Source organism: Microbacterium flavescens, from assembly GCF_018588945.1.
Classification (GTDB): domain Bacteria; phylum Actinomycetota; class Actinomycetes; order Actinomycetales; family Microbacteriaceae; genus Microbacterium; species Microbacterium flavescens.
This window is the reverse complement of the sequence record NZ_JAFIWA010000004.1, coordinates 56,452-284,079: the sequence shown is the minus strand read 5'-3', so window position 1 is coordinate 284,079 and position 227,628 is coordinate 56,452. Positions and strand designations below refer to the sequence as shown.

The following is a 227,628-nucleotide window of genomic DNA, read 5'->3' as shown; positions in this document are numbered from 1 at the left end:
GCCGGCGGCGCCGACTACCTGCACACCCTCACGTCGATCGTGCCGACGGCCGCCAATGCGGGCTACTACGCGTCGATCGTGTCGGAGCGCGCCCTGCTCCGCCGTCTCGTCGACGCCGGCACCCGCATCGTGCAGATGGGGTACTCGGGCCAGGGCGAGGCGCTCGACCTCGTCAACAACGCGCAGGCCGAGATCTACTCGGTCACCGGTGCGGAAGCGGCCGAGGACTACGTTCCGCTCACGATCGCGGTCGACGCGGCCGTCGAAGAGATCGAGGCGGCCCGCGGTCGCGACGGTCAGATGACCGGCATCCCGACCGGCTTCTCGGGGCTCGACCAGCTCACCAACGGCCTGCACCCCGGCCAGATGATCATCATCGCCGCCAGGCCCGCGATGGGTAAGTCCACGCTCGCCCTCGACTTCGCGCGCGCCGCCGCGATCAAGCACGACATGCCGACGATCTTCTTCTCGCTCGAGATGGGGCGCAGCGAGATCGCGATGCGCCTCATGAGCGCCGAAGGCTCCGTCCCGCTGCAGGCGATGCGCAAGGGAACGCTCGACTCGCGCGACTGGACGACGATCGCGGCCACTCGGGGTCGCATCAACGACGCGCCGCTGTACATCGACGACAGCCCGAACATGACGCTCGTCGAGATCCGCGCGAAGTGCCGTCGCCTCAAGCAGAAGGCCGGCCTGAAGATGGTCGTCATCGACTACCTCCAGCTCATGACGAGCGGCAAGCGCGTCGAGTCGCGCCAGCAGGAGGTCTCGGAGTTCTCGCGCGCCCTCAAGCTCCTCGCCAAGGAGCTCGCGTGCCCGGTGATCGCGCTGTCCCAGCTGAACCGTGGTCCCGAGCAGCGCGCCGACAAGAAGCCGGCGCTCTCCGACCTCCGTGAATCGGGCTCGATCGAGCAGGACGCCGACATGGTCGTGCTTCTGCACCGCGAGGCCGCCTACGAGAAGGAGAGCCCGCGCGCCGGCGAGGCCGACCTCATCGTCGCCAAGCACCGAAACGGCCCGACCGACACGATCACCGTCGCGTTCCAGGGTCACTTCTCACGCTTCACCGACATGGCCCCGGCGGGCGACTTCAACTAGTGGGCCTCGCTGCTGCGACACGTCCGCGCGTTTGGCACCATGAAGAAGTGACTTCATCACCTGCAGCGCCGGTCGACGTCGAAGCCGGACGTCGAATGTGGGAGGAATACGCCGCCGCGCACCCCGAAGCACTCGTCGCGAGCGCTGAATACACCGTCGAGCATTTCGGTGACTCGGAGGGGCTTGCCGACCAGCTCCTCGCGCACGTGCTGAGCGGGAGGAAGCGCGCGACGTCGGAACTCGTCGAGACCTACGTCGCGAGCGGCGACGGAGTTCCTCGCATCGGGTCCCATTGGATCGCGTGCGACGGGCGAGGCGTGCCGACGGTCATCCTCCGCGCGGTTGAGCTGCGCCTCGGCGACTTCGCGAGCGCCGACGCCGCCTTCGCGGCGGACGAAGGCGAGGACGACCTGAGCCTCGCCAGCTGGCAGCGCGATCACCGCCAGTACTGGATCCGCGTCTCCGCGGCGGAGGGGCGCGAGTGGTCCGAGGCCGACGAGATCGTGTTCGAGCGCTTCCGGGTGGTCTGGCCTCCGCAGCACGCCGACTGACCCCGACGGACTCGAGGTTCCGCGCCCTGTGCACCGCCCCCACCCTCACCGTGCGAGGCTGGACCGGTGCTGACCGACGCCGCGCTCGAGTTCCTCCGCGAGTACCACCTCGCCACCCTGTCCACCCTCGGCCGGCGTGATCGCATCCACGCCGTGCCGGTCGGCTTCACCTATGAAGGAGGCATCGTGCGTGTGATCGGCACCCGCGGCTCGCAGAAGTTCCTCAACGCGCAGCGCCGTGGCCGGGCATCCATCTGCTCGGTCGACCGCGCGCGCTGGATCAGCTTCGAGGGCACTGTCTCCATAAGAGAGGAAGCGGATGCCGTTGCCCACGCCGTCGAGTTGTACGCGGCGCGCTACCGCCAACCGCGGGTCAATCCCGAGCGGATCGTGCTCGAGCTGACGGTCGAGCGCGTGCTCGGCTCACCGCAGTTCCGGGGCGCCCCCGGTCGTTGAGCGAGCGAAGCGAGACGAAACGCCTCTACGAGACCGCCTTCTTCACCAGAGCGGTGACCTTCTTCTCGACGGCGTCGTTCCACGCGAGGACCGCGAAGGCGGTCGCCCACATGTCGCCGTCGTCGAGGCTCGCGGGGTGCTCGAAGCCGAGCGTCGCATAGCGCGTCTTGAACTTGCCGGCCGGCTGAACGAAGACGACCATCTTGCCGTCGCCGTTCGCGAACCCGGGCATGCCGTAGTAGGTCTTGCCGACGAGCTCGGGGGCGACTTCGCCCACGACCTTCACGAGACCCTCGCAGATCTGCTTGTCAGTGCCGTCCAGCTTGGCGATCGCGTCGAGCACCGACTTGAGCCCGGCCTCGCGGTTCTTGCCCGCCTTCTCCTGCGCCCGCAGCTCCTTCGCGCGCTCCTTGATGGCCGCCCGCTCCTCGGCGGACAGTCCGGTGCTCGAGTCCTGCGTGGTCTTCTCGGCCATGGCCTTCTCCTTCACGTGGTGCGGTCGGTGGGATCGACTTCGCACTTCACGCTACGCAGGGGCCGCGGCATCCGCTTCTCCAATCCTGACCGGTTCGCGCAGCCCTCGGAGTGACAACCCGCGCGGCGGGATCTACCGTGGACTGTCACCCGAACCGTGGAGCAGCCCATGACCTCGCCCGCCCGCCCCGAGCAGATGCACGCGATCTCCGACGAGACCCGGCATGCCGTCGACGACGTGCTCGACTACGCGCGGCGCCGCGCGCTCTACAAGGACGTGCCGCTCGACAAGCCCATGCGTCCGAATGACCTGGCCCGTCTCGCGTCGGGCTCCATCACCGAGGACGGCATCGGCGCTCGCCGTGCCATCGCGCTGTTCGAGAACGTCCTCGCGCCGGCGTGCATCTCGACCGATCACCCGGGATACCTCTCGTTCATCCCCTCCGCGCCGAGCAAGGCGTCGCTCGCGTTCGACGTCGTGGTCTCGGCGTCGGCGATCTACGGCGGTTCGTGGATGGAGGGCGCCGGCGCCGTCTTCGCCGAGAACGAGGTGCTGCACTGGCTCGCCCGCGAGTTCGGGCTGCCCGAGAGCGCGGGCGGCGTGTTCGTGCAGGGCGGCACGGTCGGGAATCTCTCGGCACTCGTGACTGCTCGGGATGCCGCGCGGCAGCGCAACCGCGATGCGGGGCGCCCCGACCCGGCGCGCTGGGCCGTGCTGTGCAGCGCCGAGGCGCACTCGTCGATCGCGTCGGCTGCCGCCGTCATGGACGTCGACGTGATCACTGCGGCACCGGGCGCCGACGGCCGCCTGCACGGCGATGCCGTCGCGCGCGCCCTCGACGACCACGCCGACGCGGTGTTCGCCGTGGTGGCGACGGGCGGCACGACCAACTTCGGCATCGTCGACGACATCGCGGGGGTCGCCGCTGCGACGAAGGCTCGGGACATCTGGCTCCACGTCGACGGCGCCTACGGGCTCGCGGCCATGCTGGTCGAGGAGATGCGCCCGGCGTTCGCGGGCGTCGAGCTCGCCGACTCGGTCATCGTCGACCCGCACAAGTGGCTGTTCGCGCCCTTCGACGCCTGCGCCCTCATCTACCGGGAGCCGTCGCTCGCACTGCGGGCCCACACGCAGAAGGCGGAATATCTCGACACGCTGACCGAGTCGCCCGACTGGAACCCCTCCGACCTCGCGGTGCAGCTCACGCGGCGCTCGCGGGGGCTGCCCCTGTGGTTCTCGCTCGCCACCCATGGCACCGAGCAGTACCGGGCGACGATCGCGCACGGCATCAACCTCGCGCGCCGCATCGCCGACGAGATCGAGCGCCGCGACGGGCTGTCGCTGGTGCGCGACCCGCAGCTGTCGGTCGTGGTCTTCCGCCGTGAAGGCTGGTCGGCCGCCGAGTACCAGGCCTGGTCCGACCGCCTGCTCGACGATCAGCGCGGATTCGTCGTGCCCAGTTCGCACGCCGGCGAGCCAGTGCTGCGGTTCGCGATCATCAGCCCCCTCACGACCTACGAGCTGCTGGTCGAGATTCTCGATTCCCTCGGCTGAGCGGACTCATCCCGGGTCGACCAGCTCCGTCGAGATGAGGTCGCCGAGCACCGACTCGCGCTGCAGCCGCATCGCTCCGAGCGGTGACGCCGCATCGGCCGGCATGATCCGGACGATCTCACCGGCTTGAGCGGCGGGCGACCGGTAGACCGCCTCCGCGCGGGTGCTCCAGCGGAATTCACCCTCCGGAACCGCGCCGCCGTGCTGGATGACGATCCCCGGACGCCCCGCCATCCACCGGACGGTCGACTCGGCGGCCGGCGACACCCCGAGGGGCAGCGTCCATCCGAGCCCACCGGCGTCGGAGGGGACGGCGAGGGACGCCGACACGGTCTTCTCGCCCCCCGTCGTCTCGATGCGGATGCCGGGCCGGTCCCCGGCCAGCCGCTCGGCCGCAACGGAGTCGGTCGATCCCGACGCGAGTGAGGAAGCCAGGCGGACCAGTCCGCCGCGCCCGGCGATGGAGTGCCGGTATGCCCCGCCGCGACCCCGCAGCGTCACGCGGAGGTCGTCAGGGATGGGACCCTGGAACGCGACGACCTCCGGGCCGCCGACCCTGTCATCCTCGGCATGGATGAACGCGGCCCGGGGCAGCCCGCCGGCGGTGATGATCGTGTCGAGATCGAGCTCCGGCCGCCGCTCGATTTCCAGCTCCAGTTCGTCGGCCCAGGTGCCGGCCTCTGCGGCGATCACGCCCCAGGACTCCTTCGCCGTCGCCCAGCCGGGGAGCACGGCGGCCGACTGCAGTGCCGAACTCGCCACCTGGACGTCGACCTGAGCTGCGGCCGCGAAGCCGGTGAGCAGCGACGCAGAGGTCGCCAGCCGCTCCTGTGCGCGCAGACCTCCGAGCCACGGGCTCGGCGTGGCCGCGGCATCCGGCTCCACCCTCTCGACGATCCCGGCCATCGCGGCGGCCGCGCTGATAACGGCCTGTCCGCGCCACTCGTCGAGCAGCCGGCGGCGCTGATCGCCTACGAGCTTGCGACCGCCCGCCTCGACCTGCGAGATGCCGGCGCCGTCGCTCGTGAGGATGCCGCCGACGAGGCAGGCGAGCGCGGTGACCATGTCCCATGTCGGGGTGCGCAGCGGCGAGGCGACCGTGTGAGCGGGGATGTCCATCATGTAGCGCTCGCCGATCGAGCCGCGCTCCCACGGGCCGGCTTCCCAATCGTCGTACATGCCGTCGGGCTTGATGGCGTATGACCCGTCGGTGCGCACCTCGAACATCGACTGGTCGTTCGCGGTCGATCCCGATCCCCACGGCACGTTCGAGTCGGCGATGTACATGCGCTTGATCCCGTCGGGCTGCTGGTCGCAGTGGTAGACGAGAACCGCATGGCCGGCGTCCTTCTTGCGGAAGGACAGGACGACAGGCATCCCCTGATCGGTGCTGCGCTTCACCCGCGCCCAGACCTGGCGCGGGTCGCAGTAGTCCGACGACAGCTTCGCCCCGATCTTCCAGAGCACGACGCTCGCCGCCTTCTGCGTCCCCTGCGCACGGTTGATCACGCGCCAGACCGCGTCGTCGCGCTGGTCGCTGAGCTGAAGCGAGAGTGGCTGCGGGATCGGACCCAGGCCGAAGAACGCGTGTTGCGCGGACACGGAGTAGCCGAAGCAGTTGCCTCCGTCTGCGACGTCCTCGTACTCGGAGTCGTAGTACCAGCTGTCGAACGGGTCGGTGAAGTAGTTGACCTCATCGCCGTCGATGTCGACGAACGTCTCCTTGTACATCGTCCACGGCAGGTTGTCGCGGCCGGCGTTGCGGAAGCGCCAGAAGTGGTGTTCGCGCATCCGCTGCTGATCCGTCACGCTCGGCAGGGTGATGGCGTAGGAGAACTTCACGTCGCCCTGGTCGGCGTTGCTCGGAGTCCATTCGGTCGGACCCTGCTCGAGATGGGGGCCGAACGTGCCGGCGAAGCCCCAGAGCCCGTCGCCGTAGGTCCACGTCCTGTCGAGGGTCGCGAGATGGTCGTTCCTGCTCGCGCTGTCGTGGTCCCATGCCTCGATGCGCAGCCGAACGGTGGTCTCGGGACGCAGCGTGAACGGGGCGGTGACCCAGTCGAGGTCGACGGCGGTGTTGGCGCGGCCGCTCTCGCGATGGAGCACCTCCACGCCGTCCACCCACACCCATCCCTTGACGAAGAGCTCGGCAGTCGTGTCGCTCCGGGGAAGCGGCGTGAATTCGACGCCGTCGTCGATGTTCTGCGCCGTCACCCGCGTGATGGAGGCCTGGAACTGCTCGAAGACGCCGGTCTGATCCGTCTTCGCGAGCACTCCGGAGGCGAACGTCTGCCAGGACAGGCCCCGCCCGCCGGCATCCTTCTGCACCTCGCTCGTCGGCATGCCGTACCGCCCGAGTCCGCCGTTGACGTTCCAGTGGGCGAGGAAGTCGCCCGACAGCGCCACGGCGCCGATGTCCGGTCGCCAGTAGATCGCGCCCCTCTCGAAGAGCGATACGCGGGCCTGGGCGTCGGAGGCGACCACGGACTCGTCGGTCGTGGGGAACCCCCACGGGGAGGCACCCACCGGATGGTCACGGAGCATCCGCTGCAGGATCGCCCCGTGGACCTCGTGCGCGCCGGTGCCGGGCGACCAGTAGATGCGCCCGCCGGCGAACTCGGCGTAGGCGCCGCCGACGATGGAGATCTGGCTGTAGCGCGGGAGCCCCAGGAAGCCGTCGGCCGCCCCGAGGAGGAGCCAGTGGGCGAGGATCTCGTCGTAGAGCTCGATGATGCCCGCACCGCCCGTGCGGATGAGCAGGCCGTTCTGGAACATCTGGGCGCGTGGGCCGAGGATCGCGTACTTCGTCCCGTCGGCCACCACCTTCACTTCGACGCCGAACCTGCTCGACTCCTCGACGAGGGTCAGGAAGTCGGGAACCGTCTCCTCGAGTGAGACCGTGCTCTCCCTGTCGAGTCCTGCTCCGAGGGCGGGCGCCAGGCGAGGAACCTCCAGGTACGCGTCGGGGGCGAGGACGCTCGCTTCCAGCAGGCTCATCGTCTGCTGCGCGAGTCCGTCGCGCACCGACGACAGCACGCGCTGGCTGACACCGGCGGCGAGGTCGGCGGGCAGCTCCTCGCGGCTCGCGCCGGTCGGGCGTTCCACTTCCGGCTCGGGCCGACCGCGCCGGCGCCAGGTTCGCGCACCACCGCGGAGGCCGCCGCGCAGGGGCTCCTCCTCGACGTGACGGGCGAAAAGATCCTGTACCGTCCCCGAGGCGGCGAGGGCGGCTCCGGTCGCCGTGGAGACGAACGAATTCGTGTAGACCTGCTCGAGCTGCGCATGGATGAGGGCGGCCTCCGCGTCGGCCGCACCGAGGAGATCGCGCAGCGGAGAGGACGTGTGCTCGACGACGGGCGCGCCGCTCACCTGCAGAGCCGCGGCAGCGCGCACCAGCGCAGCCGAATCGACTGACGTGCCGGCGACCGAGACCACCGTGCCCGCGTCGGTCCCCACCAGGGTCCCGAGGTCGAACCGATCACCGCCTCGGCGGAACGAGTCCCAGGTGTCGGTGACGTGGGGGGTCGGCCGCGGCGGCCGCGGTGCGGCTTCCCCAGCCTCGATCACCAGGTCGCCCACGGTGAGGGCGCTCGCGGACTTCACCACATCCCAGACCGTCAGGCCTCTGAAGCCCTTGGCACGCGGAAGACGCAGATGCGCCGCGAGCTGCGCGAGTCCCATTTCAGCCGTCGTCGGCAGCCCCAGTCGCCCGGCGATTCCGCCGCGCGCATTGTGCCCGGTCAGGAACTCGCCCTTGACGGCGTGCGCACCGGTCGATGCCGACCAGTAGACCGTGCCGTTCTCGAACGGACGCCACCGCACCCGGCCGGACACCGTCTCGGCACCGGTCGGCGACCCGAGGAAGCCTTCCGCCCCCGAGAGCACGAGCGAGTCGATCTCACCGAGTCCAGCCGTCCCCGCCGCGGCGAAGGCGGCGTCCTCCTCGGCGGTGAGGCTGTCCCGCACGCGCACGGCCGCGATCGTCGCGGAACCGGTGACCGTGCCGCCGCCGATCACGATCTCGCCCGCGGGATCGGCCAGAGACCCCGTGAACCGGCGCCGGGCGACAGGAACGCCACCCCACACCAGAACGGCCTCCGAGCCCGCCGCCCACACTGCCGGCATGCAGAGGTCGCCGGGGGCGGGTGGTGGGACGACCGCGGAGAAGGCCACTCCGCCGCCCGACGTCTGCACCACCGCATTCAGCACGAGCCCGCCGGTCTCGGCGGGAGCGAGGGACAGGGCGGCCGGTGACCCGCCGCCTCCGATCCCAAGCGACGCCGCCGCGTCGACTCCCACCGCGACGACCTCGAGGGCGAACTCGCCGAAGAACGGCGCGTCGACGGTGACGGTCAGACCCTCGCCGCCCATCGGCGCCCAGCCATGGGTGAGCGGCGTGCGGAAGCCGGGCGGGAGGACTCCGGCTGCGAGCGGGACCGTGCTGACGTCGGCCGGCTGAAGCGCCGGCTCGGACGGGCCGGTGCAGACAGCGCCGGCCTCGGTGAAGCTCACGGACAGGAACGTGCTCATGGCGACCTCTCTCCGGGACACCGCGCTCGCGGCAGGCAGTCGTCGACCGACGCGGCCGACATGGTCCCGTACAGAAGAGGACGATCCCCGCGCGGAAGATACGCCCGCGGCGTCCGAGCGCCGTCGGCGAGGAGGGCCGCCCACCGTGCACGAACTAGACTGGGGGTGTCCCACCCCGTCTCAGGAATCCGTCGTGACCTCAGCTTCTTCCGATCGCACGTTCGACGTGCGCCATGTGCAGATCGCGCGTGCCGCGTGGGCGGCGCTCGCCGCGGTCATGATCACGTTCTCGCCCGACCACTCGGCACCGGTCGGGATGTCGGTGTTCAGCGGCTTCGCGATCGCCACGGGTCTCGTCCTCCTCCTCTCGGTCTGGCTCGTCTATCCGGCCGGCCGGCGCTGGCCCGCAGCCGCGCTCGGCGGGTCGACGCTCGTCGCCGGAATGGTGGGCGGGCTGGTGCCGCTGCGCACCGTCACGGGCTTCTTCTCCGTGGTGATCGCGTGGGCCGTCGTCAGCGGGCTCATCGAGCTCGTCGCCGGATGGCGCGCCATGCGCGGGCCGCGTGCCCGTCGCGAGATCGCGCCCGGCGTGACTGATGCGCGTCCCGTGATCGATCCCGGCCCGCACTCTGAGGGGCGCGACGCGGTCGTGGTCGGAGCGTTCAGCATCCTGCTGGGAGTCGCGCTCGCGCTTGTGCCCGCCGGCTACGCGCTCACCTACCGCGTCGAGGAAGCGGGCATGACCGGCACCTTGACCGGCATCATCATCGCCGTCGGCATCTTCGGCGTCTACGCCGCGATCGTCGCGGTATACCTGGGGATCGCGGGCTTCTCGCCCCGCAAGGAAGCCGACGTCGTCACCGCGACTCCGGCATCCGCCCCCGCCGACCAGAAGGATCCCGTGTGAGCGACGACCGCCCCACCCGCCGTGACCTCATGAAGCCCGTGCAGCTGCTCGGGCTCGCCTTCGCGGCGGCCCTGTTCGCCGGCCTCGTCACGCTGGTGTCGATGGGCTTCTTCCAGCACGGCGACAAGGCCCAGTCGGCGCTGGTCCTCGCGCTCATCGTGGCCGGCATCTCGTTCATCGCCGTGCTGCTGATCGTCTCGCTGCTGCTCCTCGCCGTCGACCCTGCCCAGGTCACGAAGACCGTCGACAGGCCCGTGCTGCTACGCGATGAGGATGACCCGACGGATGCCTCGACCCCGGGCGACCCGAAGGCCTGATCTCGATACGCTCGTGCCTCGCTACTCGATCAGCGGGGGTACGCTCGTGCCTCGCTACTCGATCAGCGGGGCTTCCCACCGGGTCGTTGAGCGAGCGCAGCGAGACGAAACGCGTCACACCACTTCGTCGACGAGCTTCGACGCGAGGCCGTCGTACGTCGCGGGGGTGAGCGCAAGCAGTCGCTCCTTCGCCGCGTCGCCGATGTCGAGTCCGCGCACGAACTCGGCGAGCTCGGCCGCCCCGACGCGGCGGCCGCGGGTGAGATCCTTCAAGAGGGCGTAGGGGTCGCTGATCCGCGATCGCCCGGCGGCGATCTCGGCGCGGACGACCGTCTGGATCGCCTCCGCGAGCACCTCCCAGTTCGCGTCGAGGTCGGCGAGGAGCACGTCCTCGGCGAGTGAGATCTCGCCGAGCCCGCGCTGCAGGTTGTCGAGCGCCAGGAGCGAGTGCCCGAACGCGACGCCGATGTTGCGCTGCGTGGTCGAGTCGGTCAGGTCGCGCTGCATGCGGCTCGTCACGAGCGTCTGCGAGAGGGTGACGAGGAGGCCGCCGGCGATCTCGAGGTTCGCCTCGGCGTTCTCGAAGCGGATCGGGTTGATCTTGTGCGGCATCGTCGACGAGCCCGTCGCCCCCGCGACCGGGATCTGGGTGAAGTAGCCGATGGAGATGTACGTCCACACGTCGGTGGCGAGATTGTGCAGGATGCCTCCGGCATGCCGCACCCGGTCGTAGAGCTCGACCTGCCAGTCGTGCGACTCGATCTGGGTCGTGAGCACGTTGAAGCCGAGGCCGAGGCCCTCGATGAAGGAGCGCGTGAGCTCGGGCCAGTCGACGTCGGGATCGGCGGAGAGGTGCGCCGACCACGTGCCGGTGGCGCCCGAGAACTTGGCGAGGTACTCGCCGGCCTCGATCTGGTCGGCCACGCGCGTGAGCCGCCAGGCGAACACGGCGAGTTCCTTGCCCATGGTCGACGGCGTCGCCGGCTGGCCGTGCGTGCGCGAGAGCATGGCAGCGTCGCGGTGCCGCACGGCGAGGTCGGCGAGCACGGTGATCACGGCGCGCAGCTTCGGCAGCCACACGCGCTGCACCGCGCGCTGGACCGTGAGCGCGTACGAGGTGGAGTTGATGTCCTCGCTCGTGCACGCGAAGTGGGTGAGCTCGGCGATGGCATCGAGGCCCAGGGTCGAGAGTCGGTCGCGCACGAGGTACTCGACGGCCTTCACGTCGTGCCGGGTCACGGCCTCCTTCTCGGCGAGCCAGTCGATCTCGGTCTGGCCGAACTCGAGGTAGAGCGCGCGCAGGCGCGCCTTGTCGGTCTCGCTCAGCGGGGCGGAGCCGAACAGCGAGCGGTCGGTCAGGGCGATGAGCCACTCGACCTCCACCTCGACGCGCGCTCGGTTGAGGCCCGCTTCAGACAGATAGGCCCCGAGTCCGGCGACGGCTTCGCGATAGCGGCCGTCGAGGGGGCTCAGCGGCTGCCACGGAAGATCGGCAGTATGCAGAGGGGTCACGATGCTCCCGTCGGAACGCAGAGGGCGGCGCCGGTGTCAGTGCACCGGACGGATCGCGGGTTCGAGCTGCCGGAAGAGCGCCCGGCTCGCACTCTCGATCATACCGAGCACCTCGTCGAACATTCCGGGCCCGGCATAGTACGGGTCGGGCACGTCCAGCGTCGTGGCCGACGGGTCGAACCGCAGCAGGAGGGCGATCTTGTCGGCGTCGGACTCGCTGCGCGCCCAGCCGTGGAGGATGCGCTCGTGGCTGCGGTCGAGAGCGATCACCAGGTCGCTGTGGGAGAAGTCCGCGTGGGTGAACTGGCGTGCGCGGTGGCGGGTGCCGTCGTAGCCGGCACGGTCCAGCGCGTCGATCGTGCGCTGGTCGGCACGCTCGCCGACGTGCCAGTCGCCGGTGCCGGCGCTCGTCGACGCCACGCGCGCGCCGAGGCCTGCGGCATCCGCGAATCCTCGGAACACGACATCGGCCATAGGTGACCGGCAGATGTTCCCGGTGCAGACGAAGACCACGCGAAAGGGATCGCCGGGGGTGGCCGTCATGCCTTCCATTCTGACGCGCGAGGCGGATGCGCCCAAGAGTCGCCGGCGCCCGTTCGGACCGATCGTCGCCGAATGTTATCGAACTCTCCTCGAACAGGTCTTCCCCGCGTGCCTCCCGCCGCTTAGCCTTGCGCCGAAGGCCCACCGGCCTTCTCTCATGTCCAGGAGGATCCGTGCGCCGTTCCACACGAGCAACCGTCGCCATCGCCGCCGCCGGTGCCATCGCCCTGACCGGGCTGACAGCACCTCCCGCGGTGGCGGCCGAGGCCCCCACCGAGCTGTTCATCAGCGAGTACGTCGAGGGGTCGAGCAACAACAAGGCCGTCGAGGTCCACAACCCGACCGGAGCGCCGGTCGACTTGAGCACCTATTCCGTGAAGCTGTACTTCAACGGCTCGGCGACCTCCGCGCTCAGCGTGCCGCTCACCGGCTCGGTCGCCGCGGGCGACGCGTTCGTCCTGGTCAACGGCGCGGCCTCCACGGAGCTCCAAGCGCTCGGCGACCAGGTCACCACGGGCAACTGGTGGAACGGCGACGACGTCGTCGCGCTCTTCAAGGGCGACACGGCCGTCGACGTCTTCGGGCAGATCGGCGTCGATCCGGGTACGGAGTGGGGCTCAGGCGCGACCGGCGCCCAGGACGCCACCCTCCGTCGTCAGGCCGATGTCTGCGTCGGCGACACCGATGGCACGAACGCGTTCGACCCTGTCGAGGAGTGGGACGGCTTCGCGGTCGACGCCTTCGACGGCCTCGGCGCCCACACCGCGAACTGCAGCGGCGAACCTCCCGTCACCACGGTCGTGATCAACGAGTTCTCGGCGAGCACCACGGGGGACGACGTCGAGTTTGTCGAGCTCCTCGCGACCCCGGGGACCGACCTGTCCGGCTACCGCGTGCTCGAGATCGAGGGCGACGCCACCACGACTCCGGCCTTCGGCGTCGTGGATGAAGTCGTCTCCTTCCCGGCGGCCGACCCCACCGGGCGCAGCCTCGCCTCGCTGGCGAACGGCGCGCTCGAGAACGGGACGGTGAGCCTGCTGCTCGTGACCGGCACGATCCCGGCGCTGGGCACCGACATCGACGCGAACGACGACGGCGTCATCGACGACGGTCTGGGCTTCGAGGTCGTCGACGCGGTCGCGGTCAACGACGGCGGTGCGTCCGACCGCACCTACGGCGGGGTGACGCTGGGCGTCGCCTACGACGGACTCACGTTCGCCCCGGGCGGCGCCTCGCGCATCCCGGACGGCGCCGACACCGACACGGCAGACGACTGGGTGCGCAACGACTTCGAGCTCGCCGGCATCCCCGGCTTCGTCGGCACGCTGGTCGAGGGCGAAGCGGCGAACACCCCGGGCAAGCCCAACTCGCTCACGGTACCGCCGGTCGACCCGCCCGACATCGAGGCCGGGTGCGATCTGACGCACGTCACCGTCGGCTCGGTCCAGGGCTCCGGCACGGCGTCTCCCGTCGCGGGCGCCGATGTGCTCGTCAAGGGCACAGTCGTCGGCGACTTCCAGACGGGCGGCTTCAGCGGATACTTCGTTCAGGATGCCGGTGACGGCGACTCTGCGACGTCCGATGGCGTGTTCGTGTACGCGCCGGGCGGCGCCGAGGTCTCCGTCGGCGATGTCGTCAGCGTGGCCGGCGAGGTCAAGGAGTTCGAGGGCACGACCGAGATCGTGCTCGCCGACGTCGAGATCTGCGACTCGGGAGTCGCGCTACCGGCGCCGGTCTCGTTCACCCTCCCCGCGACGACCGTTCAGCGCGAGGCGCTCGAGGGCATGTATGTGACGCTCCCGCAGAACCTCGCGATCCTCGAGTACTTCGAGTTCGCACGGTTCGGCACGATCGACGTCGGCGTGACCCGTCAGTCGGTCCCCACGGCGCAGTACTCGCCGACCGATCCCCGGGCCGCCGCACTCGACGCGTCCAACCTCGCCGAGCGCATCACGATCGACGACGGACGCAGTGCGCAGAACCCCGATCCCGCGATCCACCCGAACGGCGGCGTGTTCACGCTCACGAACACCTTCCGCGGCGGCGACCTCCTGCGGAACGTGACGGGCATCCTCGATGACCGGTTCGGCACGTACGCGATCCAGCCCACCGAGGGCGCCGATTACACGGCCGCCAACCCGCGGCCGGAGGTGCCCGAGGTCGGCGGCGACATCGTGGTGTCGAGCTTCAACGTCCTGAACTACTTCACTACGCTGGACGACCCGACAACGGAAGCCGACGACGACATCGCGCGCGGCGCGAACACGGCCGAGGAGTTCGAACGCCAGGAGGCGAAGATCGTGTCGGCCCTCGCCGAGATCGACGCTGACGTCTTCGGTCTGATCGAGATCGAGAACAACGCCGGCTCGCAGGCGCTCAAGACCCTGACCGCAGCGCTCAACGAGAAGCTCGGCTCCGAGGTCTACGCGGCGCTCGACACCGGCAAGATCGGCACCGACGTGATCACGACGGCGATCATCTACAAGCCTGCGACGGTCACGCCGGTCGGCGACTTCGCCCTGATGAATCAGGCGAAGGACCCGCGCTGGCTCGACAACCGCAACCGCCCGGGTCTCACGCAGACCTTCCAGAAGGCGGGCGGCGGCGACAAGTTCACGGTCGTCGTGAACCACCTCAAGTCGAAGGGCTCGGCGTGCACCGGCGAGGCGGAGGACCCGCTGCAGGGCAACTGCAACATCGTGCGCACGAACGCCGCCAACGCGCTCGCCGACTGGCTCGCCACCGACCCGACCGGCCAGGGCACCGTGGGTCGCGAGCTGATCATCGGCGACCTCAACGCGTACGACAAGGAGGACCCGATCACCGCGCTCACGGCCCGCGGCTACACCGACCTCATCCTGAAGTACCAGGGCGAGGACGCGTACAGCTACGTGTTCGACGGCGAGAACGGCTACCTCGACCACGCGCTGGCCGGCCCCGGACTGCTCGAGGATGTGCGCGGCGCAGCGCCGTGGAACATCAATGCCGACGAGCCGAGCCTGATCGACTACGACATGTCGTTCAAGCAGCCGGCGCAGGACGCGCTGTGGGCGCCCGACCCGTACCGGTCGAGCGACCACGACCCGGTGCTCGTCGGACTCGAGCTGACGCCGCCCGACACGACGGCGCCGACCATCGAGGTGACGACGGACCCGTCGTCCGTCTTCCCGCCCAACAACAAGGACCGGGCGATCACGGTGCAGATCGACGCGGCCGACGACCGCGGCGAGGTGACGGTCGAGCTCACGAGCGTGACCACCAACGGCCAGGCGCGTGCGGCATGGACCCGGATCGACGACACCCACTTCACGGTGAAGGCCGTGAACAAGGCGGCCTACACCTTCACCTACACGGCGACGGACGCCGCGGGCAACACCGCGACCGGCAGCGCCACGGTGGTCGTGGGGAAGAAGGCGCTCCTCGACGAGTGATCCTCGACAGACGATGAGGACGCCGCCCTGCTCGTCGGGGCGGCGTCCTCTCGGGTCGTGACGGAGAGCGGATGCCGCGGCATCCGCTCTCCTCCTTCACAAGCTGGGGCAGCACGCCCCCGTGCACACTTCGCCGCCCGTCCCTCCGCGCGTCCGCGGTGCTCGACGAGCATGGGCCGATGCACGACACGATGAGGGCGGCGGCCGCCGCATCCCAGCTCGACATCGTCGCGCGGGAACTGACCGCCGTCAGCGAACGACTGGTCGATGCCGCGGAGCGCGCTCGCGCGCTGTCCGCGGCGACCGACTGGCAGGCTTCGGCCGCTACGGCGTTCCATGCGCGTGCCGAGGAGTGGGCCGGCGAGATCTCGAGCCTCGTGTGCCTTGCCGAGACGGCCCGGCTGACAGCCGTGCGGGCGAGGGATGCCGTCTGGTTCTCGTGGGATCGGGGGCTGTGATGGCCGATGATCTGCAGATCACGGGCGGCGGTGCCGTCGCCGTCGACACCGAGACCCTGCGGCAGACGGCGGCGTCCTTCCTCTCGCTGCACGAAGACCTCGACGAGCTCTGCCGCCGTGTCGGCTCGCTCGAGCTGATGCTCTTCGCCGAGCGGGCATGCGCCTCAGACGCCGCGGGGGCGACCACCGCGCTCCGCGCCAGGCTCACGGCCTCCCTCGCCGGCGCGACGACGATCGCCGACGCCCTGCGAGAGGCGGCCGTGGTCTACGAGCTGGTCGAGCTCGACGCTCAGCATCACGCGGCCGTCCTGGCCGCCGATCGCGACGCCGCGGCGCGGATCGATCGCACGCGCGACGCCCTCATCGCGCGCTACCCCGACGCCGCAGCCGCGGCCGCAGAGGCCCGCTTCTGGTGGACGGTGAACGCGCCGGGCGATCTCGTGCGCGAGTCCACCGAGGTCGGCGTTCTGCTGGGCAATGAGATCAACGCGACCGGCGCCGTGGTCGGCGGCGTCGCGCTCGGAGGGCTGGCACTCGGCATCGGGGTCGCGGCGGGCGTCGGCGGGTTCGGCCGGCTCGGCCCCGACACGCGCCTCACCGGTCGAGGGCGCGAGCCGGTCACGCTGACGCCGGTGGTCCCGGTCGCGACGGCCACCGTCGCACCGACGAGCCTTGCTGCGGCCGCGCGTCGGATGCCCGGCGGTGGCGACTCCCGCGTACGGGTGGAGCGGTACACCATGCCCGACGGTTCGCGGCAGTTCGCCCTTTACGTGGCGGGCATGCAGACGCTTGCGGTGGGCGGCGACGACCCGTGGGACAACCTGTCGAACGTGCAGCTCTACGCCGGCTCGTCCTCGGCGTCGTACGAGGCGACCGCGTCCGCGCTCGCCGCGGCGGGCGCCGCGCCCGGCGACGTCGTCCACGCGTTCGGGCATTCGCAGGGCGCGATGATCGCCTCGCACCTCGCCCTCGAGGGCGAGTACGACATGCGCACGCTGGTCTCCTTCGGCTCGCCGGTCGAGGCGGATGCCCCGTCGACGCTCAGCGTCGCGATCCGGCACACCGACGACCCCGTCGCCGCACTCGCCGGAGCCGGTCACGACGGCGCCGCCGGTGCGCCCGGCAGCTTCGTCGCCGAGCGCGAGGCCGACTCTCCCTCCGGTCTCCGAGACCTCGGCGTGCCGGCGCACCGCCTGATGTCGTACACCGAGACGGCGGCGCTCGTCGACGCATCCAGCGATCCGCGCATGGGCCCGGTCCGCGATGTCTTCGCCGAACTGGCCGCCGCGCGGTCGGTAGACGTCGTCGAGTTCGCCGCCGCGCGTGGCGGCGGCTCCGGGGTCAGTCCTTCTTCCGAGGCCGGAGGATGATGCCGAAGATCCAGTTGATCAGCGAGATGATGATCGCGGCGACGAGACCGAGCCAGAAGTCCTCGACGCGCAGTCCCCAGTCCCAGAAGCTCGTGATCCACGCGGTGAGCCACAGCAGGAACGCGTTGATCACCAGGCCGATCAGGCCCAGCGTCAAGATGTACAGCGGGAACGCCAGCACCTTGATCACGGTGCCGATGAGGGTGTTGACGAGGGCGAAGATGGCGGCGACCAGCAGCAGCGTCAGCACGAGCTGGAGGGTCTCGCCCGGTGCGAACGGGATGACCGTGACCTGCAGAGCCGTGATCAGAGTGACGACCCAGATCGCGAAGGCGTTGACGACGACGCGGATGATGAATCCCATAGTGAGCACAGTCTGGCACGCAGGAAGCGCGGGTGCGAGGACGCCGAGGCAGGTGTTCGGACACCCACGTATCCTCCCGTCGGCATACGGCGCGCTCGTAGACTCGCAGAGTGACCGACGCATCCGACATCCCCATCCGCGTCCGCCCCGAGATCGCCGCGCTCCCTCCGTACAAGCAGGGCCGGCAGGCCGGCGGCGACGCGTTCAAGCTGTCGAGCAACGAGAATCCGTTCGATCCGCTGCCCGGCGTCGTCGATGCGATCCGCTCCGCGACGGCCGTGAATCGATACCCGGATGCCTCGGCCGCCCGCCTCCGCGAGCGCCTGGCCGAGCGGTTCGGCGTCGCCACCGACGAAGTGCACATCGGTGCCGGGAGCGTGTCGATCCTCGCCCAGCTGATCCTCGCGACGTCCGGACCCGGCGACGAGGTGATCTACGCCTGGCGGTCGTTCGAGGCCTACCCGTGGCTCGCGGTCGTCGCCGGCGCCACGGCCGTCGAGGTCCCGCTCACCGACGGCGCTCGCCACGACCTTCCCGCCATGGCGGCGGCGATCACCGAGCGCACCCGCGCCGTCATCGTCTGCAGCCCGAACAACCCCACCGGCCCGATCGTCACGCAGGCCGAGTTCGAGGAGTTCGCAGCCCAGGTCCCGGCCGACGTCCTCGTGGTGCTCGACGAGGCTTATGCCGAGTTCGTGACCGACGCCGACGCGGTCGACGGGCTGCTGGTGCTCGGCAACGCCGCGTACCCGAACGTCGTCGTGCTCCGCACGTTCTCCAAGGCGTTCGGCCTCGCCGGCCTGCGCGTGGGGTACGCGATCGGCCACAGGCGCATCCTCGACGCGGCGCGAAGCACGAGCATCCCGCTGTCGGTGACCGCACAGGCGGAGGTTGCGGCGCTCGCGAGCCTCGACGCCGAGGAGGAGCTGCTGGAGCGGGTCCGGACGATCGCCGAACGGCGCGACCGGGTCGTCGCGGGTCTCCGCGACGCCGGCTGGCGGATCCCTGACGCGCAGGGCAACTTCGTCTGGCTGCCGACCGGCCCCGAGACGCTCGCCGCTGCGCAGGCCTTCGACGAGGCGGGCATCATCGTTCGCCCGTTCGCCGGTGACGGCATCCGCATCTCCGTGGGCGAGGAGGAGTCGGTCGAGAAGGTGCTGCGGATCGCGGCATCCGTCATCGGCGATCTCCCCGCCGGCCACGCGGGCGCGCGAGAGAGCGTCGAGCAGTGACGTCGCTCGACGGTTCGATCGGGGTCGCCTCCGCGGCGTTCGCCGACGATCCCGCCACGGTCCGCTTCCTCGATGCCGACGGCACGTTCGCCCCCTCTCCCGCCACCGAGCCCTACCGCGCGCTCGTCGACGGCCTGGCCGACGCCGACCTCGAGGGCTTCTATCGCGACATGGCGGTCATCCGCGCCTTCGATGTGCAGGCGACGAATCTCCAGCGGCAAGGGCAGCTCGCCCTGTGGCCGCCGAGCTTCGGCCAGGAGGCGGCGCAGGTCGGCTCGGCGCGCGCTGCGCGCACGCAGGACCACCTGTTCCCCTCGTACCGCGAGCACGTGGTCACGCGCATCCGCGGCGTCGACCCGCTCGACATCATCCGGCTCATGCGCGGCCTGACACACGGCGGCTGGGATCCGACAGACCCCAAGAACGGCAACACGCACATCTACACGCTGGTGCTCGGCGCGCAGACCCTTCACGCGACCGGCTTCGGCATGGGGCTCGTCTTCGACGGACGCTGCGGCACCGGCGACCTCGAGCGCGACGAAGCCGTCATCGTCTACTACGGCGACGGCGCCTCGAGCCAGGGCGACGTGCACGAGGCGATGGTGTTCGCCGCCAGCTACCGCACGCCCGAGGTCTTCTTCCTCCAGAACAATCAGTGGGCGATCTCCGTGCCCGTGGCGACGCAGTCGCGGGCGCCGCTGTTCAAGCGCGGCGAGGGATATGGGATGCCGAGCATCCCCATCGACGGCAATGACGTGCTCGCGAGCTGGGCCGTGACCCGCGTCGCACTCGACGAGGCGCGGTCGGGCGAGGGCCCCCGCGCGATCGAGGCGATGACCTATCGCATGGGCGCGCACACCACGAGCGACGATCCGACCAAGTACCGCTCGTCGGACGAGGAGGAGTCGTGGCGTCGGCGCGATCCGATCGCCCGCATGGCGGCGTATCTCCGTGGCCGGGGCGCGTCCGACGCGTTCTTCGCCGACGTCGAGGCCGAGGCCGAGGCGGTGGCCGACGACGTCCGCACCCGCACCAACGCGCTGGGCGGGATCGACACGGCGCTGATGTTCGACCACGTCTACTCCGAGCCGCACCCGCTCGTCGAGGCCCAGCGGGAGTGGCTCGCCGGGTACGAGGCATCCTTCGAGGAGGGCGCATCGTGAGCGACGTGACCACCATGCCGATCAGCCGCGCACTCAACGCCGGCCTTCGGGCGGCGCTCGCCGGCAGCGACCGCGTGCTGCTCATGGGCGAGGACATCGGCAAGCTCGGCGGCGTCTTCCGCGTCACCGAGGGCCTCCAGGCCGAGTTCGGCGACCGCCGCGTGCTCGACACGCCGCTGGCCGAGTCGGGCATCGTCGGCACCGCGATCGGTCTGGCGATGGCCGGGTTCCGGCCGGTGTGCGAGATCCAGTTCGACGGCTTCGTGTTCCCCGCCTTCGACCAGATCACGACGCAGCTGGCGAAGTTCACCAACCGCCACGAGGGCGCGCTGCAGATGCCCGTCGTCATCCGCATCCCCTACGGCGGACACATCGGCGCGGTGGAGCACCACCAGGAGAGCCCGGAGGCCTACTTCGCGCACACTCCCGGCCTGCGCGTGGTGAGCCCGTCGACCGCCAACGACGCGTACTGGATGATCCAGGACGCGATCGCCTCGCCCGACCCCGTCATCTTCCTCGAGCCGAAGGCCAAGTACTGGCAGAAGGGCGAGGTCGACACGGCGGCGCGCGCGATCCCGCTGCATGCGAGCCGCGTCGTCCGCCGCGGCACCGACGTCACCCTCGTCGGTCACGGCGCGATGGTGACGACGCTGCTGCAGGCGGCTGCGCTCGCCGAGAGCGAGGGCACGAGCTGCGAGGTGATCGACGTGCGCTCACTGTCGCCCATCGACTACGGGCCGATCCTCGACTCCGTCCGCCGCACCGGCCGCATGGTCTACGCGCAGGAGGCGCCCGGCTTCGCGAGCGTCGGCGGCGAGGTCGCCGCGACCGTCATGGAGCGTGCGTTCTACGCGCTCGAGGCTCCGGTGCTGCGGGTGTCGGGCTTCGACGTCCCGTTCCCACCCGCCAAGCTCGAGGGCACGTACCTGCCCGACGCCGACCGCATCCTCGAGGCCGTCGACCGCGCCCTCGCCTACTGACCGAGCCCCCCGTGCCCCTCACCCCGCGCCCCACCCTGCGCCCCACCGTGCCCCCCATCCTGCCCATCCCCGCGAGACTGCATCCGTGCACCGAGAACGCGCGCGGTAGCCGCAGTCTCGGTGCACCGTTGAAGTCTCGCGGGCAGTGGGGGCGCGGTGACGGGATGCTGCGAAAGGACCACCCATGAGCACCCAGACGTTCGTCCTCCCCGATGTCGGCGAGGGTCTCACCGAGGCCGAGATCGTGTCGTGGCACGTCGCCCCCGGTGACATCGTCGCGGTCAACGACGTCCTCGTCGAGATCGAGACGGCCAAGTCGCTCGTCGAGCTGCCGTCGCCGTTCGCCGGCACGGTGGGCGACCTGCTCGTGGGTGAGGGCGAGACGGTGAACGTCGGCGCCCCGATCATCACGATCGCAGCAGGAGCGGATGCCTCGGGCCCGGCGACCGTCGGACAGACCGAGCACGGCGCACCCGCTGATGCCGCCCCCACGGCCGAGGGCGACGGGGCGGTGCTGGTCGGCTACGGGACGGGGGGTCCGGTGCAGTCCCGGCGGCGGAAGCCCTCCGCGACCGCGCAGGAGCGGGTCGAGGCATCCGTCGGCGTCGTCGCCAAGCCGCCGATCCGCAAGCTCGCGCGCGACCTCGGCGTCGACCTCGCTGCCGTCACGCCGACCGGCCCCGCGGGTGAGGTGACGCGCGACGACGTCGTCAAGCACGCGTCGCAGGCCAGCGTCTTCCGCAACATCGAGACGCCCGCCTGGGGCGACGTGCGCGAGGAGACGATCCCGGTCGCCGCGTCGCGCCCGGCCGCCGTCGCGCCGGCCACGCCGGCTCCCGATGCCGCGGGCCGCGAGGAGACGATCGCGGTGAAGGGCGTGCGCAAGGCCACCTCGTCCGCCATGGTGCAGTCCGCTTACTCGGCCCCGCACGTCTCGGTGTGGACCGACGTCGACGCCACGCGCACGATGGAACTGGTCAAGCGGCTCAAGGCCTCGCCCGATTTCGCCGACATCCGCGTCTCACCGCTGCTGATCATGGCCCGTGCGGTGATCTGGGCCGCGCGCCGCACCCCGATGGTCAACGCCGCGTGGGTCGACGGCGACAACGGCGCCGAGATCCGCGTGCGCCGGTACGTCAACCTCGGCATCGCCGCGGCGACACCCCGCGGCCTGCTCGTGCCGAACATCAAAGACGCGCAGGACCTCTCGTTGCGCGACCTGGCGCGCGCCCTCGAGAAGCTCACGCTGACCGCCCGCGAGGGCAAGACGTCGCCGGCCGATCAGCAGCACGGCACCATCACGATCACGAACATCGGCGTCTTCGGCATGGACGCGGGCACCCCGATCATCAACCCCGGCGAGTCGGGCATCGTGGCGCTCGGCACGATCCGTCAGAAGCCGTGGGTCGTCGACGGCGAGGTGCGCCCGCGCTTCGTGACCACCGTGGCCGGCTCCTTCGATCACCGGGTGATCGACGGTGACGGGATGTCGCGGTTCATCGCGGATGTGGCGTCGATCCTCGAGGAGCCGGCGCTCCTCCTGGACTGATGGGAGGCGCCATCCCCTGCCCGAGCCGACCGAGGCCCGAGACCAGGATCTCGGTGAGCAGCCGGGCGTAGTCGCCGGTCGGGTCGAGATCGGGATCGAAGACCGTCACCTGGGCGCCGAGGGCGCGCGGGGCGAGCTCCGCGAGCAGGTCGGCGAGTTCGGTGGGCGTCAGTCCGCCCTCGGAGGGGCTGTCGACGGCGGGCATGAACTGCGAATCGAGGACGTCGACGTCGATGTGCAGCCAGTACCCCGCGAGGCTCTCCTGGTCGACGACTCCCCTCACAAGCTCCACGAAGCCCGGCACGTCTGACGTGACCTGCCGCGCGGGGATGACCTCGGCCAGCAGACCGCGCACCTCGTCGTACTCCTCGTCGTCGTCGCGGCATCCGAGGTGCACGGTGTCATGGGGGTCGAAGTACGGGGCGTGGCCGTCCAGGTCGGAGATGGCGGGCCAGTGCATTCCGACGGCGGCCGCGAGGTCCTCGCCGGCGACGCTCGCACACGCGTCGCTGTTGCCCGGGTGGCGGAAGTCGGTGTGACCGTCGATGTGCACCAGGCCGTGGCGTCCGCGTCTGCGCAGGGCGAGGCCGGCGCCGACGAGGATGCTGCAATCCCCGCCGATCACCAGCGGCGCGTCTCCGCGGTCGAGCACGCTGCCGATCCTGGCGGCGAGGCGCCGCGAGTGGTCGATCAGGGCGTCGTGGTTGCGCACACGATGATGGGCCGGGTCGGGGTCGTCGCGGTAGCGGCCGGGCAGGATCACTCCCGCTTCACCCGCGCCCAGCTCTGCGAACCGGGAGAACAGCCCCGCCTCGCGGAGGGCCTCCGGCGCCTTCCCCGCACCGGGCACCGTGCCCGCTGCGGGCGGGCGAAGTCCGAGATTCGACGGCGCGGAGATGAGTGAGATCATGTCGATGATCCTGCCTCCGGGGGCGGACACCAGGCTCGCCAAGTGTGACCAACCCGTTTGAGAACGATTATCAATAGCGTTATGGTGGGAGTATGACATCCCCTCGGCGTTCCCTGATCGTGCTCGGCGTGGCCGCCGCATCCGCTCTCTCCCTTGCCGGCTGCGCGAGCGGCACGGCCGCGGGGCAGAGCGATGAGGGCGCAGTTTCGGTCGTGGCGTCGACGAACGTCTATGGACAGATCGCCGAGCAGATCGGCGGCGACCTCGTGCAGGTGACGTCGATCGTGACGAACGAGTCGCAGGATCCGCATTCGTTCGAGCCGAGCGCGCGCGACCAGCTCACGGTCGCGAATGCCGACCTCATCATCGAGAACGGCGGAGGCTACGACGCGTTCATCGACGCGCTGATCGAGTCGAGCGGCGTCGAAGCACCGGTGGTCACGGCGGTCGAGTACTCGCACGACTGGCCCGAGAACGCGGGCCACGACGAGGAAGCCGAGGGCGAGGCGGAAGACCACGCTGATCACGAGGACCATGATCACGAAGGTCACGATCACGTCGAGGGCTTCAACGAGCACGTCTGGTACGACCCGCACACGGTCGCTCACCTGGCTGAGGGGATCGCGAATGAACTCGCCGAGCTCGATCCCGACAACAGCGACACGTACGCAGCGAACGCCGAGGCGTTCAACGCCGAGATCGATGCGCTCGAGGCCTCACTCGCCGAGATCGACGCCGCGCACGCCGGAGCCGAGGCGTTCGTCACCGAGCCGGTGCCGGCGTACCTGATCGCCGCGGCCGGGCTCGAGAACGTCACCCCCGAGGCCTTCACGGAGGCGGTCGAGGAGGGGCAGGATGTCGCGCCCGCGACTCTCCTCGAATCCATCCGGCTCTTCGAAGACGGGCACGTGAGCGTCGTCGTCACGAACACGCAGACGGCCGGTGCGGAGACGGCGCAGATCGTCGGGGAGGCCGACGGCCGCGGCATCCCGAGCATCGCGTTTTCAGAAACGCTCCCCGAGGGCCAGACTTACATCTCGTGGATGCAGGCCAACATCGAGGCGCTGAGCGGCGCTCTGGAGTCGTGAGCGATCCGGCTCCCGCCCTCGAGATCCGCGGCGCCGCGCTCCGCCGCGATGACCGCGAACTGTGGGCCGGACTCGATCTCACCGTCCGGCCCGGCGAGCTGATCGCCGTACTCGGGCCGAGCGGCTCGGGCAAGACGACGTTGCTGCGGGCGATCCTGGGGCTGGAGCCGCTCTCCGCCGGCACGATCTCGGTGCTCGGCGAACCAGTCCGCTCGCGGGGCAGCCGCCGCGTCGGCTACCTGCCGCAGAGCCGGCCGCTGCCGCCCGACACCGCGCTGCGCGGCCGCGACCTCGTCACCCTCGGGGTCTCGGGCCACCGGTTCGGCCTGCCGATCCCGCGCCGGGGCGATGCCGCGCGGGTCGATGCGCTGATCGACGCGGTCGGCGCGCGCGAGTTCGCGGACCGCCCCGTGGGCGAGCTCTCGGGCGGAGAGCAGCAGCGGCTCCGCGCGGGCCAGGCGCTCGCCGACGAGCCGGGTCTGCTGCTGTGCGACGAGCCACTGACGAGTCTCGACCTCGCCAACCAGCAGGCCGTCATCGGCCTGATCGACCGGCACCGCCGGGAGAAGGATGCCGCGGTCCTGCTCGTCACGCACGACATCAACCCCGTCCTCGGCAAGGTCGACCGCATCCTGTACCTCGCCAACGGCCGGTTCACGCTGGGCACGCCCGACGAGGTGCTGAACTCCCGCGTCCTCACCGACCTCTACGGAGCGCCGGTGTTCGTGCTGCGTGCGGGCGATCGGCTCGTCGTGGTCGGGGCGCCCGATGCCGAGGCATCCCACCACCATCACGCCCACGACGAGGACCACGCATGAACTGGGACGACATCGCCGACGCGATGTTCGGGGGTCTGCCGGTGTACGGCGACATCCTGATGCTCGTCTCGAACTCGCTGTGGGCCGGGGCGGTGCTCGGTCTCGTCGGCGGCCTGATCGGCGTGCTCGTGATGCAGCGCGACATGGCGTTCGCCGTGCACGGCATCAGCGAGCTGTCGTTCGCGGGTGCGGCGGCGGCGCTGCTGATCGGCTGGGACGTCGTCACGGGGTCGATCATCGGCTCGCTCCTCGCCGCGGCGATCATCGGCTGGCTCGGAGCGCGGGCACGTGACCGCAACTCGATCATCGGCGTGCTCATGCCGTTCGGGCTGGGCCTCGGCATCCTGTTCCTGTCGCTCTACGACGGGCGCAGCGCCAACCGGTTCAGCCTGCTCACGGGCCAGATCGTGTCGGTGCAGTCGGGCCAGCTCGGCTGGCTCATCGTGATCAGCGCGTTCGCTCTGCTCGGACTGCTGCTCATCTGGCGGCCGCTGCGCTTCGACTCGCTCGATCCCCAGTCCGCGTCGGCGCGCGGGGTGCCGACGACCGCCGTGTCGCTCGCGTTCATGCTGCTGCTCGGGCTGATCGTCGCCGTCGCGGTGCACATCATCGGCGCGCTGCTGGTGATGGCGCTGCTCGTGACGCCCGCGGCCGCGGCGATGCGCATCGCGACCGGCGCGCTCTCGGTGCCCCTGCTCGCGGCGCTGTTCGGATTCGTTTCGGCCGTGGGCGGCATCCTGCTCGCGATCATGGGTACGCTGCCCGTGAGCCCCTACATCACGACGATCTCGTTCGTGATCTACCTCGTGTGCCGCGGTGTCGGCTCCCGCCGCGGCCGGGTGACCCGCAATCGGGTCGCCACCGCATGACCAGCGCCACCGGCCCCGCAGCTCCGTTGAGTGTCCAGGACGCGCCGCCGGTGAGGCGCGGGCAGCGGCGAGTTGTGGACACTCAACCCGGGGTGTTGGGCGCTGCCGCCCAGCTCCGCCCCGCCCGGCAGGCGTCCAGGGGCCGCCGGTAGACTCGGGAGTATGGTCCAGCGCAATACGTGGCAGCGCGAACGCGTGCGCGAAGCGCTTGCCGACGCCCGGGGTTTCGTCAGCGCGCAGTCGCTTCACGCAACCCTGCGCGGCGAGAACACCGGCATCGGACTGGCCACCGTCTACCGCGCGCTCGCCGGCCTCGCGGCCCAGGGCGACGCGGATTCGCTGCAGAGCCCCGAGGGCGAAGCGCTCTACCGCGCCTGCACCAGCACGGGTCACCACCACCACCTGATCTGTCGCAGCTGCGGGCTCACCGTCGAGATCGAGGCGACGGATGTCGAGCAGTGGGCCAAGCGGACGGCCGAGCGCAACGGCTTCCGCGACGCCGAGCACATCGTCGACATCTTCGGGCTGTGCGCCACCTGCGCCCAGGCCCGGGACGAGAAGCGTGACGCGGACTGACACCCGCCCGGCGGCGCGGACGCGCCCTGCCCCCACGCTGGTCGCGCTCGCGATCGGCGTCGCCGTCGTCGCCGGGCTGTTCCTCGTCGACTGGCTCGCGCCGACGCTGTTCCCGGCATCCCTCCCCACTCGCGCACAGGACGGCCTGACGCTCGCGATCAGCGTGCTCATCGAGTCGCTGCCGTTCGTGATGCTGGGCGTGATCCTGTCGATCGCGGTGCAGGTCTGGGTGCCGCCGGGAGTGATCGAGCGATGGATGCCGCGCCGGGCGTGGGCCCGCAGGGCGGTGCTCTCCCTCCTCGGCATGATCGTGCCGGTGTGCGAGTGCGGCAACGTGCCGTTCGCCCGCGGCCTCCTGATGCGCGGGTTCAGCGTGCCCGAGACGATGACGTTCCTGATCGCGGCTCCGATCGTGAACCCGATCGTCATCATCACGACCCACCAGGCCTTCGGATTCAGCGACGGCATCCTCGTCGCGCGCCTGGTCGGCGGGTATCTCATCGCGAACCTGATCGGATGGCTGTACAGCCGCCACCCTTCGCCCGATGCCCTGCTGACTGACCGGTTCCGCGACACGTGCGAGCTCGTCGTCCACGAGCCCGGCGGAAAGGGCCGCCGCAGCATCGCGCAGTTCGTGGTCGAGCTGCGCGCCGTCATGCCGGCGCTCATCATCGGCTCGGCGCTCGCCGGGGCGGTGCAGGTGCTCATCCCGAGGGAGGCCCTGCTGGCGATCGGCTCGAACCCGGCTCTGTCGATCGCAGCGATGATCGCCCTCGCCATGGTCGTGTCGATCTGCTCGAACGTCGACTCGTTCTTCGCGCTGTCGTTCGCCTCGACCTTCACGCCCGGAGCGATCGTGGCGTTCCTGCTCGTCGGTCCGCTCGTCGACGTGAAGATGCTCGCGCTCATGCGCACGACGTTCACCACCCGCACGCTCGCAGGGATCGTCGTCATCGTGGTGCTGTCGGCCTTCGCCATCGGAACGGCGGTGAACCTCCTTGCGTAGGGCGGAGTGGATCGGCACGCGGTGGCTCGGAGTCGGGCTGGCCGCGGTCCTCGCCGTGGTCACGCTCGGCCTCGCCCTCACCGGCCGGCTCGGCCTCTACATCAACCCCGACTCGACGTGGTTCGCGGTCTCGATGGCGGTCGTCGCGCTCGTCGGAGCGGTCGCGTCGTTCGCCCTGCCGCTCGGCGCCGAGGCCGACCACGGCCACGACCACGGCTCCACCCTCGACACCCCAGGCTCGGCCCCCTCGTCCCCCCTGTCGAGTGTCCAGGAAACGCCGCACGCGGGAGGCGGGGAGCGGCGTGTCCTGGACACTCAACACGAGCACGACCACACGCACGCGCGCCGGCACCCGGCAGGCGTGGCGGCGACGATGGTGGGTGGGGTCGCGGCATCCGGAATCGTCGTCCTCACCCTCGTGCTGCCGCCCGCGTCGCTGTCGGCCGAACTCGCCATGTCGCGCGACGTCGGCGCAACCCCGCTGTTCGCGGGAGCGGATGCCGTCACCCTCGCCGCGACCGGAGACACGTCGTCGTTCGGGGTCGGCGAGTGGGCCACGGTGTTCGCGACGGCGACCGATCCCGAGGCGTTCGACGGAGACCCCATCGAGCTGACCGGCTTCGTCACCCCGGGCGAGGACGGCACGTTCGACCTGACGCGGCTCGTCGTCACTCACTGCGTCATCGACGCGCAGCCCGCGAGCGTCGCCGTCGCGGGCGCATCGAACCCCGGCACCGGCCAGTGGGTCACGGTCGCCGGCACGGTGCGCGCCACATCGGACGGCCGCCTCGAGATCGACGCGGCATCGGTCGCCGAGATCGAGGAGCCCGAGGATCCGTATGAGTACTGAGCCGTCGACGCGCCGCTCCCGCGGACGCCGACGGCGCGGTCGCGCGTTCGTCGGCGCCTTCGCGCTCGTCGTCGCTGTGCTCGCCGTGGCCGGCCTGGCGGGTGCCGCGGCGACCGTCGCGCAAGGACCCCGGGTCACAGAAGTGCAGGTCGACCCGGCGGCGGCGGCCGAGGCATCCGGCGGCCGCCTCATCATCACCACCACGCAGTCGATCGCCGACGTCGACCCGTCGCAGGTCACGATCACGCCGGCGACGCCGTTCGCCGTCGACACCGCCGGGCGCAGCGTCGGCATCCGGTTCGCGCTGCCGCTGTGGGACGACACCGAGTACTCCGTCGAGATCGACGGCGTGACATCGCTCGGCGGTGGTCCGACGGCGACGATCTCCGAGACGTTCCGCACGCCGCCGGCCCAGGTAGAGCTGCTCCAGCGCGGGTCCGACGGCGACACGATCTTCCGGAGCGACCTGTCCGGCGAGAGCGCCGAGCCCGTGTTCGAGCATCCGCACATCGAGGACTACCGCGCGACCTCCACCCACCTCGTGATCTCCGTCCGCACCGACGACGACCGCGCCGGGCTCATCATGACTGATCTCGACGGCGCGAACCCCCGTGAGCTGAGACTTCCCGGCGACGGCTTCGTCTCGAATCTGCAGAGCGCCGATCGGGGCGACACGATCGGATTCACCTTCTCGGATGCCGCGCTCACGGCCGAGAGCGGACGCGAGAGCCTGCTCTACACGATGTCGCTCCGGGATCCCGACGCCGAGCCCGTCGAGGTGACCGTCGACGGCGCCGATCCGCGCGTCGCCGAGTGGCGCTTCGTGCCCGACACCGACAGCATCCTGCTGCTGTCCTTCGACGGATCGCTGCTGCTGACCGGGTCGGCGGGCGAAGGGGCCACGGCCCTCGGGTCGGCGATGACCATCGAGGGGATCGCGCGCGGCTCGAGCGCCGCGGTCGTCGAGCGCACGGACGCACTCGTGTCGATCGACCTGACCGACGCGACCGAATTGCCGCTCGTCTCACCGGACCCCGATCCCGGACCCCCGAGCAGCGTCACGCCGCTCCCCGACGGTTCGACGATCCGCACCGCCGCGGTGCTCGAGGGCGACGGCGTGCCGACCGGCCGCACATCGATCTCGCTCGTCGCGCCCGACGGCGGCACTCGCCTGCTGAGCGAGGTCGCCGACACGGATGCCGTACTCCAGGTCTGCGTGTCGCCCAGTGCGCGCTACGCCGCCGTGCTCGTCGCCCCCGACGCCGTCGCCAATCCGTACGACACGTACCAGCTGCCCCTCCCCGAGCGCACCGAGACGCGGGTGCTCGAGCTCGCGGACGGCGCGGAGGTCACCGCACTGGCCGGATCGTCGATCTCGTGGTGCCAGGTTCCCCCGGCCTGACTCCGGCGGAATTCCGGCGTTTGCGAGCACCGCATATCTTCCCATTGACAATGGGAAGATATCTGCCTATAAATGACTCATGCGACGGAAACCAGGCACCCTGCTGCCGCTCGAGCTGGCGATCCTCGACGCCGCGCTGCAGCTTCGGCGCAGCGGCGAAGAGAGCTTCCACGGCTTCGGCATCGCACGGGTCATCGCCCAGGGCGATGAAACCGGGGGCCTCACGTCGCACGGCACGCTGTACAAGGCGCTCGGTCGGCTCGAGACCGCCGGCTTCCTCTCCAGCACGTGGGAGGACGCCGACGACGCGGCCGCCGAGGGGCGTCCGCGCCGCCGTCTGTACCAGGTCGACGGCACCGCCGCTTCGGCGGCGCTGGCCCAGCACCGGCAGTCATCATCCCGGGCGCCGCTGGCGCAGGGGCGAGCAGCGTGGGGAACACTGTGACCGGGCTGCTGGCCCGGGAGCGTGTCGGAGGAGCTGCGACCACGGGAATCGCCGTGCAGCTCGTCCGAGGATGGGTCGACTGCTACACGGGTTGGGTGAGCGCGCCGGCGGCCGAGCGTCGACGCGACGAGATCCACTCCGACCTGTGGGAGCAGCAGGCCTACGCGCGTGAGATCGGCACGCCGCCCGTCGCGGTGGCCTTCTCCATCGCGCGGCGAGCAGCGTCCGGCATCCCGGCCGACCTGCTCTGGGTACACACAGAACGCGCGGCACTGCGGAGTCTGCCGTCTGAACCGAAAGCAACGATCATGAACTCCGTCCTCCGTTTCACGTCCCGCTGGTGGTGGGTGCTCGGCGCCGCCGTCCTCGTGGCCTTCATCCTTCCGATGAGCATCGGGCAGCTGCTCCAGCCCGGAATGCCTTACCTCGAAGGCACCATCCAGGGCTTCGTGGTCTCGGCTCTGCTGCTGTCCGGCATCACTCTGAAGGCTCGGAGGCCTCGCACCGCCGCCGCTCTGGTCGTCGCCGGTGCCGCGACCCCCGCGGTGCTGTACTGGGCGCCGCTCATCATGGCGCTCGGCATCGCGGTCCTCCTGGGCGCGGCCGTCGACCTCGTCCGTCGTCTGGCGCATCGCGACGCCCGGCTGGCGAGCGTCGCCTCCGTCGGCGTGGTCGCCATCGCGGCCTCGCTCATCGGCTACACGGTCGCCGGCTCGAACGCCGGCGCACTCGGACTGATGTGGTCCGCCGGTGCCATCGCCGGCGTCGCCACGCTGGTGGCGGTGGCCAACGCCCGCCCTGCGACGTCGCGCGCCGCGACCGCCTGACACCTCCTCGCGGGGCGATCTGCGCCCACCCCTGACGTGTGCAGCGCCCAGACGCCGCACACCCGACTCCGGCGCGGTGAGGCGTGAAACGCTTCGACTCCGTGCGCGCCGGGGCGCGTCCCGGGATGCCGCTCGGCACGGCTTCCCGGGACGCGTTGTCCGTCCGTCCGCACGTAGACTCACGCCATGGCGGGAGACGAGCTGCGCGCGGCGACGCGCGACGATCTCGTCGGGCTTCCCGCCGATGTCGCGCCGCGCCTGCTCGGAGCGCACCTGACCACCACGGTGGCGGGCGAGACCGTCACCGTCCGCCTCACCGAGGTCGAGGCGTATCACGGCCGCGGCACGGGGCCGATCCCCGATCCGGGCTCGCACGCCCGAATGGGCCCGACCGCGCGCAACGCCACGATGTGGGGCGAGCCGGGCCACCTGTACGTGTACCTGAGTCACGGCATCCACTCGTGCGTGAACGTCGTGTGCGGGCCGGAAGGGGTGGCCGGCGGTGTGCTCCTGCGCGGGGGCGAAGTGCTCGAGGGCCTCGAGACCGCGTTCGCTCGCCGCCCCGCCGCGCGCACGGCTCGCGACCTCGCGCGCGGACCCGGTCGGCTGGGCGATGCCGTGGGGCTGCGGCATCCGCTCCACGACGGCATCGACGCGATCACCGGCGCGCCCCATCACGGTGCGGTCGCGCGGCTCGCGCTCGCCGCCGGGCAGATCGCCCCCATCGCGTCCGGGCCCCGTGTGGGCGTCGCCGGCGTGGCGGGCACGGCGAGCTTCCCGTGGCGGTTCTGGATCCCGGGCGAGCCGACCGTGTCGGCGTTCCGCTGGGGGCGCGGCGCCGCCGACCTGTGACCGGGGTGCCGGTTCAGTCCGCCAGGACCACCCGCCCCACGGCGCGGACGAGCCATGCGTGGTACGCGTCGGCGCTCCATCCCGCCTCGGTCACGAGCTGCGTGTAGCTCTCCGGCGAGATGAGGAAGGACAGTGCGTCGGCGAGTTCGGCGTCCGGGAGGGTGCTGTCGCAGAGTCCCCTGCGCCGGAACATCGCGACCGCGCCGACCATGTCGGCACGACGGCTCGCCTGCAGGTCGCGCAGTCGCTGTGCGACGTCGGCGTCCCCCGCAGCCGCTTCGAGCATCCGCGGCCAGAGCCGGGCGACGCGTGCGTTCGCGCTCCCCACGAACTCGACCAGGAACGGCAGCAGCCGGCTGGGCTCGAGCTCCTCCGCCGCCTCGCCGAGCTCGCGCGTGTGCAGCGGGCCCTCACCCTCTGCGCCGGAGAACGCGTGGTCGAACCCTGCGAGCAGCAGTGCCGACTTCGGGCCGTTCTGCTTCACGGTCTCGAGCGAGACACCGGCCTCTTTCGCGATGCGGGCGAGCGATGCGCCGGAGTACCCGGCCTCACCGAACACGCGCACCGCCGCGTCGAGGATGCGGGTTCGGGTCTGCGCGGCCTGGGCCTCGCGCAGAGGCGACACGTACGGGGTCATTGACTTTCCTGACAGGGTAGTGAATACTCCACGAGTAGTTTCAAAAGCCTATCAGTTGGAGAAGTCATGCTGTCACTGCTCATCTGCAGCACCCCGGTGCACGGACACGTCATGCCGCTGCTTGCGGTGGCGCGGACCCTCGTGACCGCCGGGCACCGGGTCCGCTTCCTCACAGGTGGCCGCTACCGCGACGTCGTCGAAGCCACCGGAGCTCGCTGGTGCCCGCTTCCGGCCGATGCCGACTACGACGATCGGGACATGGATGCCGCGTTCCCGGGCCGCGTCGGACTCCGCGGGGTCGCGGGGCCGCGCTGGGACCTGCAGCACATCTTCCTCGAGCCGGCGCCGAGTCAGCTGCGCGCCGTCGACGCGCTGCTCGCGGAGGAGCCGGCCGACGCCGTGCTGACCGAGAGCATGTTCCTCGGGGCGATGCTGCTGCTCGCGCGCACCGCGCACACGCGGCCCCCGGTGGTGAACCTCGGCATCGTCCCGCTCGGACTGCGGAGCCGTGACACCGCCCCGTTCGCGCTCGGGATCCCGCCCCTGGCCGGGCCGCTCGGCCGCGTGCGCAACGGGGTCCTGTCGTGGACGACCGACCGCTTCGTCTTCTCCGAACTGCAGCGGACCGCCGAGCGCATGGTGCGCGAGCTCGTCGGCACCGAGCTGCGGGCTCCCGTCATGGACTACCCGTCCCTGGCCGACGCCGTGGTGCAGTTCAGCGTGAGCGAGTTCGAGTACCCGCGCAGCGATCTGGCCACCCCCGTCCATTTCGTGGGCCCCGTCTCGCTCGCCGACGCGTCGACCGTCGAGGTGCCGGACTGGTGGGACGACTTGCGCAGCGGGCGGCCCGTCGTCCATGTGACGCAGGGGACCGTCGCCAACGGCGATCTCTCGGGACTGGTCCTTCCCACCTTCGAGGCGCTCGCCGACCACGACGTGCTCGTGGTGGCCTCGACGGGAGGACGCGACGTCCCCGCAGCCACGCTGCCGGCCAACGCCCGCATCGCGCCGTATCTCCCCTACGACCGACTCTTCCCGCTGCTGAGCGCCTTCGTCACCAACGGCGGATACGGCGGCGTGCACTACGCCCTCGCGCACGGCGTCCCGATCGTCGCGGCCGGCGACACCGAGGACAAGACGGAGGTCTCGGCGAGGGTGGCGTGGAGCGGCGCGGGTCTGCGACTGCGCCCGCGCGAGGGTCGCGTCGCGCCACCGCAGCTGCGGAAGGCGGTGGACAGCCTGCTGCGCGATCCGTCGTACCGCGACAACGCGCAGCGCATCGGCACGGCGATCCGGAATGCTCCCGGACCCGCTGGTATCGAAAGCGTGCTTCAGGCACTCCTCTCCGCCGGAGCCCGACGCTGACTGCATCATCGCGGCCTCCACGCGCCCTCTGAACCTCTGGACAATAACGATCACCCGACGACGAAAGAGAATGAACGTGACCATCGACCCCTCGCTCCCGACCCCCGACCAGCGGCCCGCGACGGCTGAGACCGCCCTGCCCGGCGAGCACTTCGAGCGGCTGCGCGCCGAGCTGTCGGGCGAGCTGCTCCTGCCGGACGAACCCGGCTGGGACGCCGCCCGGTCCGCGTGGCAGCTGCTGGTGGATCAGCGCCCCATCGCAGTGGTCATCGCCGCGGACGTGGACGACATCGTGGCCACCGTGAAGGCCGCACGCCGTCTGGGCCTCCACGTCGCGCCTCAGAGCACAGGCCATGGGGCCGGAGCGCTCGGTCCGCTGACCGACACCATCCTCCTGCGCACCGGCCGACTCGACCGAGTCGTGATCGACGCCGAGGCGCGCACCGCACGCGTGGGCGCCGGCGCGAGCGCGGCAGGCCTGGCCGCCGCCGCGGGACAACACGGCCTGGCCGCCGTCTCGGGAATGGCGCCGTCGGTGGGGGTCGTCGGATCCATCCTCGGTGGCGGGCTCGGCTGGCTCGCCCGCTCACACGGGCTGGGTGTCAACAGTGTCCTCTCGATCGAAGCGGTCGACGCCCAGGGCCGCCTCGTCACCATCGACGACGCCCATCATCCGGAGCTGTTCTGGGCGGTGCGCGGAGGCATCGCGCCCGTCGTGGTGACCTCGATGGAGCTCCGGCTCCACGTGATCGACGAGCTTCACGCGGGCGCGCTCCTCTGGCCGCTGGATCGAGCGGCCGACATCGCGCACGCGTGGCGGGAGTGGATCTCCGACCTCCCCGACTCGGTCACGTCGCTCGCTCGGGTACTGCGCTACCCGCCGATCCCCGAGATCCCCGATCCCCTTCGCGGCCGTTCGTTCGTGGCCGTCGAGACGGCGATCCAAGCGGATGCCGCCACCGCGGCTGCTCTCTTGCAGCCGCTGCGCGACCTCGCTCCCGACCTCGATTCGGTGCGGCCGATGGCGCCGGCCGAACTGAGCACGGTGCACGGAGACCCCCCGCAGCCGGCGCCGGGGCTCGGTGAGGCGGTCGTGCTCGCGGAGATAACTGCGGCGGCGATCGACACCCTGCTCGGGGTGGCGCTGGAGCCGGCATCCGAGGCGCTGCTGTCGATCGAGCTGCGGCACCTGGGCGGCGCGGCGTCGCCCAGGCGCGTGGTCGGCGGGGCGGTCTCGGCGGTCGACGGCGCCGGTCTCGTCTTCGCGCTGGGGCTGGTGCCGTTCCCCGGAGCCCGCGCTGCCGTGCAGGATGCGGCATCCGCCGTCGTCGATCGCATGCGCCCCTTCGCCGCACCCGCCGTCGTGAAGAACTTCACCGAGAAGCCGGCTCCGGCGGCGGATCTGTACGGTCCCGCCGCCGAACGGCTGCGCCGCGTCGCGCGCGCGTGGGACCCCGAGAGCGTCATCCGCGTCGCCCACGCCGTCGACTGAGGGGGCGCCCCGCCCGAGTCAAGCCGCCGCGCCGCCCGTGCTAGACTGACTCTTTGTCTGCGCGCACTCCAGCACGCAGTTCGCGTCCTCCACTTGATCGCGGGCCTTCACCGGCCGGGTCGAGCGCGGGATGCAGACAAGGGATCTTGGGTGGGGCCGTCCGGCCTCACGGTACTAAGGAGACATCACTATGGCAGCAGTGTGCCAGGTGACTGGAGCAGTTCCCGGCTTCGGTCACAACATCTCGCACTCGCACCGCCGGACGAAGCGCCGCTTCGACCCGAACGTGCAGAAGAAGACCTACTTCGTTCCGTCGCTGGGTCGCAACATCAAGCTCAACGTTTCGGCCAAGGGCATCAAGGTCATCGACGCCCGCGGCATCGAGGCGGTCGTGCGTGACCTCCAGGCGAAGGGTGTGAAGCTCTAATGGCCAAGAAGGCTCAGGACGTCCGTCCGATCATCAAGCTGCGTTCGACCGCCGGCACGGGGTACACCTACGTGACGCGCAAGAACCGCCGCAACAACCCCGACCGCATCGTGCTCAAGAAGTACGACCCGGTCATCCGCAAGCACGTCGAATTCCGAGAGGAGCGCTGACCTATGGCCAAGAAGAGCAAGATCGCGCGCAACGAGCAGCGCAAGGTGGTCGTCGACCGCTACGCGGCGAAGCGCGCCGAACTCAAGAAGGCGCTCGTCTCGCCGGAGTCGACCGACGAGCAGCGTGAAGCCGCTCGCGTGGGCCTGCAGAAGCTGCCCCGCAACGCGTCGCCCGCCCGCGTCCGCTCGCGCGACGTCATCGACGGCCGCCCCCGCGGTGTCCTCACGAAGTTCGGCATCTCACGTGTCCGCTTCCGTGACATGGCGCACCGTGGCGAGCTGCCCGGCGTGACCAAGTCGAGCTGGTAAGCACCACAGCACACCGGAAGGCCCGGAGTTCCTCGGAACTCCGGGCCTTCCGCTTGTCAATCGCCGTGACGGCAGCCGCACAGCGCGTCAGGATGGATCCATGCCCCTGGATCCGTTCTTCGCCGAGCGTCTGCGCGTGCACCGCCGGTATCTGTTCGACCAGGCGCTCGGTTCAGCCCGAGCTCGGATGAGGTCGCTCTGGCCGTTCGGTCGCGGCAGCGTCGTGCCCGCCGCCGGCCAGTCCGCCGCAGGCGCACCGGCTCCTTCCGCCCCGCGCGGGAAGGCGTCCGCGCTCGGACCCCGGGCGCGTGCCAGGGCGCGGCATCGCCGTGCGGCGCTGGCCTGGGACCGCACCGAGCTCAGCACCGTCGGCACGCCCGGACCCGAGGTGCGCACCAGTGAGCACCAGATCGCCGTGCCGGGGCATCCCAGCGTCCGCGTTCGGATCTATCACCCTCCCGTCGTGGACGACGCGCCCGTGCCCGCCGTGCTGTCGTTCTTCGGCGGCGCCTTCCGCATCGGAGGCATCGACTATCCGACGACGGATGCCGCGTACCGCCGCCGCGCGGTGGACGCGGGTGTCGCGATCCTGGCGGTCGACTACGCGCTGGCGCCCGAGCATCCGTATCCGACGCAGGTCGAACAGGGCTATGCCGCCCTATCCTGGGCCGTCTCCCACGCGGGCGAGCTCGGGATCGACGCCGAGCGGATCGGGATCGCCGGCACGTCGGCCGGAGCGAACATCGCCGCCGCCGTCACCCTCTGCAACCGCGATCGAGCACGGCTCCCGCTCCAGCTCCAGGTGCTCGAGGTGCCGGTCGTCGACCTCACCGGCCGCCGGCTCGATCTGCGAGCGACGCGGGCGCTCGGCATCCCGAGCCTCATCGCTCTGCGAGAGCTGCGCTCCGTCGCTCGCACGTATCTGCCCGATCCCGCGCTCGCTCGCGAGCCCTACGCGTCTCCGCTGCGCGCGTCGTCGCACGCCGACCTGCCGCCCGCGGTCATCTTCACCGCGGAGTACGACCCGCTCCGCGGCGACGGGGACGCGTACGGCGCCGCGCTGCGCGAGGCCGGCGTCGATGCGAGCGTGGTGCGGTACCAGGGCGTCACGCATGACACGCCGATCTTCACGGGCGCGCTTCCCGCTGCCCGGCGCTGGCACGACGACGTGGTGGCGGCGCTGCGCAGGCTCCACACCTGACAGCACGACGGCCCGGGGCTCTCCGAGCCTCGGACCGTCCTGCGTCCCACCGCGGACACCGGCCGAGAGACCACTCGACCGCCGAGACACCACGTGTCACCTGGTGTCTCGACGACGGAGTGGTTTCCCGCCGCGCCGGGCGGGGCATCCGACTACTTCGCCGCCTCGCTCTCGCGCACCTGGTGCGTGGTGGCCCACTCGAGTGCGTAGTCCGCGATCTCCTCCCAGCCGTCCTGGCTGACCAGGCGGTGGGTGCGGCCCGGGTACGTCTTGTACTCGACGACGGCAGGGCTGCCGGTGGCGTGGTACTTCTTCACGATCGCCTCGCCGATGGCCGGCGGCACGACGTGATCGATCTCACCGGTGATCACGAGCAGCGGCGCACGGTCGGTGCGGCCGTAGTCGACGTGGGTCACGCCGCCCTTCTCATTGAGCACCGAGAGCACGCCCTCGAAGAACACGCGGTTGTAGGAGTTGACCGCGTACTCCTCCCATAGCCGGTCCGACTCCTCGCGGGCCAGGTCGTTGCCGAACGTGAAGTGGAAGTGGCGCTTCGACAGCGGCTTGGCGCCGTTGCGGCCGAACGGGTTCGCGAGGATCGGCGTTCCGGTCCACAGGGTCGAGAGCGGCAGGGCCGTGACGCCGGCGGTCTGTCCCGGAGCGACCCCGACGTACGCGACGCCGAGTCCGCGGTCGGCCAGCATCTGCACGAGGACGCCGCCGAACGAGTGGCCGATGATGATGGGCTTCTCGGGGAGGGCGCGGATGATGCGCTCGTAGTTGTCGGCGATCTGCTTCAGGCCGATCCCCTTGAGGGCGGCCGGGTGCTTGCGGATGTCCTCGACCGTGCGGTCGTCGATGCCGGGCCAGCCGGGGACGATGACCGGGTGGCCGGCGGCGCGGAAGCGCTCCGCCCAGGTGTCCCAGCTCTTCGGGGTCATCCAGAGTCCGTGGATGAGGACGATGGGGGTCTTGGTCGTGTTGTTCATGTCATTCTCCTTGGGGCGTCCAGCGGCGGTGGGCTGCTGATGTGTCCGATGGTAGACCGAACGTTCTATATACACAAGACTATTCCCGGAGAATCCCAAATCGTCCGGAAGTGGCACGATGGATCCGGAGGCAACCCATGAGCACCACCCCCGCGCAGACCACGACGGCGCGCCCCTCCCCTGCCCGGCAGAGACTGCTGGATGCCGCGACCGACCTCTTCTACAGCGAGGGCATCCACTCCGTCGGCGTCGACCGCATCATCGAAGCGGCGGGCGTGACTCGGGCGACGATGTACAAGCAGTTCGAGGGCAAAGAGGGTCTGGTCCTGGCCTACCTGCGCGGCGAGGACGAACAGCTCAGGGCGCTGTTCACCGAGGCGAGCGCCGCCTCGTCCGATCCCGAAGTGCTGCTGGACCTCGTGATCGAAGGCATCGAGCAGGACATCCGCGAGCGGCACACACGCGGCTGCCCGTTCATCAACGCAGCCGCCGAGTATCCCGACGAGGGACCGGTGCGCTCGCTCATCGACGACCACCGCGACTGGTTCCGCGCGACGCTCGAGCGGGCGGCGACGGCTGCGGGCCTCACCGACCCTGCCGATGTGGCCGCCTCACTGGTGCTCCTGCGCGACGCCGCTCTTGTCGGAGGCTACCTCGACGGGCAGGACCGCGTGGCTCCCGCCTTCGCCCGCACCGCCCGCGGCGTCATCGCCGCGCACCGCGGCTGAGGGCGTCCGCCGACCACCCGAACTGTCCTGGAGGACGGGCTCCGAGGCCACGAAACGTCCGTCACATCGGTCACATGGGCCACTCTGAGCCCCGACACGCCGCCCGGAACGTCCGAAAACCCCGGAAATCCGCGGTTCTGCGCCCGAAGTCAGGTACATTCGAGGCGGTCGATCCGACCAGCCGGGGGGCGACTGCCGTCCGGTCCGAGCAATGAAAAGGCAGCGGTTCCGCCGCCTTTTGGAGGACAATCCCCATGGCCGACAAGTCCATCACCAAGACCGAACTCGTCGCGAGCATCGCCAGCGCGACCGGGCAGAGCCAGTCCGCCGTGTCGGGCGTGCTCGACTCCCTCTTCTCGACCGTCTCCGACGCCGTCGCCAAGGGCAGCAAGGTCTCGATCCCCGGCTGGCTCTCGTTCGAGCGCGTCGAGACGTCGGCTCGCACCGGCCGCAACCCCCAGACGGGCGAGGAGATCAAGATCCCCGCCGGCCAGCGCGTGAAGGTCACCGCGGGCTCGAAGCTCAAGGCCGCCGTCAAGTAACGACGACCACACAAGAAGGGGGATGCCGCGGCATCCCCCTTCTGCGTTCCCGGCCGCGGCGAGCGACGCCGAGTTCCGCGCCTAGGCTGGAGGAGTGAGTCCCCGCGCCCTGCGGGCCGCTGGGCCCGTGATCCTCGTCGTGACCGCGCTCGTCGTGCTCGTCTGGGCTCTGGCGTTCGGCGGCGGCGCGGCGCCGCTCGCCATCGGCGATCCCGGCCCGATCGCGCGGTGGGGACTCCCCGTCGCGAAGCTCCTCGTGAACCTCTCCGCCGCCGGCATGGTGGGTGCACTCGTCACGGCCCTGTTCGCGCTGCGCGCGGGGGAGCGCGAGTTCGACATCGCGCTGGACGCGGCATCCATCTCAGCCGCCGTCTTCACCGTCTCGGCTGCCGCCACCGGCTTCCTCACCTTCATCGACGCGTTCAACCCCGCCATCGACGCGGGTCCGGAGTTCGGGGCGCAGCTGGGCCGCTTCCTCGTCGAGACCGAGGTCGGCCGCACCTGGCTGATCACGACCGTCGCCGGCGCGGCGCTCACGGTGCTGACCTTCGCCGTCCGCTCCTGGACGGCTACCTTCTTCGTGGCGATCCTCGCGGCCGCCTCCCTCGTGCCGATGGGCACGCAGGGTCACTCCGGCGAGGAGGCGTTCCACCACGAGGCGATGACGGCCCTCATCCTCCACATCATCGCCGCGGCGGTGTGGCTGGGCGGCCTCATCCTGATGGTGCTGGTGCGGCCGCTGCTCGGTCGCGACCGCCTCGCGCCGGTCGTCGCGCGCTATTCGAGCATCGCGCTCGCCGCCTTCGTCGTCGTCGCGGCATCGGGCACCGTGCGTGCGGCGATCGGGCTGCAGAACTGGGACGCGCTGCTGTCGCCGTACGGCGCGATCCTGTGCGTCAAGATCGTGGCGCTCATCGCACTCGGCGTGTTCGGCGCGTGGTACCGGAGCCGGCTCATCGGCCGACTGCGGGAGGATGGCGCGTCCCGCGCCTTCTGGACCCTGATCGCCTTCGAGCTGGTGCTGATGGGTGCGGCCTCGGGGGCCGCGGCGGCACTCGCGCGCACGCCCCCGCCGGTGTCCTCGGCCCTTCCGGCGGAGCGGACGCCCGCCGAGGTGCTGACCGGTGCACCATTGCCCGACGAGCTCACGCCGCTGGCCTGGCTCACATCATGGAACGTCGATCTGCTGTGGGCCGTCGCCGCCGGATTCGGCGTCTTCTTCTACCTCATGGGTGCCTGGCGCCTGCACCGCCGGGGCGACGCCTGGCCGATCTACCGCACGATCATGTGGATCGCCGGTCTCGCCCTGCTGGTGTGGGTGACCGGCGGTGCCATCAACGTCTACCAGGACTACCTCTTCAGCGTGCACATGGTCGGGCACATGCTGCTCACCATGGCCATCCCGCTGCTGCTCGTCGCGGCGGCTCCGGTGACCCTCGCAGCGCGTGCCATCCGCAAGCGCGACGACGGCACGCGCGGCGGGCGCGAGTGGATCCTGTGGGCCGTCCACTCTCCCGTAGCCCGGGTGCTGACGAACCCGTTCGTCGCCGCGGCGCTGTTCATCGGATCGCTGTGGGTGTTCTACTACACCGACCTGTTTCGGTGGTCGCTGTACGACCATCTCGGTCACGAGTGGATGGTCGCCCACTTCCTCTTCACGGGCTACCTCTTCGTGCTGACGCTCATCGGCATCGACCCGGTCCCGTATCGGCTGCCGTACCCCGGCCGGCTCCTTCTGCTCATCGGCATCATGGCGATGCACGCCTTCTTCGGCATCGCGATCATGATGCAGTCCGGGTTGATGGTGGCCGAGTGGTTCGGATCGATGGGCCGCACGTGGGGGGCGACGCCGCTCGAGGACCAGTACACCGGCGGCGGTGTGGCGTGGTCGATCGGAGAGATCCCGACGCTCATCCTGGCGATCGTCGTCGCGATCCAGTGGAGCAGGAGCGACGCGCGCGATCAGAAGCGCCGCGACCGCCACGCCGATCGCACCGGCGACGCCGAGCTCGAGGAGTACAACGCGCGGCTGGCGGAACTCGCCGAGCGCGACGCGCGCCGGGCCCGCTGAGGCCGCCTACGGCGCCTCGGGTCCGGTCACCACGATCGACGCCCGCCCATCGGGCTGCACCGTGATCTGGCCCGACACCGTGAACGGCACATCCTCGCTCACGTGGCTGATCGAGCCGTCGAACAGCGACTGGATGTCGACCTCGATGTGGGCGACAGCCTCGGAGGGGACGATGCTCCAGCCGTCGCCCTCGGGCGTCACCGCGACGGCGGGATGCTGGGCGATCGACCACTTCGGCAGCGAGTCGATCCGGTCCTGCACCGTGTAGCCGAAGGGGCACCCGGTCGGCTGCAGCACCTCCTGGGTGGCGCACTGGGTGAGGAACTCCTCGACCTCCTGCTGCACGACCGCCACGAACTCGTCGGTCGCCTCGGCCTGGATCTCGACCGGGAAGGCGCGGAAGGGGCTGTCGGAGAGCACCGCCACCCCTGGCGTCGCCGAGATGGCCGTGTCGACTGCGACCGAGTACAGGCCGGGAGAGAAGACCAGGAGCGGGAGCGGGTCGAGGGGCTCGGCATCCGCTCCATCCACCGACACCTGCCGCTTGTCGATCTCGAAGCCGTTCACCGAGAACACCATCGAGCCCTTGACCACGAGATTCATCACCGCGAGCGGGCTCGTCGCGAAGCGCCAAGTGGGAGCGAGGCCGATCGACCCGTCGCGCTCCACCTCGAACGTCGTCCTACCGTCGTATCCGCCCGCGACGTACTCGACGGTGACCCGCGTGATCTCGCCGTCGGCCTCCTCCGACACGACACGGGTGTCGTCGAGCGGGGCGAGCGCCGCCGCGCGCAGCAGCGCCTCGTCGGCCGTCGCCGGCAGCCCGGCCGCGTCCAGCTCGGCCGACTCGACCATCACTCCGGGAACGGTGAGGGCCTCGGCGGCACTCCCGTCGGCCAGCATGTCGAGGTAGCGCTCGACGAAGGCGGTGGGGCTGTAGAACTCCTTCTGGATCGCGCCCACAGCGGCTGCCGTCGCCGCGATCAGCAGGATCCCCACGATGCCGAGCAGCGTGAGATCCAGAGCGAGCGTGCGGCGGCGCTTGCGCGGCGGCTGAATGCGAGCGGATGCCTCGCCCCCGAGGCTCGCGGAAGAAGCCGGGGGCGCAGAACCGCGACCGGCTGTGGTGTCCACCGCCCCTTGGTCCACGCCCCCAGTCTAAGAAGCAACCGCTCCAGAACCGGAACCCGCCGTCACACTGCGGTGATCAGATCGCGCACGATTCCGGCGGCAGCCATCTGCCCCGCGGCGATCGCCGCCGCGAGCGACACCATCGGCCCCGCCGCCGAGGCGACGTGAGCCATGTCGCCGGCGGCGTAGACCCCCGGTACAGACGTCTGGCCGACGGGGTCGATCTCGACGGAGCCGCTCGGGAGCATCCGGCAGCCCAGCTGCTCGGCGAACGGTGTGCGCTGATGCGGAGTCGGGGCGATGAACAGGCCGGCGACCGTCACCCGTTCGCCGTCGCGCTTCTCGATCCGGATTCCGTCGGTCTCGGAGACCACGCGCGCGATGTCGCCCGGCGGCACGATCGTCACGGTCGAGGCCACCGGTTCCAGCATCCGCCCGATCATGGCGGCGTGGTCGCCGTCGAGCGCGACGGCCACCGCGCGCCCCGCGAACTCGTGGCCGTGGCAGAACGGGCACTGCGCGACGCGCCGGCCCCACTCCGCCTCGAGTCCGGGAATGGGCGGGAGCTCATCGCGCACGCCGGTCGCCAGCAGGAGACGAAGACCGGTGGCGGCCCCGCCGTCGGTGAAGACGACGCGGAATGCGCCGTCGTCGGCCGTGACCCGGTCGACCGCGGCATCGCGCACCTCGACCGTGTCGTAGGCGGCGATCTCCGCCCGGGCGGCCGCCCGCAACTGGGCGGGGGGCGTCCCGTCGTTCGTCAGCAGATTGTGGGCGTGCTCGACCGTGCCGTTGCGGTACTCCCCCGAGTCGACGAGCAGCACCCGGCGGTGCATCCTCCCGAGTGTCAGCGCCGCCTGCAGCCCCGCCGGGCCGCCCCCGATCACGATGGCCTCGTACATGATGAGTCCCCTCTCGCTTGCTTTCTCCTCGATTCTGTGACTTCATGTCGACATGAAGTCAAGTGCTCTCTCGATCGGCGATGCGGCGGCGCGATTCGACCTTCCGACCCACGTGCTGCGCCATTGGGAGGACGTGGCGCTGCTTCACCCCGACCGCGATGCCGCCGGCCGCCGCCTCTTCTCCGACGACGATCTCGTCCGAATCGGCGTGATCGTGCGCAGCAAGGCCGCCGGCATGAGCCTCGATCAGATCGGCATCCTTCTGGACGAGCAGGCGCCTGAGCGACATCGCGTGCTCGAGGCCCATCTCGAGGACTTGGCACGGCGGATGGCCGACATGGAGCGCTCGCGGCGGATGACCGAGCATGCGCTGCGCTGCCGTTCCCACGACATCACGACGTGCCCCCGGTTCCGGGCGATCATGGACGAGGTCGTGGCTGGCACCGGGCGATGGCGCGACGCCGAGCCGGCCGCAGACGCGGTGCTGCCTGTGGATGGCCGGTCGTCCACCGAACCGGCCCGCGAGGGCCGGGGCGCGGCATCCGGTGGCTAACATGAATCGGTGACCACGCCGCCTCTCTCCGCCGAGCAGGAGGCCCTCTTCCGGCTCATCGAAGACACGCGCGAGCATGTGTTCGTGACCGGTCGCGCCGGTACCGGCAAGTCCACGCTGCTGCAGCACCTCGCCCGGCACACGAGCAAGTCGATCGCCGTGTGCGCACCCACCGGCGTGGCGGCTCTCAATGTCGAGGGGCAGACGATCCACTCGCTGTTCCGGCTGCCGATCGGTCTCATCGCCAAGGGCGAGATCGACCAGTCCGATGCGGCGCGCAAGATCCTCAACGCCATCGACACGCTCGTGATCGACGAGATCTCGATGGTCAACGCCGATCTCATGGACGCGATCGACCGCTCGCTGCGGCAGGCTCGGGGCCGTCGTGCCGAGCCGTTCGGCGGGGTTCAGATCGTCATGTTCGGCGACCCGTACCAGCTGGCGCCTGTGCCGCCGCGCGGTGATGAGCTGCGCTACATCCGCGACCACTACCGGTCGTTCTGGTTCTTCGACGCGAAGGTCTGGGTGGGCGAGGCGGCCGGCGACGGCATCATCGACATCGGCTCGTACGGGGCCGATCTGCACATCCGCGAGCTCGTCGACATCCACCGCCAGTCCGACCCGGCGTTCAAGGCGATGCTCAACGCCGTCCGCTACGGCAGGGTCACCGCCGACATCGCGCAGATCCTCAACGACACCGGCGCGCGCACACCGCCCGACCCCGCCGACGGCGAGCACCCGATCATCACGCTGGCCACGCGCAACGACATCGTCAACAGCATCAACCGACGCCACCTCACCGAGCTGGTCGGGCGCGAGCAGACTGCGGTCGCCGAGATCAACGGAGACTTCGGGAGGGGGGATGCCGCGTACCCGGCCGATGTCGAGCTCAAGATGAAAGTCGGGGCACAGGTGATGTTCCTGCGCAACGACACGCAGTCCTACGGGGAACCGCCCCGGTGGGTGAACGGCACGATCGGCACGGTCACGCGGATCGCCGGAGGGACGGTGCGTGTCGAGGTCGAGGGACAGGAGTTCGACGTCGAGCCTGCCGTGTGGGAGAGGTTCCGCTACGCCTACGACGCCGGCTCGAAGTCGCTCTCACGCGAGATCGTGGCCGAGTTCACGCAGTTCCCGCTGCGCCTGGCGTGGGCCGTGACGATCCACAAGTCGCAGGGCAAGACCTATGAGCGTGCCGTCGTCGACCTCGGCTCGGGGGCGTTCGCGCCTGGTCAGACCTACGTCGCCCTGTCGCGCCTGACCTCGCTCGACGGCCTCTACCTGTCGAGACCCCTCCGTCCGAGCGACATCCGCGTCGATCCCGACGTGCAGCGCTTCATGGCGGGGGTGCGGGCCTCCGCGGCTCAGGCGACCTGAGCCGCCTTCGCGTGCGCCAGGTCGTCGAAGAGCTCGGTGTTGAAGCGGTAGGCCAGCAGGACCTCGTCGATGACGCGCTCCTGCTCGGCGGCATCCCACGGCGCCTTGTCGAGCTGCTCCCGGTAGACCTCCTTGAACGCCTTGGGGTCGGCGATGTCGTCGAAGAGGTAGAAGCCGATGCCATTCGTGCCGAAGCCGAATCGCCGGGACATGAGGCGCCCGATGAACTGCCCGCCCGAAAGGTCGCCGAGGTAGCGCGTGTAGTGGTGGGCCACGAAGCCGCCCGGCCACGTCGCGCCCACCTCGTTGATGCGGTCGACGTAGGCGCGGGTCGTCGGCAGCGGGGTGATGGTCTCGCGCCAGTCGTCCCCGACCAGGAACTCGAGGTCGGCCTCGAGCGCCGGCAGCCGCGTGAGCTTTTCGCTGATGAAGACGGCGGCCACGGGGTCGTTGCGCATCTGGCCGGCGGTGCGCTCGAGGGCCTCGTAGATGAACCAGTGCTGGGCGACGAGCGCGATGTAGTCGTCGCGTGTGCCCTCGCCCTTCATGAGATCGGCCATGAACCCCGCGTGCTCGCTGGAGGAGTGGGCACGGCTGGAGCGCTCACGCAGCGCGATCGAGAACGGGATCAGGTCGCTCATAGGCCCCAGTCTAGGCATATTAGGGTCGCCTAACCTAACCCCCGTCACGCGTGTGGGCGGGGTTCGACCCCCAGCCGACGGCACGCCTCGTCGTAAAGCGCGACGATCTCACGCCGCACCTCGGGTCGCTCGGTGATGGGTCCGCCGGGCCAGGGCGCGCGCACTTCGGTGACGCTGCCATCCGCCAGCGTCGCCTCCCACGTTCCGCCGTCCCCATCGAATCGAGTCATGACCGCGTCGATGACGCCGCTCGGGCCGAATGCGCGGGCGATCAGGATGTTGTCGTCGCCGTGGTCGCCGTTCATGTGGCCGAGGACCCCCGCCCGCGCGGACTCGTCGAAGATGTGCGTCATGGCGTTCAGCCTAGGCAGTGGGTGCGGTCAGATTCAGCGCGGTGTGTTTGAATCTATGGACGATCACCGTGGGGGGTGAGGATGAGGACCCGACTTGCGACACGCCGCGCCATCGCCGCGGCATCCGCTGGGATCCTTGTCGCGCTCACCCTCGTAGCCTGCGCGCCCGATCGGCACGTCGAGGTCGATGTGCCGGCGCAGACGGATGCCGCCCTCCCGGAAGACACCGTGGAGCAGCTGCAGGATGCCGTCACCCACGCGATGACCGCGACGGGGTCGTCCGGCGCGATCGTCGGCGTCTGGGCGCCGTGGAGCGGCAGCTGGGTCGCGGGCCTCGGAACGCAGAGCCCGACCGACGACGCCGAGGTCACCGCCGACATGCAGTTCCGGGCTGCGCGCGTCACGCGGGCGATGATCTGCGACGTTCTCTACGTCGCCGCGGCCGAGGGCAAGGTCAAGCTGAACGACAGCGTGACGACGTGGGTCACGAGCGTGCCCGCGCTCACCGACATCACCCTCGAGCAGCTGTGCGACAGCACGTCGGGCATCGGCTCGTATGCCGCGCATCTGACGCCGCTGTGGCTGTCGAATCCGACCCGCACGTGGAATCCGCGTGAGCTCGCGAGCTTCGGGCTGGGGGCAGGGCGTTCCATCGAGCCCGGAGCCGCCTACCGCGACTCCGATGCCGGCTACGTTCTGCTGGGTCTGGCGCTCGAGAGCGCCCTGGGCAAGCCTGCGGCGCAGCTCATCGAGGAGTATGTCGTCGAGCCCCTCGATCTCGATGCCACGGGACTGGTCGCGCCCTCCGAGTCTGTGCTGATGGGGCTGTACGCACCTCCGGGCGAGGACGGCAAGCCCAACTGCGCCGAGCCGCTCGACGTGTCCGATGTGTCGATCACGACCGGGTTCACCGACAGTGGAGTCTCGAGCGACATCGACGACCTCGGGCGGTATGCCCAGGCTCTGGCCACGGGAGCACTGCACCCCGACAGGGACGACCGGTTCGCCGACCCGCTTCCCGCCGCGTCGGGTGCGCCGTCGTGGTACACGGCGGCGGGCGGCGCGCTTCAGGCGGGCTCGCTCGTCGGGCAGTTCGGCGCCGTCCCGGGTTACATCACGGCGGCGTTCTCCGACCCCGTCAGTGGCCTGACGGTGGCCGTGGTGCTCAACGACTCGGCAGCCGGGGCGAGCATCGGCGCGTACCTCGCGTGGGAGCTCGCCGCGATCGCGTCGAAGGCGCCGGCGGCTGCCGGACAGACCGCCCCCGAGGCGGGCCTGCCCTGGACGCCTCAGCAGTACCACGGGCGCGTCGCCGAGAACGCCATCTGCGCCCCGGCTGCGTGACCTCGTGACCCGCGGCGCGGGGTCGACCCCCGCGATCCTGCTCGTCATCGCCGGCCTCGCCTGCCAGGAGGTCGGCGCCTCGCTCGCGGTGCTGCTCTTCCCGACGGTCGGCCCACTGGGCATGGTGATGCTGCGCCTGGTGTTCTCTGCGGTGATCCTCCTGCTGATCGCGCGCCCCGTCCTGAGCGGGCACTCGCGCAGCGCGTGGACCGGCGTCGTCTGGTTCGGAGTCGTGCTCGCGACCATGAACGCGCTCTTCTACCTCGCGCTCGAGCGCCTCCCGCTCGGCGTCACCGTCACCATCGAGGTGCTCGGACCCCTCGTCCTGTCGATCGTCGCCAGCAGACGCGCGTCGGCCTGGCTCTGGGCTCTGCTCGCGCTGGCGGGCGTCGCGGCTCTCGGCGGAGGCGGCTGGGACCGGCTCGATCCGCTCGGCGTGCTGTTCGCGCTCGGCGCCGCGGCGAGCTGGGCGTTCTACATCCTCGCCTCGGCACGGGTCGGCCGCGACTTCCCGAAGCTCGACGGCCTCGCGCTGGCGATGGCCGTCGGCGCCGTGCTCGCCCTGCCGTTCGGCATCGCCGACGCCGGATCGGCCCTGCTGCGTATCGAGATCGTGGCGCTCGGCGCCGCTGTGGCGGTGCTGTCGTCGACCATTCCGTACGCGCTCGAGCTGGTCGCCCTGCGCCGGCTGCCCGCTGCGGTCTTCGCCATCCTCATGAGCCTCGCACCCGCGACCGCGGCGCTCGCCGGCTTCATCTTCCTCGGCCAGCACCTGGCCTGGCTCGAGCTGGTCGGGATCGCCCTCGTGATCGCCGCCAGCATCGGTGCGGTGCGGTCGTCGGCGCGCGCCGCCCGTGAGGCTGCCGAGCCGCTCGCGTGAGTATCATTCGGATGCCGCGCCCGGCGCATGCCGCTACGCTCGCGCCAGGAGGAATCATGAGCGAAGATCAGCACGTCGATTCCCGGTCGGAGATCGAGGACGCCATCGACCGTGCCCTCGAGGCGGCGAATCTCCGACCCGGTGACGCCACGACGACACCCGTCGCGTTCGTCGGACACGCCGAGCCGTCCGCCGTCGAGCTCGATGGCGGTGCCGGCGCTGGGGCCGGTGCTGGGGGCGCCGACGGGGATTAGCTGCTCGCCGCTGTTACCCCGATGACCCGCGCGGGTCAGCTCTCGGGTTGCTCGTCGGGAGCAGCGGCACGGATCGTGTACGCGAAGCTTCCCGTGTAGCGGAACGCCTCGCCGACCAGGGGCGCGGTGATCCGCACGTCCACGCGCTGGCGCGACGGGTCCGCCGGATCCGTGCGCTCGACGAGATGCATGGTGGCCAGGCGGGGCAGAGGGATGCGCGCGCGTCCGGCTCGGAGGGCGATGCGGGTGGACGTCATGAGCAGAGCGCCGGAGTCGTGCTCGCGACCATGAACGCGCTCTTCTACCTCGCGCTCGAGCGCCTCCCGCTCGGCGTCACCGTCACCATCGAGGTGCTCGGACCCCTCGTCCTGTCGATCGTCGCCAGCAGACGCGCGTCGGCCTGGCTCTGGGCTCTGCTCGCGCTGGCGGGCGTCGCGGCTCTCGGCGGAGGCGGCTGGGACCGGCTCGATCCGCTCGGCGTGCTGTTCGCGCTCGGCGCCGCGGCGAGCTGGGCGTTCTACATCCTCGCCTCGGCACGGGTCGGCCGCGACTTCCCGAAGCTCGACGGCCTCGCGCTGGCGATGGCCGTCGGCGCCGTGCTCGCCCTGCCGTTCGGCATCGCCGACGCCGGATCGGCCCTGCTGCGTATCGAGATCGTGGCGCTCGGCGCCGCTGTGGCGGTGCTGTCGTCGACCATTCCGTACGCGCTCGAGCTGGTCGCCCTGCGCCGGCTGCCCGCTGCGGTCTTCGCCATCCTCATGAGCCTCGCACCCGCGACCGCGGCGCTCGCCGGCTTCATCTTCCTCGGCCAGCACCTGGCCTGGCTCGAGCTGGTCGGGATCGCCCTCGTGATCGCCGCCAGCATCGGTGCGGTGCGGTCGTCGGCGCGCGCCGCCCGTGAGGCTGCCGAGCCGCTCGCGTGAGTATCATTCGGATGCCGCGCCCGGCGCATGCCGCTACGCTCGCGCCAGGAGGAATCATGAGCGAAGATCAGCACATCGATTCCCGGTCGGAGATCGAGGACGCCATCGCCCGTGCCCTCGAGGCGGCGAATCTCCGACCCGGTGACGCCACGACGACACCCGTCGCGTTCGTCGGACACGCCGAGCCGTCCGCCGTCGAGCTCGATGGCGGTGCCGGCGCTGGGGCCGGTGCTGGGGGCGCCGACGGGGATTAGCTGCTCGCCGCTGTTACCCCGATGACCCGCGCGGGTCAGCTCTCGGGTTGCTCGTCGGGAGCAGCGGCACGGATCGTGTACGCGAAGCTTCCCGTGTAGCGGAACGCCTCGCCGACCAGGGGCGCGGTGATCCGCACGTCCACGCGCTGGCGCGACGGGTCCGCCGGATCCGTGCGCTCGACGAGATGCATGGTGGCCAGGCGGGGCAGAGGGATGCGCGCGCGTCCGGCTCGGAGGGCGATGCGGTTGGACGTCATGAGCAGAGCGCCGGCGACGACGCCGACACGGATGGTGACCTCGAGGCCTCGCCGCTTCCCGAGCCGATCGACGATCCTCCCGTTCGCGGCGGTCATCGTGTCTTCCATGATCCGTGTCCGCTCGGGAAACTCGAACGTCCGAACGGCGCTCAGGCTGCCGTAGGGTCCCGGCGCGTTGATGACGGTGAACGGCACATCGCGCCCGAACTCCGGGAACAAGACGTGCCTGCTCGCGATCAGCGCGAGGACGGGTCGCAGCCATCGAAGCCGGGATCCGGCGATCTCATAGACGCCGGATCCGCTGCCGACGCAGCCGGCCGGGATCGGGCCGAAGTATCGCTGCAGATGAGGATCGAGCTTCGCGAATTCACTGCCGAGGGCTCGCTGGTACACCGACCCCACCACCTCCGGCGACTGCCGATCGCCGGACGCAGTGAAGCTCATGGGGACAGTCTCCCGTACGCCGCGGGGCTGGCGCGGCATCCGTTGTGCACGGGACGGGCTTCCACTAGCTTGGCCGCCGTGACGGTTGCGGGGACGGGCACCATCGACGAGGGTCATCTGCGGCGATGCGTCGCTCTCGCTACGCAGGCACTCGATAACGGCGACGATCCGTTCGGATCAGTCCTCGTCGACGCGGATGGAACGGTGCTGGCCGAGGCGGCGAACCGCGAGACGTCGGATGCCGATCCGACGGCGCATCCGGAGATCGTTCTTGTGAAGTCGGCGATCGCCCACCTCACGCCTGCTCAGCGCGCTGCATCGACGGTCTACACATCGGGCGAGCACTGCCCGATGTGCGCGGCCGCCCACGGTTGGGCGGGGCTGGGCCGCGTTGTCGCCGCGGCATCGGCGTCTCAGCTCGCGGAGTGGCGGGCGTCGTGGGGATTGCCGGCCGGTCCGGTGACACCGCTGCCGATCACGGATGTCGCGCCCGACGTGGTCGTCATCTCCCCGGTGGCACCATTCGACGCGCAGATGCGCGAGGTGCACCGGCGGGCGGCTTCGCGAGCCGAGTGATAGTCGTGCTTGCCGTCTGCGGCTCAGCCCAGGGGGGGTGCCAGACCGGCGGTCCGCGTTCACCCGGAACAGGGAGCATATTGGTGTCGATTCCAGAGTTAGGTGGGACGGATCTGCCTCCCGCCGCCTCAGACGGGACTGAAGATTGTGCGGTACTGTGTGCCGTGCCGCTGGCCGAGCGTCCAAAGGTACTTGGGACAAAGGGCCGGAAGATGCCCAGGCCAGTATGCATTTCCGTTCCCGCGGCCGTGTGCGGATAGCGTTCCGCCGGAGTGCGGATCGTTGCGCGGGCTAAACGGGCAACGGGTAACCGCCGCGATACGGAAGCTATCCGACCGGACACCGGTCGGATTGCGTCGCGATAGTTCGCGACCTCAACTCCGCTCATAGATCCACTTGCGGCGGTCGAGGACCGCCTCTCGCGCTGCGGCCGCACCGATCTCAGCACGCAGAACGACACACCGTCGTAGCCCTGCGAGACCGCTTCTCCACAGATGAACGATACCCATGCTGACCCGATCGGCCGTGCGGATACTCTCTCGGCATGACTGAGAAAGCCGTCACGGATCCCCTGCCCCGATACGCGCATTCCTAAGCACACCGCCCTGACGGTCATGTCCGTGTCAGCGCTAGTCCTCTCGGCAGTGTTGGGATTTGCAAGTGCGGTGATCAGCCCTGAGATAGCGACCGATACTGACCTTGCTTGGAAGGCGTTTACCGGGGCAGTCGCGAACCTTCTTCTGCTTGTGGCAGTGATGAGCGGCGTCGGCGCAATCGTCCTCAGCGGCGTCAGGCAGTTGCTCCACCGGTTCCGAACCAGAGCGCCGCTGTAGCCGGGACTCCTGGGTCAACCGCTGCGCGTGAACTCATCGACGGATGAGTGTTCGTCGGCCTGATTCGGCGTTATCGCAATCTCGTCCCCCAAACGGACGACTTGTGCGCACAAAGCGGCTTAGGGAACGATGAGCCCACCGACCGATGTAAGCGGTTCCCGACCGAGGCTCGTCAAGGAGGATGCGCCGGGGGAATCGTTTGAGGGCTCGAACCGTGGGCCCGTGGCCGGTGTTCGTTGTTCCCTTATTCCCCTGGAGGAAACATGAGTAGATTCGGACGGTCCGCGCGATGGTTCATCGCCGCGGCATCAGTCACAGCTGCAGCGATCGTGGGTGGGATGGTGACTGCTGGCGCAGTTAGCGCTGCTGCGGTTCCCTCCGCGGAGAGTTACGCCATCAACGCCCTGCACGCCAAGCCGACTAGGTCGGTCGCGCTTGACGCGCGACTAGTCGAAGGTGAGGTTTCCGAGAATCTCAACAGCGCGACGCTCAGGTCGTTTGGGACGTTTGACGGAGTCAAATACTGGATCGCGCTCGACAACGACGGACTTCTTTGCCTGGTCGCTCTCATCGACACCAAGGACTGGGTCGCCGGAATGAGCTGCGCCGGCCCCGAGGCCTTTGCAGCGCAGGGCACCGGTGTGAGGCTGCTCGGCCCCCGAGCGGAGGTCGAGGCGTACCTCATTCCAGATGGGGAAGTAGCACGCGCGGGATTCCTGACGTCCAAGACACCAAACCTGGTGGTCGCGAACCCAGCCGCATCTGCTCGCGACCGTGAGGTTGTAGCGCCTGCCGGCACTTCCCGCACGACGTCGGAATTCCAGCTGCGTGTGTTCGCCGGTCCGATCTCGAGGGACTGAAATGGGCACCCGAATCACCCCGCGCCTCCTCAACACGATCGTCGCTGCGGCACTGGCTCTCGTCATCGTCGGCGCAACCGCGGTCAGCGCTCAGGCTTACACCCGGAACTTCTACTACCAGGGCTACTTGACCGCGGGATACAAGATCTCGGCCTCGGCGAACTACATATACGGCTCCCGCATTCTGGCTGGCGGCGGTTCCATCCTGCACACTGCGGTTGCTCAGGTATACGCGGGCCCGACCCTGTACGCACAGGCAGAGGCCACCGGTGCCGCAGCTCAGGTCACCCACGCGCGGAAGATCGCTACCGCGAAGAGCTACTTCTACGGGCCATCGACCGGCGCGGAAGCCTACGTTCAGTCGAGTTACCTGACATGACCCAGCACATCTGCTTGAGAGGCAGCCGGACCACTCCGAGTCGACTGAAGTTGGCTCTAATAGCGTGCGTCACCGCCATCGCGCTCGCTGTAGCGGGCGTCGCATCCCCCGCCTCGGCCGTGGTATTCACGAAGTTCTACGATGGCCAACTCGCCCCCAACACTCCGAAGGTCGGTGGCCAGGGCTTCACTATCGTCGGAGGATCGATCAATATATTTCGCTTCAGAATTGGGCGGGGCTCAGTTTCGGAGACTCACGGATCGAGACCCGTAACAGCGGCGGCACACTCTTCGCCGCTCAAGCGACTGGTGCGGGGACTACGCTCAGCCACGCCGCAAGGACGAGCGCCTGGAACCGGTGTCTGTGGGTGCCATACAACGGCATCGGCGACCCGGCACCAGCTCAGTGCTATACACGCCGCCCGTGAACGGATCGGCCCACCAACGAAAGGGAATACGCGATGCACATACGAGCAGCCGCGGTGACGTCCACAATCGGACTGGCGCTTCTAATGTCAGGTTGTGCCTCCGGGCCGCTTGACAGCGGAACTCCAGCCGAGCTGCCCGCAGCGGTTACAGACGATGTGTTCACCTCCGACTCCGTCCGGTACCTCGGCGAAGACAGCAACGGAAGTGCTTACTATGCCGCGAAGAACGCCAACAACTCGGAGGAATGCTTGATCGTCATCACGACGGACGACTGGGCAAGCGGGTGCGGCCGGCTTCCTGTCAAGGTAACGATCAGTGACACCGACGCGACTCTGGCGAAAGAACCGCTCAGTGATGATGCGCCGGGCGAACATGTGGGCGACTACGTCACCGTCAGTACCTCGCCCTAAACTTCACCGGACGACGGCACCGGACCGACTGACGACCACGGAGACCCGGCCCCCTTTCGAGCGGGGCCGGGTCTCTGTGCGATGCAGCGGGTCGGTCGACTCCCCGGAGCGAGTTTCTCCCGCTAGCCCGACAGCTCGCGGCCGTAGACGGTGAAGACGATTCCGACAGCGTCGGCGGTCCAGCGCGAGGCGATCGCGGGTGCGAGCGTCCGCAGGAAGCCGACGTTTCCATGCCAGTCGCCGCAAACCGCCACCCGCCGGTCCGGGAGGTCGAGCCTTGCTGCGCTCTCCAACACACGCATTCCGACCTCGCCTCCGGACTCGGCTGACGCGCGACCCACCGCCGCACACGTCCACCCTGCCGGTGCGCCGTCACGCCGCGGCGGCGTGCGTTCCAACAACTGCGAACACCGAGGGACTACGGGCCGGTCTCCGGCAGATCATTGATTCGGAAGCGATCGACGAATCGGAGGAAAGGCGCATGTGCACATGCGTCCCAGACGACGAGCCGAACGAGGCGGACACTGCTGACGCTCACGACGACGAAAGTGAGCCGATGTACCCCGACGGATACCTCCAGGCGCTGCGGGATGAGTGGCCGGACTAGCGCACACATCCGGCTGGTCACCCGTCCCGGTGACTTCATCAGCCGCAGCGAAGCCAAACGACTCGCCACAGAGTTCGAGACATCCGGGTCGTCATCCTCGACTTCGAAAGGCCTCGACCTCATCGGGCCCGGCTTCGCCGACGAATTGCTCCGCGTGTGGGCGGGCGAGCACCCCAACGTCGAACTGCGGGTCGCCGGTGCGTCCCGCAGCGTGCAGTTCATGATTGACCGCGCACTCCGGAGCCGATGATCGTTACGCACGGTGAGCATCCCGCTGCTGGAGGCGGGAAGTGTGGAGCCGGCTGAGACCACGAGCTGCCATCGGATGCGCAGAGGCCGTGCAGTTCGTATCGCCGCGGTTCACCAATTCGCGCGGAGATCTCATACGGCTGGGCGACGGGCACCGCTGCGCACCCTACCCCGCAGCGGTGCGCTACATCCGCGACCCGAATTCGGAGCGCCACTGCACGAGCCCCGAGAAACGGTCGATGGAACTGTCCGGGATATCCGGATGGTTCGCCGCGGCCGGCCCGACCCTCAGCCCTCCGCGGAACCATCAGTCCCAACTAGCGCTGGAAAGTCCCATCTAGCTTTGGACTTGACAATTGGAGGGGATGACGGGAATCGAACCCGCGCTATCAGCTTGGGAAGCTGAAGTTCTGCCATTGAACTACATCCCCGGGCAGGCCTTTCGGCGTCTGGAAAGAATAACAGAGCCCGTCCACAGCCCGAAGCGCGCGCGGCCGACCCGCCGCTAGGCTGGCTTCGTGCTGCTCTCCGATCGCGACATCCGGCAGGAGATCGACGCGGGACGCATCGGGCTCGAGCCCTGGGAACCAGAGATGGTGCAGCCGTCGAGCGTCGATGTCCGCCTCGACCGCTACTTCCGGCTCTTCGACAATCACAAGTACCCGTTCATCGACCCGGCTCAGGATCAGCCCGAACTGACGCGGCTGATCGAAGTCTCGCCCGAGGAGCCCTTCGTGCTCCACCCCGGCGAGTTCGCGCTCGGGTCAACGTACGAGCAGGTGTCTCTGCCCGACGACGCGGCGGCGCGGCTCGAGGGCAAGTCGTCGCTCGGGCGGCTCGGACTCCTCACGCACTCCACCGCCGGGTTCATCGACCCCGGCTTCACGGGGCACGTCACTCTCGAGCTCTCGAACGTCGCGACGCTGCCCATCACCCTCTGGCCGGGCATGAAGATCGGCCAGCTCTGCTTCTTCCGGCTTTCGTCGCCGGCCGAGAACCCCTACGGGTCGGGGCCGTACGGCAACCGGTATCAGGGCCAGCGCGGACCCACGGCATCCCGCTCGTTCCAGAGCTTCCACCGCACCGATGTCGGGTCGACGGATGCCGGAGCCATGGGCGGCTGAGCCGCGGAAACCCGATCGCGCAATCGGGGTGGAACCGGCGAGCGGTGCCGGCACCACCCCGATGGCTGCCCCAGCGCCATCGGGCGCAGGTCAACCTTCCGATCGAGCCCGCCCCAGTCCGTGACCCGTGTCCCCACACGATTCGGCCACGATCGACCCGAAGGCTACTGCAGTTTGCAGTATAGGGATCGGGACGGCCCGCGTCGATGATTTTCTGAAAGCAGGATGCTGTGCCCCAGCGCGAGCTCTCCACGACCGCGTATCTCACCCTCGGACTCCTGGCGTCGAGGGACTGGTCGGCGTATCAACTCGCCGAGCAGCTCGGTCGTGGCGTGGAGCAGCTGTGGCCCCGCGCCGACCGCCAGCGATACAACATCCTGAAGCGATTGCTGGCCGCCGGCCTCGTCACGTCTCGGGCCGAGCAGTCGGGCAAGCGCGGCCGGACCGTCTACGCGATCACCGACGCCGGGCGGGAGGAGCTCGCGACGTGGCTTGCAACCGACACGCGCCCGGCCGCTCTCGAATTCGAGGGAATGGTCCGAGTGCTCGTCTCGGATCAGGGGTCCATCGGCGACCTGCGCCGCACGCTCGAGACGATGCGCGAGCAAGCATCGACCGCGCGCGCCCTTTTCGCCCGCTACGCCATGCACATCAGCGAGACGGGCGGCACCTTCCCCGAACGCCGGCACCTCTTCGCCCTGTCGAACACCTTCATGATCGGCCACTACGACCACATCATCCAGTGGACGACATGGGCACTCGAGCAGACCGAATCCTGGCCGGATGCCGCCACCCCGGCCGTGACCCACGATCAGCAGGTCCTCGACATGCTGGCGGCAGGCCGACAGGCCTGGGCTGAGTCCGTCCCGGTCGTCTCCTGATGCGGCGAACGCGCACCGCTCACGGCGACTCGATCGACAGCCGGGGTGTCAGGATATGCACGATGGACGACCAGTGGAGCGATGAACTGCGGACTCTGCGCGCCCGCGCGTACGGACCCACGGCCGACATCCACGACGACCCGACGGCTCTCGCCCGGCTGCGCGAACTCGAAGGGCGCGCGCAGACCATAGTGGCGCCAGCTGCCCCGGCAACCCCCGCCGCCCCGGTCCCAGCCGTGCCGCAGGAGGGCGACGCTGTGTCGGAGCCCGAGCCGGAGGGCGAGGCATCCGTCCCCGAACAGATTCCCGCGGCCGACGACGTCGCCGCCGCGCCGCCCGTACGGAGAGGTCGTCGCCTCTGGCCGTGGATCGCCACCGCCGTCGGGGTGGGCCTGGTCGTCGGGGCGGTCCTCGCGACTCTGGTCCCGGCCGTCCTGCCGGCGAACCGGGTCGCGGTGCTCGCCACGGCCGACCTGTCCGAGTGGGATACCGACGCGTTCGGCCCGCCGCAGGAGGGGTCGATTCTGTTCCACGACTTCCGAGATCTGTCGGTCGTGATGATCCCGAACGCGTGGGGTCTGGTCGACGAGGAATCCGCGACGCGATGCCTGTTCGTCCACAGTGCCCGCGGGGTGATGATCACGATCGGCTGCGCGGGTGACGGGTTCTCGCCGACCGCGTCGTTCACGGTGCGCGGATCCTTCCCGGACGAGCTCGGCGACGAGTTCCCCGACGGGACGTCGCTGCGGTTCGTGCTCGACGGTTCCGAGGTGTCGGTGTACGCCCGGCGGCCGTAGGCGGCGCTGAAGTACGCGCGCTGGACGTTCCCGAGCGCGCGTTCTCCCGATTCTTCAGCCCGGGCCGTCGGGATGGGTGAGATCGTAAGCGCGGGAGACCTTGTGGGGGACGACCAGGCGCCATGCGTCGACGACGAGCTCGCGAGCCTCAGCCGGGTCCAGCGACGCAAGATCGGCGTGGACCCAGTTGAAGCGCAGGTCCGACGCCGACGGCATCTGGAACTTGCGCGGGTCGCCGCCGACCAAGGCCGCTCGCTCCTCCTTCGGAAAGGCGAAACCCATCACGGTCTCGTCGAGGGAGAACGCCACGTAGACGATCTGACCCACGCGAAACTTCAACCTTCCGCGCACGTACACCCGGTACGAGCGCTCCAACGCGTCGCCCAGCGCGCGAACATCCTCGATCACAGCCATCTCAGAACCCGTCCGACATGCGCGAGCAACATGCCTGCCGGCGGGACCGCCGAGCGCCGCGTCGTCCTCAGTATGACCCTGTAGCTCAGCTTCCCGCGACCGCCTGGCTGACGTCGGTCGGGCTGTCGAACGAATCCCGGCCGGCGCTCTCCAGCGCGCCGACGAGGTCGTCGGGCGCGCCGTTCTCCCGCGCCGTGCGCACGAGCTCGTCGCGGCTCACCGGGTAGTCGACGCCGCCGAGGTACTTCTGCAGCTCGATCGGGGTGGGGTTGTCGCTCATGATGGCCTCCGCGTTGTGGTGATCCGGTCACGGTAGGACCGGCCTCCGCAGCGACGAACCCGCTTGACACCGTGCGATGCGCCAGCGACACTGCACGCGACACGTGGGCCCGCTCGCCGCGGGCCGCCGGTGTGACGTCGTCAGTGGGCGGTGCGCACGCCGACGGCGTCGTGCACGAGCACCGCGGCCGCGCGCGCGCCCTGGCCCGCGGCCACGATGAGCTGCTGCGGACCGGGGGATGCGGCGTCCCCCGCGGCATACAGGCCGGGCACCGACGTGCGTCCCGAGCGGTCGACCGCGAGGGTGCCGTCCTCATCGCGCTCGACGTCGTGTCCGGACAGGAATTCCAGCGCCGGCTGCCAGTGCGGCCGGACGAATCCGCCCGCGATCTCGATACGCGCGCCGTCCGCGAGGCGCACCGCAGATACGGCGCCCCGTTCGCCCTCGAGGTCGTCGATGGACCGGCGTTCGACCACGATTCCGGATGCCGCGAGCTCGGCCTCTTCGACGGTGTCGACCACCTCGGCACCGTTCGTGAACACGGTGAGCCGGTCGGTCCACCGGGCGATGAGGCGGGCGCGGACCGCGAGATCCGGCGTCTCGCCGATGAGGGCCAGGGGGCGATCCTGGAGTTCCCACGCATCGCACGCGGCGCAGCTGAAGAGCGACATGCCGTAGAACGCGCGCAGGCTCGGGATGGCCGGCAGGGTCTCGCGCATGCCCGTCGCCACGAGCACCGACCGCGCCGCGACGGCCGGGGGAGTGCGCCCGACCGAACCCTTCAGTGCGGCGATGAAGCGCATGCCGTTCGGGGCATCGGTCGGCAGCAGGGCCGTCACGACCGCACGGTCCAGCACCCTGACCGACGGGTAGGCGCCCAACTCGGCGCGCGCGAGCTTGCGCAGCTCGAGCGGCGGCACGCCGTCGCGCGTGAGGAATCCGTGCGAGCGAAGGGTCGCGGCATTGCGCGGACGGCCGGCGTCCACCACGACCACGGACGAGCGCGAGCGGCCGAGGTTGAGCGCCGCCGAGAGCCCGGCCGGACCGCCGCCGATCACGACGACGTCGACCTCGACCGGCACCGACGACGAGTCGTATGCCGATTCAGTCATGTCCGACTCCCTGCGGAGGCAATGCGGCGATGACCGGGTGGTCCAGGTGGATCACACCCACCTTGGCGGCGCCGCCGGGCGAGCCCACAGGTGGGATCGAGGCGGTCGAGATCTCGAAGAACTCGACGTTGGCCTTGTAGTAGTCCTGCCACTCGTCGGGCAGGTCGTCCTCGTAGTAGATGGCCTCGACGGGGCACACCGGCTCGCAGGCTCCGCAGTCCACGCACTCGTCGGGATGGATGTACAGAGACCGGTCGCCTTCGTAGATGCAGTCCACCGGACACTCATCGATACACGCCCGATCCTTCACGTCGACGCAGGGCAGCGCGATGACGTAGGTCATGTGCCGATCAGCGCCCCGGACCGCGAGATCGCGACCTGCTCATCGCGCGGGACGACCTTGACCCGCTCGCGCTGGTGCCGGTGGGTGTCGCCGAGTTCGCGCTCGTGGGCGTCGAGCGCGAGCCAGCCGTCCCACGTCGTGTATGCGACTTCCCGCGCATCGAGCAGGTCGACGACGTCGGCATCGAGCGTGGGCGCGTCGAGCCGCCCGTCCCTTGCGTCGGCGACGAGGTGGGCGACCGTCTCCATCGCGTCCGACTTCGTGTGGCCGATCAGGCCGACGGGGCCGCGCTTGATCCAGCCCGTCGCGTACAGGCCGCGGACGTGCCCGGCCGGGCCTTCGACCCGCCCTTCCGCATTGGGGACGACGCCGCGGCCGTCGTCGAACGGCGCGTCGACGACGGGCGTGCCGTAGTAGCCGACGGCGCGGTAGATCTGCTGCACCGGGACCTCACGGAACTCGCCCGTGCCCCGCACGCCGTCGTCGCCGGTGGGCTCGGTGCGCTCGAAGCGCATGGCTTCGACGCGATCTGCCCCAAGCACCTCGACGGGCGAGTGGTAGAAGTGCAAGTGCAGACGGCGGCTCGCGCCGGTCGATGCTCGGGAGCGCCAGCCGTCGAGGATGCGCAGCATCACCTTGAGCTGATTCGTCGCGGGTGTCACGCCTTCGAGGTGGGCGAAGTCCTCGTCGTGCACGACGATGTCGACACCGGGCACCTCGCCGAGCTCGCGCAGCTCGATGGGCGTGAATTTGATGTCCGCCGGCCCGCGTCGCCCGAACACGTGGACGTCGGTGACAGCGGATGCCTCGAGCCCGGCCAGCACGTTGTCGGCGATCTCGGTCGACCGCAGGTCCTCCGGGTGCTTCGCGAGCACACGCGCCACATCGAGTGCGACGTTGCCGTTGCCGATCACGGCGACCTCGCGTGCGTCGAGGGTCCAGTCGGCGGGCACATCCGGGTGTCCATCGAACCAGGCGACGAAATCGGCCGCGCCGTAGGAGCCGGGGAGGTCGATCCCGGGGATGTCGAGAGCGGCGTCGCGAATGGCGCCGGTTGCCAGGATCACGGCGTCGTAGCGCTCGTGCAGCTCCTCGAGCGCGATGTCTCGCCCGACCTCGACGTTGCCGAGGAAGCGGATGCTCCGACGGTCGCCGACATCCGAGGCGGCGTCGAGCATCTCGTGCAGCGACGTCACGATGCCCTTGATGCGCGGGTGGTCGGGCGCGACGCCGTAGCGGATCAGACCGTACGGCGCGGGCAGCGACTCGAAGAGGTCGATCGCGACGCGCCCACCGGCTTCGCGAACGGAGGTGGCCAGGATGTTGCCGGCGTAGATGCCCGCCGGGCCGGCGCCGACGATCGCGACGCGGAGGTTGTCGAGAGACGAAGAGGTCACGGTGCGGGGGCCTTTCCGGTGGCGTCGCCGGGTGTGACGGGCGAGGCGAGAGGGTTGAAGGTCGAGAGATTCGCGGTCGCGAGAGCGTCGGGGGCGTAGGGGCTGAGGCGCACGACGTCGCCCACGACGACGACGGCGGGCGAGCGGACGCCGCGGGTGGCCGCCTGCGCGGCGATCGTCGCGAGCGTTCCGACGGTGACCCGCTGCCCTCGGCCGTATCCGTCCTCGACGATCGCGACCGGGCAGTCGGCGCCGCGCGCTCCGCGGGCGAGGATGAGGGCGGAGTGCGCGAGCGTGCCGACACCCATCAGCAGCACGACGGTGTGGTCGCGGCCCCCGCCGAGGTCCTGGATCTGGTCATGGCCGGTCGCGACGGTGAACGCGGTCGCGAGGCCGCGATGCGTGAGTGGGATGCCGGCGATCGCGGGCACCGAGATGGCGCTGGTGATGCCCGGCACGACCTCGACGTCGACGCCGGCCTGCCGGCAGGCGACGAGCTCCTCGCCCCCGCGCCCGAAGACGTACGGATCGCCGCCTTTGAGCCGCACGACCTGCTTTCCGTCACGGGCGAGCTGGACGAGCAGCGCGTTGATGGCGTCCTGCGGCACGGCGTGGTGGCCGGGGAGCTTGCCGACGTCGACGACCTCGGCGGTCAGCTCCACGCCCTCCGCGGCGAGACCGTCGAGCACGCCGCGGGCGCCCAGCCGGTCCGCGACGATCACGTCGGCTCGCTCGAGCGCGCGGACTCCGCGGACGGTGAGCAGCCCGGCGTCGCCGGGACCTGCTCCGACGAGCGAGACCTTGCCGACCTGCGTCATCGGGCGCCTCCCGACACGAGGAGACCGCGACGCTTCAGCATCCGTCGCTCGAGCGGTCCGAAGAACACCAGCTCGATCAGGATGCCGATGAACAGGATCAGGATGATCGTGCCGAGCACGCCCGCGAGGTCGGCGAGCTCGCGCGACTGCTGCAGCATCGAGCCGAGACCGAACCCGATCGTGCCTCCGACGGCGATGATCTCGGCGGCCATGAGCGAGCGCCACGAGAATGCCCAACCCTGCTTGAGACCGGCGAGGTAGCCGGGCAGCGCTGCGGGGAGGATGACGGCGGTCGCCAGCTGCCAGCGCGATGCGCCCAGGACCGTTCCTACGCGCCGCAGCTGCGGTGGCACCTGGTCGATGCCCGCGATCAGCCCGTTGACGATGGAGGGGATCGCACCCATCAGGATGACGAAGTAGACCGTCGCGTCGGACAGCCCGAACCAGATGATCGCGGCGGGGACCCACGCCACCGACGGCAGGACCTGGAGGCCCGAGATGATCGGACCGACTGCCCGGCGGATCGGCCGCACCTCGGCCAAGAGGAGCCCGATCGGGGTGCCGACGGCGATCGCGATGAGGAATCCGACGACGCCACGTTCGAGGCTCGTGGCGACCGCCTCCTGCAATCGGCCCGCGTCCCAGGCCGCGCCGAGCGCGTTCGCGACGTCGACAGGACTCGGCACGATGTCGGGTCTCGGCTGGGCGATGACCACGTAGAGCTGCCAGGCGACGAGGAGGAGCAGCACGAACACGATCGGCGGAACGACGCTCTCGGTGATCCGCCGCCACCGTGCTCCGGCCTGGCCGGCGTCGGTCTGCAGGCGGTCGAGTCCGGCGGCGAGGCTACGAAGGTCATCGCCATCGGTCGTTGAGCGAGCGGTGCGAGACGAAACGTCGCTCATCGGCTCCCCGCGTTTCGTCTCGTCGCTGCGCTCCTCGCTCAACGACCCGATCAGTTCACGCGGCATTTCGACGGATCTCCTTGCGCAGCTGCTCGGTGATCTCCACCGACAGGGCAGCCACCTCGGGCGACTCGATACGGCGGCCGCGCGTCTTGGCGATCGTCCACTGCTGCACGATCCGGCCCGGACGGCTGCCCATGAGCACGACCCGCTGACCCAGGCGCGCGGCCTCGCGCACGTTGTGCGTGACGAAGACGATCGTGCGCCCGGTCGCGCGCCAGACACGCTCGAGCTCCTCGTGGAGCAGGTCGCGGGTGATGGCGTCGAGGGCGGCGAACGGCTCGTCCATCAGCAGCACGGGTCGGTCCTGCGCCAGGGCCCGGGCGAGGGCGACGCGCTGCCGCATGCCGCCCGACAGTTCGTGCGGACGCTTCTCCGCGGCATCCGCGAGATTCACGGTGTCGAGGAGTGCAAGTGCCTTCTCACGGCGCTCGGCGCGCGGGACCCCGCGCAGGCGCAGCGCCAGTTCTACGTTGCGGCGCGCGGTCAGCCACGGCATGAGTGCCGACTCCTGGAACATGACCGCCGAACCCTCCGCCGGTGTGTCGATGGTTCCCACGGTCGCGCGGTCGAGTCCGGCGATGAGATTCAGGAGCGTCGACTTGCCGCAGCCGGACGCCCCCAAGAGGCAGACGAACTCGCCCGGTGCGATGTCGAGCGTGACGTCGTCGAGCACGAGCGGCCCGGTGCCGAACCGCTTCGAGACGCCGTCGATGCGCACCGCCGGCGTCGGCGCCTCGGCGGGCACCAGGACCGGCGCGACTCCGTCGAAGCTCGGCAGGAGCACCGCCTGGGAGCCGGCACGCCGGGCCGCGTCGTCGACGGGCGGCGTCGCGGGACCGGTCACCCGGGGAGCCGATGCGGTCACGGCGAGTCCTCTCCGAGCCCGGCCGCCGACACCTGCTCGGCTCCCGATTCGGCGAGAAGGCCGTTGAGGATCCGCAGGTCGAAGAGCCCGTCGATCGAGCCCTCCTTCTGCGTGCCGGCCTGGAGTCCGTTCGCGACGAGCGTCTCGAATGCTTCGGCGTGCGGGTCGACGGAGAAGGTCACGTGCTCGAGGGCGCGAGCGATGACGGCGTCGCTCAGCGGCTTGCCCGTCTCGCCCTCGATCGCCGCGTTGATGACTCCGGGTGCCTCAGCGGGGTTGTCGGCGATCCATTGGACCGCGGCGGCGTGGCCCTCGAGAAGCTGCTCGACGACGTCGGGGTGCTGCTCGAGGAACTGGGCGCGCACGAGCAGGACGGTCGTCGGGAACGCGCCGTCGGGCCACAGGTCGGCCTCGTCGACGAGCACCTCGGCGCCCTCGTCCACCACGAGCCGCGACACCCACGGCTCGGGGAGCCAGGCGCCGTCGATCTCACCCTGCTGGAAGAGGGTGAGTGTCTGCGCGTTCTCGGTCGGCGTGATGGACACGTCGCCGGCGCCGGACGCGTCGGTCTCGTAGCCCTCCTCGGCCAGGTACACGCGAAGGGCGACGTCCTGGGTGTTGCCGAGCTGCGGCGACGCGAGCGTCGTGCCCGCGAGATCCTCCGGACTGTCGAGGTCGGGCCGGACGACGAGCGCGGCTCCACCCGTCGCGGCGCCGGCCACGATGCGCGCCGACTCACCGCCGGACTGGATGAAGGTGTTGATCGACGGGTTCGGCCCGATGTAGGTCGCGTCGATCGCTCCCGCGGTCAGCGCTTCGATCGCGGCCGGACCGGCGTTGAAGACCGACGTCGACAGGTCGATGTGGCCCAGCGACTCCTCGAAGAGCCCTTCTTCGAGCCCGACGAGCGCGGGTGCGTGGGTGACGTTCGCGAAGTAGCCGAGGCGCACCTCGGTGACGTCCTCTTCGGCGTCCGGTGTGCTGCCGGCGGCGGAGGCGCAGCCGGTCATCATGGCCGCCACAAGTCCCAGAGTGGTGATCGTCGTCGCGGTGCGGATGGTGTTCACGGTTCGCCTCCTTAGATGGCAGTGGGTGGAGCAGGACGGTGCGCGTCAGTCGCGCACGATGCCGGCGGCGAGCGTGGCGCCGTCGGACGGGCGGATGACGAGGAACGATCCCCCGTGCCGGCTCGCGCTGTAGGGCTCGAGCGGAAGGTCTGCGGCCAGGCGCAGGCGCGCACGGCCGATGTCGTTGGTCTGCAGCGTCTGCGCCGGTTCGTGCACGAGGGCATCGAGGTCGTAGCGCGACTCGATCTGGGCGACGATCGCCTGCACCGTGGTCGTGCCGTGCTTGACGAGCACACGCGCGCCCGGGGTGGTCGGCCGGGCGTCGAGCTGGAAGAGCTCGACGTCGACCTCACGACGGCCGGCGGGGAGCGTGCCCTCGGCGACCACGAGCGCGCCGCGCGCGGTGTCGAGGTCGTCGGCGAACTCGAGTGACACCGATTGCGACGCGACAGCCTTCTCGACGGGCGTGCCGGACGAGCGGATGCCGGTGACCGTGGTCGCGATGCCGGAGGGGAACAGCTGCACCCGGTCACCGACGCGCACGCTGCCGGACGAGATGCGCCCCGCGACCGCGCGGTAGTCGCGGAGACGCTCAGACTCGACCGGGTCGGCGGCGACCTCGGGCGCGAGTCCGCCCTGCGGCCGGAGCACCAGCTGCACCGGCAGGCGCAGCGGCTCGGGGGCGTCGGGTGAAAACGCCGCCGCAGGCAGCGTCTCGAGCAGCTCGAGCAGCGCCGGCCCGTCGTACCAGGGTGTGCGGTCGGACCGGTCGACCACGTTGTCGCCCTCGAGGGCGGACACCGGGAGGACGTGGAGATCGTCGATCCCGAGCTCGGCCGCGACCGCCTCGGCCTGCGCGGCGACGTCGGTGAAGGCACCCGCCGAGAATCCGACCAGGTCGATCTTGTTCACCGCGACGATCACATGCGGAACGCGCAGCAGGGCCACGACGGCGAGGTGACGGCGGGTCTGCTCCAGCACGCCCTTGCGCGCGTCGACCAGCACGACCACGGCGTCGGCCGTCGTCGCCCCGGTGACCATGTTGCGCGTGTACTGCACGTGTCCGGGGCAGTCGGCGAGGATGAACGAGCGCGACCCGGTCGTGAAGTAGCGGTACGCGACGTCGATCGTGATGCCCTGCTCGCGCTCGGCGCGGAGTCCGTCGGTCAGCAGGGCGAAGTCGAAGGCGCCGTGGGCGAACCCGCGCTCGGCCGAGGTGCGCGCGACCTGCTCGAGCTGATCGGCGAGGATCGCCTTGGAGTCGTGCAGCAGTCTTCCGACGAGCGTCGACTTGCCGTCGTCGACCGAGCCCGCCGTCGCGAACCTGAACAGCGTCGCACGCCCCGCTGACGGCACGCGCCGCGTTTCGTCTCGCTTCGCTCGCTCAACGACCGGTGCCTGCACCCCCGCTGATCGAGTAGGCGAGGGACGAGCCCCATCGAGATTCGTCATCAGAAGTACCCGTCCTTCTTGCGGTCCTCCATGGCCGCCTCGCTGAGGCGGTCATCGGCACGCGTCGCACCGCGCTCGGTGAGGGTGGAGATCGCGACCTCCGCGACGATGGCGGCGAGGGACGAGGCATCCGATTCGACTGCTCCCGTGCAGCTCATGTCACCGACCGTGCGGTACCGCACCGTGCGGCGCTCGACCGTCTCGCCCGCGCGCGGGGGCGAGAACTCGCCGACGGGACGCCACATGCCGTCGCGGGCATAGACCTCGCGTTCATGCGCGAAATACAGAGGAGGGAGTGGGATGTGCTCGCGCTCGACGTAGCGCCAGACGTCGAGCTCGGTCCAATTCGAGATGGGGAAGGCGCGCACGTGCTGCCCCGGGGTGTGGCGGCCGTTGTACAGGCTCCACAGCTCCGGGCGCTGGTTGCGCGGATCCCACTGGCCGAACTCATCGCGCAGGGAGATGATGCGCTCCTTGGCGCGGGCCTTGTCCTCGTCGCGCCGGGCGCCGCCGAAGACGGCGTCGTGTCGTCCGGCGGCGATGGCGTCGAGCAGCGGCAGAGTCTGCAGCGGGTTGCGGGTGCCGTCGGCGCGCTCGTGCAGCCGACCGTCGTCGATGTAGTCCTGCACGCGCGCGACCTCGAGCCGCACGCCGAGCCGGGCGACGGTCTCATCGCGGAACGCCAGCACCTCGGGGAAGTTGTGGCCGGTGTCGACGTGCAGCACGGGGAACGGCACCCGGCCTGGGGCGAACGCCTTCGCGGCGAGATGCAGGACGACGACCGAGTCCTTGCCGCCGGAGAACAGCAGCACCGGCCGCTCGAACTCTGCGACGACCTCGCGGATGACGTGGATCGCCTCCGCCTCGAGCAGGTCGAGCGTGCCGAGCTCCGCGGTCGTTGAGCGAGCGAAGCGAGACGAAACGTCCTGAACAGTCGAGAAAGTCATTCGTGGAGCCCGCATTCGATCTTCGAGGACCCGGCCCAGCGGCCGGATCGGGGGTCTTCGCCGGCGGCGACGGGCCGGGTGCACGGCTCGCAGCCGATCGAGGGGTAGCCGAACCCGACGAGCAGGTTCACGGGCGCCTTGTGCGCGGCGGCGTACGCGAGGACGTCGTCGAAGCTCCACGCGGCGACCGGGTTCACCTTGACGAGGCCGTTGCGCTCGTCCCAGGTCACGAGGGGCGTGTACGTGCGAGTGGATGCCTCGTCCCGCCGCACACCGGTGAACCACACCTCGTAGCCGCCGAGGGCATCCTGCAGCGGCGCGACCTTGCGGCGTGCGCAGCACAGGCCCGGATCGCGTGCGAAGAGCTGGGCCCCGAACTCGGCATCCTGCTCGGCCACGGTCTGGCCAGGCCTGATGTCGACGACGCGCACGTCGAGCGCGCGCTGCACCTCGTCTCGCGTCGCGCGGGTCTCGGTGAAGTGGTACCCGGTGTCGAGGAACAGGACGTCGACGCCGGGAAGCTGCTCGGCCACGAGGTGGGGCAGCGCGGCGTCGGCCATCGAGCACGCGACCGCGGCCGTCGTCATGGAGAAGTTGCGGGCGACCCACGCGATGACCTCCGCGGCGGATGCCTCGTGGTCGGTGAGGCTGCCGAGCTCGAGGTTGCCCTGCTCGGCGAGAGCCTGGAGCTCTTCGGGGGAACGCGTGACGCCGAGGCGCGGTGCGAGGGAGACGCTCATGCCGGTGGCTCCTCGTCGGCTCGGGGCGTTTCGTCTCGCTTCGCTCGCTCAACGACCCGGGGCTTCGGACACTCGACGAAACGCGTCGCCGGCGCGAACACCGCGGTCACTGGAGAGCCTCCTCGTCGGCTCGGTGCGCCCACTGGGCGAAGGTCTCGTCGGTCGCGGCATCCCGGTCCGTAAGAAACCGGCGCACCACGCGGTCGACGTAGTCGGCGATGCCGTCGGCGCCCACCTTGAGACCGCGCACCGTGCGGCCGAGTCCGGCCTCGTCGCGGTCGGCGCTGACCAGTCCGCCGCCGAGGTGCACCTGATAGCCGGGCACCTGCTCGCCGTCGATCGTGACGAGCTGGCCCTTGAGTCCGATGTCGGCGGTCTGGATGCGCGCGCACGAGTTCGGGCAGCCGTTGACATGGAGGGAGATCGGATGCGGCAGCTCGAACTGCTCGAGCCGCTGCTCGAGATCCAGCACGGCGGCCGTCGCGTAGGCCTTCGTCTCGACGATGGCCAGCTTGCAGAACTCGATGCCGGTGCACGCGATCGTGCCGCGGCGGATGAGGCTCGGCCGCGCCGAGAGCCCCAGCGCATCGAGGCCGGCGACGAGCGACTCCACGCGGTCTTCGGGGATGTCGAGGATCACGAGCTTCTGGTGCGGGGTCGTGCGCAGGCGTGTCGAGCCGTGCGCCTCGACGAGGTCGGCGAGCTGGGCGAGGATCGGGCCCGAGACGCGGCCGACGATCGGCGTGACACCCACGTAGAAGCGGCCGTCCTTCTGACGGTGCACGCCGACATGGTCGCCCTGGGCGAGCGGCTTCGGTGCGGCGGGTCCGTCGGGGAGGGCGTAGCCCAGGTACTCGTCCTGCAGCACCCGGCGGAACTTCTCGGCGCCCCACTCGGCGAGCAGGAACTTCAGCCGCGCCTTGTTGCGCAGGCGTCGGTAGCCGTAGTCGCGGAAGATCTGGGCGACGCCGTGCCAGGCATCCGCCACTCGATCCGGCGATACGAAGGCGCCCAGGCGCTCGCCGAGACGCGGTGTCGTGGACAGACCGCCGCCGACCCACAGGTCGTAGCCGATGCCCAGTTCGGGGTGCTCGACGGCGACGAACGCGACGTCGTTGATCTCGTGCACGACGTCCTGGCTGGGGTGCCCGGTGATGGCGGACTTGAACTTGCGGGGAAGGTTCGCGAGCGACGCGTCGCCGATGAACCGCGACGTGATCTCGTCGATCTGCGGGGTGGGGTCGATGAGCTCGTCCGCGGCGATGCCCGCGACGGGGGAGCCCAGCACCACGCGGGGCACATCGCCGCAGGCCTCGGTCGTGCCCAGGCCGACCGCCTCGAGGCGGCGCCAGATCTCGGGCATGGACTCGACCTCGACCCAGTGCAGCTGGATGTTCTGCCGGTCGGTGAGGTCGGCGGTGTCGCGGCCGAACTCCTGCGAGATGCCCGCGATGACGCGCAGCTGCTCGGTGGTGAGCTGGCCGCCGTCGATGCGCACGCGCAGCATGAAGAACGCGTCCTCGAGCTCGTGCGGCTCGAGCGTGGCGGTGCGGCCGCCGTCGATGCCCGGCTTGCGCTGCGTGTAGAGGCCCCACACGCGGAAGCGGCCGTGCAGGTCGGTCGGGTCGATGCTCGCGAAGCCGCCCTTCGCGTAGATCCTCTCGATGCGCTCGCGCACGGCGAGGCCGTCGTCGACCTGCTTCCACTCCTCGTTGCCGTTCAAGGGCGTCGTGCCGTCGATCTTCCACTGCCCGTTGGGCTTGGACGACGGCCGCGGCGGACGCGCGGTCGCCCCGCCGGCGCGTGCAGGCGGCGGCGCTGCGGCGCGGGTGTCGATGTCGCTGAGGGTCACGGTGGCCTCCGGATGGACCCGGGCTTGCCGGGACGGACTCTGGCGAGCCCATTCCGCGAGAGTAGAAGGGCCGCCGTGGACGACCTAGACCGCTGTCAATGGGCGTCACCGTGCGTAACGGTGCGTCACAGAGGTTGCAGTGACGTGGGTTTCCGGACGGGGTCCAGGATTCAGAGACTCTTCGAAGCCGTGACGGCGGCGCGGTAGCGGTCGACGACGATGTCGACGAGGGATGCCGCGGGCTCGTCGTCGTCGAGCAGGGGACGCGCCACGGGGGAGACGCCCGAGACCCGCGCGGCGAGGTCGTGGAAGTAACCGGGCGCGAGGAGGTAGTTCGCAACGATGGCCGTGCCCGCCGCCTCTCGCGCATTCGCGACGGCTGTGCCGAGGCGCGGTTCGGCCGCGGCTAGGAACCCCACCTCGACCGGTCGTCCGACGCGCTCCGCCAGCATCGCGCCCACCACGCGGCAGTCGTCGTTCGCCCGGTTGTCGCTCGACCCGGCTACCGCCAGCACGATGGCGCCCGCCGAATCGGGGCGAAGCTGCGCGAGGCGGGCCGCCAGCCGGTCTGCGAGGCGGGGGTCGGGCCCGAGCGCCTTCGCGATCGTCACGCCGTCGTGTCCGGCGCTCTGCTTCTTCAGGTCGATCCGCACGTGGTAGCCCGCCGACAGCAGCAGCGGCACGATGACGACCGGCTGTCCTTCGGGGAGGGAGCCGAGGGATGCCGCGACATCCGGCTGCTGCACGTCGACGTGCCCGAGCCGGACGGTGACGTCGGGAAGCCGTGCGGCGACGGCGTCGACGAGCGCCGCGACCGCGGCCTGTCCTTCAGGCGAGGACGTGCCGTGGGAGATCGCGAGCAGGGCCGGTGTGGTCACGGGCTCCATTGTGCTCCGGCCGGATGGCGGGCGTGTTACGCGACGACGCAGACGCGAAAAGGGCGGACTCCCGCTCCGTGAGGAGCGAGAGTCCGCCCTCGGGGCGAATCCGTCTCAGGCTGCGCCGACCTCCTGGCCGCGGCGGAATCCGGCGTCGAAGCCGCGCTCGAACGCGCGCTCGCCGCCCTTGCCGCCGTGACGGTGGTGGCCTTCGTGGCGGTGGTGACCTTCGTGGCCGTGGTGGTGGCAGTGGTGGCCTTCGTGGCCATGGTGGTCGTGGTGACCATGACGTTCGTGTCCGGGCCCGAACCCGGGCCCGAAGTCGTGGCGGAAGCCCGCCTCCCGGCCGAAGGCGCGCGGGCCGCCGAAGCGGCGTCCGCGTCCGAAGTCGCGGCGACCGGCGAACGGTCGGCTCTCGTCCCAGCCGAGCTCGCGGGCGATGGCCTCGAGCGTCGCCAGGGTGGTGGCGAAGTCCTCCTCGGACACGGCGCCGGCGACGCGGGAGCGGATGCCGCCCACAACGTCGCTGAGACGCGCGTGCGCCTCTCGACCGGCGTCGGTGAGCGCCCACGTGCCGTCCCCCTGCTCCTCGGCCCAGCCGAGGTCTTCGAGGCGGCGAAGTCGCTTGCCCTTGCGGGCCAGTCGCTCGGCAGCTTCGGGAGCGTCGATCTCGCCGGCGAGCAGGTTCAGCAGCATCCAGTCGCGGCGCGAGACGCCTTCGTTCTGGAACGCTGCGGCGAACTCGGTGGTGAGCAGGCCGTCGACGGCGCGCAGCCAGTAGCCCAGCGGCCGACGGTCGGCGGGGGTGCCGGCGGTCTCTTCGCCGCCGGTCTGGTTCTCGGTGTTGTCGTTGTCGTTCATGTGAAGTCCTTTCCGGGGGCGGTCAGGAACCGCCCGATTACATGTCTATGTGCATGTATATGTAGTGTGACATGCGATTGGCTTGTATGTCAAGTCACATGTAAATTGACCTCATGCCCCAGGAGCCCGCCAACCCCGCCGATGCAATCGCCGCCGCTCTGTCGAAGCTGCGCGGTCGGCGCCTGCCTCGCCCGCCGTGGGACGGCGGTGCGGACGCGCACGGCCACGCCGGTCACGACCACCACCATGGCGGCGGGCCGTGGGGCAGGGGCGGCGCGCACCACGGCCACGGCGGACCGCCGTGGGGAGGCGGTCCCCGCATCGGCGGCCCGGCGCGCATGCGACTCCTCGAGGCGCTGGCCGCGGCATCCCACCCTCTCTCGGTCGGCGAGATCGCCGACGCCGTCGGAGTCGATCAGCCGCGCGCATCGCGGCTCGTGCAGCAGGCGTTCGGGCTGGGGCTCGTGCGGCGCGAGGCCGATCCCGACGACGCGCGGCGCACCCGTGTGGCGTTGACGGATGCCGGAGCCGCCCTCGTGCGCGGATTCCGGGGCGAGCGGCGCGAGGCGATCGACACCGCGCTCGCCGGCTTCACCGATGACGAGCGCGCTGATCTCGCGCGGCTGCTCACCAAGCTCGCCGACGCGTGGCCCTGGGGCTGAACCGGTTCAGTCTCCGAGGGGCGCCTGCGCGGCGCGCACCGGCAGCGGCGGGGCCTTGACGAACAGCAGGAGCACGAAGCCGATCGCGAGGATCAGCGCGATGCCGAGGATCCCGTACAGGGTCTGGTTTCCCGCGACGGCGATGAACGCCCCCCACAGCAGCGGTGCCATCCAGCTCGCGGCACGGCCGGTCGTGGCGTAGAGGCCGAAGATCTCACCCTCCTGCCCGACGGGGGTCACGCGGGTGAGGAAGGAGCGCGACGCCGCCTGCGCCGGGCCGACGAGGGATGCCAGCACGATGCCGGCGGCCCAGAACAGCCCCTTGCCGGCGCCCGCGCCGATGAAGACGACGAGGCAGCAGGCGATGATCCCGCCGATCGCGATCAGGATGACCGTCTTCGGTCCGAATCGGTCGTCGAGGCGGCCGGCCAGGATCGTCGAGATGCCGGCGACCAGGTTCAGGACGACGCCGAAGATGACCAGATCGGTGAAGCCGAACCCGAAGACGCGAGCGGCGATGACGGTGCCGAAGGTGAACACGGCGGCGAGGCCGTCGCGGTACACCGCCGAGGCCAGAAGGAACCACAGCGTCGGCCGGTGTTCGCGCCACAAGCGCGCCACGGAGCGGACGAGTTCGACATAGCCGGCGAAGAACCCGACCCGCCTGGAGCCGCGTGACGCAGGCGGCTCCGGGACGTTCCGGAAGATCGGGATGGAGAACAGGACGGTCCACACGGTCGCCCCCGCAGCGATCAGCTGGAACGTGATCGCCTGCGTGCCGTCGAGGACGCCGCCCAGGATGAGGCCCACGACGATCACGAGCGCGACGATCCCGCCGATGTAGCCGAATCCCCAGCCCAGCCCGGAGACGCGGCCGACGGTCTTCGGAGTCGACACGGAGACGAGCAGGGCGTTGTAGTTCGCGCCCGCGATCTCGCCCACGACGCTTCCGAACGCGATCATCGCGACCCCGAACCAGAAGAGCGACGGTGTGCCCGGGATGAAGGCCATCGCGAGCTGGCTGAGGATGAGCAGCCCGGTGAAGATCCCGAGCATGAGCTTGCGACGCCCGGTCGCGTCCGCGCGCTGACCGAGCACGGGCGCGAGGAGGGCGATGAGGACACCGGCGAGCATGATGCCCCAGCCGAGGTTCGCATCGAGCCCGCCCAGTGCGCGGCAGAACTCCGTCAGCGCGTTCGCGGTGGTGTCGCAGTCGATCTCCTCCCCGTCCACGATGCCGGAGGCGGCGACGGCAGGGTCGAGGAAGAACGGCGAGACGAGGAAGCTCGGCACCCAGACGAAGGTCAGCAGCACCGAATTGAAGGGCTGGGTCGCCCAGTCCCACAGCGCCCATGAGAACACGCGCTTGCGCGGGACCGGGGCTTCGGACCCCACTTCCTGGAAGACGTCCGCGAATGGCCGGATCGCACCGGTGTTGGCTGTCGCGGGTGGCGCGGGGGTGCGGAAGTACGGCTCTTCGGGAGGCTCGGGCGCGCTCATGTCCGTCACGCTAGGACCCTTCGGTGAACGGCGGATGGCGCCGGCGGGCGCGTCGCCTCATCGCGACGCCTGGCCAGAGTACCCGTCGCCGCGCGACGCGATGTTCACCCGGGTGATCCCTGCCTGCAGGTCTGGTTGCCCGCGACCCGCTGTGGTTTGCTTCGCACATGTCCGCAGCACCCGCGCCGGCACCGGCCTTCAACGGCCGGCTGGCGATCCTCCTCGCGATGGCGATGTTCGTGCTGGTCGTCGACACATCGATCATGAACGTGTCGATCTCCGCCGTCGTGAAGGAGCTCGGCACGACGGCGAGCGGCGTGCAGGGTGCGATCGCCCTTGAGGCACTCGTCTCGGCGGCGTTCATCCTGATCGGCGGCAAGACCGGCGATCTCATCGGCCGCAAGCTCGCCTACACCCTGGGACTTCTGGGGTATGCGGTCGGGGCCGTGGCGATGACGTTCGCGCAGAGCCTGACCGCCGTGATCATCTTCTGGGCGGTGATCGGCGGGATCGGAGCATCCCTTCTCCTCCCGGCGATGCAGTCGCTCATCCACGGCAACTTCGCCGGCGACCACCAGAAGCGCGTGTACGCCCTGGTGGGCGCCTCCGCGGCGATCGCGGCGGCGGTCGGACCGCTGCTCGGCGGATTCATCACGACCTTCTGGTCGTACCGCGTCGCGTTCGCGCTGGAGGCCGTCATCATCGCGGTGGTGCTGCTCGGCCTCGGGCTCGTCAAGGACGTGAAGTACACCGGGGACCGTTCCATCGACCTCGTCGGCGCCGGCCTGTCGGTCATCGGCATGGGTGGTGTCGTGCTCGGCATCCTGGTGTGGCAGGAGGGCGGCGGCTACGTCGGGCTGATCATCGGCCTCGGACTCGTGGCGCTCGGCGGGCTCGCGTGGTGGCTCAATTCGCGCAAGAAGAGAGGCAAGCCCGTCCTGCTCGATCCGGTGCTGTTCTCGTCGAAGCCGTTCCGCACCGGGGTGAGCGGGCAGCTGCTGCAGCAGATCGCGCTGGGCGGCACGATGATCGTGCTGCCGCTGTACCTGCAGATGGTGCTCGAGTACAACGCGCTGCAGGCCGGCCTGTCCATCGCGCCCCTGTCGCTGAGCATGTTCGCGGTGGCGATCTGGGCCGGCCGCAAGGCGAAGGGCCGACCCGCCAACCTCATCCTCACCGGGTTCGCCCTGGCGCTCATCGGTCTCGTCGCGATCGTGCCCCTCGTGCCGATCGCCGACTCGGGCTGGACGCTCGCGATCCCGCTGCTCGTCGCCGGCTCGGGCCTCGGCCTGCTCGTCTCGCAGCTGAACAACTACACGCTGTCGCCGATCTCCGACGAGCGTGTGAGCGAGGCCGCGGGCGTCAACTCGGCGGCCGGCTCGTTCGGGCTGTCGTTCGGGCTGGCGTTCGCCGGAGCCATCATGCTCGCCACACTCGCCACGTCGTTCACGGCGCTGGCCGACGCGAGTCCGGTGCTCACCTCCGAACAGCAGCAGCAGGTGTCGACCGTGCTCGAGGACGACGCGCAGCTCATGTCGAACACAGGGCTCGCCGAACTGCTCATGGATGAGCCGCCGGATGCCGCAGCCGAGGTGATCCGCATCAACACCGAGGCGCGTCACATCGCCCTGCAGGTGGCTCTGCTGATCCCGATCCTCGCTGCGGGAATCGGCGTGCTGAACGGGTTCCGCATGCGGCGGCTGCCCGACCCCGAGGCGTCGTCGGCGGAGACGCTGCTGGGGTAGGGGCGCAGCCTGTCCCCAGGCGGCCGGCGGCTTGTCAGGAGGCCGTCGTTCCCTTTGCTATCGTTTACCGATTTCGCGCGGGGCCAGGTGCCGGTACGCGTGCCACCACCGTTCCGAAACGAGCTCCATGCCGCGCGTCCGCCTTCGACCCGTCCTCGCCGCGCTCGCCGCCGCCGGCCTCATCCTCGGCACGGCGGTTGCGGCTGAGGCTGCCGAGCCCACCGGCACCGTCCGCGGCGTGCTGCAGGACGAAGCCGGCGGGTTGCTGGTCCGCGATGAGACGAAGATCCGGGTGTCCCTCTTCGCGGGGGACGAGCTCGCGACGCCGACCATCACGACAGAGCTCCAGTCGATGGAGATGGGTGCGTTCGAGATCACCGGAGTCCCGGTCGGCCGGTATGCGGTGAAGTTCGAACCGCTCCAGGGGTGGGACACGGGGCGCGCCGGCGAGTGGTGGGGCGACACCCGCAGGGCGGCGGAGCGCGCGTTCATCGAGGTCAGCGACGGCGGTGTGGTCGAGCTGGAGGCGCGGCTCTCCAGCTTGGTCTCGATCCATGGCACGGTGACGGGCCGCCAGCTCGCATACCCGGTCTACGGCAGCAGCATCAAGGTGGGCATCACGTCCGGAGATCCGGAGCTCGACGCGTGGCTCCCGCGGCTGACGACGGATGTGCGGCTCTCGGACACCTATGCCTTCGCAGTTATTCCGGGCACTTACGACCTCGCCGTGACGGACACCACAGGCGCGCACGCACCTACGACAGCCGCTGACGTGGTCGTAGGTGCCCCGTCGACCACGAAGGACGTCGAGCTCCAGGCAGCCCGCGCCTCGATCTCGGGCAAATGGTCCCTGCGGACGACCGCAGGTGTGGTGCCGATGCGCGAAGGATCGGCCGTCCTGTACAAATGGTCGGCGTCGCAGAGCAGCTGGGTGAAGCAGCCGGCGACATGCCTCGGCGGGGCGAGCGGGGCCTTCCTCTTCGACTGCCTCGGCGCAGGACGATACAAGCTGGCGTTCAGACATAGTGGTGTGTCGACGGGCTTCTGGGGCGGCAAGGACCTCGAAAGCGCCACCGAGATCGTCCTCGCGAAGAACCAGACCGTGGCGGGTATCGACGTCGTGGTCGACGCGCACGCGCACGTCAGCGGAGTGATCGGCGTGTACGCCGGAGGGGAGTTCTACCCTGACTCGGGTGGCCGGCTCACCGTCTGGCGCAAGAACGACTCAGGCCGCTACGACCTGGTCGCGGACCCGCAGGGTGAGACGGTGACGCACGGTGACGGCGAGTTCGAAGCGCACCTTCGCCCCGGCACCTACCGCTTCAAGCTCACGCCCGGCATGTCCCCCTATGTCGGGTCCACGTACTTCAAGGGGGGCCGGTTCTTCGAGGATGCCACCGACGTCGTCCTCGCCCCCGGCGAAGATCGGGACCTCGGCAAGATCGTGTTCCCGAAGTCCTCGTTCGACGTCGACCGGATCGCCGGCGCCGACCGATTCGCGACCGCGGTCGCGATCTCGCGCCGGGTCGTCCGCGACGGCGAGCGTGCATCGGTCGTGTATCTCACGAACGCCTACGACTTCCCCGATGCACTCGCGGCGGGTCCTGCCGCGATGCGGGCAGGCGGTGTGCTCCTGCCGGTTGCGCAGCGCACGCTCCCCGATGCTGTCGCGAAGGAGCTGAAGCGGCTCCGCCCACACCGTGTGGTCATCGCAGGCGGTAGGGGCGCGATCTCCGACGCCGTCCGCAGCGCTGTCAGGAAGATCGTGCCGACGGACGCAGCCGTCGTGCGGCTGGGCGGATCCTCGCGCTACGAAACCGGCGATCTGATCGTTCGTGACGCGTTCGGTGACGACGGCAGTCGCTACGCGATCATCGCGACGGGAGCCACGTACCCCGATGCGCTGGCGGCCGGACCGGCAGCTGGTCATCTCGACGCGCCCGTTCTGCTCGTCGACGGCAGCAGGGAACTCACCGCGATGACCAGGCAGACGATCGCAAAGCTGGAGATCACGAAGATCTACATCGCGGGAGGGAAGGGCGCGGTCGGCAGCGACCTCGAGTCCGCCCTTCGTTCACTGCTGGGCGCGGGGAATGTGAAGCGTCTCGGATCCGCCGACCGGATCGCGACGGCGGTGGTGATCAACGAGGCGATCTTCGGCAGCGTCGACTACGCGTTCGTCGCGAGCTCCAGCGGATTCGCCGATGCACTCGCGGGCGCTCCGTTGGCCGCCGCCCAGGGCGCACCCCTCTATCTCAGCGCGCAGCACTGCCTGCGAGCATGGACGCTCGATGAGTTGCGCTGGCGGCAGATCGCTCGGCTGACGCTGCTCGGCGGAACTGGGGTGTTGGGGTCGGGGGTGGCAACCCTCCGCACGTGCGACTGGTAGTACTGCCGCATCTAATGTCGTAGGTATGTTCTAAAGTCGGAGCATGTGCAGCACCGACGCCCTCCACTGCGACGATGCCGCTCTCATCGTCGGCGAGCTCGACCGGGTGCGCCGCGCGCAAGCTGCACTCGAGGCCGAGCGCACCGTGCTGATCGACGCCCTCCGCCGCGCGAACGAGGCGCACGAGGAGCGGATCGTGGTGAGCGGTCGCGAGTCCGGCGGCGAAAAGGGCGCGTCCGGGCAGAGAGGTCGAGCGACGGATGCCTCGGAGTGGGTCGCACGATCCACCCGCGCCGAAGTCGCCTGCGTGCTTCGCATGAGCGAACGTTCTGCGGCTGATCTGATCGACGAGGCGCGCGTGCTCCGCGCCGACCTCCCAGCCACAACCGAGGCGCTGCGCACGGGCGACATCTCTTACCGGCACGCGAAGGCGCTGGTCGAAGACGCGCAGCTGTTCCACCCGCTCGACCGCGGCGCGTTCGAGCAGGCCGTGCTGTCCGGCCGGCTCGACGTGACGGCGCACCGCTTCGCGCATCGCTGCCGCCGCGTTCGCGAGCACCTCGACCCCGAGACGATCGACGAGCGCGCCGAGCGTGCCACCCGCTCGCGCGACGTGGTGATCCAGCCGGCCCGCGACGGCATGGCGTGGCTGATGGCGTATGGCCCCGTGATGCAGGTGCAGCTCGTCCACACTCTCCTCACCGGCACGGGCATGGACGAGCGCGACGCGGGCGACCCGCGTCTTCTCTCGCAGTTGAGGTTCGATGCGCTCGTCGACGCCGTCCTGCGGTCGGGGAGGCCAGTCGGCCTCGCCGACAGTGCCGACCCCTCAGCGTCCCTGCGTCCGGTCCGCGTCGCGGTGACGCTCACCGTGCCTGCGTTGACACTGCTCGGTCAGAGCGACGAGCCCGCGGTGATCGACGGCTACGGCCCCATCCCGCTCGAAGTCGCAAAGACGCTGGCCGCCGGCGCCGACTCGTGGCGTCGCGTGCTCACGCACCCGGTCACCGGGGTGCGGCTCTGCTTCGACCGTCAGACGTACCGCGTCCCGGCGGCGCTGCGCGCGTGGCTCGAGGACCGCGACGGCACGTGTCGGTTCCCCGGCTGCGACCGTCACGCCTCCACGTGCGACGTCGACCACAATCACGACTGGGCCGAGGGCGGATGCACGGATCACGACAACCTCTCGCACCTGTGCCGCACGCATCATCGGCTCAAACACCACACCCGATGGTGGGCGCGATTCGAAGACGAACTCCTGGTGTGGACGAGTCCGTCAGGTCATGAGCACACCAGCGGTCCTCGAGAAGACCGCGAGCCTGCGCTCACCCGCCTCAGGCGTTGATCCCGCCCCCCGGCTCTGCCCCTGCCACTCGCGCTCGATGTTCCCCGGCTATGTGCTGCGCCCGCGCTCGCTCTGCTCTGACCACTCGCGCTCCAGGATCGCGTAGTGCCCGGTGTCGGTCCACTCGCCCTTGAGCCACATGTGCTCGACGAAGTGACCCTCGTGCCGCATGCCGAGGCGCTCGCAGAGCCGAACCGACGCGTCATTCCGCGGATCGAGCTCGGCGCAGACGCGATGCAGGCCGAGTTCACCGAAAGTCAGGTCGAGCAGCAGACCCGCGGCTTCCGAGCCATATCCCCGCCCCTGCGCATGCGGCGCGAGGATCCAGCCGATCTCAGCGGTACGGTCCGGCTCGACGCTGTGCAGTTCGAGGTACATGGTTCCGAGGAACGCGCCCCGCTCGTCCCGGATCGCCGGCTGCAGATAGTCGCCCGCCTTCTCGAGACGGGTGGCCGCGGCGTCCCGTTCCAGCACGCGCTCCACGTCCTCACGCGACCGCGGCGCGTACAGCAGGTACCGGCACACCTCCGGATCGGACTGCATGGCGTAGAGGTCGGCGAAGTCGTCCGGGCGAAGCGCGTCGAGGGTAACCCGCTCGCCGCGGAGGGGCTGCAGGTCGTAGGGGAGCGGCATGGGAACATCCTCGCGGATCGTACGAAGGAGTGGGGGAGGGATGCCGCCCCTTCCGCCGCCCGGACATCGGGTCTGCCCCGGCGCTAGGCTCGCCGCATCGCTAACTCCGACGGAGGATCGATGGACGACGCCACACCGCCAGGCACCGGGCCGACAGGCGACGCGTCGCCCGATGCCGAGCCGCCGCACGAGCCCGCAGCGCCCGATGCCGAAGGCCCGCACCATGTCGAAGGCCCGCGGCACAGAGCAGCGCACCACCAGGCGCCGGCCCCTCGCACGCGCGGTCGCACCGCCCGAGCACGCAAACGCCTCGGCGACGATGCCCCGGAGTTCGTCGAGTACTTCAAGGAGCGCGTCTACGCGACGTTCACGGGCCTCGCGATCGTCCTCGTCGTCACCGCGAACGACGCGCACGACGCCGGCCATGCGGCGCTCGCCCTGCTGCTCGGCGTCGTCGGCATCACGGCTGCGGGCTTCGTCTCGGCCGTCATCTCGCATCTCGCCGTGCAGCGCGACTTCCCCGGACACGCCGATCTCGCGGTGCAGTGGCGGATCGCCGGTGGCGCGCTGGGCACCCTCGTCACGCCGATGATCCTCCTGGCCCTCGCCTGGCTCGGCGTGCTGTCGCTGCCGGTCGCCCTGCGCGCCGCCCTGGTCGTCTACATCGTCACCCTCGCGGTCATCGGATGGTTCGCGGTGCGGCGCTCACGCCTCGACCTGTGGAAGCAGCTGCTCGCCCTCACGATCCTCGTCACCCTCGGCCTTGTGGTCGTGCTGCTGCAGACCCTCGCCCACTCCGTCTGACTCTCACCACCACGCGCTGGCAAACTTGAGTCGTGTCATATCAAGTTCATTTGACACGCTCGGAACCCGCGAGTAGCCTTGAGTCATCGCGGCTCAACCTCGTCGTCGAGCGCGAGCGAACTTCCCATCAACCACGGGCCGAGGCATCCGCTTCGCCCACAAGAAGGAGAGAAACACATGGCACGTGCTGTCGGAATCGACCTCGGTACGACCAACTCGGTCGTCAGCGTCCTCGAGGGTGGCGAGCCGAAGGTCATCGCCAACGCCGAGGGCTTCCGCACGACCCCTTCGGTCGTCGCATTCACCAAGGACGGCGAGGTGCTCGTCGGTGAGACCGCCAAGCGCCAGGCCGTCACCAACGTCGACCGCACGGTGTCGTCCGTCAAGCGCCACATGGGCACTGACTGGGGCTTCGACGTCGACGGCAAGAAGTGGACGCCGCAGGAGATCTCCGCCCGCATCCTGCAGAAGCTCAAGCGCGACGCCGAGCAGTACCTCGGAGACACGGTGACGGATGCCGTCATCACGGTCCCCGCGTACTTCAACGACGCCGAGCGTCAGGCCACGAAGGAGGCCGGCGAGATCGCGGGCCTCAACGTGCTCCGCATCATCAACGAGCCCACCGCTGCCGCCCTCGCGTACGGCCTCGACAAGGGCAAGGAGGACGAGCTCATCCTCGTCTTCGACCTCGGTGGCGGAACCTTCGACGTCTCGCTCCTCGAAGTGGGCAAGGACGACGACTTCTCGACCATCCAGGTGCGCGCCACCTCCGGTGACAACCGCCTCGGCGGTGACGACTGGGACCAGCGCCTCGTCGACTACTTCATCAAGCAGTTCAAGGACACCACGGGCGTCGACGTCTCGGGCGACAAGATCGCGCTGCAGCGTCTCAAGGAGGCCGCCGAGCAGGCGAAGAAGGAGCTCTCGTCCTCGACGAGCACGAGCGTCAACCTTCCCTACCTCTCGCTGACCGACTCGGGCCCGGTGTCGCTCTCCGAGACGATCACGCGCGCCAAGTTCGAGGACCTCACGAAGGACCTGCTCGACCGCACCAAGAAGCCCTTCGAGGACGTCATCCGCGAGGCCGGCATCAAGGTCGCCGACATCGACCACGTCGTCCTCGTCGGCGGCTCGACGCGTATGCCCGCCGTCAGCGAGCTCGTGCAGCGCGAGGCCGGCAAGGAGCCCAACAAGGGCGTCAACCCGGATGAGGTCGTCGCCGTCGGCGCCGCGCTTCAGGCCGGTGTTCTCAAGGGCGAGCGCAAGGACGTCCTGCTCATCGACGTGACCCCCCTGAGCCTCGGCATCGAGACCAAGGGCGGCATCATGACGAAGCTCATCGAGCGCAACACGGCCATCCCGACCAAGCGCAGCGAGACCTTCACGACCGCCGACGACAACCAGCCGTCGGTCGCCATCCAGGTCTTCCAGGGCGAGCGCGAGTTCACCCGCGACAACAAGCCGCTCGGCACCTTCGAGCTCACCGGCATCGCCCCGGCCCCCCGCGGCATCCCGCAGATCGAGGTCACCTTCGATCTCGACGCCAACGGCATCGTGCACGTGTCCGCCAAGGACAAGGGCACCGGCAAGGAGCAGTCGATGACCATCACCGGCGGCTCGTCGCTGCCGAAGGAGGACATCGAGCGCATGGTCCGCGAGGCCGAGGAGCACGCCGCCGAAGACAAGAAGCGCCGTGAGTCCGCCGAGGTCCGCAACCAGGCCGAGACGCTCTCGTACTCGATCGAGAAGCTGATCAAGGAGAACGAGGACAAGCTGCCCGGAGACGTCAAGACCGACGTCCAGGCCGATGTCGACGCGCTCAAGACGGCGCTCGCCGGCGACGACGACGATGCCGTCAAGGCCGCGTTCGACAAGCTGAACCAGAGCCAGGGCAAGCTGGGCGAGGCGATCTACGCCTCGAACCAGGCCTCGCAGCCTGCCCCCGACGCCGCGGGCGAGCAGCCCGCCGACGGCTCCGGCCAGACCGACTCCGAAGAGGACGTCGTCGACGCCGAGGTCATCGACGACGAGGAAGACAAGAAGTAACCATGGGTGACAAGGACTTCGAAGAGCCCAACGGCGACGAGGTCCGGCCTGGCGAGGAGGGGTCGGAGGCGCACGCCTCCGATCCCGCCCCGCAGGACGGATCCGGCGACGAGGGCGAGGAGCTGACGGTCGACGACATCCTCGGTTCACCTCAGAACGCGGATGCCGCGGCCGAGGACGCCGTGATCGCCGACCTCGAATCGCAGCTGCTCAACGACCTGAAGCGCCTGCAGGCCGAGTACGCCAACTACCGGCGGCGCACCGAAGATCAGCGCGAGCTCGAGATCGAGCGCGCCAAGGGCGCCGTCGCCAAGGGCCTGCTCCCGGTCCTCGACGACCTCGACCGGGCCGAGAAGCACGGCGACCTCGTGGAGGGCTCGCCCTTCACCGCGATCGCCGAGAAGCTGCGCGCGCTCGCGGAGCGCATCGGGCTGATCACGTACGGCGCAGCCGGCGAGGCCTTCGACCCGCAGCAGCACGAGGCCATCTTCCAGGCACCGACACCCGGCACCACCGAGCCGACCATCCTCGAGGTCGTCGAGATCGGCTACCGACTCGGCTCCGTCGAGCTCCGCCCGGCGAAGGTCGTCGTCGCGGTGCCGGCCGAGTAAGCCGGAGGGCATCTATGGCCAGTCAGGACTGGTTCGACAAGGACTTCTACGCGATCCTCGGTGTGTCCAAGGACGTCAGCGACGCTGACCTCAAGAAGACCTACCGCAAGCTCGCCCGCACCTACCATCCGGATTCGAATCAGGGCGACGCCAAGGCGGAGGCGAAGTTCAAAGAGGTGAGCGAGGCGTACTCGGTGCTGTCCGACGCCGAGCAGCGCAAGGAGTACGACCAGATCCGGGCGATGGGCTCGGGCGCCCGCTTCACGGCGGGCGGCCAGGGCGGCAACGGCGGCTTCGAAGACGTCTTCAGCATGTTCAATCAGGGCCGCGGCGGCAGCCGCTACCAGAGCGAGGACTTCGACGACATCTTCGCGATGTTCAACCAGCAGGGCGGCGGCTTCGGCAACGGCCGATTCGGACAGTCGACCGGAGGCTATCGCGGCTACGGCGGGCCGACTCGCGGCGCCGACGTCACGGCCCGCACGACGATCGACTTCGTCACGGCGACCAAGGGCGAGACGATCACGCTGCAGGGCGAAGACGGCAAGCCGTTCAAGGTGAAGATCCCCGCGGGCGTCTCCGACGGTCAGAAGATCCGCCTGCGCGGCCGCGGCCGCCCGTCGCCCGACGGCGGCGAGACGGGCGACGTCGTGGTGCAGGTCGCTGTGCGGCCGCACCCGGTGTTCACCCGCGACGGCCTCAACCTTCGGGTGACGGTCCCGGTGACCTTCACCGAGGCGGCCCTCGGCGCGACCATCGAGGTCCCCACGCTGGGCGGTGACCCCGTCAAGCTGCGTGTGGCACCGGGCACCCCGTCGGGTCGCGTCCTGCGCGTCAAGGGCCGCGGCGTCCAGACCGCCAAGGGCACCGGCGACCTGCTGGCCGAGGTGCAGGTGGCGGTGCCGTCGCACCTCGACGACGCCGCCCGCGAGGCGCTCGAGCGGTTCCATGATCTCGAGCCGAAGGAGAACCCGCGCGCCGACCTCATGACGAAGGCGCGCGGCTAGTCATGAACCGGTCGTTGAGCGAGCGAGGTACGAGCGAGACGAAACGCTTCAAGCCGACGAATTACGCCGGTTCAGGGCGTTTCGTCTCGCTGCGCTCGCTCAACGAACGAATGCTTGAGCGGAGGTGAGTCCATTGGGTGAGCAGCACGACATCGACGACGACGCGCCGATCTTCGCGATCGCCGTGGCCGCCGAGCTCTCCGGCATGCACCCCCAGACTCTCCGCCAGTACGACCGCCTCGGACTCGTCGTTCCCGCCCGCACCCCCGGCGGATCCCGCCGCTACTCGCTCCGCCACGTCGCCCAGCTGCGCGAGGTCGCGCGAATGTCGGCCGAAGGCATCGGCCTGCCGGCGATCGCCCGCATCCTCGAACTCGAAGACCGGGTGCGCGAGCTCCACGGCCGGGTGCGCGACCTCGAAGAGCGCGTGCGCACAGAGCTCGAACGGCGTCCCGGCGCGCGGGTGTTCGCGGCCGGGGCGACCGGATCCGTCGTGACCCTGCGGCACGGCACGCGCCTGCGACGGGCGACCGAGCTCGTCGTCTGGCGACCGCGCCACCAGCTCGAGCGCGGCGATGCCGCCGGCACGTCCACCGACGACCCGGCGTGAGCCCCGTCCGGCCCAGCCGCCGCTCACGTTGGCACCGCGTCGGTCCACCGACGTCGCACAACCCTGTTGAAATCGATTTCTGATTTCGGCCCGCTCCTCGTATCGTGACAGGGACGATCGAGGAGGATCATGTCGGCTCAGAAGGCTCGTTCACGCCGTCGCACGGCGATCGCGGCATCCCTCGCCCTCGGCATCGCGCTGCTGAGCGGATGCGGACCGGCGGACCCTGCCTCGGGGCCCGTCCCGGTCGACCCCGACCCCGGCAAGCCCTTCGTGCTCGAGGGCGTGAGCAACCTGACCGAGATCGCGCAGCTCACAGGGCCCGACGCGATGAACGACACCGAGACCGCGGCCGTCGCCGGCACGGACCTCGGCTCGATGGCCAACGTGGGCGACAAGACGATCTTCTTCTTCGGCGACACGTTCGGTGATCGCGACCCCGACTCGATCGGCGGTCAAGGCGGCATCTGGCGCTCGAACGTCTCGGCGTGGACCACCGACGACGACCCGACCGACGGCATCTCCTTCGACGGATGGGCGCCTGCCGACGACATCGGCTGGGCCGAGGCCCTGGTCGAGGGCGACCACGACCCGAATGACGGCGAGGGCGAGGTCACGAAGATCCCGACCCACGGGTTCGCGGTGGGCGAGACGCTCTACATCTCGTACATGTCGGTGTCGTTCTGGGGCGAGCCGGGGGCGTGGGACGCCAACTTCGCGAGCCTGGCCAAGTCGACGGACGAAGGCGAGACCTGGACGGCACTCGACGGTCCGCGGTGGCCGGGAGACTCGAACTTCATCCAGGTCGCGCCTGCCCATGTCGTCGAGGACGGCACCGAGTACCTCTACTTCTGGGGCATCCCGTCGGGCCGCTTCGGCAGCGTGCAGCTCATGCGCGTGCCTGCCACCGAAGAGGCGGTCGAGGACCAGTCGGCGTACGAGTACTTCGCCGGTGCGGATGCCGCGGGTGAGCCCACCTGGGACGCCGACATGGCGGCGGCGGAGACCGTCGTCGAGGGGACGATCGGCGAGCTGTCGGTGATGTGGTCGACCCATCTCGACCGGTGGATCATGACATACTCCGACGGCGGCAACGCGTTCATCCGCGAGGGCGTCACGCCGTGGGGACCGTGGGCGGATCCCATCGAGCTGATCTCCAGCGCGGAGTACCCTGGGCTGTACTCGCCGTACATGAACCCCCGGTACGTCTCCGACGATGGCCGCACGATCTACTTCACGCTGTCGCTCTGGGATCCCTACAACGTCTTCTGGTTCTCGACCGACCTCGAGAAGGCCGAATAGGGCTCACAGCCCGTCGTTGTGAAATCGATACAGAGCGCTCGGCCGGCGATCGAGGCCCGGTGAGCGCCCGAATGGCGTCTTCGAGCGTGTTTTCAGGCCCTGAACGTCGGTTCGGTCACCGCAGCGCCGTCGAAGACGCAGCGAGTCGGCATTGCGCTTGAAATCGATTTCGCTTACGCTGGCCCGCAGACGAGATCAGTGACGATCCGCGGCGCCACCGCGATGCACAGATGGATGTCAGACCGGGCTTCCTGACCGGCCACAGCGTCGACTCATCGCAGAGTCGAGTTCCTGAGGAGGGACGAATGCACAAGAGATACAGCAGGCTCGCGCTCGCCGTCGTGGCGACCGCCTCGGCGGGCGCACTGCTCGCCGGCTGCGCCGGGGGCGGCAGCGCGCCGACGACCGAGGATGGCAAGACGAAGGTCATCTTCTGGCAGCAGCAGTTCGAGGACTACCAGCAGGAGTGGTTCAAGGCGCAGGTCAAAGAGTTCAACGCGCAGAGCGACGACGTCGAGGTGCAGTACCTCGTCGTTCCCGCCGACACGTGGGACCAGAAGCTCAAGGCCGCGCAGGCCGCGGGCAAGGCGCCCGACGTCAAGACCACGAACTACGGCAACATCAAGCCCATGCAGGCGAACGGCCAGCTCGCCGACCTGACGGCGCTGATGGATGAAGAGGCGTTCACCGACATCGCGGAGAACATCAAGCCGTTCGTCACCGTGGACGAGGGGGTCTACGGCTACCCGCTCCTCGTGGAGCCGTCGACCGTGCTCTTCTACCGCACCGACCTGCTCGAGGCCGCCGGCATCGACGCTCCGCCGACCGACTGGGACGAGCTCGTCGAAGACGCGCGCAAGCTCACCGGCGACGGTGTGTACGGCATGAACATCGGCCAGACCGCGCCCGACCTCGGGTGGTCGAGCTGGGGCCTGCAGTACAACACAGCGGGCGACCTGCCGCTGCGCGGCGACTGGTCGACGGCGGACGCCACCGACCCCGCGTACGAGGAGCTGCTGGGCCTGTACCAGACGCTCTACACCGAGAAGCTCATGCCGCAGGAGCCGACCTACGGCTACGCCGACTGCTCCTTCTTCGGTGAGGGCAAGGTCGCGATGAGCGCGTGCGGTTCGTGGGCGCTCGGACAGATCTCGTCGAACCCCGACTGGGCCGAGGTCTGGGAGAACACCCAGGTCGCGCCGTTCCCGTCGCACAACGGCGACGAGACGCTGCCCACCTCGACCCTCGGCGGCTGGACGCTCACGGTCGACTCGAAGTCGAAGTCGACGGAGGGCGCAGCCGAGTTCGTGGAGTGGCTGCTCGCCGATGACACCGACCGTCTGGTCGACTTCTTCACCGCCACCGGGTTCTCGAAGTACCCGGCGCGCGTGTCGGTGACCGAGGCGCTCGCCGAGACCGACGAGGCCAGCGCGAACCCGTTCCTCGCCACCATCACCGAGCAGATCGTCCCCTACGCCAAGTCGGAGCCGGCGTACCCGTGGGACGTCAGCCTCGCCTTCGCGACCGCGATCGAGAAGGCCATGAAGGGTGGTGACATCCCCGCGGCACTCGAAGAGGCGCAGGTGGCGATCGAGGATGTCATCGAGAAGCAGAAGCTCGCAGGCACCGGCACCGGCGACTGATACCGAGCAGTGGGGCGGATGCCGCGGCATCCGCCCCACCTCCCTGACATCCCCCTACGAGTCGAAGGAGACCGCCATGACGATGTCGCCGCAGACGACGACGCACATGGGCACCGCTGCGAGCGTCGCGCTCCAGCCGGAGAGGCCCACCAAGGGCCGTCGTCGCCGCCAGGCGCGCGAGCGCGTCAGCAAGCACATGATGGACAACCGCACGGCGTACCTGATGCTCGCGCCGATGATCGTGCTGCTCGCCATCTTCGTGTGGTGGCCGCTGCTGTGGTCGTTCTACCTCTCGACCTTCGAGATCAGCTTCTACGAGGACCCGGTCTTCGTCGGCCTGCAGTTCTACCGCTACGTGCTGGAGGACCCGAAGTTCTGGCACTCGATCGGCATCGGTGTGCAGTACGTGCTCTTCACCGTCCCGGCGATCATGATCATCGCGTTCCTCATGGCGAGCTTCATCCGCACCTGCGGCATCAAACTCGCCGGTCTGCTCAAGACCACGGTCTACATCCCGACGGTGGTCTCGGCCGTGGTCGCCTCGATCGTGTTCATCTTCATGTACCGCGCCGACGGCGGCATCATCAACTGGCTGCTCAGCTTCGTCGGCCTCGGGCCGTACGCGTTCCTGTCCGACCCGAACCTCGCGCTTCCGGCCATCTCGATCCCCGGCATCTGGCTCGCCTTCGGCATCACGACGCTGATCATGCTCGCCGGCATGTACGACATCCCGCAGAGCTACTACGAGGCGGCGCAGCTCGAGGGAGCGAACTACTTCCAGCGCACGTGGTTCATCACCATCCCGCTCATGAAGAACGTGCTGCTCTACCTTCTGGTCACCGCGACCATCGCGGGCATGCAGCAGTTCGAGCTGCCGCTCATCATGACCGGCGGCGGGCCGACCAACGCCACGATGACCCCCAACCTGTTCATCTTCAACACCTTCAAGGACCCCACTCCCTACGCGACGAGCTTCTCGCTCACCGCCGCACTCATCCTGTTCTTCGTCCTCGGCACCATCAGCGTGCTGATCTTCCGGGTCATCCGGTCGGACAAGGCGATCGACGCGTAGGGACCCGCACACTCATGAACACTTCCGTCGGACGCCGCATCGGGACGTACGTCCTCGCCACCCTCATCGTCGTGAGCACCATGCTCCCGCTCGGCTGGATGGTCATCTCGGGATTCAAGGGCAAGAGCGAGGTCGTGAAGACCCCGTTCCAGTTCTTCCCGGAGATCTGGCTGTGGCAGAACTACGTCGACATCCTCCAGGACCCCGCCTTCGTCCAGGCGATGGTGCTGACCTTCATCGGCGCGCTGATCTTCACCCTGCTGAGCCTCACCGTGAACTCGTTCGCGGCCTACGTGTTCGCGCGCCTCGACTTCCGCGGCAAGCGGTTCTGGTGGATCTTCTGCATCACCCCGATGTTCATCCCCGGCATGGCGATCCTGCTGACGTCGTTCGTCGTCGTGTCGAACCTCGGCATGCTCAACACCCTCGCGGTGCTGATCATCCCCGGCGTCGCAGCGGCGGCTCAGATGTTCTTCATCCGGCAGTTCTACCTGAACACCCCGATCGCGATCGAGGAGGCCGCCCTCATCGACGGCGCCGGACGCTGGCGCATCTTCTGGTCGATCTTCCTGCCGCAGTCGCAGGGCGTCTTCGTCGTGGTGGGCGTCGGCTCGTACCTCGCCTACTGGAACGCGTACGTGTGGCCCATCCTCACGATCCAGGACCCGGGCCTGCAGCAGATCATGCAGTACCTCGCAGGCTTCCGCAGCGAGCGCGGCAACGAGTGGGGCCTCCTCATGGCCGGCTCCACGCTCGCCGCCCTGCCGACGATCATCCTGGTGCTGATCTTCCAGCGGTACATCGTCAACGGCGTGCGCCTGGCGGGCATCAAGTAGCCGCGGCGCGGTGCCAGACCTCGAGCTCGGCGATCGAGGTGTAGCGGAAAGGGCCGCCCGGCGCGCCCGTGATCCGAACCCCGTCGGCCAGCACGGGCTCGAAGTCGAAGACGTACTCCCGCTGCTCGAGCGCCGTCCAGTCGTGAGGATAGGAAGGAGTGACGGATGCTGCGACCCGCCGCCACTCGCCGCCCGAGCGCACCTCGACCCACGGGCCGTCGGTGAACCACCCGCCGAGGGAGTCCTGCCGGCCGGTCACGTAGACGACGCGATCGAACCGACGAGGCGACGGCCACTCGTAGCCCCAGACGTCGTCGCCGACGCCCGGTCCTCGGCCGGAGTCCTCGACGCGGTCGCGCCGGCCGTCGTTGAGCACCGAGGTCTGCCCGTCCGCGACCCTGCTCACCAGCGGCCAGGTGTCCGCAGCGAGCGCGAGGTTTCCCGGACCGCCGTCGGTTTCGGCATCCGTTCCCGGATCCAGGCGCACGCGCCGCAGGCCGAAAGTGTAGGCCCTGCCGCCCAGCGATGACGCCGGGAAGAACCAGTTGCTCTGCAGCCACAGGTCGCGGCCGTCGCCGGAGATGAACTTCGACGGCATCGTCGGCGCGTAGCCCCCGTGGGCGGCGATCGGGGATCGCGGTCCCTGCCACGGGAAGTGCCCGTAGTCCGCGGAGTGCAGGTGCCGCCACGGCCCCCACGGCGCTGGCGCCTCGAAGATCTCGTGGGTGTACTCGCTCCACGACGAGTAAAGGTACCGGCCGAGGCCCGCATTCCACACGACTCCGCCCTGCGCGATGGGCGTGAACCCGGATCGCCCGCCGTACGGAGCCGGATCGGGGTACATCACGCGGCGATCTTCGAGCACGGCCGCCTTCTCGCCGATGTCGGCGCTCCAGCGCGGCATCCGGTCGTCGTCGAAGCCGGCGAAGAAGCGCCACGACTCGCGCTGGGTGACCGACGACGCCGGCACCCGGGCGAGGAACAGCGCGGTGGGGTCGGGGACGACGCGCGTGAACGACGTGCGCCAGTTGCCGTCGATGCCGTACGCGTAGACCCAGGGGCTCCCGCCGTTCGATCGGCCCAGGTCGAGGAACATCACCGTCGTGAAGACGTGCGAGCGGAACAGCGGCGCGGCAGCCCACGACCACGTGCGCCCCCGGTCGGCAGAGCGCACGACCGTCGCCGTCGGCGCCTCGTCGAAGACTCCCGGCTCCGCGCCGCAGCGCAGGTCCTGCACCGCGAGATACAGCTCGTCGCGGCCGTCGCCGTCGCCGTCGACGGCCACCATCCCGGTGGGCTTGCGATTGAAGCGGGGTGCGTCCCAGATCGGCGCCACGGCGTCGCCTGCGGCCAGGTGGGTGCCGCGGAGCCCCGTCGCGGGAGTGCCGTCGACCCGACCGACGAGGATGTCGCTCCACCCGTGCGGCGCGAATCCGGTGCCGTCCCCGGCGGCGGTGTACAGACCATCGTCGTCCGCCCACGCGGAAGGCCACAGGTCGCCGTCACCCTCCGCCCAGACGGTGTTCGCCTGGTCGACGTGGGCGACCCGAAGGCGCAGCTGGCCGGTGTCGGGGTTCACGGGCGCCCCGTCGGCGAGGGGATACGGCGTGTCGGTCATGCGAGCTCCCTGGGGGACCGGGCCGTCCGGATCGGACGGCCCGGTCGCTGTCAGCGGCGGATGACGGCGATATCGTCGGCCTGCAGCCAGATGTCGCCGGAGTTCGTCCAGACGCCCGCGAACACCTGCACGGCCTCGTGCGCCCCGCTGTCGAAGTCCACGGTGAACTTCGTCCACGGTCCGACCGAGATGAAGTGCGCCTCGGCGATCACGGTGCCGTCGAGGGTGCGCGCGCCGAAGAACCCGGCATCGCTGTTCATCGAGGTGCGGAGGAATCCGGTCAGCCGATACGCAGTGCCCGGTTCGACGTCGACGTCCTGCCAGATGTTGCGCCAGCCGGTGTTGTACCGGACGAACGCGTTGCGGTCACCCGAGAACGACTCCGGCGGCGCAGTGTCGATGCCGCAGTTGGGGGTGCAGCCCCACGTGCCGTTCGTGCCGTCGCCCACCGTCGTCCCGCGCTCGAAGCTCGGGTTCGCGACGAGGTTGGGGTTCACGATGGTTCCCGACTGGTCGATCTGCATGCGCATCAGGTAGACGTTGTACGGGCTCCACTGCGACATGGCGAAGTAGATCTCTCCGTCCTCGTTCCACGGGTGGAAGTACCCGCCGTACAGGCCGGGATAGTCGGCGTTGCTCGCGACGATCTGCGGCGCCGTCCACGGCCCGGTGGGCGATTTCGCCGTCCGCATCACGATGTCGGGTCCGGACAGCGTCATGAGCAGGTAGCGCTTGCTGAACGAGTCGTACTGCACCGAGAGCTCGCTGGCGGGGGCGTCGATGACGGGAGCGGCGTCCGCCTCGCTCTTGGACCAGCGATCGCCATCCCAGTACCGGTAGGCCGACTTGTCGAGCAGCTTCTTCGCGGGCACCTTGGCGACGTGCACCGCGCCGTGACGGCCGTTCGGCGTGCCGAACACGTAGATGTCGTTGTTCTTCTTGGCGTAGGCCTGCATCTGGAACGGCTGGGTGCCCTCGGCGGTGTTGTCCCACCGCGTGTCCGACACCGTCCAGTTCTCGCCGCCGTCATCGGAGTACGCGATGCCGGCGTAGTTGGTGTCCCAGTACCCCGGCTCGCCCCACTGCTTGACCGACATGAAGCCGAGGTACTGACGGTCGCTGACCGAGATGCCGGCCGTCGGGATCGTCGTCATCTCGTCGCCGTTGATCTTCTTCGACGGGATGAGCTCTTTCGCGATGCCCTGCGGCGACTGAGGGGCGCTCTCGTACAGCATCCCGTCCGACAGATCGGTGTCGCTCGAACGCACCAGCACGTTGCTGCGCCAGTTGCCGTTCGGTCCGGAGCCGCCGCCCGGTCCGGTCCAGCCGTTTCCGAACGTGTCGCCGAACGCGGTCAGCACGCGCCCGTCGCCGTCGTCCCACATCACGCCGAGGTCGGTGGCCTTGATGTCCCACCGCCCCCACGTGTTGTTCGGCGCGTCGGGACCGGTGAGCTTCTCGACGACCGTCACCGGTGTCGGCGCGTCGGTCGCGAGCGCGGGACTCGCCAGGCCGAGTGTGCCGGCCACGGCCATCCCGACGGCCGCCGCGGCGGCCGTGATCCTCTTCAGAGGCGTCATTGCACTCTCCTTCATTCGAGCCCGCCCCGGTGGCGGGCGCGTCATCGGGGCGCGGAGCCGCTCCGCGCAGGCGAGGGAGGTGCCGGCGTCATGACGCCGGCTCGATGTGGAGGGGCCGCAGCCCCAGCCAGTAGGACGACATGCCGGCCGGCGCGCAGGGGCAGACGTTGGACTGCACCCACATCGAGCGGTTGTCGTCCGAGACGAACTTCGACGGGATGGTCGTGCCGTAGCCGCCGAATCGCTCGTCGGTCCAGGGGTAGGGTCCGAAGTCCTCCGAGAGGAAGAGCGTCCACGGGCCCCACGGGGCCGGCGACTCGTAGAACTCGAACGTGAGCTCGGTCCACGACGTGTAGATGTAGCGCTCGAGCTTCGGCAGGTACGTCACGCCGCCCTGCGAGAGGACCGTCAGGTTCTGCGCACCCACGGTCTCGCCGTCCTCGGCGGTGCCGTCGCCCGGGTGCTGAACCCTGTCGTCGACGAGGACCGGACGCTTGTCCGCGATGTCGTCGGTCCACGTCGGCTCGGCATCGCCCGGCTCACCGGCGTAGAACTCCCAGGTGGAGGCATCCTGAACCGACTCCACCGGCACGCGCGCGAGGAACAGCTCGGTCGGGTCGGGCACCGAGTCGTCGAACGAGTCGCGCCAGTTTCCGTCGAGCCCGTACGCGTAGGCGTACCCGGGCTCGGGTGCGTGCTCGTTCTCCTGCCCGTAGTCGGCGAACCACACGGTCGTGAAGACCCCGTCGTCGAACATCGGGGCTGACTCGTCCCACGTCCAGGTCCTGCCGTGGTCGTCACTGCGCGCGATGGTCGCGGCCGGAGCCTCGTTGAAGTCCAGCCGCAGGTCCTGCACGGCGAGATAGAGCGACCCGTCCGTGCACAGCATGCCCGTCGGCTTGCGGGTGAACCCGTCGCCCGACCACACCTGACCGACGGCATCTCCGGCGGCCAAGACCTCGCCCTCGAGTCCCTCCTCGTCCGTCGGCGAGCCGGTGACGCGGTTCACCACGATGTCGGAGAACTCATTGCCGAACCCGGCGCCGTCGCCGTTCGCCGAGTACAGCGCGTCGTCGTCGGACCAGCAGCTCGGCCACAGGTCGCCGTCCGACACGCCGACCGCGGTGACGGCGTCCGCGACGGCGGCACGGAGCGACGCGCCGGGGAGGGCGTCGGGGAACTCGACGTCGGCGGGAACGCTCTCCGCCGAGCAGCCACTGAGCACGAGCACCGCTGAGGCGATCCCGGCGAGCCCGGCGATCGCGAGGCGACGGGTGCGCACCGGATCAGTCCTGGGGCGCCCGCGGGGGCATCGCGCCGATGTCGGGCACCGGGGCGGTGCCCAGGTGCACCTCCATGTCGTCGGCCGAGGGCGTCTTCGGCCGGCGCGCGGTCGGACGGTCGAGGTAGAACAGCGCCGTCGAGGCGATGTCGTCGCGCAGCGGCAGGTACCGCCAGCCGCTGCGCCAGCCGAGTGCCTGGATGTCGACCTTGGGGATGCCGGTCGCGAAGTGGATCGGATCCAGCAGGTGCCAGCGGTACATGCCGAACCGCTGCTGGCTGACGTAGAGCCCGTCGGGCCGGATCACCTGGGGCATGCCGAGGTACGGAGTGGAGAATTCCGTGTATCCGCGGCCCGGGATGTCGAAGTTCCACGCCCCGCCGAAGTAGTCCTCGGTGCCGGTGCCGCAGATGGTCGGGTAGTCGGTGTCGTCGTCGAGGTAGAACTTGATCTCGCCCTCACCCCACCATCCGTTGGAGTTGACGCCCCACGCGATGTACGTGCCGACGTACTGCCCCTGCCCCTCGATGCCTTCGAGGATGGTGTGGGGGACGAGCTCCTCGAGCGGGTTCGAACGCCGCCACTGCGCGTGGAAGTAGCCCTCGCCCGAGTAGTCCCCGCCGATCTCGTAGGTGACCTGGTAGTAGACGCGCACGTCGACGACGGAGGTGTTCTCGATCGTCAGCCGGGCGCCGTCGCGGAAGGGCATCGGCCAGTACGAGTTGAAGCCGCCATGCGGGTTCGCGGCGATCGGCTGCGAGTTCACCTGGGCGAACACACCCCACCCGTTGCAGAAGAAGTCGCCGTAGGGCACCTCGACCGCCGGTTCGCCCGACCCGTCCCAGTACGCGCGCAGGATCAGGGTGCGCCAGTTGTCGGTGTGGGTCGTGATCCAGATGTGGGTGATCTTCCCGCCGCCCTCGATGTTCGCGAGGTCGAAGGTCTCACCCGCCTTGATGTCGACGCTGGGGGAGATCTTCCAGCCCGGGCCGAGGTCGCGGGCCGAGGCGGCGCCGGTGCCCTCGGCCGCGCGGCCGCCGCCGCCTGCAGAGCCGTCGAAGTTCTCCGGCGAGATCGATCGCGTCTGCAGGCGACGCAACGCCGAGATCGACGAGAGGTCGGGGGCGGGCAGCTGGGGGGAGTTCATCGCTTCAGCACTTCCTCGTGTCGGCACGCCAGATCGGCGAGCTTCTGGAATCGATTTCAACACTGTATGGTTGGCGGACCGGCAATGTCAACGCGGGCCGGCGCTGGTTGAGGCAGGGGCGATGGCCACGATCTACGAGGTTGCGAAGCTCGCCGGGGTGTCCCCCGCGACGGTTTCGCGCGTGTTCAACGGCATCGGCGTCTCCGACGAGAAGACCGTGGCGGTGCGGGATGCCGCGCGCCAGCTCAACTTCACGCCGAACCGCACCGCGCGCACGCTCCGCCGCCGCGCGTCTGAGGTCATCGCGCTCGTCATCCCCGACATCGAGAACCCCTACTTCACCGAGATGGCCCGCGGGGTGGAAGACGTCGCGTCGCAGGCAGGGTACTCCGTGGTGCTCTGCAACACCGACTCTCAGCTCGACAAGGAGGCGACCTACCTCCAGATCGCGATCTCCGAGCACATGGCCGGGGTGATCCTGGCCGCGGCATCCGACCACACCAACCTCGACGACCTCGTTGCCATCGGGCGCCCCGTGGTCGCGGTCGACCGCGGCACGGGCTACGACATCGACGGCGTCGTCATGGCCAATCGCACGGCGGGGCAGGCGGCGACGGAGAATCTCGTCCAGGCCGGCTACCGCCGCATCGCCTGCATCACCGGACCCCAGCACATCGAGACCGCATACGAGCGCGCCCAGGGCTGGCGCGCTGTGCTCGCGCGGCACTTCCCGGACGCCGACCACGACGAGCTGCTGAGGTACTCGACGTTCCGGGTGGACGGCGGGCGCGAGACCATGGAAGAGCTCCTCGCCCTGCCGGATCCTCCCGACGCCGTCGTCGCCGGGAACAACCTCCTCGGCGTCGGCGCCATCCAGGTGCTGACCGAGCACGGCCTGACGCCGCCGAAGATCGGCGTCGCCGTCGTGGGCTCGCTGCCGTTCACGACTCTGTCGCCGCGCGCCGTCACCGTTGTGCGCCTCCCGGCGCGGCACATGGGCGTGACGGCGGCCAAGATGCTGCTCGAGCGCATCGGCGGCGATGATCAGCCGGCCCGCACGGTCGTGCTGCGCAACGAGGTGCAGCCGGCCCTTCCCAGCGCTCGCGTCTGAGACACTCCATCCCCCGGGTTTCAGAGCCGGGCGCTTTCGCGCGGTTGATCATGAAATCGATTTCGTTTAGAGTGAACGAGTTCGATCAGCCCGACGTCGCGATCAAGGAGGATGCGATGACCTACCGCTGCACCCTCGGTGTCGACATCGGCACGTCGAGCAGCAAAGGCGTGCTCGTCGACGAGACGGGGCGCATCCTCGCGAGCGCGACGCTCGCGCACGACGTCTCGCGCCCGCGCTCGGGCTGGGTGGAGATGGACGCCGCGGTGTGGTGGGACGAGTTCACGTCACTCGCTCGTGCCCTGCGCGCATCGGCCGACGAGGAGGGCCTCGCCGCCGAGATCGTCGCTGTCGGCGTGAGCGGCATGGGACCCTGCGTGCTCCTCGTCGACGAGACCGACGTGCCCGTGCGTCCGGCCATCCTCTACGGCGTCGACACCCGCGCCGGCGAGCAGGTCGGGCGGATGACCGCCGACCTCGGCGAGGACGAGATCGTGCGGGTCGGCGGATCGCGTCTCACCTCGCAGGCCGCCGGACCCAAGATCGCGTGGGTGGCCGACGCCGAGCCCGCGGCCTACGCGCGCGCACGCCGGCTGTTCATGCCGGCCTCGTGGCTGGCGCGGCGGCTGACGGGCGCGTACGTGCTCGATCACCAGTCGGCGAGCCAGACGTCGCCGCTCTACGACGTCGACGCCGAGGCGTGGCACGAGCCGTGGTGGCGGCGATTCGTCCCTGGCATCGAGGCCCCGGTGCTGGCCTGGCCGGGCGACATCGCCGGGAGGGTGACGGATGCCGCGGCCCTGGCCACGGGGATCCCCGCAGGCACCCCCGTCATCGTCGGCACCATCGACGCGTGGACCGAGGCGGTGAGCGTCGGCGCCCACGAGCCCGGCGACCTCATGCTGATGTATGGCACGACGATGTTCCTCATCGCGACCGGAACCCGCACCCTGCGTACTCCGTCCATGTGGACCACGGTCGGCGCCTTCCGGGGCACGCGCAACCTCGCCGGAGGCCTCGCCACGTCGGGCGCCCTCACCGCCTGGCTGAAGGACCTGACGGACGCGGACTACCCCACCCTCCTCGCCGAGGCCGCCGCATCGGGGCCGGGCGCACGGGGGCTGCTGATGCTTCCCTACTTCGCCGGAGAGCGGACGCCGATCCTCGACCCCGACGCACGCGGCGTCATCGCGGGGCTCACCCTCGACCACACGCGCGGCGACCTCTACCGCGCCGCCCTCGAGGCGACCGCACTCGGCGTGCGCCACAACGTCGAGACGATGCGCGCCGCCGGCGCCGACATCCGCCGCATCATCGCCGTGGGCGGCGGCACGCAGGGCGAGCTGTGGCTCCAGATCGTCTCCGACGCGACGGGTCTCGTTCAGGAGGTCCCGCAGGTCACGATGGGCGCCGCGTACGGCGCCGCCTTCCTCGCGGCCGTCGCGGTCGCCCCGGAAGGCGAGGCCCCGCGTATCGCCGAGTGGAACCCGGTCACCCAGCGGATCGAGCCGGACGCCGAGGCATCCCGCATCTACGACCGTCAGTTCGCGCGGTACCTCGAGCTGTACGCGTCGACCAGAGAGCTGGTGCACGAACTCGCGGCCGAGCGGCACCGCTCGGAGAGCCCTGAAGGAGTTCTCGTATGAACCGCCGGGCGCGAGGCATCCCGCACACCGCCGAGCGCGCGGCGTTCCCGCTCGGCGGCATCGGCACCGGCAACGTCTCGATCGGGGCGCGGGGCGAGCTGCGCGACTGGGAGCTGGAGAACCTGCCCGACAAGGGCCGGACCAACCCGTACTCCTTCTTCGCGATCCACGCGCGCCCGGCGGGCGGCGACGCGGTCACCCGCGTGATCGAGGCGAGGCTGACCGGGCGTCACGACTGGGACGCCGGCTATCCCTTCGAGCGGCAGGCCGGCCTGCCGCGCCTGCGCGCCGCGACTCTGCACGGCGAGTACCCGGTGGTCGACGTCGACTTCGACGACGACGTGCTGCCCGTGAGCGTGTCGCTGCGCGCGTTCACCCCGCTCGTGCCGCTCGACGCCGACGCGTCGGGAATCCCGGCCGCCGTCCTTCGGTACAGCGTGACCAACCCCGGCGACGTGCCGGTCTCCGTGACGGTGGCGGGCAGCATGTCGCACACGGCCGGACGCGGCGAGGGGCCGTTCGGGATGCGCGCGCCGCAGACCGTGCGCTGGCGCGACGAGGACGGGGTGCGCGGGCTCGACTTCGGCATCGACCTGCCGCACGACGATCTCGGGTTCGGAACGCTCAGCCTCACCACGACCGACACCTCGACCACGGCCAAGCCGCAGTGGGTGACCGGGTTCTGGCCGGACGGACCACGCCTGTTCTGGAACGACCTGTCGGAGGACGGGCTTCTCGAGCCCGAACCGCGCCTCACGCTCGAGGATCGCCCCCGCGGGCTCTTCGCCGACTCCGACGCGGCCGGTGAGATGACCGAGGCGGAGCTGTTCGAACGGCTGCCCCGCCTCCGGACCGGGTCGCTCGGCATCGTCCACGAGCTCGCTCCCGGCGAGACGCACGACTTCGAGTTCGTCCTCGCCTGGAGCTTCCCGAACCGCCACCGGTCCTGGCGCGGCCACATCGTGCGCGACGACCGCACCGACGAGGGCGTCGTGCGCAACCACTACGCCACCGTCTGGCCCGACGCGTGGGCCGCGGCATCCCACCTCCATCGCGAACTCGCGCCCCTCGAAGCCCAGACGCTCGCGTTCGTCGAGGCGCTGTACGGCGGGACGCTCGACCCCGCGATCGTCGACGCCATCGGCGCCAACATCGCGGCCGCACGCTCGACCACCGCCTTCGTGATCGAGTCGCCGACGCCGCAGCTCGGCTCCGGCCCGGTGTTCGCCGCGTGGGAGGGCTCCTTCGATCACGGCGGATCGTGCGAGGGCACGTGCACCCACGTGTGGTCGTACGCCCAGACCGTCGCCTGGCTGTTCCCGTCGCTCGAACGCAGCGCCCGCCGGGTCGAGTACCTCCTCGAGACCGACGAGTCGGGGGCGCAGAAGTTCCGCTCCAACGGCGTGTTCGGCGGGGCACCGTGGTTCATGGGACCGGCGATCGACGGTCAGCTCGGAACCCTCCTGAGACTCCATCGCGAGTGGCGCTTCTCGGGCGACGACGACTTCCTCCGCGAGCTGTGGCCCGCGGCGGTCCGCACGCTCGAGTACGCGATCCGCGAGTGGGACACCGACGGCGACGGCCTCCTCGACGGCGAGCTGCACAACACCTACGACATCGAGTTCCACGGCATCGACCCGCTCGCGAACTCGATGTTCGCCGCCGCCCTGCGCGCCGGAGCCCGCATGGCCGCGCACCTGGGCGAGCCGGAGCGGGCGGCCGACTGGCTCACCCGGGCCGAGCGCGCGGCCGACGGGATGGACGAGCGCCTCTGGAACGGCGAGTACTACCGGCAGGTGATCGACGACGTCGACGCGCACCGGTACCAGTACGGCGAGGGCGTGCTCTCCGACCAGCTGCTCGGCCAGTTCCACGCCTACCTGAACGGGCTCGGCGAGCTGCTCCCGCGTGAGCGGGTGCGCAGCGCGCTCGGCGCGATCGTGCGGCACAACTTCCGCGACGACCTCACCGCGCACGAGAGCACGCAGCGCGTCTATGCGCTGAACGACGAGGGCGGGCTGCTCCTCGCGTCGTGGCCGCGCGGCGGGCGCCCGGCCATCCCCTTCGTCTACTCCGACGAGGTCTGGACGGGCATCGAGCATCAGGTCGCGGCATCCCTCGTCTTCGCGGGTTCGACCGACGAGGCGCTCCGCATCGAGCGCACCCTGCGAGCACGCTACGACGGGACCGCGCGCAACCCGTGGAACGAGATCGAGTGCGGCAACCACTACGCGCGCTCGCTCGCGTCGTGGGGACTGCTGCTGGCCTTCACCGGTGCGCAGTGGGATGCCCCGGCCCGCACCCTCGCGTTCGCGCCGGCCGAGCCCGGCCCGATGCGCGCGCTCTTCACCACCGGCACCGCCTGGGGCCGCGTGGAGATCGACGGCGACGAGGCCGTGCTCCACGTCGACGGCGGACTGCTCGAGCTCGACCGGCTCGTCATCGACGGGCGCGAGGCGTCCGGACCCCTCCGACTCGCAGCCGGCCAGAACGCCGGGCTGCGCACGACTTCCACCGACCACCCCGCATCACAGGAGACCGCATGAGCACCTACACCCTCCCCGCCGCCCGTGAGCGCGCGGCCGTCCCCGCGAAGACCGCGTACCTCATCGCGAGCGGCGACCTGCGCGAGTCGGCCAACAGCGCGGGCTGGCCGACGCAGGCGCAGATGGAAGCAGACGTGACGGCGGCGCTCGGCGATCTCGGCTGGACGGTGGTCCGCGCCAACGACGTCGACGCCGAGACCGGGCACGGGTTCATCTCGAGCCAGCGCATGGGCCTCGAGGTCTTCAAGACCATCCCGGCGGACGCGCCGCTGATCGTCGCGGAGGCGGTGTGGCAGTACTCGCACCACGTGCTCGCCGGGCTGCGCACGCACGAGGGACCGATCCTCACCGTCGCGAACTTCGCCGGCGATTGGCCGGGTCTCGTGGGCCTTCTCGGGCTGAACGCCGGCCTGACCAAGATGGGCAAGGAGTACTCGACGATCTGGTCGGTCGACTTCACCGACGACTGGTTCCGCGCGGGCCTCGAGGAGTGGACCGAGACGGGCCGCATCACGCACGACGCCTCGCACGTCCGTCCGCTCGGCGAGCTTCCGTCGACGCCCGAGGTCGAGCTCGGGCGGGCTCTCGGCGACGAGCTGCTCGCCGACAAGGCCATCATCGGCGTGTTCGACGAGGGCTGCATGGGCATGTACAACGCGATCTTCGACGACGAGCTGCTCAACACCACCGGCATCTACAAGGAGCGGCTGTCCCAGTCGGCGCTCTACGCCGAGATGCTGACGGTGACGGATGCCGAGGCCGACGCGGCCAGGGATTGGCTGGTCGAACGCGGCATGACGTTCCGCTTCGGCTCCGACGAGGCGACCGAGCTCACCGAAGCGCAGGTGCGCTGGCAGATGAAGATGTACATCGCGGCGCTGCGGATCGCCGACGACTTCGGCCTCGACGCCGTCGGCATCCAGTACCAGCAGGGGCTCAAGGACCTGGTGCCCGCCTCCGACCTGGCCGAGGGCGTGCTCAACTCGACCGAGCGGCCCCCTGTGCTCTCGCGCGACGGATCGCGCGAGCTGTTCGCCGGACGCGCGTTCCCGCACTTCAACGAGGCGGACGAGGGCGTCGCGGTCGACGCGCTCATCACCGACCGCGTGTGGCGCGCGATGGGGCTCGTGCCCGACAACACGCTGCACGATGTCCGCTGGGGCGAGGAGTACGACGGGCAGTTCGTCTGGGTGTACGAGATCTCGGGCTCGGTGCCCGGATCGCACCTCGGCGGCTGGGACCAGGCGGAGGGCTGGCGGCAGGGGCCCGTGTTCTTCCCCGCCGGCGGCGCCACGATCAACGGCGTCTCGAAGCCCGGCGAGGTCGTGCTGTCGCGCGTGTTCATCGCCGACGGCATCCTGCAGGCCGACATCTTCCGCGGCACCGTCGTCGAGCTGCCGGCCGACGAGACGCAACGGCGGAAGGATGCGACGAACCCCGAGTGGCCCATCGCCCACGTCGTGCTGCACGACGTCAGCCGCGACCAGTTCATGTCGCGCCACAAGGCCAACCACGCCCAGCTCGTCTACGTCCCCGACGCCGAGACCGCCGACAAGGCACTCGTCGCGAAGGCCGCGATGTTCGACCGGATCGGCATCAAGGTCAACCTCGTGGGCGCCGTCAACGGCCTGTGACCGTGGGCGGGCGCACGGGCCGCGACGCCTCGGGAGAGGAATGGATCGAGGCGGCCGCCGACGACAGGTGGCTGCGGCCGTCGGCCGGTGACAGCCGCCGTGAGCCCCGCTGGGGGCACCCCGACGGTATGCAGCTGGGCCTGCATCCGCTGTCGGGACCGCGGGGGCTGCTGCGGATCTACACGCCGTATCTGGACCAGCCGCGCGAGCGTCTCCTCAACTTCATCGCGGTCGAGCCGATCCCGGCGGGCACGATCGAGCGCGGCTACTCCGAGCTCGAGCGGAGCCGGCTCGACGACGTGCCCGGCCTGCGGATGTGGAGCGTCGACGACCCCGACGACGAAAGGCCCCGCACCCCGGACGCTCCTGCGCGGGGCGTGGTCTCGGTCGATGCCGACGGGGTCGAGCGGCTCACCGTGCACATCGGCGTCGAGCGATTCGCGAACGGCGCGCACGTCCGGGTCACGGCGGTGTTCCGCGCCGACCGTCCGCACGAGGTCTCGGTCGCGGCATCCGTGCGCTCCGACTCGGCACCCCTGGGTGCCTGCGTCCTGTCGGCCACGATGGGCAACTGGGCGCGCCTGCGGCGGCTCGAGCTCGCGGACGGCGCCGTGACGGCGGCCGAGCTGTGGCCGGAGTACCGCGACGTGCACTTCGCCGACCACGCCTCGTTCCCGGTGGACCGCCTCGCCCGCGACGCGGGCTCCGTGTCGGTGTCGGCGGTCACCGACGAGATGGAGCCGGTCGCGGCCACGTACGCCCCCGGCACGAAGGAGCACTGGCATTACGTCGGCCGGAGAGGCGTGCAGACCTGGATCGCCGACGACCCCGATTCCGCGCTCGTCGTGCAGGTCAACGGGCGCCACACCTACTGGATGAGCGACCACCCGATTCCCGGCGGCATCGCCTTCGAGAACTTCGAGCTCGTCGAGCCGTTCCGCGACGGGCGCGCCTTCACGTTCCGCGTGGAGCCCATGGACGCGCGCTGATCGTCGCCGAAGGCCGGGACCGGACTCAGCCCGTCGGCTGGTCGACGCCGCGGTGGCGCCGGAAGAGCTGCCAATCCGCACGCGAGAGGTCGGCGTACGCGTACGACCACTCGAGGATCGCCTCGCCCGCCACCCGGCCGCCGCCGACGTAGCCCGCGACGACGGAGGCATTGGGGGACTGGCCGTGCGCGCGCGCGAGCGTGGTGGCACAGGCATCCGCGTACCAGCCGAAGGCGGCGTCCTCGAGCGCGTCGACGTCGAAGCCGCCCTTCTTGTCGTGGAACTGCCGCACGTAGAAGGAGCGCTCGGGACCGTCGACCGAGGGGCCGGTGAGATACCCGAGGAAGGGATCCGAGACGGCCTGCAGGATGCGCTGCATCGCCACGACGCGCCCGCCCTCGCCGGCCTGCTCGATGTAGCGGGCGACGCCCTCGGGCTGCTCGACCTCGCCGTACTCGATGAGCACGCTCCGCCCGGCCTCCTTGCCCTGCAGGAGCAGCGCGTTGCCGTCGCCGTCCGCCATCGAGATGAGGTAGCAGCGGGTGCCGACGCTGCCGACGCCGACCACCCGGCGGGCGATGTCGGTCACGTGGTACTTCTGCAGCAGGACGCGGATGTCGATGTTCGCCGACTGCTGGTACTGCTCGACGAACTCGTTGATCCGCAGCTCGATGCGCGGATCCACGTGCGTCATCGTCGGCGGGATCTCGCTGAACACGAGCCGCCCCGAGTCGTCGAGCGTCGTGAGCTTGCGTACCGCGCGCGCCGCCGTGCGCTTCTCCGCGTCCTTCACCGCCTTGTGCAGGGCGTCCGCCGACTCCGGGTCGAGTGACGACGAGCCGGCTTCGGCATCGAAGTGGTCGTAGTACCGCTTGAGGGGGCTGCGCTTGGCCCCGTTGCCGAGGGCGCGCGCATAGGTCCGCACGGCGCCGAGCGCGGCATCCCGCACGACCTTCTCGTCGCGCGATGTCGACTGGCCGGCGATCACGATGCTGGTGACGAGGCGCTTGACGTCCCATTCCCACGGCGCCCAGGCGGACTCGTCGAAGTCGTTGAGGTCGAACACGAGCGTGCGCTGCGGAGAGGCGAACAGGCCGAAGTTCGACACGTGCGCGTCGCCGCACGATCCGACCACGAGGCCGCTGCCGGGCGAGCGGGCCAGGTCGGCCGCCATCAGCGCCGCCGTGCCCCGGTAGAACGCGAAGGCGCTCTCGGCCATGCGCTGCGTGCGGACCGGCACGAGCTCGGGCACACGGGTGGAGTCCTGCCGGTCGAGGATGCCCATCGGGTCGCGCGCCCCCACCGGCGGCGAGGCGAGGCTCTCGCGCGGGTGGGATTCCCGCTGGGCACGGCCCTCGGCCAGATGGTCCTGCAGGCTGGGCGGCCGCGACCACGTCTCCGCCAGCGGCCTCGCGTCCGTCGTCGACATGAGGTCAGTGTGGCACCGCCCGGCGGCGCGCGGGGGTGACTTCGGGGGTGAAATCCGCCGACCGGCCTCGCGCCGTCGATACCCTGGCCGCGTGACCCGCGCCGCTGCATCGCCTCCGCCGCCGATGCTCTCGCCGAGCCTGCGCACCCTGCTCGGCCTCGCGGCCGCCGTGGTCGTGCTCGCCGGCGTGTACTTCGCACGCGAACTCGTCGGGCCGCTCGTTCTGGCCATCGTGCTCGTGATCATCTGCGAGCCCGTGCGCCGCCCGCTCGAGGGCCGCGGGTGGCCGCATTGGACGGGCACCACCGCGGTCATCGTCGTCGCATACCTCGTCCTCGGCGTGATGGGCGCCCTCCTCTGGCTGGCGGGCACCCAGTTCGCGCGACTCGTGGGCGAGTTCTCCGATGAGCTTCAAGCCGGCGTGCAGAACTTCCTCGGCTGGCTGCGGTCGGCCGGACTGGATGATCAGGCAGCGGATGCCGCAGCCGCCGTCCTCGATCCCGAGATGCTCGTCGGCCTCGCATCGAGCATCGGGGGAGCGGTGCTCGCGGTCGGCACGGCGCTGTTCTTCGTCTTCGCGTACGTCATCTTCATGGCGGCCGATGCCGCGCGCTACCGCGACGCCGGCCGGGTCTTCGGGCGGGCGAAGACCGCCGCGCTCGCGCGGATCCGACGGCTGAACACCGGCGTGCGCCGCTACTACGTCGTCAACGCCACGTTCGGCGCGATCGTCGCGATCATCGACGGCTTCGCCCTCCTGTGGCTGGGCGTGCCCGCGCCGCTCGTGTGGGCGATCCTCGCCTTCGTCACCAACTTCGTGCCCAACATCGGCTTCGTCCTGGGGCTGATCCCGCCCGCGGTGCTCGCGTTCGTGGTCGGCGGCTGGCCGATGCTGCTGGCCGTCATCGCGATCTACTGCGTGGTGAACGTCGTGCTGCAGGTGCTGGTGCAGCCCAAGTTCGTCAGCGACGCGGTCGACCTCAGCCTCACCCTGAGCTTCTTCTCGGTCATCTTCTGGACGTTCGTCATCGGGCCGCTCGGGGCGATCCTCTCCATCCCGCTCACGCTCGCCGTCCGCGCGCTCGTGCTCGAGGGCGATCCGCAGGCGCACTGGCTGCGGTGGCTCTCGGGCGACCGCAGCGCCGTCCCCCCTCCCGACACCCGCTCCGCCTCCTGACCCGCGCGCCACTCGGGAGACGGCCGCGGACTGCGGCATGATGCGCGTGTGGATGAGCAGACTTGGCATCGCCGCACCGAGGTGCCGCTCATCCTGGCGTCGCTGGCGTACCTCGTCGCGTACTCGTGGCGGGTCATCGGCGGCCTGGACGGCACTGCGCGCACCGTGGTCAGCCTGGTGATCCTGGCGACGTGGGCGCTCTTCATCGTCGACTACGTCGTGCGCCTGTCGCTCGCCAAGGACCGGCGGGTCTGGTTCCGCAAGCACCTGGGCACCCTCGCCATCACGCTGATCCCGGTGTTCCGGCTCGTGCTGCTGCTGCGCGCGCTGACGCGGGTGCCCGGAATGCGCCCGTCCGCCGGCACGCAGCTGCGCACACAGATCATGGTCTACGGAGCCGGCGCCGGTGTGCTGCTCATCTACATCGCGTCGCTGGCCGTGCTCGAGGCCGAGGGCAGCTCGCCCGACGCCAACATCACCTCCTTCGGGGAGGCGATCTGGTGGTCGTGCGTGACCATCACGACGACCGGCTACGGCGACTTCTTCCCGGTCACCGGGCTGGGGCGCGCCATCGGAGTGGGCGTGATGTTCAGCGGGATCGCACTCGCCGGCATCATCACCGCCACGCTCGCGTCGTGGATCTTCGAGCGGGCGGCCCGCAACCACGACGACGCCGAGCCGGCGACCCGCGGGCAGATGCGGCAGCTGCTGGCCAAAGTCGAGGCGCTCGGCACGCGCCCCGACGACGAGGGCGACGCAACCGGACGCTGACCCGCCCACGGCGGCCCACGTCACCCCGTCCGGGTGACGTGCCTTCGAATCGTCCGCCGTAGCTTGCCGGTCAGAGCCCGAGGAGGAGTCATGACCGTCGACCGCCATGCCCGCACCCTGCTTCCGATCCCGGATCGTCCGGGACCGTCGCTGACCACCTACGACGCGAAGGATCCCGAGACCTCGTATCCGCCCATCACCCCCCTCCTGCCGCCCGAGGGTGCGCCGAACGTGCTCGTGATCCTGCTCGACGACGTCGGCTTCGGCGCCTCCAGCGTCTTCGGAGGACCCTGCCGCACGCCGTCGGCGGAGCGGCTCGCGGCCGGCGGTCTGCGCTACAACCGGTTCCACACCACCGCACTGTGCGCACCCACGCGGCAGGCGCTGCTCACCGGGCGCAATCACCACTCGGTCGGCATGGGAAGCATCACCGAGACGGCCACCTCGGCACCGGGCAACAGCTCGCTGCGCCCGAACACCAAGGCTCCCTTGGCGATGACACTCAAGCTCAACGGCTACTCGACGGCGCAGTTCGGCAAATGCCACGAGGTGCCGGTGTGGCAGTCGTCGCCGATCGGTCCGTTCGACGCGTGGCCGTCGGGCGGCGGCGGCTTCGAGACGTTCTACGGGTTCATCGGCGGCGAGAACAATCAGTGGGAGCCCGCGCTGTACGAGGGCACCACTGCGGTGGAGCCGCCCGCGACGCCCGAGGAGGGATATCACCTCACCGAGGACCTCGCCGACAGGGCCATCGGCTGGATGCGCACCCAGAAGGCGCTCGCACCCGACCGGCCGTTCTTCGTGTACTTCGCGCCCGGCGCGACGCACGCCCCCCACCACGTCCCCGCCGAGTGGGCAGACCGGTACAAGGGCGAGTTCGCAGGCGGGTGGGACGCACAGCGCGAGGCGACCTTCGCGCGGCAGAAGGAGCTCGGGGTGATCCCCGCCGACGCCGAGCTCACGCCCCGCCACGACGAGATCCCGGCGTGGGACGACATGCCCGACGAGCTGAAGCCGGTCCTCGAGCGCGAGATGGAGGTGTACGCCGGCTTCCTCGAGCACACCGACCATCACGTCGGGCGCGTGCTCGACGCCGTGGAAGACCTCGGGATCCTCGACGACACGCTGATCTACTACATCATCGGCGACAACGGCGCCTCGGCCGAGGGCACCGTCAACGGCGCGTTCAACGAGATGGCCAACTTCAACGGGATGGCCGCCCTCGAGACGCCGGAGTTCATGCGCTCGAAGATGGACGAGTTCGGCTCGCCCACGTCGTACAACCACTACGCCGTGGGCTGGGCCTGGGCGATGGACACCCCGTTCCAGTGGACGAAGCAGGTCGCCTCGCACTGGGGAGGCACGCGCAACGGGACCATCGTCCACTGGCCGCGCGGGATCGAGGAGAAGGGCGGTCTGCGCTCGCAGTTCACGCACGTCATCGACCTCGCCCCGACCATCCTCGAGGCGGCGGGGCTCCCCGAGCCGACGGTGGTCAACGGCGTCCAGCAGTCGCCGATGGAAGGGCGCAGCATGCTGCCGACCTTTGCTTCGCCGGACGTCGCCGAGGTGCATGACCTGCAGTACTTCGAGATGTTCGGCAACCGCGGGATCTACCACCGGGGGTGGAGCGCCGTCACCAAGCACCGCACCCCCTGGATCATGGTCGGCGGCGTCCTGCCGGCCTTCGACGACGACGTGTGGGAGCTCTACGACGGGACGACGGACTACAGCCAGGCACGTGACCTCGCGGCGGAGCATCCGGACAAGCTTCATGAGCTGCAGCGGCTGTGGCTCATCGAGGCTGTGAAATACAACGTGCTGCCCCTCGACGACCGGACGGCCGACCGGCTGAACCCTGACATCGCAGGCCGGCCGACGCTCGTCCACGGCGATTCGCAGCTGTTCTTCCCCGGCATGGGCCGGCTGTCGGAGAACAGTGTCGTCAGCGTCAAGAACCGGTCCTTCTCGGTGACGGCCGAAGTGATGATTCCGGATGCCGGAGCCCGCGGCGTCATCATCGCCCAGGGCGGCCGGTTCGGCGGCTGGAGCCTCTACGTGCACGAGGGCGCGCTGCGCTTCGACTACAACGTGCTGGGCATCCAGCACTTCACGACCATCGCCGGCTCCGTGATCCCGGAGGGGACGCACCAGGTGCGCATGGAGTTCGCGTACGACGGCGGAGGCCTCGCGAAGGGCGGCGATGTCACGCTCTACTACGACGGCGAGGCGGTCGGCGACGGACGGGTGGGAGCGACGCAGCCGATGGTGTTCTCCGCCGATGAGACGACCGACATCGGCTACGAGTCGGGAACGCCGGTCACCGACGACTACACGCCGCAGACGAGCCGCTTCACCGGCAGGATCTCGTGGGTCCAGCTCGACCTCGGCCTCGACGACCACGACCATTTCATCGACCCCGAAGAGCGGATGCGCATCGCGATGGCGCGGCCTTCTCTTCGATGACGCTCCGGTCAGGAGAGCAGCTTGGCCTTCGCGGCCGCGAACTCCTCGTCCGACAGGATGCCCTGCGAGTGCAACGTGGCCAGCTGGGTCAGCTTGGTCATCATGTCGTCGCCGGCGGCGGGTGCGGCGGCCGGCGCCTGCGCGGGCTGCGCATTGGCGACGGCCTGTGCCGCCGCGGCGTCCATGGCGGCCTGCTGCTGCTGAGCTTCGTACTGCTGCTGCTCATACTGCTCGTTCGCCTTGTTCTGCTGGTGGCGGGCGACGCCTCCCGACACGGCGGTCGCGGTGCCCGCGACGACCGCGGTGCGTGCCGCCATTCCGATGAGGCCGGGGCGGCCTACTCTGCGCATCATGTCTGCCTCCTTCAGTCGGCGTTCTCGGCGAGGAACGCGTTGACGATGGGCGCCGGGATGCCCTCGCGGGCGATCACGGCCCCACCGGCGTCGTAGAGCGCCGCGGCGAACGCCTTGGCCCACAGCAGCTCGACGACCAGGATCGCCGCCGACTGTCCCGGCGGAACCTGCTCGGCCAGCGCCTCGATGTCTTCGATGCCCGCCAGACCGGCGAGGTCGAGGGCGGGAACGCCGCCGTCGTCGGTCGTGTCGGAGAGCTCCATCACGGTGAGCTCACCCTCCGGCGACCGCGTCGCATAGACGAGGTCGAGGACGTTCACCGTGCCGGCGGCGACGAGGTCGTCGATCGCCTGCAGAACGCCGGGTCCGGGCTTGTCGCCGTCGAAGCCGATCGCGTAGAACTCGATCGGGCCGTAATCGAATGTCGTCATGTCGTCATCCTCCTCTGCCGGGCCTCAGGCCGCGAGAGCCTTGGCCTTGAGTGCGTCGAACTCGCCCTGCGAGATGGCCCCGGAGTCGAGGAGCGACTTCGCCTTGGCGATGTCGTCGGTGGGGCTGGCGGTGCCGGCGGTGGTGCGGATGTAGGCATCCTGCTGCTTGCGCAGCTCGGCAGCCTGCTCCATCGCGCGCTTCTGCATGCCCGTGCCGCGGGCGATCAGGTAGACCAGCGCGGTCAGGAAGGGCAGGAAGACCAGGAAGAGGATCCAGACGGCCTTCAACCACCCGTTGAGGGTGTGGTCGCGGAACAGGTCGCCGATGATCGAGAACAGGACCATGAGGTACGCCACGAACACGAAGACCCAGAAGAACCAGGCGACCCAACTCCAGAGATCCATTGTTTTCCAGCCAATCGTCAGTGGACGGGCCGATCGCCCGTCACAGTTGTGAAACTACGAGGGCACGGGGAGCGGTACGTCACCCGGAGCGGGTGAATCATGCGGCGTCGCCCGCGACGGGGTTCACCGACACCACCTCGATGTGGAGTTCGTCGAACATCTCGAGGAGGCCCAGCAGCCGCGCCTGGTCGGGGATGGCGCCGACCACACTGGTGCAGCCGTCTCCGGTCGTGCTCACCTCGAAGCCGTCGAGCGCCGCGATGAGCGCGGGGCCGAGGCGTCCTCGGAGGAGGATGCACACGACCTGCGGGTTCATCGGAGGCCTCTCGGAGAGGGTCGCGTCACTCCGGGTGTCGCCCCGGTGAACGGTGACGTCATTGTCAGTGCGGGCCTCTCGCGCGCACGTCACCCCTGTGGGATGATTCCCCCGAGCTCGCACCCGCTCGTCAGGGAGGCTCTGGGGTTGTCAGGATCACGTCGCATTCCGTCGCACGCCGTCGATCGGCCGGCACTGCGGCAGCAGCTCGACGCCGGCGTCGACTCGCCGCTGTCGCTGGTCGTCGCGCCCGCGGGCGCCGGCAAGACCGTGCTCCTGTCGCAGTGGGCGCAGTCGCTGGCCGACATCGCGGTCGCGTGGTTCGACATCACGACGGCCGATGATGCGCCCGGCGTCTTCGCTGCGCGCCTGGTCGCGGGGATCACGGCGGTCGTCCCCGGCCTGCACGCGCCCAGCGCGCCGCTCGAGGCCTCGGAGGGACGCCTCGGCGAAGCCTTCCTGGAAGCCCTCGCGGCGAGTCTCGCCGAGACGGGCCGCCGCCTCGTCCTGGTCTTCGACGACCTCGACCGCATCTCGGGCAGCCCCATCCTGACCGACCTGTGGCGGCTCGTAGACATGCTGCCGCCGACCGCCCACGCCGTCTTCTCCTCGCGGGTCGACCTTCAGCTGGGCTGGAGCCGGCACCGGCTCGAGCACGGTCTGGTCGAGATCCGGCAGCGGGAGCTGGCCTTCGACGATTCGACGACGGCACGCGTGCTCGAGCACATCGCCGGCAGGCCCGTCACCGACCATGCCGTGGCGGCGGTGACCGCTCGCACCGAGGGATGGGCGGTCGGGGTGCAGCTCACGGCGTTGAGCCTGCGGTTCGCGGAGGATCCCGACCGCGTGGTCGACGAGCTCACCGGAACCGACAGGCTGGTGGTCGACTACCTCAGCGAGGAGGTTCTCGATGCCCTCGAGCCGTCCCGGCGTGCGGCGCTCATGCAGCTCGCGGTCGTGGATGAGGTGTGCGCCGGCCTCGTCGAAGCGATGACCGGTGTGGACGGCCATGCCTTCCTGTCGGGCCTCGAGCGCGACTCCATGTTCATCGTCGCGGTGCCCGAGCGACCCGGCTGGTTCCGCTTCCACCGGCTCTTCCGCGACCTGCTGCTGTACCGGCTGCGCGCGCTCGACTCCCGTGCGGAAGCGCGGCTGCTGGAGACCGCCGCCGACTGGCACCTCGAGCGCGGCGACGTCGAAGTGCCGATCGAGTACCTCCTTCGAGCGCGACGGTGGGAGCGCGCCATCGAGCGCGTGCTCCTGAGCGGACGGGAGGTGTTCGAGCAGTTCCGGACCGCGATCGTGGCACGGTGGCTCGGGCGCGTGCCGCCCGAGGTGCGTGCCGCGCACGTCGACGCCGAGCTGCTCCGCGCGATCGCCGAGGGGATGAGCGGCCGGGGACTCGTGGCCGTCGATGCCCTGCAGGGTCTGCTCGCGGGCGCCGAGCTGACGGTCGGCCAGCGGCAGGTGGCCCTCGCGTACCTCGCCGCGTGCGTGCAGTTCCACCCGCATCCCGAGCCGTTCGCGCGAGCCGCGGTGGAGGCCCTCGCACTTCTCGACGCGCATCCGGATGCCGTCGTGCCCGACCTGCTCGGTCTCAGCTCGAAGCCCTACCTCGCCTTCCTGGCGCGCGGGTCGCTCGGACGCGCCCACCTCTTCATGGGCGATCTCGTCGCCGCTCGCGCGCACCTCGCCACAGCCCTCGCGCTCCCGGGTTACGCGTACACGCCCTACCGCGTGCACCTGCTCGGCAGCCTCGCCCTCGTCGAGGCGATCAACGGCCGGCTGGGCGTCGGCACCGTGCTCTCCGACGAGGCGCTCGAGACGGCGCGGTCAGCCGACCTCCTGGCGCACCCGGCGCCGGCGGATGCCTATTTCGCCCGCGCCATCGTGGCCATCCAGCGCGGAGAGCCCGACGTCGGCGCTCTCGCGCTGACCGAGGGCATCGTGCGGTCGGCCGCGAACCAGCGCACCCAGCTCATGTGGATGGGTCACGCCATCGCGATGCTCATCGATCCGGCCGACGAGCAGGTCGCATCCGTCGAGCCCCCCGGTCCGCCTCCCGCCCTCGTGCGTCAATGGCTGCTGGCGATCGGCATGCGACGCGCCCGACTCCACGGAGCGGTCTCCGGCCCGAGCCCGGGCGCGATGGCGGGCCACGCGTGGTCCCCGGTCGGGTTCGAGGAGATCGCCGCGCTGCTCACGGAAGGGCAGGCGCCCGCCGCGCACTCGCGGCTCAGTCGACTGCGGTTCGACCCCGATCCTGCCGCACCGCTCCCTTCCATCGAGCTGGCGATCCTCACCGGGTGGACGCATGCTCAGGACGGACGGCGCGCGCAGGCGCGCGAGCAGTTCGAGAGCGCCCTGGCCCTCGCCGAGCCCGAATGGCTCGCGTACCCCTTCCTGCGCGCCGGACCCGCCGTCGTCGACCTGCTCGAGGAGCTCACGGGTGCGCGCAGCGAGTTCGCGAGGTTCGTCGTCGCGCGCGCCCACAGCGTGGGCGGCCAGCGTGGCCGGAAGCTCCTCGACGAGCTGACGCCGCGCGAACTCGAGCTCCTCGCGTTCCTGCCGAGCAGGCTCACGATCGCAGACATCGCCGCACGGTGCTACGTGTCGACGAACACGGTCAAGACCCACCTCGGCCACATCTACCGCAAGCTGGGCGTCTCGGGGAGAGATGCCGCGATCGAGCACGCCGTCGAGCTCGGTCTGCTCGACCCCCGCGAGATCGCCCGGGTGGGGTGACGTACGCCGCGCCGCGCGCGGCCATCATGGCCGCATGGATGACGCTGACGGCCGGGCCGCGGAAGCTGATGGCCTGACGCTTCCCGACCGGCCGCGGCGCTTCACCGGCGTGCTCGCGGCACTGGATCGACCCCTCGCCCTCGGGTTCATCACCACGCTGGGCGTGCTCGGAGCCCTCGTGCTCGGAAGCGCGCTCGGGTCGATCTCGACGATCCTCGTCTACATCGTGCTGGCGATGTTCCTCGCCGTCGGGCTCGATCCGATCGTGCGGCGACTCGAGCGGCGACGCGTGAGCCGGGGCGGCGCGATCGCGATCGTGTTCGGCGGGTTCGCGCTCCTGTTCCTCGGGTTCCTGATCTGGGTCCTGCCCCCCGTCATCGCGCAGATCGCCGAGTTCGTCGAGGCGATCCCCGAGACCGTCGCCGGCATCCCCGAGACCGAGTGGTTCGCGGCGCTGGGCGCCGACACGCAGGTGGCGATCGAGACGGGGCTCGAGCAGCTTGCGGACTGGGTTTCGAGCCCCGCGACGATCGCGACGCTCAGCGGCGGCGTCCTCGCGGTCGGCGTCGCATTCGTGAGCGGCATCTCGGCGTCGTTCATCGTCGTGGCGCTCACCCTCTACTTCCTCTCCTCGCTGTCGTCGATCAAGGGGGCGTTCTACGCGCTCGCTCCAGCGCACAGCCGACCGCGGCTGACGAGCCTCACCGAGCGGATCACCGACTCCGTGGGCAGTGCGCTCATCGGCTCGGTCATCCTCGCCGCCCTGAATGCCGGCGTGGTCTTCGTGCTGCACCTCGTGATCCGGTTGCCCTTCCCGGCGCTCATGGCGGTGGTGGCCTTCGTGGTCACGCTCATCCCGCTGTTCGGATCGGTGATCTTCCTCGTCATCGGCACCGGCGTCGCGCTGTTCACCAGCCCGACGCAGGCGCTCATCTTCGCGGTGGCATATCTCGTCTACATCCAGCTCGAGTCGTATGTCGTGAGCCCGCGCGTCATGAACCGAGCGGTCTCGATCCCGGCGGCCCTCGTGCTGATCGGCGCCCTGATCGGCGGTGCGCTCATGGGTGTGATCGGCGTCCTGGTGGCGCTTCCCGTGGTGGCCTCGATCCTGCTGATCATCCGCGAGGTCGTCGTGCCGAAGCAGGATCTGAAGATCTAGGGGTTCAGGCGTCGCGCGCGCAGCGGAATCCGATGTGCGACATGCCGGTGTCCTCGGCCTGCGGCGACCGCGAAGCCGGCCGGAACCGCAGGCAGTAGTCGGGCGAGCACAGGTGCGAGCCGCCTTTGAGCACCCGGCGCGGGGTGGCGAATCCCTCCTCCGCGCTCGCAGTGGCGAGCAGATTTTGGCGGCGGCCCGCGTCGACCGGCCGGTCGGACAGGCGCAGATGGCGCGGCGTCCAGTAGTCGCTCGTCCACTCCCACGTGTTGCCCGTCATGTCGTGCAGCCCGTAGCCGTTGGGCGGATACGAGCCGACGGGCGCGGCATCCCCCACTCCCTCATTCAGGTACGGGAACCGGCCCAGCCATGAGTTCGCCATGACCCGCCCGCCGGGGTGCGCGTCGTCGCCCCACGCGAAGCGCGCGCCATCGAGACTCCCGCGGGCGGCGTACTCGTGCTCCGCCTCGCTCGGCAGTCGCTTGCCCGCCCACGCGGCGTAGGCCGAGGCATCCGCGAACGCGATGTGGACGACGGGATGCCGCATCCGCTCGTCGATCGACGAGTCGGGGCCGAACGGCCGCCGCCAGCAGGCGCCCGGCTGCCAGCGCCACCAGGCTCGCCAGTCCGCGAGGTCGACCGGCCCGGCGGTGGGAGTGAACACCATGGATCCCGGCACGAGGTCGGCGGGGTCGGCACCGGGGAAGTCTGCCGGATCGAGCTCGCGCTCGGCGACGGTCACGTAGCCGGTGTCGTCGACGAACGCGGCGAACTCCTCGTTGGTGACCGCGTGGCGGTCGATCCGGAACGTCTCGACCGCACGCTCGTGGACCGGCCGCTCGTCGGGGTAGAACTCGTCGGAGCCCATGAGGAACGTACCGCCCTCGATCAGGACCATGTCGCCCATGCGGTCAGTTGAGCGCCGAGGTGAGGCGGGCGAGGCCGTCGAGGAAGGTCGCCTTGCCGGGCTGGTCGCGCCACTCCTGGAGGGTCAGCTCGCGCCCGGCGTCGCGGTAGGCCTGCTCCACCTCGCGCATCTCGGCCACGAACGACGCCCCGCGCACGAGGAGGGAGACCTCCATGTTGAGGCTGAACGAGCGGATGTCCATGTTGCTCGACCCGATCACCGCGATGTCGTCGTCGATCGAGAAGTGCTTGGAGTGGAGGATGTACGGCGCGGGATACAGGAAGATCTTCACGCCCGCCTCGAGCAGTGCCGAGTAGTACGACCGCTGCGCGTGGTACACCAGACCCTGGTCGCCGATCTCCGAGACGAAGAGCTGCACCTCGAGACCGCGCTGACATGCCGTGGTGATCGCGTAGACCATCGCCTCGTCGGGCACGAAGTAGGGGCTCGTCAGGATGACCTTCTCGGTTGCGCCGTAGATCAGCGAGAGGAACAGCCGCAGGTTGTTCTCGGTCTCGTAGCCGGGGCCGCTCGGCACCACCTGGCACAGCAGGGCGTCGGGGGCCGCCGATCGCTCGAGCTGGGGCGCCGGCACATGCTCGGTCGCCGAGAGGTCCTGTCCGGTCTCGATCAGCCAGTCGGAGAGGAACACGGTGTTGACCGCCGAGACCACCGGCCCGGTGAGCCGCGTCATGAGCTCCTGCCACTTCAGGCCGCGCTTGATGTTCTTCGGCGAGTCGTAGGTGCGGTCGATGAGGTTCTGCGAGCCCATGAAGCCGGCCCGTCCGTCGACGACGACGATCTTGCGGTGGTTGCGCAGGTCGGGTCGCTGGTACTTGCCCTTGAGAGGCATGACCGGAAGCATCCACGCCCACTGGACGCCGATGCGATCGAGCTCGGCGAGCGTCGCCTTGCAGTTGCCGAGCCGGCGGGTCGCGACGTAGTCCGCGAGCAGCCGCACGGTGACCCCGCGCGCGACGGCGCGCTCCATGGCCGCGAAGAACCCGCGCGTCGTGTCGTCCCACGCCACGATGAAGAACTCCACGTGCACGAACGACGTCGCGGTGTCGATCTCGGCGGCCATGGCGTCGATCGATCCCTGATAGTCGCTGTAGAGGGATGCCTCATTCCCCTCGGTCGCCGGCAGCGCGGTGAGCAGCTCGTTCTGCTGCACGACCCGCTGGAACCACCGCGGCCAGTCGGCATCCTCAGTGCGCAGGCTGCGTGACTCGACCGCGCCGCGGATCATCCCGTCGATGCGGGTCTGCTCGTCACGGCGTGACTTCGGCAGGCGGAAGCTGCCGATCAGCAGGAAGAGCAGGAGGCCGATGAGGGGAAGAAGGAAGATGAGCAGAAGCCACGCCATCGCTGCGGTGGGCTTGCGTCCGCGCGGGACGATGATGAGGGCGACCACGTCGACCACGAAGATCACCGCGAGGATGATGGGCCACACCGTGGACTGGTCGAAGATGCTTGCGGCCACGCGGTTCTCCTTCAGGCGCTGGTGACGCGGTTGACCGAGACGACCTCGATGTTCAGCCCGTCGAACACGGCGAGCAGAGCCCGCAGCTCAGCCTGGTCGCTCACCATACCGGTGACGCTGGAGGTGCCGTCGTCTCGCCGCACCACGTCGTAGCCCTCGAGGGCCGCGATCAGCGAGGGACCCAGGTGGCCGGTGATGACGACCTCGACGAGGTGAGCGGACATGACCCTCTTCCGGCGCGACGCGAATCGGACATCACCAGAGTGGAGGATGCCGCGCGGCGCGTCGTCACCCGCGGGGGACGATTCGCTCAGGCGCCCTCGTTCACGCGGTCGCGCCACTCCAGGAGCGGCACGAGCGGAGCCAGGTCGTAGTCGGGTCCGTCGATCGCGGGGATGATGAGCCGGAAGCCGAGCTCGTACAGCCGGGGTGGGGCATCCGTCTCGAGAAGCGGGCCGAAACCGCGGATCGTGTACCCGGTCGACAGCTCGATCTCGGCGGGATCGCGGCCCTCCTTCGCGCACCACTCGTGCAGGACGCCGATCTTGCGGGACATGTCGTCGAGCTTCGTGAAGGTGTGCCAGATGTCGGCGTGCTGCGCCACGAGGCGCAGCGTCTTGCGCTCGCCTTGACCCCCGATGAGGATCGGGATCCGCCGGGTCGGCGCGGGATTCAGGCGATCCCACCGTGAGCGGATGCGCGGAAGGTCCGCCGCGAGCGCGTCGAGCCGGCTGCCGACGGTGCCGAACTCGTAGCCGTACTCGACGTAGTCGGGCTCGGCCCAGCCCGAGCCCGTGCCGAAGATGAGGCGGCCGGTGCCGGTCGCCCCGGCGCTGATGTGGTCGACGGTGCGGGCCATGTCGGCCTGCAGGTCGGGATTGCGGTACGAGCTGCAGTTGACGAGCGGACCGAACTCGACGCGCTCGGTCTGCTCGGCCATCGCCGCGAGGACCGTCCACGCCTCGAAGTGCTCGGCCTCCGACGGCGCCGTCAGGGGGAAGAAGTGGTCCCAGTTGAAGATCGCATCGACGCCCAGGTCCTCGGCCCGCAGCACCGCATCGCGATAGGCCGAGTACCCTGCGTGCTGCGGTGCGAGCTGCACGCCGATGCGGAGCGGTCGGTGGGCGGCGGGATGCACTCGCCCCGATGAGTTCGGCTCTGTCATTCGTCCGCTCCTCAGTTCTTCGGCTCGATCCGCAGGACGTCGGGGGACTCTCCCAGGGCGAGGTCGTCGACGATGCGGACGGTGCGGGCGAGATCGTCCACCGAGCCGATCACCGTGCCGAAGCGCTCGCGGTCGGAGCAGACGGCGGTCACCGTCACGAAGTGCGTGCCGGTGTCCCACGTGTAGGTGGCGAAGGGCGGCGTGCGTCCGTCGGCGGGCAGCGCCATCTCGAGCTTCTCTCCGACGCCGAGGTGGCTGCTGCGGAACGACGCGGTGTCGTCGTACTCCATCGGCATCATGGCGCGGGCGGTGCGCAGCTGCGCGGTCGCCTCCTGCACCTGCGCCATGACGACGACGAGCTCCGGGTCGGCCTTCCAGACCCACACGAGCACGCGTCCGGCGGCCCGCCGCATGAGGAAGGGCGCCGCCTGGCTCATCGCCCACGCGGCGACGCCGCTGCCGGGCCGCTCGGCGCCGACGGCCGTATTGGCCTGGGACAGCAGCATCCGGATCGCCGCCTTGCGGTGGCGGCGTCCCTTGAAGCCGAGGGACTCTGTCACCGGCACCCAGAGGGTCGGATCGGCGTCGGCCTGCAGTCGGGGCATGGTTCCAGCGTACGGGGCCGGGGGAGGGCCCTCGGGTACAGTGGATGAGCGCCAACATCCCTTTGACCGCCGCGCACCCCCGCCGCACAGACAGGCCCCCGCTACCCCGTGACCGAGTCCGCGACGCCCGACGACCAGCTGGCCGACGCCGAGGTTCGGCGACCCCTGACCATCCTCATCGGCGCCGACACGTGGCTGCCCCACGTCAACGGCGCCGCCCGCTTCGCCGAGCGCCTGGCGGCGGGCCTGGTCAAGCGAGGCCACGACGTGCACGTCATGGCTCCGAGCGCGACCCACCGGCAGCACGGCACCTTCACCGAGGTGATCGAGGGCGAGCCGATGACGATTCACCGCATCCCGTCGTGGCGCTGGTACCCGCACGACTGGCTCACGTTCGTCATGCCGTTCCGTGCCAAGTACTACGCGCGGCGGGTGCTCGACCGGGTCAAGCCCGACGTCGTGCACATCCAGTCGCACATCGTCATCGGCCGAGGGCTCACCCGCATCGCCCGCCAGCGCGGCATCCCGGTGGTCGCGACCAACCACGTGATGGCCGAGAACGTCCTCGACTTCACGATCCTGCCCGCCTCGTGGACGCGGTACGCCATCAAGCTCGCGTGGGAAGACGCCAAGCGCACGTTCGACATGACGCGCGCCGTCACCACGCCCACCCGCAAGGCGGCGGAGTTCCTCCAGCACACGATCGAGATCGCCAACGTCATCCCGGTCAGCTGCGGCATCGAGGCCGCGAACTACACGCCCGACCTCGCTCCGCGCGACGCCAACCGGCTCGTGTTCGTCGGCCGGCTCACGACCGAGAAGCAGATCGACGTCGTGCTGCGTGCGCTGGCGAAGCTCGACCCCGCTCTCGACGTGTCGTTCGACATCGTCGGGCAGGGCGACCAGCGGCGAAACCTCGAGGAGCTCACGCGCGAGCTCGGTCTGACCGATCGCGTGCGCTTCCACGGTCACACGACCGACGAGGAGCTCAAGGGGTTCCTCACGAACGCGAGCCTCTTCGTGATCGCCTCGATCGCCGAGCTGCAGTCCATCGCGACGATGGAGGCGATGGCGTCGGGCCTGCCCATCGTCGCTGCCGACGCCGTCGCGCTCCCGCACCTCGTTCACGACGGGGAGAACGGGTACCTCTTCCGCCCGGGCGACGTCGACGACCTCGCCGCGAAGCTCACCGCGGTCCTCACGCTCACGCCCGAAGCCCGGCTGCGGATGCAGCAGGCGTCGCTGGACGGCGTGAAGGTGCACGACATGAAGCGCACGCTCGACACCTTCGAAGCGCTGTACCGCGACGAACCGCTGCCGGAGTAGCGACCGTGCACGTCGTGATGTTCGGCGACCAGCACGTCGAGACCCTCGGCGGAGCGCAGGTGTCGATGCGACTTCAGCGTCGATTCCTGGAGCTCGCCGGGCACACCGTCACGATCGTGGCGCCCGCTGCGCACGGCGAGCGGGCGCGGTCCATCGCGCCGGATGCCGCATACCTCGACATCCCGTCGATGCCGATCACGTTCGACCGGGAGTACTCGATGTCGTGGCCGGGTCGGAACACGGATCGATGGGTGGATGCCGCGCTCGCCGCCCGTCCGCCCGTCGACGTCGTGCATGTCCAGGCGGATTTCTGGGGGGCGTTCATCGGCCACCGCTACGCCGCACGGCACAAGCTGCCGCTCGTGCACACCATGCACAATCGCGTCGACGTCGGCATCGAGGCCACCGCGCCGTTCCCGGGCGTCGTGCTCGCGACGCTCAACACGTGGCAGCGCGCCTCGCTCGACGTGCAGTCGAGCGGCGACGCCGACGGATCCGACGGCTGGGCCTTCCTGCGCCGCTTCGCCGGGCGATCGCATGCGGTCACGGCGCCGTCGACCCACTTCGCGCGCCGGCTCGAGGAGCACGGCGTCGTGCCGGGCGGAAGACGCGGCATCCTGGATCTCCACTCGCCGGACTCGCACGTCGACGTGGTCTGGAACGGCATCGACGACGAGATCCTCGACGCGACGCTGGCCGAAGCGCCGATCGAGCGCGTGGCGGGGCCGGCCCGCCTCGTGTGGCTGGGGCGGATGAGCCCCGAGAAGCGGCTGCTGCCGTTCCTCGAGGCGCTCGCCGAGTCGGGAGTGCGCGCCGAGGTCGAGGTGATCGGCGGCGGCGGGCAGCTCGCGGCCGCCCGGCGACTGGTTTCGCGCAGCAAGCCCGCTGCCACCGTGGTGTTCGCCGGACGGCTGCCGTACGCCGAGACCCTGCGCCGCATCGCCGCCGCCGACGCCGTCGTGCAGACGTCGATCGGCTTCGAGACCCAGGGCATGACCATCTTCGAAGCGGCTTCGCTGGGAACGCCGTCGATCGTGAGCGATCCCGACCTGGCCGCCGAGCTCGGCTCGGGCTTCTGGCCGGTGGGCGGCGGGCGAGCGGCCGCCGACTCGACCGCGGCGCTGGCGGGGGGGGGGGGGGCCCCCCGCCGGTGGGGGGCGGCGGACCCGGTGGCCGTCACGGCCGAGGAGCGAGGAGGGCCTCGCGGAGATAGCCGTGCTCGCGCTCGGCATTGGCGGTGTGGACGCGGCGAGCACGAGCGTGGCGCTCGCGATCGTCGGCCAGCCGCGGAGTCCTGGTGCCCCAGATCAGCAGCCGCAGCCCGATATGGAGGGCGATGCGGTCGACGACGGGCGTGCGGGGGTCGCGGCTCTGAAGCCGCAGCGTATCGGGGACGCCCGAGAGGCGCTGCGGCGCGTAAGTGGTGTTCATGATGATCTCTTCCGAATCGGTGGAGGTGGGATGCCCGGAACCACGCGCGGTCGGGCGGGGATGTCATGCCGCAGCACGACGGGGATGAAGGCAGGAAAGCGCGCTCAGCACCCGGAATCCGGGGCGGCGCAGGAGGATCGTGCCCTCGAGAGGGCAGAGTTCTCCCCTGCGGGGATCAGCCGGCGGTGTGGAAGCCGCTGTTCTGAGTGGCGCCGAAGGAGTGGGTCCCCGACGCGCAGACGCGAGCCGCCACGCTGATTGGCGTGATGGCTCCGGTGTTGTCCGTGTGCATCATCATTTCGGGGACCTCCTTTCTCGACTTCAAGACGCGGAGAGTGACACTAGCGCGGTCTCGCAGTCCACGTCAAGCGTTTTCGCAGATTCGGTGGACGGCGGGCGTGTCGCGGTGGCTGTGGAGAACTCGCGGGGCGGATTCCGCTGCTCTGTTAGCGTGCTCAGGCTCGGCGCGTGCCGTGCCTCGTTCGCAGAAGAGAGAACCCGTTGGCAGAGCCCTTCGAACCCGCCGTGGAATCCACCCCCGACGACCCGTCGGCGACGGCCCCCGCGGCCGGCGAGCACGAGCCGGCGGCACCCCTGGAATCCGCCCCCGAGCAGGTGGGACGCGGCATCCTGCTCTCCCTGCTCGCCATCCCGGCGGGCGTTCTGGCCTGGGCGATCATCTGGCAGCTCGGGTTCATGAGCGCGATCGTGGCCTTCGGCGTCGCAGTCGGCGCCGTGTGGCTGTACCGGCGCGGATCGGGCGGCCGGATCGGTGCGATAGGGATCGCCGCCACGATCGTCGTCACGATCGTGACCCTGGTGCTGGCGTTCCTCGCGGGACTGGCGATCGACCTGGCCGCCTTCCTCGAGATCGACATCCCGACCGCGATCACCTCGCCGGAGTTCTGGGACCTGTTCCTGCTCAACGTCTTCGACAATCCCGAGCTGTGGGAGGCGATGACCGGAGACATCGTGTTCGCGGTCCTCTTCGCCGCGCTCGGGGCGTTCAGCGTCTTCTGGAGGCTGGCGAAGGCCGCGAAAGCGGACAAGCAGACCGACGCGCTCTGACCCGGCCCCGCTTCCCGGGGGCGTGCCGTCGCTCCGGTAGCCTGGGGACGCCCGATGCGGTCGGGCATCCCCAGGGAGGGGCAGGCGGACACCGCGGAGGCGAGCACATGCACCTGAAGAGCGTGACGCTCAAAGGGTTCAAGTCGTTCGCGCAGCCGACGACGTTCGCGCTCGAACCCGGCGTGACCTGCATCGTCGGGCCGAACGGCTCGGGCAAGTCGAACGTGGTCGACGCCCTCGCGTGGGTGATGGGCGAGCAAGGTGCCAAGACCCTCCGCGGCGGCAAGATGGAGGATGTCATCTTCGCCGGCACGGCGACGCGCGGCCCGCTCGGCCGCGCGGAGGTGCAGCTCACGATCGACAACAGCGACGGTGCGCTGCCCATCGAGTACGCCGAGGTCACGATCAGCCGGACGCTGTTCCGCAACGGCGCGAGCGAGTACGCGATCAACGGCGAGGTGTGCCGGCTGCTCGACGTGCAGGAGCTCCTGAGCGACTCGGGACTCGGCCGCGAGATGCACGTGATCGTCGGGCAGGGCCGCCTCGACAGCGTGCTGCAGGCCTCGCCCGAAGACCGCCGCGGGTTCATCGAGGAGGCGGCGGGCATCCTCAAGCACCGCCGGCGCAAGGAGAAGACCCTGCGCAAGCTCGAGGCGATGGAGGCGAATCTCACGCGCCTCAGCGACCTCGCCGGCGAGCTCCGGCGCCAGCTGAAGCCGCTCGGCCGCCAGGCCGAGATCGCCCGCGAGGCGGCGACGATCGCCGCGGTGGTGCGCGACGCGAAGGCGCGCCTGTTCGCCGACGAGATCGTCGGCCTGCGCGCGCAGCTCGCCTCGCACACCCACAGCGAGCAGGAGCGCCACGCGGAGCGGCTCGTGCTGCAGGATCAGCTCGAGAACGCGCGCGTGCGGATCGAGCTTCTCGAGGCCCAGCAGCGCTCGGAGGCGGTCGACCAGGCCCGGCGCGTCACGTACGGCCTGGAACGGGTGCAGGAGCGACTGCGCAGCCTGTACGCCCTCGCCGGCCAGCGCCTGGCGCTCCTCGGCGAGGCCGAGGACGACGACCGCATCGAGCTCACCACCGTGTCGCAGGCCATGATCGACGAGGCTCGCGCGGAGATCCAGGACATCGCGGACGGACTCGGCGGTGCTCAGGATGCCGCAGCCGAGGCATCGCGTGACGTCATGCGTGCGCGCGCAGAGCTCGACGCCCTCGACACCGACATCGCCGCCCAGAGCGCCCTCGTCTCCGAGCACGACATGCGCATCACGGCCCTGCGCGGATCGGCCGAGGCTGCCGAGTCCGCCCTGGCTGCGGTCCGCGCGGCTGTCGAACGCCAGCAGCGCGCGCTGGATGCGGCGCTGACCCGCCGCGCGGAAGCCGAGGAGACGCTCGCCGGAGTCGACCCCGATCTCGTTCCCGAGGGGTCGGCCGCCGAGTACGCGGCGGCCTATGAGCGCGCGCAGCGCGACGCCACCGACGCCGAGGCGGAGGTCGGCACCCTCCGCGAGAGGCTGCATGCCGCCGAGCGCGAGGTCGAGGCGCTGACGGCCCAGACCTCGGCGCTCAGCAGGGCGCTCGACGGCCGCAACGCTGCGGCCGAGATCGTCGAGCGGGGCGCGGCGGGCGTGCGCGGTCTGCTCGGCGATGCAGTCAAGATCACCGCCGGCTACGAGGCGGCGATCGCGGCGGCGCTCGGCCCGCTCGTCGAGGGCATCCTCGTCGACAGTCGCTCGCACGCCGTCGACACGGCACGTCTCGTGCGGGACGGCGATCTGGGCGCCGTCGACATCGCGATCGCCGACGCCGGCGCTCCGCGTCCCGTCTTCCCGTCCGTCGCCGGAATCGTGCCTGCGCGCGACGTCGTGTCGGCGCCGGACGGGGTGCTGGGCATCCTGTCGTTCGTCGTCGTAGCGGACGATCTCGACGCTGCCCTGGCGGCTGGTCCGTCGCTCGCCGCAGCCGACGTGGGCGGCCCGGTCACCGTGGTGACGAAGTCGGGCGAGGTTGTCACGGAGTACACCGTGCGCGCGGGATCAGGACAGGGCCGCTCGCGTCTGGAACTGGCGGCCGAGCGGGATGCCGCGGCCCAGCGCCGCGACGAGATCGCCGTGGTGGCCGACTCCCTGCGCGAGGCGCTGTCCGACGCGACGCACGAGCTCGATCGAGCGCGCCAGCGGACCAAGGCTGCCCTGACGACGCTGCGCGAGCACGACGCTGCGCTGGCCGCGCACACCGAGCAGGTCAATCGCGCGACCGTGCGCTACGAAGCCGCCGTCGCCGAGTGCGACCGCCTGGCGGCCGGAGTGGCGCAGGCCGGTGCCGCCGTCGAGGACGCGGAGGCGTCCGCGCGGTCGGCCGGCGATCAGCTGAGGTCGGCGCTGGAAGCGCCGCGCCCGATCCTCGACGCGTCGGCGCGGGACGGGATGCTGGCCGCGCTGGAGGCTGCGCGCGACGGCGAGATGCGGGCGCGCCTCGACGTCGAGACGCTCAAGGAGCGCATCCGCGCCGGCGAGGCGCGCGTGGCGGGGCTGGAGCGCCAGCGCGAGCGCGAGCGCGAGGCGGCTGCCGAAGCCGCTCGCCGCGCGGTCGTGCGCCGCGCGCAGCGGGAGACGGCCGCAGGTGTCGCCGCGCAACTCCCTGCGGTGCTGGATTCCGTCGAGCGGTCGCTGACCCAGGCGCGTCTCGAGCTGGCGCAGGCGGAGTCCGAGCGCACGGCGCTGACCGCCGAGCTCGGCGAGCTGCGCCGTCAGGAGGCGGTCGCCCGGGAGCGGCTGGCAGGACTCACCGAGAGCGTCCACAGTCTCGAGCTGCAGATTCACGAGAAGCGCCTGCACGTGACCGGGATCCTCGAACGGGTCAGCTCCGAGCTCGGGCTCGACGAGAACATTCTCGTTTCGGAATATGGTCCCGACCAGCCGGTTCCGGTCGATATCGCGTCCGGCGCAGGCGCCGAGGCTGAGGCGGGCGGGGAGGGTGAGACCGAGACCGAGGCTGACGCCGAGGCCGAGGCATCCGTCCCCTACGACCGCGCGCAGCAGCGCAAGCGGCTGCAGGAGGCCGAGCGCAAGCTGACCCAGCTGGGCCGGGTGAATCCGCTCGCCCTCGAGGAGTTCGCCGCGCTCGAGCAGCGTCACAAGTTCCTCACCGAGCAGCTCGCCGACCTCACCCAGACGCGCAAGGACCTCATCACGATCATCGAAGAGCTCGACGAGCGGATGCAGGTGATCTTCCTCGCCGCCTTCGAGGACACCAAGACCGCCTTCGGCGAGGTGTTCCCGATCCTCTTCCCGGGCGGCTCGGGCAGCATCTCGCTGACGAATCCGGACGAGCCTCTGACGACCGGTATCGAGGTGGCCGTGCGCCCGGTCGGGAAGAAGATCGAACGGCTCTCGCTGCTGTCCGGCGGCGAGCGGTCGCTCGCGGCGGTCGCCCTGCTCACAGCGATCTTCAAAGCGCGTCCCAGCCCGTTCTACATCCTCGACGAGGTCGAGGCCGCGCTCGACGACGCCAACCTCGGCCGCCTGCTCGGGGTGTTCGAGCAGCTGCGCGAGTCGAGCCAGCTCATCGTCATCACGCACCAGAAGCGCACGATGGAGATCGCCGACGCCCTCTACGGAGTCTCGATGCGCCAGGACGGCGTGTCGGCGGTGGTCGGCCAGCGGCTGGCGGAGCGCGCCGCGAGCTGACAGCCGCTAGGCGCCGACGGCCTCGCGCACCATCGCCAGGGCCTCGGTCATGCGGAGCGCCGTGCCCGCTTCGTACGCGCGATCCCACTCGGCGGGATCGACCGCCTCACGGGCGCGCCGGCGGAGGTCCTCCTCGTCGCGGCGGGAGTTCGGCCAGGGAGCCACACCCGTGCGCCGACGGAGCCCGTCGATCGCGCCGAGCGCCGTCACCGCTGATGCGGCACGGTCCTCGGTGAGCGCGAGGTCGCCGTAGGCCGCCAGGATGAGGCTGGCCGAGAGCGTGACCGTGCGCTCGTCGTCGAGGCGGGTGAGCAGCCGGCGCAGGCGATCGCGCGCAGCCTCGGTCGCGCCCGAGCGGAGGTCCATGATCGCGAGCTGCGTGAGACCGGCGGCGGTGAGCCATTGGATGCCGAGCCGGCCGCCGTATTCGTCCACTTTGATGAGATGCCGCCGGGCGGTGTCGTCCTCGCCGAGTGCCATGCCGACCATGCCGATCGTCAGAGCGGCCGCGGCGCCGAAGACGTCGCCGCGCGAGCTGAATCCCGCATACGCCGACTTCGCGACCTCGAGCGCGCCGGTCAGGTCGCCGCGAAGCGGCCGCACCCAGGAGTCTGCGAGCAGCAGCGCATCACGCAACTCCGGATCGTCGAGTCCGTCCAGCCGCCGCACGATCGCATCCGCCGCGCTGAGGGCCGCGTCGTCGTCGCCCACCTCGGTGGACGTGACGGCGATGGTGAACAGCAGCTCCGTCTGGGCGCGCTCGTCGAGGTCGCCGGGGCGCATCACGCGCTGCAGTTCACCCGCGAGACCCCGCGCCTCCGACATCCGGTCGTAGATCTGCCAGTACAGCCACAGCGCGCGGAAGAGATGGGGCAGCCGGGTGATGTCGTGCGTGAAGAACCAGCGGATCGCCGCGCGCACGTTGTCCTCGTCGCGGTGCAGCCTTTCACCCCACGCCGACCGGTCGGCGGCGTCGATGTCGCTCTCGGCCAGCGCGGCGAAGAAGCCGGCGTGGCGCTGCTCCGCCTCGTCTCGGTCCTGGCCGGTCAGCAGCTCGGCCGCGTACTCGCGCACCGCGGTGAGCATTCGGAAGCGCGGCTCGCCGTCGCCGAGCGTGACCACCGCGAGGCTGTTCCCGACGAGCTGGTCGAGCAGCTCCAGGGCGGCGTCCTCGTCCAGGCCGGCCACCGCGGCGGCCGCCGGAACGGTCCAGCCGCCGACGAAGACGGACAGCTGTGCGAGCAGACGACGCTCTTCCTCGCCGAGCAGGCCGATGCTCCACTCGACGGTGGCCCGCAGACCGCGCTGGCGCTCCGGCAGATCGACGGGTCCGCTGCCGAGCGCGTCCAGCACGTTCTCGAGCCGCGCCAGCACCGCGGGGGGATCGAGCAGGCGCGTTCGGGCGGCCGCGAGCTCGATCGCGAGCGGCAGGCCGTCGAGCCGCCGGCAGATCTCGACCACCGCTCCGAGACTGCGGGGAGTCGGATCCACGCGGCGGCCGACCGCGCCGGCGCGGTCGAGGAAGAGCTGGACGGCGGGCAGTCGCAGGGCCTCCTCGACGTCCACGCGGTCGCCGCGATCCGTGCCGGTCTCGAGGGGCGTGAGCACGACCTCGTGCTCGGCGCGCAACCGCAGCGCGATGCGGCTGGTCGCCATGATCCGAAGCTCGGGACAGGCCGACAGCAGGGCGTCGAGGTCGGGGGCGACGGCGGCCACCTGCTCGAGATTGTCGAGGATCAGCACGGTCGGACGCGCGCTGAAATGGTCGACGAGGATCTCGCGCGTGGAGCGCGTGCCCTCGATCACGACGTCGGTGGCCGCGGCGATGCGGGGCAGCACTTCGCCCTCGCCGGACGCGTCGGCCAACGGCACGAACACCACCGGAGGGGGCGCGACCTCCGCGAGAGCCTCGCCGACGGCGACCGCCACGCGCGTCTTCCCCATCCCACCCGGTCCGGTCACCGTCACCAGGCGCACGTCCGGAGTCCGCATCATCGCCACGATCGCCGCGACCTCGTCCTCGCGCCCGACGAGCGACGTCGCGGGAACGGGGAGCGTCCGCCGTGGCGCAGCGGCGGCCTGCTGCGGCGGATCGGCGGGTCGCGCGCTGCTGACGAACCGCTCGCTGAGCAGCAGCGCGAGATCGTCGCGCACGAGCCGGCCGAGCTCGCGCGTGCTGCGAAACGTGCGGTACGCGTCCGTCCCCTGTGCGCGGATCTCATCGAGCATCGCCTCGAGCCGGGGCTGCCGCTCCGGTGCCGGCGCTTTCAGGTAGAGGAGCCTCGGGCGTCCGCCGGAGAGGCGGAACTCGTCCTCGAGGCCCGAGATGTCCATTCCCGGCCCCACCCAGCCGTAGCTCTCCCAGTACAGCCCGATGAACACGTCGGACTGCGCGAGGTAGGCGCGGTAGAGCTCCTGCGGCGGGTGCGGGCGCGCCCCGAGCTCGAACATCACCGGAGCGAGGCCGAGCGAGGTGATCGCGCGGGCGACGGCGCCGCGCTCCTCGGCGAGTTCCGCCAGTGTGGAGCTCACGAACACGCGCAGTCGCTGGTCCGGCGTGCGGATGACCGCGCTCTCCTCGGGCGACATGCCCTCATCATGCCGTGAACGCGGGCCCGCCGCGCGGTGAATAGGCTGGACCCCATGGCTGAAAGCTCCTGGTCGCTCGGTCGCGCGCTGCGCGGGATGTTCGTCAAGCCCACGATCGACGAGACCACGTGGGAGGACCTCGAGACGGCGCTCATCACCGCCGACTTCGGGCCCGACATCTCCGAGCGCATCGTCGACGAGCTGCGGGAGAAGGTGGACCGCTTCCGCACCACCGACCCGAAGGACCTGCAGCGCATGCTGAAGGAGACCCTCGAAGAGCACTTCGCCAAGTTCGACACGACGCTACGCCTGACGGAGCGTCCCGCGGTCGTGCTCGTGGTCGGTGTCAACGGCGTCGGCAAGACCACCACCATCGGAAAGTTCGCGAAGTTCCTTCAGCGGTACGGGCGCTCTGTCGTCGTGGGCGCGGCCGACACCTTCCGCGCCGCCGCCGTCGACCAGCTGGCGACCTGGGCGGAGCGCGGCGGGGCCGACATCGTCCGCCCGCAGCAGGAGGGGCAGGATCCGGCATCCGTCGCCTTCCAGACGATCGACTACGCGAAGCGCACCGGTACCGAGATCGTGCTCGTCGACACCGCCGGCCGTCTGCACACGAAGGGCGGGCTCATGGACGAGCTCACCAAGATCCGGCGCGTGATCGAGAAGCAGGCGCCCATCAGCGAGGTGCTGCTCGTGCTCGACGCCACGACCGGGCAGAACGGTGTCATGCAGGCGCAGGCCTTCCTCGAGCACGCCGGGGTCACCGGCCTCGTCCTCACGAAGCTCGACGGCTCGGCGAAGGGCGGCTTCGTCCTCGCGGTCCAGGAGCGCACCGGCATCCCCGTGAAGCTGCTCGGCCAGGGCGAGGGGATCGGCGACCTCACCGGCTTCACCCCCCACGTCTTCGCGGCCTCGCTCGTCGACTGAGAGCCGCTTTCGACGTCGCTTCTGCAACGGATCCGCGCGACGCGCCGCGAGGGCTACCGTCTGAGCGCGGAGGCTGGTTTCATGGGTGAATGGCGATCGAGCACGACTATTTCGGACTCCTCGAGTCGGGGCCGGACGGGTCGATCTTCTGGTCCGAGAACGTCGAACTGGGAGATCAGTCCGTGACGGTCGATCTCACCGCGCCCGATCAGGACGACGTCTCGGAGGCCGCGCTCGACGTCGCCGCCGGACTCATCTCGGCGATCGAGGACATCGACCGCAGCGCGCGCAACTCGATGGTCGACGAGCTGAGCGATCGCACGAGCGAGGTGACGGAGTACATCCTCCAGCAGCAGGATTCCCTCGGTGACGAGCTCGAGGAGCTCCTGGTCGACATCTCCGGCGACGTGCACATCGACGTGATCCGCTCGCTGCAGCTCATGAGCATGACGATCCTCGCCGATGAGCACGGCGGGTCCGACCCGTTCGCCGTGCTGGAATACGCGCTCGACCCCGACGCGACCGACGACGTGCTGCTGGTGAACCTCAACTCCGAGGGCGGGGTGCTGTCGGTCACCAGCGCCGAGTGACCGGGTGCAGACCTTCCTGCCATACCCCTCGTTCGCGCGATCGGCCGCCGCGCTCGATCCGGCGCGGCTCGGCAAGCAGCGGGTCGAGACGCTGCAGCTGCTGCGCGCCAATACGGTTCCGGGCTACGGGTGGCGCCATCACCCCGCGGCGAAGATGTGGGCGGGCCGCCTGCCGGCGCTCGTCTCGTACGGGCTGGCGATGACGGATGCCTGGACCGCGCTCGGACGCCCCGACACGGTTCGCCCGCAGCTGCTCGAATTCGCGCCCGACGTGGACGGAGTGCCGCAGGACGACATCGAGATGCCGCGATGGCTGGGCGACGCGGCCTTCCATCTCGCGCACCGCTCCAACCTCGTGCGCAAGGACCCAGGGTTCTACCGTCCGCTGTTCGGCGGCATCCCCGACGATCTGCCGTACATCTGGCCCACCCCGTGAAGCGCTGACAACCTAGACGGCCTGGGCAAACCCGAGCTCCGCGGCTTCGGCGATGTGCGCGAGGTGGGGAGGGATCTCGCGGCCCTTCGACACCATCGACTGCGCCCACAGGCGCCCGGCACGGTACGAGGACCGCACGAGCGGACCGGCGAGGACGCCGAGGAATCCGATGCGCTCGGCCTCCTCCTTGAACTCGACGAACTCCTGCGGCTTGACCCAGCGGGCGACGGGGAGGTGCCGGGGCGACGGCCGAAGGTACTGGGTGATGGTGATGATGTCGGTGCCCGCGTCGTGGAGGTCCTGCAGGGCCTGGACGACCTCCTCGGGCTCCTCACCCATGCCGAGGATGAGGTTCGACTTCGTGATGAGCCCCGCGGTGCGCGCCTGCGTGAGCACGTCGAGCGACCGCTCGTAGCGGAACGCCGGACGGATGCGCTTGAAGATGCGCGGCACCGTCTCGACATTGTGGGCGAACACCTCGGGGCGACTGTCGAACACCTCGCCCAGGAGCGACGGGTCGCCGTTGAAGTCGGTCGCGAGGATCTCGACGCCCGTGTTCGGGTTCATGGCGTGGATCTGCCGCACGGTCTCGGCGTGCAGCCAGGCGCCGCCGTCGGGCAGGTCGTCGCGCGCGACGCCCGTCACGGTGGCGTAGCGCAGGTTCATCCGCACCACGCTCTCGGCCACGCGGCGGGGCTCGTCCATGTCGTAGTCGGCGGGCTTGCCCGTGTCGATCTGGCAGAAGTCGCACCGGCGCGTGCACTGCGAGCCGCCGATGAGGAACGTCGCCTCGCGGTCCTCCCAGCACTCGTAGATGTTGGGGCAACCGGCCTCCTGGCAGACCGTGTGCAGCTCCTCGGTCTTCACGAGGGCGTGGAGAGCCTGATACTCCGGCCCCATCTTCGCCTTCGTCTTGATCCACTCCGGCTTGCGCTCGATCGGCGTCTGCGCGTTGCGCACCTCCAGGCGCAGCAGCTTCCGCCCGTCCGGCCCGCTGCCCGGTGCCACGCCGCCCGTGCCGCACGCGCTCATGCCGCGACCTCGCTTGCGTACTCGACCCGGAACGCCTCCGCCACAGTGTCGACGACGTCGCGGGGGGCGACGTCGGCGCCGACCACCTCGCTGATCGTGGTCACGCCGGCATCCGTGATCCCGCACGGGATGATGCCGCGGAACCCGGCGAGCGTGTTGTCGCAGTTCAGCGCGAAGCCGTGCATGGTCACGCCGCGCTGCACCCGCACGCCGATGGCGGCGATCTTGTCCTCCCCGAGGGGCCGCCTGACCCACACGCCGCTGCGCCCTTCGACCCGGTAGCCGTCGACGCCGTGGCCGCGGAGCACCTCGATCAGCACGTGCTCCAGCCGGCGGACGTGGGCCACGACGTCGACCGGTTCGGCGAGCCTCACGATCGGATAGCCCACCAGCTGACCGGGCCCGTGCCACGTGATCTTGCCGCCCCGGTCGACGTCGACGACGGGCGTGCCGTCGGTCGGGCGCTCGTGCCGCGCGGTGCGGGCGCCGGCGGTGTAGACCGGGTCGTGCTCGAGGAGAAGCAGGGTGTCGGGGCGGGCTCCGGCGACGATCTCGGCGTGGATGCTGCGCTGGAGCGCCCACCCGTCGAGGTAGGGGACATAGTCGGGGGAGAGGCCCACCGTCTCGATCGCGAGCATCGTGCTCCTTCGCTTATGGCGATTGATGGATTGCGTCCAACATTATGCCACTGACGCGTCGGGGCCATGCCCGCTAGCGTGTCGTGGATGAGCAGCACCGGGCGCGTGGGAAGACCGAAGGCCTCATCGAAGGAGACCCTGGCCGAGGCAGCGTGCGAGCTCTTCCTCGAGCAGGGCTTCGAGGCCACGTCGATCGCCGACATCACGTCGCGTGCGGGTGTGAGCCGGTCGAGCTTCTTCAACTACTTCGCCTCCAAGTCCGACATCCTGTGGGCCGGCCTCGACGAGCGGCTCGCAGGCCTCGAGGAGCGACTGGCGACGGATCGGGGAGCGGATGCCGCGGCCGGCGTCCGTGCCGCGGTTCTCTCCCTCGGCTCCGAGTTCGCACCGGACAGCCTCGCGCTCGCCATCGTCAACGCCACCGCGATGGGCCTCGATACGGAGCTCGACCGCGAAGGGGCACTGCGCCGCACCCGCGTCAGCCGGGCGGTCGCCGACCGTCTCGCGCGCGGCGGAGCCGACAGGCTGCACGCGGAGGTGGCGGGTGCGGCCTGGGGCGGCGCAGTCCTCGCCGCCGTCGAGGCATGGGCGCACGACGGGGCAGGCGTCACCTCGCTCGAGCGCTTCCTCTCCCGCGGCGCCGACGCGGCCGGCACCATCGCGCCGACACCCGCAGCGGGCGAAGTGCGGCAGCTGCGTGTCGTCGTGCGCGCCCCCGACTTCGACGAGGCGCTCGCCTTCTACCGCGACGTCGTCGGCATGCCGCAGTCCGAGGCGTACGAGGCGGAGGGCGGGGCGCGGGTGGCCATCCTCGACGCCGGACGCGCGACGCTCGAGCTGTCCAACCCCGCTCAGGTCGACTTCATCGACCGCGTCGAGACCGACGGCGTCACCAGCGACCGCATCCGGCTGGCGCTGGAGGTCGGCGACGCCGCGGCTGCGACGGAGCGCCTCGAGGCCGCGGGCGCCGAGGTCGAGGCATCCGCTCGCCAGACGCCCTGGCGCTCGATCAACGCGCGCCTGCGGGGTCCTGCCGGTCTGCAGCTGACGCTCTTCCAGGAACTCGGACCCGAGTGAGCCGGAGCGGCGCCGGGGCGAGGCATCCGCTCACGTAGAATCGGGGGATCATGGCGACTTTCGGCACCCTCTCCGACCGGCTCACCGAGACCTTCCGCAACCTCCGCAAGAAGGGGCAGCTCACGCCCGCGGACGTCGACGGCACTGTCCGCGAGATCCGTCGCGCGCTGCTCGACGCCGACGTGGCCCTGCCCGTCGTCAAGGAGTTCACCGCCAAGGTGCGCGAGCGCGCCCTCGGCGACGAGGTCAACCGGGCGCTCAACCCCGCCCAGCAGGTCGTGCAGATCGTCAACGAGGAGCTCGTCGCGATCCTCGGCGGCCAGCAGCGTCGCCTGCAGTTCGCGAAGAACCCGCCGACGGTCATCATGCTCGCGGGCCTCCAGGGGTCGGGCAAGACGACCTTCGCCGGCAAGCTCGCGCACCAGCTCGAGAAGGACGGCCACACGCCCCTCCTCATCGCCGCCGACCTCCAGCGTCCCAACGCGGTGAACCAGCTGCAGGTCGTCGCCGAGCGCGCCGGCGCCGCGATCTACGCGCCCGAGCCGGGCAACGGCATCGGCGACCCGGTTCGCGTGGCGCGCGAGGGCGTCGAGGTCGCGCGCCGCCAGCAGCACGACGTGGTGATCATCGACACCGCCGGACGCCTCGGCGTCGACGCTGAGCTGATGAAGCAGGCCGCCGACATCCGCACGGCGACCGATCCCGACGAGGTCCTCTTCGTCATCGACGCCATGATCGGCCAGGACGCCGTCAACACGGCGAAGGCCTTCCAGGACGGCGTCGACTTCACCGGCGTCGTGCTGTCCAAGCTCGACGGCGATGCGCGAGGCGGCGCCGCGCTGTCGGTCGCGTCGGTCACCGGCCGCCCCATCATCTACGCGTCGACCGGCGAAGGACTCGACGACCTCGAGGCCTTCCACCCCGACCGCATGGCGAGCCGCATCCTCGACCTCGGCGACATCCTGACCCTCATCGAGCAGGCCCAGCAGGCCTTCGACGAGGACGAGGCCATGAAGATGGCCGAGAAGCTCGCCACGGAGAGCTTCACGCTCGAGGACTTCCTCGAGCAGATGCAGCAGATGAAGAAGATGGGCTCCATGAAGAAGATGCTCGGGATGCTCCCGGGCATGGGGTCCATGAAGGATCAGCTCGAGAACTTCGACGAGCGCGAGATCGACCGCACCGAGGCCATCATCCGCTCCATGACGCCGGGGGAGCGCCGCAACCCCAAGGTGCTCAACGGTTCCCGGCGACTGCGCATCGCCCGCGGCTCGGGCGTGACGGTGACGGAGGTCAATCAGCTGGTGCAGCGCTTCGACCAGGCCGCGAAGATGATGAAGACCGTCGCCCGCGGCGGCGTTCCCAACATCCCCGGCATGGGTCCGATCCCGGGCGGAGGGCGCCCCGGCGCCTCTTCGAAGCGCGGGAAGCAGCAGAAGGCCAAGGGCTCGCGCTCAGGCAACCCGGCCAAGCGCGCCGCCGAGAACGCCGGCATCGCCGCGGCTCCCGCGACGCCGACGGGGTCGGGCTTCGGTCTGGGCGGTGCGAAGGGGGTCCCGAGCGAGGCCGATCTCGCCGAGCTCCAGAAGCTGCTCGGCAAGGGCTGATCGGCCGCTCCCGGGACCCGGTCAGCGACCGAGCTGTGCGAGGTGATCTCGGAGCGTCGGACCTGACCGGAACTCCCGGATGAGGTGCTGCACGACCTCGCGCAGATCCCCGTCGGCGGCATCCGCGACCACCAGCTGGCGTGCGTAACTGGCTCCCTGGCTCAGGATCGTCTCGATTCCCGCCAGCTCCCGCGAGCACTTGAGCTCGACGGCGATGTCCTCCAGTTCTGCGAGCTTCTCGCGGATGTGCTCCGTCACCGGCACCTGCGTGCCCTCGCGGTCGATGATCACGCGGGCGTCGAGCCCGTACCGGGCCGCGCGCCACTTGTTCTCGCGGACGAACCACGGCTGCAGCGTGACCAGCTCGCGGCCCTCGTCGAGTTCCCGTGAGAAGTGCTCGACCAGCGCCTGGATCAGCGCTGCGAGCGCCGCCAGCTCGGGCAGCGTCGACATGCCGTCGCACGCGCGCACTTCGATCGTGCCCCAGCGCGGGGCCGGGCGGATGTCCCAGCGCACCTCGGTCGCGTCGGCCATCACCCCGGTTCCGACGAGGTCGTCGAGGTAGCCCTCGAACTGGCTCCAGGTGTCGAGCGGCCAGGGCAGGCCGGCGGTCGGCAGCTGCTGGAAGACGAGCGAGCGATTGGAGGCGTAGCCGGTGCGCTCGCCCGCCCAGAACGGGCTCGAGGCCGACAGCGCCTGCAGATGGGGGAGATAGACGGTGAGGGCGTTGATGATCGGGAAGACCTTGTTGACGTCGTCCACGCCGACATGCACGTGGATGCCCCAGATCATCATGTTGCGACCCCACCACTGCGTGCGCTCGATGAGCTTGTTGTAGCGGGTCTTGTCGGTGACCTTCTGATCGAACCACTGCGCGAACGGGTGGCTCCCGGCGCACAGCAGCTCGACGTCGAGAGGGTCGCTGACCTTGCGCACCGCCGCGATCGCATCCGCGATGTCGTCGACGGCGGCGGCCACCGTGCCGCCGATCCCGCTGGTCACCTCGACGGTGTTCGTGAGCAGCTCGCCGGTGACGGTGTAGCGCTCGAGGGCGGTGGGCTCTTCCAGCTCCTGCAGGATCTCGGGCGCCCGGGGCGCGAGATCTCCCGTCGTTCCATCGGCGAGCATGAGCTCCCACTCCAGGCCAACGGACGAGCGGGTGGATGTCGCGAAGGGCACCGTCATTCGCACAGTCTGGCATGAGGGCATCCGCAGCTCGGGTGTTCGCGGCAGGCCGCGTCATCTGGCAGAATAGAACGCTGGATCACCCGCTCGACCCTCTATCCAGCGCGGAGATCCTCCCTTCAGAGCTTCCGCCGGGTGTGCACCCCACTCCCCAGGCGATGGGTTCAATCACTTTCCACACATTCAGGAGAATCGTGGCTGTCAAGATCCGTCTCAAGCGACTCGGCAAGATCCGTGCGCCGTACTACCGCATCGTCGTGGCCGACTCGCGCACCAAGCGCGATGGTCGTGTCATCGAGGAGATCGGCAAGTACCACCCCACCGAGGAGCCCTCGTTCATCGAGGTCGACTCCGAGCGTGCGCAGTACTGGCTCAGCGTCGGCGCCCAGCCGACCGAGCAGGTCGCCGCGCTGCTCAAGCTCACGGGCGACTGGGGCAAGTTCAAGGGCGACAAGGACGCCGTCTCGACGGTGAAGGTCCGCGAGCCGAAGGCCGACTTCGAGATCGACTCCTCGAAGAAGTCCGTCGTCAAGCCCAAGGCCGAGAAGAAGGCGGAGGCGCCCGCAGAGGCTCCGGCCGCCGAGGCGACCGACGAGGTCGCCGCCGAGTCCGCCGAGTAATCCGTTGCTCGCCGCCGCGCTCGAGCACGTCGTCAAGGGGATCGTCGATCACCCGGACGCCGTGCGCATCGACTCGTCCACGTCGCCTCGCGGTGACGTGCTCGAGGTCCACGTCCACCCCGAAGACCGGGGTCGCGTGATCGGGCGCGGCGGCCGCACGGCCAAAGCCCTGCGCACTCTCATCGGAGCGCTCGCCGACGGCAGGCGCGTCCGCGTCGACGTCGCGGACGACTGAGGTGGCAGAAGACACCACCGGCGCGAACGCCGACTCCGCGTCGAAGAGCCCCGCACCGGCGCCGTCCGGCAAGACGCAGCTGCGCGTCGGGCGCCTCGTCAAGGCCCACGGTCTCAAGGGCGCGATCAAGCTCGAGCTCTACACCGACGACCCCGAGGGTCGCTTCGTGCCCGGAGCCACCTTCACCCTGCAGGTTCCCGAGTCCTCGCCGTGGCACGGGAAACCGCTGACCGTCCGCGAGTTCCGCTGGATGAACACCCACCCCGTGGCGTTCTTCGAGGGCGTCGACGACCGCGACGCCGCCGAGGGCCTCATCCGCGCGATCCTGTGGATCGACCAGGACACCGAGGCGCCGTCGGCGGAGGACGACGCGTGGTTCGATCACCAGCTCGTCGGCCTCGACGTGGTGCGCGACGGCGCGACCGTCGGCCGGGTCATCCGCGTCGACCACATGCCGGCGCAGGACCTCCTGATCGTCCGCACCCCCGGCGACGACGAGGTGCTCGTCCCGTTCGTCAAGGCGATCGTTCCCGAGGTCGACATCCCCGCCGGCCGCCTGGTGGTCACTCCGCCCCCCGGCCTGTTCGAGGAGATCCCCGGCGACGACAACACCCCGGCCGCGCCGGACGACGACGCCGAGTCCGCACAGGACTGATGCCGCAGGCAGGGCGCGGCATCCGCTCACTGTCCTTTCCTCCGGCCCGTGAGGCTGATGTGATCCGGGCGTAACACCCCGCACGACCCGGTGGAACATGCCTCGGGGATCATCGGGGCATGAGCACCATCGCGCTTCCCGCGGGGCCGCGCACGAGCGCGCCGTCCGCCGAGGTGCGCGCCGCCTGCTCGTACTGCGGCGTCGGCTGCGGGATCACCGTGACGACGGCCGCCTCGCCCGATGGCAGCGGCTCGTTCGTGTCGAAGGTGGCCGGCGACCGGGCGCACCCCGCGAACGCCGGGCGCCTGTGCACCAAGGGTGCGACGCACGTCGAGCTCATGCACGCACCGGGACGCATGGCGTCGGCGTACGTCCGGCCGGCGCGCGGCGAGCCGGCGGTTCCGGCACCGCTCGATGCCGCGATCGCCGAAGCCGGTGCGCGCCTGCGGGCGATCGTCGACGAGCACGGCCCCGACGCCGTGGCCGTCTACGTGTCGGGCCAGATGTCGATCGAGGCGCAGTACCTCTCGAACAAGCTCATGAAGGGATATCTCCGCGGCCTGCACCTCGAGTCGAACTCACGTCTGTGCATGGCGTCGGCGGGCACCGGCTACAAGCAGTCGCTCGGCGCAGACGGCCCGCCCGGCTCGTACGAGGACCTGGATCGCGCCGACCTGTTCTTCGTCATCGGGTCCAACATGGCCGACTGCCATCCGATCCTCTTCCTCCGCATGGCCGACCGCCTCAAGCAGGGGGCGAAGCTCATCGTGGTCGACCCCCGCCGCACGGCCACCGCCGAGCGGGCCGACCTCTACCTGCCGATCGCGCCGGGAACCGATCTGGCGCTCCTCAACGGTCTGCTGCACCTGCTGGTGGTGGAGGGCGCCATCGATCGCGAGTTCATCGTCGCGCACACCGAGGGCTGGGACGGGATGCCGGAGTTCCTCGCCGAGTACTCGCCGGCGCGCGTCGCGGAGGTGACAGGTCTGGCGGAGGCGGACATCCGCACCGCCGCGCGGTGGATCGCCGAGGCGGGCGAGTGGATGACCCTGTGGACGATGGGCCTCAACCAGTCGACGCAGGGAACATGGCACACCAATGCCATCTGCAACCTCCACCTCGCCACCGGCGCCATCTGCCGTCCGGGCAGCGGCCCGTTCTCGCTCACCGGGCAGCCGAACGCGATGGGCGGGCGCGAGATGGGCTACATGGGCCCGGGACTTCCCGGCCAGCGTGCGGTCTTCAGCCCGGCCGACCGCGCGTTCGTCGAGGACGTGTGGGGACTCGCACCCGGCACGATCCGCGACGAGGCGGGCACCGGCACGATCGACATGTTCCGGTCGATGGCGGCGGGAAAGATCAGGGCCGCGTGGATCATCTGCACGAACCCGGTCGCATCGGTGGCCAACCGGTCGTCGGCGATCGCCGGACTCGAGGCGGCCGAGCTGGTCATCGTTCAGGACGTCTTCACCGAGACCGCGACGAACGCGTATGCCGACATCCTGCTGCCGGCCACCCTGTGGGTCGAGTCCGAGGGAGTGATGGTGAACAGCGATCGCACGATGACGCTCTCGCAGCGCGCGGCGGACGCCCCCGGCGACGCGCAGCCCGACTGGCTGACCATCTGCCGGATCGCGCAGGCGGTGGGGTTCGACGAGGGATTCGCGTTCGAGAGCAGCGGCGAGGTCTTCGAGGAGATCCGCCGGTTCTGGAACCCGCAGACCGGCTGGGACATCCGGGGCGTCGACTACGACCGCCTGCGCCGCGGACCCGTGCAGTGGCCGGCGCCGCCGGGCGACGCCGAGGACCGGCATCCGATCCGGTATGTCAACGACGGGATCAGCCAGGCCCTTCACCGCGAGGTGGACGGGACCGTGCCGCGGCTGGCGTTCGCCACTCCCAGCCGGCGCGCCCAGTTCTTCGCGCGCCCGCATCTCGGGCCGAGCGAGCTGCCGGACGACGACTATCCGTGGATCCTCAACACGGGCCGCCTCCAGCACCAGTGGCACACGATGACCAAGACGGGCAAGGTCGACAAGCTCGTGCGGCTGAACCCGAAGCCGTTCGTCGAGGTGCATCCTCGCGACGCCGAGATCCTGGGCATCGCCGAGGGGGACCAGGTCGAGATCGCCTCTCGCCGGGGCCGTGCCGTCCTTCCTGCGGTCGTCACCGACCGAGTGCAGCCGGGGTGCTGCTTCGCCCCCTTCCACTGGAACGACGAGCACGGCGAGCACCTCGCGGTGAACGCGGTCACGAGCGACGCCGTCGACGCTGCGTCGCTGCAGCCCGAGTTCAAGTTCGCCGCGGTCGCCCTCCGCCGGGTGGGTCCGGCATCGGACGAAGCGCCCATCCGGGAGAAGGCGGACGGGATGCCGCTGCCCGGCGCCGCGCGGGCCGTGCTGACGGGCGCGGGGGTCGAGGCCACCGGCGCTCCCGCACTGACCGAGGCCGAGGGACGGTACCTTTCAGGATTCCTGTCGGCGCTGGAGGTCGCGTCCGTGGCGTCCGGGTCCGTCCCCGTGCTGCCGCCGGCGGCTCCGCTGCGCGAGGTGTCGCGCGCGTGGTTCGACGGCGTGCTCGCCGGTCTCTATTCGCGGACGCCGCTGGGCCTGCCCGCCGCCGGCGCACCGGCGCTCGACGAGGTCACCGTGCTGTGGGGATCCCAGACCGGCAACGCCGAGGAGGTCGCCTCCACGTGCGCCGCGACGCTGACGGCACGCGGCATCCCCGCCCGCACGGTCAGCATGGTCGACATGTCGCTGACCGACCTCGCGTCGGTGCGGAAGCTGCTCGTGGTGACCTCGACCTTCGGCGACGGCGGCCCGCCTGACAACGCCGCAGACCTGTGGGATGAGCTCAGCAGCGACACGGTGCCCGAGCTGCCGGGACTCGACTACGCCGTCTTCGCGATCGGCGACTCGAGCTACGACGACTTCTGCGGCCATGGTCGCAGCATCGACGCGCGCCTCGGAGCCCTCGGGGCGACCGCACTCCTGCCGCGCGTCGACTGCGAACCCGACTATGCGGAGCCGGCCGCCGCGTGGCTCGAGGAGGTCATCTCGACGATCACCGCCGGGGACGCGGCATCCGCTGTCCTCACGGAAGCGCCCGCCGCGCCCCCGATGCGACGGATGTTCACCCGCGGCAACCCGGTGCTCGCCCCGCTCGTGACGAACCGGCTGCTCAGCGGTGCCGGCTCGGCGAAGGAGGTGCGGCAGTTCGGCTTCGACCTCGAGCGGGCCGGCGTGACCTACGAGGCGGGCGACTCCCTCGGGGTGGTGTGCGCGAATGCACCCGCGATGGTCGCGGAGTGGCTCGACGTCACCGGCCTGTCGCCTCACGCCGTGGTCGAGCTCGAGGGACGTGAGCGCTTCCTCGAGGACGCGCTCGCCGAACTCGACATCACGAGGATCGGCGCCGACCTGCTCGCCTTCGTGGCCGAGCGCAACCCCGACCCGACCCTGGCCACCCTGCTGCGCCGCGAGAACAAGGGCCGGCTCGAGCAGTTCCTGTGGAGCATGCACGCCGTGGATCTGCTGCGCGCGTTCCCGGTGCGGGCGGAGGCCGCCGAGTGGATGCCGGTGCTCAAGCGCCTGCAGCCGCGGCAGTACTCGATCTCGTCCAGCCCCAAGACGTCGCCGGACGAGGTGCAGCTCACGGTCTCGGTGGTGCGGTTCGAGACCGAGACCGGCCTGCGCCGCGGCGGTGTCGCCTCCACGTACCTGGCCGACTCGGCCGCCGCGGCGCCCACGCCCATCTACCTGGAGAAGTCGCCGCACTTCCGGACGCCTGCCGCAGCGGATGCGCCGATGATCATGATCGGGCCGGGCACCGGGATCGCACCGTTCCGCGCGTTCCTGCACGACCGGCGGGCGGACGGCCACACCGGCCGCAACTGGCTCTTCTTCGGAGAGCAGCACGCGGCGACCGACTTCTACTACCGGGAGGAGCTCGAGTCGATGCGCGACGACGGCTTCCTCACCCGCCTCGACCTCGCGTTCTCGCGCGACCAGCGGCAGAAGATCTACGTGCAGGACCGCATGGTCGAGCACGGACTCGAGCTCTGGCGCTGGCTGCAGGACGGTGCGCAGCTCTACGTGTGCGGCGACGCGAGTCGCATGGCCAAGGACGTCGACGACACCCTCGTCACGATCGCCCGCCGGCACGGCGGCCTGTCGGGGGAGGCCGCGGCCGACTACCGCAAGAGCCTGGTCGCCCAGAAACGCTACGTGCGCGACGTGTACTGAGACCGCCGATTCCGGTACCAGCGTCAGGCGACACGCCGTGTGGCGGCGTCGACGAGCTGACCACCGGCGGCGTGTCGCCTGACGCCGGCACACGACGAGGCGGGCCGCGCCCTCGGGGAGCGGCCCGCCTCGTGCCCGCGCTCCGTCAGATGCGCTGACCGGCCAGCGACCGGCGGGGGATGACGTACACGAGCACCGTCACGACCATGAGGGCGACGTACGCGGCGACGAAGCCGAGGAACGCTGCGGAGTACCCGCCGGTGGCGAGCTGCGACGCATTGAGCACCTGCGGCACCAGGAACCCGCCGTAGGCGCCGATCGCCGAGATGAGCCCGAGCGCGGCGGCGGCCTTGCGCTGCACCTGCGTGGCGGCGGGCGACCCCGGAACCGCTCCGGTCGCGAGACCCCGTGCGGCGAAGATGCTCGGGATCATGCGATACGTCGAGCCGTTGCCCATGCCGGTGGCTGCGAAGAGGACGAGGAAGCAGCCGAGGAAGACCCAGAAGTTCCGCAGCGGAAGGGTCCAGACGAGTGAGAGCGCGCCGAGCGCCATGACGGCGAACGCGCCGACGGTGACCCGCGCTCCGCCGAAGCGGTCGGCCAGTCTGCCGCCGTAGGGCCGGGCGAGCGACCCGATCAGGGCGCCGAGGAACGCGAGGGAGATCGCCGCCTGACCGACCTGGAACGTCGAGAAGCCGGGGAACTGGTCGGCGATGAGCTTCGGGAAGACGCTGGCGAACCCGATGAACGAGCCGAACGTGCCGATGTAGAGCAGGGCCATGAGCCACAGGTGCGGCTCGCGCAACGCGGCGGCCGAACCCGCGAAGTCGGCCTTCGCCGACGACAGATTGTCCATGTACCGCCAGGCGCCCCAGATGGCGACGAGGATCAGCGGGATCCACATCCACCCCGCGAGAGCGATGTTCAGGGTCGCGCCGGCGCCGATGGTCACCGCGATCGGCACGGCGAACTGCGCGACGGAGGTGCCGAGATTGCCGCCTGCGGCATTCAGGCCCAGAGCCCACCCCTTCTCCTTCTGCGGGAAGAAGTAGGTGATGTTCGCCATCGAGCTCGCGAAGTTGCCGCCTCCCACCCCGCCGAGCGCGGCGACGAGCAGCAGCACGCCGAACGGGGTCTCGGGGTTCGAGACCACGAAGCCGAGGAGGACGGCCGGGATGAGCAGCAGCGCCGCCGAGACGATGGTCCAGTTGCGTCCGCCGACGATGCCCACCATGAACGTGTAGGGGAAGCGCAGCGTCGCGCCGACGAGGCTCGGCAGCGAGATGAGCCAGAACAGCTGCGAGCTCGACAGCTCGAATCCCGCAGCGGGAAGCATCACGACGACGATGCTCCACAGCTGCCAGACGATGAACCCGAGGAACTCGGCGAAGATCGACCAGCCCAGGTTGCGACGTGCGATCCCGCGGCCGCCGGCCTGCCAGAAGGCGCTGTCCTCGGCGTTCCAGCCGTCGATCCAGCGGCCGGGACGATGGGTGAGGGATGCCGGCGTGGCGGCCGGCGGCGGAGCATCGACGTCCGTCGTGGACGGTGTGACGGTCGTGGTCATTACGCCTCCTCAGGTGAAGTGTGCCTTCACCGTATGAAGGGGGTGTTTCCGCCCTGCGACCTCTGCCGTTACTTCTCGGTCAAGGTTCCGTCACCGTCGGCCGTCGGGTGCGGTTAGCGTCCGGTCACACGTCGGAAACATCCGAGCGGATGCCTAGACTCGAAGCCATGCGCGTCGACATCGTCACGATCTTCCCGGCGTTCTTCGACGTGCTGGACGTCTCGCTCATCGGCAAGGCGCGGGATCGCGGCATCCTCGACATGCACGTTCACGATCTGCGCGAGTGGACCCGTGACCGCCACCGCACGGTCGACGACACGCCCTATGGCGGCGGCGCGGGCATGGTCATGAAGCCCGAGCCGTGGGGGGAGGCGCTCGACGCGCTGCTGTCCGACGACGCGGTGCTGCTGGTGCCGTCGCCCGCGGGCGAGCAGTTCTCGCAGGCGATGGCCCGCGAGCTGGCCGGCGAGAATCACCTCGTGTTCGCGTGCGGGCGCTACGAGGGGATCGACCAGCGCGTCGTCGACCACTACGCCGAGCGCGGGCGGGTGCGGCTCGTGAGCCTCGGCGACTACGTGCTCAACGGCGGCGAGGTGGCCGCGATGGCGGTCGTCGAGGCGGTCTCCCGGCTCATCCCCGGCGTCGTCGGCAATCCGGAGAGCCTCGTCGAGGAGTCGCACGAGGACGGCCTGCTCGAATACCCGAGCTACACGAAGCCCGCGGTGTGGCGCGGACACGAAGTGCCTGCGGTCCTGCTCAGCGGCAACCACGGCGCGATCGCGGCGTGGCGTCGTGAGCAGAGCCTCGAGCGCACGCGGGCGCACCGACCGGACCTCCTCGCCTGAGCCTGCGAGTCAGGCCGAGGCCTCGGCGGGGTCGAGGACGTTGAGCCGGTACCCGCGCTTGACGACCGTCTTGATGAGGTCGGGCACGCCGAGGGCCTCCCGCACGCGGGCGACCGCCATCTCGACCGCATGGGTGTTCACGCCCGAGCGGGGGAGCGCGCTCTGGAGGCGCTGGCGGGAGACGACGCTTCCGCCCGCCTCGAACAGGGCGGCGAGGATGTCGGTGCCCGTACGGGACAGCGGGATGTGGGCACCCGCAAGAACCGCGCCCGTGCTGCGCAGCTCGAGGCGCCCGGCGCTCGTGTCCAGCCATGCCGCATGACCGCCGCCGAAGTGCGTCACGACCGCCCGCACGAGGGAGCCCAGCCGCCCGCGCTCGGCGACGAGGGGCGTGATCCCGGTGGAGACGAGCGGGGACGCGGTGATGGGTCCGACCGCGGCCATCAGCACGCGCCCGGTCGCGGCGAGGTCCACGATGTCGTCCAGGACGCCCTCGCGCCCGGCCGCGGCGAGCCACTCCGCTGCACCGGGAGCGGACGTGAACAGCACCGCGTCGACCTCGCCCTGCGCAGTCGACACGACCGAGCGGCACACCGCGGCGGAGTCCGGAGGCGGTCCCCACCGGTACACGGTGAGGCTCACGACGTCGGCGCCCGCCTGCTCGAAGAGCTCGTCGAGCCCGTCCGCGCCCGAGCCGTGGTGCTGGACGGCGACGCGCCGGCCCGCGACCCCCTCGGCGAGGAGGTATTCGCCCAGCTCGGCCGAGGTCTCGGACTCGGCCACCCAGTCGGCGGTGAGCCCCGCCTGCTGGATCGCGCCGCGCGCTTTGGGGCCTCTGGCCACGATCTGCGCCCCGGACAGGGCGGCGTGGAGGTCATCGAGCATCCCCGCTTCGTCGGCCGCCTCCATCCAGCCCCGGAAGCCCACGCCGGTGCTGGCGACGACGATCTCGGGAGGGTTCGCGATGAGCTTCCGCGTCGCCTCGATCAGCGCGTCGTCGTCGATGTGCGGCACGATCGTGAGCGCGGGGGCGTGCCGCACCGCAGCGCCGTGACGCTCGAGCGCGGCCGCGAGTTCGAGCGAGCGCCGATCGACGGCGATCACGATCGTGCAGCCGTCGAGGGCGGCCGAGAGAGCGGGGCGGGGGAGCGACACCGGTCAGCCGCCGGATCCGGAGCGCGCTGCGATCAGCTGGGGGACGAGCGTGCCGGCCCGGGCGACTTCGCCCACGACGATGACGGCGGGGTTGCGCACGCCGATGCGACCGGCGTCGAGCACGATGTCGCCGAGCGAGCTGCGGGTGGTCCGCTGATCGGGATGGTGACCGCGTTCGACGATCGCGACCGGGCGCTCGCGCGGAACGCCCGCTCGCAGGGCGTCGGCGACGAGGCGAGGGAGCGCCCCCACGCCCATGAGGATCACGGTTGTGACGTCGTCGTCGCCGAGCGCTGCCAGGGTCGCGGCGGTGAGCTCCGACTGGCCGTTGACGATATGCACGGCCGACGCGATTCCCCGGTGCGTGACGGGGATGCCGGCCACCTCGGGCACCGCGACCGCGCTCGTCACCCCCGGCACCACGTCGACCGGCACGCCCGCCGCGACGCACGCGATGACCTCCTCGCCGCCGCGGCCGAAGACGAACGGATCGCCTCCCTTGAGCCGCACCACGCGCTTTCCCGCCCGGGCCCGGTCGACGAGGATCTCGTTGATCTCGTGCTGCGGCACCGGGTGATGCCCCGGGATCTTGCCGACGTCGATGACCTCGGCGTCCGGTCGCAGGTGCGGACGGATCTCAGTCGGGCCCAGGCGGTCCATCACGACGACGTCGGCCTGCCCCAGCAGGCGCCACGCTCGGACGGTCATGAGGTCGATCGGCCCCGGGCCGCCGCCCACCAGGTCGACGCGGCCGGTCACGATTGCGCCTCCCAGCGCACGAGCACCTGGCCGTCGGTCACGGCGGCCGGCCAGACGTGCAGCGAGGCGGGCTCCTTGCCCTGGGTGTCGAGACACGAGCCGGTGCGCAGGTCGAAGACCTGCTTGTACATCGGCGATGCGACGGTCGGGGCCTCCTGCCGGGTTCCGACGATGCCGCGGGAGATCACGTTCGCCCGGCTGTACGGATCGAAGTTCGACACGGCGTGGACTCGCCCGCTGTGGAGCAGGAACAGCGCGATCTGCGTGCCGCCGAGGAGGGCGGCACGGCCGCGCTCGACCTCGAGGTCGGACACGGCGCACACGCGCACCCAGCCGTCGGGCGCCTCGGTCGCGGTGGACTGCGGGTCGACGAGGGTCATCGGCGCACCTCCAGGATCGTTCCGGCGATGAGGACGCCGCTCTCGCGCTCGGAGTCCGTGGCAGGTCGCCCCTGGCCGCGCTCTGCGGTGTAGGCCAGCGACGGATCGGGCGTGGTCGGCGCGTTGACGAAGGAGGCGAACCGCCGCAGCTTGTCGGGGTCGTCGAGCGTGGCCTTCCACTCGTCCTCATACGACCCGATGTGGGCGGCCATGGCCGCGTCCAGGTCGGCGCAGACGCCCAGGCTGTCGTCGAAGATGACAGCGCGCAGCCCGTCGATCCCGCCCTCGAGCTCCTCGAACCAGGGCGCGGTCCGCTGCAGCCGGTCGGCGGTGAAGATGTAGTACATCAGGAAGCGGTCGATCGCCGTGAGCAGTTCCGCGTCGCTCAGGCCCTCGGCGAGCAGCACGGCGTGCCGGGGGGTGAATCCGCCGTTGCCGCCCACGTACATGTTCCAGCCCGCCTCGGTCGCGATCACGCCGACGTCCTTCCCGCGCGCCTCGGCGCACTCGCGCGCGCAGCCCGAGACGCCCAGCTTGAGCTTGTGCGGCGACCGCAGCCCGCGATACCGCAGCTCGAGCTGCACGGCCATGCCGACCGAGTCCTGCACGCCGTACCGGCACCACGTCGAGCCGACGCACGACTTCACGGTGCGCAGCGACTTGCCGTACGCGTGACCTGACTCGAAGCCGGCCTCCACGAGGCGCTTCCAGATGTCGGGCAGCTGCTCGAGCCGTGCGCCGAACATATCGATGCGCTGCCCGCCGGTGATCTTCGTGTACAGGCCGAAATCGCGCGCGACCTCGCCGATGACGACGAGCCCCTCGGGGGTGATCTCGCCGCCGGGGATGCGCGGCACGACCGAGTAGCTGCCGTCCTTCTGCAGGTTTGCCATCACGTGATCGTTGGTGTCCTGCAGCGTCGCGTTCTCGCCGTCGAGCACGTGCCTGCCCACGAGGGTGGACAGGATGCTTGCGAGTGCGGGCTTGCAGATGTCGCAGCCCCGGCCCGTTCCGAAGCGGTCGATGACGGCGCTGAAGGTCGTGTGGCCCGACACCCGCACCGCGTCGAAGAGCTGGCGGCGCGACATGTCGAAGTGCTCGCACAGCGCGCTGCTGAGTGCCGCACCGGACTTCGCCAGCTCGATGCCGACGATCTTCTTGACCATCGTCACGCACGAGCCGCAGGCGGCTCCCGCCTTGGTGCAGGAGGTGACGGCCGCGACGTCCGTGCAGCCCTCCTCGTGCACGGCGTGACGGATCGCGCCGGCGGTGACGCTGTTGCACGAGCACACCAGCGCTGCGTCGGGCAGCTCTCCGGTCGGTGCGGCGACGCCGGTCTCGGGCATGAGATAGGCCGCCGGGTCGCCGCCGAGTGCGCCGCCGACGAGCGGGCGAAGCGAGCCGTACGCCGACGCGTCGCCGACGAGGATGCCGCCGAGGAGGGTCTTGGCGTCGTCCGAGAGGACGAGCTTCTTGTAGACGCCGGCCACCGGGTCGGCGTAGACGACGTCGAGCGCGCCGGGCGTCTCGGCGAACGCGTCGCCGAAGCTGGCGACATCCACCCCCGAGAGCTTGAGCTTGGTCGACAGGTCGTAGCCGGGGAAGGATGCCTCGCCCCCGAGCAGCCGGGTCGCGGCGACCTCCGCCATCGCATAGCCCGGAGCCACGAGCCCCACGCACGCGCCGTCGAAGTTCGCCACCTCCCCGATGGCGAGGATGCGGGGATCGGAGGTCTCGCACCCGGCGTCGATGAGCACGCCCCCGCGCGGATGCACCTCGAGGTCGGCGCCGCGGGCGAGCTCGTCGCGCGGCCGGACGCCCACCGTGAACACGACGACGTCCGTGCGCTCGTAGCTGCCGTCGCGGAACTCGAGGCCCGTCACCTGACCGGTGCGATCGGGGTCCAGCCGCGTCGTGGTCGTGCCGGTCATGACACGGATCCCGCGGGACTCGATGATGCGGCGCAGGGCGTCGCCGCTCCGGAGGTCCAGCTGCGCGGACATCAGCCGGTCCGACGACTGCACGACGGTGCACGCCACGTCCAGCCCCTGCAAGGCTCCCGCCGCCTCCAGGCCGAGCAGTCCACCGCCGATCACCGTCCCGGTCAGCGGCCGTCCGAGCTCCGCCGAGCGCTTCTCGACGAAGGCGCGGAGGCGCTCGACGTCGTCGAGGGTGCGGTAGACGAAGCATCCGTCGAGGCCGAAGCCGTCGACCGCGAGCCGCGCCGCGTACGACCCGGTGGCCAGGACCAGGCGGTCGTAGGCGACGCTCAGGCCGCTCCGGGTGGTGACCCGCCGCGCCGCGCGATCGATGCGCGCGACCGGATCGCCGCTCACGAACCGCACCCGCTCGTCGTCGAGCACCGTCCGCTCGAGGGTCAGGTCGTCGGGGCTCGCGCCCGAGAAGAAGCCGGTGAGCCCGACGCGATCGTAGGGGTGACGCCCTTCCTCGCCGAGCAGCGTGATGCGCCAGGACTCGTCCGCGCGGCTGAGCAGGCTCTCGACGAAGCGGTGCGCCACCATGCCGGCGCCCACCACGACGACGTGCGTGACGGGTGCCGCGGCGGAACTCATGGCGTCACGGTACGCGCGCGATGTTGCGGGGGAGTCAGCGTCATGTTTCCGGCTGTCGACGGCCCGGCGGGGCGCGCGCCGGTCGGTGCGGGGTGCTTCCTCGGTCATGGCGTCTCCTGCTCGACGGATCTTCTCTCGGTGCCCGCAACGCTAGGAGCGCGGTGTTTCGCCGCGCGGCGAGTGCGGGTTACCTCCCGCGAACGTTTCCCTCACACCGCCCGCACGACTGATGTGAGGAGAGCGGCGCGTGCTCCCGCCTGATCGCCGTCGTCGCGACTTACCCCACCGCGGTCGGACACGCCAGTCCTGACATCGCGCTGCTTCCGGTCGATATCGTGAAGAACCGCCGACATGGAGGTTCTATGCAGATCTGGCCCGGCACCGCCTACCCGCTGGGCGCGACGTTCGACGGCAACGGCACCAACTTCGCGCTGTTCAGCGAGGGGGCCGAGCGCGTCGAGCTCTGCCTCTTCGACGACGCCGGCGTCGAGACGCGCGTCGAACTTCGCGACGTCGACGCCTTCGTGCACCACGGGTACCTGCCCGCCGTGCAGCCCGGCCAGCGCTACGGCTACCGCGTGCACGGCGAGCACGACCCCGCCTCGGGCAAGCGGTTCAACCCGAGCAAGCTCGTGCTGGACCCGTACGCGAAAGCCGTCGAAGGCCAGGTGACGTGGGGCCAGCCGGTGTTCGGCTACGACTTCGGAGACCCCGACTCCCGCAATGACGAGGACTCCGCGGCTCAGCAGATGATGGGCGTGGTCGTGAACCCGTACTTCGACTGGAGCGGCGACCGGCTGCCGAAGACGCCGTACTCCGAGTCCTTCATCTACGAAGCGCACGTGCGCGGGCTCACCCAGCTCCACCCCGCCGTGCCCGAGGAGATCCGCGGAACCTACAGCGCGATCGCGCATCCGGCGATCATCGAGCACCTGCAGAAGCTGGGTGTGACGGCGATCGAGCTCATGCCGGTGCACCAGTTCGTCAACGACTCCGTTCTCGAGGAGAAGGGGCTGTCGAACTACTGGGGCTACAACACCATCTCCTTCCTGGCGCCGCAGAACACCTACTCGTCCAGCGGCCAGCGCGGCCAGCAGGTGCAGGAGTTCAAGGGGATGGTGAAGGCCCTGCACGCCGCCGGCATCGAGGTGATCCTCGACGTCGTCTACAACCACACCGCCGAGGGGAATCACCTCGGGCCGACGCTGTCGATGCGCGGCATCGACAACGAGGCCTATTACCGGCTCGAAGACGACGACAAGCGGTACTACACCGACTACACGGGAACCGGGAACAGCCTGAACGTCGGCCATCCCCACACCCTTCAGCTCATCATGGACTCGCTGCGCTACTGGGTCCTCGAGATGCACGTCGACGGATTCCGGTTCGATCTCGCCTCCACGCTGGCTCGGGAGTTCTACGAGGTCGACCGGCTGGCGACCTTCTTCGAGCTGGTCCAGCAGGATCCGGTGGTCTCGCAGGTGAAGCTCATCGCCGAGCCGTGGGACGTCGGCCCCGGCGGGTACCAGGTCGGCAACTTCCCCCCGCAGTGGACGGAGTGGAACGGGAAGTACCGCGACACCGTGCGCGACTTCTGGCGCGGCGAGCCGGCGACGCTCGGCGAGTTCGCCTCGCGGCTCACCGGGTCGGCCGACCTGTACGAGCACTCGGGGCGGCGGCCCGTGGCATCCATCAACTTCGTCACGGCCCACGACGGCTTCACGCTGCGCGACCTGGTCTCGTACAACGACAAGCACAACGAGGCCAACGGCGAGGACAACCGCGACGGCGCGGACGACAACCGGTCGTGGAACGGGGGAGTGGAGGGCCCGACCGACGATCCCGAAGTGCTGACCCTGCGGGCACGGCAGCAGCGCAACTTCATCGCGACGCTGATGCTGTCGCAGGGCGTGCCGATGCTCCTGCACGGAGACGAGCTCGGCCGGACCCAGAGCGGCAACAACAACGGCTACGCGCAGGACAACGAGATCACGTGGGTCGACTGGTCGAACGTCGACCAGCCCCTCACCGAGTTCACCGCGTCACTGGCGCGCCTGCGCCGCGAGCACCCCACCTTCCGCCGCCGCCGGTTCTTCAACGGCCGGCCGGTGCGGCGCGAGGAGGGGGCGCCGATCCCCGACATCGCGTGGGCGCGGCCCGACGGCACCCAGATGCAGCCCGAGGACTGGGACTCCGGCTTCGGCCGGGCGGTCGCCGTCTTCCTCAACGGCGACGGCATCCGGGAGCGCGATCGTCGCGGCGAGCCGATCTCCGACCACCACTTCATCGTGCTGTTCAACGCGGGCGAGGACGTGGTGGACTTCGCGATTCCCGACGTGGAGTTCAGCCCGAAGTGGGACGTCGTGGTCGACACGGCCGGCGAGCACGCCAACACCGTTCCGGTCGAGCCCGGCTCGACGCTCGCGGTTCCGGGACGATCGCTCATGGTCCTGCGCGAGCATGAGGTGCCCGAGCCCGAGGTCGGTCACACCGTCGCGGCGTCCCTCGCAGTCACGTCGGTCGCCGGGATGGACGAAGTGCCGGGCGCCGCCCCGCGGGCAGAGCTGGGCGGGTGAGGCCACCGTGCCCGCGTACGTGCCGGTCTCGACGTATCGGCTGCAGATCCGTCCGTCCTTCACCCTCGACGACGCGGCTGCGCTGGCCGACTACCTCGTCGCACTCGGCGTCGACTGGGTCTACCTGTCCCCGATCCTGACCGCGTCGGAGGGCTCCGATCACGGCTACGACGTCGTCGATCCCACGACCGTCGATCCCGCGCGCGGCGGACGCGAGGCTCTGGACCGTGCGAGCGCCGCCTTCCACGCGGCCGGACTCGGCGTCCTCGTCGACATCGTTCCGAACCACGTCGGTGTCGCTCGACCGTCCGAGAACGCGTGGTGGTGGGACGTGCTCACCCACGGGCGGGCGTCCGCATGGGCGGACTTCTTCGACATCGACTGGGACTTCGGCGGCGGGAAGGTGCGCGTCCCCGTGCTGGGGGAGCCGGTGAAGGATGCCGCAGCCTCCGGCGCTCTGCGGGTCGAGTCCGGCGAGCTGCGCTACTACGACCATCGCTATCCGCTGGCACCCGGCAGCGAGTCCGCAGGGGGCGATGTGTCGGACGTCCTGGCGCGCCAGCACTACGAACTGATCGACTGGCGCCGCGAGGCGGACGACCTCAACTACCGGAGGTTCTTCGGCGTCTCGAGCCTGGCAGCCGTGCGCGTGGAGGACCCCGAGGTGTTCGCCCGCACGCACGCCGAGGTCGCGCGCTGGTTCGCCGAGGGCCTGGTCGACGGCCTGCGGGTCGATCACCCCGACGGTCTGCGCGACCCCGTCGAGTACTTCGAGCGGCTCGACACCCTGACCGGCGGTCCCTACGTGCTCGCCGAGAAGATCCTCGAGCGCGGCGAGGCGCTCCCCGCATTCTTCGCCGTCGACGGGACGACCGGCTACGACGCCCTCGCCGAGATCGACCGCGTCCTCGTCGACCCCTCGGGCGAGGAGGCCCTGGACCATCTCGACGCAGCTCTCCGGAGTACAACCGGACTCCCCGCCGCCGAGCCCTGGCACGACCTCATCGCGGGCACCAAGCGGGCGGTGGCCGACGGCATCCTCCGCTCAGAGGTCCGCCGCCTCGCCCGCGACCTCGGCAGCGCCGACGACCCGTGGGTCGAGGACGCGCTCGCCGAACTGCTGGCCTGGTTCCCGGTCTACCGCTCCTACCTCCCCGCCGGGCGTGAGCATCTTGAGCAGGCCTCCCGCGCCGCTCGCGCACGGCGCCCCGAGCTCGCCGACACCCTCGACCGCCTGCTCCCGCTGCTCTCCGACCCGCGGCATCACGCCGCCCAGCGCTTCTCCCAGACCAGCGGCATGGTCATGGCGAAGGGGGTCGAAGACACCGCCTTCTACCGCGCGACGCGCCTGGGCACGCTCACCGAGGTCGGCGCCGACCCGTCGCACTTCGCGCTCTCGGTGGACGCGTTCCACACCGCGCAGCTCCGGCGCCACGCCACGTGGCCGAACAGCATGACGACGTTGTCGACGCACGACACGAAGCGGGGCGAGGACGTGCGGGCGCGCCTCGCGGTGCTCGCCGAGATCCCGGAGCGCTGGGCGGAGGTGCTCCAGGAGCTGCGGGATGCCGCTTCCACCGGGCACGGTCCGTTCGACGCGCTGCTGTGGCAGGCGGTCGTCGGCGCGTGGCCGGCCTCTCGTGAGCGCCTGCACGCCTATGCCGAGAAGGCCGCACGGGAAGCATCGGAGATGACCTCGTGGCTGGCGCCCGACGCGGCCTTCGAGTCGCGGATGCACGCGCTCGTCGACGCGGCGTTCGACGACACCTCGGTCGCGGCCCGGGTGGAGTCGTTCGTCTCCGAGATCGAGGCCGCCGGATGGTCCAACGCGCTGTCGGCCAAGCTGCTCCAGTTGTCCGGGCCGGGCGTTCCCGATGTGTACCAGGGCGGCGAGCTGTGGGAGCAGAGCCTGGTCGACCCCGACAATCGTCGTCCGGTCGACTTCGCCGAGCGCCGACGGCTGCTGGCCGAGCTCGACGCCGGCACCCTTCCGCTGGTGGACCGGACCGGTGCGGCCAAGCTGCTGGTGACCTCGCGGACGCTCCGCCTGCGCCGCGACCGTCCCGACCTGTTCACGAAGTACACGCCCTCGACCGTCGTCGGCCCGGCCGCTCACCATGCGATCGCGGTGGACCGCGGCGGCGCGCTCGCGGTCGCGACGCGCCTTCCCGTCGCGCTCGCGCGCCGGGGAGCGGCATCCGGATCCCCCTGGGAAGACACCGTGCTGCTCCGTCATGCCGGCCCGACGACCGACGTCTTCACCGGCCGGACGTTCACGGGCGGCGCGGTGCCCCTGGCAGAGATCCTGGACGTGTACCCCGTTGCCCTCCTCAGCGTGGAGTCCCCATGACGACGTCGGTGTGGGCCCCGCGGGCGCAGCGTGTCGACCTCCGCGCGCCGGCGCGCGGTGCGGACATCCCGATGCAGCGGGGTGACGGCGGCTGGTGGCACGCCGCGGTGACCCTCGCCGGCGGCGAGGAGTACGGCTTCGTGCTCGACGGCGCAGACTCCGCCCGGCCGGATCCGCGCTCGCGCCGGCAGCCTCGCGGAGTCCACGACCTGAGCGTCGGCTTCGATCCCGCCGATCACGAGTGGCAGGACACGGCGTGGACCGGACGGCAGCTCGCCGGCGGCGTGGTCTACGAACTCCACGTCGGCACATTCACACCGGAGGGGACTCTGGATGCGGCAGCCGAGCGCCTCGACCACCTCGTCGATCTCGGCATCGACTTCGTCGAGCTCCTGCCGGTCAATGCCTTCAACGGCGTGCACAACTGGGGGTATGACGGAGTCCTCTGGTTCGCCGTGCACGAGCCGTACGGCGGACCCGCCGCCTACCAGCGCTTCGTCGACGCCTGTCACCGCGCCGGCCTGGGCGTGATCCAGGACGTCGTCTACAACCACCTCGGGCCGAGCGGCAACTACCTGCCCGAGTTCGGCCCCTACCTGCGGGACGCCGAGTCGAACACGTGGGGATCGTCGATCGACCTCGACGAGCCGGAGGTGAGGCGGTACATCGTCGACAACGCCCTCATGTGGCTGCGCGACTTCCACGTGGACGGGCTCCGGCTCGACGCCGTCCACGCGCTGCGGGACCGCTCCGGCACGCACATCCTGCAGGAACTCGCCGAATCCGTCGACGCGCTGAGCGCGCAGGTCCGTCGGCCTCTGACCCTCATCGCCGAGAGCGACCTGAACGACGCGACGCTCATCACGGCACGCGAGGGCGGGGGCTACGGCCTCACGGCGCAGTGGAGCGACGACTACCATCACGCACTGCACGTGGCCCTCACCGGCGAGACCACCGGGTACTACGCGGACTTCGCGCTGCTCTCGGCTCTCGTCAAGGCATCGACGCGGGGGTTCTTCCACGACGGGACGTTCTCGTCGTTCCGCGGCCGAGAGCACGGCCGTCCGATCGACCCGCGGCTGCCGACCTGGCGGCTCGTCGTGTTCGCGCAGGACCATGACCAGATCGGCAATCGCGCAGCCGGAGATCGCCTGTCGCAGTCGCTCGACCCGGGAGGCCTCGCGATCGCCGCCGTGCTCACCGTGCTGTCGCCGTTCACACCCATGCTCTTCATGGGGGAGGAGTGGGGTGCGTCCACGCCGTGGCAGTTCTTCACGTCGCATCCCGAGCCGGAGCTGGGCGAGGCCACCGCCCGCGGCCGGAAGGCCGAGTTCGCTCAGATGGGCTGGGACGAGTCGGTCGTGCCCGATCCCCAGGATCCGGCGACGTTCGAGCGCTCCCGGCTGCGATGGGAGGAGAAGGATGCCGCAGCCCACGCCGGGCTTCTGGCGCTGTACCGCGAACTGATCGCCCTGCGCCGGACGCAGGCGGATTTCACCGATCCCGACTTCCGGGTCCTCAGCGCGGAGGCGGATGAGGAGCACCGGTGGTTCCGCCTGCGGCGGGGGTCGTCGGAGGTCATCGTGAACTTCTCGACGGCGGAGGTCGCCCTGCCCGTCGCACCGTCAGCCGTCCTCGCGCTCGCCACCGACGACGGCGTGGTGATCGCGAAGGGATCGGTGAGCCTGCCGCCGAGGTCGGCGGCGGTGCTGGTGCCGGCGACCGACTGAGGCGCGAGGCGTCAGTCGACGCCGAGCCAGGAGCGGTCGGTGAGCACGATCGGGCCGTCCGCGGTGATCGCCACGGTGTGCTCGGAGTGCGCGCCCCGCGAGCCGTCGACCGAGCGCAGGGTCCAGCCGTCGGGGTCGGTGATCAGCCGGTCGGTCGTCTGCAGGAACCACGGCTCCAGGGCCACGACGAGACCTGCGCGCAGCGGGTAGCCGCGGCCGGCCTTGCCGTCGTTGGGCACGTGCGGGTCGCCGTGCATGATCCGCCCGACGCCGTGACCGCCGAAGTCCGTGTTGATCGAGTAGCCGTCTGCGTGGGCGATCCCGGCGATGGCCGCCGAGATGTCGCCGATGCGGTTGTCGACCGTAGCCGCCTCGATCGCGGCATCCAGCGCCCGCTCCGTCGTGTCGATGAGGGCGAGGTCCTCGTCGCGAGGGGTGCCCACGACGAAGGACACGGCAGAGTCGGCGACCCAGCCGTCGACCGAGACGGCGAAGTCGAGCGACACCAGGTCGCCGTCGCGCAGGACGTAGTCGAAGGGGAGACCGTGCAGGACGGCGTCGTTGACCGACGTGCAGATCACCTTGCCGAACGGGCTGGCGCCGAACGACGGGTGGTAGTCGATGTAGCACGACTCCGCGCCCGCCCGCCGGATCAGCTCGTGCGCACGGCGATCGATCGAGAGCAGGTTCGTGCCGACCTTCGTCTCGTCGCGCAGCGTCGCCAGTGTCTCGGCGACGAATCGCCCCGCCGGCTTCATCGCCTCGATCTCGGCGGGAGTGCGCAGCTCGATCATCCGTGTTTCCCTTTCGTCACCCCCATTCTGTCGGACGCGGATGCGCGGGGCTGGGAGGATGCTCCGCACCTCGTCCACCCCATGCCGCGCCGAGGGCGACCGGCGTACCATTCAGACATGGTGCTGCGACGCGGATTCTTCGGCTGGCTGATCCCCGCCGCCTTCGTCCTGCCGCTCTGGCTGTTCGTCGGGTGGATCGTCTCCGGTGCCGGCGGCTGGGCCTTCCTGTGGATGGTGTTCGCGATCCCCGGCGTCTTCCTGTGGCAGCTGCTCCTCTCCGTGCTGGTGCGCGCGCGGGGGACCGTGCGTGCCCACCGCGCCGTGTCGTGGTGGGACGTCCTCGGCTTCACGGCGTGGCACGGGCTGATCATCGCCCTCGGCTTCTACAACCAGGCCTGGTGGATGCCTCTGATGATCGTCGCCGTCCTGGTCGGCATCGCGCTGTTCTGGCTCGAACTGTGGCAGCTGTGGAGCGAGGCGAAGCCCTCGCGCATGGTTCTGCGCACCACGGAGGGGATGGCCTACATCCCGCCCGCCGAGGAGCGCGCCGACGCCTCCCTGCAGGACGTCATCATCGTCACAGAGAAGCAGCGGCCTCCCGCGTCCTGACCCGTTTTGGCCGGGCGCGGCATCCATGGCAGAATGGATGTTTGTGCCCTGACCAGGTTCTGCCTCAGGGGAATCCGCCGTTCGGCTCTCGCCACGGCCTCGGGCACACGACATCCTTTCCAACACTTCCCGCGGTCGACCTGTGGCGGCCGCAGAGAGAAACGATCATGCAGATCCTCGACGCCGTCGACGCGGCCTCGCTCCGCTCCGACATCCCCGCCTTCGCTCCCGGTGACACCGTCAAGGTGCACGTCAACATCACCGAGGGCAACCGCTCGCGTATCCAGGTCTTCCAGGGCGTCGTCATCGGCCGCCAGGGCGACGGCGTGCGCGAGACCTTCACGGTCCGCAAGATCAGCTTCCAGGTCGGTGTCGAGCGCACGTTCCCCGTCCACAGCCCCGTGATCGACCACATCGAGGTCGTCACCCGCGGCGACGTCCGCCGCGCGAAGCTCTACTACCTGCGCAACCTCCGTGGCAAGAAGGCCAAGATCAAGGAGAAGCGCGAGAACTGAGTTCTCCTCCTCGGAGCCCCGGACCAGGAGGTCTGGGGCTTCGTCGTCTCCGTCCTCGGTCCCGCTGGCTGGAAACGTCCCGCGAACCGTCCGCAGCGGCATGTCGTGCCGTCCGGAATGTGGGAACCTTGTGGGTAGGCACGTCCAACCGCGGCGTGCCGGTGAAGGATCTGCATGACCACCGAGAAGACGGCTGAGGCCGAGCCGGCCCCCTCTTCCGGGTCGGGAGGCGACGCCGCCGTCCATCCTCGCCGGCGCGGCTGGCTGACGTTCCTGCGCGACGTCGTCGTGATCATCCTGATCGCGGTGCTCGTGTCGTTCCTCGTCAAGACGTTCCTCGTGCGCTCCTTCTACATCCCCTCCGGATCGATGAAGGACACGCTCCACATCGACGACAGGATCCTGGTCGACGAGATCACCCCGCGTTTCGGCGGCTACGACCACGGCGACATCGTGGTGTTCCAGGACCCGGGCGGCTGGCTCCCGCCGAGCTCCGATCCCGCCCGTCCGCCGGTCGTCGAGGCGATCGACTGGGTGCTCGCCCTCGTGGGCCTCTCCGCCCCCGACAGCGACGATCACCTCGTCAAGCGCATCATCGGACTGCCCGGCGACCATGTCATCTGCTGCAACACGCTCGGCCAGATCACCGTCAACGGCGTCCCCATCGACGAGACCGACTACATCGTCGTCCCGACGGGGGAGTCCGCCGCCTCGGGCGACACCTTCGACATCACCGTGCCCGCCGACAGCCTGTGGGTGCTCGGCGACAATCGCTACCAGTCGAAGGACTCGCGCTACAACCAGGACCAGCCGGGCGACGGCTTCGTCCCGATCGACAACGTCGTCGGGCGAGCGTTCCTCGTGACGTGGCCGCTCGACCGCTTCGGGATGCTCGACTTCCATCACGACGACTTCGCCGGGGTGCCCGAGCCCTCCGAGGAGAAGCCGGCGCCATGACGGTGGCCGAGCCGCGCCTCACGCTCGAGCGACGACTCCTGCGTGAGCACGCGCTCGTCATCGCCTGCGACGAGGTCGGACGCGGGGCACTCGCCGGGCCGGTCGCCGTCGGCGCGGCCGTGATCGACGCGCCGAGATCGCGCAAGCGCATCCCGCAGGGACTCCGCGACTCCAAGCTCGTGCCCGAGCTTCGCCGTGCCGACGTGGCTGCGCGCGCGGCGTCGTGGGTGTCGGCGAGCGCCGTCGGGTGGGCGAGCTCCGCCGAGATCGACGAGGTCGGCATCATGCGCGCGCTCGGCCTCGCCTCGATCCGCGCTCTCGCCGACCTGCGCGCTCACGGCGTGGTCCCCGAGGACGCGATCGTCATCCTCGACGGCAACTACGACTACATCACCGCTGCCGGAGCGGCCGGGCTGCGGGTCACCCCGGTGATCAAGGCCGATCGCGACTGCGCGTCGGCGGCCGCGGCATCCGTCATCGCAAAAGTCGCACGCGACGCGCTCATGACCCAGCTGCACGACCAGCTGCCCGCCTACAACTGGGCGCGCAACAAGGGCTACGCGAGCCCCGATCACCGCGAGGCGATCCGGGAGCACGGCATCAGCGCGCACCATCGGGCGTCCTGGTCGATCGGCGACGCGCCCACGCTGTTCTGACGCGCTGTCCCGCCTGCGACGCACGCGGGTCGCGGCACCCGCTCCCGCCCATAGGATGGACTCACCATGGATGACGAAGTCTTCGAGGACTACGACCGTGAGCTGGAACTCGCTCTGTACCGCGAGTACCGCGACGTCGTCTCGCAGTTCCAGTACGTGATCGAGACCGAGCGGCGCTTTTATCTCGCCAACGAGGTGAACGTCGTGCGCCGCGACACCGAGCACGATTTCTACTTCGAGATCTCGATGGCCGACGTCTGGGTATGGGACATCTACCGCGCCGACCGGTTCGTCAAGGCGGTCCGGGTGCTGACCTTCAAGGACGTGAACGTCGAAGAGCTCCAGCGCCGCGACTTCCACCTTCCGGAAGAGCTGTCGCTCGACACCTGAGCCACCCCCGCCTCCTCCCCAGCGCCATCGGCGAGGAGGCAGTGAACGGATGCCTCGGCCCGTCGCCAGCGCGACCGCCGCGGGCGCGACGATCCTTCCATGGCACAGAAGGACGTCCTGGGGCGCGCCGGTGAAGACCGCGCCGCCCGCTACTTCGAGGATCACGGCTACGCGGTGCTCACGCGCAACTGGCGCTGCCGCGAGGGCGAGATCGATCTGGTCGTCGCGCGCGGCGCCGACATCGTCGTGGTGGAGGTCAAGACCCGTCGCGGCGAGGGATTCGGCCATCCGTTCGAGGCGATCGACGCCCGCAAGCGCGCGCGGCTCTGGCGGCTCGCCATGGCGTGGATGGCTGCGCACCGCGACAGCGTCCAGGGCCGAAGGCTTCGCATCGACGCGATCGGGCTGACCGGCGCCGACCCGAGCACCGCACGGCTCGAGCACCTCGTCGACGTCGAGGTGCCGTGAGCGTCGCGCGGACCTGGGCGATCGCGCTCGTGGGGGCCGAGGGCGAGCGGGTCGAGGTCGAGGCCGATCTGTCCAACCAGACGCCGGACTTCAAGATCATCGGGCTGCCCGACAAGGCCCTCGCCGAGGCCGTGCAGCGCGTGCACAACGCGTGCGCCAACAGCGGCATGTCGCTGCCGCGCCGGCGGCTCACCGTGAACCTCTCCCCGGCGAGCCTCCCCAAACAGGGGTCGGGCTTCGATCTCGCGATCGCCGTGGCGGCGCTGGCGACGGAACTGCCGATGGATGCCGCGTCCGTCGCTTCCGCGGTCCACCTGGGCGAGCTGGGGCTCGACGGCAGGCTGCGCCCGATCCCGGGAATCCTTCCGGCGGTCGTGGCGGCGGCGCGAGGCGGACACCGCACGGTGATCGTGCCGTGGGCGAACCGCGACGAAGCGCGTCTGGTCGACGGCATCGAGGTGATCGCCGCCGTGAACCTCGCTCAGGTCGCGGCCTGGCACGGTGCCGACGTACTGGTGCCCGACGATGAGCCGGTCGAACTGCCCGACGACGATGACCTCGCCCAGCCGGAGAGGCCCGATCTCGCCGACGTGATCGGCCAGCGGGAGGCCGTCGACGCGCTGGTCGTCGCCGCAGCGGGCGGGCACCACCTGCTCATGTGCGGCCCGCCCGGCGCGGGGAAGACGATGCTCGCCCGGCGGCTGCCCGGAATACTGCCCGAGCTCGACGACCGGGCTGCTCTCACCAGCGCGTCGATCCGCAGCCTCTCCGGCGCACGCGTGGTCGAGCTGTCGCGCACTCCGCCGTTCGAGGCGCCGCACCACAGCGCCAGCGTGGCGGCGCTCGTCGGCGGCGGCTCGCGCACGGTCCGACCGGGGGCGATCGCCCGCGCGACCGAGGGGATCCTGTTCCTCGACGAAGCCGGCGAGTTCCAGGCGAGTGCGCTCGACGCACTGCGTCAGCCGCTCGAGAACGGGTCCATCACGATCCACCGAGCGAGCGCGAGCGCCGAGTTCCCCGCGCGGTTCCAGCTCGTCATGGCGACGAACCCCTGCCCGTGCGGCGACTACGGCATCCGCGGCGGCACGTGCACCTGCCCGCCCGCCGCGATCCGCCGGTACCTCGGGCGGCTGTCGGGGCCGCTGCTCGACCGGATAGACATCGAGCTGACCCTGGCGCGGGTGTCGGTGGCGCAGCGCGAGCAGGCGGCGGGCACCCTCACGACCGAGACCGCTCGCCTGCGCGTGGCCGAGGCGCGCCGCCGGGCGGCGCAGAGGCTGGCCGGCACGCCGTGGCGGGTGAACGCCGAGGTGTCGGGCGCCTGGCTGCGCGACGGCCCGCAGGCGCCGCCGCCGCTCGTCCGGCGCCCGCTCGACGCTGCGCTGCACCGCGGTGCGCTGACCCTTCGCGGGTACGACCGCGTGCTGCGCGTGGCGTGGTCGCTCGCCGACCTGGAACCCAGCCCGCAGCTCGGCACAGAGCACATCGGCCGGGCGCTGTACCTCAAGAAGGGAATCGCCCTGTGACGTCGATCGATCTCTCCCCGCGTGCGGCGCGCCGCGTGCTCAGGCCCCTTCTCGCGGGAGATGCGAGTGATGCGATGGCGGTGGAACGCCTCGCGACCGTGGTGTGGTGCCACCTCGTCGAACCCGGTGACTCGGCGGCGGGCCGCCTTCTGTCGGGTCTCGGTCCGGCCGAAGCACTGCGACTTGTCATCGGCGACGGGACGACGGAGCTCGTCGAAGACACCGACCTCGCGACCGCCCGCAAGCGCTGGCTGCCGCGGCTCTCGCTCGAGCACGTCAGCGACGCGCTGCGCAGTGCGTCGAGGGCGGGGGTGCGGCTCGTGACGCGGGCCGACCCGGAGTGGCCCCGACAGCTCGACGACCTCGGACACCATGCGCCGGTGTGCCTGTGGGTGCGCGGCTCGGCCTCCCGGCTGCTCGAGCTGCGTCCTTCGGTCGCCGTGGTGGGTGCGCGCGCCGCGACGTCGTACGGCGAGCACGTCGCCATCGAGCTCGCCGCAGACTTAGCCGGGGGCGGCGTGGCGGTCGTCTCAGGCGGCGCGTACGGGGTGGACGGCGCGGCCCATCGGGCGGTGCTGAGCGTCGGCGGGCTGACCGTCGCCCTGCTGGCGGGCGGGGTCGACCGTCCCTACCCTGCGGGCCATGCCGGACTGCTCGACAGGATCGCCGCGACCGGCGCGGTGGTGAGCGAGGCACCGTGCGGCTCCGCCCCCACGAAGTGGCGGTTCCTGCAGCGGAACCGCCTGATCGCGGCCCTCGCGGAGGCGACCATCGTGGTCGAGGCCGGCTGGCGCAGCGGCTCGCTCAACACTGCAGGGCACGCGGCGGCGCTCTCGCGGCACCTCGGAGCGGTGCCGGGTCCGATCACCTCTGCGGCGTCGGCGGGAACGCACCGACTGCTGCGCGAATACGGTGCGCAGTGCATCACCAGCGCAGCCGACATCCGCGAGCTGATCGGCCTCGACGAGTCGCCGACGTCGAGCGTCGCCGCGGACGGGCGGGCGAGAACCGACGACACGACGCGTGTCCGTGACGCGCTCAGCGCACGCACGTGGCGAGACACCCCAGATGTCGCCCGGCGGGCAGGCATGACGCCCGACGAGGTGGAGGCCATCCTCGGGCTGCTCCACCTGGAGGGTGCTGTGGTCCGCGGGCCGGCGGGGTGGCGGAATGCGAACACGCGGGACTGACTGACCCACCGCGTCGGGCGCAGCACGCGGGCCGGACACTACCCGGTGCGCCGCCCGGCGTGGTGTCGCCGGCCGGGGCAAGCTGGAGGCGTGAGAGTCGGACGGGCGGTCGACGCGTATGCCGCGCATCTCGCCGACGTGCGCCGGCTGTCGCCGGCCACGGTCCGCGCCTACCGGTCCGACCTCTCCGATCTGACGACGGCGACCGGCGACGGGGAGCTCGCCGACATCGACCTCGAGCAGCTCCGCGAGTGGCTGTGGCGCGCGACCCAGCGCGGCGACGCCCGCTCGACGATCGCACGCCGGACGTCATCCGCGCGCGGGTTCTTCGCGTGGGCCGTGGAGGAGAAGCTCCTGGAAGCCGATCCGAGTCTTCGCCTGGTCGCCCCGAAGCGCGGGCGCAGCCTGCCGAAGGTCGCGGCATCCGATTCCCTCACCGAGCTGTTCGACGTGCTCCGGGCGTCGGCGGCGGAAGGCGACCCGATCGCGCTGCGCGATCACGCCCTGCTCGAGCTGCTCTACGGCGCCGCGGTACGCGTCTCGGAGCTGTGCGGTCTCGACCTGTCCGACATCGACGCCGAGCGTCGTACGGTCCGGGTGCTGGGCAAGGGATCGAAGGAGCGCGTCGTGCCCTTCGGCGGCGCCGCGGCCCGTGCCCTCGACGCGTACCTCGTGCGGGGCCGTCCCATCCTTCGAGCCCGCGCGGAGGGCCGCGACGCACCGGCCGGCGGCTCGGCGGTGTTCCTGGGCGTGCGGGGCGGTCGCCTCGGGACGCGAGCGGTGTACGACGTCGTTTCGCGCGTTCTCGGCCCCGAACTGGGAGCCGCCGTCGGTCCCCACGCCCTGCGTCATTCCGCGGCGACGCACCTGCTGGACGGCGGCGCCGATCTGCGCGCCGTGCAGGAGATCCTGGGCCACGCCAGTCTCGGCACGACGCAGATCTACACGCATGTCTCGAGCGAGCGTCTGACGGCGACGTATCGGCTGGCGCACCCGCGCGCCTGACACGCGGACCCTGCCGCGCACGAGCCGGCGTCAGCAGCAGGGGAGGAGCACGGCTCGCGGCACACCGCCGAGCAGGAGCAGCGGATTGACGTACTCGCCGTGCAGCCGCACGCCGAAATGGAGAGCTCCCGGTTCGGTGTGCCCGCCGAGCCCGATCGTGCCGACGGGGTCGCCGGCCCGCAGCATCGCTCCCGCTCGCAGCGAGGTGTCCACGGGTTCGAGGGTGGTGACCAGGCCGTCGCCATGGTCGATGGTGAGGATGCCGCGTCCGGCGACCGGACCCGAGAAGGCCACCGTGCCCGGCGCGGGCGCTCGCACGGCGCCCGCGTCGAGCGGACGGAGATCGATCCCCCGGTGACCGGCGCCGTACGCGTGCGCCGGAGCCTGAAAGGGGCGATCGAGCCGGAACGCCGTGAGTGGCCAGCTCCACGACCGACCGTCGAGCTCGGCGCCGCCCGACGCTTGCGTCTCGCCCGCACCGGCCGCTGCCGGCGCCGCACCCGCGAGCACCGCCAGCACGATGATCAGGAGGGCGACGGTGCGGCGCGGTGCGCACGGTGGGGCGGACGGAGCGCGCATGTGCCGACGCTGCCAGCCCGAGTGAGCACCCCGGCGACCAGGCCGCCGGCCGGTGGACGGTCGTGCGCCCGGCAGCGCGGGGGAGAAGGGGCTGCTGATACACTGGACCCTGCACCCCGCTCGTCGGGGTGACTCCGCGTGCCCAGAGCTCCGCAGATCCTCGGATCCCAGCGGTGCGGCATTCACTCCCATCGGTCTCACAGAGCTTCTGTGAGTGGGCGTGTGCCGGGCACCAGGCTCGCCGGCTCCCTGCCGGCAGGAACACAACCGCAAGAGGCGCGCGAGCGCCAGAACAGGAGAACGGCTATGGCCGTCGTCACCATTCGCCAGCTGCTCGACAGCGGCGTCCACTTCGGACACCAGACCCGCCGGTGGAATCCGAAGGTCAAGCGCTTCATCCTCACGGAGCGCTCGGGCATTCACATCATCGACCTGCAGCAGTCGCTGACGTACATCGACAAGGCGTACGACTTCGTCAAGGAGACCGTCGCCCACGGCGGCACCATCCTCTTCGTCGGCACCAAGAAGCAGGCCCAGGAGATCGTCGCCGAGCAGGCGACCCGCGTCGGCCAGCCCTACGTGAACCAGCGCTGGCTCGGTGGCCTCCTCACGAACTTCCAGACGGTGTCCAAGCGCCTCGCGCGCATGAAGGAGCTCGAAGAGCTCAACTTCGACGACCCGGCTGCGAGCGGCTTCACCAAGAAGGAGCTGCTGATCAAGAAGCGCGAGCTCGACAAGCTCCACAAGTCGCTCGGCGGCATCCGCAACCTCCAGAAGACCCCCTCGGCCATCTGGGTCATCGACGCCAAGCGCGAGCACCTCGCGGTCAACGAGGCCACGAAGCTCGGCATCCCGGTCATCGGCATCCTCGACACGAACGCCGACCCCGACGAGTTCCAGTACCCGATCCCCGGCAACGACGACGCGATCCGCTCGGTGAGCCTGCTCACCCGCATCATCGCCGACGCCGCCGCCGACGGCCTCATCCAGCGTCACCAGCCGACCGACGAGTCCGCCGACGCCGAGCCCCTCGCCGACTGGGAGCGCGAGCTGCTCGAGCAGGGCACGCCGGAGCAGTCCTCCGCCGAGACCGAGAAGGTCGCCGACGAGAACGTCGCCGCCGCCGAGCTCGCGGAGGCCGTCGAGGCCGAGCAGGCCGTCGAGGGCGAGGCCGCGACCGAGTCCGCCGCCGACGCCGAGGGCGCCGCCGCTCACGACGAGGACGTGGCCGTGGCCGCCGACGAGACCGCGACCGAGGTCGCGGACGCCGAGGCCGCCGCCAAGTAATCGGCCCCGCCGCATGAACTCCGCCCCGGCGGGATCGGACTGAGTCACCGCGCTCACGCCGGTCCCGCCGAGGCATCCTCAGCACTCACCACAATCAAGGAGCCGCCACCCATGGCAAACTTCACGATCGCCGACATCAAGGCGCTGCGCGAGCAGCTCGGCACGGGCATGGTCGACACGAAGAAGGCTCTCGAAGAGGCCGACGGCGACGTCGAGAAGGCCGTCGAGATCCTGCGTCTCAAGGGCGCGAAGGGCAACGCCAAGCGCGCCGACCGTTCCACCAGCGAGGGCCTCATCGCCGCTCGCGAGCAGGACGGCAAGGTCACGCTGATCGAGCTCGCGTGCGAGACCGACTTCGTGGCGAAGAACGACCGCTTCATCGCGCTGGCCGACAAGGTCGCCGATGCCGCTGCGGCCGCGTCCGCCGACTCCGTCGAGGCCGCCCTCGCGGCGCCCGCCGGCTCGCAGACCGTCGCCCAGCTCATCGACGACGAAGCCGCCATCATCGGCGAGAAGGTCGAGCTGCGCCGCGTGCGCACGCTGACCGGCGACAAGTTCGAGGTCTACCTGCACAAGACCAGCAAGGACCTGCCCCCGCAGGTCGGCGTGGTCCTGGCCTACACGGGCGACGACGCGGAGACCGCGCGCAGCCTCGCGCAGCACATCTCGTTCGCGAACCCGTCGTACCTGTCGCGTGACGAGGTCCCCGAGGCCGATGTCGAGAAGGAGCGGGAGATCGTCACCGAGATCTCGCGCAACGAGGGCAAGCCCGAGGCCGCCCTTCCGAAGATCGTCGAGGGTCGCGTGAACGCGTTCTTCAAGCAGGTCTCCCTGCTCGACCAGGACTACGCGAAGGACAACAAGCTCTCCGTGGCCCAGGTGGCCAAGGACGCCGGTCTGACCCTGACGGGCTTCGCCCGCTTCAAGGTCGGCGCATAACATCTGGAGAAGGCCCGCATCGGACATCGATGCGGGCCTTTTCTCATGCCCTTCGGTAGTTTGTCCCCAACGAGAGGATCGTCGTGATCACTGAGACCACCGGGCGCCGCCGCGTCCTCCTGAAGCTGTCCGGCGAGGCGTTCGGCGGCGGCCAGCTGGGCGTCAATCCCGACGTCGTCAGCCAGATGGCGCGCGAGATCGCCGCGGCCGTCGACCGAGTCGAGATCGCGGTCGTCGTCGGCGGCGGCAACTTCTTCCGCGGCGCCGAGCTCAGCCAGCGCGGCATGGACCGCGGCCGTGCCGACTACATGGGCATGCTGGGCACCGTCATGAACGCCCTCGCGCTGCAGGACTTCCTCGAGCAGGCCGGCGCGGCCACCCGCGTGCAGTCGGCGATCTCGATGACCCAGGTCGCCGAGCCCTACATCCCGCGGCGCGCCGAGCGCCACATGGAGAAGGGCCGCGTCGTGATCTTCGGCGCCGGTGCAGGGCTGCCCTACTTCTCGACCGACACCGTCGCGGCACAGCGCGCACTCGAGATCGATGCGCAGGAGGTGCTGGTGGCGAAGAACGGCGTCGACGGCGTCTACACCGCGGATCCGAAGAAGGATGCCTCGGCCACCAGGATCGACCGGATCACCTACCTCGACGCGCTCCAGCGCGGTCTGAAGGTCGTCGACTCGACGGCGTTCAGCCTCTGCATGGACAACAAGATGGACATGCGCGTGTTCGGCATGGAGCCCGCGGGCAACGTCACCCGCGCGCTGCTGGGCGAGTCCATCGGCACGCTGGTCACGGCGTGAATCCCCGCGCTGAGTAGACTGATCAGGCCCACCCCCATGAAGGAGACACAGTGATCGCGGACGTCTTGGCCGATGCCGGAGCACGCATGGATCGTGCCGTCGAAGCCGCGAAGGATGACTTCGCCTCGGTGCGGACCGGGCGTGCGAACCCCCAGCTCTTCCAGAAGGTGCTGGTGGACTACTACGGCACCCCGACGCCGCTCGCGCAGCTGGCGTCGATCAACAACCCCGAGGCGCGCTCGCTCATCATCACGCCCTACGACAAGTCGGCGCTGAAGGCCATCGAGCAGGCCATCCGCGACATCCCGAACCTGGGCGTGAACCCGACGAACGACGGCAACCTCATCCGGGTCACGATGCCCGAGCTCACCGAGGAGCGCCGCAAGGAGTACGTCAAGCTGGTGCGCTCCAAGGGCGAGGACCACAAGGTCCACCTGCGCGGCATCCGTCGCAAGTCCAAGGACGACCTCGACGACCTCAAGAGCGAGTTCGGCGAGGACGAGCTCAACCGTGCCGAGAAGGAGCTCGACGCCATCACGCGGGCCCATGTCGACGCCATCGACGACGCCCTCAAGCGCAAAGAAGCCGAGCTGCTCGAGGTCTGATCTCTCATGTCCGATTCATCCGGAGGGCCGCCGGGGGGCGATCAGTCCCTCCCGGAGGCTCCTCTGACGCGTCGCGAAGCGGCTGAGGCCCGCCGGGAGACGGACACCGAGGTCGTCACACCGCTTTCCGCCTCCGACCTGGCCGGCGGGGTCGTTCCGCCCCGGCCGCCGATGCCTGAAGCGCCGGCTGCCGCGTCGGCCGACTCCGGCCCCGTGATCCAGGCGCACATCCGCGCCGCGCGCACGGAGTTCGAAAGCCAGGTCGCCCACGCACGCGCGGAGTTCGAAGAGGCCAACGAGCGCATCAAGGCCCGTACCGGGCGCGACCTCATTCTGGCGACGCTGATCGGCGTGGCCGCGGGCGCGCTGCTGCTCGGATCCCTGATCTTCGTCAAGCAGCTGTTCCTGGTCTTCGCCCTCGCGGCGGTCCTCCTCGGCGTTTTCGAGTTCTCTCGCGCGCTCGTGGCGACCGGCCGCCGGATCGACCTGATCCCGCAGCTCGTCGCCGGCGCGGTGGTGGTGCTGTCGGGCTACTTCCTCGAGCTCTGGCTGCACTGGGTCGTCGTCTTCGTCGCGATCGCCGTCGTTGTCGTCTGGCGTCTCCTGGTGCAGATGACCGCTCGCGACGGCCGCACCTACGGCGCGGTGCTGGGCGACGCCCTGGTCGGCGGCTTCGTGCAGCTCTACGTGCCGTTCCTCGCGAGCCTGTGCGTGGTGCTGCTCGCGCAGGACGGCGGCGAATGGTGGGTGCTGGCGTTCATCGCCGTGGTGGTGGCCGCCGACACCGGGGCCTACGCCGCGGGCATCCTCTTCGGCAAGCACCCCATGGCCCCGCGCATCAGCCCGAAGAAGACGTGGGAGGGATTCGCCGGCGCCGTCCTCGCGGCTGTCGTCGCAGGAGTCCTGCTCGGCATCTTCATGCTCGGGCTGGAGTGGTGGGTGGGCGTCGTCATCGGCATCGTCATCCTCGGCACGGCGACCGCCGGAGACCTGGGAGAATCGATGATCAAGCGCGACCTCGGCATCAAGGACATGAGCTCCTGGCTGCCCGGTCACGGGGGCGTGCTCGATCGGCTCGACTCGATCCTGCCGTCGGCCGCTGCGGCGCTGGCCCTCTACTACCTCTTCACCCCCCTGGTGGCATCATGACGACAGCACCGGCTGACACCCCGGCATCATTCCCCGAGACGCGCGGGCGCGAGAAGGGGTACGACAAGAGGGCCGTCGACGCCTTCCTCGCCCGCGCCCGCACGGCGTTCGAGGCGGGCGGCGAGCCGCTCACGGCCGCCGACGTGCGGCGCGCAGCCTTCCCCCTGGTCCGCCGCGGCTACGTGATCGCCTCCGTGGACGCGGCGCTCGGTCGCATCGAAGACGCCTTCGCCGCTCGCGAGCGCGAGGCGGCCGTGTCCGACCTCGGAGCGCACGAATGGGTGGGCAAGACCCGCGAGACCGCTCAGGTCATCCTCGACCGGCTCTCGCGCCCCCGCGGTCGCCGCTTCGATCGGGTGTCGGTGCTGCGGTACGGCTACCGCGTCGACGAGGTCGATCTCGTCGCCGACAAGGTGTCTCGCTTCATCGAGGCGGGGGAGTCCGTGACGGTCGAGCAGGTGCGCTCGGTCGCCTTCCGCATGCAGCGGGGCGGCTACAGCGAGACGCAGGTGGATGCCGTGCTGGATGCCGTCGTCGAGGTCATGCTCGCGGTGACGTGACGTCACCGCTCACGTCGGATGGCATGCGCCGATGACGATCGCTAGACTCGGGGAACTGTGACTTCCGGAAACGAGCTGATCCCCACCCGGCGCTCCCGGCGTCAGACCGTGTCGACGCTCGCGGATTCACGTGTCGCCGCGCCGCGACGCGCGCCGGTTCCGGCTCAGCGCTGGTCGCGTCGCCGCGGGGTTCTGGGCGTGTTCGCCGCCTTCGCAGCGGTCGGGTTCGTGGTCGCCTACATCGGCCCGACCGGCATGGCGCTGTCCGAGGCCAATGCGGAGGAAGTCGCTCCGATGACGCTCTACGCCAGTTCGCTCGGCGACATCCAGACCCGTGCCGTCGTCGAGGCCGACGACGAGGCGGCCGAGCCTCGCCCGCTCGATCGCGGCGGCTACACGGTGTATGTCAAGCCCAAGCCCAAGCCGAAGCCGGTGGTCGTCGCGCCGTCGGGCTCCGCTTCGTCGTCGGGTTGGGCCCCGCCCTTCGTCACACCCGACCCCGGGTCCGCCCAGTCGATCGCGTACAGCATGGTCAAGGCCCGCGGCTGGGGCGACGGCGAGTTCTCCTGCCTGGTGGCCCTGTGGAACAAGGAGTCGGGCTGGCGTGTCAACGCGTACAACGCCTCCAGCGGCGCCTACGGCATCCCGCAGTCGCTCCCCGGCAGCAAGATGGCGAGTGCGGGAGCCGACTGGGAGACCAACCCCGCGACGCAGATCTCGTGGGGCCTGGGCTACATCGCCGGACGCTACGGCACGCCGTGCGGGGCCTGGGGACACTCGCAGCGCGTCGGGTGGTACTGACCGCGATGCCGCGGTCCAACAGGCGTCGCCCCGAATCGAGCGGCGACGAGTCCTTCGAGCGCCTCCTCGCCGGCTGGAAGCGCACCGAGGTGCGACGCGGCGTCGAGTGGACCGTGCAGCCGGTCTCCGCCGCACAGGCTCAGAAGAGCTATGTGTGCCCGGGCTGCGGCCGCTCGATCGACGCCGGCGTGGCGCATCTCGTGGCGTGGCGGGCCGATGGCGTGCTCGGCGACGGCGCCGATCTCGCAGCCCGGAGACACTGGCACCAGCATTGTTGGAAAGTGGCCTGACGGCCCCGCACAAGGACCGGTTGACATGGAGATCCGAGGCCCCCTGCTCCTGCCCGCCCGCCGGGAGGACATCGAGCTCGAGACGCTCGACGGACTCACGCTCGTCGGCGAGCTCGCGCTTCCCGCGGGACGTGAGCCCGTCGCGACCCTCGTGACGCTCCATCCGCTGCCCACCGCCGGGGGCTTCATGGACTCCCACATCTTCCGCAAGGCGGCCGGCCGGCTGCCCGCGCTGGCCGACCTCGCGGTCCTGCGATTCAACACCCGCGGAACGATGTCTCCGCGCGGCACGAGCGAGGGCACATTCGACGGCGGCCGCGCCGAAGCGTTCGACGTGGCGGCGGCGATGGAGTTCGTGCGCGAGCGGGGACTTCCCGCCCCGTGGCTCGTCGGCTGGTCGTTCGGCACGGAGCTCGCCCTCAAGTACGGTCGCGACCACGACATCGCGGGCGCGGTGCTCCTCTCACCGCCGCTGCATCGCGCGACCGACGCGGAGGTGGCCGCGTGGGCACGCGATGACCGCCCCCTCATCGTGCTCGTTCCCGAGTTCGACGACTATCTCCGGCCGGATGCCGCGGCCCAGCGCTTCGCGAGCGTCCCGCACGCCGTGCTGATCCCGGTCGAGGGCGGCAAGCACCTCTGGGTCGGCGAGAATCAGACCCGCCGCGTGCTGACCGAGATCGTGGCGGCGATCAATCCCGATGCGCTGCCGCTGCCGACCGACTGGGACGGCGAGATCGTCGACGAAGCCTGAGCGGGCCGGGCCGCGGCATCCGCTCAGCGCTCGTTCTGGCGGGGGATGACCACCTGACGGTAGATGATCAGGATGCTCGCCGCCACGGGGATCGCCACGAGGGCGCCCAACAGGCCGAGGAGCGCACCACCCGCCAGCGCGGCGATGACGACGACGGCTCCGGGCACCGAGACAGCGCGCCCCATGATGCGGGGAGCGAGCACGTAGGCCTCGATCTGCATGTAGATCAGGTAGTAGATCCCGGCGATCAGCGCGATCGTGGGCGAGCCGAGTCCGAGACACGTGAGGACGATGATCGTCGAGCCGGTGAGTGTTCCGACCAGCGGGATCAGCGAGAAGAAGAAGGCGACGACCGCGAGCACAGCGGGGAAGGGCGCATCGATGATCGACAGGAAGATCGCACTCAGCACGCCGTTGATCACGCCGAGGCTGAGCTGGCCGATGACGTAGTAGCCGACCGAGTCGGTGATCTGCTCGCCCAGGTCGATGAAGCGCGAGCGCTTGGATGCCGGGACCAGCTGGTACACGGCGCGCTTGAGGCTCGGCGTGGACGCCGTGAAGTAGATCGTGAGGATCAGGACGATGAACGCACCGGCGAGGCCGGCCAGCAGCGCGCCGCCGATGACGATGATGCCGCCGCCGATCTCGCTGCCGATCTGGCCCACGTCGAGGGTCTTGTACCAGTCCTCGATGTAGGTCCACACGGTGTCGACGTCGAGGAGCGGGAACGTGGACTGCAGCCACTCCTTGATGCCCGTGACGGGATCGGCGAGGGCGCCCTCCTCGAAGAGCTCCTGAATGGCCGACACGAGCTGGCCGACCTGGCCGACGATGACGGGCACCACCATCAGGATGATGCCCGCGAAGGCGGCGAGCACGCCCAGGATCGTGACGAGCACGGCCGCCCACCGGGGGAGCTTGCGGCGCTCCAGCCAGGCGACGATGGGGTCGAGGCCGAGGGAGAGGAACAATGCCGTTCCGACGTAGAGGAGGATCGTCGACAGCGTCTGGATGCTGGCGATGAGGACCAGCCCGAGCCCGACGCCCAGGGTGGCGACGAACGCCACCCGGAACGGATTGTGCACCTTCATGCGACCCTCCCGACGCTGCCGGCGCGTTCGCCGAACTTCCGTTCCGTCAGGATACGCACTGCGGACGCCCAGGCCCGCGATTGGCCCCTCCCGGGCGCCTTTCAGGTCGACTTCGCTAGTCTGAAATGTCGAATCGAGGGTCCATGCCGTCCGGGCAGGCCCGGGAAAGGTGTTCTTCGTGCGTTTCGTTTGGGCCGTGGCCGCATTCGTGCTCGCCGCCGTGATGATCGGGGCGGGCATCGCGCAGCGGACGATCTTCCAGGGCCCCGAGAACGACATCGCCGCGATCTCCGTCGAGGAGCAGGCGCCGTACCTCGTCATCGACGGCGACGTGCTCAACGAGATCTCCGGCGCGCAGACGCTGCGTGCGCAGGGAGAGGGGAACATCTTCGCCGCCTACGGGCGCACCGCCGACATGCAGGCGTGGCTGTCCGACACCCCGTACAACGTCGCGACTCTCGATGACGAAGGCGAGATCGTGACCGAGCTCGTCGAGCCCGAACCCCCCGCCGAGAGCGAGACCGATCCGGCGACCGGCGATCCGGCCACCGACGAAGCCGCCGGCGGCGACGCCGCCACCGAAGAGGCCGCGGCCGAGGTGCCCTCCCGCTCTCCGGTCGGGTCGGACCTGTGGCTCGACGAATTCCAGCAGAGCGACATCCTGATCGCACCGCTGCAGCTCCCGTCCCAGATGAGCGTGCTCGTCGCCACCGACGGAACGGCCCCCGCGCCGTCGAACGTGTCGGTGTCCTGGCCCATCGCCAACTCGACCCCGTGGGCCGGCCCGCTCATCGTGGGCGGCGGCATCCTCATGGCCGTCGGCGTCTTCCTCTACTTCCTCGGCATCCGCCACGCCCGCCGCTCGCGCGGTCCGCGCCGCAAGGGCCTGCCGCTGCCGGTCACCGAGCCCATCGATCTGGCCATCGACAGCGCCGACAAGGGCGTCATCAGCTCGACTCCGAGCACCCGCCGCGCTGTGACCGGCGGACGCCGCGCGTTCGCCGTCCTGCCTGTCGTCGCCGTGTCGGCACTGCTCTTCAGCGGCTGCTCGGCGGACGCGTGGCCGCAACTGGGCTCGACCCCCACGCCGACTCCGACGGCCTCGGTGATCGAGCAGGAGGGGCAGCAGTCTCCCGCCGTCACGAAGCCGCAGGCCGAGCGCATCCTCGCGCGCATCGCGGCAACGGTGGCGGAGGCCGACGAGGCCAAGGACAAGGACCTCGCGGCCACGCGCCTCGACGGTGCGGCCCTCGCGGCCCGGACGACCAACTACACGCTGCGCGCCGCGATCGCGGACTACGCCGCGCCGGCCCCCATCCTCACCAAGCCGCTCGAGATCGTGCTGCCGGAGTCGAACGACTCCTGGCCCCGGTCGGTCATGGCCGTCGTGGACGACGATGAGAGCAAGACCTCGAGCATCATGGTCCTCACCCAGAAGGACGCCTGGTCGCCGTACAAGCTCTCGTACTCGGCGGGCCTCGAGGCGTCTACTCCGATGCCCGATCTCGCGCCGTGGTACATCGGCGCGGTCGAGCCGGCAGCCGACTCGCCCTTCCTGATCATGCCTCCCGAGGACCTTGCGTCGGCCTATGCCGACATCATCAACAAGGGCGAGGACAGCCCGCATTTCGATCTGTTCGAGGAGGAGGGCGACCAGCTGCGCGCCAGCATCGTCGCCGACCGTCAGCGTCGTCTCGACTCGTTCAACGAGACGGCCGCCAAGACGGGAAGCTTCACCTTCTCGTCGGGCCCCGGCCAGTTCGCACCGCTCGCGCTCGCCACCCTCGAGAGCGGCGCCATCGTGGCGGTCAGCGTCAACGAGATCGACACGGTCAAGCCGACCGACCCGGGCGCGGTGATCAAGCTTCCCGACAACCAGACGGTGAAGACCCTCGCAGGCGCCGATCAGTCGGCGACCGGCTTCACGACCACGTTCAGCGACCAGGTGTTCTTCTACGTCCCCGGACAGGGATCGACCGAGAAGATCCGTCTGCTCGGCTACTCGTCCGACATCCTCAACTCGAAGGTGATCAAGTGACCGATCCCACCTCGGGCGCCGCGCTGCGTGGCGCTGTCGACCTCTCGACCCTGCGCAATCGTCCGGCGGCGGCGGCGCCGGCGGGGCAGGACCGGGAGGCGATGCCGGCCGGATCCGTTCCGTCCCTGGTCATGGACGTCACGGACGACACGTTCGCCCAGGTGCTCGAGCTCTCGCGCACCGTGCCGGTCGTCATCGACCTGTGGGCCGAGTGGTGCGGACCCTGCAAGCAGCTGAGCCCGGTGCTCGAGCGCGTCGTGACGGAACTCGGCGGTCGTCTTGTCCTTGCGAAGGTCGATGTCGACGCCAATCCGCAGCTCTCGCAGGCCTTCCGCGCGCAGTCGATCCCGATGGTCGTCGCGCTCGTCGCCGGACAGCCGGTGCCGATGTTCACCGGGGCGGTGCCCGAGCAGCAGGTCCGCGAGGTATTCGCCCAGCTCCTTCAGCTCGCGGCGCAGAACGGCGTCACCGGCACGGTGAGTGTCGACGGGGATGCCCCGGCCGAGGCATCCGAGCCCGTGGAGCCGCCGCTGCCCCCGCTGCACGCCGAGGCCTTCGACGCCATCGAGGCGGGCGACTACCCCCGCGCGATCGCCGCCTACGAGAAGGCGCTGGCGGAGAACCCCCGCGACGCGGATGCTCGCGCCGGCCTCGGGCAGGTGCGCCTGCTCGACCGGGTCCAGGGCGCCGACCTCCAGGCCGCCCGTGCGGCCGCGGCCGCCGCGCCCACCGACATCGACGCCCAGTTCGCCGTCGCCGACCTCGATGTGGCCGGGGGTCACGTCGAGGACGCGTTCGGACGCCTGCTCGAGCTGTTCGCGCAGTTGCCGGCCGAAGAGCGTGCGCCGGTACGTGAGCGCATGCTCGAGCTGTTCGCGCTCGTGGGCGATGCAGACCCGCGCGTCATCCGTGCCCGTGGGCAGCTCGCCTCGCTCCTCTTCTGAGCGGCGCTCAGCCCTTCGTCGGAGACGGGATGTGGGCCTCCGGGTCGTGCCTCAGCCACAGCACGCCGAGCGGAGGCAGCACGAGCTTCGCGCGTCCGCCGTCGCCGGCGTGCACCATGCCGAGGTTGCCGACGCCCGAGCCGCCGTAGGCTTCGGCATCCGTGTTGAGCACCTCGTGCCAGACGCCCTGTTCGGGCAGATCGAGCTCGTACGACGTGATCGGCACACCAGAGAAGTTGCAGATCACCGCGATCGAGTTGCCGTGCCAGTCGCGGCGTGCGAAGGCGATGACGTTCCGATTCCACTGCGGGGCACCCAGGCGGACGAACGCCGCGCCGTCGCTGTCGCGTGACCAGAGCGCGGAATGGTCGCGGTAGACGCGGTTGAGCGTCGCGACGAAGGACTGCAGCTGGGCATGCGACGGCTGGTCGAGCAGCCACCAGTCGAGCGAGCGGCCTTCCGACCACTCGGACAGCTGGCCGAACTCCTGACCCATGAACAGCAGCTGCTTGCCGGGATGGCCCCACATGTAGGCCAGGAATGCGCGCATGTTCGCGAGCTGCTGCCAGTGGTCGCCGGGCATGCGCCCGATGAGACTGCCCTTGCCGTGCACGACCTCGTCGTGGCTGATCGGCAGCACGAAGTTCTCGCTGAAGGCGTACACGAAGGAGAACGACAGCTCGCCCTCGTGGTGCGAGCGGTACATCGGGTCGCGCTTGATGTACTGCAGCGAGTCGTTCATCCAGCCCATGTTCCACTTGAAGCCGAAGCCGAGGCCGGCCTGCCGCGTCGGGGCGGTGACGCCGGGGAAGCTCGTGGACTCCTCGGCCATCATGGCGATGCCGGGGTAGCGCTTGTAAGCGGTGGCGTTCACCTCCTGGAGGAAGCGGATGGCCTCGAGGTTCTCGCGCCCGCCGTGCACGTTCGGCACCCACTCGCCCTCTTCACGCGAGTAGTCGAGGTAGAGCATCGAGGCGACGGCGTCCACGCGGAGACCGTCGACGTGGAACTCCTCGAACCAGTAGAGGGCGTTGGCGACGAGGAAGTTGCGCACCTCGTTGCGGCCGTAGTCGAAGATGTACGTGCCCCAGTCGCGGTGTTCGCCGCGCCGGGGGTCGGGGTGCTCGTAGAGGGCCTCGCCGTCGAAGCGGGCGAGGGCGAAGGCATCCTTCGGAAAATGCCCCGGCACCCAGTCCATGATCACGCCGATGCCCGCACCGTGCAGACGGTCGATCAGGTAGCGCAGATCGTCGGGCTGCCCGAACCTGCTCGTGGGCGCGTAGTAGCCGGTGACCTGATAGCCCCACGAGCCGCCGAAGGGGTGCTCGGCCAGCGGGAGGAACTCGATGTGCGTGAAGCCCTGAGCGCCGACGTAATCGATCAGCTGGTCGGCCGCCTCGCGATACGACAGGCCAGGCCGCCACGAGCCGAAGTGGAGCTCGTAGACCGACATGGGCTCCGATACCGGCGTGGAGCGCGCCCGGCGCGCCATCCACGCGTCGTCCGCCCAGCGGTAGGAGGACTGCGTGACCACCGACGCGGTCGCGGGTGGGACCTCGGCGAGGCGCGCCATCGGGTCGGCCTTGGTCACCCAGCCGCCGGATCGGCTCAGCAACTCGAACTTGTAGGTCGCCCCGGCGCCGACGCCGGGCACGAAGAGCTCCCACACGCCGCTGCCGCCCATCGAGCGCATGGCGTGAGTCTGGCCGTTCCAGTCGTTGAAGGAACCGGTGACGCGGACCGCCCGCGCATTCGGCGCCCACACCGTGAAGGCCGTCCCGCTCGTGCCCTCGAACTCGCGCACGTGCGCGCCGAGCACACGCCAGAGCTCCTCGTGGCGACCCTCTCCGATGAGGTGGAGGTCGAGCTCGCCGATCGTGGGCGAGAAGCGGTAGGGGTCGTCGGCGATGTAGTCGGGTGCATCCTCGTACGTCGTCACGAGCTCGTACCGGCGCAGGGGACCGGAGCGCGTCCCCTCCCAGATCCCCGCGCGCACGTGCTCGAGCGGCACGCGCGTGCCGTCGACGAACACGGCGGTGACGCTGCGCGCCAGCGGGCGGCGTGCCCGGACGGTCCAGAGGGCGCCCCCTTCGGCGTCGTCGCCGTAGTGGATTCCAAGCACGCTGTGCGGGTCGTGGTAGGCGCCGTCGGCGATGGCGTCGAGCACACTGTCGGTCGTCGTCATCGGATCTCCTTGACGTGCAGGATGTGGACGGGCTCACGGAAGGCGTCCAGCTGGACGAAGTTGTGATCGGACCACGTCCACTGCGCCCCGGTGACGAGATCCTCGACCTCGTAGGGGTCGCCGGGCGCGACGCCCCACACGCGGGTGTCGAGGTGCACCATCGTCTGCCGCACCGAGTGCGGGTCGGTGTTGACGACGACGATGATCGTGTCGCTGACACCCGTGGGCGACAGGTCCGCGGGAAGGTGCTTCGCGTACACGAGGATCGCGTCGTCGTCGCTCCAGTGGATCGTGATGTTGCGCAGCTGACGCAGTGCGGGGTGGTCGCGACGGATCTCGTTCAGGCGCGTGATCCAGGGCGCGAGCGAGTCGCCGGCCGCCTCCGCGCCCTCCCAGTCGCGCACCTTGATCTCGTACTTCTCGTTGTCGATGTTCTCCTCGGAGCCCGGGCGGGCCACGTTCTCGAACAATTCGTAGCCCGCGTAGACACCCCACGTGGGGGCGGCGGTGGCCGCCAGCGCCGCCCGGATGACGTACGCCGGTCGCCCGCCGAACTGCAGGTACTCCGTCAGGATGTCGTGGGTGTTCACGAAGAGGTTCGGCCGCATGAAGTCGGCCGTCTCGGTGGCGATCGAGGTGAAGAACTCCTCGAGCTCGCGCTTGGTGTTGCGCCAGGTGAAGTACGAGTAGCTCTGCTGGAAGCCCGCCTTCGCGAGCGTCTGCATCACCTCGGGACGCGAGAAGGCCTCGGCCAGGAAGACGACGTCGGGACGGTCGGCGTTCACCGTCGCGATGAGCCACTCCCAGAACTCGAGCGGCTTGGTGTGCGGGTTGTCGACGCGGAAGATCGTGACCCCCTGCGCGATCCAGTGGCGGACCACCCGCAGCACCTCGGCGTAGATGCCCGCCGGGTCGTTGTCGAAGTAGACCGGGTAGATGTCCTGGTACTTCTTGGGGGGATTCTCCGCGTACGCGATCGAGCCGTCGGGCAGGGTGACGAACCACTCCGGATGCTCGGTGACCCAGGGGTGATCGGGCGAGGCGTTGAGGGCGATGTCGAGCGCGACCTCGAGGCCGTTGTCGGCGGCGGCACGCACGAAGGCGCGGAAGTCCGCCATCGAGCCGAGCTCGGGCGCGATGGCGTCGTGGCCGCCCGCCGCAGCGCCGATGCCGTACGGCGAGCCCGGATCTCCCGGTTCGGCGGTGAGGCTGTTGTTGCGGCCCTTGCGGTTGGTCGTGCCGATCGGATGCACCGGCGGGATGTACAGCACGTCGAAGCCCATGGCGCGCACAGCGGGCATGCGGGCGCGGGCGGTCCGGAGGTTGCCCGGCTTCACCCGGCCGTCCTTGAGCCGCTTCGCGCCCTCCGAGCGGGGGAAGAACTCGTACCACGCGCCCACGCCCGCCCGCTCCCGCTCGACGAGCAGCTCGAGCGTCGGTCCGGTGGAGGCGATGGACATGAGCGGCCGCTGGGCGAAGAACCCGGCGATGGCCGGGTCGCGCACGACGGCGAGTGCGCCCTGGCTGTCGATCTTGGCATCGCGAAGGGCTGCGGCCGCGCCGGCGAGCGTCTTCCGCTCGGCGGCGGACCGGTCCTTCTCATCACGGGCGCGATCGAAGAGCAGAGCACCCATCTCGCGCATGAGCTCGACATCCACCCCTGCGGCGATCTTCACGTCCGCCGCGTGCTGCCAGGTCAGGAAGTCATCCCCGAACGCCTCGAAGCGGAAGGTCCACAGTCCGTCCTCCAGCGGGGCCACCGTCGTCGCCCACCGGTCCAGACCGTTCTCCAGCGGGGCCACCGCGTGGAGCGACTCGTCGCCCGATGGGGAGAAGAGCCGCAGGTGCACGCCGATGCGGTCGTGCCCCTCCCGGAACGCGGTGACGCCGAACGGCACGGCTTCGCCGTTGAACGCCTTCGGGCGATACGGTTCGCCGGGTATGGAGGGGGACGGCTTCGTGAGGGGGATGCGGCCGGTCATCGTCTCGACGTGCGATTCGTGCACGCGTGCAGGACGGACAGGGAGTGCGGAGAGGCTCCGCCACGGACGTGGGGGAGTCGGACGCGTCGGTGATGCCACGATTCGAACCTACCGGGACCGGTGAACGCTTGATAGGAGCTTGCGCGGAGGGTGCGAACCGTGGATGCTCACTCCGCGCGGAACAGGTGCATCGACGTTCCGGGCACCGGCACGACCTCGCCCGGGGCGTGATCGTCGTGACCTAGCACCGGCGCCTCGTCGGCGCTCGACCACAGCGGCACGTACCTGCTGACCCCTTCGATCACGGGGAGCGTGACCTCGGTCGCGCGCTCGGTGCCGTGGATGATGAGCAGGATCCGGTTGAAGTCCTCGAACTCCGGCGTCGACGCCGCGACGTACTGGAGCGTGCGGTGCGACGGGCTCGTCCACCGCTCGCCCGACATGGTCTCACCATGCTCGTCGAACCACTCCATGACGGAGGCCGACGGCGTGTGCTCGCCGAGTCGCGCGAACCGGATGGGGCGCAGCGCCGGATTCTCGCGTCTCAGCGCCAGCAGCCGCTGCACATGGGCGAAGAGGTCGCGCTGCCAATCTGCGTGCTCCCACGACAGCCAGGTCAGCGGCGAATCGTGACAGTAGGCGTTGTTGTTCCCGCGCTGCGTGCGGCCGAACTCGTCCCCGGCGGTCAGCATCGGGATGCCGGCGGACAGCAGGAGCGTGCCGAGCAGGTTGCGCATCGCCCGGCGGCGCGTGGCGAGGATGCCCTGGTCGTCGGTCGGGCCCTCCGCCCCGTGATTGAACGACCGGTTCGTGTCTGCGCCGTCGCGGTTCTGCTCGCCGTTGCCGAGGTTGTGCTTGACGTCGTAGGAGACGAGGTCGCGCAGTGTGAACCCGTCGTGGGCCGTGACGAAGTTGACGCTCGCGAGCGGTCCGCGCTCGGCGGAGAAGGTGTTGGCCGATCCGGCGAGGCGGGTGGCGAATCCGCCGATGCCGACCGGGGCCGTGGACGCCCGGCGGGCGTAGTCGACATCGCTGAGCCAGAAGTTGCGCACGCGGTCGCGGTAGCGATCGTTCCACTCGCTCCAGCCGTCGCCGAAGTTCCCGGTCTGCCACCCGCCCATGCCGACGTCCCACGGCTCCGAGATCTTCTTCACGCCGGCGAGGGCCGGGTCATCGATGATCGCGCGCAGCAGCGGATGGTCGGGGGTGAAGTGGTGGTCGGCGTCGCGGCCGAGCGTCGCCGCGAGATCGAAGCGGAACCCGTCGACCTGCACGTCCTCGGCCCAGTAGCGCAGAGAATCCAGGATCAGGCGGGCTGCGGCATCCGTCGACGTGTCGACTGAATTCCCGCAGCCGGTGACGTCGATGTAGGCGCCGTCGTCCTGCTGCCGGTAGTAGGCGGCGTTGTCGAAGCCGCGCAGACTCGACCGCGGGCCGCCGAGACCCTCCTCGGCCGTGTGGTTGTAGACGACGTCGAGGATGACCTCGAGCCCGGCCTCGTGCAGCAGCCGCACCATGCCCTTGAACTCCCGGAGGACCGCCTCCGGCCCCTCGCGACGCGCCCGCTCCGTGGCATACGGAGCGTGGGGCGTGAAGAAGTTGAGGGTGTTGTAGCCCCAGTAATTCGACAGGCCGTGCTGCAGCAGGCGCGGCTCGGTCGCGAACGCGTGCACGGGGAGGAGCTCGATGCTCGTCACCCCGAGCGACAGGAAGTGCTCGATCATGGCGGGATGCGCGAGCCCGGCGTACGTGCCGTGAAGGGCGGGCGGGACACCCGGATGCCGCTTCGACAGGCCCTTCAGATGACCTTCGTAGATCACGGTGCGATCCAGAGGGACCGCGGGCTTGGCGATGCCGCCCCAGTCGAACGAGCCGTCGACGACCACCGACCGCCAGGCGTCGTAGCCGCCGCGGTCGAGCCCGCGCGAGTAGGGCTCGATCAGCAGCGTGCCGCGGTTGAAGGTGTTGCCGGGAGCGTGCGGCCCGTCGACCCGCACGGCGTAGCGGGTGCCCGCGCGCAGCAGGTGCGTGGTGACTTCCCACACCCCACCCCCGACGGGCTCGAGCGGGACGGTGTCGGTGGCCCAGTCGAGGTCGGTGTCGTCGAAGACGACGAGCTCCATCGCGTCGGCGGCGCCGGACCACGCCCGGAGTCTCCCGCCGTCCGGGCCGAGCGTGACGCCCAGGTCGTCGAGGTCGGAGCTGTGCAGTCCCGGAGACAGGGTCGACGCAGCGAACTGGTGGCGAGGCATGCGACCTACAGTAGTAAGCGCAGGGCTCCCGGGCGTCACGGCACCCGGTCCCGGCGGACATGAGACGCAGTCGCGCCGGCGCGACCGCCGGACGCAGGAGGGGGAGTGCAGTGCACGTCTACCTCGATCACGCGGCCACGACGCCCCTGCGGCCGGAGGCCCGCGACGCCTGGCTTCGCGCGACCGCCGACGTGGGCAATGCATCCTCGATCCACGGGTACGGCCAGTCCGCCCGACGGGTGCTCGAGGAGTCGCGCGAGCGGCTGGCGGCGGTGCTCGGCTGCGACCCGATCGAGGTGGTCTTCACCTCGGGCGGCACAGAGGCCGTCAATCTCGCTGTGAAGGGACTGTGGTGGGCGCGGGATGCCGCGACCGACGCGATCGTCCTGCCCGACGGCGAGCACCATGCGACCCTCGACGCGATCGAGTGGCTGCGCACCGCGGAGGGCGCCGTGCTGCGCCACGTTCCCCTCGACCCGCGCGGCGCGATCGAGCCCGCGCGCTTCGCCGAGAGCCTGGCCGGCGCGGCGTTCGCGACCGCCCTGGCGGCGAACAACGAGGTGGGCACCGTCAACGACGCACGCGGGCTCGCCGCGGCCGCCGCCGCAGCCGGCATCGCGCTGCACGTCGACGCGGTCGCCGCGCTCGGCCACGTCCCGGTCTCCTTCCGCGGATGGCGAGCGGATGCCGCGGGCCATGTCGGGCTGTGCGCGATGAGCGTCTCGGCGCACAAGGTCGGCGGCCCGGCGGGAGTGGGTGCGCTGGTCGTGTCACGGCATGCGCGCCTCGCGCCCCTGGTCCACGGCGGCGGCCAGCAGCGCGGTCTCCGGGCCGGCACGCAGGACGTCGCCGGGGCCGCCGCCTTCGCCGTCGCCGCGGAACTGGCCGAGTCGGAGCGGGAGGGCGAGGCCCGACGGCTCACGGACCTGCGCCGGAAGCTCGTGCTCGGCATCCTGTCCTCCGTTCCCGAGGCCGAGCTGCTCGGCGATCCGGAGGACCGCATTCCCGGCAACGCCCACGTGCTGTTCCCGGGTGCGGCGGGCGAGACGCTCCTCTTCCTCCTCGACCAGGCCGGCATCGCGGTGTCGACCGGGTCGGCCTGCCAGGCGGGCATCCCCGAGCCGTCGCACGTCGTGCAGGCCCTGGGCCGATCGGATGCCGAGGCCCGACAGGTGCTGCGGTTCACGCTCGGCCGCACCTCGGTCGACGACGACGTCGCGCGGGTGCTCGATGCGCTGCCAGGCGTGGTCGAGCGTGCGCGGGCGGCGTCCGGGTCGTCCTCAGGCGGCCACTCGTAGACTGGACCCATGCGGATCCTTGCGGCGATGAGCGGTGGCGTCGATTCCGCCGTCGCGGCCGCGCGGGCCGTGGAGGCCGGGCACGACGTCGTCGGCGTGCATCTCGCCCTCTCGCGCGCGGGCGGCACGCTGCGCACCGGCAGCCGCGGCTGCTGCACGATCGAGGACGCGATGGATGCCCGTCGTGCGGCCGATCTGATCGGGATCCCGTTCTACGTCTGGGACTTCTCGGAGCGGTTCCGGGACGACGTGATCGAGGACTTCGTCGCCGAGTACCGCGCCGGTCGCACGCCGAACCCGTGCATGCGCTGCAACGAGAAGATCAAGTTCGCCGCGCTTCTCGAGCGTGCGCTGGAGCTGGGCTTCGACGCGGTGTGCACGGGCCACTACGCCACGCTGCTCGAGACCGGCGATGGGCTCGAGCTGCACCGCGCGTCGGACTCCGCGAAGGACCAGTCCTACGTCCTGGGCGTCCTGACCGCCGAGCAGCTGGCGCACACCTACTTCCCCCTGGGCTCCACGCCGTCCAAAGCGGTCGTGCGCGCCGAGGCCGAGGCCCGGGGCCTCACGGTGGCTCACAAGCCCGACAGCCACGACATCTGCTTCATCCCCGACGGCGACACGCGCGGCTGGCTGGCCGAGAAGGTCGGCACCGCACAGGGCGACGTGGTCGACCGCACGGGAGCGGTCGTGGGCAGTCACGAAGGAGCGCACGCCTTCACCGTCGGGCAGCGCCGAGGCCTGTCCCTCGGCGTGCCGGCCCCGGACGGGAAGCCGCGCTTCGTGCTCGAGGTGCGCCCCGTCTCCAACACCGTGGTCGTGGGGCCCAAGGAAGCCCTCGCAATCGCCGAGATCTCGGGGGAGCGGCACTCGTGGGCCGGTCGCCCGCAGTCTGCGGGCGACTTCGACTGCCACGTCCAGATCCGCGCTCACGCCGACCCGGTGGCCGCGCGCGCGACCCTCGCCGACGGCCGACTCACCGTCGTGCCCGAGACCCCGTTCGACGGCGTCGCGCCCGGGCAGACCGCGGTCCTCTACGACGGCACGCGGGTGATCGGCCAGTTCACGATCGATCGCACCGTGTCGGCGGTTCCCGTCGACGCGTAGAGCGGATGCCTCGCCCCGGCGTCGCCTGTCCAGCCCCTTCTGCTGTCGGCGCTCGCTTCTAGACTGTCCCGCGTGACGGATGACGCCGAGCTCGCTACGCCCGCCTCCACCTCGAGCGATGCCGCGGCCGCTCTTCCCGCCGATCCCGGGCTCGACGTCGCCCGCACCGAGGCCGCCGAGCTGACGGAGCGGATCCTCGGGGCGCGCGACGCCTACTACGGCCGCAACGCCGAGATCGTCGACGACGCGACGTACGACGGCTGGATGCACCGGCTCGAGGCGCTCGAGCGGCTCCATCCCGAGCTGCAGGGTCAGGACTCCCCGACGCAGACCGTGGGGGCGGCCGAAAGCTCGATGTTCGCGCCCGTCGAGCATGCCGAGCGCATGCTCAGCCTCGACAACGTGTTCAGCCTCGACGAGCTGAAGGAGTGGTGCGCGAAGGCCGAGGCGGGCGCCGGTCGCAGGGTGCGCTGGCTCACCGAGCTGAAGATCGACGGACTCGCCATCAGCCTCCGCTACGAGCGCGGCGTGCTCACCTCGGCTGCGACGCGGGGCGACGGACGCACCGGCGAGGACGTCACGGTCAACGCCGTGCGTGTGCCCGGCATCCCGCAGCGACTCTCCGGCACCGGGCATCCCGACATCGTCGAAGTGCGCGGCGAGGTGTTCATCCCGGTCGCGGCGTTCGAGAAGCTCAACGCACTCCAGGCCGACATGCGCGATCGCGCGGTAGACGAGAGCCGTGCGAGGGCCCGCGCCTTCGACGAGACCAAGGCCCGCACGAGCGCGGAGCGTCGCTTCCCCTCGTTCGCGAATCCGCGCAACGCGGCATCGGGCGGCCTGCGGCAGCAGCTCGACAAGAAGGACGGACTCGAGCGCGAGGCCGGCCAGGCGCGAGTCGACTCGCTGCGGCTGTTCGTTCACGGCATCGGCGCGTGGCAGCGACCGCCGGTCGAGTCCCAGAGCGAGATCTACGCTCTGCTCGCGGAGTGGGGTCTGCCCACGAGCCCGTACTTCCGGACGTCCGACGACATCGACGGCGTGCTCGACTTCGTCGCCCACTACGGCGAGCACCGCCACGACGTCGAGCACGAGATCGACGGCGTCGTCGTCAAGGTCGACGAGCTCGCGCTGCACGACGAGCTCGGCGCCACGAGTCGCGCGCCACGCTGGGCGATCGCCTACAAGTACCCGCCCGAGCAGGTCAACACCAAGCTGCTCGACATCGTGGTGTCGGTGGGCCGCACCGGGCGCGCGACCCCGTTCGCCGTGATGGCCCCCGCGCGCGTGGCCGGGTCGGTGGTGCGGCAGGCGACGCTGCACAACCAGGACGTCGTGCGGGCCAAGGGCGTGCTGATCGGCGACACCGTCGTGCTGCGCAAGGCGGGCGATGTGATCCCCGAGGTGCTCGGGCCGGTCGTCGAACTCCGCGACGGCAGCGAGCGGGAGTTCGTCATGCCGTCCGACTGCCCCGAGTGCGGCTTTCCCCTCGCGCCGGCGAAGGAGGGCGACATCGACCTGCGCTGCCCGAACACTCGTGCGTGTCCGGCGCAGGTGCGCGGACGCGTCGAGCACATCGGCTCGCGGGGCGCGCTCGACATCGAGGCCCTGGGTGAGGTCACCGCCGCGGCGCTGACCCAGCCGTCCGTTCCCGAGATCCCGCCGCTGCAGACAGAGGCGACGATCTTCGACCTGACGATCGAGCAGCTCGTGCCGATCGAGGTCGTCGTGCGCGATGCCGAGACCGGCGAGCCGAGGATCGACGACAAGACCGGTGAGCCGGTGCGGCGTGCGCCGTTCCGGCGCAACCCGAGTGCGGCGGAGAAGAAGGCGGGGATCAGCGGGCCGCAGCCGTCCGCGCAGGCGCTCACGCTGATCGACCAGCTCGAGCGTGCGAAGACGAAGGAGCTGTGGCGGTTCCTGGTCGCGCTGAACATCCGCCACGTCGGTCCGGTCGCCGCCCGCGCGCTGGCGCAGTGGTTCGGGTCGGTGAAGGCGATCCGTGAGGCGTCCCGCGACGAGCTCGCGGCAGTGGAGGGCGTCGGGGGGATCATCGCCGACTCGCTCGAGGAGTGGTTCGCGCTGGACTGGCACCAGGACATCGTCGAGAAGTGGATGAGGGCCGGCGCGCAGCTCGAGACGCCCGGCCATCCGGGCCCGGGCGCGGCGGTCGTGACGGGCGGAGTGCTCGAGGGCCTCACGGTCGTCGCCACCGGCAGCCTCGAGGGCTACACCCGCGAGGGCGCCCAGGAGGCGATCCTCCGTGCCGGCGGCAAGGCGGCGTCCAGCGTCTCCAAGAAGACCGACTTCGTCGCCGCGGGGCCGGGAGCCGGATCGAAGCTCGGGAAGGCGGAGGAGCTGGGGGTGCGGATCCTCGACGCCGCTCAGTTCCACATCCTGGTCACCGAGGGGCCGGCCGCGCTCGAGGCCCTCCAGCCCGAGGCGGGGTGACGCCACCTTCCCCAGGGACGAAGCGGACGCACGCTGGCACACTGGAGGGGTGGGCCCACGCGAGGCGGGCACAGCACGGCAGATCGTCGGTCGGGACGACGTCCGACGCCGGATCCTCGCGCGCCTCGACCCGCCAGGAGGCGGATCAGGCTCCGCCGTGCTCACGGGTGAGGCCGGAGTGGGGAAGACGACGCTCGCCGGTGACGCGGTCGCGCGGGTCTCGGGGGCGGCGGTGTACGTCGGAGCGTGCCTGCCTCTGTCGACGGTCTCGGTGCCGATGCTGGCCTTTCGCTCCATGTTCCGCGTCAGTGGCCCGGGTGCGCTCGTCGACTTCGACACGGCGCCGGCGACGGCGCTTCTGGCCCTCGACGCGTGGCTGGATGAGCGGACCGAGGATCAGCGTGTGGTGCTGCTCGTGGACGACCTGCAATGGGCCGACAGCGCGACCCTGGACGCCGCGCTGTACCTGATGTCGGGACCCCGTGAGCGGCGGCTGAGCGTCGTGTCGACCGTTCGCGAGGAGCCGATCGTCACCGCGCGGCCGGTGGATCGGTGGCTTTCGAGTGCGCGGCACGTCGACTCCTGCGACGTCATCTCCGTGGGACCGCTCGATCGCGCGGGTACGTCCGAGCAGCTGACCGATCTGCTGGGGCGTTCGCCGCATCAGACGCTGGTCGAGGAGGTCTGGGCGCACACGAGGGGCTTTCCCTACTTCACGGCGCTGACGGTCGAGGGCATCGACCCCGACGCGCGCGCCCTGCCTGCTTCGCTGCCGGAGCGCCTTGCGGAAGCCGTTCTCGCACCCGCACACGAGCTGGGCGAGGCCGCGGCGGGCGTGCTGAGGGTGCTCGCCGTCGCCGGTCGGCCGTTGACCGCGGCCGAACTGCGGCGGGTCGTGGTCGCCGTCGAGCGCGACTCGGCGCCGAACCCGGCCGGCATCGATCAAGCCCTGACGTCGGCCGCCGAGGCAGGCGTGATCGGCATCGCGCCCGACGGTACACACTGGTTCCGGCATCCGCTCTCCGCCGAGATGCTCGCCGGTGAGCTCTCCGAGCGCGAGCGCACGACCTGGCACGCGGCCTTCGTCCGCAGAGCGGAAGGCGTCGGGGAGTCGAGGTCGTTCGAGGACGTCATCAGGCTCGCCGATCACGCCGCCCACTCCGGGAGCGCCGACGACGCCTACCACTCCGCCTTGGCGGCAAGCCGCGCCGCACTGGCGGCGAACAGCTTCGCGCAGGCGCTCCGATTCGCCGATCGCGCCATCGCGTGGCATCCGCTCGTCGCCGCTCCCGCGGAGTCGCCGCGAGAGCTCCTCGAGCTCCGTCGCCGGGCGGCGGCCGGCGCGGGCGCCGTCGACGCCGAGCTGGACGCCGTCGAGAGCCTGTTGAGTCAGGTCGGCTGGGATGAGCGTCGGCGGCGGCTCGAGTTGGAGGCGCGGCGCCTGCTGCTGAGGACGGCCGCCCAGCACCCGGCGCCGACGATGGCGGAGATCGACGCGCTCTGCTCCCGCGTCACCCGTGAGCCGGAGAGCTGGGAAGACGCGTACGCACTCGCGGTCGCGTCGCTCTGGATGCACGAAGAAGCGGCGCGTGCCGCCGCCCGACGCGCGCTCGGCGCCGCTCGGGTGTCCGGCGACGACACCGCCCTGGCGTGGGCCCTTCTGGCGAGCATCGACAGCGCCGAGCGCGCCGGAGACGCGGGCGAGATCGGTCGTCTCGCCGCCGAGGCGCTGGATGCCGCGGCCCGCATCCGCGACGGACTTGCGTACAACCAGGTCACGCACGTCACGACGGGCGTGTCGTCCGGGGAGAGCGCGGCTGGATTCGCCGACGCGATCCATCGGGCGAGGGTCGCGGCCACGGGCATCTTCCCGCACCCCTACGTCGCGTGGCTGGCGATGTGGGAAGCCCTCGACGGGTTCCTGCTGGGCCGGTGGCGCGTCTGCGGCGCCGCCCTCCGTTTCACGCTGAGCGAGTCACCCGGGAGGGCTGTCGACGTCGCAACGCGCGCGATCGCGGGCTGGCTCGCCGTGCGCCAGGGTCGCATCCCGCTGGGTCGGACGCATTTCGCACGGGCCGACGAGCTCGTGGCGGACGGCCGGCTCATGCTGGCCTGGGAGGACGTCGCCGGCAGGGCCGAGCTCGCCCTCCACCTCGGAGACACCGCTGCGGCGGCGCGAGTCGTCGCGGCGGCGTCTCCGACGTGGGGCGAAGAGGAGGCGACGGGCGTCGCCCCGGTCGCCGCACGCATTCTCGCGGACCACGTGCTCGCCGGCTCGCCCGAAGCGTCGCTTCCGGACGCGGTTCGCGAGTTCGCGAGGCGGACCCTCTCGGGACAGCGCACCGCCTCCTCGATGCGCGACGGGCGGGACTGGTCCGCTGTGCGCGCGGGTCTGCAGCGCGCCGAGCTCGCACGGGCTCAGCGCGACGCCGAGGCGGCGACCCTGTGGCTGGACGCCGGGTCCTCGTGCGCCGCGGCGGATCTGCCGTGGGAAGAGGCGTACTGCTGCGAGAAGGCCGCGGAGGCGCTGCTCATCGCGCCGCGACCCGACCGCGGCCGGGCGGCGGAGGCACTCCGTCGCGGTGCGGTCATCGCGGACCGTCTCGGCGCAGAACCGCTGCTCGGGTCACTTCTGCAGCTTGCGCGCTCCGCCCGGATTCCGCTGCCCGAAGCGGGTGCGGCGGACGCGGCATCCGCTCATTCGCCGCCGCCCATCGAGGGTCTGACGGCGCGGGAGGTCGAGATCGTCCGGCTCGTCGTCCAAGGGCGCACGTACCGCGAGATCGCGGGCGAGCTGTTCGTCAGCGAGAAGACCGTCAGCTCGCACATCTCCAATGTCCTGCGCAAGACGGGGTCGTCCAACCGCATCGACCTCGCGCGGCGTGCCGCGGCGGTCACGCCCCCGTCGTCAGGGTGAGCAGGCGGTCGCGCACCTGACGACGGAGCACCTTGCCGATGAGCGACTTCGGCAGCTCGTCGACGACGAAGATGCGGCGCGGCACCTTGTATGGGGTCAGGATGCTGCGCACGAACTCGCGGACGGCCTCGACGTCGATCTCTTCGCCTGGTGCGACCACGACCGCCGCGACGACCTCCTCGCCGCTGTGATCGCTCGGGAGGCCCACCACCGCGGCATCCTCCACCTGCGGGTGCTGGCGGAGCGCGTTCTCGACCTCCGTCGGCGCGACGTTGAACCCGCCCGTGATGATCAGCTCCTTGATCCGGTCGACGATCCGCACGAAGCCGGCGTCGTCGATGAGGACGATGTCGCCGGTGCGGAACCAGCCGTCGGTGAAGACCGCTTCGGTCTCCTCGGGCTTGCCGTAGTACCCGCCGAACACCTGCGGTCCGCGCACGACCAGCTCACCGCGCTCGCCCTTCGGCATGTCCTGGGTCGGGTCGTCGGGGTCGACGACACGGCACTCGGTGCCGGGCAGCGGCAGCCCGACGGTGCCGGGCACCCGATTGTCGGCGACCGGGTTGGCCATGAGCACGGGGGAGCACTCGCTCAGTCCGTACCCCTCCACCAGATAGCCGCCGGAGGCCGCCTCGAACGGCACGACCAGCTCGTGCGGAAGGGCCATCGCGCCCGAGATCGCGATCTCGGTCCCTTCGAGCGACACGTCCTTGTCGCGCGCGGCCTTCAGCAGCCGATCGGCGATCGGCGGCACGAGCGGAAGGAAGGTGGCCGGATGCTTCTTGGTGACCTCGAGCACCATGTCGGGGTCGAAGCGGGGGAAGAGCACGAGGCGAGCGCCCATCGACATCGCGAAGGTGAGGCAGAGCGTCAGCCCGTACGCATGGAACATCGGCAGCACGGCGTAGACGACGCAGCCCTCCCCGCGCACGATCGACGGGACCCACGCGCGCGCCTGCGCCGCATTGGACAGCAGGTTGCGGTGGGTCAGCGCCGCGCCCTTCGGCGCGCCGGTCGTGCCGCTCGTGTACTGGATGAGCGCGAGGTCGTCGGTGGCGGGCTTCGGATGCGTCGCAGGCAGCGGCTCGGAGCCGACGACGGACTCCCACGGGATCGCGCCGCTGACGCGCTCCGTGAGGGCGGTGCGCGCCTCACGGGCCTGGGAGATGGGGAGGCGGAGCGCGAGGCGGGTGGTGAACGGCATCGCCCGGGTGATGTCGACCGAGACGAGCGACGTGACCTCCAGATCGGCGGGGAACTCCTGCGCGGTCTTCACGACCTTCGACCACACGATGGCGTGCTTGGCGCCGTGGTCCTCGAACTGCTTCCGCAGCTCGCGCGGCGTGTAGAGCGGATTGTGCTCGATGACGACGGCGCCCAAGCGCAGGATCGCGTAGAAAGCGACGATGTGCTGGGGGCAGTTCGGGAGCACGATGGCGACGGGATCGCCCGGCCGCACGCCCAGCGCACGCAGCCCCGCCGCGGCGCGGTCGATCTGCTCATGGAGCGACCGGTACGACGTCTCGCGTCCGAAGAACTGCAGGGCCGCGGCATCCGGGTAGTCCCTCGCGGACGCCTCGACGATGTCGACCAGAGATCCGGTCACGGGCTCGAGGTCGGCCGGCACCCCCTCGGCGTAGCTGGCGATCCACGGGCGAGGCGGGTCATACGTCGTCACGCCGCTCAGCCTACGCCCTGAGGTCCGGGTGGCCACGGGCGGATGCCGCCGTCGAACTAGACTGTCGTGGTGTCTGAAATCACCCCCGATCTCGTGCGCCATCTCGGTGTGCTCGCCCGGATCCAGCTGAGCGACGAGGAGGTCGAGCGCCTCACCGGCCAGCTCGACGTGATCGTCGACAACATCGCGAAGGTGTCGGAGGTCGCCACCCCCGAGGTGGCGGCGACCAGCCACCCGATTCCGCTCGAGAACATCTTCCGACCCGACGTCGTGGGCGATCAGCTCACGCCCGCGGAGGTTCTCCAGAATGCTCCGGATGCCGCGGACGGCCGCTTCCGCGTGACGGCGATCCTCGGCGAAGAGCAGTAAGGACCCCCGTGACCGATCTGACGAAGCTGAGCGCTGCCGCGCTCGCAGACAAGCTGACCACCGGCGAGATCTCCAGCGTCGAGGCCACGCAGGCGCACCTCGACCGGATCGCCGCCGTCGACGGCGACGTGCACGCGTTCCTGCACGTGAGCGAGCACGCGCTCGACGTGGCGGCCGACATCGACCGCCGCCGCGCCGCGGGCGAGGCCCTCGGCCCGGTCGCGGGCGTTCCGCTCGCCATCAAGGACGTCCTCGTGACGACCGACATGCCGTCGACGAGCGGCTCGAAGATCCTCGAGGGCTACATGTCGCCGTACGACGCCACCGTCGTCGCACGCTCGCGTGCCGCGGGTCTCGTTCCGCTCGGGAAGACGAACATGGACGAGTTCGCCATGGGCTCGTCGACCGAGCACTCGGCGTACGGCCCGACGCGCAACCCGTGGGACCTCGACCGCATCCCGGGCGGATCCGGCGGCGGCTCGGCCGCTGCCGTCGCCGCGTTCGAGGCGCCGCTCGCGCTCGGCTCCGACACCGGCGGCTCGATCCGGCAGCCCGCGCATGTCACGGGCACCGTCGGACTGAAGCCCACCTACGGCGGCGTCAGCCGGTACGGGGCGATCGCCCTGGCGTCCAGCCTCGATCAGGTCGGCCCTGTCACGCGCACGGTACTCGACGCCGGGCTGCTGCACGACGTGATCGGCGGACACGACCCCCACGACGCGACCTCGCTGTCGGACGCCTGGCCCTCGTTCGCGGAGGCGGCCCGTGACGGCGCCCGCGGCGACGTGCTGAAGGGCCTCAAGGTGGGCGTCATCAAGGAACTGCCCGACGCGGGCTTCCAGCCGGGCGTGTCGGCGTCCTTCCGGGCGGCGCTGGCGGCCATGGAGGCGCACGGCGCCGAGATCGTCGAGATCAGCGCGCCGCACTTCGAGTACGGCGTGGCCGCGTACTACCTGATCCTTCCGGCCGAGGCATCCAGCAATCTCGCGAAGTTCGACTCGGTGCGCTTCGGCCTCCGGGTGGACGTTCCCGGAGGGACGGTCGAGGACGTGATGGCGCGCACGCGCGACGTCGGCTTCGGCGAAGAGGTCAAGCGCCGCATCATCCTCGGCACCTACGCCCTCTCCGCGGGGTACTACGACGCCTACTACGGCTCGGCGCAGAAGGTGCGGACCCTCATCCAGCAGGACTTCGCGACCGCCTTCGCGTCGGTCGACGTGATCGCCACCCCGTCGGCGCCCACGACGGCGTTCCGTCTCGGCGAGAAGATCGACGACCCGATGCAGATGTACCTCAACGATGTGACGACGATTCCCGCGAACCTCGCCGGCGTCCCGGGCATCTCGATCCCGTCCGGCCTGGCCGACGAGGACGGACTGCCCGTCGGCATCCAGTTCCTGGCCCCGGCACGGGAGGACGCGCGCCTCTACCGCGTGGGCGCGGCCCTCGAAACGGTGCTGGTCGACTCCTGGGGCGGTCCGCTGCTGGACCGCGCACCGCAGTTGCTGAGCTCGTCGGAGCACGGAGGGGCACGCTGATGGCCAAGGACAAGCTGATGGACTTCGACAAGGCCCTCGAGGTGTACGAGCCCGTGCTGGGCTTCGAGGTCCACGTCGAGCTGAACACGCGCACGAAGATGTTCTCGGGGGCCGCCAACCCGGCCCACGCCGACAACCACGGCGCCGATCCGAACACGCTCGTCGCCCCCGTCGACATGGGTCTGCCCGGCTCGCTGCCGACCGTCAACGCCGAGGCCGTGAAGTACTCGATCAGCCTGGGTCTCGCCCTCGGCTGCTCGATCGCCCCGTCGAGTCGGTTCGCGCGGAAGAACTACTTCTACCCCGACCTCGGCAAGAACTACCAGATCTCGCAGTACGACGAGCCGATCGCCTTCGAGGGCCAGGTCGACGTCGAGCTCGCCGACGGCACGATCGTCACGGTGCCGATCGAACGCGCGCACATGGAGGAGGATGCCGGGAAGCTGACGCATGTCGGCGGCTCCACCGGTCGCATTCAGGGCGCCGAGTACTCGCTGGTGGACTACAACCGCGCGGGCGTGCCGCTCGTCGAGATCGTCACGAAGCCGATCTTCGGCGCGGAGCACCGCGCTCCCGAGATCGCCAAGGCGTACGTCCAGACCATCCGCGACATCGTGATCTCGCTCGGCATCTCCGAGGCCCGCATGGAGCGCGGCAACCTGCGGTGCGACGCGAACGTGTCGCTGCGCCCGCGGGGCCAGGAGAAGCTCGGCACCCGCACCGAGACGAAGAACGTCAACTCGATGCGGTCCGTCGAGCGCGCCGTGCGCTACGAGATCCAGCGCCAGGCGGCGATTCTCGCCGCCGGCGGCACGATCATCCAGGAGACGCGTCACTGGCACGAGGACACCGGCACGACCTCGCCGGGCCGGCCGAAATCGGATGCCGACGACTACCGCTACTTCCCCGAGCCCAACCTGCTGCCCGTCGCGCCCGCGCCGGCGCTGATCGAGGAGCTGCGCGCTGCGCTGCCCGAGCCGCCGGCCGCGCGCCGGCGCCGGCTGAAGGCGGATTGGGGTTTCACAGACCTCGAGTTCCAGGACGTCGTCAACGGCGGGCTCCTCGCCGAGGTCGAGGCCACGGTCGCAGCCGGTGCCGCACCGGCCGCCGCGCGCAAGTGGTGGACGGGTGAGATCACCCGCGTGTCGAACGCGCAGGGGCGCGAGGCGCCCGACCTCGTCACCCCGGCCGACGTCGCGGCCCTGCAGTCGCTCGTCGACGCCGGCTCGCTCAACGACAAGCTCGCGCGTCAGGTGCTCGAGGGCGTCATCGCCGGCGAGGGCACGCCGCAGCAGGTCGTCGACGCGCGCGGACTCGCCGTGGTCTCCGACGACGGAGCGCTCATCGCCGCGATCGACGAGGCGCTCGCGTCGCAGCCCGACGTGCTCGCGAAGATCCGCGACGGCAAGGTGCAGGCGGCCGGTGCGGTCATCGGCGCCGTCATGAAGGCGATGAAGGGCCAGGCGGACGCCGCCCGCGTGCGCGAGCTGGTGCTGGAGCGCGCCGCCGCAGACTGAGACCCATGCCCTCCGGCGCCCTGACACGGCGTCGGAGGGGAGGGGGAGGATCGGACCATGGGACGTGGCGACGGCACGGGGCGGCTCGTGTCGCCCGACGGGGCCGATGACACCGGAACCGGCATCCTCCACGTCGACATGGACGCCTTCTACGCGTCGGTCGAGCAGCTCGACGACCCGTCCCTGGTCGGCAAGGCGATCATCATCGGCGCACCCGACGGCCGGTCGGTGGTGTCGAGCGCGTCGTACGAGGCGCGCCGTTTCGGCGTGCGCTCGGCCATGCCCGTCCGGCAGGCGCTGCGGCTGTGCCCCACGGCGATCGTCGTGCCTCCGCACTTCGACCGCTACCTCGAGCTGTCCGCCCGCGTGATGCGGATCTTCCGCGACGTCACGCCGCTCGTCGAGCCGCTCTCCATCGACGAGGCGTTCCTCGACGTGCGGGGCGTGCGGCGGCTGTGGGGGAGTCCCGCAGAGATCGCGCGCGCACTGCGCGCTCGCGTCCTCGACGAGACCGGACTCACGTGCAGCATCGGCGTCGCGGCCACCAAGCACGTCGCGAAGATGGCCTCGACGATCAGCAAGCCCGACGGCCTGCTCGTCGTCGCCGAGGCCGACACCGCGGCGTTCCTCGCACCGCGATCGGTGCGCGCACTGTGGGGGGTCGGACCGAGGGCGGCCGAATCACTCGAAGGACGCGGCATCCATACCGTCGGAGACATCCTCGACACCCCGCGCGACGTCCTCGACCGCGCGCTCGGTCCCGCCATGGGGGAGCGCGTCTGGCATCTGGCTCGCGGGATCGATGCGCGTTCCGTCGACACGGAGCGCGTCGAGAAGAGCGTCGGCCACGAGGAGACGTTCCATGAGGACATCGCCGATCCGCGCATCCTCCGCTCCGAGCTCCGCCGGCTCGCCGATCGGGTCGGGGCGCGGCTGCGCAGCGGTGGATGGGAGGCGTCGACCATCGCCATCAAGGTGCGCTTCGCCGACTTCACCACCATCTCGCGTTCGCAGACCCTGCCCGAGCCGACGGCCGTCGGCCAGCGCATCGGAGACGCCGCGCACGAGCTCTTCGACGCGGTAGAGCAGCGCCTGCCGGTGCGTCTCATCGGCGTGCGGGCCGAGAAGCTGCGCGCGGCGGGCTCGGCGCCTCTCGCACTGTGGGACGAGGACGCCGAGTGGCGGCGCATCGAAGACGCCCTCGACGGCGCCGCGGCGAAGTTCGGCCGAGGGGCGGTGACACGGGGCACCCTCCTGGGCAAGGCACGTGGCGGAGGAACGCTGCCCTCGAGTCCTCGTCCGCCGAGGCTCGATCAGGGCTGACACCGGCACCGCGAGGCCGGTAGCGTGGACCCCATGCCCAACATCGCACTCGAGCTCGGCCAGCAGTCAGCGACCTTCGGGGTCAGGAGCGCCTACGGCGAGCAGCAGGATGTCGACGGCATCCGCGTCATCCCGGTCGCACTCACGTGGTCCGGCTTCGGCGGCGGGTCCGACGAGGCCGGCAACGGCGGTGGTGGGGGCGGAGGCTGGGCGATTCCTGTCGGCGCCTACATCCGCCGGGGCGACGATCTGCGGTTCGAGCCGAACATCGTGTCTCTGCTCGCGGTCGCCATCCCGTTCGTGTTCTTCGCCGGGCGCGCGCTCAGCCGTGTCATTCGCGCCCTCAAGAAGTAGCTCCGACCCGGTCGCCCGCGCACTCGACGCCGCGGCGTCGACGCTCGTCGATGCGATCACGGCCGTGTCGGCCACCAACCCGGTGGTCCTCATCGACGGACGCAGCGGCGCCGGCAAGACGTCGCTCGCGAGGATGCTCGTCGCCCGCTGGCCGCTCGCCGGTCGCGTGCAGCTGGTCGCCCTCGACTCCGTGTACCCCGGCTGGGACGGCCTCGACGAGGGTGTCGAGCTCGCGCGCGAGCAGATCCTGGTGCCCCACGCGCGCGGACTGATCGGCGTGTGGCAGCGGTGGGACTGGGATGCCGCGGCCCCGGCCGAGGCGCACGCCGTCGACCCCTCGCTGCCTCTGGTCGTCGAGGGCTCCGGCCTTCTGACGCCCGTCACGGCGCGGCTGGGTGATGTGCGGGCGTGGGTGGACTCGCCGCCGACATCACGGAAGAACCGAGCACTGCAGCGCGACGGCGACGCCTTCCGGCCGCACTGGGAGCGCTGGGCGCGACAGGAGGACCGCCATGTCGCGCGCGATCAGCCCAGCCGCCTGGCGACGCATGTGTTCGCCGTGCCGTGATCAGTCGTCGTCGATGGCCGACACGAGACCGTCGAGCCGGTAGCCGAGCCAGTCGTAGATGCCGAACCGAGGGTCGTCGGGCGAGTGGTGATCCGCTTCCGTGATGCCGAGGCGGGTCGCGAGGACCAGCCGGAGGGCGGCGAGCGTGCGCAGCCATGCCTGGGCGGAGTCGGCGGGCAGCTCGATGAGAACGGCTTCGAGCAGCGCGGGGTCTTCGGGATCGTCAGGGATCCGCGCCGCGCCGGCGAGCGAGGCGAGGACGGCGTGGGCGTCGTCGCGCCGCCGGTCGAACAGATCTGCCTCCGTGAGCCGCCGGAATTCGTCGGCCGCGCCGCGCTCCTCGTAGGCGTCGGGAGCGAGACGGGCGATCGCCGGATCTCCTTCGTCGGTGCCCGCGCCGTCCACGAGCTCGGCGAACTGCGTCACGAGCCCGGCGAGGTGGGCCGCCTCGAGGCGCGTGATCTCCAGGACCACCGGACGCGCGGTCATTCCGGGGCCTTGCGAACGGTGGCCCACAGACCGTAGTCGTGCATCGCCCGCGTGTGGAGCTCCATCTGCTCGCGTGGTCCCTCCGCCACCACGGCGTGGCCGTGGTTGTGGACCTCCAGCATGAGGGCATGGGCGCGCGGCTTGGGGTAGCCGAAGTACTCGCGGAACACATGGGTGACGTAGCTCATGAGGTTCACGGGGTCGTCCCACACGACGGTCTGCCACGGGCGGTCGGCGGCCGTCTGCTCGCCGACATCGACCTGCTCGTCGAGGTCGGGCGTCGCAAGAGGCGCCATCATGCCCACCCCAGCTCGTGCAGGCGGTCGTCGTCGATCCCGTAGAAGTGCGCGATCTCGTGGACGAGAGTCGTGTGCAGCTCATCGCGCAGTTCGTCCAGGTCGTCGCACGCGGCGAGGTGCGCCTCCCGGTAGACGATGATCCGGTCGGGCAGCTCCCCGACGCCGTAGCGGTCGCGTTCAGTCAGCGCCCAGCCGTCGTAGAGCCCGAGGAGGTCGAGGGTTCCGTCTTCGGCGCGGTCCTCGACCACGAACACGACGTTGTCGAGCCCCTCCACCATGTCATCGGGGAGGAGGTCGAGCTCGTCGATGACGAGCTGCTCGAAGGTCGCGGCATCCATCTCCATCATGATGCCTCGATGTACGTGGGGTGAGTAACGGGACTCGAACCCGCGACATCCGGCACCACAAGCCAGCGCTCTACCAACTGAGCTATACCCACCATGTCTCCCGCCTGCGCGGGCAACCAGAAGATTCTCTCACACCTCTGGGCCGAACAGCGACACGGCGGCGGCAGCGGCGGCGCGGGCGCCATCACTGGTCGGTCCGGGCTCGGGGACGAACACCGCCTGACGGTAATACGCGAGTTCGCGGATGGACTCGAGGATGTCGGCAAGGGCCCGGTGGCCGCCGTCTTTCGCGGGCGCGTGGATGTAGGCGCGGGGGTACCAGCGCCGGGCGAGCTCTTTGATGCTCGACACGTCGACGTTGCGGTAGTGCAGCCAGTGGTCGATGCGCGGCATGTACTTGGCGAGGAACATGCGGTCGGTGCCGATGGTGTTGCCGGCGAGCGGCGCCTTGCCCTCGAGCGGCACGAACCGCTGGATGTACTCGAGCGCCTGGAACTCGGCATCGGCCACGCTCACGCCGCGGGGGATCTCCTCGAGGAGCCCCGACTTCTCGTGCATCTTGGTGACGAACTCGCTCATGTGCTCGAGCGCCGACGCGTCGGGCTTGATCACCACCTGGAAGCCGCCATCGAGCGGTCGCAGCTCGAAGTCGGTCACGACGACGGCGATCTCGACGAGCTCGTCGACCGCGAGGTCGAGTCCTGTCATCTCGCAGTCGATCCAGACAAGACGATCGTTCTCGGAAGCCCCCACCATGCGCTCCATCCTATTGACGGCCCCAGACGCCGACGCCCGGGCGTCGCCGCCGAGGCCCGTTCTGCCCCCCCGGGAGGATTCGAACCCCCGACCTTGCGGGTAGAAACCGCTCGCTCTGTCCCCTGAGCTACGGAGGGAAGGGTGAGAGACCAGGCTATCGGTTCGCGGGATCGCGTGACGGATGCTGGCGCCGGTGGGTGTCCGGGCGTAGCGTCGGGATCGGACGCATCGAAAGGAGTTCACCATGAGCACCACGGAGACGCACCACGCCCTCTGGGTGGCCTACGGCCCGTCCGGCGTCGTCGGCAGCATCCGCAAGGACGACGACGGCTACACCGTCACGATGGCGGGCGCCGACTCCGTCGCGGGCACCTACCCCACGATGGAGATCGCCAAGAACGCGCTGCATTCGCGCATGACACCCGGCAGCGACTGGCCCGAGTTCCGCGAGCACTGAGCGTCGCGACACGCTGACGGCGGTGGGACGGATCCCGCTCCCGCCGCTCGTCAGCGCTGCGCCGCCGTGTCCGCCGGCGTAGCGGCCGGGGCCGCGGCCACGCGGGTGCCGCGGCGCGTATCGAGCAGCGGCAGTGCCACGTGCACGAGCGGCCCGATGAGGAACGCGAAGAGCACGGTTCCGATGCCGACGGTGCCGCCCAGAAGCCAGCCGATGAAGAGCACTGTCAGCTCCACCAGGGCGCGGCACGTCCAGATCGGCCAGCCGAGCCGCTTGTGCATGCCGGTCATGAGGCCGTCTCTCGGTCCCGGACCGAAGTGCGCGCCGATGTACAGGCCTGAGGCGATCGCGACGGTGACGATGCCGCCGAGCAGGACGGCGAGCTGGGCGACGATGCCCGAGACCGGCGGGAAGACCCACAGGACCACCTGCATGCTGGTGCCCACGAGGAGGATGTTCGCGATCGTGCCGACGCCCGGCTTCTGACGCAGCGGAATCCACAGCAGGAGCACGAAGAAGCCCAGGATGTTCGCGATCCATCCGATCCCGATGCCGGTGTGGATCGACAGGCCTTGCGCGAGCACGGTCCACGGGTCCACGCCCAGTCCTGCTTCCACGGTCATCGCGCAGCCGACCCCGTAGAGGACGAGGCCGACGAAGAGTTGGATCACACGACGCGTCATGGATCCCATCCAATCGCACAATTGGTATGCCGTGAACGGGCCAATCTGCGTATTGTGGCTTTCATGGATTCGAGGATCTCCGCTCGCGCTCTCGGAGTCGCGCTGGGCGGCTGGCGAACGAGGGAGCCCGCATACGAGGCGCTGGCCGACGGCATCCGCCTCCTCTGCCTCGACAATCGGCTGGCGCCGCGCACCGCGCTTCCCGCCGAGCGTGAGCTCGCCGCGGCGCTGCACCTGAGCCGCAGCACCGTGGCGGCGGCCTATCGGAGTCTGCGCGAGACCGGCCACATCGCGAGCCTGCGCGGATCGGGTAGCGTCACCCTGCCCCTGCAGCGTCGCGACCCGGGCCGCGCGTCGGCCGCGGAGGGATCGATCGATCTCCAGCAGGCCAGCCCGCCCGCGTGGCCGGGCCTTGCCGGGATCATCGGGGAGGTGGCCGGGCGTGCGGCGTCCCTGGTCTCGCGCGTGGGGTACGACGTGCTGGGCAGTGTCGAGCTGCGCGAGGCGATCGCCACGCACTACGAACGGCGCGGGGTGCCGACGACCCCGAGCGAGGTGCTGGTGACCACGGGGGCGCAGAGCGCCATCCATCTCGTCGCGTCGGTGCTTCTCGGACGCGGCGACCGCGTCGTGGTCGAGACGCCGACCTACCCTCACGCGGTCGACGCCCTGCGCCGCGCCGGTGCACGCCTTGTCGGGGTTCCGGTGACGACCGACGCCGGATGGGATCTCGATCGCGCCGAGCAGGCCTTCGCGCGCACGCTGCCGGTGATGGCCTACCTCATGCCCGACTTCCAGAACCCCACCGGGCGATCGATGTCGGCCGCCGAGCGCGACGCGTTCCTCCTCGCCGGGGAGCGCGCGGGCTCGGTGCTGGTGCTCGATGAGACGACCGCCGACCTCGACATCGACCGCGGACCACTCGCGGCGGGCTTCACGGGTGGAGACTCGTCGAGCGTGGTGCGGATCGGCTCGCTGGGCAAGACGGTGTGGGGCGGCCTGCGAGTGGGATGGATCCGCGCGGAGGGCGACCTGGTGCGGCAGTTCGTGGCCGCTCGGCCGGCGCACGATCTCGGAACGCCCGAGTTCGAGCAGGCCGTAGCGGCGGCTCTGCTGACCGACTTCGCGGGGATCGCGGCGCAGCGGTCGTCTCTGCTCCGCGCGGGCCGGGACGCCGTCGTCGCAGCCCTCGCCGCGGTGCTGCCCGAGTGGCGCGTTCCGACGGCGCACGGCGGGGTCTCGCTCTGGATCGAACTCGACGCCGCGCTGAGCTCGGCACTCGTCATGGACGTCCGGTCGCGCGGAGTGCTCCTCTCGGCCGGACCGCGATTCTCGGTCGAGGGCGGCCACGACCGCCACCTGCGGCTGCCCTTCACCGCGCCTCCCGACGAACTCGTGCGCGCCGTGGCCTTGCTCGCCCAGTCTTGGCGGCACGTCAGGGCCGGGGCGCCGGTGTCGATCGTGGATCAGCTCGAGTCGGTCGTCTGAGTCTCAGCGCGCGAAGCGGATGCAGTCGATCGCGTCGTCGGCCGACCAGAACTCACCGAGTTCGAGGAACGCGCGCGTCGTCGCGTGGAACCGGCGCGCCCGGTAGCGGATGCCGCTGCCCTCGGCGAGCGCCTGAAGGTGGCCGATCACGCGGCCGCCGCGGTCGATGACCCGCCACAGTGACGGCGCGGCGGGGGCGAGCCGGACGGGCACGCCGGGGGCGGGGGTGGGTGCCGGGGCATCGGTCTGTCGGTCGTCGTCCAGAAGTCTCATGAAAGCTCCTCTCGGATCGAACATATGTGCGACCTCCGACATCGACGCGCCGTCGCGCGCCCCAGGGCTTCTCCCCAGAAGGCCTGGTTGGCGCCGATTCCCCAGACCCGGAGGCGCGACCGATCCGGAGGTTCCGGTGTGGGCAGCCTGGTGGCACCGCCGGCGCCTGGCGGGCACGCGGGCGCCGGCGGTGCCGGAGACCGTCTCCGGATCGAGAGGAGACTGCACAGTGAATGACAGCATCACCATCATCGGCAACGTCGCGACCGACCCCGAGCACAAGCGCACGTCGGCGGGCGTCCCGATCACGACGTTCCGCATCGCGAGCGGACAGCGACGGTACGACCGTGCCGCAGACGCGTGGGTCGAGACGGCGACGAACTTCTACTCGGTGTCGGCGTTCCGCGGTCTCGCCGACCACGCGTTCCACTCGCTCCGCAGGGGCGAACGCGTCATCCTCACCGGGAAGCTCCGCGTGCGCGATTGGGAGAGCGGCGACAAGCGCGGCACGGATGTCGAGATCGAGGCCGAGGCGCTCGGGCACGACCTGCTGTGGGGCACCACGACCTTCGTGAAGGATGCGAGGCCCGCGGCGGTCTCGTCGAGCACGTCCGATTCCACCGAGGCCTGGTCGGCGCCCGGTGCGGCGGCCGATGCTCCGTCAGGGTCCGCAGTGGCGGAAGCGGCGTGGACGGCTCCCGGCGAAGACGCGGGTTCCCGCGAGCTGGCAGGCGCCGAGACGCCGTTCTGACCGCTCAGCAGAGCCCGGGATGTCGGGCCCTAGACTCTCCCCGTGGCCCGACACCCCGAGCGATCCGTCCGCCGCGCACGGACGCGCCCCCGACTCCCCATCGCGGCGGCCACGCTCGCCCTCGCCGGATGCGTCGCCCTCACGGGGTGCACCGGGGAAGGACCCGGTGGGCCTGCGGAGCCGTCGCAGTCCGGTTCGGCGACCGGCGCCCCCACGTCGACCGGCGCCCCGACGCCGTCGACGCCGGTGCTGGTTCCCGACGGCACGGCCACCGACAACCTGGCCTTCTTCTCGGCTGTCGTCGACCAGGTGTGGGCGACGGAGGATCGCGCGGCCGGCCGCGCCTACATCGACGCCCTGGTCGCTGCCGGCTTCGACAAGACGGCGATGCAGGTGACCCACGACACGTCGACCGTCGGCAACCCCGCCGAGAGCATCCAGTTCGCGGTCCGCTGGCAGGACGAGTGCCTCGTCGGCCAGGTCGGGCCCGCTACGGGCGACCCCCACACGGCGGTCGTCCCGGTGCTCGCCGAGGGGACCTGCCTGGTCGGCGACACCCGCCCCATCGACTGGTGACAGGCCGCCCGGCTGACACCGCGGTCGCGCGACGGCCCTCCGCTTCCGCGCACGGCCGGTAGGCTGGGACGCTGACGTCGTCAGGCTTAGGAGAACGTTCACAAGACATGGCTGAATACATCTACTCGATGGTCCGCGCCCGCAAGGCGGTCGGTGACAAGCTCATCCTCGACGACGTCACGATGGCGTTCCTGCCCGGGGCGAAGATCGGCATGGTCGGGCCCAACGGCGCCGGCAAGTCGACGATCCTCAAGATCATGGCGGGGCTCGACACGCCGTCCAACGGCGAGGCCAAGCTCAGCCCCGGCTTCTCCGTCGGCATCCTCATGCAGGAGCCGGAGCTGGACGAGTCCAAGACGGTCCTCGAGAACATCCAGGACGGAATCGCGATCAAGGCGAAGGTCGATCGCTTCAACGAGATCTCGGCGCTCATGGCCGACCCCGACGCCGACTTCGACGCGCTCCTCGCCGAGATGGGCGTGCTGCAGGAGGAGATCGACGCCGCCGACGCGTGGGACCTCGACTCGCAGCTCGAGCAGGCGATGGATGCGCTGCGCACTCCGCCGGGCGACGCCGAGATCGGCCCGCTCTCCGGAGGTGAGCGGCGCCGCGTCGCACTCACGAAGCTCCTGCTGCAGAAGCCGGACCTCCTGCTGCTCGACGAGCCGACGAACCACCTCGACGCCGAGAGCGTGCTGTGGCTCGAGCAGCACCTGCAGAAGTATCCCGGCGCCGTCATCGCGATCACCCACGATCGGTACTTCCTCGACAACGTCGCCGAGTGGATCGCCGAGGTCGACCGCGGCCGTCTGATCGGCTACGAGGGCAACTACTCCACGTACCTCGAGAAGAAGGGCGAGCGACTCGCGATCCAGGGCAAGAAGGACGCCAAGCTCGCCAAGCGCCTGGCCGAAGAGCTCGAGTGGGTGCGATCCAACGCCAAAGGCCGCCAGGCCAAGTCGAAGGCCCGCCTCGCGCGCTACGAGGAGATGGCGGCTGAGGCCGACCGCACGCGCAAGCTCGACTTCGAGGAGATCACGATCCCGCCGGGGCCGCGCCTGGGCAGCATCGTCATCGACGCCAAGAAGCTGAAGAAGGGCTTCGACGGCCGGTCGCTCATCGACGGCCTGAGCTTCAGCCTCCCGCCGAACGGCATCGTCGGCGTCATCGGTCCCAACGGCGTCGGCAAGACGACGCTGTTCAAGACGATCGTCGGGCTCGAGCCGCTCGACGGGGGCGATCTCAAGATCGGCGAGACGGTCAAGATCAGCTACGTCGACCAGTCGCGCTCGAACATCGACCCGACCAAGTCGCTGTGGGAGGTGGTCTCCGACGGACTCGACATCATCACGGTCGGCAAGACCGAGATCCCGTCGCGCGCCTACGTGTCGAAGTTCGGCTTCAAGGGTCCCGATCAGCAGAAGAAGGCCGGCGTCCTCTCCGGCGGTGAGCGCAACCGCCTGAACCTGGCGCTGACCCTCAAGGAGGGCGGCAACCTGCTGCTCCTCGACGAGCCCACGAACGACCTGGACGTCGAGACGCTCCAGTCGCTCGAGAACGCGCTGCTCGAGTTCCCCGGCTGCGCCGTCGTGATCACCCACGACCGGTGGTTCCTCGACCGCATCGCCACGCACATCCTGGCCTACGAGGGCACCGACGAGGACCCCGACAGGTGGTACTGGTTCGAGGGCAACTTCGAGGCGTACGAGGAGAACAAGATCGAGCGCCTCGGACCCGATGCCGCCAAGCCGCACCGCTCGGCGTACCGCAAGCTCACGCGTGACTGACGGAGGATCGGCGGGCGCCGCCGGAGGGCGGCGCCTCCACATCCCCATCCACCTGCGATGGGGCGACCTCGACGCCTTCAACCACGTCAACAACACCTCGATGCTCAAGCTGCTCGAGGAGGCGCGCGTGCGGGCGTTCTGGCTTCCCGAACCGGGGGAGGACGCACCCGACACGGCCGTCCTCGAATCCAGCATCTTCAGCGGCGTGCTCACGCTCATCGCCCGGCAGGAGATCGAGTACCTCGCGCCGGTGCCGTATCAGCGGCACCCGCTCGACGTGCAGATGTGGTTCTCGAAGCTGGGCGGATCCAGCATCGAGGTCTGCTACGAGGTGCGCAGCCCGCTCGCCATGGCGGTCGACGGCGTGCAGACCGTCTATGCGCGAGCGACGACGGTCGTCGTGAAGGTCGGTGCGGAGACCGGCCGGCCGCTGCGGCTGTCGGCCGAAGAGCGGGCGGCCTGGTCGCCCTACCTCGGTGAGCCGATCGCCTACACGCACCGCCGCTGAGCCGGTCAGGAGTCGTCAGGTCCCGTTTCGGGGACGCGCACCATGATCTCCTGCGCGACGCTCGCCAGGAGGGTGCCGTCCTGGGAGTACACGCGTCCCGTCGCCAGGCCGCGACCACCGCGTGCGCTCGGGGACTCCTGCACGTAGAGCATCCACTCGTCCACCCGGCCGAAGCGGTGCCACCACATCGCGTGGTCGAGACTGGCCACCTTCAGGCCGCGCGTCGCCCACGGGATGCCGTGGGCGCGGAGGATCGACTCCTGGATCGTGAGGTCGCTGAGGTAGGCGAGCGCCGCGCGGTGGATCGCCGGAGAGTCGGGGATGCTGCGGCGCACCCGCATCCACACCGCCTGGCTGGCCGTGCGCTCGCCCTCGACCGAGAGATAGATCGGCGACGGCACGTGTCGCAGATCGACAGGGCGATCGGTGAAGAGGCGCTTGGACATCGGATGCAGCCCCTTCAGATGGGACTCGACGTCGGGAAGCTCGTCGGGGGCCGGGATGCCGTCCGGCATCGGCGTCTGGTGCTCGATCCCGGGATCCTCGTCCTGGAAGGAGGCGATCATCGAGAAGATCGGCACGCCCTCCTGGTACGCCTGCGTCCGGCGCGTCGAGAAGGAGCGGCCGTCGTGGATGCGGTCCACCGCGAAGGTGATGCCCTTGGCCGAATCGCCCGGACGCAGGAAGTAGCCGTGCATGGAGTGGACGTTGCGGTCCTCGGGCGTCGTGCGGGCTGCGGCGACAATGGACTGTGCGAGCACCTGGCCGCCATAGACGCGGCCCAGCGGCATCGACTGCGACACGCCCGTGAAGATGTCCTCGGCCGTGCGCGCGTCGGAGCCGGCCAGGTCGAGCACGGACAGCATCGACGCGACGGGATCGGGATCGGGCTCCCACTCGGCCTGTTCCACGCGGCTCCCTTCCGGCGGCAGCCGCCGCCCATCGTTCCGCTTGGTAGCTTAGGGGCGATGCCTCCCCGCCTGATCCTCGCCGACGCCGAGTCGGCCGCCGACGTCCTGACATTCGCGGGCAGGTCGGACCGATTCACCGACGAGGCCGTGCGGCTCCAGGCCACAGGCGGGGTGCTGGTGATGACGGCGGCGCCGCTCGCCCCGCGCGGGATCGGCGATGCGACTCCGACCGTGCTCGCCATCCGCACCGTCGCAGCCGACCCCGAACTGGTCTGCGACCTGGCGGTCGAGGCATCCGCTCTCCTTGCCGTGAGCGGCGAGCCGACCGCCGTCGAGCTGCCCGAGACCGCCGTCTCTCCCGCCTGGGCGGGCATCAGCCCGCCGCGCGCCGGCTGGACGGAGCGCGACGGCATCGAGGCGTCGGCGCTGGCGGCGAAGGCGCAGAGCGGCATCGCGCGCGTCGCGGACGCGGTTCCGACGGATGCCGGAGAGGACGTCGTCCGGGCGATCCGGGCCACGATCTGGGGTGAGCCCGACGAGGAGCTGGGCGGCCTGCCGCTCGGTGTCGCCTATGCGGCACTCAGCATGGGGTTCATCAGCGGAGCCGAGACCGCGCGCGTCCTGGTCAGCGGGCCGTGGACCCGGCTCCGTCTCGAGCGCGGCCACGTCGTCGTGCGCGGGCCGGCCGTGATGGGCCTGACTCCGGTGCGCCGGACCGGCTCGCGCGACAGCTGACGCCCGCCCCGTCAGACCGCGGCCGCCGCCGCCCGGCCGGCCGTGCGACCGGAGAAGAGGCATCCGCCCAGGAATGTGCCCTCGAGTGCACGGTAGCCGTGGACGCCGCCTCCGCCGAAGCCGCTCGCCTCGCCCGCGGCGTAGAGGCCGGGGATCGGCTCGCCGCCGGCGCCGAGCGCGCGCCCCGACAGGTCGGTCTCGACGCCGCCCAGCGACTTGCGGGTGAGCACGTGCAGCTTGACGGCGATGAGCGGCCCGGACTCGGGGTCGAGGATGCGGTGCGGGTTCGCGGTGCGGATGAGCCTGTCGCCGCGGTAGGACCGCGCCGAGCGCAGCATCGCGATCTGCGCGTCCTTGGTGAAGTCGTTGTCGATCTCGCGGTCGCGCGCCTCGAGCTCGAACCGCACGAGGTCGCCGTCGAGCACGTCACCGCCGGGAAGGGCCTTCATCCCTGCGATCAGGTCGTCGAGGGTGTCGCGGACGACGAAGTCGGCGCCCTTGTCCATGAACGCCTGCACCGGGCCGGCGGCGCCCTTGCCGAGCCGCGACTTCGCAAGGAGCCGCACGTCCTTGCCGGTGAGGTCGGGGTTCTGCTCGCTGCCCGAGAGCGTGAACTCCTTCTCGATGATCTTCTGCGACAGCACGAACCAGGAATGGTCGTGGCCCGTCGCGCGCAGGTGGGCGAGCGTGCCCAGGGTGTCGAATCCGGGGAACAGCGGCACCGGAAGGCGCTGGCCCGTCGCGTCGAGCCACACCGAGGACGGTCCGGGGAGGATGCGGATGCCGTGGTCGGGCCACACCGGATCCCAATTCTGGATGCCCTCGACGTAGTGCCACATGCGGTCGCCGTTGATGAGGTTGGCACCTGCGGCCGACGACGCGACCTGCATCGATCCGTCGACGTACGCGGGCACGCCGGTGACCATCGTCTGCGGCGCCGGGCCGAGGCGTTCCGGCCACCAGGATCGCACCAGGTCATGGTTTCCGCCGATGCCGCCAGACGAGACGATGGTCGCGGACGCCGTCACCGCGAACGATCCGACGACCTCGCGGGAGGAGGCGTAGCCGCGGGCCGCGCCCGACGGCGCGAGCACGGCGCCCTCTGCCCCGGTGACCACGCCGTCGACCATGGTGAGCCCGGTGACCTTGTGCCGGGGCAGGATCGTGATCCGACCCTGGCCCTCGGCGGCCTCGACGGCGGCCTGGAAGGGGGCGACGACGCCCGGACCCGTTCCCCACGTGACGTGGAACCGCGGCACCGAGTTGCCGGGACCCGTGGCGGTGTAACCGCCGCGCTCCGCCCACCCCACGACGGGGAAGAATCCGACGCCCTTCTCGCGCAGCCAGCTGCGCTTCTCCTCGTGCGCGAACTGAAGGTAGGCCTCAGCCCAGCGCTTCGGCCAGGCGTCCTCCTCGCGGTCGAAGCCGGCGTTGCCGAACCAGTCCTGACGGGCCAGCTCGAGGGAGTCCTTGATGCCCATGCGCCGCTGCTCGGGCGAGTCGACGAAGAACAGTCCGCCGAACGACCACCACGCCTGACCACCGAGGTTCGAGCGGGGCTCCTGGTCGACGATCACGACCCGCTTGCCGGCGGCGACGGCTTCGCTCGCGGCCACGAGGCCGGCGAGGCCCCAGCCGATCACGAGGACGTCCGCGGAATGGGTGGCGGGCGCAGCGGGCATGTCGACTCCTTCGTCGGGTGGGCAGAGCGCGGTTTCAGGCGGTGCTGTCGCTGGGCGGGGGCGGCTCAGCGGTGAGGGGGATGGCGGAGCGCGGCGCTCCCGCGTCGGTGGCGGCGGGGCGGGATGCCGCGTCCCGCCCGTTCGCGGCCGGCCCGATGCCGGTCGGCTCGAACGTGTTCACCATCGCATGTGCGGCACGCTGCAGATAGTCCCACAGCGTGGCCTCGTGCAGCGGTGACAGCTCGAGCTCGTCGACGGCGGTGCGCATGTGGGCGAGCCAGCGATCACGCGCGTCGGGATTGACGTGGAACGGCACGTGGCGCATGCGCAGGCGCGGGTGCCCGCGCTGCTCGCTGTAGGTGGCCGGGCCGCCCCAGTACTGCTCGAGGAACATCGTCAGCCGCACCTTCGCGGGTCCGAGGTCCTCTTCCGGGTACATCGGCCGCAGCACCTCATCGTCGGCGACACCGCGGTAGAACGAGTCGACGAGACGCACGAAGGCGGCGTGACCGCCGATCTCGTCGTAGAAGCTCAGGGGCGAGGCATCCGTCATGGCGTGCCCTTCGTGTCGTCGCCGGGGGATGCCGGGGGAGGCGTCTTCGGCGTGCGCTTCGGCTTCCACACCGGGCGGGAGGCCGCCGGCGGGGGAGTCACGGCGGTGGGCTTGGTCTTGGGAGGATTCGCGCCGCGCACGCGCTGCGCCCCTTCGATGCCCGACGGCATGACGGTGGTCAGTGCGGGCAGCGTGATGCCGGCTTCGTCGAGCGCCTTCTTGAGGCGCATGCGCAGCTCGCGGGCGACGTCGTCCTTGGCGTTGGCCCGGGTCTTCAGGACGAGCCGGATCACGAGGGCGTCGCCGGTGATCGATTCGAGTCCCCAGACCTCGGGCTGCTCGAGGATGCGGGTGCGCCACTTGGTGTCCTTGGCGAGGCCCTTCGCGGTGGAGAGCATGAGCTGCTCGACCTCTTCGATGTCGGCGTCCACCGGGATGGACAGGTCGACGATCACGCGCGACCAGCCCTGCGACAGGTTGCCGATGCGGGTGATCTCGCCGTTGCGGACGTACCAGAGCGTGCCGTTGACATCGCGGACGTGGGTCACGCGCACGCTGACGTACTCGACGATGCCCGACGCGAGTCCGAGGTCGACGACGTCGCCGATGCCGACCTGGTCTTCCGCGACGATGAAGATGCCGTTGAGGACGTCCTTGACGATGTTCTGGGCGCCGAAACCGAGACCCGCGCCGACAGCTGCAGTCAGCAGCGTCAGCGAGCCGAGGGCATTCGGCGCGAGCACGTTCACGATGAGCAGCAGCGCGATGATGACGACCGTCACGTTGACGATGTTCTGCAGGATCGAGCCGAGCGTGCGCGTGCGCTGCACCAGCCGGACGGAGGCGAGCGGCGAGCGCTCCAGCGCCTGCGTGTCGTCCACGTTGGCCTTCGACTTGGCGCCGTTGACGATGCGGTTCACCACCCGGCGGATCACGAACCGGAGGATCCACACGAGGATGATGGCGCCGACGACGATGCCGGCGACGGTGAGAGCGGCGTAGCCGGCCTTCACGAGGAAGTCCAGGAACTGCGTCCACACCGTGGGCTCTGCGGGCACGGCCGGATCGACGACATCGAGGTGGATCATCGAGTCGATCCTAACGACCGGCGCCCGTGCGTCCGCCCAATGTCGGGGTGGGGCAGCCGCACGCGCCGCGACCGCGGATCAGGCGTCGAATTCCGCGTCGCGGGGGACGACGCCCAGCCGGTGGGCGAGGATGACCGCGTGGACGCGATCGCGTGCGCCGAGCTTGGCCAGCACCCGGCCCACGTGGGTCTTGACGGTGGACTCGCTCACGAAGAGCTCCGCGCCGATCTCGGCGTTGGTGAGTCCGCGGGCCATCGCGACGAACACTTCGTGCTCGCGCTCGGTGAGGTCGCTCGCCGGCCCGTCCGAGGCGGCGTTCTCAGGCAGGCGGTCGCCGAACATCTCCAGCATCCGCCGGGTCACGCGCGGCGCGAGGACGGCGTCTCCGCCGTGCGCGGCGCGGATCGCGGCGGTGAGCTCGTGCGGATGCGCGTCCTTCAGCAGGAATCCGCTGGCCCCCGCACGCAGGGCGGCGAACGCGTACTCGTCGAGGTCGAACGTGGTGAGCACGACGATGCGGAGGGACGGATGCTGCGCCACCAGCTGCCGCGTCGCCTCGATGCCGTCCATCCGCGGCATCCGCACATCCATCAGCACGACGTCGGGGCGCAGCATCCGCACCGCCTCGATCGCGTCGGCACCGTCGGACGCCTCGCCGACGACCTCGAGGTCGGGCTCGGCCTCCAGCACGAGGCGGAACCCCAGGCGGATGAGCTTCTCGTCGTCGACGAGCAGCACGCGGATCCGGTCAGGCATGCGGTCCCTCCGGGGGGATCTCGGCGGTCAGGCGCCACGTGCTCGGCCCCGAGGGACCCGCCGTCAGCGTGCCGCCGATGTTGGCGACGCGCTCACGGAGCCCGGTGAGACCCCATCCCGCGACGGTGGCCGCGTCGACCTCGCGCGCGCCGTCGTTCTCGACCGTGATGCGGATGCCCTCGTCGGAGTACTCGGTGGTGACGCGGACGTAGCTCGCGTCGGGAGCGTGGCGCATCGCGTTGGTGATGCCCTCCTGCACGATCCGGAGCACCGCGAGGCGATGTGCCGTCGGGACGGTGGGCTGCCCGGTCACCGTGAGCGTCACGGGGGCGCCGGCGCCGCGGGCGGCCGCGACGATGTCGTGCAGCGACGCGTCCAGGAGCGGGCCGAGCGGGGCATCCGCGTCTGCGGTGTCGGTGCGCAGGACGCCGAGCATGACCCGCATCTCGGTGAGTGCGTCGCGGGCGGTGGCGGCGACCGCACGGCTCGCCTCCCGTGCGCGCTCCGTGTCGGGCGTGGCCACCGCTCCCTCGGCGAGCGCCACGACCACGGTGAGCGAGTGCGACACGATGTCGTGCATCTCGCGCGCGATGCGGGTGCGCTCCGCGGCGGCGGCCAGCTGCGCCTGCTGATCCCGCTCGACGACCAGCTGACGCGACCGGTCGATGAGCGCTTCGAGGTATCGGCGACGGTTGCCGACATTCACCCCGACGAGGGCCGCGACCAGGAGACCCACGATCGTCGTCACGGCGAGGTTGATGTACACGCTCGCGTCGGCCGGGTCGAAGAGGGAGTAGCCGAGCCCGTTGAGGGCCAGGACGCCGCAGGCGACGCCGAGGGCGATCCAGCAGGCGCGGACGCCGCGGTACACCGCGATCGAGTACAGGGCGATGAGGGATGCCGGTCCGCTGACGGCGGCGGCGAACCCGACCTCGACGACCAGCGTCGGGAGCATGGACACGACGAAGACCAGTACCGGCCTGCGGCGCCGCCACACGAGCCCGACGCAGGCGATGGCCGACAGGCCGATCGCGACCGCGGCGCCCCATCCGCTGAGGCCGTCGGTGACCGATGAGCTCGCGGCGACGGCGGGGAACGACAGCAGCAGCGCGAGGACCGCGATCACGATATCGGTGGTGAGCGGATGCCGCTCCCAGAACCGGCGGATGACTCCGGGTGGCCGGGGCAGGCGCAGGTCGTCCTCGGTCGGGGCCAGGCCCCGGCCGAGGACGGAAGAGGGTGTCCTGCGCACCTCGCCGACTCTACGCGTCGCGGGTCTTGAGCACCGCGACGCCGCCCGCGACGACCACGGCGGTCCACGCTATCAGGGTCAGCACCGCCGGCACGGGCTCCAGGATCATGCCGGTCATGGGGGAGCCCATGAACAGCGACTGGCCGGCGTTCGACGGCAGGTAGCCCGCCGCGTCATGGATCCACTGGAACGACTCCACCTGCGGGAAGAACATCACGAGGATCGGCGCCACGAAGACCAGGCCGATCCCGGCTGCCAGCGCGCCGGGGCCGTTGCGGATCACGAACCCGATGCCGACGCCCATGACCGCGATCAGTGCGAGATACAGCGCGCCGCCGAGCAGCGGCATGATCGAGCTCTCGGGGTGGCTGAGATCGAGGGCTCCGGTCGGGATGATCGGACCCGATACGACCGCCGCCGCGGCGAAGACGACGATGCTCGAGACGAACATGGTCACGGCCAGCACGATGGCCTTCGCGAAGAGCGCGCCGACGCGACCGGGGGCGGCCGTGAGGGTCGATCGGATCATGCCTGTCGAGTACTCGCCGGTCACGGTGATCGCGCCCAGGATCATCGCGAGCAGCTGCGTCAGCACGGTGCTGAAGACGACGACCTGCACGACCTGCCGGTTCGCCTCCTCGACCGGGATGGCGGGCATGTCGCCGCCGAAGCTCGCCAGCGACACGGCCATGAGCAGGCTGAGCCCCACCGAGACGAGCGCGACGAGGCCGATCGACCACCAGGTCGATCGCAACGTCGTGAGCTTGATCCACTCCGACCGCAGAAGTCGGGCGAACGAGAGCCGGTAGGGAGAGGCGAGCGGCGCAGCGCCGACGGTCTCCGCGGCGGGGAGGGTTGCGGTGGTCATCAGATGTCCTTGGTCTTGTACTCGACGTCGTCGCCGGTGAGGCGGAGGTAGGCGTCTTCGAGGGTTCCGGAGGTGGGGGTCAGCTCGTGCAGCGGGATCCCGCGTGCGGCGGCGGTGTCGCCGATGTCTGCGGCGAGGGCTCCCTCGACGTCGATCACGTCGCCGGCGAGGTGGGTGACGCTCACGCCGTCACGGGCGACGAGCTCGGCCAGCTCCCGCGTGCGCGGGCTGCGGATCCGCACGGTGGCCCGGGTCCATCGGCGCACGAGCTCGTCGACGGGAGCGTCGGCGAGCACGCGTCCGCGGCCGAGCACGATGATGTGGTCGGCAGTGAGCGACATCTCGCTCATCAGGTGGCTGGACAGCAGCACCGTCTTCCCCTCGGATGCCGCGTACCGCACGAAGCGGCGCACCCACATGACCCCCTCGGGGTCGAGGCCGTTCACGGGCTCGTCGAGGATCAGCGTGTGCGGGTCGCCGAGCAGCGCCGCCGCGATGCCGAGCCGCTGGCCCATGCCGAGCGAGAAGCCGCCGGCGCGCTTGCGGGCCACGGAGGCGAGGCCCGTGATGTCGATGACCTCGTCGACCCGGCTGCGCGGGATGCCGTGGGTCGCCGCCATCGCCCGCAGGTGATTCTGGGCACTCCGCCCGAAGTGCACGGCCTTGGCGTCCAGCAGCACGCCCACTTCCGTGAGGGGCGATCGCAGACCCGCGTAGTCGCGGCCGTTGACGGTGACGGTGCCGTGGGTCGGGCGGTCGAGCCCCACGATCATGCGCATGGTGGTGGACTTGCCCGCGCCGTTCGGACCGAGGAAGCCGGTCACCTTGCCGGGACTGACGGTGAAGCTGACATCGGCGACGGCGTGCTTGGCGCCGAAGCTCTTGGTGAGGTTCTCTGCGACGATCATGCTCCGACGCTACGGAGAGACCCCCCTCCGGCGCATCGGCCGGGAGGGGGGTCTTCGCAGGGCGCGGGTCGTACCGCGGTACTACTGCCCGTCGCGCTCCTGCACGGCGAGCGCGCGCTCGACTCCGGCGAGGTTCTCGGCGACCAGTCGACGGAGGGCCGGCGCGGCATCCGCGTGGGACTCGAGCCACGCACGCGTGGCGTCGCGCAGCTCGACGTTCGCCAGCGGCGCGGGGTACAGCCCGAAGATCAGGTACTCGGCGATCTTGTAGGTGCGCGACTCCCAGACCGGCAGCAGCGAGGCGAAGTACGGCTCGACGTACTCGCTGAGAAGGTCGCGGCCGGCCGGGTGCACGAAGCCGAGCGCGGCGGAGCGGACGATCGTGTTCGGCAGGTCGTCGCTGTCGATGAGCGACGACCATGCTGACGCCTTGGCCTCGGCCGTCGGGAGGGCTGCCTTCGCCTGCGCGGCGAACTCGCCGCCCTTGGCCGTGTTGTCGGCCTCGAGCGCAGCGTCGATCTCACCCTCGGTCACGACGCCTCCGGCCGCGAGCGCGACCAGCAGCTGCCAGGAGAGGTCGGTGTCGATCTCGAGGCCGTCGAACGAGACCTCGCCGTCGCGGACCTGACGGACCTTCTCGACCTGTGCCGAGGTCGCCGCCGCGCTCGCGAACGCGGTGACGAACTGCAGCTGGCTGTCGCTGCCGGGCTCGGCGGCCTGAGCCAGCGCCCACAGCGCGTCGGCGACCTTCGTGCCCGTCACCGAGCGCTTCTCGGGCGAGACGTACGCGTTGGCGGCGAGCAGCAGCTGCGCGAGGGTCGTGCGGACCGTGGTCGACTCGGTCTCGGAGCCGATGTTGCGCAGCACCAGGTCGACATAGTCGGAAGCGGATGCCTCGGCATCGCGCGTCTGGTCCCACGCGGCACCCCAGACGAGGGATCGGGCCAGCGGGTCGCTGATCTTGCCGAGGTGGTCGATCGCCGTCTGCAGCGAACGGCCGTCGAGGCGGATCTTGGCGTAGGCCAGGTCGTCGTCGTTGAGCAGCACGAGGTCGGGGCGCTGCTGTCCCTTGAGCTCGGGCACTTCGGTGAGGTCGCCGTCGACGTCGAGCTCGACGTGGTGCACGCGCACGAGCGCGTCGCCCTCGACGTTGTAGAAGCCGACGCCCAGGCGGTGCGGGCGGATCGTCGGGTAGTCGGCGGGCGCGGTCTGCACGATCGCGAAGCGGGTGATCACGCCGTCGACGTCGGTCACGATCTCAGGCGAGAGCGTGTTCACGCCGGCGGTCTCGAGCCACTTCTTCGACCAGGTCGACAGCTCGCGGCCGCTCGTCGCCTCGAGCTCCGACAGCAGGTCGGACAGCTCGGTGTTGGACCACTCGTGCTTCTTGAAGTACGCCGCCACGCCGGCGAAGAACTCCTCGATGCCGACCCAGGCCGCGAGCTGCTTGAGGACAGAGCCGCCCTTGGCGTAGGTGATGCCGTCGAAGTTGACCTGGACATCTTCGAGGTCGTTGATCTGCGCGACGACAGGGTGGGTCGAGGGGAGCTGGTCCTGGCGGTAGGCCCAGGTCTTCTCCATGGCATTGAAGGTCGTCCACGCCTCGGTCCACTCGGTGGCCTCGGCCGTGGCGATCGTCGATGCCCACTCGGCGAACGACTCGTTCAGCCAGAGGTCGTTCCACCACTTCATCGTGACCAGGTCGCCGAACCACATGTGGGCGAGCTCGTGCAGGATCGTGACGACGCGACGCTCCTTGACGGCGTCGGTCACCTTGGAGCGGAAGACGTAGCTCTCGGTGAAGGTCACCGCACCGGCGTTCTCCATCGCACCCGCGTTGAACTCGGGGACGAAGAGCTGGTCGTACTTGGCGAACGGGTAGGCGTAGTCGAACTTGTCCTCGAAGTACGTGAAGCCCTGACGGGTCTTCTCGAAGATGTAGTCGGCGTCGAGGTGCTGCCAGAGGCTCTTGCGGCCGTAGACACCCAGCGGGATCACGCGTCCGGACGAGCTGGTCAGCTCGGAGAACGTCGCCTCGTACGGTCCGGCGATGAGCGCCGTGATGTAGGACGAGATCCGCGGCGTGGCCTCGAAGGTCCACGTGGCGCTGCCGTCGCCGTGCGTCTTCGGCTCGGGGGTGGGGGAGTTCGAGACGACCTTCCACTGCGCGGGGGCCGTGACGGTGAACTGGAACGTCGCCTTGAGATCGGGCTGCTCGAACACGGCGTACATCCGGCGCGAGTCGGGCACCTCGAACTGCGAGTAGAGATACACCTCTTCGTCGACGGGGTCGACGAAGCGGTGCAGGCCCTCGCCGGTGTTCGTGTAGAGGCAGTCGGCGTCGATCACGAGCTCGTTCTCGGCCTGGAGGCCGGTGAGCGCGATGCGCGAGTCGGCGAAGGCGGTCGCCGGGTCGATGGAGCGACCGTTGAGCGTGATCTCGCGGATCTCGCGCGCGATCAGATCGATGAAGGTGTCGGCGCCCGGCGTGGCTGAGAAGCGCACGACGGTGCGCGAGGCGAACACCTCTGCGCCCTTCGTCAGGTCGAGCACCACCTCGTACGAGTGGGTGTCGACGATCGCGCGACGCTCCTGCGCCTCGCTGCGGGTGAGGTTCTCTCCAGGCACTGCTCTGCTCCCGTGGGTGAGGGTCGGTGAACTCGAACCACGGCTCGCGCCGCACTCGATCCGCTGGTCGCAGGGCTGATGGCGCCGGCGACAACCGTCCTAGCCTACGCGTTGTCTTTCTGCGCTTCTCGACGGATGTGGACGCGTGCGTGCTCGATCGCGCTCGGCAGATCATCGAACAGGTGCTTGTGGTGCCGCAGCGCGCTGAGGACGCCCACCGTGCGGAAGAGCTCCTCGTGGCCGGGCTGCACGCCCTTGATGAGCACGGTCACCCCTCGGCGCTCGAGCGACTGCACGATGTCGCTCAGAATGTGCGCGCCAGTGGCGTCCACGAGCTCCAGCTGCGACATCCGGAGGATGACGACCGAGGCGCCCTCGGTGCGGGTGACGGCGTCGAACACGCGGTCGGCGGCGGCGAAGAACAGGGGGCCGTCGAACCGGATCACTGCGATGCCGTCGTCCCCGGGCTGCGCCGGCTCGGGCAGGGGCTCTCGGCCCACCCCGGTGGCGCGCGAGAGGTTGCGGACGGCGAACACCCCCGCGCACAGCACGCCGATCGCCACGGCGACGATGAGGTCGAACGACACGGTGATCACGGCGGTGATGACGAACGCGAGCGCGTCCGCGCGGGTCGACCGCAGGATCGAGCGCACCGTGCCGGCATGCACCATGCGGGTGGCGGTCACCATGAGCACGCCCGCGAGCGCGGCGAGCGGGATCATCCCGACCGGACCGGCCGCCACGAGGACGATCAGCAGCAGCACGACGGCGTGGGTGATCGACGCCAGACGCGTGCGCCCGCCGGACCGCACGTTGACGGCGGTGCGTGCGATGGCACCGGTGGCCGGCATCCCTCCGAACAGTCCCGAGCCGATCGAGGCGAGCCCCTGGCCGACCAGCTCGCGGTCGGGGTCGTACGCACCGGTGTCAGCGAGGGAGGCCGCGACCCGGGCGGACAGGAGAGACTCGATGGCCGCGAGCGCGGCGACCGTCAGCGCTGCGGGCGCGAGCATCACGAGCGTGCCCGGTCCGACGACGGGGAGCGCCGGGGCGGGAAGGGACGACGGCAGGACGCCGATCAGGGCGAGCGGTGCCGACACCACCGCCGCCAGCCCGGCGACGAGGACGATGCCGATGAGCGAGCCGGGGAGTGACCGGTGGAGCTTCGGGGCGACGATCATGCACACCGCGACGATCGCGACCGCGCCGAGGGCCCACGGCACGTACCCCCAGTCGGCGCCCGCCACCGCCTGAGCGGCGGCGATGACGGGGTTGGAGCTGTGCTCGTCGGCGGCGGGAGTCGTCGGCGACACGAGGAGGGGCACCTGCTGCAGGAAGATGATCACCGCGATGCCCAACGTGAAGCCCTCGATGACCGGCCAGGGGATGAACGACACCGCCCGTCCGAGCCGCAGGGCTCCGGCCACAACCACGACGATGCCCGCGAGCACGCTCACCGCCGCGACGGCCGCGGCACCGTGGGTGGCGACGATCGGCAGCAGCACGACCACCATGGCCCCGGTCGGCCCCGACACCTGCACGTGGGAGCCGCCGAAGACAGCTGCGATGAGGCCCGCCACGATCGCCGTGATCAGGCCGGCCTCGGCGGTGAGGCCGGAGCTCACGCCGAACCCGAGCGCCAGCGGCAGGGCGACGATGCCGACGGTGACGCCCGCGATCAGGTCGCCGCGCCACGTGCGGCGAGCCAGCCGGTAGTCGTCCGCCGAGGGGAGGAGTGAGAGCGTCGCCGTGCGCATCCGGCCCAGGCGCCGTCGGCGGGAAGCAGGAGCCGTCATCGAGCGCACCCCTACTTCGCCGCGCTGGGAGGTGACGCGAGCTCGGGCAGTCCGTCGACGTCGGCCAGGCGGGCTCCGTCGCTGCGGACGATGTCTCTGAGCAGCGCGCGGGCGACCGCGAGCAGCTCGGCGACCTTCTCATCCGCCAAGCGGTAGTAGACGTGGCTCGCGCGGCGCTCCGACTCGACGAGGCGATGGCGGCGCAGGACGGCGAGGTGCTGCGAGAGATGGGATGCCTCGAGCCCCGTTTCCTGCTGGAGGACTGCGACGCTCACCTCGGGGGCCGCGGCGAGCAGCTCGAGGATGCGGATGCGGAAGGGGTGTGCGAGGCCCTTGAAGAGTCCGGCCTTGACTTCGTACAGCGGGCGCTGCTGGCGGCTTAGCGACATGATGAAGCCATCATACCGGTCGAACGGGTCGGCTTTCTCTACGGGGTGTCAGGATGGAGGGGTGACACCTGCCGAGCCGCTCAGCGACCACGTCCCGACCGTTCCGTTCGCATCGCCGGCCGCGGCATCCGGAGCCCCGCATGTCGAGGTGCAGGTCGCCTATGACGGGCTCCTGCTCGCCGGCTTCGGGGGTCCGGAGGGGCAGGACGACGTCATCCCGTTCCTGCGGAATGTGACGCGCGGGCGGGGCATCCCCGATGAGCGCCTCGAAGAGGTCGCGCACCACTACCGGCACTTCGACGGCGTCAGCCCGATCAACGCGCAGAACCGGGCCCTCAAGGCGGCGCTCGAGGCCGAGCTCGCCTCGCGCAGCCTCGATCTGCCCGTCTACTGGGGGAACCGCAACTGGGCTCCGTATCTGGAGGAGGCGGTGCAGGATGCCGCGGCATCCGGTCACTCCCGCCTGCTCGCCCTCGCCACCAGCGCGTACTCCTCGTTCTCGAGCTGCCGCCAGTATCGCGAGGACTTCGCGCGCGTGCTCGACGCCACCGGCCTGGCGGGATCGGTGACGATCGACAAGGTCCGGCAGTTCTTCGACCACCCCGGGTTCGTGCAGCCGTTCATCGACGGCGTGCGCGATGCGGTCGGCGCCTTCCTGGCGGACGGCCTTCCTCCCGAGGCCGTCCGCGTGCTGTTCTCGACCCACAGCATCCCGACGGCAGACGCCCAGCGCTCGGGGCCTCGCGAAGGCGACCCGCACCACCGCGACTTCGGCGACGGCGGAGCGTACGCCGCGCAGCACCTCGCCGTCGCGGAGGTGGTCATGTCGGCGGTCGCCGCCGAGATCCCCGCCGCCGCGCGCGCCGGCTGGGAGCTCGTGTACCAGTCGCGCTCCGGACCGCCGAGCCAGCCGTGGCTCGAGCCCGACGTCAACGACGTCATCGCCGATCTGCCCGCCGCCGGCGTCCAGGCGGTCGCGATCGTGCCGCTCGGGTTCATGAGCGACCACATGGAGGTCCTGTGGGATCTCGACACCGAGGCGACGGATGCCGCAGCCGAGGTGGGCCTGCGCTCGGTGCGCACGCCCACTCCGGGCGTCGACCCGGTGTTCGTATCGGGTCTCATCGACCTCGTCGAGGAGCGCCTGCGCGGCACCGCGGCGGCGGATCGGCCGCACGTGACCGATCTCGGACCCTGGTTCGACGTCTGCCGCCCGGCCTGCTGCGAGAACGTGCGCGCGGGGTTCAAGCCCGCGGCGGCCGGCATCGCCCCCTGACCGCCCCGCTGACCCCGATCCACCGCCCGAAACCTGCCCGAGGCGCCCGTGCGCCGCTCCCTAGGATTGAGCCCATGCGCATCCACATCGCGACCGACCACGCCGGCCTCGAGTTCTCCACCCAGCTTCAGCACCACCTGGCCGCCGCCGGCCACGAGGTGGTCGACCACGGTCCGATCGAGTACGACCCGGTGGACGACTACCCGGCGTTCTGCATCCGCGCGGCGCAGGCCGTGGTGCGCGACCAGGCGGCGGGCATCGAGACCCTCGGCGTCGTGTTCGGCGGATCGGGCAACGGCGAGCAGATCGCCGCGAACAAGGTCGTCGGCGTTCGCGCGGCGCTCGCGTGGAGCATCGCGACCGCCGAGCTCGCACGCGAGCACAACGACGCGAACGTCATCGCGATCGGCGCCCGGCAGCACACGTTCGAGGAGGCGGCATCGTTCATCGATCGCTTCATCGCCACGCCGTTCTCGGGCGAGGAGCGCCACGCGCGCCGCATCGCGCAGCTCGCGGCGTACGAGGAGGACGGCGCGCTGGAGCCAGACCCGCGCGCCACGCCGGGTCAGCCCGACGTGCTCGACGCCGACGACAGCTCGTTCGACCCCGAGGCGGGCTGACCGAGCGATGCCCGAGGGCCATTCCGTCCACCGCATCGCGCGTCAGTTCGACCGCAATTTCGTCGGTCGCCGCGTCTCTGCGTCGAGTCCGCAGGGGCGCTTCGCCGAGGGTGCCGCCATCATCGACGGACGCACCGCCACGGCCGTGCGCGCGGTGGGCAAGCAGATGTTCCTCGAGTTCGACGACGACTTCTGGCTGCGCGTCCACCTGGGCATGTACGGCGCGTGGGACTTCGCGGGCGAGATCCTCGTCGATCCGACCATCGCATCGGCGAACGGCCGCATGGGGCACACGAACCAGCGCGGCACCGACCTCGGCGACGAGCCGATCCTCGACGACGCGGGAGAGAACTCGCTGAGCTCGATCGGCGCACCGCGCCGGGCGCGCGTGCACGTGCGCATGTCGGAGCAGACGACCGGCCTCGCCGACGACGGAGACGACTGGCCACCGCCCGTGGTCGGGCAGGTGCGGCTGCGCCTGCTCACCTCCCTCACCGCCGCCGACCTGCGCGGACCGACGGCGTGCGAGCTGGTGACCGCCGACGACGTCGCCGCGACGATCGCGAAGCTCGGTCCGGATCCGCTCGTGGACGATGTCGCCCAGGGCGAGGAGCGGTTCACGGCCGTCGTGCGGCGCAAGCCGACCTCGATCGGGCTGCTGCTGATGGACCAGTCCGTCGTGAGCGGGATCGGCAACGTCTACCGCGCCGAGCTGCTGTTCCGGGCTCGGCAGAACCCGCACACACCGGGTCGCGATGTGCCTGAGGAGACCGTGCGGGGGCTCTGGCGCGACTGGGTGCGCCTGCTCGCCATCGGCGTCGAGACCGGGCAGATGATGACGATGGACGATCTCGATCCCGAGGCGTACCGGCGCGCGATGGCGAGCCGCGACGACCGGCACTGGGTGTACCACCGCGCGGGGCTGCCGTGCCGGATCTGCGGCACGGAGATCGTGGTCGAAGAGGTCGCCACGCGCAAGCTCTACTGGTGCCCGAACTGCCAGCGCTGAGCCGACCCTAGGCTGGTCCTCATGCGTCAGAACCCGAGCTTCGCCATGACGGATGTGGGCGAGCTGCGCCGTCTCATCGACCTCAACCCCTGGGTCACCCTCGTCAGTCACACCGAGGCCGGACTCGTGGCCTCGCACTACGCCGTCCTCCTCGATGAGGACCGTGACGACCTGACGATCGTCGGGCATGTCGGCCGGCCCGACGACATGATCCACGGACTCGGCGAGCGTGAGCTTCTCGTGGTGGTGCAGGGTCCCCACGGCTACATCTCGCCCGGCTGGTACCCCGAGGGGCCCAATGTGCCGACCTGGAACTTCGTCTCGGCGCACCTGACCGGCATCCCTGAGCTCCTCACCGCGGACGAGAACCTCGAGGTCCTCGACCGCCTGGTGGCACGCTTCGAGGGCGGGATGCCGCAGCCCCGCCTGCTGTGGGAGCCGCCGAACGACCCCGAGTACGTCACCAAGCTCGAGCGCGGCACCGTCGGCTTCCGGCTCACGCCGACCCGCGTCGTCGCCAAGCGCAAGCTGAGCCAGAACCGCCCGGACGACGTCGTCGAGACGATCATCGCCGAGCTCGAGGTGGGAGCGGGCGCCTATGCCGATCCGCGTCTCGCCGGTGAGATGCGCCGCGACCTCGACACCCGGCAGGCGGCTCGATGAGCGTCGCGCGCGGGGACAGCCCCGCCGTGATCACCGGCGCTCGTCTCTCCGGAGCAGAGCGCACCGACCCGTTCCTCGACGAGCCCGTCGACGTCCACCTGGCCGACGGCTTCGTGGTCGACATCGCACCGGCAGGCGCCTTGCCCCGGCGCGGTGCCGTGCTCGACGCCGGCGGCGCGTGGCTGATCCCCGGACTCTGGGACCACCACGTCCACGTGGTCCAGTGGGCCCTGGCGGCGCAGCGCGAGCCCCTCGGCGGGGCCGCGTCCGCCGCCCAGGCCGCCGCGATCATCGGCGCCGCCGCTCCGCTGCCCGACGGGCGCCGCGTCGGCACAGGGTTCCGCGATGCGCTGTGGGGCGACACTCCCACGCTCGATCTGCTCGACGCCGCGACCGGCGACGTGCCGACCTACCTGATCAACGCCGACGTGCACAGCGTCTGGCTCAACACCGCCGCTCTGCGACGGGAGGGCTTCGAACCCGACGGATTCGGCATCCTCCGCGAGGATCCTGCATTCGAGATCTCGCGCCGGCTCAACGCGGTGCCGTCGGAGATCGCCGATCCGCTGGTCGAGAAGATGGCTCGGGATGCCGCGACCCGTGGCGTCGTCGGGCTGGTCGACCTCGACATGGCGTGGAACGAGGAGGCGTGGGCGCGGCGCATGTCCCACGGCTTCGACGCGCTGCGCGTGGAGTTCGGGATCTACCCGGAGTACCTGGACCGCGCCATCGCCGAGGGACTGCAGACCGGCGACGCGGCTCGGGGCGCGGCATCCGATCTGGCACGCGTCGGCCCGCTCAAGGTGATCACGGACGGATCCCTCGGAACGCGCACCGCGGCGACCTCGCACGCCTACCCGGGCGACCCGCACAATCACGGGATGCTCACGGTCGACACGGCGACGCTCGTCGACCTGATGACGCGCGCGACGGGCGTCGGCATCGCCTCCGCGATCCACGCGATCGGCGACGTCGCGAACTCCGCCGCGCTCGACGCCTTCGCCGCGACGGGTGCATGGGGCACGATCGAGCACGCCCAGCTGGTCGCGCACGCCGACATCCCGCGGTTCGCACGCCTGGGGGTCGGCGCGAGCGTACAGCCCGAGCACGCGATCGACGACCGCGACCTCACGGACTCGATCTGGGCGGATCAGACCGCTCAGCCGTATCCGCTCAGGTCGCTCGCCGACTCGGGCGCGAACCTGCTTTTCGGATCCGATGCGCCCGTGTCGCCGCTCGACCCGTGGTCGGCGATGGCCGCGGCGGTCTACCGCACGCGTGACGGTCGCGAGCCGTGGCAGGCGACGCAGAGCGTGCCAGCCGACATCGCGCTCGGCGCCTCGACGCACGGCGGGTCCGCAAGTCCTGCGCGGATCGAGCCCGGGGCGCGCGCCGACCTCGTCCTGTGCGCGCACGATCCGCTCACCGCGACCGACGCGCAGCTGCGCGGCATGACCGTCGCGGCGACGCTGCTCGGCGGTCGGCTCACGCACCTCGCCTAGCCCACCCGCCGGCGGATCCGGGGGACAACCCCCCTTCCCGTTCGGGAGGGGGTCGGATGCCGCCGCCCGGCCGGTCTCGCGAGGCTGGAGGCATGGTTTCCGCTCTGCCCTCGCCACCCTCTCCGCCTACTCCGCCTGCGCCGCCGGCTGCCGTGCCCCGGCGCCGTCGCAGGCGGCTCGCGGCGATCCTGATCGCCGTTCCGCTCGTCGTCGTGCTCCTCGTCATCGCGGCGGGAGTCACGTGGTTCTCGACGAACAGCGCGCGGCCGACTCCGCCCGCGGCGGGCGCGGTCGCGTTCGACGAACCGCTGCGGATCCCCGAGCTCGCGCCCTCCACGGTGGAGGACGGCGTGCGCGTATTCGATCTCGAGGCCCGGGAAGGGCGCACGTCGTTCCTCCCGGGCAGCGAGACGCCGACGCTCGGCTACAACGGCTCGTACCTCGGGCCGACGCTCGTCGCGACGCGCGGCGAGCGGGTGCGCGTGGACGTCACCAACAGCCTCGCGGAGAGCACGACCGTGCACTGGCACGGGATGCACCTCCCCGCGGCCATGGACGGCGGGCCGCACTCGCCGATCGCCGCCGGTGCTGACTGGCAGCCGGAGTGGACGGTCGATCAGCCGGCCGCTTCGCTGTGGTACCACCCGCACCTCCACGGGCGCACCCGCGAGCAGGTCGACGCGGGACTGGCGGGGATGTTCATCGTCCAGGACGAGGAGGAGTCCGCACTGGCTCTTCCGCGGGACTACGGCGTCGACGACATCCCCATCATCGTGCAGGACCGTTCGTTCGGCGCTGACGGCGCTTTCGCCGGCGGACTGGGGATGCAGTTCGACGGTGTCCTCGGCGACACGATCCTCGTCAACGGCACAGTCGGCCCGTTCCTCGATGTGTCCACCGAGCTCGTGCGTCTGCGGCTCCTCAACGGGTCGAGCGCGCGGATGTACGACTTCACGTTCGCCGACGGTCGGGAGTTCGCGCTCATCGGCAGCGACGGCGGGCTGCTCGATGCCCCCGTCCCGTCGACCAGCATCCCGCTGTCACCAGGGGAACGGGCCGAGATAGTCGTCGCCCTGTCGCCCGGCGAGCGGGTCGTCCTGCAGTCTCAGGCTCCGGATCCGGCGCTTCACGCCGGTGGTGCGACCTTCGACGTGCTGGAGCTGCGGGCCGCGGCATCCCTCGCCCCATCCCTTGAGCTGCCGGGAGCGCTTGCCGACCTGCCGAGAGCGAAGGAATCGGATGCCGCGGCCCACCGCTCGTTCGTCATGTCAGGCCTCAACATCAACGACCGGCAGATGGACCTCGGACGGGCGGACTTCGTCTCGACCGTCGACACCAGCGAAGTGTGGAGCGTGCGCAACGAGAACCCGCTGCCTCACTCGTTCCACGTGCACGACACGCAGTTCCGCGTGCTGAGCGTGGACGGGCGAGAGCCTCCGCCGCGCCTGTCGGGCTGGAAGGACACGATCGCACTCGAACAGGACCGCGAGTACCGGCTGCTCGTGCGGTTCGAGGACTACGCCGATCCGACCACTCCGTACATGTATCACTGCCACCTGCTGTGGCACGAGGACCAGGGCATGATGGGACAGTTCCTGGTCGTCGAACCGGGCCAAGCGCCCGAACTGAGCCGTCCCCAGGGAGACACCGATGACCACCATGACCACTGACGCCGTCACGTCCGGGCCTCGCGAGGCGCCGGAGGGCTTCTGGGCGGCGTACGGCCGCGCCTGGACCCGCACGCCCGGCAGTGCCGTCTACCTCCTCGCGGTCTTCGTGCTCGCGATCGTCTCGCTCAGCGTGCTGGCTTCGCTGTTCTGGACCGGGGTGGGGCTGCTCGTCCTCGTCGTCGGCCTGCCGCTCGTCGTGGCGACGCTGTTCGTCGCTCGAGGCTTCGGCATCGCGGACCGCGGCCTCCTCTGGCTCACCGGCCTGCCGCAGATCGAAGAGCCCGAGTGGAATCGCGACAAGCCGGGCGCCGGTGGATTCTGGGCGACGCTGACGCGCCCCATCCGCAACGCGCACTACTGGCTGTACCTCGTGCACGGCATGCTCGTGAGCCCGGTCATCAGCACGATCTCGTTCGTGCTCACGACGGTGTGGCTCAGCGTCGGCCTCGG

The 227,628-nt window shown here is 70.4% G+C and carries 209 protein-coding genes, 3 tRNA genes and 1 pseudogene (2 of these 213 cut by a window edge); 130 read left to right on the top strand and 83 right to left on the bottom strand.

From position 1 onward, the window contains the following. The 3 genes from dnaB to JX005_RS10360 all read left to right on the top strand — a co-directional run. On the top strand, positions 1-1,098 hold the 3' portion of the coding sequence (dnaB, locus tag JX005_RS10370) for a replicative DNA helicase (protein WP_214467402.1). 279 nt of this gene lie to the left of the window's left edge; only the last 1,098 of its 1,377 coding nucleotides appear in the window; the start codon falls outside the window, past its left edge; it ends in the stop codon at positions 1,096-1,098. Positions 1,099-1,193: 95 nt separating this feature from the next. Beyond that, positions 1,194-1,649, top strand: a complete 456-nt coding sequence (locus JX005_RS10365) for an ASCH domain-containing protein (protein WP_214467472.1) — start codon at positions 1,194-1,196, stop codon at positions 1,647-1,649. Between the two features lie 66 nt (positions 1,650-1,715). After that, positions 1,716-2,105: a PPOX class F420-dependent oxidoreductase gene (locus JX005_RS10360; protein ID WP_214467401.1), complete on the top strand. Its 390-nt coding sequence runs from the start codon at positions 1,716-1,718 to the stop codon at positions 2,103-2,105. A gap of 25 nt (positions 2,106-2,130) precedes the next feature. On the opposite strand, the gene JX005_RS10355 is transcribed toward JX005_RS10360, so the two are convergent. Then, entirely contained in the window at positions 2,131-2,580 is a 450-nt protein-coding gene (locus JX005_RS10355; protein WP_214467400.1) for a hypothetical protein, read from the bottom strand. Between the two features lie 168 nt (positions 2,581-2,748). On the opposite strand from JX005_RS10355, the gene JX005_RS10350 reads away from it, so the two are divergent. Further along, complete coding sequence (locus tag JX005_RS10350; RefSeq protein WP_214467399.1) at positions 2,749-4,134, top strand: pyridoxal phosphate-dependent decarboxylase family protein; 1,386 nt, start codon at positions 2,749-2,751, stop codon at positions 4,132-4,134. Between the two features lie 6 nt (positions 4,135-4,140). Here the strand turns inward: JX005_RS10350 and JX005_RS10345 are convergent, their stop codons facing one another. Then, the gene (locus tag JX005_RS10345; RefSeq protein WP_214467398.1) at positions 4,141-8,664 is read right to left on the bottom strand and encodes an LGFP repeat-containing protein; all 4,524 of its coding nucleotides are present in this window, start codon (positions 8,662-8,664) and stop codon (positions 4,141-4,143) included. A gap of 193 nt (positions 8,665-8,857) precedes the next feature. Between JX005_RS10345 and JX005_RS10340 the strand changes: the two genes are divergently transcribed. Beyond that, a complete protein-coding gene (locus JX005_RS10340; protein ID WP_214467397.1) occupies positions 8,858-9,571 on the top strand; it encodes an acyl-CoA synthetase in 714 nt (237 codons plus the stop codon). Further along, positions 9,568-9,888 carry an amino acid transporter gene (locus JX005_RS10335; RefSeq protein ID WP_214467396.1) on the top strand — a complete coding sequence of 107 codons (321 nt, stop codon included), beginning with the start codon at positions 9,568-9,570 and terminating at the stop codon, positions 9,886-9,888. Before JX005_RS10340 ends, JX005_RS10335 begins: the two co-directional genes overlap by 4 nt. A gap of 114 nt (positions 9,889-10,002) precedes the next feature. Here JX005_RS10335 and purB read toward each other — a convergent pair whose 3' ends face one another. Both purB and JX005_RS10325 read right to left on the bottom strand, forming a co-directional pair. Beyond that, on the bottom strand, positions 10,003-11,400 hold the full coding sequence (purB, locus tag JX005_RS10330) for an adenylosuccinate lyase (RefSeq protein ID WP_372447335.1): 1,398 nt from the start codon (positions 11,398-11,400) through the stop codon (positions 10,003-10,005). Positions 11,401-11,436: 36 nt separating this feature from the next. Continuing rightward, positions 11,437-11,943 (bottom strand): low molecular weight protein-tyrosine-phosphatase, encoded by a 507-nt coding sequence (locus tag JX005_RS10325; RefSeq protein WP_214467395.1) that lies wholly within the window; start codon positions 11,941-11,943, stop codon positions 11,437-11,439. Positions 11,944-12,116: 173 nt separating this feature from the next. Here JX005_RS10325 and JX005_RS10320 point away from each other — a divergent pair, with 173 nt between their 5' ends. From JX005_RS10320 to JX005_RS10310, 3 genes are all read left to right on the top strand, one after another. Beyond that, entirely contained in the window at positions 12,117-15,374 is a 3,258-nt protein-coding gene (locus JX005_RS10320) for an ExeM/NucH family extracellular endonuclease (protein ID WP_214467394.1), read from the top strand. Positions 15,375-15,553: 179 nt separating this feature from the next. Beyond that, on the top strand, positions 15,554-15,832 hold the full coding sequence (locus JX005_RS10315; RefSeq protein ID WP_214467393.1) for a hypothetical protein: 279 nt from the start codon (positions 15,554-15,556) through the stop codon (positions 15,830-15,832). Continuing rightward, positions 15,832-17,202, top strand: coding sequence for a hypothetical protein (locus JX005_RS10310; protein ID WP_214467392.1), 1,371 nt, complete (start codon positions 15,832-15,834; stop codon positions 17,200-17,202). The genes JX005_RS10315 and JX005_RS10310 overlap by 1 nt, the downstream gene beginning before the upstream one ends. Here JX005_RS10310 and JX005_RS10305 read toward each other — a convergent pair. Next, a complete protein-coding gene (locus tag JX005_RS10305; protein WP_214467391.1) occupies positions 17,174-17,566 on the bottom strand; it encodes a phage holin family protein in 393 nt (130 codons plus the stop codon). The two genes, JX005_RS10310 and JX005_RS10305, sit on opposite strands and share 29 nt — an antisense overlap. 110 nt (positions 17,567-17,676) lie before the next feature. Here JX005_RS10305 and hisC point away from each other — a divergent pair, with 110 nt between their 5' ends. The 4 genes from hisC to JX005_RS10285 all read left to right on the top strand — a co-directional run bounded on the left by hisC (position 17,677) and on the right by JX005_RS10285 (position 22,490). Continuing rightward, the gene (gene hisC / locus JX005_RS10300; protein ID WP_214467390.1) at positions 17,677-18,798 is read left to right on the top strand and encodes a histidinol-phosphate transaminase; all 1,122 of its coding nucleotides are present in this window, start codon (positions 17,677-17,679) and stop codon (positions 18,796-18,798) included. A gap of 17 nt (positions 18,799-18,815) precedes the next feature. Beyond that, positions 18,816-19,961 (top strand): thiamine pyrophosphate-dependent enzyme, encoded by a 1,146-nt coding sequence (locus JX005_RS10295; protein WP_214467470.1) that lies wholly within the window; start codon positions 18,816-18,818, stop codon positions 19,959-19,961. A gap of 14 nt (positions 19,962-19,975) precedes the next feature. Next, complete coding sequence (locus JX005_RS10290) at positions 19,976-20,941, top strand: alpha-ketoacid dehydrogenase subunit beta (protein ID WP_246533846.1); 966 nt, start codon at positions 19,976-19,978, stop codon at positions 20,939-20,941. A gap of 184 nt (positions 20,942-21,125) precedes the next feature. Further along, positions 21,126-22,490: a dihydrolipoamide acetyltransferase family protein gene (locus JX005_RS10285; RefSeq protein ID WP_214467388.1), complete on the top strand. Its 1,365-nt coding sequence runs from the start codon at positions 21,126-21,128 to the stop codon at positions 22,488-22,490. On the opposite strand, the gene JX005_RS10280 is transcribed toward JX005_RS10285, so the two are convergent. Further along, positions 22,438-23,400, bottom strand: coding sequence for an arginase family protein (locus JX005_RS10280; protein ID WP_214467387.1), 963 nt, complete (start codon positions 23,398-23,400; stop codon positions 22,438-22,440). The two genes, JX005_RS10285 and JX005_RS10280, sit on opposite strands and share 53 nt — an antisense overlap. Before the next feature lie 92 nt (positions 23,401-23,492). Here JX005_RS10280 and JX005_RS10275 point away from each other — a divergent pair, with 92 nt between their 5' ends. From JX005_RS10275 to JX005_RS10230, 10 genes are all read left to right on the top strand, one after another. Further along, the gene (locus JX005_RS10275) at positions 23,493-24,488 is read left to right on the top strand and encodes a metal ABC transporter solute-binding protein, Zn/Mn family (RefSeq protein ID WP_214467386.1); all 996 of its coding nucleotides are present in this window, start codon (positions 23,493-23,495) and stop codon (positions 24,486-24,488) included. Continuing rightward, on the top strand, positions 24,485-25,306 hold the full coding sequence (locus JX005_RS10270; protein WP_214467385.1) for a metal ABC transporter ATP-binding protein: 822 nt from the start codon (positions 24,485-24,487) through the stop codon (positions 25,304-25,306). The genes JX005_RS10275 and JX005_RS10270 overlap by 4 nt, the downstream gene beginning before the upstream one ends. Further along, entirely contained in the window at positions 25,303-26,175 is an 873-nt protein-coding gene (locus JX005_RS10265; protein ID WP_214467384.1) for a metal ABC transporter permease, read from the top strand. The genes JX005_RS10270 and JX005_RS10265 overlap by 4 nt, the downstream gene beginning before the upstream one ends. Positions 26,176-26,337: 162 nt before the next feature. Beyond that, the gene (locus JX005_RS10260) at positions 26,338-26,751 is read left to right on the top strand and encodes a Fur family transcriptional regulator (protein WP_214467383.1); all 414 of its coding nucleotides are present in this window, start codon (positions 26,338-26,340) and stop codon (positions 26,749-26,751) included. After that, the gene (locus JX005_RS10255; protein WP_214467382.1) at positions 26,738-27,757 is read left to right on the top strand and encodes a permease; all 1,020 of its coding nucleotides are present in this window, start codon (positions 26,738-26,740) and stop codon (positions 27,755-27,757) included. Before JX005_RS10260 ends, JX005_RS10255 begins: the two co-directional genes overlap by 14 nt. Then, positions 27,750-28,607, top strand: coding sequence for a TIGR03943 family putative permease subunit (locus JX005_RS10250; protein WP_214467381.1), 858 nt, complete (start codon positions 27,750-27,752; stop codon positions 28,605-28,607). Before JX005_RS10255 ends, JX005_RS10250 begins: the two co-directional genes overlap by 8 nt. After that, a complete protein-coding gene (locus JX005_RS10245; protein ID WP_214467380.1) occupies positions 28,597-30,009 on the top strand; it encodes a hypothetical protein in 1,413 nt (470 codons plus the stop codon). The genes JX005_RS10250 and JX005_RS10245 overlap by 11 nt, the downstream gene beginning before the upstream one ends. Positions 30,010-30,088: 79 nt before the next feature. Further along, positions 30,089-30,454 carry a PadR family transcriptional regulator gene (locus JX005_RS10240; protein WP_214467379.1) on the top strand — a complete coding sequence of 122 codons (366 nt, stop codon included), beginning with the start codon at positions 30,089-30,091 and terminating at the stop codon, positions 30,452-30,454. Next, positions 30,439-31,281, top strand: coding sequence for a hypothetical protein (locus tag JX005_RS10235; RefSeq protein ID WP_214467378.1), 843 nt, complete (start codon positions 30,439-30,441; stop codon positions 31,279-31,281). The genes JX005_RS10240 and JX005_RS10235 overlap by 16 nt, the downstream gene beginning before the upstream one ends. 186 nt (positions 31,282-31,467) lie before the next feature. Further along, positions 31,468-32,133, top strand: a complete 666-nt coding sequence (locus tag JX005_RS10230; RefSeq protein ID WP_214467377.1) for a DNA-3-methyladenine glycosylase — start codon at positions 31,468-31,470, stop codon at positions 32,131-32,133. Positions 32,134-32,146: 13 nt separating this feature from the next. On the opposite strand, the gene JX005_RS10225 is transcribed toward JX005_RS10230, so the two are convergent. After that, positions 32,147-32,770 (bottom strand): TetR/AcrR family transcriptional regulator, encoded by a 624-nt coding sequence (locus JX005_RS10225; protein ID WP_214467376.1) that lies wholly within the window; start codon positions 32,768-32,770, stop codon positions 32,147-32,149. A 66-nt stretch (positions 32,771-32,836) separates the two neighbouring features. Between JX005_RS10225 and JX005_RS10220 the strand changes: the two genes are divergently transcribed. From JX005_RS10220 to JX005_RS10195, 6 genes are all read left to right on the top strand, one after another. Then, entirely contained in the window at positions 32,837-34,135 is a 1,299-nt protein-coding gene (locus JX005_RS10220) for a glycosyltransferase (RefSeq protein ID WP_214467375.1), read from the top strand. A gap of 76 nt (positions 34,136-34,211) precedes the next feature. Next, positions 34,212-35,627 carry an FAD-binding oxidoreductase gene (locus JX005_RS10215; protein WP_214467374.1) on the top strand — a complete coding sequence of 472 codons (1,416 nt, stop codon included), beginning with the start codon at positions 34,212-34,214 and terminating at the stop codon, positions 35,625-35,627. Positions 35,628-35,817: 190 nt separating this feature from the next. Beyond that, on the top strand, positions 35,818-36,054 hold the full coding sequence (gene rpmB, locus JX005_RS10210) for a 50S ribosomal protein L28 (RefSeq protein ID WP_013584774.1): 237 nt from the start codon (positions 35,818-35,820) through the stop codon (positions 36,052-36,054). Beyond that, entirely contained in the window at positions 36,054-36,224 is a 171-nt protein-coding gene (gene rpmG, locus JX005_RS10205; RefSeq protein ID WP_005051772.1) for a 50S ribosomal protein L33, read from the top strand. The genes rpmB and rpmG overlap by 1 nt, the downstream gene beginning before the upstream one ends. A gap of 3 nt (positions 36,225-36,227) precedes the next feature. After that, on the top strand, positions 36,228-36,533 hold the full coding sequence (gene rpsN, locus JX005_RS10200) for a 30S ribosomal protein S14 (RefSeq protein WP_055961646.1): 306 nt from the start codon (positions 36,228-36,230) through the stop codon (positions 36,531-36,533). A gap of 100 nt (positions 36,534-36,633) precedes the next feature. Then, entirely contained in the window at positions 36,634-37,734 is a 1,101-nt protein-coding gene (locus tag JX005_RS10195; RefSeq protein WP_214467373.1) for an alpha/beta hydrolase, read from the top strand. A 152-nt stretch (positions 37,735-37,886) separates the two neighbouring features. On the opposite strand, the gene JX005_RS10190 is transcribed toward JX005_RS10195, so the two are convergent. Further along, positions 37,887-38,723, bottom strand: coding sequence for an alpha/beta hydrolase (locus JX005_RS10190; protein WP_214467372.1), 837 nt, complete (start codon positions 38,721-38,723; stop codon positions 37,887-37,889). A 137-nt stretch (positions 38,724-38,860) separates the two neighbouring features. Between JX005_RS10190 and JX005_RS10185 the strand changes: the two genes are divergently transcribed. The 3 genes from JX005_RS10185 (at position 38,861) to JX005_RS10175 (ending at position 42,064) form a co-directional block, all read left to right on the top strand. Further along, entirely contained in the window at positions 38,861-39,451 is a 591-nt protein-coding gene (locus tag JX005_RS10185; protein WP_214467371.1) for a TetR/AcrR family transcriptional regulator, read from the top strand. A 254-nt stretch (positions 39,452-39,705) separates the two neighbouring features. After that, entirely contained in the window at positions 39,706-39,993 is a 288-nt protein-coding gene (locus JX005_RS10180; protein ID WP_214467370.1) for an HU family DNA-binding protein, read from the top strand. Between the two features lie 94 nt (positions 39,994-40,087). Beyond that, positions 40,088-42,064, top strand: coding sequence for a bifunctional copper resistance protein CopD/cytochrome c oxidase assembly protein (locus JX005_RS10175; protein ID WP_214467369.1), 1,977 nt, complete (start codon positions 40,088-40,090; stop codon positions 42,062-42,064). Between the two features lie 6 nt (positions 42,065-42,070). On the opposite strand, the gene JX005_RS10170 is transcribed toward JX005_RS10175, so the two are convergent. Beyond that, positions 42,071-43,213 carry a hypothetical protein gene (locus JX005_RS10170; RefSeq protein WP_307858555.1) on the bottom strand — a complete coding sequence of 381 codons (1,143 nt, stop codon included), beginning with the start codon at positions 43,211-43,213 and terminating at the stop codon, positions 42,071-42,073. A gap of 44 nt (positions 43,214-43,257) precedes the next feature. After that, positions 43,258-44,097: an NAD(P)/FAD-dependent oxidoreductase gene (locus tag JX005_RS10165; RefSeq protein WP_214467368.1), complete on the bottom strand. Its 840-nt coding sequence runs from the start codon at positions 44,095-44,097 to the stop codon at positions 43,258-43,260. A gap of 52 nt (positions 44,098-44,149) precedes the next feature. On the opposite strand from JX005_RS10165, the gene JX005_RS10160 reads away from it, so the two are divergent. Beyond that, complete coding sequence (locus tag JX005_RS10160; protein ID WP_214467367.1) at positions 44,150-44,650, top strand: MerR family transcriptional regulator; 501 nt, start codon at positions 44,150-44,152, stop codon at positions 44,648-44,650. A 9-nt stretch (positions 44,651-44,659) separates the two neighbouring features. Next, positions 44,660-46,027, top strand: a complete 1,368-nt coding sequence (locus JX005_RS16285) for an ATP-dependent DNA helicase (RefSeq protein ID WP_214467366.1) — start codon at positions 44,660-44,662, stop codon at positions 46,025-46,027. On the opposite strand, the gene JX005_RS10150 is transcribed toward JX005_RS16285, so the two are convergent. Further along, entirely contained in the window at positions 46,015-46,668 is a 654-nt protein-coding gene (locus JX005_RS10150) for a biliverdin-producing heme oxygenase (protein ID WP_214467365.1), read from the bottom strand. The genes JX005_RS16285 and JX005_RS10150 overlap by 13 nt on opposite strands. A 44-nt stretch (positions 46,669-46,712) precedes the next feature. After that, entirely contained in the window at positions 46,713-47,021 is a 309-nt protein-coding gene (locus tag JX005_RS10145; RefSeq protein ID WP_214467364.1) for a DUF2470 domain-containing protein, read from the bottom strand. A gap of 81 nt (positions 47,022-47,102) precedes the next feature. Between JX005_RS10145 and JX005_RS10140 the strand changes: the two genes are divergently transcribed. From JX005_RS10140 to JX005_RS10130, 3 genes are read left to right on the top strand one after another with little or no spacing between them, the layout of a single operon-like run. Continuing rightward, entirely contained in the window at positions 47,103-48,365 is a 1,263-nt protein-coding gene (locus JX005_RS10140) for a serine hydrolase domain-containing protein (protein WP_214467363.1), read from the top strand. A 4-nt stretch (positions 48,366-48,369) separates the two neighbouring features. Then, a complete protein-coding gene (locus JX005_RS10135; protein ID WP_214467362.1) occupies positions 48,370-49,245 on the top strand; it encodes an EamA family transporter in 876 nt (291 codons plus the stop codon). Between the two features lie 56 nt (positions 49,246-49,301). Next, positions 49,302-49,499: a hypothetical protein gene (locus tag JX005_RS10130; protein ID WP_214467361.1), complete on the top strand. Its 198-nt coding sequence runs from the start codon at positions 49,302-49,304 to the stop codon at positions 49,497-49,499. Between the two features lie 35 nt (positions 49,500-49,534). Here the strand turns inward: JX005_RS10130 and JX005_RS10125 are convergent, their stop codons facing one another. Further along, entirely contained in the window at positions 49,535-49,756 is a 222-nt protein-coding gene (locus JX005_RS10125) for a DUF4166 domain-containing protein (protein ID WP_214467360.1), read from the bottom strand. A 12-nt stretch (positions 49,757-49,768) separates the two neighbouring features. On the opposite strand from JX005_RS10125, the pseudogene JX005_RS10120 reads away from it, so the two are divergent. Next, positions 49,769-50,422: pseudogene (locus JX005_RS10120) on the top strand (EamA family transporter); the annotation flags it as partial. A 56-nt stretch (positions 50,423-50,478) separates the two neighbouring features. Next, positions 50,479-50,676 (top strand): hypothetical protein, encoded by a 198-nt coding sequence (locus tag JX005_RS10115; protein WP_214467359.1) that lies wholly within the window; start codon positions 50,479-50,481, stop codon positions 50,674-50,676. A 35-nt stretch (positions 50,677-50,711) separates the two neighbouring features. Here the strand turns inward: JX005_RS10115 and JX005_RS10110 are convergent, their stop codons facing one another. Further along, entirely contained in the window at positions 50,712-51,377 is a 666-nt protein-coding gene (locus tag JX005_RS10110; protein WP_246533803.1) for a DUF4166 domain-containing protein, read from the bottom strand. Positions 51,378-51,455: 78 nt separating this feature from the next. Here JX005_RS10110 and JX005_RS10105 point away from each other — a divergent pair, with 78 nt between their 5' ends. From JX005_RS10105 to JX005_RS10090, 4 genes are all read left to right on the top strand, one after another. Continuing rightward, positions 51,456-51,953 (top strand): nucleoside deaminase, encoded by a 498-nt coding sequence (locus JX005_RS10105; RefSeq protein WP_307858554.1) that lies wholly within the window; start codon positions 51,456-51,458, stop codon positions 51,951-51,953. A gap of 1,171 nt (positions 51,954-53,124) precedes the next feature. Further along, positions 53,125-53,646, top strand: coding sequence for a hypothetical protein (locus tag JX005_RS10100; RefSeq protein ID WP_214467356.1), 522 nt, complete (start codon positions 53,125-53,127; stop codon positions 53,644-53,646). Position 53,647: 1 nt separating this feature from the next. Next, positions 53,648-54,025, top strand: coding sequence for a hypothetical protein (locus JX005_RS10095; protein WP_214467355.1), 378 nt, complete (start codon positions 53,648-53,650; stop codon positions 54,023-54,025). A gap of 481 nt (positions 54,026-54,506) precedes the next feature. Then, on the top strand, positions 54,507-54,863 hold the full coding sequence (locus JX005_RS10090) for a hypothetical protein (RefSeq protein WP_214467354.1): 357 nt from the start codon (positions 54,507-54,509) through the stop codon (positions 54,861-54,863). A 122-nt stretch (positions 54,864-54,985) separates the two neighbouring features. On the opposite strand, the gene JX005_RS16280 is transcribed toward JX005_RS10090, so the two are convergent. Next, a complete protein-coding gene (locus JX005_RS16280; protein WP_281422057.1) occupies positions 54,986-55,117 on the bottom strand; it encodes a hypothetical protein in 132 nt (43 codons plus the stop codon). A gap of 959 nt (positions 55,118-56,076) precedes the next feature. Beyond that, a tRNA-Gly gene (locus JX005_RS10085) sits at positions 56,077-56,150 on the bottom strand. An 87-nt stretch (positions 56,151-56,237) separates the two neighbouring features. Here JX005_RS10085 and dcd point away from each other — a divergent pair. From dcd to JX005_RS10070, 3 genes are all read left to right on the top strand, one after another. After that, positions 56,238-56,843 (top strand): dCTP deaminase, encoded by a 606-nt coding sequence (gene dcd / locus JX005_RS10080; RefSeq protein ID WP_214467353.1) that lies wholly within the window; start codon positions 56,238-56,240, stop codon positions 56,841-56,843. 230 nt (positions 56,844-57,073) lie between these two features. Continuing rightward, complete coding sequence (locus JX005_RS10075; protein WP_214467352.1) at positions 57,074-57,724, top strand: PadR family transcriptional regulator; 651 nt, start codon at positions 57,074-57,076, stop codon at positions 57,722-57,724. A 62-nt stretch (positions 57,725-57,786) separates the two neighbouring features. After that, positions 57,787-58,521 carry a hypothetical protein gene (locus JX005_RS10070; protein ID WP_214467351.1) on the top strand — a complete coding sequence of 245 codons (735 nt, stop codon included), beginning with the start codon at positions 57,787-57,789 and terminating at the stop codon, positions 58,519-58,521. A gap of 54 nt (positions 58,522-58,575) precedes the next feature. On the opposite strand, the gene JX005_RS10065 is transcribed toward JX005_RS10070, so the two are convergent. From JX005_RS10065 to JX005_RS09995, 15 genes are all read right to left on the bottom strand, one after another. Continuing rightward, on the bottom strand, positions 58,576-58,935 hold the full coding sequence (locus JX005_RS10065; RefSeq protein ID WP_214467350.1) for an MmcQ/YjbR family DNA-binding protein: 360 nt from the start codon (positions 58,933-58,935) through the stop codon (positions 58,576-58,578). 85 nt (positions 58,936-59,020) lie between these two features. Beyond that, the gene (locus tag JX005_RS10060; RefSeq protein ID WP_214467349.1) at positions 59,021-59,215 is read right to left on the bottom strand and encodes a DUF2795 domain-containing protein; all 195 of its coding nucleotides are present in this window, start codon (positions 59,213-59,215) and stop codon (positions 59,021-59,023) included. Between the two features lie 140 nt (positions 59,216-59,355). Further along, on the bottom strand, positions 59,356-60,327 hold the full coding sequence (locus JX005_RS10055; RefSeq protein WP_214467348.1) for an NAD(P)/FAD-dependent oxidoreductase: 972 nt from the start codon (positions 60,325-60,327) through the stop codon (positions 59,356-59,358). Further along, entirely contained in the window at positions 60,320-60,670 is a 351-nt protein-coding gene (gene fdxA / locus JX005_RS10050) for a ferredoxin (RefSeq protein WP_214467347.1), read from the bottom strand. Before fdxA ends, JX005_RS10055 begins: the two co-directional genes overlap by 8 nt. Continuing rightward, positions 60,667-62,067: an FAD-dependent oxidoreductase gene (locus tag JX005_RS10045; RefSeq protein WP_214467346.1), complete on the bottom strand. Its 1,401-nt coding sequence runs from the start codon at positions 62,065-62,067 to the stop codon at positions 60,667-60,669. The genes fdxA and JX005_RS10045 overlap by 4 nt, the downstream gene beginning before the upstream one ends. Beyond that, positions 62,064-62,885, bottom strand: a complete 822-nt coding sequence (gene cobA / locus JX005_RS10040) for a uroporphyrinogen-III C-methyltransferase (protein WP_214467345.1) — start codon at positions 62,883-62,885, stop codon at positions 62,064-62,066. Before cobA (JX005_RS10040) ends, JX005_RS10045 begins: the two co-directional genes overlap by 4 nt. After that, positions 62,882-63,790 carry an ABC transporter permease gene (locus tag JX005_RS10035; protein ID WP_214467468.1) on the bottom strand — a complete coding sequence of 303 codons (909 nt, stop codon included), beginning with the start codon at positions 63,788-63,790 and terminating at the stop codon, positions 62,882-62,884. The genes cobA (JX005_RS10040) and JX005_RS10035 overlap by 4 nt, the downstream gene beginning before the upstream one ends. Positions 63,791-63,845: 55 nt before the next feature. Next, positions 63,846-64,598 carry an ABC transporter ATP-binding protein gene (locus tag JX005_RS10030; protein ID WP_307858561.1) on the bottom strand — a complete coding sequence of 251 codons (753 nt, stop codon included), beginning with the start codon at positions 64,596-64,598 and terminating at the stop codon, positions 63,846-63,848. Positions 64,599-64,714: 116 nt separating this feature from the next. Next, positions 64,715-65,785, bottom strand: coding sequence for an ABC transporter substrate-binding protein (locus JX005_RS10025; protein WP_307858553.1), 1,071 nt, complete (start codon positions 65,783-65,785; stop codon positions 64,715-64,717). Between the two features lie 45 nt (positions 65,786-65,830). After that, positions 65,831-67,141, bottom strand: a complete 1,311-nt coding sequence (locus tag JX005_RS10020; RefSeq protein WP_307858552.1) for a sulfate adenylyltransferase subunit 1 — start codon at positions 67,139-67,141, stop codon at positions 65,831-65,833. 95 nt (positions 67,142-67,236) lie between these two features. Continuing rightward, positions 67,237-68,184: a sulfate adenylyltransferase subunit CysD gene (cysD, locus tag JX005_RS10015; RefSeq protein ID WP_246533802.1), complete on the bottom strand. Its 948-nt coding sequence runs from the start codon at positions 68,182-68,184 to the stop codon at positions 67,237-67,239. Continuing rightward, the gene (locus tag JX005_RS10010) at positions 68,181-68,924 is read right to left on the bottom strand and encodes a phosphoadenylyl-sulfate reductase (protein ID WP_214467343.1); all 744 of its coding nucleotides are present in this window, start codon (positions 68,922-68,924) and stop codon (positions 68,181-68,183) included. Before JX005_RS10010 ends, cysD begins: the two co-directional genes overlap by 4 nt. 106 nt (positions 68,925-69,030) lie before the next feature. Then, on the bottom strand, positions 69,031-70,776 hold the full coding sequence (locus JX005_RS10005; protein ID WP_372447334.1) for a nitrite/sulfite reductase: 1,746 nt from the start codon (positions 70,774-70,776) through the stop codon (positions 69,031-69,033). Between the two features lie 170 nt (positions 70,777-70,946). Further along, complete coding sequence (locus tag JX005_RS10000) at positions 70,947-71,663, bottom strand: sirohydrochlorin chelatase (protein WP_214467342.1); 717 nt, start codon at positions 71,661-71,663, stop codon at positions 70,947-70,949. A 105-nt stretch (positions 71,664-71,768) separates the two neighbouring features. Next, positions 71,769-72,515, bottom strand: coding sequence for a MarR family winged helix-turn-helix transcriptional regulator (locus JX005_RS09995; RefSeq protein ID WP_246533801.1), 747 nt, complete (start codon positions 72,513-72,515; stop codon positions 71,769-71,771). 113 nt (positions 72,516-72,628) lie between these two features. Between JX005_RS09995 and JX005_RS16105 the strand changes: the two genes are divergently transcribed. Beyond that, positions 72,629-73,177 (top strand): MarR family winged helix-turn-helix transcriptional regulator, encoded by a 549-nt coding sequence (locus JX005_RS16105; RefSeq protein ID WP_246533800.1) that lies wholly within the window; start codon positions 72,629-72,631, stop codon positions 73,175-73,177. A gap of 6 nt (positions 73,178-73,183) precedes the next feature. Here JX005_RS16105 and JX005_RS09985 read toward each other — a convergent pair whose 3' ends face one another. Next, positions 73,184-74,677, bottom strand: a complete 1,494-nt coding sequence (locus JX005_RS09985; RefSeq protein WP_214467341.1) for an MFS transporter — start codon at positions 74,675-74,677, stop codon at positions 73,184-73,186. A 167-nt stretch (positions 74,678-74,844) separates the two neighbouring features. Here JX005_RS09985 and JX005_RS09980 point away from each other — a divergent pair, with 167 nt between their 5' ends. The 3 genes from JX005_RS09980 (at position 74,845) to JX005_RS09970 (ending at position 80,156) form a co-directional block, all read left to right on the top strand. After that, the gene (locus JX005_RS09980; RefSeq protein ID WP_214467340.1) at positions 74,845-76,422 is read left to right on the top strand and encodes an MFS transporter; all 1,578 of its coding nucleotides are present in this window, start codon (positions 74,845-74,847) and stop codon (positions 76,420-76,422) included. A 127-nt stretch (positions 76,423-76,549) separates the two neighbouring features. Then, entirely contained in the window at positions 76,550-78,811 is a 2,262-nt protein-coding gene (locus JX005_RS09975) for a cell wall-binding repeat-containing protein (RefSeq protein WP_214467339.1), read from the top strand. A gap of 43 nt (positions 78,812-78,854) precedes the next feature. Then, a complete protein-coding gene (locus JX005_RS09970; RefSeq protein ID WP_214467338.1) occupies positions 78,855-80,156 on the top strand; it encodes an HNH endonuclease signature motif containing protein in 1,302 nt (433 codons plus the stop codon). Between the two features lie 48 nt (positions 80,157-80,204). Here JX005_RS09970 and JX005_RS09965 read toward each other — a convergent pair whose 3' ends face one another. Continuing rightward, positions 80,205-80,789, bottom strand: coding sequence for a GNAT family N-acetyltransferase (locus tag JX005_RS09965; RefSeq protein ID WP_214467337.1), 585 nt, complete (start codon positions 80,787-80,789; stop codon positions 80,205-80,207). Between the two features lie 120 nt (positions 80,790-80,909). Here JX005_RS09965 and JX005_RS09960 point away from each other — a divergent pair, with 120 nt between their 5' ends. The 9 genes from JX005_RS09960 to JX005_RS09920 all read left to right on the top strand — a co-directional run bounded on the left by JX005_RS09960 (position 80,910) and on the right by JX005_RS09920 (position 90,720). Further along, complete coding sequence (locus JX005_RS09960; protein WP_214467336.1) at positions 80,910-81,593, top strand: hypothetical protein; 684 nt, start codon at positions 80,910-80,912, stop codon at positions 81,591-81,593. Positions 81,594-81,770: 177 nt separating this feature from the next. Beyond that, the gene (gene dnaK, locus JX005_RS09955; protein ID WP_214467335.1) at positions 81,771-83,639 is read left to right on the top strand and encodes a molecular chaperone DnaK; all 1,869 of its coding nucleotides are present in this window, start codon (positions 81,771-81,773) and stop codon (positions 83,637-83,639) included. A 2-nt stretch (positions 83,640-83,641) separates the two neighbouring features. Next, positions 83,642-84,250 carry a nucleotide exchange factor GrpE gene (locus JX005_RS09950; RefSeq protein ID WP_214467334.1) on the top strand — a complete coding sequence of 203 codons (609 nt, stop codon included), beginning with the start codon at positions 83,642-83,644 and terminating at the stop codon, positions 84,248-84,250. Positions 84,251-84,264: 14 nt separating this feature from the next. Beyond that, positions 84,265-85,257, top strand: a complete 993-nt coding sequence (locus tag JX005_RS09945; protein ID WP_214467333.1) for a DnaJ C-terminal domain-containing protein — start codon at positions 84,265-84,267, stop codon at positions 85,255-85,257. Between the two features lie 133 nt (positions 85,258-85,390). Then, positions 85,391-85,867 (top strand): heat shock protein transcriptional repressor HspR, encoded by a 477-nt coding sequence (locus JX005_RS09940; RefSeq protein ID WP_246533799.1) that lies wholly within the window; start codon positions 85,391-85,393, stop codon positions 85,865-85,867. Positions 85,868-85,996: 129 nt separating this feature from the next. Beyond that, entirely contained in the window at positions 85,997-87,169 is a 1,173-nt protein-coding gene (locus JX005_RS09935; RefSeq protein WP_214467332.1) for a glycoside hydrolase family 183 protein, read from the top strand. Positions 87,170-87,474: 305 nt separating this feature from the next. Continuing rightward, positions 87,475-88,812 carry an ABC transporter substrate-binding protein gene (locus JX005_RS09930; RefSeq protein WP_214467331.1) on the top strand — a complete coding sequence of 446 codons (1,338 nt, stop codon included), beginning with the start codon at positions 87,475-87,477 and terminating at the stop codon, positions 88,810-88,812. A 76-nt stretch (positions 88,813-88,888) separates the two neighbouring features. After that, positions 88,889-89,884: a carbohydrate ABC transporter permease gene (locus JX005_RS09925; RefSeq protein ID WP_214467330.1), complete on the top strand. Its 996-nt coding sequence runs from the start codon at positions 88,889-88,891 to the stop codon at positions 89,882-89,884. 14 nt (positions 89,885-89,898) lie between these two features. Then, complete coding sequence (locus tag JX005_RS09920; RefSeq protein ID WP_214467329.1) at positions 89,899-90,720, top strand: carbohydrate ABC transporter permease; 822 nt, start codon at positions 89,899-89,901, stop codon at positions 90,718-90,720. Here JX005_RS09920 and JX005_RS09915 read toward each other — a convergent pair. The 4 genes from JX005_RS09915 to JX005_RS09900 all read right to left on the bottom strand — a co-directional run bounded on the left by JX005_RS09915 (position 90,713) and on the right by JX005_RS09900 (position 96,347). Beyond that, complete coding sequence (locus tag JX005_RS09915) at positions 90,713-92,338, bottom strand: glycoside hydrolase family 183 protein (RefSeq protein WP_214467328.1); 1,626 nt, start codon at positions 92,336-92,338, stop codon at positions 90,713-90,715. The genes JX005_RS09920 and JX005_RS09915 overlap by 8 nt on opposite strands. Before the next feature lie 50 nt (positions 92,339-92,388). Then, positions 92,389-93,918, bottom strand: a complete 1,530-nt coding sequence (locus JX005_RS09910; RefSeq protein WP_214467327.1) for a glycoside hydrolase family 183 protein — start codon at positions 93,916-93,918, stop codon at positions 92,389-92,391. 88 nt (positions 93,919-94,006) lie between these two features. Beyond that, positions 94,007-95,200 carry a glycoside hydrolase family 183 protein gene (locus JX005_RS09905; protein ID WP_214467326.1) on the bottom strand — a complete coding sequence of 398 codons (1,194 nt, stop codon included), beginning with the start codon at positions 95,198-95,200 and terminating at the stop codon, positions 94,007-94,009. Positions 95,201-95,204: 4 nt separating this feature from the next. Beyond that, positions 95,205-96,347 (bottom strand): glycoside hydrolase family 172 protein, encoded by a 1,143-nt coding sequence (locus tag JX005_RS09900; protein WP_214467325.1) that lies wholly within the window; start codon positions 96,345-96,347, stop codon positions 95,205-95,207. A 121-nt stretch (positions 96,348-96,468) separates the two neighbouring features. Here JX005_RS09900 and JX005_RS09895 point away from each other — a divergent pair, with 121 nt between their 5' ends. The 5 genes from JX005_RS09895 (at position 96,469) to JX005_RS09875 (ending at position 104,273) form a co-directional block, all read left to right on the top strand. Next, positions 96,469-97,458: a LacI family DNA-binding transcriptional regulator gene (locus JX005_RS09895; protein ID WP_214467324.1), complete on the top strand. Its 990-nt coding sequence runs from the start codon at positions 96,469-96,471 to the stop codon at positions 97,456-97,458. Positions 97,459-97,529: 71 nt separating this feature from the next. Further along, the gene (locus JX005_RS09890; RefSeq protein ID WP_307858551.1) at positions 97,530-99,104 is read left to right on the top strand and encodes an FGGY-family carbohydrate kinase; all 1,575 of its coding nucleotides are present in this window, start codon (positions 97,530-97,532) and stop codon (positions 99,102-99,104) included. Next, positions 99,101-101,650, top strand: coding sequence for a GH116 family glycosyl-hydrolase (locus JX005_RS09885; RefSeq protein WP_214467323.1), 2,550 nt, complete (start codon positions 99,101-99,103; stop codon positions 101,648-101,650). Before JX005_RS09890 ends, JX005_RS09885 begins: the two co-directional genes overlap by 4 nt. Beyond that, positions 101,647-103,284, top strand: coding sequence for a fucose isomerase (locus tag JX005_RS09880; RefSeq protein ID WP_214467322.1), 1,638 nt, complete (start codon positions 101,647-101,649; stop codon positions 103,282-103,284). Before JX005_RS09885 ends, JX005_RS09880 begins: the two co-directional genes overlap by 4 nt. Before the next feature lie 2 nt (positions 103,285-103,286). Further along, entirely contained in the window at positions 103,287-104,273 is a 987-nt protein-coding gene (locus JX005_RS09875; protein WP_307858550.1) for a hypothetical protein, read from the top strand. A gap of 25 nt (positions 104,274-104,298) precedes the next feature. Here the strand turns inward: JX005_RS09875 and JX005_RS09870 are convergent, their stop codons facing one another. Next, positions 104,299-105,702, bottom strand: coding sequence for a DUF2252 domain-containing protein (locus JX005_RS09870; protein ID WP_214467321.1), 1,404 nt, complete (start codon positions 105,700-105,702; stop codon positions 104,299-104,301). Between the two features lie 91 nt (positions 105,703-105,793). Between JX005_RS09870 and JX005_RS09865 the strand changes: the two genes are divergently transcribed. The 3 genes from JX005_RS09865 to JX005_RS09855 all read left to right on the top strand — a co-directional run bounded on the left by JX005_RS09865 (position 105,794) and on the right by JX005_RS09855 (position 110,116). Continuing rightward, positions 105,794-106,879 carry an AI-2E family transporter gene (locus JX005_RS09865; RefSeq protein WP_307858549.1) on the top strand — a complete coding sequence of 362 codons (1,086 nt, stop codon included), beginning with the start codon at positions 105,794-105,796 and terminating at the stop codon, positions 106,877-106,879. 48 nt (positions 106,880-106,927) lie between these two features. Beyond that, a complete protein-coding gene (locus JX005_RS09860) occupies positions 106,928-107,650 on the top strand; it encodes a potassium channel family protein (RefSeq protein ID WP_214467320.1) in 723 nt (240 codons plus the stop codon). A gap of 90 nt (positions 107,651-107,740) precedes the next feature. Then, a complete protein-coding gene (locus JX005_RS09855) occupies positions 107,741-110,116 on the top strand; it encodes an arylsulfatase (RefSeq protein ID WP_214467319.1) in 2,376 nt (791 codons plus the stop codon). Between the two features lie 8 nt (positions 110,117-110,124). Here the strand turns inward: JX005_RS09855 and JX005_RS09850 are convergent, their stop codons facing one another. The 4 genes from JX005_RS09850 to JX005_RS09835 form a co-directional block, all read right to left on the bottom strand. Next, positions 110,125-110,469, bottom strand: a complete 345-nt coding sequence (locus tag JX005_RS09850) for an SHOCT domain-containing protein (protein ID WP_214467318.1) — start codon at positions 110,467-110,469, stop codon at positions 110,125-110,127. Between the two features lie 11 nt (positions 110,470-110,480). Next, positions 110,481-110,900 carry a DUF6325 family protein gene (locus JX005_RS09845; protein WP_214467317.1) on the bottom strand — a complete coding sequence of 140 codons (420 nt, stop codon included), beginning with the start codon at positions 110,898-110,900 and terminating at the stop codon, positions 110,481-110,483. 24 nt (positions 110,901-110,924) lie between these two features. Further along, entirely contained in the window at positions 110,925-111,305 is a 381-nt protein-coding gene (locus JX005_RS09840; RefSeq protein WP_214467316.1) for a PLDc N-terminal domain-containing protein, read from the bottom strand. Between the two features lie 97 nt (positions 111,306-111,402). Continuing rightward, positions 111,403-111,621: a DUF8691 family protein gene (locus JX005_RS09835; RefSeq protein WP_214467315.1), complete on the bottom strand. Its 219-nt coding sequence runs from the start codon at positions 111,619-111,621 to the stop codon at positions 111,403-111,405. Positions 111,622-111,768: 147 nt separating this feature from the next. Between JX005_RS09835 and JX005_RS09830 the strand changes: the two genes are divergently transcribed. Next, a complete protein-coding gene (locus tag JX005_RS09830; protein ID WP_214467314.1) occupies positions 111,769-114,366 on the top strand; it encodes a winged helix-turn-helix domain-containing protein in 2,598 nt (865 codons plus the stop codon). Positions 114,367-114,400: 34 nt separating this feature from the next. Continuing rightward, positions 114,401-115,525, top strand: a complete 1,125-nt coding sequence (locus JX005_RS09825) for an AI-2E family transporter (protein ID WP_214467313.1) — start codon at positions 114,401-114,403, stop codon at positions 115,523-115,525. A gap of 4 nt (positions 115,526-115,529) precedes the next feature. Here JX005_RS09825 and JX005_RS09820 read toward each other — a convergent pair whose 3' ends face one another. The 5 genes from JX005_RS09820 to JX005_RS09800 form a co-directional block, all read right to left on the bottom strand. Further along, entirely contained in the window at positions 115,530-116,420 is an 891-nt protein-coding gene (locus tag JX005_RS09820; protein ID WP_214467457.1) for a formylglycine-generating enzyme family protein, read from the bottom strand. A 13-nt stretch (positions 116,421-116,433) separates the two neighbouring features. Further along, positions 116,434-117,900 (bottom strand): cardiolipin synthase, encoded by a 1,467-nt coding sequence (gene cls, locus JX005_RS09815; RefSeq protein WP_214467456.1) that lies wholly within the window; start codon positions 117,898-117,900, stop codon positions 116,434-116,436. Positions 117,901-117,923: 23 nt separating this feature from the next. Beyond that, positions 117,924-118,136: a DUF8691 family protein gene (locus JX005_RS09810; RefSeq protein ID WP_214467312.1), complete on the bottom strand. Its 213-nt coding sequence runs from the start codon at positions 118,134-118,136 to the stop codon at positions 117,924-117,926. Positions 118,137-118,222: 86 nt separating this feature from the next. Beyond that, complete coding sequence (locus tag JX005_RS09805; protein WP_214467311.1) at positions 118,223-119,077, bottom strand: LLM class F420-dependent oxidoreductase; 855 nt, start codon at positions 119,075-119,077, stop codon at positions 118,223-118,225. Positions 119,078-119,088: 11 nt separating this feature from the next. Then, positions 119,089-119,682, bottom strand: a complete 594-nt coding sequence (locus JX005_RS09800; RefSeq protein WP_214467310.1) for a hypothetical protein — start codon at positions 119,680-119,682, stop codon at positions 119,089-119,091. A gap of 108 nt (positions 119,683-119,790) precedes the next feature. Here JX005_RS09800 and JX005_RS09795 point away from each other — a divergent pair, with 108 nt between their 5' ends. Both JX005_RS09795 and JX005_RS09790 read left to right on the top strand, forming a co-directional pair. Further along, complete coding sequence (locus JX005_RS09795; protein ID WP_214467309.1) at positions 119,791-121,008, top strand: glycosyltransferase; 1,218 nt, start codon at positions 119,791-119,793, stop codon at positions 121,006-121,008. A gap of 5 nt (positions 121,009-121,013) precedes the next feature. Further along, positions 121,014-122,441 carry a glycosyltransferase gene (locus tag JX005_RS09790; protein ID WP_307858548.1) on the top strand — a complete coding sequence of 476 codons (1,428 nt, stop codon included), beginning with the start codon at positions 121,014-121,016 and terminating at the stop codon, positions 122,439-122,441. A 173-nt stretch (positions 122,442-122,614) separates the two neighbouring features. Here the strand turns inward: JX005_RS09790 and JX005_RS16275 are convergent, their stop codons facing one another. Beyond that, entirely contained in the window at positions 122,615-122,737 is a 123-nt protein-coding gene (locus JX005_RS16275) for a hypothetical protein (protein WP_281422056.1), read from the bottom strand. A gap of 227 nt (positions 122,738-122,964) precedes the next feature. Between JX005_RS16275 and JX005_RS09785 the strand changes: the two genes are divergently transcribed. Beyond that, complete coding sequence (locus JX005_RS09785; RefSeq protein ID WP_214467308.1) at positions 122,965-123,507, top strand: hypothetical protein; 543 nt, start codon at positions 122,965-122,967, stop codon at positions 123,505-123,507. 107 nt (positions 123,508-123,614) lie between these two features. Beyond that, on the top strand, positions 123,615-127,196 hold the full coding sequence (gene smc, locus JX005_RS09780; protein ID WP_214467307.1) for a chromosome segregation protein SMC: 3,582 nt from the start codon (positions 123,615-123,617) through the stop codon (positions 127,194-127,196). A 6-nt stretch (positions 127,197-127,202) separates the two neighbouring features. On the opposite strand, the gene JX005_RS09775 is transcribed toward smc, so the two are convergent. After that, complete coding sequence (locus JX005_RS09775; protein ID WP_214467306.1) at positions 127,203-129,785, bottom strand: DUF4062 domain-containing protein; 2,583 nt, start codon at positions 129,783-129,785, stop codon at positions 127,203-127,205. A 54-nt stretch (positions 129,786-129,839) separates the two neighbouring features. On the opposite strand from JX005_RS09775, the gene ftsY reads away from it, so the two are divergent. From ftsY to JX005_RS09760, 3 genes are all read left to right on the top strand, one after another. After that, positions 129,840-130,712 (top strand): signal recognition particle-docking protein FtsY, encoded by an 873-nt coding sequence (ftsY, locus tag JX005_RS09770; RefSeq protein WP_214467305.1) that lies wholly within the window; start codon positions 129,840-129,842, stop codon positions 130,710-130,712. 89 nt (positions 130,713-130,801) lie between these two features. Beyond that, a complete protein-coding gene (locus tag JX005_RS09765) occupies positions 130,802-131,302 on the top strand; it encodes a DUF2004 domain-containing protein (RefSeq protein WP_214467304.1) in 501 nt (166 codons plus the stop codon). 4 nt (positions 131,303-131,306) lie between these two features. Continuing rightward, entirely contained in the window at positions 131,307-131,738 is a 432-nt protein-coding gene (locus tag JX005_RS09760; RefSeq protein WP_214467303.1) for an MSMEG_6728 family protein, read from the top strand. Positions 131,739-131,750: 12 nt separating this feature from the next. Here JX005_RS09760 and lipA read toward each other — a convergent pair whose 3' ends face one another. After that, on the bottom strand, positions 131,751-132,770 hold the full coding sequence (gene lipA / locus JX005_RS09755) for a lipoyl synthase (protein WP_214467302.1): 1,020 nt from the start codon (positions 132,768-132,770) through the stop codon (positions 131,751-131,753). Next, complete coding sequence (lipB, locus tag JX005_RS09750; protein WP_307858560.1) at positions 132,767-133,435, bottom strand: lipoyl(octanoyl) transferase LipB; 669 nt, start codon at positions 133,433-133,435, stop codon at positions 132,767-132,769. Before lipB ends, lipA begins: the two co-directional genes overlap by 4 nt. Before the next feature lie 60 nt (positions 133,436-133,495). On the opposite strand from lipB, the gene JX005_RS09745 reads away from it, so the two are divergent. Beyond that, positions 133,496-134,485 carry a TetR family transcriptional regulator gene (locus JX005_RS09745; RefSeq protein WP_214467300.1) on the top strand — a complete coding sequence of 330 codons (990 nt, stop codon included), beginning with the start codon at positions 133,496-133,498 and terminating at the stop codon, positions 134,483-134,485. 50 nt (positions 134,486-134,535) lie between these two features. Then, positions 134,536-136,092: a signal recognition particle protein gene (gene ffh / locus JX005_RS09740; RefSeq protein WP_214467299.1), complete on the top strand. Its 1,557-nt coding sequence runs from the start codon at positions 134,536-134,538 to the stop codon at positions 136,090-136,092. A gap of 21 nt (positions 136,093-136,113) precedes the next feature. Here ffh and JX005_RS09735 read toward each other — a convergent pair whose 3' ends face one another. Further along, positions 136,114-137,277: a glutamate--cysteine ligase gene (locus JX005_RS09735; protein ID WP_214467298.1), complete on the bottom strand. Its 1,164-nt coding sequence runs from the start codon at positions 137,275-137,277 to the stop codon at positions 136,114-136,116. Between the two features lie 194 nt (positions 137,278-137,471). Here JX005_RS09735 and rpsP point away from each other — a divergent pair, with 194 nt between their 5' ends. The 4 genes from rpsP to JX005_RS09715 all read left to right on the top strand — a co-directional run bounded on the left by rpsP (position 137,472) and on the right by JX005_RS09715 (position 143,034). Next, entirely contained in the window at positions 137,472-137,897 is a 426-nt protein-coding gene (gene rpsP / locus JX005_RS09730) for a 30S ribosomal protein S16 (protein ID WP_214467297.1), read from the top strand. A gap of 4 nt (positions 137,898-137,901) precedes the next feature. Continuing rightward, positions 137,902-138,132 carry an RNA-binding protein gene (locus tag JX005_RS09725; protein ID WP_214467296.1) on the top strand — a complete coding sequence of 77 codons (231 nt, stop codon included), beginning with the start codon at positions 137,902-137,904 and terminating at the stop codon, positions 138,130-138,132. A 1-nt stretch (position 138,133) separates the two neighbouring features. Beyond that, entirely contained in the window at positions 138,134-138,787 is a 654-nt protein-coding gene (gene rimM, locus JX005_RS09720) for a ribosome maturation factor RimM (protein ID WP_214467295.1), read from the top strand. 119 nt (positions 138,788-138,906) lie between these two features. Further along, positions 138,907-143,034, top strand: coding sequence for a bifunctional nitrate reductase/sulfite reductase flavoprotein subunit alpha (locus JX005_RS09715; protein WP_214467294.1), 4,128 nt, complete (start codon positions 138,907-138,909; stop codon positions 143,032-143,034). Between the two features lie 145 nt (positions 143,035-143,179). Here JX005_RS09715 and JX005_RS09710 read toward each other — a convergent pair whose 3' ends face one another. Continuing rightward, positions 143,180-144,601 (bottom strand): MFS transporter, encoded by a 1,422-nt coding sequence (locus JX005_RS09710; protein ID WP_214467293.1) that lies wholly within the window; start codon positions 144,599-144,601, stop codon positions 143,180-143,182. A gap of 167 nt (positions 144,602-144,768) precedes the next feature. Here JX005_RS09710 and trmD point away from each other — a divergent pair, with 167 nt between their 5' ends. Continuing rightward, positions 144,769-145,446 (top strand): tRNA (guanosine(37)-N1)-methyltransferase TrmD, encoded by a 678-nt coding sequence (gene trmD / locus JX005_RS09705; RefSeq protein ID WP_214467292.1) that lies wholly within the window; start codon positions 144,769-144,771, stop codon positions 145,444-145,446. Positions 145,447-145,455: 9 nt separating this feature from the next. Here the strand turns inward: trmD and JX005_RS09700 are convergent, their stop codons facing one another. Genes JX005_RS09700 through nirB form a run of 4 tightly spaced genes read right to left on the bottom strand, consistent with a single transcriptional unit; the run spans position 145,456 to position 150,313 of the window. Beyond that, positions 145,456-146,601: a uroporphyrinogen-III synthase gene (locus JX005_RS09700; RefSeq protein ID WP_214467291.1), complete on the bottom strand. Its 1,146-nt coding sequence runs from the start codon at positions 146,599-146,601 to the stop codon at positions 145,456-145,458. Positions 146,602-146,604: 3 nt separating this feature from the next. Next, the gene (gene cobA / locus JX005_RS09695) at positions 146,605-147,360 is read right to left on the bottom strand and encodes a uroporphyrinogen-III C-methyltransferase (protein ID WP_214467290.1); all 756 of its coding nucleotides are present in this window, start codon (positions 147,358-147,360) and stop codon (positions 146,605-146,607) included. After that, positions 147,357-147,740, bottom strand: a complete 384-nt coding sequence (gene nirD, locus JX005_RS09690) for a nitrite reductase small subunit NirD (protein WP_214467289.1) — start codon at positions 147,738-147,740, stop codon at positions 147,357-147,359. Before nirD ends, cobA (JX005_RS09695) begins: the two co-directional genes overlap by 4 nt. Continuing rightward, on the bottom strand, positions 147,737-150,313 hold the full coding sequence (gene nirB, locus JX005_RS09685) for a nitrite reductase large subunit NirB (protein WP_214467288.1): 2,577 nt from the start codon (positions 150,311-150,313) through the stop codon (positions 147,737-147,739). The genes nirD and nirB overlap by 4 nt, the downstream gene beginning before the upstream one ends. Before the next feature lie 362 nt (positions 150,314-150,675). On the opposite strand from nirB, the gene glgX (JX005_RS09680) reads away from it, so the two are divergent. The 3 genes from glgX (JX005_RS09680) to treZ are packed head-to-tail and all read left to right on the top strand — an operon-like array spanning position 150,676 to position 156,969. Further along, positions 150,676-152,889, top strand: coding sequence for a glycogen debranching protein GlgX (glgX, locus tag JX005_RS09680; protein ID WP_214467287.1), 2,214 nt, complete (start codon positions 150,676-150,678; stop codon positions 152,887-152,889). A 7-nt stretch (positions 152,890-152,896) separates the two neighbouring features. After that, positions 152,897-155,239 (top strand): malto-oligosyltrehalose synthase, encoded by a 2,343-nt coding sequence (gene treY / locus JX005_RS09675; RefSeq protein WP_307858547.1) that lies wholly within the window; start codon positions 152,897-152,899, stop codon positions 155,237-155,239. Further along, complete coding sequence (treZ, locus tag JX005_RS09670) at positions 155,236-156,969, top strand: malto-oligosyltrehalose trehalohydrolase (protein WP_214467285.1); 1,734 nt, start codon at positions 155,236-155,238, stop codon at positions 156,967-156,969. Before treY ends, treZ begins: the two co-directional genes overlap by 4 nt. A gap of 11 nt (positions 156,970-156,980) precedes the next feature. Here the strand turns inward: treZ and map are convergent, their stop codons facing one another. Continuing rightward, the gene (gene map / locus JX005_RS09665) at positions 156,981-157,763 is read right to left on the bottom strand and encodes a type I methionyl aminopeptidase (RefSeq protein ID WP_214467284.1); all 783 of its coding nucleotides are present in this window, start codon (positions 157,761-157,763) and stop codon (positions 156,981-156,983) included. 117 nt (positions 157,764-157,880) lie between these two features. Here map and JX005_RS09660 point away from each other — a divergent pair, with 117 nt between their 5' ends. The 9 genes from JX005_RS09660 (at position 157,881) to JX005_RS09620 (ending at position 165,079) form a co-directional block, all read left to right on the top strand. Next, positions 157,881-158,372, top strand: coding sequence for an MFS transporter permease (locus JX005_RS09660; RefSeq protein ID WP_214467283.1), 492 nt, complete (start codon positions 157,881-157,883; stop codon positions 158,370-158,372). A gap of 167 nt (positions 158,373-158,539) precedes the next feature. After that, a complete protein-coding gene (gene rplS / locus JX005_RS09655) occupies positions 158,540-158,887 on the top strand; it encodes a 50S ribosomal protein L19 (RefSeq protein WP_214467282.1) in 348 nt (115 codons plus the stop codon). A gap of 174 nt (positions 158,888-159,061) precedes the next feature. Next, positions 159,062-159,844, top strand: coding sequence for a signal peptidase I (gene lepB / locus JX005_RS09650; RefSeq protein WP_214467281.1), 783 nt, complete (start codon positions 159,062-159,064; stop codon positions 159,842-159,844). After that, positions 159,841-160,500 carry a ribonuclease HII gene (gene rnhB / locus JX005_RS09645; RefSeq protein ID WP_214467280.1) on the top strand — a complete coding sequence of 220 codons (660 nt, stop codon included), beginning with the start codon at positions 159,841-159,843 and terminating at the stop codon, positions 160,498-160,500. Before lepB ends, rnhB begins: the two co-directional genes overlap by 4 nt. A 66-nt stretch (positions 160,501-160,566) precedes the next feature. Beyond that, complete coding sequence (locus tag JX005_RS09640; protein WP_191766815.1) at positions 160,567-160,890, top strand: DUF2469 family protein; 324 nt, start codon at positions 160,567-160,569, stop codon at positions 160,888-160,890. Positions 160,891-160,989: 99 nt separating this feature from the next. After that, entirely contained in the window at positions 160,990-161,358 is a 369-nt protein-coding gene (locus JX005_RS09635) for a YraN family protein (RefSeq protein ID WP_214467279.1), read from the top strand. Further along, the gene (locus tag JX005_RS09630; RefSeq protein ID WP_214467278.1) at positions 161,355-162,884 is read left to right on the top strand and encodes a YifB family Mg chelatase-like AAA ATPase; all 1,530 of its coding nucleotides are present in this window, start codon (positions 161,355-161,357) and stop codon (positions 162,882-162,884) included. Before JX005_RS09635 ends, JX005_RS09630 begins: the two co-directional genes overlap by 4 nt. Then, positions 162,881-164,074 (top strand): DNA-processing protein DprA, encoded by a 1,194-nt coding sequence (dprA, locus tag JX005_RS09625; RefSeq protein WP_443674036.1) that lies wholly within the window; start codon positions 162,881-162,883, stop codon positions 164,072-164,074. The genes JX005_RS09630 and dprA overlap by 4 nt, the downstream gene beginning before the upstream one ends. 90 nt (positions 164,075-164,164) lie before the next feature. Further along, positions 164,165-165,079: a tyrosine recombinase XerC gene (locus tag JX005_RS09620; RefSeq protein ID WP_214467276.1), complete on the top strand. Its 915-nt coding sequence runs from the start codon at positions 164,165-164,167 to the stop codon at positions 165,077-165,079. A 30-nt stretch (positions 165,080-165,109) separates the two neighbouring features. Here JX005_RS09620 and JX005_RS09615 read toward each other — a convergent pair whose 3' ends face one another. After that, the gene (locus JX005_RS09615) at positions 165,110-165,658 is read right to left on the bottom strand and encodes a murein hydrolase activator EnvC family protein (protein WP_214467275.1); all 549 of its coding nucleotides are present in this window, start codon (positions 165,656-165,658) and stop codon (positions 165,110-165,112) included. Between the two features lie 306 nt (positions 165,659-165,964). Here JX005_RS09615 and rpsB point away from each other — a divergent pair, with 306 nt between their 5' ends. From rpsB to JX005_RS09570, 9 genes are all read left to right on the top strand, one after another. Continuing rightward, complete coding sequence (gene rpsB, locus JX005_RS09610; RefSeq protein WP_214467274.1) at positions 165,965-166,945, top strand: 30S ribosomal protein S2; 981 nt, start codon at positions 165,965-165,967, stop codon at positions 166,943-166,945. A 111-nt stretch (positions 166,946-167,056) separates the two neighbouring features. Next, positions 167,057-167,884 carry a translation elongation factor Ts gene (gene tsf, locus JX005_RS09605; protein WP_214467273.1) on the top strand — a complete coding sequence of 276 codons (828 nt, stop codon included), beginning with the start codon at positions 167,057-167,059 and terminating at the stop codon, positions 167,882-167,884. Between the two features lie 83 nt (positions 167,885-167,967). Further along, complete coding sequence (gene pyrH, locus JX005_RS09600) at positions 167,968-168,687, top strand: UMP kinase (protein ID WP_214467272.1); 720 nt, start codon at positions 167,968-167,970, stop codon at positions 168,685-168,687. Positions 168,688-168,737: 50 nt separating this feature from the next. Then, complete coding sequence (frr, locus tag JX005_RS09595; protein WP_214467271.1) at positions 168,738-169,292, top strand: ribosome recycling factor; 555 nt, start codon at positions 168,738-168,740, stop codon at positions 169,290-169,292. Between the two features lie 171 nt (positions 169,293-169,463). Then, positions 169,464-170,441, top strand: a complete 978-nt coding sequence (locus JX005_RS09590; protein ID WP_246533797.1) for a phosphatidate cytidylyltransferase — start codon at positions 169,464-169,466, stop codon at positions 170,439-170,441. Further along, positions 170,438-171,001, top strand: a complete 564-nt coding sequence (locus JX005_RS09585) for a DivIVA domain-containing protein (protein ID WP_214467269.1) — start codon at positions 170,438-170,440, stop codon at positions 170,999-171,001. Before JX005_RS09590 ends, JX005_RS09585 begins: the two co-directional genes overlap by 4 nt. Positions 171,002-171,058: 57 nt before the next feature. Then, positions 171,059-171,802, top strand: a complete 744-nt coding sequence (locus JX005_RS09580; RefSeq protein WP_372447332.1) for an aggregation-promoting factor C-terminal-like domain-containing protein — start codon at positions 171,059-171,061, stop codon at positions 171,800-171,802. A gap of 5 nt (positions 171,803-171,807) precedes the next feature. Further along, the gene (locus JX005_RS09575) at positions 171,808-172,092 is read left to right on the top strand and encodes an Rv1322 family protein (protein ID WP_214467268.1); all 285 of its coding nucleotides are present in this window, start codon (positions 171,808-171,810) and stop codon (positions 172,090-172,092) included. Between the two features lie 25 nt (positions 172,093-172,117). Next, positions 172,118-172,846, top strand: coding sequence for an alpha/beta hydrolase (locus JX005_RS09570; RefSeq protein ID WP_214467267.1), 729 nt, complete (start codon positions 172,118-172,120; stop codon positions 172,844-172,846). A gap of 23 nt (positions 172,847-172,869) precedes the next feature. Here JX005_RS09570 and JX005_RS09565 read toward each other — a convergent pair whose 3' ends face one another. Beyond that, entirely contained in the window at positions 172,870-173,937 is a 1,068-nt protein-coding gene (locus tag JX005_RS09565) for an AI-2E family transporter (RefSeq protein ID WP_214467266.1), read from the bottom strand. A 178-nt stretch (positions 173,938-174,115) separates the two neighbouring features. Between JX005_RS09565 and JX005_RS09560 the strand changes: the two genes are divergently transcribed. Next, positions 174,116-175,975 (top strand): DUF8094 domain-containing protein, encoded by a 1,860-nt coding sequence (locus JX005_RS09560; protein ID WP_214467265.1) that lies wholly within the window; start codon positions 174,116-174,118, stop codon positions 175,973-175,975. Further along, a complete protein-coding gene (locus JX005_RS09555) occupies positions 175,972-176,919 on the top strand; it encodes a tetratricopeptide repeat protein (protein WP_214467264.1) in 948 nt (315 codons plus the stop codon). Before JX005_RS09560 ends, JX005_RS09555 begins: the two co-directional genes overlap by 4 nt. Before the next feature lie 7 nt (positions 176,920-176,926). Here JX005_RS09555 and glgB read toward each other — a convergent pair whose 3' ends face one another. The 3 genes from glgB to glgX (JX005_RS09540) form a co-directional block, all read right to left on the bottom strand. Then, entirely contained in the window at positions 176,927-179,104 is a 2,178-nt protein-coding gene (gene glgB, locus JX005_RS09550; protein WP_214467263.1) for a 1,4-alpha-glucan branching protein GlgB, read from the bottom strand. Further along, positions 179,101-181,086: an alpha-1,4-glucan--maltose-1-phosphate maltosyltransferase gene (locus tag JX005_RS09545; RefSeq protein ID WP_214467454.1), complete on the bottom strand. Its 1,986-nt coding sequence runs from the start codon at positions 181,084-181,086 to the stop codon at positions 179,101-179,103. The genes glgB and JX005_RS09545 overlap by 4 nt, the downstream gene beginning before the upstream one ends. Positions 181,087-181,253: 167 nt before the next feature. Further along, a complete protein-coding gene (gene glgX, locus JX005_RS09540) occupies positions 181,254-183,338 on the bottom strand; it encodes a glycogen debranching protein GlgX (RefSeq protein ID WP_214467262.1) in 2,085 nt (694 codons plus the stop codon). Between the two features lie 110 nt (positions 183,339-183,448). Here glgX (JX005_RS09540) and JX005_RS09535 point away from each other — a divergent pair, with 110 nt between their 5' ends. The 4 genes from JX005_RS09535 (at position 183,449) to JX005_RS16380 (ending at position 191,111) form a co-directional block, all read left to right on the top strand. Next, entirely contained in the window at positions 183,449-184,636 is a 1,188-nt protein-coding gene (locus JX005_RS09535; protein WP_214467261.1) for a cysteine desulfurase family protein, read from the top strand. 9 nt (positions 184,637-184,645) lie between these two features. After that, positions 184,646-185,743 (top strand): tRNA 2-thiouridine(34) synthase MnmA, encoded by a 1,098-nt coding sequence (mnmA, locus tag JX005_RS09530; protein WP_214467260.1) that lies wholly within the window; start codon positions 184,646-184,648, stop codon positions 185,741-185,743. Between the two features lie 72 nt (positions 185,744-185,815). After that, positions 185,816-188,194, top strand: coding sequence for an NAD-dependent DNA ligase LigA (gene ligA / locus JX005_RS09525; RefSeq protein ID WP_214467259.1), 2,379 nt, complete (start codon positions 185,816-185,818; stop codon positions 188,192-188,194). Positions 188,195-188,243: 49 nt separating this feature from the next. Continuing rightward, a complete protein-coding gene (locus JX005_RS16380) occupies positions 188,244-191,111 on the top strand; it encodes a helix-turn-helix transcriptional regulator (protein WP_214467258.1) in 2,868 nt (955 codons plus the stop codon). On the opposite strand, the gene JX005_RS09515 is transcribed toward JX005_RS16380, so the two are convergent. After that, positions 191,089-192,789: a long-chain-fatty-acid--CoA ligase gene (locus JX005_RS09515; RefSeq protein WP_307858546.1), complete on the bottom strand. Its 1,701-nt coding sequence runs from the start codon at positions 192,787-192,789 to the stop codon at positions 191,089-191,091. The genes JX005_RS16380 and JX005_RS09515 overlap by 23 nt on opposite strands. Positions 192,790-192,858: 69 nt before the next feature. Here JX005_RS09515 and gatC point away from each other — a divergent pair, with 69 nt between their 5' ends. The 6 genes from gatC to JX005_RS09485 are packed head-to-tail and all read left to right on the top strand — an operon-like array spanning position 192,859 to position 198,458. Then, complete coding sequence (gene gatC / locus JX005_RS09510) at positions 192,859-193,158, top strand: Asp-tRNA(Asn)/Glu-tRNA(Gln) amidotransferase subunit GatC (protein ID WP_191766838.1); 300 nt, start codon at positions 192,859-192,861, stop codon at positions 193,156-193,158. Positions 193,159-193,166: 8 nt separating this feature from the next. Then, entirely contained in the window at positions 193,167-194,696 is a 1,530-nt protein-coding gene (gene gatA / locus JX005_RS09505) for an Asp-tRNA(Asn)/Glu-tRNA(Gln) amidotransferase subunit GatA (RefSeq protein ID WP_214467256.1), read from the top strand. Further along, entirely contained in the window at positions 194,696-196,213 is a 1,518-nt protein-coding gene (gatB, locus tag JX005_RS09500) for an Asp-tRNA(Asn)/Glu-tRNA(Gln) amidotransferase subunit GatB (protein WP_214467255.1), read from the top strand. Before gatA ends, gatB begins: the two co-directional genes overlap by 1 nt. A gap of 57 nt (positions 196,214-196,270) precedes the next feature. Continuing rightward, positions 196,271-197,536 carry a DNA polymerase IV gene (locus tag JX005_RS09495; RefSeq protein WP_214467254.1) on the top strand — a complete coding sequence of 422 codons (1,266 nt, stop codon included), beginning with the start codon at positions 196,271-196,273 and terminating at the stop codon, positions 197,534-197,536. Between the two features lie 33 nt (positions 197,537-197,569). Then, entirely contained in the window at positions 197,570-197,890 is a 321-nt protein-coding gene (locus tag JX005_RS09490; protein WP_214467253.1) for a hypothetical protein, read from the top strand. Further along, complete coding sequence (locus JX005_RS09485) at positions 197,865-198,458, top strand: nucleoside/nucleotide kinase family protein (RefSeq protein WP_214467252.1); 594 nt, start codon at positions 197,865-197,867, stop codon at positions 198,456-198,458. The genes JX005_RS09490 and JX005_RS09485 overlap by 26 nt, the downstream gene beginning before the upstream one ends. Here the strand turns inward: JX005_RS09485 and JX005_RS09480 are convergent, their stop codons facing one another. The 6 genes from JX005_RS09480 to JX005_RS09455 form a co-directional block, all read right to left on the bottom strand. After that, on the bottom strand, positions 198,459-198,947 hold the full coding sequence (locus JX005_RS09480; RefSeq protein ID WP_214467251.1) for a DUF2017 family protein: 489 nt from the start codon (positions 198,945-198,947) through the stop codon (positions 198,459-198,461). Next, complete coding sequence (gene clpS / locus JX005_RS09475; protein ID WP_214467250.1) at positions 198,944-199,246, bottom strand: ATP-dependent Clp protease adapter ClpS; 303 nt, start codon at positions 199,244-199,246, stop codon at positions 198,944-198,946. The genes JX005_RS09480 and clpS overlap by 4 nt, the downstream gene beginning before the upstream one ends. Beyond that, positions 199,243-199,584 carry a metallopeptidase family protein gene (locus JX005_RS09470; RefSeq protein WP_214467249.1) on the bottom strand — a complete coding sequence of 114 codons (342 nt, stop codon included), beginning with the start codon at positions 199,582-199,584 and terminating at the stop codon, positions 199,243-199,245. The genes clpS and JX005_RS09470 overlap by 4 nt, the downstream gene beginning before the upstream one ends. 25 nt (positions 199,585-199,609) lie before the next feature. After that, positions 199,610-199,685, bottom strand: a tRNA-His gene (locus tag JX005_RS09465). 37 nt (positions 199,686-199,722) lie between these two features. After that, positions 199,723-200,349: an oligoribonuclease gene (gene orn / locus JX005_RS09460; RefSeq protein ID WP_214467248.1), complete on the bottom strand. Its 627-nt coding sequence runs from the start codon at positions 200,347-200,349 to the stop codon at positions 199,723-199,725. A 64-nt stretch (positions 200,350-200,413) separates the two neighbouring features. Continuing rightward, positions 200,414-200,486: transfer RNA gene (locus tag JX005_RS09455), tRNA-Arg, on the bottom strand. A 107-nt stretch (positions 200,487-200,593) separates the two neighbouring features. On the opposite strand from JX005_RS09455, the gene JX005_RS09450 reads away from it, so the two are divergent. Next, the gene (locus JX005_RS09450; protein WP_214467247.1) at positions 200,594-200,806 is read left to right on the top strand and encodes a methyltransferase; all 213 of its coding nucleotides are present in this window, start codon (positions 200,594-200,596) and stop codon (positions 200,804-200,806) included. 50 nt (positions 200,807-200,856) lie between these two features. On the opposite strand, the gene yczE is transcribed toward JX005_RS09450, so the two are convergent. After that, positions 200,857-201,489, bottom strand: coding sequence for a membrane protein YczE (yczE, locus tag JX005_RS09445; protein ID WP_214467246.1), 633 nt, complete (start codon positions 201,487-201,489; stop codon positions 200,857-200,859). Between the two features lie 63 nt (positions 201,490-201,552). Here yczE and yczR point away from each other — a divergent pair, with 63 nt between their 5' ends. Beyond that, the gene (gene yczR, locus JX005_RS09440; protein WP_214467245.1) at positions 201,553-202,977 is read left to right on the top strand and encodes a MocR-like transcription factor YczR; all 1,425 of its coding nucleotides are present in this window, start codon (positions 201,553-201,555) and stop codon (positions 202,975-202,977) included. A 3-nt stretch (positions 202,978-202,980) separates the two neighbouring features. Here yczR and JX005_RS09435 read toward each other — a convergent pair whose 3' ends face one another. Next, positions 202,981-203,250 (bottom strand): hypothetical protein, encoded by a 270-nt coding sequence (locus JX005_RS09435; protein ID WP_246533796.1) that lies wholly within the window; start codon positions 203,248-203,250, stop codon positions 202,981-202,983. A gap of 229 nt (positions 203,251-203,479) precedes the next feature. On the opposite strand from JX005_RS09435, the gene ssb reads away from it, so the two are divergent. The 4 genes from ssb (at position 203,480) to JX005_RS09415 (ending at position 206,872) form a co-directional block, all read left to right on the top strand. Continuing rightward, positions 203,480-204,001: a single-stranded DNA-binding protein gene (gene ssb, locus JX005_RS09430; RefSeq protein ID WP_214467244.1), complete on the top strand. Its 522-nt coding sequence runs from the start codon at positions 203,480-203,482 to the stop codon at positions 203,999-204,001. A 42-nt stretch (positions 204,002-204,043) separates the two neighbouring features. Next, positions 204,044-204,577: a DUF6993 domain-containing protein gene (locus JX005_RS16090; protein WP_246533794.1), complete on the top strand. Its 534-nt coding sequence runs from the start codon at positions 204,044-204,046 to the stop codon at positions 204,575-204,577. A gap of 107 nt (positions 204,578-204,684) precedes the next feature. After that, positions 204,685-206,364: an energy-dependent translational throttle protein EttA gene (gene ettA, locus JX005_RS09420; RefSeq protein WP_214467243.1), complete on the top strand. Its 1,680-nt coding sequence runs from the start codon at positions 204,685-204,687 to the stop codon at positions 206,362-206,364. Continuing rightward, complete coding sequence (locus JX005_RS09415; RefSeq protein ID WP_307858545.1) at positions 206,357-206,872, top strand: acyl-CoA thioesterase; 516 nt, start codon at positions 206,357-206,359, stop codon at positions 206,870-206,872. Before ettA ends, JX005_RS09415 begins: the two co-directional genes overlap by 8 nt. 5 nt (positions 206,873-206,877) lie before the next feature. Here the strand turns inward: JX005_RS09415 and JX005_RS09410 are convergent, their stop codons facing one another. Continuing rightward, positions 206,878-207,738, bottom strand: a complete 861-nt coding sequence (locus JX005_RS09410) for an acyl-CoA thioesterase (RefSeq protein WP_214467451.1) — start codon at positions 207,736-207,738, stop codon at positions 206,878-206,880. A gap of 102 nt (positions 207,739-207,840) precedes the next feature. On the opposite strand from JX005_RS09410, the gene JX005_RS09405 reads away from it, so the two are divergent. Continuing rightward, a complete protein-coding gene (locus JX005_RS09405; RefSeq protein WP_214467241.1) occupies positions 207,841-208,518 on the top strand; it encodes a DUF8185 domain-containing protein in 678 nt (225 codons plus the stop codon). An 11-nt stretch (positions 208,519-208,529) separates the two neighbouring features. On the opposite strand, the gene JX005_RS09400 is transcribed toward JX005_RS09405, so the two are convergent. The 10 genes from JX005_RS09400 to JX005_RS09355 all read right to left on the bottom strand — a co-directional run bounded on the left by JX005_RS09400 (position 208,530) and on the right by JX005_RS09355 (position 220,438). Continuing rightward, a complete protein-coding gene (locus tag JX005_RS09400) occupies positions 208,530-210,200 on the bottom strand; it encodes an FAD-binding dehydrogenase (protein ID WP_214467240.1) in 1,671 nt (556 codons plus the stop codon). Between the two features lie 34 nt (positions 210,201-210,234). Continuing rightward, positions 210,235-210,753, bottom strand: a complete 519-nt coding sequence (locus tag JX005_RS09395; protein ID WP_214467239.1) for a globin — start codon at positions 210,751-210,753, stop codon at positions 210,235-210,237. Further along, positions 210,750-211,841 carry a mechanosensitive ion channel family protein gene (locus tag JX005_RS09390; RefSeq protein ID WP_214467238.1) on the bottom strand — a complete coding sequence of 364 codons (1,092 nt, stop codon included), beginning with the start codon at positions 211,839-211,841 and terminating at the stop codon, positions 210,750-210,752. Before JX005_RS09390 ends, JX005_RS09395 begins: the two co-directional genes overlap by 4 nt. Positions 211,842-211,919: 78 nt before the next feature. Then, the gene (locus JX005_RS09385; RefSeq protein WP_214467237.1) at positions 211,920-212,597 is read right to left on the bottom strand and encodes a response regulator; all 678 of its coding nucleotides are present in this window, start codon (positions 212,595-212,597) and stop codon (positions 211,920-211,922) included. Further along, positions 212,590-213,849: a sensor histidine kinase gene (locus tag JX005_RS09380; RefSeq protein WP_307858544.1), complete on the bottom strand. Its 1,260-nt coding sequence runs from the start codon at positions 213,847-213,849 to the stop codon at positions 212,590-212,592. Before JX005_RS09380 ends, JX005_RS09385 begins: the two co-directional genes overlap by 8 nt. 10 nt (positions 213,850-213,859) lie before the next feature. Further along, a complete protein-coding gene (locus JX005_RS09375; protein ID WP_214467236.1) occupies positions 213,860-214,717 on the bottom strand; it encodes an ABC transporter permease in 858 nt (285 codons plus the stop codon). Beyond that, complete coding sequence (locus tag JX005_RS09370; RefSeq protein ID WP_214467235.1) at positions 214,717-215,625, bottom strand: ATP-binding cassette domain-containing protein; 909 nt, start codon at positions 215,623-215,625, stop codon at positions 214,717-214,719. Before JX005_RS09370 ends, JX005_RS09375 begins: the two co-directional genes overlap by 1 nt. 81 nt (positions 215,626-215,706) lie before the next feature. Beyond that, positions 215,707-218,253, bottom strand: a complete 2,547-nt coding sequence (gene pepN, locus JX005_RS09365; protein WP_214467234.1) for an aminopeptidase N — start codon at positions 218,251-218,253, stop codon at positions 215,707-215,709. A gap of 104 nt (positions 218,254-218,357) precedes the next feature. Continuing rightward, a complete protein-coding gene (locus JX005_RS09360) occupies positions 218,358-220,049 on the bottom strand; it encodes a SulP family inorganic anion transporter (protein WP_214467233.1) in 1,692 nt (563 codons plus the stop codon). Between the two features lie 11 nt (positions 220,050-220,060). Further along, on the bottom strand, positions 220,061-220,438 hold the full coding sequence (locus tag JX005_RS09355; protein ID WP_214467232.1) for an ArsR/SmtB family transcription factor: 378 nt from the start codon (positions 220,436-220,438) through the stop codon (positions 220,061-220,063). Positions 220,439-220,499: 61 nt separating this feature from the next. Between JX005_RS09355 and JX005_RS09350 the strand changes: the two genes are divergently transcribed. The 7 genes from JX005_RS09350 to JX005_RS09320 form a co-directional block, all read left to right on the top strand. Continuing rightward, complete coding sequence (locus JX005_RS09350; protein ID WP_307858543.1) at positions 220,500-221,714, top strand: ferrochelatase; 1,215 nt, start codon at positions 220,500-220,502, stop codon at positions 221,712-221,714. A 74-nt stretch (positions 221,715-221,788) separates the two neighbouring features. Continuing rightward, positions 221,789-222,334: a ribose-5-phosphate isomerase gene (locus JX005_RS09345; protein ID WP_214467231.1), complete on the top strand. Its 546-nt coding sequence runs from the start codon at positions 221,789-221,791 to the stop codon at positions 222,332-222,334. A 7-nt stretch (positions 222,335-222,341) separates the two neighbouring features. Next, positions 222,342-223,343 carry an Fpg/Nei family DNA glycosylase gene (locus JX005_RS09340; protein WP_214467230.1) on the top strand — a complete coding sequence of 334 codons (1,002 nt, stop codon included), beginning with the start codon at positions 222,342-222,344 and terminating at the stop codon, positions 223,341-223,343. A gap of 21 nt (positions 223,344-223,364) precedes the next feature. Further along, a complete protein-coding gene (locus tag JX005_RS09335) occupies positions 223,365-224,006 on the top strand; it encodes an FMN-binding negative transcriptional regulator (protein WP_214467229.1) in 642 nt (213 codons plus the stop codon). Further along, positions 224,003-225,508 carry an amidohydrolase gene (locus tag JX005_RS09330; protein ID WP_214467228.1) on the top strand — a complete coding sequence of 502 codons (1,506 nt, stop codon included), beginning with the start codon at positions 224,003-224,005 and terminating at the stop codon, positions 225,506-225,508. The genes JX005_RS09335 and JX005_RS09330 overlap by 4 nt, the downstream gene beginning before the upstream one ends. 92 nt (positions 225,509-225,600) lie before the next feature. Continuing rightward, on the top strand, positions 225,601-227,178 hold the full coding sequence (locus tag JX005_RS09325; RefSeq protein WP_214467227.1) for a multicopper oxidase family protein: 1,578 nt from the start codon (positions 225,601-225,603) through the stop codon (positions 227,176-227,178). Continuing rightward, positions 227,159-227,628: the 5' portion of a sensor histidine kinase gene (locus tag JX005_RS09320; protein ID WP_214467226.1), read on the top strand. It continues 919 nt past the right edge of the window; only the first 470 of its 1,389 coding nucleotides appear in the window; the start codon lies at positions 227,159-227,161; its stop codon lies off the right edge, out of view. Before JX005_RS09325 ends, JX005_RS09320 begins: the two co-directional genes overlap by 20 nt.

What these genes read in the sequence shown, in the direction of transcription:
- JX005_RS10365 (WP_214467472.1), top strand. Translation starts at nt 1,194, where the DNA reads ATGTGGGAGGAATACGCCGCCGCGCACCCCGAAGCACTCGTCGCGAGC.
- JX005_RS10355 (WP_214467400.1), bottom strand. Translation starts at nt 2,580, where the DNA reads ATGGCCGAGAAGACCACGCAGGACTCGAGCACCGGACTGTCCGCCGAG.
- JX005_RS10350 (WP_214467399.1), top strand. Translation starts at nt 2,749, where the DNA reads ATGACCTCGCCCGCCCGCCCCGAGCAGATGCACGCGATCTCCGACGAG.
- JX005_RS10345 (WP_214467398.1), bottom strand. Translation starts at nt 8,664, where the DNA reads ATGAGCACGTTCCTGTCCGTGAGCTTCACCGAGGCCGGCGCTGTCTGC.
- JX005_RS10325 (WP_214467395.1), bottom strand. Translation starts at nt 11,943, where the DNA reads ATGACGGCCACCCCCGGCGATCCCTTTCGCGTGGTCTTCGTCTGCACC.
- JX005_RS10315 (WP_214467393.1), top strand. Translation starts at nt 15,554, where the DNA reads ATGCACGACACGATGAGGGCGGCGGCCGCCGCATCCCAGCTCGACATC.
- JX005_RS10310 (WP_214467392.1), top strand. Translation starts at nt 15,832, where the DNA reads ATGGCCGATGATCTGCAGATCACGGGCGGCGGTGCCGTCGCCGTCGAC.
- JX005_RS10305 (WP_214467391.1), bottom strand. Translation starts at nt 17,566, where the DNA reads ATGGGATTCATCATCCGCGTCGTCGTCAACGCCTTCGCGATCTGGGTC.
- JX005_RS10290 (WP_246533846.1), top strand. Translation starts at nt 19,976, where the DNA reads ATGCCGATCAGCCGCGCACTCAACGCCGGCCTTCGGGCGGCGCTCGCC.
- JX005_RS10285 (WP_214467388.1), top strand. Translation starts at nt 21,126, where the DNA reads ATGAGCACCCAGACGTTCGTCCTCCCCGATGTCGGCGAGGGTCTCACC.
- JX005_RS10280 (WP_214467387.1), bottom strand. Translation starts at nt 23,400, where the DNA reads ATGATCTCACTCATCTCCGCGCCGTCGAATCTCGGACTTCGCCCGCCC.
- JX005_RS10275 (WP_214467386.1), top strand. Translation starts at nt 23,493, where the DNA reads ATGACATCCCCTCGGCGTTCCCTGATCGTGCTCGGCGTGGCCGCCGCA.
- JX005_RS10265 (WP_214467384.1), top strand. Translation starts at nt 25,303, where the DNA reads ATGAACTGGGACGACATCGCCGACGCGATGTTCGGGGGTCTGCCGGTG.
- JX005_RS10260 (WP_214467383.1), top strand. Translation starts at nt 26,338, where the DNA reads ATGGTCCAGCGCAATACGTGGCAGCGCGAACGCGTGCGCGAAGCGCTT.
- JX005_RS10245 (WP_214467380.1), top strand. Translation starts at nt 28,597, where the DNA reads ATGAGTACTGAGCCGTCGACGCGCCGCTCCCGCGGACGCCGACGGCGC.
- JX005_RS10240 (WP_214467379.1), top strand. Translation starts at nt 30,089, where the DNA reads ATGCGACGGAAACCAGGCACCCTGCTGCCGCTCGAGCTGGCGATCCTC.
- JX005_RS10230 (WP_214467377.1), top strand. Translation starts at nt 31,468, where the DNA reads ATGGCGGGAGACGAGCTGCGCGCGGCGACGCGCGACGATCTCGTCGGG.
- JX005_RS10225 (WP_214467376.1), bottom strand. Translation starts at nt 32,770, where the DNA reads ATGACCCCGTACGTGTCGCCTCTGCGCGAGGCCCAGGCCGCGCAGACC.
- JX005_RS10220 (WP_214467375.1), top strand. Translation starts at nt 32,837, where the DNA reads ATGCTGTCACTGCTCATCTGCAGCACCCCGGTGCACGGACACGTCATG.
- rpmB (WP_013584774.1), top strand. Translation starts at nt 35,818, where the DNA reads ATGGCAGCAGTGTGCCAGGTGACTGGAGCAGTTCCCGGCTTCGGTCAC.
- rpmG (WP_005051772.1), top strand. Translation starts at nt 36,054, where the DNA reads ATGGCCAAGAAGGCTCAGGACGTCCGTCCGATCATCAAGCTGCGTTCG.
- rpsN (WP_055961646.1), top strand. Translation starts at nt 36,228, where the DNA reads ATGGCCAAGAAGAGCAAGATCGCGCGCAACGAGCAGCGCAAGGTGGTC.
- JX005_RS10195 (WP_214467373.1), top strand. Translation starts at nt 36,634, where the DNA reads ATGCCCCTGGATCCGTTCTTCGCCGAGCGTCTGCGCGTGCACCGCCGG.
- JX005_RS10190 (WP_214467372.1), bottom strand. Translation starts at nt 38,723, where the DNA reads ATGAACAACACGACCAAGACCCCCATCGTCCTCATCCACGGACTCTGG.
- JX005_RS10185 (WP_214467371.1), top strand. Translation starts at nt 38,861, where the DNA reads ATGAGCACCACCCCCGCGCAGACCACGACGGCGCGCCCCTCCCCTGCC.
- JX005_RS10180 (WP_214467370.1), top strand. Translation starts at nt 39,706, where the DNA reads ATGGCCGACAAGTCCATCACCAAGACCGAACTCGTCGCGAGCATCGCC.
- JX005_RS10165 (WP_214467368.1), bottom strand. Translation starts at nt 44,097, where the DNA reads ATGTACGAGGCCATCGTGATCGGGGGCGGCCCGGCGGGGCTGCAGGCG.
- JX005_RS10160 (WP_214467367.1), top strand. Translation starts at nt 44,150, where the DNA reads ATGAAGTCAAGTGCTCTCTCGATCGGCGATGCGGCGGCGCGATTCGAC.
- JX005_RS10150 (WP_214467365.1), bottom strand. Translation starts at nt 46,668, where the DNA reads ATGAGCGACCTGATCCCGTTCTCGATCGCGCTGCGTGAGCGCTCCAGC.
- JX005_RS10145 (WP_214467364.1), bottom strand. Translation starts at nt 47,021, where the DNA reads ATGACGCACATCTTCGACGAGTCCGCGCGGGCGGGGGTCCTCGGCCAC.
- JX005_RS10140 (WP_214467363.1), top strand. Translation starts at nt 47,103, where the DNA reads ATGAGGACCCGACTTGCGACACGCCGCGCCATCGCCGCGGCATCCGCT.
- JX005_RS10130 (WP_214467361.1), top strand. Translation starts at nt 49,302, where the DNA reads ATGAGCGAAGATCAGCACGTCGATTCCCGGTCGGAGATCGAGGACGCC.
- JX005_RS10125 (WP_214467360.1), bottom strand. Translation starts at nt 49,756, where the DNA reads ATGACGTCCACCCGCATCGCCCTCCGAGCCGGACGCGCGCGCATCCCT.
- JX005_RS10115 (WP_214467359.1), top strand. Translation starts at nt 50,479, where the DNA reads ATGAGCGAAGATCAGCACATCGATTCCCGGTCGGAGATCGAGGACGCC.
- JX005_RS10110 (WP_246533803.1), bottom strand. Translation starts at nt 51,377, where the DNA reads ATGAGCTTCACTGCGTCCGGCGATCGGCAGTCGCCGGAGGTGGTGGGG.
- JX005_RS10100 (WP_214467356.1), top strand. Translation starts at nt 53,125, where the DNA reads ATGGTGACTGCTGGCGCAGTTAGCGCTGCTGCGGTTCCCTCCGCGGAG.
- JX005_RS10095 (WP_214467355.1), top strand. Translation starts at nt 53,648, where the DNA reads ATGGGCACCCGAATCACCCCGCGCCTCCTCAACACGATCGTCGCTGCG.
- JX005_RS10070 (WP_214467351.1), top strand. Translation starts at nt 57,787, where the DNA reads ATGGACGACCAGTGGAGCGATGAACTGCGGACTCTGCGCGCCCGCGCG.
- JX005_RS10065 (WP_214467350.1), bottom strand. Translation starts at nt 58,935, where the DNA reads ATGGCTGTGATCGAGGATGTTCGCGCGCTGGGCGACGCGTTGGAGCGC.
- JX005_RS10060 (WP_214467349.1), bottom strand. Translation starts at nt 59,215, where the DNA reads ATGAGCGACAACCCCACCCCGATCGAGCTGCAGAAGTACCTCGGCGGC.
- JX005_RS10055 (WP_214467348.1), bottom strand. Translation starts at nt 60,327, where the DNA reads ATGACTGAATCGGCATACGACTCGTCGTCGGTGCCGGTCGAGGTCGAC.
- fdxA (WP_214467347.1), bottom strand. Translation starts at nt 60,670, where the DNA reads ATGACCTACGTCATCGCGCTGCCCTGCGTCGACGTGAAGGATCGGGCG.
- cobA (WP_214467345.1), bottom strand. Translation starts at nt 62,885, where the DNA reads ATGACGCAGGTCGGCAAGGTCTCGCTCGTCGGAGCAGGTCCCGGCGAC.
- JX005_RS10035 (WP_214467468.1), bottom strand. Translation starts at nt 63,790, where the DNA reads ATGAGCGACGTTTCGTCTCGCACCGCTCGCTCAACGACCGATGGCGAT.
- cysD (WP_246533802.1), bottom strand. Translation starts at nt 68,184, where the DNA reads ATGACTTTCTCGACTGTTCAGGACGTTTCGTCTCGCTTCGCTCGCTCA.
- JX005_RS10010 (WP_214467343.1), bottom strand. Translation starts at nt 68,924, where the DNA reads ATGAGCGTCTCCCTCGCACCGCGCCTCGGCGTCACGCGTTCCCCCGAA.
- JX005_RS10000 (WP_214467342.1), bottom strand. Translation starts at nt 71,663, where the DNA reads ATGGAGCCCGTGACCACACCGGCCCTGCTCGCGATCTCCCACGGCACG.
- JX005_RS09995 (WP_246533801.1), bottom strand. Translation starts at nt 72,515, where the DNA reads ATGAACGACAACGACAACACCGAGAACCAGACCGGCGGCGAAGAGACC.
- JX005_RS16105 (WP_246533800.1), top strand. Translation starts at nt 72,629, where the DNA reads ATGCCCCAGGAGCCCGCCAACCCCGCCGATGCAATCGCCGCCGCTCTG.
- JX005_RS09985 (WP_214467341.1), bottom strand. Translation starts at nt 74,677, where the DNA reads ATGAGCGCGCCCGAGCCTCCCGAAGAGCCGTACTTCCGCACCCCCGCG.
- JX005_RS09980 (WP_214467340.1), top strand. Translation starts at nt 74,845, where the DNA reads ATGTCCGCAGCACCCGCGCCGGCACCGGCCTTCAACGGCCGGCTGGCG.
- JX005_RS09975 (WP_214467339.1), top strand. Translation starts at nt 76,550, where the DNA reads ATGCCGCGCGTCCGCCTTCGACCCGTCCTCGCCGCGCTCGCCGCCGCC.
- JX005_RS09970 (WP_214467338.1), top strand. Translation starts at nt 78,855, where the DNA reads ATGTGCAGCACCGACGCCCTCCACTGCGACGATGCCGCTCTCATCGTC.
- JX005_RS09965 (WP_214467337.1), bottom strand. Translation starts at nt 80,789, where the DNA reads ATGCCGCTCCCCTACGACCTGCAGCCCCTCCGCGGCGAGCGGGTTACC.
- JX005_RS09960 (WP_214467336.1), top strand. Translation starts at nt 80,910, where the DNA reads ATGGACGACGCCACACCGCCAGGCACCGGGCCGACAGGCGACGCGTCG.
- dnaK (WP_214467335.1), top strand. Translation starts at nt 81,771, where the DNA reads ATGGCACGTGCTGTCGGAATCGACCTCGGTACGACCAACTCGGTCGTC.
- JX005_RS09950 (WP_214467334.1), top strand. Translation starts at nt 83,642, where the DNA reads ATGGGTGACAAGGACTTCGAAGAGCCCAACGGCGACGAGGTCCGGCCT.
- JX005_RS09945 (WP_214467333.1), top strand. Translation starts at nt 84,265, where the DNA reads ATGGCCAGTCAGGACTGGTTCGACAAGGACTTCTACGCGATCCTCGGT.
- JX005_RS09935 (WP_214467332.1), top strand. Translation starts at nt 85,997, where the DNA reads ATGTCGGCTCAGAAGGCTCGTTCACGCCGTCGCACGGCGATCGCGGCA.
- JX005_RS09930 (WP_214467331.1), top strand. Translation starts at nt 87,475, where the DNA reads ATGCACAAGAGATACAGCAGGCTCGCGCTCGCCGTCGTGGCGACCGCC.
- JX005_RS09925 (WP_214467330.1), top strand. Translation starts at nt 88,889, where the DNA reads ATGACGATGTCGCCGCAGACGACGACGCACATGGGCACCGCTGCGAGC.
- JX005_RS09920 (WP_214467329.1), top strand. Translation starts at nt 89,899, where the DNA reads ATGAACACTTCCGTCGGACGCCGCATCGGGACGTACGTCCTCGCCACC.
- JX005_RS09915 (WP_214467328.1), bottom strand. Translation starts at nt 92,338, where the DNA reads ATGACCGACACGCCGTATCCCCTCGCCGACGGGGCGCCCGTGAACCCC.
- JX005_RS09910 (WP_214467327.1), bottom strand. Translation starts at nt 93,918, where the DNA reads ATGACGCCTCTGAAGAGGATCACGGCCGCCGCGGCGGCCGTCGGGATG.
- JX005_RS09900 (WP_214467325.1), bottom strand. Translation starts at nt 96,347, where the DNA reads ATGAACTCCCCCCAGCTGCCCGCCCCCGACCTCTCGTCGATCTCGGCG.
- JX005_RS09895 (WP_214467324.1), top strand. Translation starts at nt 96,469, where the DNA reads ATGGCCACGATCTACGAGGTTGCGAAGCTCGCCGGGGTGTCCCCCGCG.
- JX005_RS09885 (WP_214467323.1), top strand. Translation starts at nt 99,101, where the DNA reads ATGAACCGCCGGGCGCGAGGCATCCCGCACACCGCCGAGCGCGCGGCG.
- JX005_RS09880 (WP_214467322.1), top strand. Translation starts at nt 101,647, where the DNA reads ATGAGCACCTACACCCTCCCCGCCGCCCGTGAGCGCGCGGCCGTCCCC.
- JX005_RS09870 (WP_214467321.1), bottom strand. Translation starts at nt 105,702, where the DNA reads ATGTCGACGACGGACGCGAGGCCGCTGGCGGAGACGTGGTCGCGGCCG.
- JX005_RS09855 (WP_214467319.1), top strand. Translation starts at nt 107,741, where the DNA reads ATGACCGTCGACCGCCATGCCCGCACCCTGCTTCCGATCCCGGATCGT.
- JX005_RS09850 (WP_214467318.1), bottom strand. Translation starts at nt 110,469, where the DNA reads ATGATGCGCAGAGTAGGCCGCCCCGGCCTCATCGGAATGGCGGCACGC.
- JX005_RS09845 (WP_214467317.1), bottom strand. Translation starts at nt 110,900, where the DNA reads ATGACGACATTCGATTACGGCCCGATCGAGTTCTACGCGATCGGCTTC.
- JX005_RS09840 (WP_214467316.1), bottom strand. Translation starts at nt 111,305, where the DNA reads ATGGATCTCTGGAGTTGGGTCGCCTGGTTCTTCTGGGTCTTCGTGTTC.
- JX005_RS09835 (WP_214467315.1), bottom strand. Translation starts at nt 111,621, where the DNA reads ATGAACCCGCAGGTCGTGTGCATCCTCCTCCGAGGACGCCTCGGCCCC.
- JX005_RS09825 (WP_214467313.1), top strand. Translation starts at nt 114,401, where the DNA reads ATGGATGACGCTGACGGCCGGGCCGCGGAAGCTGATGGCCTGACGCTT.
- JX005_RS09820 (WP_214467457.1), bottom strand. Translation starts at nt 116,420, where the DNA reads ATGGTCCTGATCGAGGGCGGTACGTTCCTCATGGGCTCCGACGAGTTC.
- JX005_RS09810 (WP_214467312.1), bottom strand. Translation starts at nt 118,136, where the DNA reads ATGTCCGCTCACCTCGTCGAGGTCGTCATCACCGGCCACCTGGGTCCC.
- JX005_RS09805 (WP_214467311.1), bottom strand. Translation starts at nt 119,077, where the DNA reads ATGACAGAGCCGAACTCATCGGGGCGAGTGCATCCCGCCGCCCACCGA.
- JX005_RS09800 (WP_214467310.1), bottom strand. Translation starts at nt 119,682, where the DNA reads ATGCCCCGACTGCAGGCCGACGCCGATCCGACCCTCTGGGTGCCGGTG.
- JX005_RS16275 (WP_281422056.1), bottom strand. Translation starts at nt 122,737, where the DNA reads ATGATGATGCACACGGACAACACCGGAGCCATCACGCCAATCAGCGTG.
- smc (WP_214467307.1), top strand. Translation starts at nt 123,615, where the DNA reads ATGCACCTGAAGAGCGTGACGCTCAAAGGGTTCAAGTCGTTCGCGCAG.
- JX005_RS09775 (WP_214467306.1), bottom strand. Translation starts at nt 129,785, where the DNA reads ATGTCGCCCGAGGAGAGCGCGGTCATCCGCACGCCGGACCAGCGACTG.
- ftsY (WP_214467305.1), top strand. Translation starts at nt 129,840, where the DNA reads ATGGCTGAAAGCTCCTGGTCGCTCGGTCGCGCGCTGCGCGGGATGTTC.
- JX005_RS09765 (WP_214467304.1), top strand. Translation starts at nt 130,802, where the DNA reads ATGGCGATCGAGCACGACTATTTCGGACTCCTCGAGTCGGGGCCGGAC.
- lipA (WP_214467302.1), bottom strand. Translation starts at nt 132,770, where the DNA reads ATGAGCGCGTGCGGCACGGGCGGCGTGGCACCGGGCAGCGGGCCGGAC.
- JX005_RS09745 (WP_214467300.1), top strand. Translation starts at nt 133,496, where the DNA reads ATGAGCAGCACCGGGCGCGTGGGAAGACCGAAGGCCTCATCGAAGGAG.
- ffh (WP_214467299.1), top strand. Translation starts at nt 134,536, where the DNA reads ATGGCGACTTTCGGCACCCTCTCCGACCGGCTCACCGAGACCTTCCGC.
- JX005_RS09735 (WP_214467298.1), bottom strand. Translation starts at nt 137,277, where the DNA reads ATGACGGTGCCCTTCGCGACATCCACCCGCTCGTCCGTTGGCCTGGAG.
- JX005_RS09715 (WP_214467294.1), top strand. Translation starts at nt 138,907, where the DNA reads ATGAGCACCATCGCGCTTCCCGCGGGGCCGCGCACGAGCGCGCCGTCC.
- JX005_RS09710 (WP_214467293.1), bottom strand. Translation starts at nt 144,601, where the DNA reads ATGACCACGACCGTCACACCGTCCACGACGGACGTCGATGCTCCGCCG.
- trmD (WP_214467292.1), top strand. Translation starts at nt 144,769, where the DNA reads ATGCGCGTCGACATCGTCACGATCTTCCCGGCGTTCTTCGACGTGCTG.
- nirD (WP_214467289.1), bottom strand. Translation starts at nt 147,740, where the DNA reads ATGACCCTCGTCGACCCGCAGTCCACCGCGACCGAGGCGCCCGACGGC.
- nirB (WP_214467288.1), bottom strand. Translation starts at nt 150,313, where the DNA reads ATGAGTTCCGCCGCGGCACCCGTCACGCACGTCGTCGTGGTGGGCGCC.
- glgX (WP_214467287.1), top strand. Translation starts at nt 150,676, where the DNA reads ATGCAGATCTGGCCCGGCACCGCCTACCCGCTGGGCGCGACGTTCGAC.
- treZ (WP_214467285.1), top strand. Translation starts at nt 155,236, where the DNA reads ATGACGACGTCGGTGTGGGCCCCGCGGGCGCAGCGTGTCGACCTCCGC.
- map (WP_214467284.1), bottom strand. Translation starts at nt 157,763, where the DNA reads ATGATCGAGCTGCGCACTCCCGCCGAGATCGAGGCGATGAAGCCGGCG.
- JX005_RS09660 (WP_214467283.1), top strand. Translation starts at nt 157,881, where the DNA reads ATGGTGCTGCGACGCGGATTCTTCGGCTGGCTGATCCCCGCCGCCTTC.
- rplS (WP_214467282.1), top strand. Translation starts at nt 158,540, where the DNA reads ATGCAGATCCTCGACGCCGTCGACGCGGCCTCGCTCCGCTCCGACATC.
- lepB (WP_214467281.1), top strand. Translation starts at nt 159,062, where the DNA reads ATGACCACCGAGAAGACGGCTGAGGCCGAGCCGGCCCCCTCTTCCGGG.
- rnhB (WP_214467280.1), top strand. Translation starts at nt 159,841, where the DNA reads ATGACGGTGGCCGAGCCGCGCCTCACGCTCGAGCGACGACTCCTGCGT.
- JX005_RS09640 (WP_191766815.1), top strand. Translation starts at nt 160,567, where the DNA reads ATGGATGACGAAGTCTTCGAGGACTACGACCGTGAGCTGGAACTCGCT.
- JX005_RS09635 (WP_214467279.1), top strand. Translation starts at nt 160,990, where the DNA reads ATGGCACAGAAGGACGTCCTGGGGCGCGCCGGTGAAGACCGCGCCGCC.
- JX005_RS09615 (WP_214467275.1), bottom strand. Translation starts at nt 165,658, where the DNA reads ATGCGCGCTCCGTCCGCCCCACCGTGCGCACCGCGCCGCACCGTCGCC.
- rpsB (WP_214467274.1), top strand. Translation starts at nt 165,965, where the DNA reads ATGGCCGTCGTCACCATTCGCCAGCTGCTCGACAGCGGCGTCCACTTC.
- tsf (WP_214467273.1), top strand. Translation starts at nt 167,057, where the DNA reads ATGGCAAACTTCACGATCGCCGACATCAAGGCGCTGCGCGAGCAGCTC.
- JX005_RS09590 (WP_246533797.1), top strand. Translation starts at nt 169,464, where the DNA reads ATGCCTGAAGCGCCGGCTGCCGCGTCGGCCGACTCCGGCCCCGTGATC.
- JX005_RS09585 (WP_214467269.1), top strand. Translation starts at nt 170,438, where the DNA reads ATGACGACAGCACCGGCTGACACCCCGGCATCATTCCCCGAGACGCGC.
- JX005_RS09575 (WP_214467268.1), top strand. Translation starts at nt 171,808, where the DNA reads ATGCCGCGGTCCAACAGGCGTCGCCCCGAATCGAGCGGCGACGAGTCC.
- JX005_RS09570 (WP_214467267.1), top strand. Translation starts at nt 172,118, where the DNA reads ATGGAGATCCGAGGCCCCCTGCTCCTGCCCGCCCGCCGGGAGGACATC.
- JX005_RS09565 (WP_214467266.1), bottom strand. Translation starts at nt 173,937, where the DNA reads ATGAAGGTGCACAATCCGTTCCGGGTGGCGTTCGTCGCCACCCTGGGC.
- glgB (WP_214467263.1), bottom strand. Translation starts at nt 179,104, where the DNA reads ATGACGACGACCGACAGTGTGCTCGACGCCATCGCCGACGGCGCCTAC.
- JX005_RS09545 (WP_214467454.1), bottom strand. Translation starts at nt 181,086, where the DNA reads ATGACCGGCCGCATCCCCCTCACGAAGCCGTCCCCCTCCATACCCGGC.
- glgX (WP_214467262.1), bottom strand. Translation starts at nt 183,338, where the DNA reads ATGCCTCGCCACCAGTTCGCTGCGTCGACCCTGTCTCCGGGACTGCAC.
- mnmA (WP_214467260.1), top strand. Translation starts at nt 184,646, where the DNA reads ATGCGGATCCTTGCGGCGATGAGCGGTGGCGTCGATTCCGCCGTCGCG.
- gatB (WP_214467255.1), top strand. Translation starts at nt 194,696, where the DNA reads ATGGCCAAGGACAAGCTGATGGACTTCGACAAGGCCCTCGAGGTGTAC.
- JX005_RS09495 (WP_214467254.1), top strand. Translation starts at nt 196,271, where the DNA reads ATGGGACGTGGCGACGGCACGGGGCGGCTCGTGTCGCCCGACGGGGCC.
- JX005_RS09490 (WP_214467253.1), top strand. Translation starts at nt 197,570, where the DNA reads ATGCCCAACATCGCACTCGAGCTCGGCCAGCAGTCAGCGACCTTCGGG.
- JX005_RS09480 (WP_214467251.1), bottom strand. Translation starts at nt 198,947, where the DNA reads ATGACCGCGCGTCCGGTGGTCCTGGAGATCACGCGCCTCGAGGCGGCC.
- clpS (WP_214467250.1), bottom strand. Translation starts at nt 199,246, where the DNA reads ATGATGGCGCCTCTTGCGACGCCCGACCTCGACGAGCAGGTCGATGTC.
- JX005_RS09470 (WP_214467249.1), bottom strand. Translation starts at nt 199,584, where the DNA reads ATGGATGCCGCGACCTTCGAGCAGCTCGTCATCGACGAGCTCGACCTC.
- orn (WP_214467248.1), bottom strand. Translation starts at nt 200,349, where the DNA reads ATGGTGGGGGCTTCCGAGAACGATCGTCTTGTCTGGATCGACTGCGAG.
- JX005_RS09450 (WP_214467247.1), top strand. Translation starts at nt 200,594, where the DNA reads ATGAGCACCACGGAGACGCACCACGCCCTCTGGGTGGCCTACGGCCCG.
- yczE (WP_214467246.1), bottom strand. Translation starts at nt 201,489, where the DNA reads ATGACGCGTCGTGTGATCCAACTCTTCGTCGGCCTCGTCCTCTACGGG.
- yczR (WP_214467245.1), top strand. Translation starts at nt 201,553, where the DNA reads ATGGATTCGAGGATCTCCGCTCGCGCTCTCGGAGTCGCGCTGGGCGGC.
- JX005_RS09435 (WP_246533796.1), bottom strand. Translation starts at nt 203,250, where the DNA reads ATGAGACTTCTGGACGACGACCGACAGACCGATGCCCCGGCACCCACC.
- ettA (WP_214467243.1), top strand. Translation starts at nt 204,685, where the DNA reads ATGGCTGAATACATCTACTCGATGGTCCGCGCCCGCAAGGCGGTCGGT.
- JX005_RS09410 (WP_214467451.1), bottom strand. Translation starts at nt 207,738, where the DNA reads ATGCTGTCCGTGCTCGACCTGGCCGGCTCCGACGCGCGCACGGCCGAG.
- JX005_RS09405 (WP_214467241.1), top strand. Translation starts at nt 207,841, where the DNA reads ATGCCTCCCCGCCTGATCCTCGCCGACGCCGAGTCGGCCGCCGACGTC.
- JX005_RS09400 (WP_214467240.1), bottom strand. Translation starts at nt 210,200, where the DNA reads ATGCCCGCTGCGCCCGCCACCCATTCCGCGGACGTCCTCGTGATCGGC.
- JX005_RS09395 (WP_214467239.1), bottom strand. Translation starts at nt 210,753, where the DNA reads ATGACGGATGCCTCGCCCCTGAGCTTCTACGACGAGATCGGCGGTCAC.
- JX005_RS09390 (WP_214467238.1), bottom strand. Translation starts at nt 211,841, where the DNA reads ATGATCCACCTCGATGTCGTCGATCCGGCCGTGCCCGCAGAGCCCACG.
- JX005_RS09385 (WP_214467237.1), bottom strand. Translation starts at nt 212,597, where the DNA reads ATGCCTGACCGGATCCGCGTGCTGCTCGTCGACGACGAGAAGCTCATC.
- JX005_RS09375 (WP_214467236.1), bottom strand. Translation starts at nt 214,717, where the DNA reads ATGACCACCGCAACCCTCCCCGCCGCGGAGACCGTCGGCGCTGCGCCG.
- JX005_RS09370 (WP_214467235.1), bottom strand. Translation starts at nt 215,625, where the DNA reads ATGATCGTCGCAGAGAACCTCACCAAGAGCTTCGGCGCCAAGCACGCC.
- JX005_RS09360 (WP_214467233.1), bottom strand. Translation starts at nt 220,049, where the DNA reads ATGACGGCTCCTGCTTCCCGCCGACGGCGCCTGGGCCGGATGCGCACG.
- JX005_RS09355 (WP_214467232.1), bottom strand. Translation starts at nt 220,438, where the DNA reads ATGTCGCTAAGCCGCCAGCAGCGCCCGCTGTACGAAGTCAAGGCCGGA.
- JX005_RS09345 (WP_214467231.1), top strand. Translation starts at nt 221,789, where the DNA reads ATGCGCATCCACATCGCGACCGACCACGCCGGCCTCGAGTTCTCCACC.
- JX005_RS09340 (WP_214467230.1), top strand. Translation starts at nt 222,342, where the DNA reads ATGCCCGAGGGCCATTCCGTCCACCGCATCGCGCGTCAGTTCGACCGC.
- JX005_RS09335 (WP_214467229.1), top strand. Translation starts at nt 223,365, where the DNA reads ATGCGTCAGAACCCGAGCTTCGCCATGACGGATGTGGGCGAGCTGCGC.
- JX005_RS09330 (WP_214467228.1), top strand. Translation starts at nt 224,003, where the DNA reads ATGAGCGTCGCGCGCGGGGACAGCCCCGCCGTGATCACCGGCGCTCGT.
- JX005_RS09325 (WP_214467227.1), top strand. Translation starts at nt 225,601, where the DNA reads ATGGTTTCCGCTCTGCCCTCGCCACCCTCTCCGCCTACTCCGCCTGCG.